General features: G+C 33.4%; 204 protein-coding genes, 6 tRNA genes and 2 pseudogenes (1 of these 212 only partly in view). 97 read left to right on the top strand and 115 right to left on the bottom strand.

Annotation, left to right across the window (positions count from 1 at the left end; all coding sequences use genetic code 11):
• Nucleotides 1-357: 357 nt before the first annotated feature.
• The 9 genes from ACQY29_RS13185 (at nt 358) to ACQY29_RS13145 (ending at nt 6685) form a co-directional block, all read left to right on the top strand.
• Nucleotides 358-434 (top strand) — tRNA-Arg (locus ACQY29_RS13185).
• Nucleotides 435-813: 379 nt separating this feature from the next.
• A tRNA-Asp gene (locus ACQY29_RS13180) sits at nt 814-888 on the top strand.
• 82 nt (nt 889-970) lie between these two features.
• Nucleotides 971-1043, top strand: a tRNA-Phe gene (locus ACQY29_RS13175).
• A 146-nt stretch (nt 1044-1189) separates the two neighbouring features.
• Entirely contained in the window at nt 1190-1966 is a 777-nt protein-coding gene (locus ACQY29_RS13170; RefSeq protein WP_428225643.1) for an ATP-grasp domain-containing protein, read from the top strand.
• Between the two features lie 21 nt (nt 1967-1987).
• Entirely contained in the window at nt 1988-2311 is a 324-nt protein-coding gene (locus ACQY29_RS13165; protein WP_428225642.1) for a hypothetical protein, read from the top strand.
• Nucleotides 2312-2368: 57 nt separating this feature from the next.
• Nucleotides 2369-3157, top strand: a complete 789-nt coding sequence (locus ACQY29_RS13160) for a hypothetical protein (RefSeq protein ID WP_428225641.1) — start codon at nt 2369-2371, stop codon at nt 3155-3157.
• Between the two features lie 50 nt (nt 3158-3207).
• Complete coding sequence (locus tag ACQY29_RS13155) at nt 3208-4218, top strand: RNA ligase family protein (RefSeq protein ID WP_428225640.1); 1011 nt, start codon at nt 3208-3210, stop codon at nt 4216-4218.
• A gap of 772 nt (nt 4219-4990) precedes the next feature.
• Nucleotides 4991-6292 carry a slipin family protein gene (locus tag ACQY29_RS13150; protein ID WP_428225639.1) on the top strand — a complete coding sequence of 434 codons (1302 nt, stop codon included), beginning with the start codon at nt 4991-4993 and terminating at the stop codon, nt 6290-6292.
• A gap of 99 nt (nt 6293-6391) precedes the next feature.
• Entirely contained in the window at nt 6392-6685 is a 294-nt protein-coding gene (locus ACQY29_RS13145; protein WP_428225638.1) for a hypothetical protein, read from the top strand.
• A 50-nt stretch (nt 6686-6735) separates the two neighbouring features.
• Here the strand turns inward: ACQY29_RS13145 and ACQY29_RS13140 are convergent, their stop codons facing one another.
• Entirely contained in the window at nt 6736-7062 is a 327-nt protein-coding gene (locus ACQY29_RS13140; protein WP_428225637.1) for a YbaB/EbfC family nucleoid-associated protein, read from the bottom strand.
• Nucleotides 7063-7192: 130 nt separating this feature from the next.
• On the opposite strand from ACQY29_RS13140, the gene ACQY29_RS13135 reads away from it, so the two are divergent.
• From ACQY29_RS13135 to ACQY29_RS13110, 6 genes are all read left to right on the top strand, one after another.
• Entirely contained in the window at nt 7193-9253 is a 2061-nt protein-coding gene (locus ACQY29_RS13135) for a S9 family peptidase (RefSeq protein WP_428225636.1), read from the top strand.
• A 67-nt stretch (nt 9254-9320) separates the two neighbouring features.
• Nucleotides 9321-10355, top strand: a complete 1035-nt coding sequence (locus ACQY29_RS13130) for a PLP-dependent cysteine synthase family protein (RefSeq protein ID WP_428225635.1) — start codon at nt 9321-9323, stop codon at nt 10353-10355.
• A gap of 1176 nt (nt 10356-11531) precedes the next feature.
• Nucleotides 11532-13667, top strand: coding sequence for a TonB-dependent receptor domain-containing protein (locus ACQY29_RS13125; protein WP_428225634.1), 2136 nt, complete (start codon nt 11532-11534; stop codon nt 13665-13667).
• Between the two features lie 91 nt (nt 13668-13758).
• A complete protein-coding gene (locus tag ACQY29_RS13120) occupies nt 13759-14340 on the top strand; it encodes a murein L,D-transpeptidase catalytic domain-containing protein (RefSeq protein WP_428225633.1) in 582 nt (193 codons plus the stop codon).
• Nucleotides 14341-14610: 270 nt separating this feature from the next.
• Nucleotides 14611-15033 carry a cold-shock protein gene (locus tag ACQY29_RS13115; protein ID WP_428225632.1) on the top strand — a complete coding sequence of 141 codons (423 nt, stop codon included), beginning with the start codon at nt 14611-14613 and terminating at the stop codon, nt 15031-15033.
• Between the two features lie 11 nt (nt 15034-15044).
• Nucleotides 15045-15236 carry a cold-shock protein gene (locus tag ACQY29_RS13110; protein WP_428225631.1) on the top strand — a complete coding sequence of 64 codons (192 nt, stop codon included), beginning with the start codon at nt 15045-15047 and terminating at the stop codon, nt 15234-15236.
• Nucleotides 15237-15340: 104 nt separating this feature from the next.
• Here the strand turns inward: ACQY29_RS13110 and ACQY29_RS13105 are convergent, their stop codons facing one another.
• Nucleotides 15341-15478 (bottom strand): hypothetical protein, encoded by a 138-nt coding sequence (locus tag ACQY29_RS13105; RefSeq protein WP_428225630.1) that lies wholly within the window; start codon nt 15476-15478, stop codon nt 15341-15343.
• Nucleotides 15479-16620: 1142 nt separating this feature from the next.
• On the opposite strand from ACQY29_RS13105, the gene ACQY29_RS13100 reads away from it, so the two are divergent.
• A complete protein-coding gene (locus ACQY29_RS13100; protein WP_428225629.1) occupies nt 16621-16911 on the top strand; it encodes a hypothetical protein in 291 nt (96 codons plus the stop codon).
• Nucleotides 16912-16943: 32 nt separating this feature from the next.
• Here the strand turns inward: ACQY29_RS13100 and htpG are convergent, their stop codons facing one another.
• Nucleotides 16944-18827, bottom strand: coding sequence for a molecular chaperone HtpG (gene htpG, locus ACQY29_RS13095; protein WP_428225628.1), 1884 nt, complete (start codon nt 18825-18827; stop codon nt 16944-16946).
• Nucleotides 18828-18981: 154 nt separating this feature from the next.
• On the opposite strand from htpG, the gene ACQY29_RS13090 reads away from it, so the two are divergent.
• The gene (locus tag ACQY29_RS13090; protein WP_428225627.1) at nt 18982-19458 is read left to right on the top strand and encodes a hypothetical protein; all 477 of its coding nucleotides are present in this window, start codon (nt 18982-18984) and stop codon (nt 19456-19458) included.
• A gap of 12 nt (nt 19459-19470) precedes the next feature.
• Complete coding sequence (locus tag ACQY29_RS13085; RefSeq protein ID WP_428225626.1) at nt 19471-20163, top strand: OmpA family protein; 693 nt, start codon at nt 19471-19473, stop codon at nt 20161-20163.
• Nucleotides 20164-20232: 69 nt separating this feature from the next.
• Here the strand turns inward: ACQY29_RS13085 and ACQY29_RS13080 are convergent, their stop codons facing one another.
• Together ACQY29_RS13080 and ACQY29_RS13075 are read right to left on the bottom strand one after the other, a co-directional pair.
• On the bottom strand, nt 20233-21381 hold the full coding sequence (locus tag ACQY29_RS13080; protein WP_428225625.1) for a hypothetical protein: 1149 nt from the start codon (nt 21379-21381) through the stop codon (nt 20233-20235).
• A gap of 79 nt (nt 21382-21460) precedes the next feature.
• A complete protein-coding gene (locus ACQY29_RS13075) occupies nt 21461-22330 on the bottom strand; it encodes a helix-turn-helix domain-containing protein (RefSeq protein WP_428225624.1) in 870 nt (289 codons plus the stop codon).
• 499 nt (nt 22331-22829) lie between these two features.
• Here ACQY29_RS13075 and ACQY29_RS13070 point away from each other — a divergent pair, with 499 nt between their 5' ends.
• From ACQY29_RS13070 to ACQY29_RS13020, 11 genes are all read left to right on the top strand, one after another.
• Entirely contained in the window at nt 22830-24902 is a 2073-nt protein-coding gene (locus ACQY29_RS13070) for a fibronectin type III domain-containing protein (RefSeq protein WP_428225623.1), read from the top strand.
• On the top strand, nt 24903-28280 hold the full coding sequence (locus ACQY29_RS13065; protein ID WP_428225622.1) for a T9SS type A sorting domain-containing protein: 3378 nt from the start codon (nt 24903-24905) through the stop codon (nt 28278-28280).
• A 10-nt stretch (nt 28281-28290) separates the two neighbouring features.
• Nucleotides 28291-28758, top strand: coding sequence for a hypothetical protein (locus ACQY29_RS13060; RefSeq protein ID WP_428225621.1), 468 nt, complete (start codon nt 28291-28293; stop codon nt 28756-28758).
• A 314-nt stretch (nt 28759-29072) separates the two neighbouring features.
• Nucleotides 29073-30395 (top strand): IPT/TIG domain-containing protein, encoded by a 1323-nt coding sequence (locus tag ACQY29_RS13055; protein ID WP_428225620.1) that lies wholly within the window; start codon nt 29073-29075, stop codon nt 30393-30395.
• A gap of 13 nt (nt 30396-30408) precedes the next feature.
• The gene (locus tag ACQY29_RS13050) at nt 30409-31752 is read left to right on the top strand and encodes a PKD domain-containing protein (RefSeq protein ID WP_428225619.1); all 1344 of its coding nucleotides are present in this window, start codon (nt 30409-30411) and stop codon (nt 31750-31752) included.
• A 5-nt stretch (nt 31753-31757) separates the two neighbouring features.
• The gene (locus ACQY29_RS13045; protein WP_428225618.1) at nt 31758-33443 is read left to right on the top strand and encodes a hypothetical protein; all 1686 of its coding nucleotides are present in this window, start codon (nt 31758-31760) and stop codon (nt 33441-33443) included.
• Between the two features lie 44 nt (nt 33444-33487).
• Nucleotides 33488-38104: a hypothetical protein gene (locus ACQY29_RS13040; RefSeq protein ID WP_428225617.1), complete on the top strand. Its 4617-nt coding sequence runs from the start codon at nt 33488-33490 to the stop codon at nt 38102-38104.
• Between the two features lie 218 nt (nt 38105-38322).
• On the top strand, nt 38323-44034 hold the full coding sequence (locus tag ACQY29_RS13035; RefSeq protein WP_428225616.1) for a fibronectin type III domain-containing protein: 5712 nt from the start codon (nt 38323-38325) through the stop codon (nt 44032-44034).
• Nucleotide 44035: 1 nt separating this feature from the next.
• A complete protein-coding gene (locus ACQY29_RS13030; protein ID WP_428225615.1) occupies nt 44036-44527 on the top strand; it encodes a hypothetical protein in 492 nt (163 codons plus the stop codon).
• 251 nt (nt 44528-44778) lie between these two features.
• On the top strand, nt 44779-45549 hold the full coding sequence (locus tag ACQY29_RS13025; protein WP_428225614.1) for a hypothetical protein: 771 nt from the start codon (nt 44779-44781) through the stop codon (nt 45547-45549).
• 173 nt (nt 45550-45722) lie between these two features.
• The gene (locus ACQY29_RS13020) at nt 45723-45932 is read left to right on the top strand and encodes a hypothetical protein (RefSeq protein WP_428225613.1); all 210 of its coding nucleotides are present in this window, start codon (nt 45723-45725) and stop codon (nt 45930-45932) included.
• An 88-nt stretch (nt 45933-46020) separates the two neighbouring features.
• Here ACQY29_RS13020 and ACQY29_RS13015 read toward each other — a convergent pair whose 3' ends face one another.
• The 9 genes from ACQY29_RS13015 to tpx form a co-directional block, all read right to left on the bottom strand.
• Nucleotides 46021-46863: an IS3 family transposase gene (locus ACQY29_RS13015; RefSeq protein WP_428225612.1), complete on the bottom strand. Its 843-nt coding sequence runs from the start codon at nt 46861-46863 to the stop codon at nt 46021-46023.
• The gene (locus ACQY29_RS13010) at nt 46860-47138 is read right to left on the bottom strand and encodes a transposase (protein WP_428225611.1); all 279 of its coding nucleotides are present in this window, start codon (nt 47136-47138) and stop codon (nt 46860-46862) included. The genes ACQY29_RS13015 and ACQY29_RS13010 overlap by 4 nt, the downstream gene beginning before the upstream one ends.
• Before the next feature lie 211 nt (nt 47139-47349).
• Nucleotides 47350-47434: transfer RNA gene (locus tag ACQY29_RS13005), tRNA-Ser, on the bottom strand.
• Between the two features lie 127 nt (nt 47435-47561).
• Complete coding sequence (gene ribB / locus ACQY29_RS13000) at nt 47562-48695, bottom strand: 3,4-dihydroxy-2-butanone-4-phosphate synthase (protein ID WP_428225610.1); 1134 nt, start codon at nt 48693-48695, stop codon at nt 47562-47564.
• On the bottom strand, nt 48676-50133 hold the full coding sequence (locus ACQY29_RS12995) for an LptF/LptG family permease (protein ID WP_428225609.1): 1458 nt from the start codon (nt 50131-50133) through the stop codon (nt 48676-48678). Before ACQY29_RS12995 ends, ribB begins: the two co-directional genes overlap by 20 nt.
• A gap of 8 nt (nt 50134-50141) precedes the next feature.
• Nucleotides 50142-50780 carry a LolA family protein gene (locus ACQY29_RS12990; RefSeq protein WP_428225608.1) on the bottom strand — a complete coding sequence of 213 codons (639 nt, stop codon included), beginning with the start codon at nt 50778-50780 and terminating at the stop codon, nt 50142-50144.
• A 7-nt stretch (nt 50781-50787) separates the two neighbouring features.
• Nucleotides 50788-53301 (bottom strand): DNA translocase FtsK, encoded by a 2514-nt coding sequence (locus ACQY29_RS12985; protein WP_428225607.1) that lies wholly within the window; start codon nt 53299-53301, stop codon nt 50788-50790.
• A 41-nt stretch (nt 53302-53342) separates the two neighbouring features.
• Entirely contained in the window at nt 53343-53717 is a 375-nt protein-coding gene (locus ACQY29_RS12980) for a diacylglycerol kinase family protein (protein ID WP_428225606.1), read from the bottom strand.
• Nucleotide 53718: 1 nt separating this feature from the next.
• Nucleotides 53719-54216, bottom strand: a complete 498-nt coding sequence (gene tpx / locus ACQY29_RS12975) for a thiol peroxidase (protein WP_428225605.1) — start codon at nt 54214-54216, stop codon at nt 53719-53721.
• Nucleotides 54217-54333: 117 nt separating this feature from the next.
• Here tpx and ACQY29_RS12970 point away from each other — a divergent pair, with 117 nt between their 5' ends.
• The 5 genes from ACQY29_RS12970 to ACQY29_RS12950 all read left to right on the top strand — a co-directional run bounded on the left by ACQY29_RS12970 (nt 54334) and on the right by ACQY29_RS12950 (nt 56862).
• Entirely contained in the window at nt 54334-54657 is a 324-nt protein-coding gene (locus ACQY29_RS12970) for an ArsR/SmtB family transcription factor (RefSeq protein ID WP_428225604.1), read from the top strand.
• Nucleotides 54658-54685: 28 nt separating this feature from the next.
• The gene (locus ACQY29_RS12965) at nt 54686-55150 is read left to right on the top strand and encodes a DUF6428 family protein (RefSeq protein ID WP_428225603.1); all 465 of its coding nucleotides are present in this window, start codon (nt 54686-54688) and stop codon (nt 55148-55150) included.
• 10 nt (nt 55151-55160) lie between these two features.
• Nucleotides 55161-55772: a class I SAM-dependent methyltransferase gene (locus ACQY29_RS12960; protein ID WP_428225602.1), complete on the top strand. Its 612-nt coding sequence runs from the start codon at nt 55161-55163 to the stop codon at nt 55770-55772.
• A 1-nt stretch (nt 55773) separates the two neighbouring features.
• Nucleotides 55774-56382 (top strand): low molecular weight phosphatase family protein, encoded by a 609-nt coding sequence (locus tag ACQY29_RS12955; protein WP_428225601.1) that lies wholly within the window; start codon nt 55774-55776, stop codon nt 56380-56382.
• 177 nt (nt 56383-56559) lie between these two features.
• On the top strand, nt 56560-56862 hold the full coding sequence (locus tag ACQY29_RS12950) for a DoxX family protein (protein WP_428225600.1): 303 nt from the start codon (nt 56560-56562) through the stop codon (nt 56860-56862).
• Nucleotides 56863-56932: 70 nt separating this feature from the next.
• On the opposite strand, the gene ACQY29_RS12945 is transcribed toward ACQY29_RS12950, so the two are convergent.
• The 3 genes from ACQY29_RS12945 to ACQY29_RS12935 all read right to left on the bottom strand — a co-directional run bounded on the left by ACQY29_RS12945 (nt 56933) and on the right by ACQY29_RS12935 (nt 58313).
• Nucleotides 56933-57190 (bottom strand): DUF6952 family protein, encoded by a 258-nt coding sequence (locus ACQY29_RS12945; protein WP_428225599.1) that lies wholly within the window; start codon nt 57188-57190, stop codon nt 56933-56935.
• A gap of 40 nt (nt 57191-57230) precedes the next feature.
• Nucleotides 57231-57539, bottom strand: coding sequence for a thioredoxin family protein (locus ACQY29_RS12940; protein ID WP_428225598.1), 309 nt, complete (start codon nt 57537-57539; stop codon nt 57231-57233).
• A 138-nt stretch (nt 57540-57677) separates the two neighbouring features.
• The gene (locus tag ACQY29_RS12935; RefSeq protein ID WP_428225597.1) at nt 57678-58313 is read right to left on the bottom strand and encodes a peroxiredoxin; all 636 of its coding nucleotides are present in this window, start codon (nt 58311-58313) and stop codon (nt 57678-57680) included.
• Between the two features lie 250 nt (nt 58314-58563).
• Here ACQY29_RS12935 and katG point away from each other — a divergent pair, with 250 nt between their 5' ends.
• The 3 genes from katG to ACQY29_RS12920 all read left to right on the top strand — a co-directional run bounded on the left by katG (nt 58564) and on the right by ACQY29_RS12920 (nt 65262).
• A complete protein-coding gene (gene katG / locus ACQY29_RS12930) occupies nt 58564-60795 on the top strand; it encodes a catalase/peroxidase HPI (protein WP_428225596.1) in 2232 nt (743 codons plus the stop codon).
• A 141-nt stretch (nt 60796-60936) separates the two neighbouring features.
• The gene (locus tag ACQY29_RS12925; RefSeq protein ID WP_428225595.1) at nt 60937-62607 is read left to right on the top strand and encodes an amino acid permease; all 1671 of its coding nucleotides are present in this window, start codon (nt 60937-60939) and stop codon (nt 62605-62607) included.
• Between the two features lie 264 nt (nt 62608-62871).
• The gene (locus ACQY29_RS12920; RefSeq protein WP_428225594.1) at nt 62872-65262 is read left to right on the top strand and encodes a reprolysin-like metallopeptidase; all 2391 of its coding nucleotides are present in this window, start codon (nt 62872-62874) and stop codon (nt 65260-65262) included.
• Between the two features lie 42 nt (nt 65263-65304).
• On the opposite strand, the gene clpB is transcribed toward ACQY29_RS12920, so the two are convergent.
• Nucleotides 65305-67947: an ATP-dependent chaperone ClpB gene (gene clpB / locus ACQY29_RS12915; protein WP_428225593.1), complete on the bottom strand. Its 2643-nt coding sequence runs from the start codon at nt 67945-67947 to the stop codon at nt 65305-65307.
• A 372-nt stretch (nt 67948-68319) separates the two neighbouring features.
• On the opposite strand from clpB, the gene ACQY29_RS12910 reads away from it, so the two are divergent.
• Nucleotides 68320-69171 carry an archaemetzincin gene (locus tag ACQY29_RS12910; RefSeq protein ID WP_428225592.1) on the top strand — a complete coding sequence of 284 codons (852 nt, stop codon included), beginning with the start codon at nt 68320-68322 and terminating at the stop codon, nt 69169-69171.
• A gap of 1 nt (nt 69172) precedes the next feature.
• Entirely contained in the window at nt 69173-69562 is a 390-nt protein-coding gene (gene ytxJ, locus ACQY29_RS12905) for a bacillithiol system redox-active protein YtxJ (protein WP_428225591.1), read from the top strand.
• Between the two features lie 47 nt (nt 69563-69609).
• Here ytxJ and ACQY29_RS12900 read toward each other — a convergent pair whose 3' ends face one another.
• Genes ACQY29_RS12900 through ACQY29_RS12890 form a run of 3 tightly spaced genes read right to left on the bottom strand, consistent with a single transcriptional unit; the run spans nt 69610 to nt 71292 of the window.
• A complete protein-coding gene (locus ACQY29_RS12900; protein WP_428225590.1) occupies nt 69610-70176 on the bottom strand; it encodes a YceI family protein in 567 nt (188 codons plus the stop codon).
• A gap of 30 nt (nt 70177-70206) precedes the next feature.
• Nucleotides 70207-70839, bottom strand: a complete 633-nt coding sequence (locus ACQY29_RS12895; RefSeq protein WP_428225589.1) for an NAD(P)H-dependent oxidoreductase — start codon at nt 70837-70839, stop codon at nt 70207-70209.
• Nucleotides 70840-71292 carry a MarR family winged helix-turn-helix transcriptional regulator gene (locus ACQY29_RS12890; RefSeq protein ID WP_428225588.1) on the bottom strand — a complete coding sequence of 151 codons (453 nt, stop codon included), beginning with the start codon at nt 71290-71292 and terminating at the stop codon, nt 70840-70842. It lies immediately after the preceding gene.
• A gap of 181 nt (nt 71293-71473) precedes the next feature.
• Here ACQY29_RS12890 and ACQY29_RS12885 point away from each other — a divergent pair, with 181 nt between their 5' ends.
• Nucleotides 71474-71788, top strand: a complete 315-nt coding sequence (locus ACQY29_RS12885; RefSeq protein WP_428225587.1) for a rhodanese-like domain-containing protein — start codon at nt 71474-71476, stop codon at nt 71786-71788.
• 54 nt (nt 71789-71842) lie between these two features.
• Here the strand turns inward: ACQY29_RS12885 and ACQY29_RS12880 are convergent, their stop codons facing one another.
• Nucleotides 71843-72523 (bottom strand): Crp/Fnr family transcriptional regulator, encoded by a 681-nt coding sequence (locus ACQY29_RS12880; RefSeq protein WP_428225586.1) that lies wholly within the window; start codon nt 72521-72523, stop codon nt 71843-71845.
• Between the two features lie 101 nt (nt 72524-72624).
• Between ACQY29_RS12880 and ACQY29_RS12875 the strand changes: the two genes are divergently transcribed.
• The 9 genes from ACQY29_RS12875 (at nt 72625) to ACQY29_RS12835 (ending at nt 82625) form a co-directional block, all read left to right on the top strand.
• Nucleotides 72625-75006, top strand: coding sequence for a heavy metal translocating P-type ATPase (locus ACQY29_RS12875; protein WP_428225585.1), 2382 nt, complete (start codon nt 72625-72627; stop codon nt 75004-75006).
• Nucleotides 75007-75344: 338 nt separating this feature from the next.
• A complete protein-coding gene (gene ccoS, locus ACQY29_RS12870; protein ID WP_428225584.1) occupies nt 75345-75533 on the top strand; it encodes a cbb3-type cytochrome oxidase assembly protein CcoS in 189 nt (62 codons plus the stop codon).
• A gap of 2 nt (nt 75534-75535) precedes the next feature.
• Nucleotides 75536-77722 carry a cytochrome-c oxidase, cbb3-type subunit I gene (gene ccoN, locus ACQY29_RS12865; RefSeq protein ID WP_428225583.1) on the top strand — a complete coding sequence of 729 codons (2187 nt, stop codon included), beginning with the start codon at nt 75536-75538 and terminating at the stop codon, nt 77720-77722.
• Nucleotides 77723-77728: 6 nt separating this feature from the next.
• Nucleotides 77729-77923, top strand: a complete 195-nt coding sequence (locus ACQY29_RS12860) for a CcoQ/FixQ family Cbb3-type cytochrome c oxidase assembly chaperone (RefSeq protein WP_428225582.1) — start codon at nt 77729-77731, stop codon at nt 77921-77923.
• Nucleotides 77924-77929: 6 nt separating this feature from the next.
• Nucleotides 77930-78856 (top strand): cbb3-type cytochrome c oxidase N-terminal domain-containing protein, encoded by a 927-nt coding sequence (locus tag ACQY29_RS12855; protein ID WP_428225581.1) that lies wholly within the window; start codon nt 77930-77932, stop codon nt 78854-78856.
• A gap of 130 nt (nt 78857-78986) precedes the next feature.
• Nucleotides 78987-80408, top strand: a complete 1422-nt coding sequence (ccoG, locus tag ACQY29_RS12850; protein ID WP_428225580.1) for a cytochrome c oxidase accessory protein CcoG — start codon at nt 78987-78989, stop codon at nt 80406-80408.
• Between the two features lie 193 nt (nt 80409-80601).
• Complete coding sequence (locus ACQY29_RS12845) at nt 80602-81048, top strand: FixH family protein (RefSeq protein ID WP_428225579.1); 447 nt, start codon at nt 80602-80604, stop codon at nt 81046-81048.
• Nucleotides 81049-81143: 95 nt separating this feature from the next.
• A complete protein-coding gene (locus tag ACQY29_RS12840; RefSeq protein WP_428225578.1) occupies nt 81144-81845 on the top strand; it encodes a sulfite exporter TauE/SafE family protein in 702 nt (233 codons plus the stop codon).
• A gap of 549 nt (nt 81846-82394) precedes the next feature.
• Nucleotides 82395-82625, top strand: coding sequence for a YdcH family protein (locus tag ACQY29_RS12835; protein ID WP_428225577.1), 231 nt, complete (start codon nt 82395-82397; stop codon nt 82623-82625).
• 91 nt (nt 82626-82716) lie between these two features.
• Here the strand turns inward: ACQY29_RS12835 and ACQY29_RS12830 are convergent, their stop codons facing one another.
• The 4 genes and pseudogenes from ACQY29_RS12830 to ACQY29_RS12815 all read right to left on the bottom strand — a co-directional run bounded on the left by ACQY29_RS12830 (nt 82717) and on the right by ACQY29_RS12815 (nt 85700).
• On the bottom strand, nt 82717-83289 hold the full coding sequence (locus tag ACQY29_RS12830; protein ID WP_428225576.1) for a hypothetical protein: 573 nt from the start codon (nt 83287-83289) through the stop codon (nt 82717-82719).
• A gap of 480 nt (nt 83290-83769) precedes the next feature.
• The gene (locus ACQY29_RS12825; protein ID WP_428225575.1) at nt 83770-84381 is read right to left on the bottom strand and encodes a GNAT family N-acetyltransferase; all 612 of its coding nucleotides are present in this window, start codon (nt 84379-84381) and stop codon (nt 83770-83772) included.
• A 171-nt stretch (nt 84382-84552) separates the two neighbouring features.
• A pseudogene (locus ACQY29_RS12820) lies at nt 84553-84954 on the bottom strand (peroxiredoxin family protein); the annotation flags it as partial.
• 11 nt (nt 84955-84965) lie between these two features.
• A complete protein-coding gene (locus ACQY29_RS12815; protein ID WP_428225574.1) occupies nt 84966-85700 on the bottom strand; it encodes a DUF4369 domain-containing protein in 735 nt (244 codons plus the stop codon).
• Between the two features lie 132 nt (nt 85701-85832).
• On the opposite strand from ACQY29_RS12815, the gene ACQY29_RS12810 reads away from it, so the two are divergent.
• The gene (locus tag ACQY29_RS12810; RefSeq protein ID WP_428225573.1) at nt 85833-86381 is read left to right on the top strand and encodes a hypothetical protein; all 549 of its coding nucleotides are present in this window, start codon (nt 85833-85835) and stop codon (nt 86379-86381) included.
• Nucleotides 86378-86521, top strand: a complete 144-nt coding sequence (locus ACQY29_RS12805) for a hypothetical protein (protein ID WP_428225572.1) — start codon at nt 86378-86380, stop codon at nt 86519-86521. Before ACQY29_RS12810 ends, ACQY29_RS12805 begins: the two co-directional genes overlap by 4 nt.
• Nucleotides 86522-86553: 32 nt before the next feature.
• Here the strand turns inward: ACQY29_RS12805 and ACQY29_RS12800 are convergent, their stop codons facing one another.
• The 3 genes from ACQY29_RS12800 to ACQY29_RS12790 all read right to left on the bottom strand — a co-directional run bounded on the left by ACQY29_RS12800 (nt 86554) and on the right by ACQY29_RS12790 (nt 90184).
• Complete coding sequence (locus ACQY29_RS12800) at nt 86554-88449, bottom strand: M56 family metallopeptidase (protein ID WP_428225571.1); 1896 nt, start codon at nt 88447-88449, stop codon at nt 86554-86556.
• 1 nt (nt 88450) lies between these two features.
• Nucleotides 88451-88810, bottom strand: a complete 360-nt coding sequence (locus ACQY29_RS12795) for a BlaI/MecI/CopY family transcriptional regulator (RefSeq protein WP_428225570.1) — start codon at nt 88808-88810, stop codon at nt 88451-88453.
• 126 nt (nt 88811-88936) lie between these two features.
• Complete coding sequence (locus ACQY29_RS12790; RefSeq protein ID WP_428225569.1) at nt 88937-90184, bottom strand: MFS transporter; 1248 nt, start codon at nt 90182-90184, stop codon at nt 88937-88939.
• Nucleotides 90185-90314: 130 nt separating this feature from the next.
• Here ACQY29_RS12790 and ACQY29_RS12785 point away from each other — a divergent pair, with 130 nt between their 5' ends.
• Genes ACQY29_RS12785 through ACQY29_RS12775 form a run of 3 tightly spaced genes read left to right on the top strand, consistent with a single transcriptional unit; the run spans nt 90315 to nt 92361 of the window.
• Nucleotides 90315-90917, top strand: a complete 603-nt coding sequence (locus tag ACQY29_RS12785; protein ID WP_428225568.1) for a DUF1684 domain-containing protein — start codon at nt 90315-90317, stop codon at nt 90915-90917.
• A 60-nt stretch (nt 90918-90977) separates the two neighbouring features.
• The gene (locus ACQY29_RS12780; protein WP_428225567.1) at nt 90978-91619 is read left to right on the top strand and encodes a TatD family hydrolase; all 642 of its coding nucleotides are present in this window, start codon (nt 90978-90980) and stop codon (nt 91617-91619) included.
• A gap of 25 nt (nt 91620-91644) precedes the next feature.
• Nucleotides 91645-92361, top strand: a complete 717-nt coding sequence (locus tag ACQY29_RS12775; RefSeq protein WP_428225566.1) for a tRNA threonylcarbamoyladenosine dehydratase — start codon at nt 91645-91647, stop codon at nt 92359-92361.
• Nucleotides 92362-92418: 57 nt separating this feature from the next.
• Here the strand turns inward: ACQY29_RS12775 and ACQY29_RS12770 are convergent, their stop codons facing one another.
• The 3 genes from ACQY29_RS12770 to ACQY29_RS12760 all read right to left on the bottom strand — a co-directional run bounded on the left by ACQY29_RS12770 (nt 92419) and on the right by ACQY29_RS12760 (nt 96539).
• The gene (locus ACQY29_RS12770; protein ID WP_428225565.1) at nt 92419-92877 is read right to left on the bottom strand and encodes a hypothetical protein; all 459 of its coding nucleotides are present in this window, start codon (nt 92875-92877) and stop codon (nt 92419-92421) included.
• Between the two features lie 16 nt (nt 92878-92893).
• Nucleotides 92894-94180, bottom strand: a complete 1287-nt coding sequence (locus ACQY29_RS12765) for an anthranilate synthase component I family protein (RefSeq protein WP_428225564.1) — start codon at nt 94178-94180, stop codon at nt 92894-92896.
• Nucleotides 94181-94385: 205 nt separating this feature from the next.
• Nucleotides 94386-96539: a TonB-dependent receptor gene (locus tag ACQY29_RS12760; protein ID WP_428225563.1), complete on the bottom strand. Its 2154-nt coding sequence runs from the start codon at nt 96537-96539 to the stop codon at nt 94386-94388.
• A gap of 145 nt (nt 96540-96684) precedes the next feature.
• On the opposite strand from ACQY29_RS12760, the gene ACQY29_RS12755 reads away from it, so the two are divergent.
• The 5 genes from ACQY29_RS12755 to ACQY29_RS12735 all read left to right on the top strand — a co-directional run bounded on the left by ACQY29_RS12755 (nt 96685) and on the right by ACQY29_RS12735 (nt 100820).
• Entirely contained in the window at nt 96685-97272 is a 588-nt protein-coding gene (locus tag ACQY29_RS12755) for a hypothetical protein (RefSeq protein ID WP_428225562.1), read from the top strand.
• Nucleotides 97273-97295: 23 nt separating this feature from the next.
• Nucleotides 97296-97751 (top strand): YciI family protein, encoded by a 456-nt coding sequence (locus ACQY29_RS12750; protein ID WP_428225561.1) that lies wholly within the window; start codon nt 97296-97298, stop codon nt 97749-97751.
• A gap of 50 nt (nt 97752-97801) precedes the next feature.
• On the top strand, nt 97802-98176 hold the full coding sequence (locus ACQY29_RS12745; RefSeq protein ID WP_428225560.1) for a YchJ family protein: 375 nt from the start codon (nt 97802-97804) through the stop codon (nt 98174-98176).
• Nucleotides 98177-98361: 185 nt separating this feature from the next.
• The gene (locus tag ACQY29_RS12740) at nt 98362-100446 is read left to right on the top strand and encodes a response regulator (protein ID WP_428225559.1); all 2085 of its coding nucleotides are present in this window, start codon (nt 98362-98364) and stop codon (nt 100444-100446) included.
• A gap of 32 nt (nt 100447-100478) precedes the next feature.
• Nucleotides 100479-100820: a tRNA-binding protein gene (locus ACQY29_RS12735; RefSeq protein WP_428225558.1), complete on the top strand. Its 342-nt coding sequence runs from the start codon at nt 100479-100481 to the stop codon at nt 100818-100820.
• Between the two features lie 10 nt (nt 100821-100830).
• On the opposite strand, the gene ACQY29_RS12730 is transcribed toward ACQY29_RS12735, so the two are convergent.
• From ACQY29_RS12730 to ACQY29_RS12660, 15 genes are all read right to left on the bottom strand, one after another.
• Nucleotides 100831-101511 (bottom strand): MBL fold metallo-hydrolase, encoded by a 681-nt coding sequence (locus ACQY29_RS12730; RefSeq protein ID WP_428225557.1) that lies wholly within the window; start codon nt 101509-101511, stop codon nt 100831-100833.
• Nucleotides 101512-101564: 53 nt separating this feature from the next.
• Nucleotides 101565-102161, bottom strand: coding sequence for a Crp/Fnr family transcriptional regulator (locus ACQY29_RS12725; protein WP_428225556.1), 597 nt, complete (start codon nt 102159-102161; stop codon nt 101565-101567).
• 19 nt (nt 102162-102180) lie between these two features.
• Entirely contained in the window at nt 102181-104193 is a 2013-nt protein-coding gene (locus tag ACQY29_RS12720; protein ID WP_428225555.1) for a protein-disulfide reductase DsbD family protein, read from the bottom strand.
• Nucleotides 104190-105497, bottom strand: coding sequence for a tRNA lysidine(34) synthetase TilS (gene tilS, locus ACQY29_RS12715; protein WP_428225554.1), 1308 nt, complete (start codon nt 105495-105497; stop codon nt 104190-104192). The genes ACQY29_RS12720 and tilS overlap by 4 nt, the downstream gene beginning before the upstream one ends.
• A 32-nt stretch (nt 105498-105529) precedes the next feature.
• Nucleotides 105530-106408: a helix-turn-helix domain-containing protein gene (locus ACQY29_RS12710; protein WP_428225553.1), complete on the bottom strand. Its 879-nt coding sequence runs from the start codon at nt 106406-106408 to the stop codon at nt 105530-105532.
• Between the two features lie 6 nt (nt 106409-106414).
• A complete protein-coding gene (locus tag ACQY29_RS12705) occupies nt 106415-106867 on the bottom strand; it encodes a DinB family protein (RefSeq protein ID WP_428225552.1) in 453 nt (150 codons plus the stop codon).
• Between the two features lie 41 nt (nt 106868-106908).
• Entirely contained in the window at nt 106909-107319 is a 411-nt protein-coding gene (locus ACQY29_RS12700) for a DUF1348 family protein (protein ID WP_428225551.1), read from the bottom strand.
• Nucleotides 107320-107420: 101 nt separating this feature from the next.
• Entirely contained in the window at nt 107421-107819 is a 399-nt protein-coding gene (locus ACQY29_RS12695) for a hypothetical protein (protein ID WP_428225550.1), read from the bottom strand.
• Between the two features lie 10 nt (nt 107820-107829).
• The gene (locus ACQY29_RS12690) at nt 107830-108372 is read right to left on the bottom strand and encodes a carboxymuconolactone decarboxylase family protein (protein ID WP_428225549.1); all 543 of its coding nucleotides are present in this window, start codon (nt 108370-108372) and stop codon (nt 107830-107832) included.
• Nucleotides 108373-108541: 169 nt separating this feature from the next.
• Nucleotides 108542-108733 carry a hypothetical protein gene (locus ACQY29_RS12685; protein ID WP_428225548.1) on the bottom strand — a complete coding sequence of 64 codons (192 nt, stop codon included), beginning with the start codon at nt 108731-108733 and terminating at the stop codon, nt 108542-108544.
• Between the two features lie 227 nt (nt 108734-108960).
• Nucleotides 108961-109230: a heavy-metal-associated domain-containing protein gene (locus tag ACQY29_RS12680; protein WP_428225547.1), complete on the bottom strand. Its 270-nt coding sequence runs from the start codon at nt 109228-109230 to the stop codon at nt 108961-108963.
• 70 nt (nt 109231-109300) lie between these two features.
• Nucleotides 109301-109750 carry a DinB family protein gene (locus ACQY29_RS12675; RefSeq protein WP_428225546.1) on the bottom strand — a complete coding sequence of 150 codons (450 nt, stop codon included), beginning with the start codon at nt 109748-109750 and terminating at the stop codon, nt 109301-109303.
• 12 nt (nt 109751-109762) lie between these two features.
• Entirely contained in the window at nt 109763-110560 is a 798-nt protein-coding gene (locus tag ACQY29_RS12670) for a patatin-like phospholipase family protein (RefSeq protein WP_428225545.1), read from the bottom strand.
• A gap of 28 nt (nt 110561-110588) precedes the next feature.
• On the bottom strand, nt 110589-111281 hold the full coding sequence (locus ACQY29_RS12665; protein WP_428225544.1) for an SIMPL domain-containing protein: 693 nt from the start codon (nt 111279-111281) through the stop codon (nt 110589-110591).
• Between the two features lie 63 nt (nt 111282-111344).
• Nucleotides 111345-111986, bottom strand: a complete 642-nt coding sequence (locus ACQY29_RS12660) for a rhomboid family intramembrane serine protease (protein ID WP_428225543.1) — start codon at nt 111984-111986, stop codon at nt 111345-111347.
• A gap of 123 nt (nt 111987-112109) precedes the next feature.
• On the opposite strand from ACQY29_RS12660, the gene ACQY29_RS12655 reads away from it, so the two are divergent.
• The gene (locus ACQY29_RS12655; protein WP_428225542.1) at nt 112110-112988 is read left to right on the top strand and encodes a lysophospholipid acyltransferase family protein; all 879 of its coding nucleotides are present in this window, start codon (nt 112110-112112) and stop codon (nt 112986-112988) included.
• A gap of 219 nt (nt 112989-113207) precedes the next feature.
• Here ACQY29_RS12655 and ACQY29_RS12650 read toward each other — a convergent pair whose 3' ends face one another.
• The 17 genes from ACQY29_RS12650 to ACQY29_RS12570 form a co-directional block, all read right to left on the bottom strand.
• Nucleotides 113208-114482 carry an adenylosuccinate synthase gene (locus ACQY29_RS12650; RefSeq protein WP_428225541.1) on the bottom strand — a complete coding sequence of 425 codons (1275 nt, stop codon included), beginning with the start codon at nt 114480-114482 and terminating at the stop codon, nt 113208-113210.
• An 80-nt stretch (nt 114483-114562) separates the two neighbouring features.
• A complete protein-coding gene (locus tag ACQY29_RS12645) occupies nt 114563-115021 on the bottom strand; it encodes a Fur family transcriptional regulator (RefSeq protein WP_428225540.1) in 459 nt (152 codons plus the stop codon).
• Between the two features lie 151 nt (nt 115022-115172).
• On the bottom strand, nt 115173-115877 hold the full coding sequence (locus ACQY29_RS12640; protein WP_428225539.1) for a DUF4369 domain-containing protein: 705 nt from the start codon (nt 115875-115877) through the stop codon (nt 115173-115175).
• Between the two features lie 82 nt (nt 115878-115959).
• The gene (locus ACQY29_RS12635) at nt 115960-117810 is read right to left on the bottom strand and encodes a peptidase M61 (protein ID WP_428225538.1); all 1851 of its coding nucleotides are present in this window, start codon (nt 117808-117810) and stop codon (nt 115960-115962) included.
• A gap of 109 nt (nt 117811-117919) precedes the next feature.
• Complete coding sequence (locus ACQY29_RS12630; protein ID WP_428225537.1) at nt 117920-118195, bottom strand: TIGR03643 family protein; 276 nt, start codon at nt 118193-118195, stop codon at nt 117920-117922.
• 83 nt (nt 118196-118278) lie between these two features.
• Complete coding sequence (locus tag ACQY29_RS12625) at nt 118279-119103, bottom strand: sterol desaturase family protein (RefSeq protein ID WP_428225918.1); 825 nt, start codon at nt 119101-119103, stop codon at nt 118279-118281.
• Between the two features lie 89 nt (nt 119104-119192).
• Nucleotides 119193-121640: a TonB-dependent receptor domain-containing protein gene (locus ACQY29_RS12620; protein WP_428225536.1), complete on the bottom strand. Its 2448-nt coding sequence runs from the start codon at nt 121638-121640 to the stop codon at nt 119193-119195.
• A gap of 166 nt (nt 121641-121806) precedes the next feature.
• Entirely contained in the window at nt 121807-124227 is a 2421-nt protein-coding gene (locus ACQY29_RS12615) for a TonB-dependent receptor domain-containing protein (protein ID WP_428225535.1), read from the bottom strand.
• Nucleotides 124224-124472: a hypothetical protein gene (locus tag ACQY29_RS12610; RefSeq protein WP_428225534.1), complete on the bottom strand. Its 249-nt coding sequence runs from the start codon at nt 124470-124472 to the stop codon at nt 124224-124226. The genes ACQY29_RS12615 and ACQY29_RS12610 overlap by 4 nt, the downstream gene beginning before the upstream one ends.
• A gap of 649 nt (nt 124473-125121) precedes the next feature.
• Nucleotides 125122-126312 (bottom strand): enoyl-ACP reductase FabV, encoded by a 1191-nt coding sequence (fabV, locus tag ACQY29_RS12605; RefSeq protein WP_428225533.1) that lies wholly within the window; start codon nt 126310-126312, stop codon nt 125122-125124.
• A 45-nt stretch (nt 126313-126357) separates the two neighbouring features.
• Nucleotides 126358-128010 (bottom strand): DNA repair protein RecN, encoded by a 1653-nt coding sequence (recN, locus tag ACQY29_RS12600; protein ID WP_428225532.1) that lies wholly within the window; start codon nt 128008-128010, stop codon nt 126358-126360.
• A 9-nt stretch (nt 128011-128019) separates the two neighbouring features.
• Nucleotides 128020-128907 carry a DUF4835 family protein gene (locus ACQY29_RS12595; RefSeq protein ID WP_428225531.1) on the bottom strand — a complete coding sequence of 296 codons (888 nt, stop codon included), beginning with the start codon at nt 128905-128907 and terminating at the stop codon, nt 128020-128022.
• Entirely contained in the window at nt 128900-130132 is a 1233-nt protein-coding gene (gene coaBC / locus ACQY29_RS12590; RefSeq protein WP_428225530.1) for a bifunctional phosphopantothenoylcysteine decarboxylase/phosphopantothenate--cysteine ligase CoaBC, read from the bottom strand. Before coaBC ends, ACQY29_RS12595 begins: the two co-directional genes overlap by 8 nt.
• A gap of 11 nt (nt 130133-130143) precedes the next feature.
• Entirely contained in the window at nt 130144-130458 is a 315-nt protein-coding gene (locus ACQY29_RS12585; protein ID WP_428225529.1) for a DNA-directed RNA polymerase subunit omega, read from the bottom strand.
• Nucleotides 130459-130467: 9 nt separating this feature from the next.
• A complete protein-coding gene (locus tag ACQY29_RS12580; RefSeq protein WP_428225528.1) occupies nt 130468-131262 on the bottom strand; it encodes an outer membrane protein assembly factor BamD in 795 nt (264 codons plus the stop codon).
• Nucleotides 131263-131366: 104 nt separating this feature from the next.
• On the bottom strand, nt 131367-132248 hold the full coding sequence (gene dapA, locus ACQY29_RS12575) for a 4-hydroxy-tetrahydrodipicolinate synthase (protein ID WP_428225527.1): 882 nt from the start codon (nt 132246-132248) through the stop codon (nt 131367-131369).
• A 2-nt stretch (nt 132249-132250) separates the two neighbouring features.
• Nucleotides 132251-132769 carry a DUF6913 domain-containing protein gene (locus tag ACQY29_RS12570; protein WP_428225526.1) on the bottom strand — a complete coding sequence of 173 codons (519 nt, stop codon included), beginning with the start codon at nt 132767-132769 and terminating at the stop codon, nt 132251-132253.
• A gap of 100 nt (nt 132770-132869) precedes the next feature.
• Between ACQY29_RS12570 and ACQY29_RS12565 the strand changes: the two genes are divergently transcribed.
• On the top strand, nt 132870-133625 hold the full coding sequence (locus ACQY29_RS12565) for a 5'-nucleotidase C-terminal domain-containing protein (RefSeq protein ID WP_428225525.1): 756 nt from the start codon (nt 132870-132872) through the stop codon (nt 133623-133625).
• 19 nt (nt 133626-133644) lie between these two features.
• The gene (locus ACQY29_RS12560) at nt 133645-134565 is read left to right on the top strand and encodes a bifunctional metallophosphatase/5'-nucleotidase (RefSeq protein ID WP_428225524.1); all 921 of its coding nucleotides are present in this window, start codon (nt 133645-133647) and stop codon (nt 134563-134565) included.
• Nucleotides 134566-134693: 128 nt separating this feature from the next.
• On the opposite strand, the gene ACQY29_RS12555 is transcribed toward ACQY29_RS12560, so the two are convergent.
• Entirely contained in the window at nt 134694-135164 is a 471-nt protein-coding gene (locus tag ACQY29_RS12555; protein ID WP_428225523.1) for a DUF6265 family protein, read from the bottom strand.
• A gap of 106 nt (nt 135165-135270) precedes the next feature.
• Between ACQY29_RS12555 and prfA the strand changes: the two genes are divergently transcribed.
• Complete coding sequence (gene prfA / locus ACQY29_RS12550) at nt 135271-136344, top strand: peptide chain release factor 1 (RefSeq protein ID WP_428225522.1); 1074 nt, start codon at nt 135271-135273, stop codon at nt 136342-136344.
• A 77-nt stretch (nt 136345-136421) separates the two neighbouring features.
• On the top strand, nt 136422-138458 hold the full coding sequence (locus ACQY29_RS12545) for a DUF5723 family protein (RefSeq protein ID WP_428225521.1): 2037 nt from the start codon (nt 136422-136424) through the stop codon (nt 138456-138458).
• A 537-nt stretch (nt 138459-138995) separates the two neighbouring features.
• On the opposite strand, the gene ACQY29_RS12540 is transcribed toward ACQY29_RS12545, so the two are convergent.
• Both ACQY29_RS12540 and ACQY29_RS12535 read right to left on the bottom strand, forming a co-directional pair.
• Nucleotides 138996-140849, bottom strand: a complete 1854-nt coding sequence (locus ACQY29_RS12540) for an SPOR domain-containing protein (RefSeq protein ID WP_428225520.1) — start codon at nt 140847-140849, stop codon at nt 138996-138998.
• Nucleotide 140850: 1 nt separating this feature from the next.
• Nucleotides 140851-141534, bottom strand: a complete 684-nt coding sequence (locus tag ACQY29_RS12535; protein ID WP_428225519.1) for a cell division ATP-binding protein FtsE — start codon at nt 141532-141534, stop codon at nt 140851-140853.
• A gap of 599 nt (nt 141535-142133) precedes the next feature.
• Here ACQY29_RS12535 and ACQY29_RS12530 point away from each other — a divergent pair.
• Both ACQY29_RS12530 and ACQY29_RS12525 read left to right on the top strand, forming a co-directional pair.
• A pseudogene (locus ACQY29_RS12530) lies at nt 142134-145141 on the top strand (tetratricopeptide repeat protein).
• Nucleotides 145142-145278: 137 nt separating this feature from the next.
• Nucleotides 145279-147054, top strand: a complete 1776-nt coding sequence (locus tag ACQY29_RS12525) for a TonB-dependent receptor (RefSeq protein ID WP_428225518.1) — start codon at nt 145279-145281, stop codon at nt 147052-147054.
• A 175-nt stretch (nt 147055-147229) separates the two neighbouring features.
• Here the strand turns inward: ACQY29_RS12525 and lgt are convergent, their stop codons facing one another.
• Nucleotides 147230-148153 carry a prolipoprotein diacylglyceryl transferase gene (gene lgt / locus ACQY29_RS12520; protein ID WP_428225517.1) on the bottom strand — a complete coding sequence of 308 codons (924 nt, stop codon included), beginning with the start codon at nt 148151-148153 and terminating at the stop codon, nt 147230-147232.
• 324 nt (nt 148154-148477) lie between these two features.
• On the opposite strand from lgt, the gene ACQY29_RS12515 reads away from it, so the two are divergent.
• Nucleotides 148478-149026, top strand: a complete 549-nt coding sequence (locus tag ACQY29_RS12515) for a DUF6642 family protein (protein ID WP_428225516.1) — start codon at nt 148478-148480, stop codon at nt 149024-149026.
• A 272-nt stretch (nt 149027-149298) separates the two neighbouring features.
• Here the strand turns inward: ACQY29_RS12515 and ACQY29_RS12510 are convergent, their stop codons facing one another.
• Nucleotides 149299-150573: a DEAD/DEAH box helicase gene (locus tag ACQY29_RS12510; protein WP_428225515.1), complete on the bottom strand. Its 1275-nt coding sequence runs from the start codon at nt 150571-150573 to the stop codon at nt 149299-149301.
• A gap of 23 nt (nt 150574-150596) precedes the next feature.
• Nucleotides 150597-151637 carry a formimidoylglutamase gene (locus ACQY29_RS12505; protein ID WP_428225514.1) on the bottom strand — a complete coding sequence of 347 codons (1041 nt, stop codon included), beginning with the start codon at nt 151635-151637 and terminating at the stop codon, nt 150597-150599.
• Nucleotides 151638-151754: 117 nt separating this feature from the next.
• Between ACQY29_RS12505 and ACQY29_RS12500 the strand changes: the two genes are divergently transcribed.
• A complete protein-coding gene (locus ACQY29_RS12500) occupies nt 151755-152642 on the top strand; it encodes a hypothetical protein (RefSeq protein WP_428225513.1) in 888 nt (295 codons plus the stop codon).
• Between the two features lie 150 nt (nt 152643-152792).
• Nucleotides 152793-153782: an aspartate-semialdehyde dehydrogenase gene (locus ACQY29_RS12495; RefSeq protein WP_428225512.1), complete on the top strand. Its 990-nt coding sequence runs from the start codon at nt 152793-152795 to the stop codon at nt 153780-153782.
• Between the two features lie 216 nt (nt 153783-153998).
• On the opposite strand, the gene glyA is transcribed toward ACQY29_RS12495, so the two are convergent.
• On the bottom strand, nt 153999-155273 hold the full coding sequence (glyA, locus tag ACQY29_RS12490) for a serine hydroxymethyltransferase (protein WP_428225511.1): 1275 nt from the start codon (nt 155271-155273) through the stop codon (nt 153999-154001).
• Nucleotides 155274-155386: 113 nt separating this feature from the next.
• Between glyA and fahA the strand changes: the two genes are divergently transcribed.
• The 7 genes from fahA (at nt 155387) to ACQY29_RS12455 (ending at nt 162560) form a co-directional block, all read left to right on the top strand.
• A complete protein-coding gene (gene fahA, locus ACQY29_RS12485; RefSeq protein WP_428225510.1) occupies nt 155387-156670 on the top strand; it encodes a fumarylacetoacetase in 1284 nt (427 codons plus the stop codon).
• 189 nt (nt 156671-156859) lie between these two features.
• The gene (locus tag ACQY29_RS12480; protein ID WP_428225509.1) at nt 156860-157381 is read left to right on the top strand and encodes a hypothetical protein; all 522 of its coding nucleotides are present in this window, start codon (nt 156860-156862) and stop codon (nt 157379-157381) included.
• Between the two features lie 274 nt (nt 157382-157655).
• Nucleotides 157656-158324, top strand: coding sequence for a hypothetical protein (locus ACQY29_RS12475; protein ID WP_428225508.1), 669 nt, complete (start codon nt 157656-157658; stop codon nt 158322-158324).
• Between the two features lie 299 nt (nt 158325-158623).
• The gene (locus ACQY29_RS12470; RefSeq protein WP_428225507.1) at nt 158624-158755 is read left to right on the top strand and encodes a hypothetical protein; all 132 of its coding nucleotides are present in this window, start codon (nt 158624-158626) and stop codon (nt 158753-158755) included.
• A 120-nt stretch (nt 158756-158875) separates the two neighbouring features.
• The gene (locus ACQY29_RS12465) at nt 158876-160063 is read left to right on the top strand and encodes a hypothetical protein (protein ID WP_428225506.1); all 1188 of its coding nucleotides are present in this window, start codon (nt 158876-158878) and stop codon (nt 160061-160063) included.
• A gap of 170 nt (nt 160064-160233) precedes the next feature.
• Nucleotides 160234-161301, top strand: a complete 1068-nt coding sequence (gene aroC / locus ACQY29_RS12460; RefSeq protein ID WP_428225917.1) for a chorismate synthase — start codon at nt 160234-160236, stop codon at nt 161299-161301.
• The gene (locus ACQY29_RS12455) at nt 161301-162560 is read left to right on the top strand and encodes a dicarboxylate/amino acid:cation symporter (protein WP_428225505.1); all 1260 of its coding nucleotides are present in this window, start codon (nt 161301-161303) and stop codon (nt 162558-162560) included. Before aroC ends, ACQY29_RS12455 begins: the two co-directional genes overlap by 1 nt.
• 526 nt (nt 162561-163086) lie before the next feature.
• Here the strand turns inward: ACQY29_RS12455 and ACQY29_RS12450 are convergent.
• The 5 genes from ACQY29_RS12450 to ACQY29_RS12430 all read right to left on the bottom strand — a co-directional run bounded on the left by ACQY29_RS12450 (nt 163087) and on the right by ACQY29_RS12430 (nt 165636).
• Nucleotides 163087-163163 (bottom strand) — tRNA-His (locus ACQY29_RS12450).
• A 23-nt stretch (nt 163164-163186) separates the two neighbouring features.
• Nucleotides 163187-163262, bottom strand: a tRNA-His gene (locus tag ACQY29_RS12445).
• 84 nt (nt 163263-163346) lie between these two features.
• Nucleotides 163347-164063, bottom strand: coding sequence for a bacillithiol biosynthesis deacetylase BshB1 (bshB1, locus tag ACQY29_RS12440; protein ID WP_428225504.1), 717 nt, complete (start codon nt 164061-164063; stop codon nt 163347-163349).
• Nucleotides 164064-164111: 48 nt separating this feature from the next.
• Nucleotides 164112-165167, bottom strand: coding sequence for an isochorismate synthase (locus tag ACQY29_RS12435; protein WP_428225503.1), 1056 nt, complete (start codon nt 165165-165167; stop codon nt 164112-164114).
• Between the two features lie 40 nt (nt 165168-165207).
• Nucleotides 165208-165636 carry a PaaI family thioesterase gene (locus ACQY29_RS12430; protein ID WP_428225502.1) on the bottom strand — a complete coding sequence of 143 codons (429 nt, stop codon included), beginning with the start codon at nt 165634-165636 and terminating at the stop codon, nt 165208-165210.
• Between the two features lie 120 nt (nt 165637-165756).
• On the opposite strand from ACQY29_RS12430, the gene ACQY29_RS12425 reads away from it, so the two are divergent.
• Nucleotides 165757-167298 carry a hypothetical protein gene (locus ACQY29_RS12425; RefSeq protein ID WP_428225501.1) on the top strand — a complete coding sequence of 514 codons (1542 nt, stop codon included), beginning with the start codon at nt 165757-165759 and terminating at the stop codon, nt 167296-167298.
• Nucleotides 167299-167319: 21 nt separating this feature from the next.
• Here the strand turns inward: ACQY29_RS12425 and ACQY29_RS12420 are convergent, their stop codons facing one another.
• Nucleotides 167320-168249 (bottom strand): glycosyltransferase family 2 protein, encoded by a 930-nt coding sequence (locus ACQY29_RS12420; RefSeq protein WP_428225500.1) that lies wholly within the window; start codon nt 168247-168249, stop codon nt 167320-167322.
• Nucleotides 168250-168354: 105 nt separating this feature from the next.
• On the opposite strand from ACQY29_RS12420, the gene ACQY29_RS12415 reads away from it, so the two are divergent.
• Nucleotides 168355-169482, top strand: a complete 1128-nt coding sequence (locus ACQY29_RS12415; RefSeq protein WP_428225499.1) for a hypothetical protein — start codon at nt 168355-168357, stop codon at nt 169480-169482.
• 13 nt (nt 169483-169495) lie between these two features.
• Nucleotides 169496-170314 (top strand): 2OG-Fe(II) oxygenase, encoded by an 819-nt coding sequence (locus ACQY29_RS12410; protein WP_428225498.1) that lies wholly within the window; start codon nt 169496-169498, stop codon nt 170312-170314.
• Here ACQY29_RS12410 and rlmH read toward each other — a convergent pair whose 3' ends face one another.
• On the bottom strand, nt 170315-170788 hold the full coding sequence (gene rlmH, locus ACQY29_RS12405; RefSeq protein ID WP_428225497.1) for a 23S rRNA (pseudouridine(1915)-N(3))-methyltransferase RlmH: 474 nt from the start codon (nt 170786-170788) through the stop codon (nt 170315-170317).
• A gap of 137 nt (nt 170789-170925) precedes the next feature.
• Between rlmH and ACQY29_RS12400 the strand changes: the two genes are divergently transcribed.
• The 6 genes from ACQY29_RS12400 (at nt 170926) to ACQY29_RS12375 (ending at nt 179137) form a co-directional block, all read left to right on the top strand.
• Entirely contained in the window at nt 170926-171969 is a 1044-nt protein-coding gene (locus ACQY29_RS12400) for a quinone-dependent dihydroorotate dehydrogenase (RefSeq protein WP_428225496.1), read from the top strand.
• Nucleotides 171970-171989: 20 nt separating this feature from the next.
• Nucleotides 171990-172859, top strand: coding sequence for a hydroxymethylglutaryl-CoA lyase (locus ACQY29_RS12395; protein ID WP_428225495.1), 870 nt, complete (start codon nt 171990-171992; stop codon nt 172857-172859).
• A gap of 99 nt (nt 172860-172958) precedes the next feature.
• Nucleotides 172959-174170, top strand: coding sequence for a DUF4856 domain-containing protein (locus tag ACQY29_RS12390; RefSeq protein ID WP_428225494.1), 1212 nt, complete (start codon nt 172959-172961; stop codon nt 174168-174170).
• 69 nt (nt 174171-174239) lie between these two features.
• Nucleotides 174240-175358, top strand: a complete 1119-nt coding sequence (locus tag ACQY29_RS12385; protein ID WP_428225493.1) for an imelysin family protein — start codon at nt 174240-174242, stop codon at nt 175356-175358.
• Nucleotides 175342-176709, top strand: coding sequence for an HTTM domain-containing protein (locus ACQY29_RS12380; RefSeq protein WP_428225916.1), 1368 nt, complete (start codon nt 175342-175344; stop codon nt 176707-176709). Before ACQY29_RS12385 ends, ACQY29_RS12380 begins: the two co-directional genes overlap by 17 nt.
• Nucleotides 176687-179137: a TonB-dependent receptor domain-containing protein gene (locus ACQY29_RS12375; RefSeq protein ID WP_428225492.1), complete on the top strand. Its 2451-nt coding sequence runs from the start codon at nt 176687-176689 to the stop codon at nt 179135-179137. Before ACQY29_RS12380 ends, ACQY29_RS12375 begins: the two co-directional genes overlap by 23 nt.
• 369 nt (nt 179138-179506) lie before the next feature.
• Here the strand turns inward: ACQY29_RS12375 and ACQY29_RS12370 are convergent, their stop codons facing one another.
• Nucleotides 179507-180400: an IS1595 family transposase gene (locus ACQY29_RS12370; RefSeq protein ID WP_138424779.1), complete on the bottom strand. Its 894-nt coding sequence runs from the start codon at nt 180398-180400 to the stop codon at nt 179507-179509.
• 235 nt (nt 180401-180635) lie between these two features.
• Here ACQY29_RS12370 and guaB point away from each other — a divergent pair, with 235 nt between their 5' ends.
• Complete coding sequence (guaB, locus tag ACQY29_RS12365) at nt 180636-182108, top strand: IMP dehydrogenase (protein WP_428225491.1); 1473 nt, start codon at nt 180636-180638, stop codon at nt 182106-182108.
• Between the two features lie 163 nt (nt 182109-182271).
• On the opposite strand, the gene ACQY29_RS12360 is transcribed toward guaB, so the two are convergent.
• The 4 genes from ACQY29_RS12360 to aroB all read right to left on the bottom strand — a co-directional run bounded on the left by ACQY29_RS12360 (nt 182272) and on the right by aroB (nt 186327).
• Nucleotides 182272-182655, bottom strand: a complete 384-nt coding sequence (locus ACQY29_RS12360; RefSeq protein ID WP_428225490.1) for a DNA primase — start codon at nt 182653-182655, stop codon at nt 182272-182274.
• Nucleotides 182656-182672: 17 nt separating this feature from the next.
• Entirely contained in the window at nt 182673-183647 is a 975-nt protein-coding gene (locus ACQY29_RS12355) for a deoxyhypusine synthase family protein (protein ID WP_428225489.1), read from the bottom strand.
• A gap of 50 nt (nt 183648-183697) precedes the next feature.
• Nucleotides 183698-185098, bottom strand: a complete 1401-nt coding sequence (locus ACQY29_RS12350) for an arginine decarboxylase (protein WP_428225488.1) — start codon at nt 185096-185098, stop codon at nt 183698-183700.
• A gap of 173 nt (nt 185099-185271) precedes the next feature.
• Nucleotides 185272-186327, bottom strand: a complete 1056-nt coding sequence (aroB, locus tag ACQY29_RS12345; RefSeq protein WP_428225487.1) for a 3-dehydroquinate synthase — start codon at nt 186325-186327, stop codon at nt 185272-185274.
• Between the two features lie 93 nt (nt 186328-186420).
• On the opposite strand from aroB, the gene ACQY29_RS12340 reads away from it, so the two are divergent.
• The 4 genes from ACQY29_RS12340 to pdxH all read left to right on the top strand — a co-directional run bounded on the left by ACQY29_RS12340 (nt 186421) and on the right by pdxH (nt 189962).
• On the top strand, nt 186421-187593 hold the full coding sequence (locus ACQY29_RS12340) for a proline dehydrogenase family protein (protein WP_428225486.1): 1173 nt from the start codon (nt 186421-186423) through the stop codon (nt 187591-187593).
• A gap of 107 nt (nt 187594-187700) precedes the next feature.
• Nucleotides 187701-188609: a ribonuclease Z gene (locus tag ACQY29_RS12335; protein ID WP_428225485.1), complete on the top strand. Its 909-nt coding sequence runs from the start codon at nt 187701-187703 to the stop codon at nt 188607-188609.
• Nucleotides 188610-188647: 38 nt separating this feature from the next.
• On the top strand, nt 188648-189316 hold the full coding sequence (locus ACQY29_RS12330; protein ID WP_428225484.1) for an SDR family NAD(P)-dependent oxidoreductase: 669 nt from the start codon (nt 188648-188650) through the stop codon (nt 189314-189316).
• Nucleotide 189317: 1 nt separating this feature from the next.
• Nucleotides 189318-189962 (top strand): pyridoxamine 5'-phosphate oxidase, encoded by a 645-nt coding sequence (pdxH, locus tag ACQY29_RS12325; RefSeq protein ID WP_428225483.1) that lies wholly within the window; start codon nt 189318-189320, stop codon nt 189960-189962.
• Nucleotides 189963-190318: 356 nt separating this feature from the next.
• Here the strand turns inward: pdxH and ACQY29_RS12320 are convergent, their stop codons facing one another.
• Both ACQY29_RS12320 and ACQY29_RS12315 read right to left on the bottom strand, forming a co-directional pair.
• Entirely contained in the window at nt 190319-190834 is a 516-nt protein-coding gene (locus ACQY29_RS12320; protein WP_428225482.1) for a hypothetical protein, read from the bottom strand.
• Between the two features lie 179 nt (nt 190835-191013).
• Nucleotides 191014-191295, bottom strand: a complete 282-nt coding sequence (locus tag ACQY29_RS12315; RefSeq protein WP_428225481.1) for a hypothetical protein — start codon at nt 191293-191295, stop codon at nt 191014-191016.
• 70 nt (nt 191296-191365) lie between these two features.
• Between ACQY29_RS12315 and ACQY29_RS12310 the strand changes: the two genes are divergently transcribed.
• A complete protein-coding gene (locus ACQY29_RS12310) occupies nt 191366-191920 on the top strand; it encodes a GNAT family N-acetyltransferase (RefSeq protein WP_428225480.1) in 555 nt (184 codons plus the stop codon).
• A 118-nt stretch (nt 191921-192038) separates the two neighbouring features.
• Here ACQY29_RS12310 and ACQY29_RS12305 read toward each other — a convergent pair whose 3' ends face one another.
• From ACQY29_RS12305 to ACQY29_RS12280, 6 genes are all read right to left on the bottom strand, one after another.
• Nucleotides 192039-193433 carry a tetratricopeptide repeat protein gene (locus ACQY29_RS12305; RefSeq protein ID WP_428225479.1) on the bottom strand — a complete coding sequence of 465 codons (1395 nt, stop codon included), beginning with the start codon at nt 193431-193433 and terminating at the stop codon, nt 192039-192041.
• Nucleotides 193434-193592: 159 nt separating this feature from the next.
• Nucleotides 193593-194780 carry an aspartate aminotransferase family protein gene (locus tag ACQY29_RS12300; protein ID WP_428225478.1) on the bottom strand — a complete coding sequence of 396 codons (1188 nt, stop codon included), beginning with the start codon at nt 194778-194780 and terminating at the stop codon, nt 193593-193595.
• Between the two features lie 5 nt (nt 194781-194785).
• Nucleotides 194786-195334: a hypothetical protein gene (locus ACQY29_RS12295; RefSeq protein WP_428225477.1), complete on the bottom strand. Its 549-nt coding sequence runs from the start codon at nt 195332-195334 to the stop codon at nt 194786-194788.
• A gap of 107 nt (nt 195335-195441) precedes the next feature.
• Nucleotides 195442-197124, bottom strand: coding sequence for an OstA-like protein (locus tag ACQY29_RS12290; RefSeq protein WP_428225476.1), 1683 nt, complete (start codon nt 197122-197124; stop codon nt 195442-195444).
• A 121-nt stretch (nt 197125-197245) separates the two neighbouring features.
• Nucleotides 197246-197965, bottom strand: a complete 720-nt coding sequence (locus ACQY29_RS12285) for a potassium channel family protein (RefSeq protein ID WP_428225475.1) — start codon at nt 197963-197965, stop codon at nt 197246-197248.
• Nucleotides 197956-198621 (bottom strand): spermidine synthase, encoded by a 666-nt coding sequence (locus tag ACQY29_RS12280; protein ID WP_428225474.1) that lies wholly within the window; start codon nt 198619-198621, stop codon nt 197956-197958. Before ACQY29_RS12280 ends, ACQY29_RS12285 begins: the two co-directional genes overlap by 10 nt.
• A gap of 89 nt (nt 198622-198710) precedes the next feature.
• On the opposite strand from ACQY29_RS12280, the gene ACQY29_RS12275 reads away from it, so the two are divergent.
• Complete coding sequence (locus ACQY29_RS12275) at nt 198711-199274, top strand: 1-acyl-sn-glycerol-3-phosphate acyltransferase (protein WP_428225473.1); 564 nt, start codon at nt 198711-198713, stop codon at nt 199272-199274.
• A 60-nt stretch (nt 199275-199334) separates the two neighbouring features.
• On the opposite strand, the gene ACQY29_RS12270 is transcribed toward ACQY29_RS12275, so the two are convergent.
• Together ACQY29_RS12270 and gyrA are read right to left on the bottom strand one after the other, a co-directional pair.
• Nucleotides 199335-200612, bottom strand: a complete 1278-nt coding sequence (locus tag ACQY29_RS12270; protein ID WP_428225472.1) for a tetratricopeptide repeat protein — start codon at nt 200610-200612, stop codon at nt 199335-199337.
• Between the two features lie 15 nt (nt 200613-200627).
• Nucleotides 200628-203183, bottom strand: a complete 2556-nt coding sequence (gyrA, locus tag ACQY29_RS12265) for a DNA gyrase subunit A (RefSeq protein ID WP_428225471.1) — start codon at nt 203181-203183, stop codon at nt 200628-200630.
• Between the two features lie 260 nt (nt 203184-203443).
• On the opposite strand from gyrA, the gene ACQY29_RS12260 reads away from it, so the two are divergent.
• From ACQY29_RS12260 to ACQY29_RS12245, 4 genes are all read left to right on the top strand, one after another.
• Nucleotides 203444-205996, top strand: a complete 2553-nt coding sequence (locus ACQY29_RS12260) for an ATP-dependent Clp protease ATP-binding subunit (protein ID WP_428225470.1) — start codon at nt 203444-203446, stop codon at nt 205994-205996.
• Between the two features lie 67 nt (nt 205997-206063).
• The gene (gene rimK, locus ACQY29_RS12255) at nt 206064-207431 is read left to right on the top strand and encodes a 30S ribosomal protein S6--L-glutamate ligase (RefSeq protein ID WP_428225469.1); all 1368 of its coding nucleotides are present in this window, start codon (nt 206064-206066) and stop codon (nt 207429-207431) included.
• 42 nt (nt 207432-207473) lie between these two features.
• Nucleotides 207474-207782: a hypothetical protein gene (locus ACQY29_RS12250; RefSeq protein ID WP_428225468.1), complete on the top strand. Its 309-nt coding sequence runs from the start codon at nt 207474-207476 to the stop codon at nt 207780-207782.
• Between the two features lie 51 nt (nt 207783-207833).
• Nucleotides 207834-208460 carry a M15 family metallopeptidase gene (locus ACQY29_RS12245; protein ID WP_428225467.1) on the top strand — a complete coding sequence of 209 codons (627 nt, stop codon included), beginning with the start codon at nt 207834-207836 and terminating at the stop codon, nt 208458-208460.
• Here the strand turns inward: ACQY29_RS12245 and ACQY29_RS12240 are convergent.
• From ACQY29_RS12240 to ACQY29_RS12150, 19 genes are all read right to left on the bottom strand, one after another.
• A complete protein-coding gene (locus ACQY29_RS12240; protein WP_428225466.1) occupies nt 208441-209013 on the bottom strand; it encodes a hypothetical protein in 573 nt (190 codons plus the stop codon). The two genes, ACQY29_RS12245 and ACQY29_RS12240, sit on opposite strands and share 20 nt — an antisense overlap.
• 4 nt (nt 209014-209017) lie before the next feature.
• Complete coding sequence (locus ACQY29_RS12235) at nt 209018-210196, bottom strand: THUMP-like domain-containing protein (protein ID WP_428225465.1); 1179 nt, start codon at nt 210194-210196, stop codon at nt 209018-209020.
• Complete coding sequence (locus tag ACQY29_RS12230; RefSeq protein WP_428225464.1) at nt 210197-211285, bottom strand: AI-2E family transporter; 1089 nt, start codon at nt 211283-211285, stop codon at nt 210197-210199.
• 80 nt (nt 211286-211365) lie between these two features.
• Complete coding sequence (pepT, locus tag ACQY29_RS12225) at nt 211366-212607, bottom strand: peptidase T (protein WP_428225463.1); 1242 nt, start codon at nt 212605-212607, stop codon at nt 211366-211368.
• A gap of 62 nt (nt 212608-212669) precedes the next feature.
• Entirely contained in the window at nt 212670-213728 is a 1059-nt protein-coding gene (locus tag ACQY29_RS12220; protein ID WP_428225462.1) for a nucleoid-associated protein, read from the bottom strand.
• An 81-nt stretch (nt 213729-213809) separates the two neighbouring features.
• Nucleotides 213810-214346, bottom strand: coding sequence for an IS1096 element passenger TnpR family protein (locus ACQY29_RS12215; protein WP_428225461.1), 537 nt, complete (start codon nt 214344-214346; stop codon nt 213810-213812).
• Between the two features lie 250 nt (nt 214347-214596).
• Nucleotides 214597-214797, bottom strand: a complete 201-nt coding sequence (locus ACQY29_RS12210; protein WP_428225460.1) for a hypothetical protein — start codon at nt 214795-214797, stop codon at nt 214597-214599.
• 90 nt (nt 214798-214887) lie between these two features.
• Nucleotides 214888-215190, bottom strand: coding sequence for a thioredoxin (gene trxA, locus ACQY29_RS12205; protein ID WP_428225459.1), 303 nt, complete (start codon nt 215188-215190; stop codon nt 214888-214890).
• Nucleotides 215190-215381, bottom strand: a complete 192-nt coding sequence (locus ACQY29_RS12200; protein WP_428225458.1) for a hypothetical protein — start codon at nt 215379-215381, stop codon at nt 215190-215192. The genes trxA and ACQY29_RS12200 overlap by 1 nt, the downstream gene beginning before the upstream one ends.
• 82 nt (nt 215382-215463) lie before the next feature.
• Nucleotides 215464-216876, bottom strand: coding sequence for an MBL fold metallo-hydrolase (locus tag ACQY29_RS12195; RefSeq protein ID WP_428225457.1), 1413 nt, complete (start codon nt 216874-216876; stop codon nt 215464-215466).
• 188 nt (nt 216877-217064) lie between these two features.
• Entirely contained in the window at nt 217065-217937 is an 873-nt protein-coding gene (sucD, locus tag ACQY29_RS12190; RefSeq protein WP_428225456.1) for a succinate--CoA ligase subunit alpha, read from the bottom strand.
• 112 nt (nt 217938-218049) lie between these two features.
• Nucleotides 218050-218412 (bottom strand): nuclear transport factor 2 family protein, encoded by a 363-nt coding sequence (locus tag ACQY29_RS12185; protein ID WP_428225455.1) that lies wholly within the window; start codon nt 218410-218412, stop codon nt 218050-218052.
• A complete protein-coding gene (locus ACQY29_RS12180; protein WP_428225454.1) occupies nt 218402-219343 on the bottom strand; it encodes a UDP-3-O-(3-hydroxymyristoyl)glucosamine N-acyltransferase in 942 nt (313 codons plus the stop codon). The genes ACQY29_RS12185 and ACQY29_RS12180 overlap by 11 nt, the downstream gene beginning before the upstream one ends.
• Nucleotides 219343-219909, bottom strand: coding sequence for an elongation factor P (gene efp, locus ACQY29_RS12175; RefSeq protein WP_428225453.1), 567 nt, complete (start codon nt 219907-219909; stop codon nt 219343-219345). The genes ACQY29_RS12180 and efp overlap by 1 nt, the downstream gene beginning before the upstream one ends.
• Nucleotides 219910-219933: 24 nt before the next feature.
• Complete coding sequence (gene lpxA / locus ACQY29_RS12170; RefSeq protein ID WP_428225452.1) at nt 219934-220719, bottom strand: acyl-ACP--UDP-N-acetylglucosamine O-acyltransferase; 786 nt, start codon at nt 220717-220719, stop codon at nt 219934-219936.
• A gap of 77 nt (nt 220720-220796) precedes the next feature.
• Entirely contained in the window at nt 220797-222185 is a 1389-nt protein-coding gene (locus ACQY29_RS12165; RefSeq protein WP_428225451.1) for a bifunctional UDP-3-O-[3-hydroxymyristoyl] N-acetylglucosamine deacetylase/3-hydroxyacyl-ACP dehydratase, read from the bottom strand.
• A gap of 2 nt (nt 222186-222187) precedes the next feature.
• Entirely contained in the window at nt 222188-223207 is a 1020-nt protein-coding gene (gene lpxD, locus ACQY29_RS12160; protein WP_428225450.1) for a UDP-3-O-(3-hydroxymyristoyl)glucosamine N-acyltransferase, read from the bottom strand.
• Between the two features lie 104 nt (nt 223208-223311).
• Nucleotides 223312-224547: an HD domain-containing protein gene (locus ACQY29_RS12155; protein WP_428225449.1), complete on the bottom strand. Its 1236-nt coding sequence runs from the start codon at nt 224545-224547 to the stop codon at nt 223312-223314.
• Between the two features lie 87 nt (nt 224548-224634).
• A complete protein-coding gene (locus ACQY29_RS12150) occupies nt 224635-226680 on the bottom strand; it encodes a M13 family metallopeptidase (RefSeq protein ID WP_428225448.1) in 2046 nt (681 codons plus the stop codon).
• A 155-nt stretch (nt 226681-226835) separates the two neighbouring features.
• Here ACQY29_RS12150 and ACQY29_RS12145 point away from each other — a divergent pair, with 155 nt between their 5' ends.
• The gene (locus ACQY29_RS12145; RefSeq protein ID WP_428225447.1) at nt 226836-228386 is read left to right on the top strand and encodes a response regulator; all 1551 of its coding nucleotides are present in this window, start codon (nt 226836-226838) and stop codon (nt 228384-228386) included.
• Between the two features lie 163 nt (nt 228387-228549).
• Here ACQY29_RS12145 and ACQY29_RS12140 read toward each other — a convergent pair whose 3' ends face one another.
• The 3 genes from ACQY29_RS12140 to ACQY29_RS12130 form a co-directional block, all read right to left on the bottom strand.
• Entirely contained in the window at nt 228550-229077 is a 528-nt protein-coding gene (locus tag ACQY29_RS12140; protein ID WP_428225446.1) for a GNAT family N-acetyltransferase, read from the bottom strand.
• A 30-nt stretch (nt 229078-229107) separates the two neighbouring features.
• Nucleotides 229108-229959, bottom strand: a complete 852-nt coding sequence (locus tag ACQY29_RS12135) for an alpha/beta hydrolase (protein ID WP_428225445.1) — start codon at nt 229957-229959, stop codon at nt 229108-229110.
• Between the two features lie 127 nt (nt 229960-230086).
• On the bottom strand, nt 230087-230686 hold the 3' portion of the coding sequence (locus tag ACQY29_RS12130) for a hypothetical protein (RefSeq protein ID WP_428225444.1). 321 nt of this gene lie beyond the right edge of the window; 600 of the gene's 921 nt are visible here — the last part of the coding sequence; the start codon falls outside the window, past its right edge; the stop codon is at nt 230087-230089.

The raw sequence follows: 230686 nt of genomic DNA, 5'->3' as shown, positions 1-230686 counted from the left end.
CGATTTTTTTGACATTATCTTTGCCTCAGAAATTTGAAATAACAACGAGCAACTTGAATACAGAAATTTGTTTCTCTATTCAAAAAATAATTAAAAATGAAAGCACAATATTCACATAGCATAAGTTCTCCAAAAGAACTAAACGTAATGACAACTGCATTACGAAGCTTTGCTGGACAAGATTTTGATGGAATAGTCACGGGGTGAAAAATATATGACTGTAGGATACAGTTCTTATAAGAGCACCCATGTTAGGGTGCTTTTTTTATGCACAAAAAGAGCGTAGGTTTAGTTTTAAATTTTAATAATAAATCGTTTTAGTTCATAATGATGTGTTCAAACACTTACGCTCCAATAGATTCCATAGCTCAACTGGACAGAGCGTTCGCCTACGAAGCGAAAGGTTTCAGGTTCGACTCCTGATGGAATCACCAGTAAAGTTCTTTAGAAAGGGAACAGGCTCAATGAGTTCGAAATTTTCGAGTTAGCTGACGATTGCTCAGAACATCGCACTCCCAAATTGTTGGGAGTGTAGGAGCCAAAAAAGAAAAGTAATAAGAAAAAAAAAATTAAATAATATGTCACGAAAAATAGAAAATGGATTTCAAAATAAGTTAGTTGCTTTCAGTGATGATGCGCTACAAATACAATACACGAAGGTGTGATTAGATAACTATGTATATAGTTTTTGAATATCTAGCACCTTATAAAGGTGCTTTTTTTGTGAATAATCAGACCTTATAGTTTAAATATAGAATAGCTGACTTCTATTCAGCAGATGCAAGTGAAAGTCTTGTTAAGGTCAAAAAATAAGGCTCATTGTGGTAAAGGTTATCCTACCTGACTGTCTCTCAGGTGATACGAGTTCGAGTCTCGTATGAGCCGCCAAAATGATCTGTTCGTATAAGGGTTAGTACGACTGCCTTTCTAGCAGTACATACGGGTTCGAGTCCCGTACAGAGTACAAAAAGGATTAGTGGTGTACACGGTGTGCACGCCTGTCTGAAGAACAGGAGGTATTCGTTCGAGTCGAATCTAGTCCACAAAATTGAAATACATAAGGAAGTACGCCGAAGTTGGAGAGTCGGGCTTGTCTGTAAAACAAGTGCTTTTTAGCTGAGTAGGTTCTCCCGAAATTTCGGGACTACTACTTCCACGAAAAGATGTTTAATATTTAAAAAAGAAAATTATGTTGTTTTTAATTCAATCTAATGTGATTTATGATCCTGATCGTGAGCGACTTTATGATGTTCTCAACGAACTAGGATTACCATATAAGGCAATCGATTATGTGCCAGGAGTAACAAATATTGAGGTAGAAACAACTAGTAATAATGTATTTGTATATGGTTCTGTTTTGATGGCTAAAGAAGCAGCACAATACAAAAAATGGTATCCAGGTTCATTTTATGGTGGTAACCATTTATATGCTAATCATTCATCGTTTTATGTAGATAATATGATTAATACAAATGTAACTATTTCAACTATTAATGATGAAATAGATTGGAAAGAAGGAAAGGAATTGTTTATAAAACCTTATCAAGTTGCTAAGTTGTTTACTGGAAGGGTTTTTAATCAATCAGAATGGGAAGATTTTAAGTATGAACTTAAAAATAATCCATATAAAAATATAAGCGGAAACGAATTAATTCAAATTTCAATGCCAAGGAAAATTTTTAAAGAAGCAAGATTATGGGTTATAGGAGGGCAAATTGTTGAGGCATCTTATTATAAGTTTTCTGAAGAAACTTTGTTTGAAAAAACCGTTCCGCCTGAAGGGATTGATTTTGCAAAGCGAATGATAAAATTATTTGAACCTGCCGAAGCTTTTGTAATGGATATAGGATATACCGAGTTAGGTTGGAAGATAGTTGAAATAAATTGTGTAAACAGTTCAGGGTTTTATCCCAACACAAATATTAGAAGCATTGTTAATGCGCTTAATATTTATTTTAAAAAGTAATAACATTTAAAATTAATAATTATGAGACCAGACATTTTAAAAAGGTTTTTAACAAACACCGATGAAACAGGAAGATTTATTATGAAATCCCGTATTACAGGTATTACCTATTTTGTTGAGCCAATTTACAATGGTAAAACACCTACTTGGGGCGATGTAGATCCAGCCACCAAGAAACTAACAGGTAATTATGGCTCAAAATATACTGGTGCGGTGACTAAAAAGGAATCGCTTATTACGGAAGAAAACGGATTTCAAAACATTGGTTTCTTCAAAGGAAGTCCTTTTGGTGCTATAGATGTGAGAGATAAAGAACATCAACGCAGATTAGGGATTATCGAATAAATAAATAATCATAAGCTGTTAAGAAAATCAACTTAACAGCTTTTAAAAACAGAAATTATGTTACACCATAGAATTGCATTAGTAGGAATAGAAGCAGACGAATACCAAGTGATTAAACAAAATTATGATGGACACATCATTTGGCACGAAGCCATACCTAAAATCCTTGTGAAAGATGGTACTTTATTTGTAGAAAAGCAAAACGGTATAGGAATGCTTCCAGTGGATAAAGTGGTTTATTACGGAATTTACGATAACGATTTTGATTTTATCACTGGTTTAGCTTTGTGGAATGGGGCTTGTTTTCCTAATCCTTTGGCAATGCTCGAATGCCGACTCAAAATTCCGTGTTTGATTAAAGCGATGCAACTCACGAAGTTTCCGCATCAAAGAGGTTTTGTTTCGGCTAATACTGAGGTAAATACGAATGTTCCAACCGTTGCAAAATGGGGTAATTGGCATTGTGGTGAAAATAAAGAAAAGTTTCAGGGCGAATGGACAAGTTCGTTTAGCTCAACTTTAGAACCTTATTTTGAAGGGGATGCTGTTCGGATTATGAATATTGGCGATACCTATTGGCAAATTAAACTCGAAGGTGAGGATTGGTTAAAGTCTATCCATCCTGATAACGCCTGTTTTATGGAAATAGATCAGGAATTATTAGCAGATACTAAGCATATCAAACAACATTTAGGAATGGATATGATAGGGAATGATTATATCGTAATGCCTAATGGTGCTAAAAAATTGCTTGAAGTAAATCATATTCCAAATATTACTCGTTTTGAAGAAGTTAGACAAGCGTATTTGGAAACAGTAATTAATTGGATTAATAATGAAACTTAATGTGACTTTGTGAAAACTTAGTGACACTTAGTGTTACAAAAAATAAAAAAATGGAATTTAGAAAATACAACTCAATAGAAAATACGTACCAAAAAACAGTTTTGGAACAAATTATCAAACACGAATTTGAAAAAAATGAATACGTGGTTCAAGAAAAAGTGCACGGGGCTAACTTTGCTTTTTACACCAATGGTATCCAAGTAAAAATCGCAAAACGTTCCGACTTTATTGAAGAAAATGATACGTTTTACAATGCACATAAAGTGGCTGAAAAGTACCATACCAAAGTCAAGTCTTTATTTTATGAAGTCAAAGAATTGTTCCCTAATGTACAGTTTATTACCGTGTTTGGTGAATTATTTGGAGGTCATTACAATCACCCCGAAGTACCCACAGTACAAGGTGCTATCAAGGTTCAAAAAGGGATTGATTACAACCCAGAAAATGATTTTTATGCTTTTGATATTAAAGTGGATAATGCACACTATATGAATGTCGAATTAGCTAACAAATTGTTTGAAAAAACAGGCTTTTTCTATGCAAAAACCTTATTTAAAGGTAGTTTAACCGATTGTTTGAAATACCCAAATGACTTTAATAGTTTAATTCCAGAATGGTTAGGTTTACCTGTATTGGAAACCAACATTGTTGAAGGGGTGATTATTAGACCTGTGGAGACTTTATTCTTTGGTAACGGAAGTCGTGTTTTATTAAAAAATAAAAACGAAAGATGGGCAGAAAGAGGTAAAAATGACAAGCCTAAAAGAGAACATCAAGAAGTTGAATTTCCTCCAGAAGCGCAAGGGTTATGGACTAAAATTAAGGACTATGTAACCGTGAACCGTATGTACAATGTATTGAGCAAGGAAGGCGAATTTCACCCTAAAATCTTCGGAAAATTAACAGGATGGATGTGTCAAGATGTGATAACCGATTTTAAAAAGGATTATCCCACCGAGTTAGACACTTTGGAAAAGGAACACCAAAAAGCTATCAAAAAACGGTTAAACACCTTGATTGTTAATACGATAAAAGAAGAGTTTATGACTTTTAAAGTTTAATTTATATACTGCGTAAAATAATTACGCAGTATATTTTGAATCTTTGTTCAAGGAAAATAAGTTCATTGATTAATAAAAAAATGTCGTTTAAATTGATCGGTTTGCTTGTCACACCGATTAATCGAACGATTTTGAATAAAAATATCAAACAAGTCCAGTTGGGTGTTTCTGTATAGCACTAATGTGGTGAGGGTTACGCAATGGGCGTGTTACAACTTACTATGCAACTTGATTTGATGGTTTTAGTATTTGCCTTAAAATACTGATTTTGTAGGTTCGAGTCCTACTTCTTCTTGAAAATGAAGAATGGCGAAATTGGTAAACGCACAGAATTAGGGATTCTGAAATCAAAAGCATCGGTTCGAGTCCGATATGCAATTTCCACTTGCATTAGCTCAGTTGGTTAGAGCACTACACTGTTAATGTAGCTTTTATTGAAAGAGCGGAGTCTCTCTTTAAAAAGATTCACCAAAAAAAGATTAAAAAACGTATAGAACTTGGCACGTTTACTGGTATAAATTATCATCTAAACTTCGGTTGTGTGAAAATTTCTAATAGTAAACACTCTTGCTAAGACCTGAGAAAAGCTTTGCTTTTAAAACTAGTTCTTTGCTTTGGTATTTGATTGTGTACATACTTTGTGTTTATTAATGGGATCAAAAAATAATGCCAAACCACTTAACTACTTTTATCAACTACCTTTTTTCCGTTTTTAAAAGAGTGATCAAGTTCTTACGTTTTTTATTACTAATAATGATTAAAATCTAAAGATATGTTGAAAAGAATTACCATAGAAACCTTCCAAGTAGGTTTGGTTTTTAAAGAAAATAAATTGATTCAGGTGTTGACCGAAGGAAATCACTTGTTGGTAGGTGCCAACAAAGAAGTACAGTATTTCTCTATGAAAGAAGCTTTTAAACCTACCCAAGATTTAGATGTTTTATTGAAAAATGAAGCGTTAGCAACTATGTTACAAGTTATTGAAGTGCCTGAATTTCAAGTAGCTTTAAAATATGTCAATAAATCGTTTAAAGAGGTATTGACAGCTGGTAAATATGCTTTTTGGAAAAATGTAGAGGATATTCAGTTTTCATTTGCGAATATGACAACTCAGTTTGTAGCGCCAAATACTTTGGATATTTTGTTGCAAAACGAAAGTTTAGCAGCGATGTTAGATATTGTTGAAGTGGCAGATAACGAAATGGTTTTGCAATATATCAATGGTAACTTTAAAGAAGTTTTTACCGCAGGTCGTTATGCTTTTTGGAAAGGCGTTTTGAATTACAAGTTTGTTACCATCAATTTGAACGATTTGTATGTTTCAGAAAACATTGATAAATCGTTGTTAGATCATCCAAAAATCAAAGCTTTTATCAGACGTTATGAGGTTTTAAACTATGAAAAGGGATTGTTGTTTATTGATGGAGAATTAATTCGTACAGTTGAAGCAGGTGTGTATAATTTTTGGAATAATGCCACTCGGGTAGAGATTAAAACCGCCGATTTAAGACAGCAACAAATGGAAATTTCGGGTCAAGAGTTGTTGACAAAAGATAAAGCCAACTTGCGTATTAACTTTTTTACCAAGTTCCAAGTTGTTGATATCCAAAAAGCATTGACTGAAAATAAAGATTTCGAAAAACAATTGTATATCTTGATGCAGTTAGCATTGCGTGCGTATGTAGGCGGATTTACATTGGACGAATTGTTGACTAAAAAAGACGATATTGCTGAGGCGATTTTGGCTGAAACCAAATTGAAAGCTGGTCAATTAGGCGTCGAAGTTTTCGATACCGGAATCAGAGATATCATATTGCCAGGCGATATGAAAGAAATAATGAACCAAGTTTTGGTGGCTGAGAAAAAAGCACAAGCTAATATCATTATGCGTCGTGAAGAAACAGCTTCTATGAGAAGTTTGTTGAATACTGCCAAATTAATGGAAGAAAATGAAACCTTATGGAAATTGAAAGAAATGGAATATGTAGAGAAAATCGCTGATAAAATAGGACAAATTTCTATTTCAGGCGGTGGAAACATCATAGGCCAATTGAAAGAAATTTTTGTAAAATAAAACAACCTCGGGGTAATTCTCGAGGTTTTTGTTTCTTAGATTAAACCTTTTTTTGTAAATTGAGTCTAATTTCAAAAGAATCAATTAAAACGAGATAGTATGAAAAAAATAGTTTTCGCAGCTTTATTGCTAACAGTTTCGGTTAGCTTTGCTCAACAAAGGGAAGATATGAATCTTAGAGGTGAAAAACGTCGTGTAGCTAACGGAATCAAATCGGGTGAAATAAATAAACACGAAGCCAAAGTAATTGAAAACAAAGCGGAGCAACTTCAACATGTTGAAGCAAAAGCAAAAGCTGATGGCGAAATTACAGCTAAAGAGCGTGCTAAAATTGCTAGAAAAGATGCGCAGTTAGACAGAACTATTCATAAAACGAAGCATAATAGGAGATAAAATACAATGCCACTAATCAAAAATAAGTGATTGGTGGCATTTTTTTCGGATTACTTAAAAAGTCCATCCATGCCAGGGATATTAGGCATGCCATCTTTTGCAACAGCCCCTAATTCAGCCTCGTTTACCGCAGTTGCTTTTGCAATAGCTTTGTTTAAAACCATAACAAGATAATCTTCTAATTGTTCTTTGTCTTCTAAAAGACTATCATCTATAGCAATACTTCTAATTTGGCGGTTTGCGGTTAGGGTTACTTGAAGTAATCCATCACTACTTTTTTCATCTACTAAAACCGTGTCTAAACGTTTTTTAGTCGCTTCAATTTTTTCTTGGGTTTCTTTTAGCTTACCCATCATACCCATGATATCTCCAAACATAGTTTTAAAAATTAAGATTTCTGACAAAAATAAGAAATACACTAGTAATTTAACAACACAATAAAATGAAAAAGACTATTATAATCTGCTAGCAAATCTTATTTTTGTCAGCAAAATCAATTAAAAATAAATGACACAAAATATACTTCCTCCAGTTGCCAAAATTAGTCCTGAAAAACTGGAAATGCATGGGGATATCCGTATGGATAATTATTACTGGTTAAACGATAGAGAAAATCAAGAAGTGATTGATTATCTTAATGCTGAGAATAGCTATTACCAGCAAATGACTGCGCATACTAAGGATTTTCAAACCACTTTGTTTGAAGAAATGAAAGCGCGTATCAAAGAAGATGATGCTTCGGTTCCTTATCTATACAATGGCTATTGGTACATTAGTCGTTTTGAAAAAGGTGGTGATTATCCCATTTATTCTCGTAAAAAAGGAAGTTTAGAGGCTCCTGAAGAAATCATGTTCAATTGTAATGAATTAGCAAAAGGACATGCCTATTTTCAATTAGGCGGAGTGAGTGTGAGTCCTAATAATAAATGGGCTACGTTTGGGGTAGATAAAATTAGTCGTCGTATTTATACCATTCAAATAAAAAATTTAGAAACTGGTGAAATCTTAAGTGATACGATTGAAAATACCATGGGAGGTTCAGTTTGGGCAAATGACAATCAAACGATTTTTTATACAACTAAAGACCCCGTAACGCTTCGTTCTGATAAAGTGTACCGTCACAAAATAGGCACGGATAGTAAAGAAGATGTTTTGGTTTTTGAAGAAAAAGATGATACGTACAGCGTTTTTATTTACAAAGAAAAATCAAAAAAATACATCGTTATAGGTTCGCAAAGTACCATGACTACAGAATATCAATACGTATTAGCGGATACGCCTGAGGCTAATTTCACTATTTTTCAAAAACGTACCCGTGGACTAGAATATAGCATTTCTCATTTTGGAGATTCTTTTTATGTGTTGACCAATAAGGATAAAGCTACCAATTTTAAATTGATGAAAACGCCTGAAACGGCTACCACTAAAGAAAATTGGGTAGGAGTTATTCCGCATCGTGAGGATGTTTTATTGGAAGATATTGAGATTTTCAAGGATTATTTGGTGGTTGAAGAGCGTACCAATGGATTAACTAAATTACGTATCATGCCTTGGAGTGGAGAAGGTGCGTACGATTTGCCTTTTGATAGTGAAACGTATACGGCTTATACATCAACCAATGTGGATTTTGATACCGAAATTCTGCGTTATGGCTATCAGTCTTTAAAAACTCCTTCATCTATCATCGATTTCAATATGCGTACGCAAGAGAAAGAGGTTAAAAAGGAACAGGAAGTTTTAGGAGGGCAATTTGATAAGAATAATTATGAGGAAACCCGTGTTTGGGCTACCGCTCGTGATGGGGTAAAAGTACCTATTTCTATGATATATCGCAAAGGAATCCAGTGGGATGGTACCAATCCGTTGTTACAATATGCTTATGGTTCTTATGGTTATTCTATGGATTGTACTTTTTCGACCACTCGATTGAGTTTGTTAGATAGAGGTTTTGTGTATGCCATTGCGCATATTCGTGGTGGGGAAGACTTAGGTCGTCCATGGTATGAAGATGGGAAATTGTTAAAAAAGAAGAATACTTTTTCCGATTTTATTGACTGTTCAAAATTTTTAATTGAAAATAAGTACACTTCAGAAAAGCATTTGTATGCCGAAGGTGGTTCAGCAGGGGGCTTGTTAATGGGTGCTGTGATTAATATGAATCCAGAATTGTACAACGGAATTATTTCAGCGGTACCTTTTGTAGATGTGGTAACGACCATGTTAGATGACTCTATTCCGTTAACTACAGGGGAGTATGACGAGTGGGGAAATCCGAATGAAAAAGAATATTACGATTATATGAAATCGTATTCGCCGTATGACAATGTGGAAGCAAAAGCGTATCCCAATATGTTGGTGACTACGGGATTACACGATTCGCAAGTACAGTATTGGGAACCAGCTAAATGGGTGGCTAAATTAAGAGCTTCTAAAACAGATACCAATGTATTGTTTTTGGACACCAACATGGATACAGGACATGGTGGGGCTTCGGGACGATTTGAAGCTTTAAAAGAAATTGCAAAAGAATTTGCATTCTTACTGGATTTAGAAAATTTGATTAAATAAGATTTGAAGAAAATCTGTTGTAGCGGAGCAATCAGCGGTACTAAAAGAAAAAAAAACTAATAATACAATGAAGAAAGAAATTAAGGCATATAATTCTATTTTAGAATTAATTGGAAATACGCCTTTAATTAAATTAAATAAAATAACCGAAGGTTTAAAAGGTGATTTTTATGCCAAAGTTGAGGCTTTTAATCCAGGGCATTCTACTAAAGATAGAATTGCTTTGTATATTATTGAAGAAGCTGAACGCAGAGGTATTTTAAAACCAGGTGATACTATTGTTGAAACGACTTCCGGAAATACGGGCTTTAGCTTAGCTATGGTGAGTATTATCAAAGGCTATAAATGTATTTTGGCTATCAGTTCAAAATCATCACCAGATAAAATAGACATGCTTAAAAGCATGGGAGCAAAGGTGTATGTATGCCCAGCGCAAGTGGCTGCTGATGACCCTCGTTCGTATTATGAAGTAGCAAAACGTTTGCATGAAGAAAATCCTGGTTCGGTGTATATTAATCAATATTTTAATGAATTGAATATTGAAGCACATTATAAAACAACGGGACCTGAAATTTGGGAGCAAACCAAGGGGCAAGTTACCCATGTTGTGGCTTGTACAGGAACTGGTGGAACTTTGTCGGGAACGGCTAAGTTTTTAAAAGAGCAAAACCCTAATGTTCGTATTTTGGGTATTGATGCCTATGGTTCAGTATTAAAAAAATACCATGAGACTCGTGAGTTTGACCCTGCCGAAATTTACCCGTATCGTATAGAAGGATTAGGAAAAAATTTAATCCCTTCTTCAACTGATTTTGATTTGATAGATACCTATGTAAAGGTAACCGATGAAGAGAGTGCACACATGACACGTCAATTGGCACAAACCGAAGCGATTTTTGCAGGCTATACTTCTGGAGCTGTAATACAGGCGATTAAACAATATGCTGAGGCAGGTGAATTTGATGAAAATAGTATGGTGATTGCTATTTTACCTGACCACGGTTCTCGTTATATGAGCAAAGTGTATAGCGATGAATGGATGGAAACACAAGGTTTTTTAAATTCAATTAAGGAAGAATCAAAAGTAGAATTTATAAAATAAGTTTTTAACAAATAGATTTTTAAGTTGTTACACTACTACTATATTGGTAAGGAGGAGTTTGATGTTGTGCTATAACTGTAGTAAAATTCAGATAAATTTGTAAGAAAAAAAATACATAAATATGTTTATATTGCATTTTGTCGATTTTATTTTGTGTTTTGTCGATTTTAAATGTATGTTTGTGTAAGAAAAATGTTCAAAAAATTATTTCTATCAATTTGTAGAGATAATTCAAAATAGTTTAGTTTTTTAGTTTGTTTATTTGATTAAGAAGTGCCTCTTATCCCCAAAAAAGAGGTGCTTTCTTTTCTAAAGAATAAATTAAGAATTTATAAAAAAAAAGTCAATTATCGATTTGTTTTGTTTTTTTATCGAAATAAATTGTATATTTGTTCAGAAGGATGAATTAAATTTCACGATCATTACAAATGAAAGTGAATCAAAATAGTTTAGTTTTTTAGTTTGTTTATTTGATTGAGAAGTGCCTCTTATCCCAAAAAAGAGGTGCTCTCTTTTTTTGAATAAATAAAAAAATGAATTTTTTTAGATTTGATCTAAAAATTTAAGATAGTTTAGTTTTTTAGTTTGTTTATTTGATTTAGAGGTGCTGCTATTTAGTAGTACCTCTTTTTTTATGCTTACAGAAATTCAATAAACTTTATCTTTGTAAGATTATTTTTATTTATTTTAGTTTTTTATACTTTTTATCGGTTTTATTTGTTTCTTTATCGATTTTATTATTATGTTTGCATAGTAAAAATGAAAGAGTAGAATGCATTTTGCATTTGAAATAAATTCATGATAGTTTAGTTTTTTAGTTTGTTTATTTGATTAAAAAGTGTCTCTTGTCCCCAAATAGAGACACTTTTTTATTTTACAGCGCTTTCTTCTTCGAGTTTAAGTTTTGGGTGGTTTCATGTGTTTGTGAAATAAATTTGAGATAATTGTAAGTATATGGTTGTTTAATCGTTTTTTTTTGTCGTTCATCGATTGAATTTGGAGGTTCTGTGTTTAGCATCTACATTTGGTATACCATTACATAAGTAGGTTAAGTTATGGTAGATTTGGGGCAAAAAGGGCAGGTTTTACCTGCCTTTTTTATTTTAAATTTATTCGTAGTATTTTTTGTAACAATTTGATGTTTTTATAGTCTTAATAGGGTATAGAATTTTAAAAATGAATAAGACTAAACTCCTCGTTTCGGCATTCAGCCTTTTTGTAGCCAGTATATCGGCGCAAGAAAATAAAGAAAAAACCAAAGAACTCAACGAAGTAAGTATCGTAAAAGAAAAAAAAGCGGTGGAACAAAAAGCTGACCGCACTATTTTCGAATTTGCAAGTCAAGCACATTTAAATTCTGGTTCTGTTTTAGAAGGAATGAAAAAACTTCCAGGGCTTGTGGCCTCTGATGTGGCAGGTATGATGTACCAAGGCAAGCAATTAGATGTATTTATGGACGGTCGTCCGATGAATATTACGACTAATGAATTGAATGCTTTTTTAGAAGGTATGCCCGCAAATTCGGTAGAGCGTATTGAAATTGTTACTAATCCTGGAGCTGAATTTCCAGCTACTTCTGGTGGTGCTATCTTAAATATTATCACCAACAAGAAGGCTAAAAATTATTTGAGTGCAACGTACACGAATAGTACAAACATTACTGCTTATGACCATACGCGTTGGCGTACTAATAATAGTGTGATGTTAAGTGCTAAGAATAAATTGTTCGGTTGGCAATTAAATGTGGGGCAAAACTATGGTGAACGTGCCATGTGGTCAGATGTTTTAAAACAAGAGTCAGGCACCACAACAATTCTTTCGGATAATAAAACGGAGCGAATCAATCGTGGTTTGTATGGAAAAACGGCTTTAACTTTTGATTTAGGAAAAGACCGTCTTCTCTTAAATTATGATGTTTTCTATAATCGTAATAATAGTTTTGCCGATGCTATGGGAACACGTAGTGATAACACTGTTTTTGAAACTTCTGATAAAGGAAGTACTTTGAATTTACGTCAAGATGCTGTGGTAACTTATCAAAAGCGATTTGAAAATAAAGCTCGAAAATTAGATTTCAGATTTAATTATGGACAAAATGATGTCGATTTTAATTTGAAATCGTATCTAACAGATTTGAATGTCTTAGATAATGCCTCCGTGCAAAACTTTTTTAATTTCAAAACTGATTACTCTCAACCTATCAAATTATTGAATGAAGGTAAAATTAGTTTTGGAGGTTTGTATGAAAAATTATTTTTTGAAGCCTCTAATAGAGGCGTACAAAATTTAGATTATGAGCGTAGTACGGCATCGGCATATTTAGAATTACAAACAAAATGGAAAAAGTTTGATTTTACTGTAGGAGGTAGAGGTGAGAATTATGATATTACGGGCAAAACAGATACAAAAGCCTTATTTCCATTCAAGCAAACCCGTTTCTTTCCGAATGCGAGTGTACAATATAATTTCATGAAGCAAGTGTATTTTAGTGTGAATTACAATAAAAAAATCACTTTGCCAAGTACGACAGCATTAAATCCTAATAATACCAATTATCAAAATCCCAATGTAGGTTTTGAAGGAAATCCACAATTACAACCTACCATTTTTGATAATTATGAAGTGAAATTGAGTGCATTTGATTATGTGTTTATTGGCTATAATCGTAGCATTGGACATAATCAAGTGGTACAACGTATTACTAATACAGGAAATCAGACATTGAACACTAACATCAATGTACCTGAACTTGTAGTGCATAATTTTAACTTTGGTGTTCCTATTCCGTATATGTTGTTTGCCAAGGGGATTAGCGAAACGACTAAAATGATGTCTCAAGGAGGTGTAAATCCAGATAAAATCAATTTTATGTATGTATATGCGGGACGTCAATTGCACGAAATTCCAGGTATGGACAGCAAACCGTTTTGGATTATAAACCTGATGTCACAAATTGTATTACCTACGAATATCAAATGGGTGACTAATTTTAGTTACATCACCTCAAAAGGGAATTATTATTATTTCGTGGCTCAAAAACCATTCAATAATAGCTTAGATATGTCATTCTCTAAGAAGTTTTTGAGTGACCAATTGACGGTTTCAGTGAATTTTGATGATATTTTAAATTCAAACCGTTCGGTGTTTCAATCGTACAATACGCCTTTATATTTGAGTAATAAAAATGATACAAGACGTTTTGGGTTTACATTGAATTATAAAATCCCAACCAAGAATAAATTAGCTAAAGAAGACCCGAATCTTTTAAATAAAGAAAAGAAAGAAGATAACGGCACGGTTATTGGTAATTAAATTGTAAGTAGGTAACGTTTTATAAAAGGAGTCTCATGGTATTTTTGAGGTTCCTTTTTTTGAATGAATTGGAATTCTAATCAAATAGTATATGAAGTATTATTTTTTTTTGTTGTCGTTGGTTTTCATTTGTTGCAATAATGAAAAAGCAAAGTCATATACATCCCAACATCAATCGGCTTTAGCGTATTGCAAAGAGCATCAGATGAATGAAGATTATTATTTTTTGGTGGATTTGAGTCTACACTCGGGGAAAAATCGATTTTTTGTATACGATTTCAAAAAAGGAAAGGTAATGGATAAAAATTTGGTCACCCACGGGGCTTGCGATGTTTTTGAAACCAATGTAAAAAAATATGCCAAAGCTAAGTTTGATGCCCGTCAAGATAGTCATTGTTCTATGAAAGGGAAATTTAAAATAGGCAAGCGTGACTATAGTTCTTGGGGAATTAATGTCAAATACTGGCTACATGGATTAGAGCCTCACAATAAAACCGCTGTGGATAGAGTAGTGGTCTTGCATTCGTGGACTAAAGTGGCTAATGTTGAAACGTATCCAGTGTATGCACCTTTGAGTTGGGGATGTCCCGCGGTTTCGGATGCTTTTATGCGTAAATTAGACACAAGATTACAAGCAAGTACAAAGCCAGTGTTGTTGTGGATTGTGGAATAAAAATATTGATTTTTAAGATTTTAGTAGAAGGTAAGCTTTTTTAGCTTACCTTTGTCCTTTAATTCTTAGGTTACTGCCTTTGCTTTTCTGTTACGAAAACAAGCTTTCTTTCCAGTTATCGCTTTATCAGCTACCCATTTTTTAAAAAAAAAACAGCTATTTTTTTACTGTTCATGTTATAGATTTTTTACCACATTTTGTATGTATTTCTATAGTGTTTGCTTTCAATCAATAGTATGGCATACTAAAGTTATAAAATAATATACATCTATGGCAGACTCTTATTCTAAAAAAGAGAATAATAAAAAGAAAATCAAAAAAAAACAGGACAAACAATCCCGTCGTGAAGACCGTAAAGTGAATAACAACAAAGGAAAATCACTTGAGGATATGTTAGTCTATGTTGATGCGAATGGTAATTTAACTTCCGTTCCCCCGCATTTACAACCTGTAGAGCCTATTAAAAAGAAAAGGGATACAGAAGAAAATGCTACAAAATCGGACGTAGGAATAGGAATGATTACTTACATGAATGAAAAAGGATATGGCTTTATTACTGAAAAAGTAACGGGCGATAATATCTTTTTCAATTTTGAAAGTGATACTGCTTTTAAACGTGGAATGAAAGTCCAATTTAAAAAAGAATCTAGTCATAAAGGATTTAGGGCTAGTGGAATCGTAATAATTAATTAAATATAATAGAAATGCAAGAAGGTACTGTAAAATTTTTTAATGAAACAAAAGGTTTTGGTTTTATTACACCTGCAGATGGTGGTCAAGACGTGTTTGTTCATAGCACTGGTTTATTTGACAATGTAAGAGAAAACGATAAAGTTGTTTTTGAAGTTGAGCGTACACCTAAAGGGTTGGCTGCGGTTAATGTAAAAAGAAAATAAATAATTTTTATTTGCCTCGATGTTTTTTTTAATCTTAAAATAAGCATCGAGGTTTTTTATAAGTCCAAATTAAAGATTTGGATTTTTTTATTTATAAAAGATTGTTAGTCAATTGTATCGTTATTAGTTTTAGAGGGTTTAAGAGAACGTACAACAATTGAAATATTTGCTAAAAAATATGAATTAGTACCTACCCAAATATCCATTTTTAAAGTCGAGGTAGTAAAAAATATAACTAACATTTTTGAAAAGGATAAACTTGAAAAAGTTAAAAATCACATATCTACCGCGAAGCTTTATACAAAAATAGGGCAGATTAAAATTTTTATTTAAAAAATACTGAGTTGATTGCTAAAAATTCGTATGAATTGGGTTAGTAAAGATGAATTTTCTAACTTATCTAAACACAGTTTGTTGTTGACGTTAAATAGAAATTTATTTTATTATTGACCCTAAAGATGAATCTGTTGAGAAAAAAATCATGGAATCTTGTCTCAATATAAAATTACACCATTTTATGGATGTCGAAAAATGACAGTATGAATTAATGAACAAGGATTCAAAGTCAATAAAAAACAAGTTAAACGCTTGATGCTTTTGGTTGGCAAACTATTTATCGTGAGCCATGTACCACTATTGTTAACAAGGAACACAAGAAATATCCTTACTAGTTCAAAGATTTAGAAATTAAAAGAAAAAATCTAGTTTGGGCTATTGACATCATTTATATGCTCATGGAAGAAGGGGGGTATATGTCTTTCGGTTATCATTGACTTACACATTCGATGCGTAGTAGGTTGGGGTGTTATCCCATTTTAATTTAAAAAAGACTAGATTTAAATGTCAAGTTATAAAATGTAGAAGTCTCGATCCGTTTTTTATTTCAATAACTACTAAGGTGAATTCGATGTAAATTTAGTCTGAATAACCGTCACTTCGATTTTCCGTAGAGAAACGAAGGAAAATTATATCGAAAAGTAGCATCAATATGTTCTCGAAACATCTTCTGTTCCATTTTATTACACAAAAATCGAACAGTCGGAAACACTAAATATCAAATAATTATAAATCTAATTTAGGTTACTAATCCCATTTTAACTTTGAAATAACTACCATTCAAAGGTTTTATGAAAAGTATTATTAGTTGTCTAATAACACAATTTTGAGGATTGTTTCCTTGAGGGAAACATAGGGGAGTTAAAGAATTGTTTTTTTTTTTAAAGCAAAATATAAAGTCTAAATAGTATAAATTAAAAGAATGGTAAAATAGAAGTGATTTTTATGTGTTACTTTGAATTATTTTCAAGTTTTTTAAGAAAAATTGAGTTAATTACTCAAAATTTCGAGTTCAGAGCTTCAACGAACGAGTTCAGAACTCCATCAAATGAGTTCAGAGCTTCAACGAACGAGTTTCGAACTCCATCAAACGAGTTCGGAGCTTCAACGAACGGGTTTCGAACTCCATCAAACGAGTTCGGAGCTTCAACGAACGAGTTCAGAACTCCATCAAATGAGTTCCAAGCTTGAACGAACGAGTTCAGAACTCCATCAAGAGAGTTCAATACTTCAGTGGATTAGGTATAGACCATTAAAAGTTACTAACGATGCTTTTGTTAGTGTAATGGTATTTTTTGAGGGTACTGTTGAAAAGAAAAAGCCCCAAACTACAGAGTAATTTGGGGCTTTCTTGTATTTCTGGTAGAATGATTATTTCAGCGCTTCAAAACTTCTTTTTACAAACGAAGTCAATTCTTCACCTTTTAATAAACCTTGTGATAGTTTAGCAATGTCTAAAGCTTGTTTTACCAAATCTTTTTGGATAGCCTCTTCACTGTTTAAGATAGCTGTAGCCAATTCAGAATTCGTATTTACCACTAAGTTGTACATTTCTGGGAAATTCCCCATACCAAACATACCACCACCGCCAGTTGCGCTCATCTCTTTCATACGACGCATAAACTCGGGTTGGGTAATGATAAATGGAGCCGATGCACTGTCTAAAGCTTCCATTTGAACGGTATAGTTTTCTTTAGGAACTACAGTTTCAATAGTGGTTTTTAATTGCTCTTTCTCAGTGTCTGATAATTTAGAAATGGCATCCTCTTCTTTTTGAATCAAACGATCTATATGGTCAGCATCTACACGAGTAAATGTTAAGTTTTCATTGTCCGCTTCTAATTTTTGAATCAAATGCGATACAATAGGCGAATCTAATAACACCACTTGGTAGCCTTTTTCTTTGGCAATATCAATATAACTGTGTTGCGCCTCTTTGTTTGAAGCGTACAATACCACTAACTTACCATTTTTGTCAGTTTGCGTATCTTTCAGAGCTTCTTTTAATTCTGCTAAAGTGTAATATTTGTCATCTGTTGTAGGATACAATACAAAATCACCTGCTTTTTCGTAGAATTTAGCTTCTGATAACATACCATATTCTAATACTACTTTAATATCGTTCCATTTTTTCTCAAAATCTTCACGGTTTTCGTTGAATAACGATTTTAATTTGTCCGATACTTTACGGGTAATATAGTTAGATATTTTCTTAACATTTCCATCAGCTTGTAAGTACGAGCGTGACACGTTTAAAGGAATATCCGGCGAATCAACAACCCCTTTCAACATCATTAAGAATTCAGGAACAATACCTTCAACATTATCTGTTACGAAAACTTGGTTTTGGTATAACTGAATTTTATCTTTCTGAATTTGTAAATCACCTGTCAATTTAGGGAAGTATAAAATACCAGTTAAATTGAACGGATAATCAACATTTAAGTGAATATTGAACAAAGGTTCTTCAAAATTCATTGGGTACAACTCACGGTAAAAACTGTTGTAGTCTTCTGTGGTTAAGTCAGAAGGTTGTTTCGTCCAAGCCGGAGTCGTATTATTGATGAAGTTATCCACCTCTTGGTATTCTGTTTTGTAATCTTCTGGAGCATCTTCTGGTTTAGGTAATGCTTCTTGTTTTGTACCAAATTTGATTGGAATAGGCATGAATTTGTTGTATTTAGTCAACAATTCACGGATTTTGAAATCTTCTAAAAATTCTAACGAATCTTCAGCTATGTGTAAGATAATTTCGGTCCCTCTTTCGGTTTTAGCGTGCGGTTCTAATGAAAACTCAGGACTACCGTCGCAAATCCAATGTGCTGCAGGTTCGTCTTTGTAGGATTTAGTAATAATTTCAACTTTACTAGCCACCATAAATGCCGAGTAAAAACCTAAACCAAAGTGACCAATTACGCCTGAATCTTTAGCTGAATCTTTGTATTTTTCTAAGAATTCTTCAGCGCCAGAAAATGCAATTTGGTTGATGTATTTTTCAACCTCTTCGGCAGTCATACCTAAACCTTGGTCAATAATGTGGAGCTTTTTACCCTCTTTGTCTATTTTAACTTCTAAAATAGGATTGCCGTATGCTACTTGAGCTTCACCTATAGAAGTTAAATGTTTCAGTTTTAAAGTTGCATCTGTAGCGTTTGAAATTAATTCACGAAGAAAAATTTCGTGGTCGCTATATAAAAACTTTTTGATTAAGGGAAAGATGTTTTCTACTGAAACATTAATTTTTCCTGTTGTCATAGTTGTACATTTTAGTTAATTGCTTGTAACTACTCAAATGAAATACCAAATTTATTTTTGCGACAAATTGGCAGACTGTGTAGTAGAAATTCTATGGGAAATTTCTTAAATTGGTACTAGTTTTGCGCAGTGCACAACGTAAAATCAAAATAAGATGAAAAAACTAATTATTTTATCGGCTATGCTTGGATCAGTGGTAGCCTGTAAGCCTAAACAAAACCTGGTGACCACAAGTGTGGAAAGAAAAACGCAAGTTGCTTTAAAAGGCGATTGGGTGGTGAATAATGTAGATTATGCTGGTTCAGAATATTTTAAAGTAAATGCTTTTGAAGTGGCAGATGCTAAATGTTTTGAAGGTAGCGAATGGCATTTAGTTTCAAACAATGATTCAGGAACAATGGCTTTAAAAAAAGCGGGTTGTTCAGATTATGCATCAGCGATCAAGTGGTATGTAACGGAAGACAAACAATTTGTTTTGAAGTTTATTAAAGAGGGGGACAAACCTCGTAAAGTGACTTCAGGATATATTTTAATTGTTTCGAATGTAACTGAAAATTCATTTGATTTGACCGATAAAATGCAAGTAGGCAATAGTGCAGGTAAAGTAGTTTACCATTTCAAAAGAAAATAAAAAATAGAAAAAATGAAAAAGTTAGCTATATATACCTTATCAGGAGCAATGCTCGTGGGGGCAAGTACAAGTTGTGAAGCGATTAAAAATACTAATAATACCCAAAGAGGTGCTGCTCTTGGTACAGTGGCGGGTGCCGTGTTAGGTGGTGTTTTAGGAAATAATATTGGAAAAGGCGGTAATGGAGCTTTAGGCGCCGTGTTAGGTGGTGTTATTGGTGGTGTTGCCGGAGGTGTTATTGGGAATAAAATGGACCGTCAAGCACGTAAAATAGGTGAGGCGTTACCAGGAGCACAAGTAGAACGTGTAGGTGAGGGGATCAAATTAACTTTAGGTGAAAATTCAGTGAACTTCGATTTTAACAAAGCTACCTTAACACCTAAAGCTAAAGCAAATTTAGATAAGTTAGTTCCCGTATTTAAAGAGTATGCTGATACTGATATTAAAATTTACGGCTATACAGATGATAAAGGTGCTGATGAATACAACTTGAAATTATCAGAGAATCGTTCGAATGCGGTTAAAAATTATTTAGCCTCTAAAGGATTGAATGCGAGTCGTTTTGTAACTGTGGGTATGGGCGAAGCAGATCCGTTAGTATCTAATGATAGTGATGCGGGTAGAGCGCAAAACCGTCGTGTGGAATTTGCCATTACAGCTAATGCGAAAATGGTTGAGGATGCAAAGAAAGAAACAGGTAATTAATTAATTCGTGTTTGTAAATAAGAAAAGAGCAACTTTTTGGGTTGCTCTTTTTGTTTAAGAAAGTGTTTTTTATTGTAGTGTAAATTCAGATTTCTTAGTCATAATGATTTTTTTAGCTTCTAAATCATACAAATCAAGTCTTAGTTTGTGAGTACCAAGTCTTGATAAACCTTCTAATACATTTGCTTTCCATTTGTTATTAATAAAAGGAGTGTGGTCAACTGTAATACGAACAATTTGTTTTTTTGCATCTAAATTTGCTTTTGCGGTTTCGGTTAAGACATAGTCAATCAAAATACGTTTAGCGTCCGCTGCATTATAGTTTCCTTTTGGTCTGCTTGCAAAAATTTCAGGTGTCGTGATTGGAGTTCTGCTTCCCGCTACTTCAGATCCACCCATAACCATGATTTTGCTTGTAATTATGGCTTCTGGATTTTTGTAAAGCTCATGATATGATCTTCCAGCTCCTATTACAATTGTATGTTCCCCATCAGTCAAATTATTTTTAAAAGGAATATTCATAACTGGTAAATAAGGCGCATCGTCAACAATTAAGTGTAGGTGTTGTCCCATGGTACTAAAAGGTAAATTCACAGTTGCTTGATCGGGAGTAGCTATTCCTAATTCGTAGTTTTTTAGTGTAAAATTAAACTCCTGATTAGTATATGTCCAAGGCTTTATGTTAGGTAATGTAGTAGGAGTGTATGTAGTTACATCCTTAAGTTGTAATTTCTCGTTTGGTAACACAGTTGTAGGTGAGTCATTTTTTGAAAAAGCATTTCCAAGCCTTTTAATTACGGCATCTTTTACATCTAAGGTGTTAGGGAATATACTTACAGATTTTACTTTTACAGATTTTTTGTCAGAACTTAGTTGAGTACTTAAAATAATTTTTTCTAGTTTTTGTTCTGACCACAGATGTGTGAGGTTGGATTCGGAAACATTAATAGTGACTTCGTTGTTGTTTACAGTGTAGTTTCCTTCCACTGCAAAGTTGTTAGCATACGATTTGTCATCGCTAATCCATCGCTGTGCGGTGAATTTACCATCTTTTGAAAACGAAATGCGTACCGTATCTTGTTTGTCCCATGCACCTACAAACTCGTTTTCAGCTATTTTAGGAACATCGGTAGATGTTACTTCATCTTTAGAACAAGAAAATAAGCTTGTTGCAAGTAGACCGCTAAGGAATAATCCTTTTAAAAATTTTACTTTCATAATGATTTGATTTTTTAATGAGGTAAAATTATTTGGTTACCAGTGTGGAAAAAATGGACAAAAAAGGTAAGTTATGGATTTAAAGTTGTGAAGTGTTTTGAAGGTCTTCAATAAATTTTTCACGTAAATTATTTCTAAATTCTTTTGGAGAAACGCCAGTATGAAGTTTAAAAATTCTACTGAAGTATAAAGGGTCTTCAAATCCTAAATCAAAAGCAATCTCTTTTACAATTAGTTGGGTATTGAATAATTTGCTTTTAGCTAAAGCTATTAATTTTTCGTTTATAATTTGTTGGGTGGTTTTTCCTAAGTTTTCTTTGACTAAAAGGTTTAATTGTTTTGTGTTTAAACCTAAATGAGTAGCATAAAAACTAGGTTGGTGGTTTGTTGTTACTTTTTGGTTTAATAATGTTTTGAATTGTAAAATAGGAGTGAGCGGCGTTATGGTTTCTGCATTGATTTGATGAATAATGCGTAAACATTTTAGTAATAAAATGCTTATCAAGTTTGAGATGAATTGATAACTACCTATCGCTTTTGATTCTATTTCTAGCTGAATTTCTTGAAACCCCGTTTTTAAAAGTTCAAAATTTATTGCACTAAGGTTGTAATGCGACGTTTTTAATATGTTTTGAAAAAGGACCCCCTGACATCCTAATTCTTTACCTTCAACATCTAAACAGAAGTAATTGGGATGGAAAACTAATAATTGCCCTTTACTGTTTTTTAGGAATTCTAGTTTTTGGTAAGGATAGTAAAAAAGAACCGATGTATGGGTGCTATTAATGATAGTGCCTTCAAATTCTAGTTGGATTTCTTGCTGATCTTCAAATAGAAAGATGCCATAAAAATTTTTATTTTTTATAAATTTCCAAAATTGAATATTGTTAAAGTAGTATAGTGCTACTAAGGTTTCGTTTTTATCAGATTGGAAATTGTAAAAGTTCATTTTTTTAAATGAAAAATAGTCTTAATATTTATTAAATGGAGTGTAGTTAGATCGATTTAACTTAAAGTGGGATAAGAAAAAATGATTGTGGCAATGCAGGGTAAAAAAAAATCCCTTCAAAATCTATAATTTGAAGGGATTTGATACTGTTTAATGTTTGTAGCGGATACTAAATGGTTGCGATAAGAATAGAAAACAGTAAATGATTTTAGTTGGTAAAATGATTTAATAGATTTTTCTGTAAATGTGGAGCTGAGGACGAAATACAAAAGGCAGTACCTGTGCTGATAAGCTTAGGGACTACCTTTGCATGAGTGAACTGTGGAACGGAAGCCAAGAAGTTACACGGAGTGTAGCTCGAGGTTGACTAGAACAAAGCGGTTCAAGGAGAGTGACCGCTTGATTGCTACTTTGTTTGTAAAATATTAAAAAACAAAAAGTTAAAGTTTTGCTAAATGAAATAAAAAAGTACTTTTGCAAAAAATAAAACAAAAACTAAATGTTAACCAAAATCGATAGATTCCTATTTGTTCTTATTCTTTTTTTTCAAATTAATTTAGTTGCTCAAAATAAGGAGACTAGTCCCTTGAAAATTATCGCTCGTGGACAAAAAGATAAAATTCTATTACGATGGGGAGTTACTTCAGCCTCTGAATGGAAAAAAGCGCTAAAGACAGGTTTCATTTTAACTCGTTATACGGTAAAAAAAGGAAATCAGTTAATAGCTGAGCCTGAAAAAAAAGTACTCACACCAACTGCTTTATTACCTCAACCCCTTGAAAACTGGGCTGAATTGATCCAGAAAGATAATTATGCAGCCATTGTGGCTCAGTCTATTTATGGAGAAGATTTTCAAATAAGCGGACAAAACAATAATTCTATTTCTAGAATAATTGAAACTGCTGACGAGATGGAACAACGTCATACTTTCGGTTTATTTGCAGCCGATATGAGTTTTGAAGGCGCATTAAAAGCGGGTTGGGGATTTGTTGATAATTCTATCGTTAGAAATGAGGTTTATGTCTATCAAATTAGTATTCCTAATAGTAAGTTCAAATCGGCATCTGTATTAGTGGGTATGAAAGATTATAAAAAACTACCTGCAATAGATGATTTAATTGCTGTTTCTGATGATAAAAAAGTATTGATTTCCTGGGATTACGAATCGTATAAAGATGTATTTACATCTTATAAAATTGAACGTTCTGAAGATGGAGTAGCATTTTCTCCAATAACCAATGCGCCTATAGTAAATATGAATGAGCAAAAAGGTGTACAATCTAAACGATTATATTATGTAGATACTTTAGCTCAAAATGATAAAACTTATCATTATAAATTATATGGCATTAGTGCTTTTGGTGAAAAAGGACAGTCGAGCAAAGTTATAACAACAAAAGGTGTCCATGATGTTTTTTTACCCACGCGTATAGATGATTATAAAATTACTAAAGACAATAGTGTTATATTAGATTGGTCCTATCCAAATGATTTAGAAAATCATATTGCTGGTTTTGAAGTCAACCATTCAGAAGATGAAAAGGGCCCTTATCAAAAAGTAACTGAATTGCTTTCTCCACAAACGCGTAAATTTGAATATAAAAATTTAGGTCCATCGAATTACTTTAAAATCTTTGTAGTTGGAAAAAATAATAAAAAACTTTCTTCCCAAAGTACTTTAGTACAGCCTATTGACTCTATTCCTCCTATGAAGCCTATAGGTTTAGAAGGCACTATAGATAGTTTGGGAGTGGTTAAACTAAAATGGAAAGCTAATCTTGAAAAAGATTTGTTGGGCTATAGAATTTTGAAAGCTAATAATCCCAATGAAGAATTCGTAGATATTTATACTAAGCCTTTTGTAGGCGTAGCTTACACAGATAAAGTCAGCTTAAAAATGTCGAATCCTAAAGTGTATTATCGACTAGCCGCTGAGGACAAAAGGTATAATATTTCTGAAATGTCAGCAATATTAGAATTAGAAAAGCCTGACCGAATACCTCCTACAGCACCTATTTTCAAGGATTATAGTGTTTCTAAAGGAAAAATTCATTTGGAATGGATACGTAGTTATAGCGACGATGTGGTTTCGCATCATCTGCGCCGTAAAAAGCAAGGAGAAAAAGAATGGACAGAAATTCTGAAAGTAAATGATACACTACAAACGTATACAGATAGTGGATTAGATAGTAAAAACACCTATCAGTATGCCATACTCGCTAAAGACAAGACAGGCTTGACTTCTTCGCTTGAAAATTCAGTCGTAAGCATTCCATTTGTAGATATGACCCCAATTGGTATTCTAGAAAACGTTTTAGCAACGGTTGACAGAGAGCAACGAAAAATTAGTATTACGTGGAATTTTAAGAAATCGAAAGAGAAGATAAAAGGGATTAGTATTTATAGAAATAAATTAGGCGAAGTGCCCTCTTTATGGAAAGAAATACACAAACCCATTCAAGAAATAGTAGATACACAACTGAGTATGAATACAGAATATGAATATCATCTTGTGGTAAACTTGGAATCTGCCAATCCTTGTAAATCGGAAAGTGTAATTGTAAAATATTAGATGATGAAGAAAAGTTTACTATTTTCATTACTGTTTTTAAAGTTTGTGATGTACTCACAAACATATGTATATACGAACTCTCAATATCGATTAAATATATCTGGATATGTTGGTTTATGGGGTGATGATTGTGGTGACAGTAAGCATCCTGGAGTTCATTGGGTAGTTGGCCACTATAGTTTAGGAGGCAATCCTCTAAGTTTATTCCAAGCATCTGTTCCATATCCTGGAAACATGGACGGTTATGTAAATTCAGGATATGGAAATTGGGGAGGAATAACTAATTATACGAATGCAAATGTAATTTCTAGAATTCAAATTTTAACTTCGAAAAGGGAGAAAAATTGGGTAGGCGATTGTAGAGGTTCTGATTATAGGGATGCATGGTTAAATCTGAATAAAGCGCAAGACATTAATTACGATCTTGGCTCAATAGGGCTTAACCAGCCTGGAAATTTACGAATTGTTTCTATTCCACGAACAGATTTAGAGTTTTTTGATGACAAAAACAATGTTATAGGCGATGAAGATGAGTTGATTTTTGAAGAAAAACCTGGAGGTATTGATAGTAATTTTTATAATTGGAAATTCACAACCAAAAATGACCTAAATGGGAATCCTATATGGGAATCTTTTCCGTTAATTTACCAAGGAAATAAAAACATTAAAATAAAGGGTAAAGATATATTTACGAACTCTATACCACCATTAAATGGTAGTTCTTTTAAAATTCAAGTTGTGAATAATTTCGGTTATCCTGCTCCCAATTCTTCGCCTAATTTTATCCAGTTGACCTACCTAAAATCTGCGCCACATATAACAACTGTTGTAGCTACAAGTCCTAGATGTTATAAAGAAAGTAATGGAAATGTTGTTGTGAATTTTGACAGAGCATTGTTAAATAATGAAATTTTAGGATTTAATTTGTTTAACATTACTACAAATTCCGATCAAATTTCATCAGGTGCATTAATAGGTAATCCTAATTTAAATTTATCGAGTGATAGAAAATCAATAACAATAAAGGATTTACCTGCAGGTAAATATAGACTAAATTTAGGGCCTGGAGGCTTAGACGGAGTGAACACTTATATTAAAGGTGATAAACATAAAATTGAATTTGAAATAGCTGAAATACTTCCTGTAACCTTCAAACTCACTAAAACCGATATTTGGTGTCATGGCGGTCAAGATGGTGTTATTAAAATAGAAGCTAATGGAGGGAATCCGTTAGGAACAGACAGTTCTGATACTAGTAAGCATACAAAAGGGACACCAAGATATTATTATTCGCTTGATAATGGTTTGACATGGAAAGGTTTTGATACTGAGTTTTCTCATAGTCTTATAAAACTTCCCATAGGGACATATACGATAAAAGTCCGTGACTGGAAAGGTTGTAATGCCTTGCAACCTAATGACGCTATTTTAAAACTGAGTGAAACAATACAGCAACCCCAAGAAGCTGTTTCATTATCGTATACTTCAATCAAACAACCTACTTTTTATGGTGGCACAAATGGTCAATTAGTAGTAGCAATTAAAGGCGGAACACCTTTTGACGATCACAGTTATGCTTATGAATGGAAAAATAGTAAGGGGGTTTTGCAAACCAATATTACGCCTTATTATGATGCAACAGCTAAAGTTTATTATCTTACTTTAACAGGCATACCTTCTGATACTTATACCCTAACGGTAAGGGATAAAAATTATACGAGTGCAACGGATAAAGATGGTTGTACAGTGGCTAATTCAACTCAGTTTTTAGATCAGCCAGACCCTATCGTAGTCAAATTAAATGTGCAGCGAACGATTTCGTGTAACGTTACAAATGTTTTTGGTAATGAAGCCGATTTAGACCCTGTAGATGGACAACGCGATGAATCGCAAGATGGTATATTACAGGCCACAGTAACTGGTGGTGTTCCTTTTACTGGTTTTGAAAACAATGGTTTGCCGTATAAATTTATTTGGAGGAAACAAAAGTCGAATGGCAGTTGGGAGATTTGGAATGACCAGGATGCGACGGCGCAGTATTTAAACCATGGTAATTATTCGCTTAATGTGGAAGATAAAAATGGCATTCGTTTGGGCGTATATGTCAATAATGTACTTAGTCAAGAAACACCAGTTATTCAATTAATGGCTCAACCGTCAAAATTAGAATTACAATTCCTAAAAGGAGATATTAGTTGTAGCGCAGGTAATAATGGGTGGATAAAAGCGGTGCCTACAGGGGGAACCCCACCCTATAATTACGAATGGACTACAGGAGCGACTACGTCACAAATCAGCAACTTGATTGCGAATAATTATTTTGTAAAAATTACGGATGCCAAAGGCTGCTTTGTGCAAGGGAGTATGTTGATTAATCAGCCCAATGGTGTTGTAATTAATGGAATTGTTACTTCACCTACGTGTCATGATGGTGTTGATGGAAGTATAATTACTACTGTGACGGGTGGTACTCCTCCCTATACTTATAGTTGGAATACAGGAGGGAATACAAAAGACATAGTAAGTTTAGCTTCTGGAGATTATCAATTAACGGTAGTAGATTCTAAAGGGTGTACTTATTATAAGAATTTCAAATTAGATAATCCGGATCCTATTGTGGTTAATTTAGGAGGGAATAGGACTTTGTGTAATGGTCAGCAACTGGATTTAGATATAAGTATCCCAGATCCTCAAGCGCAGTACAGTTGGACCTCAACTCAAGGTTTTAGTTCTAATAGTGCCAAAGTTAGTTTGACACAAGCAGGCACTTATACAGCTAAGGTTATAAGTTCTAAAGGATGTTTAGGTCAAGATAGTTTCGTTTTAAAAACCAGTAACGTAGCTATATCTTCTGAATTTTTCTTGACTTCACAAGCCTATTTAAACGATGAGGTAATATTAATATACGCAAGTAATCCACTAGGCGAAAATACGAGTTGGCAAATACCTAATACAGTAACGATAGTAAATCAAAATGAAAAGTATATTGTTTTAAAATTTACGAGTTTAGGTAGTTATACTATTTCCTTGAAACAAACTCAAGGAGATTGTTATGCTTTATATTCCAAAACAATTACGGTTGAACCTAAGACGATAGATGCGAATATAGGAAATGTGGCTCAACCCTTTATTACTGATTTTCTTGTAACTCCTAATCCTAGCAATGGTGATTTTCAAGCTATTGTGAAATTAGCTGAAACGAGCCCCATTAAGTTGCGATTGTATCCTATAAATGGGCAACAACCTCTAGTTGAAAAGAAAGAAAACGGACAAAAGAGTTATGTAATCGAATTTAATAGCGCATTGCCTACTGGCACATATGCTTTAATACTAGAAACAGCGAAACAAACTTTAGTCAAAAAGATTATTATTTATTAAATTTTTTGAAATGAAAAAAAGAATTTTTATGCTGGCAGGAATTGCCTTAGTATCTTGTAGCAAAAATGAAGAAGCTACTCAAACAACACCTCAAGTTTCGATTGTGGGTAAATGGCAAAAGCAAAATGCAATAGTTACTTCTGGTAAAGATGGTTCTAAAATATCAGAAAAAGTTACCTCTGCATGCGAAAGAAATGGGTTTGTTGAATTTACAATGGAAAAAAAAGTGACTAGTGAATCTTATTACACTCAAATTGTAAATCAAGTAGAAAGTTGTGTAAAAGAATCATCTTCAACAATTAGTTCATATGAATATGATAATGGGACAAAGAAGCTAACTGTTATTAGACCCAATAAAACTGTAACTATAAATGTTGAAAAGATTTCTTCTACGGAATTAGAACTTAGCTATACAGATTCTGATAAAAACAATGACGGTGTTTTAGACAAAACGGTAGAATACTACATCAAAAAATAATTACTTTAGGCTGTCTGAAAAGGGGGGAACTTTTTTATTTCTGACATTGTAGAGAGATTTAATAAAGTTTTTTTTCAATTTTTCAGACAGTTTTTATTAACTAAAGTGATCTTTTTTAAAATTCAATTTTTCGTTTGCAATAAATACAGCGAAAAAAATATAAAAGGCAATTGACTTATTTTTTTATTAAGAGTTCGGCAGTTTTTATCTATTGGTGAATTTTCGTTATTCTAATAATCATACTTTCTTTTCCAATATAGATTTTGAAAAAGAATAAAGGTCAAATATCCATTTTTAATAAATAAACTTTTACAATGAAAACATTATATACTTTAGTAATTGGATTGCTATTTTTAAGTTGTTCAAGACAAGAAGAAGAGTCACCAAAAGATTATGAACAATACATAAGTGCTACAATAAAATCATATTCTATAAACTATGGACATTCAGGGCAAGAAGTTATTATTTATGGAGAACATTTTACTACAGATTTATCTAAAATTACGCTTAAATTTGATGATGTATCTGCCAAAATAATCAGTACATCCCTAAGTGAAATAAAATGTATTTTGCCTGTTACGTCTAATCCAATACCTGAATTAAATTTAGCCATTACAAACAAAGTTGTCCATAAATCAGTTACTAATGAATATTATGGTAATATTGGTATTTTACCCAGCATCAATTACAATAAATGGACAATTCTAAATAAAAGTTTGGGTGGTTCAATAGAACTTAAAATTAATAAAATTCAACAGTTAAGTGCTACAGAAATGTATCTTACCATTCCGTCTGGTACAGGTGGTTTATTAATATACACAAATGATGGTGGTTTGACATGGAAAAAAATTGATGAAAATTGGGCAAATTTAAGTGCTTTTCATATGTCTTCAAAACCAGGTTTTGGTTTCAATTACAACGGGATTAATATTCGAAAAATTAATGATTTTACTAATATTCAAATGCTAAACCATCTTGGCTTTCTCAATACACTCTATGTTGATGACACCTTAAACAATGCCACTGCAATCACCTCACAAGGAGTTGTTTTTACTACCAATGATGGTATCAATTTTAATCAAGTTTATGAAGCGTCTAATAATAAAAATTTACAAATCAATCTTTTTTATTACCCTGTAAATGAAAAATTAAGTAATAATCATATTTGGGCAGGAGGACGAAACAAAATAAGAGTGAATTGGACTGACAAGTATTTTCCGTTTTTACTTTTTAAAAATAATACTACGGAAGGGTGGAAAGAATATTCTTTTCATAACGATATTGATTATGTACCAAGTGATATTATTTTTTTAAATGAAACTCAAGGTTTTTTCCATTCATATGAACACAATATTAATGCAAATCAAAATAGGTTAACATCAAAAATTTATTCTACTTCGAACGGAGGTGATTCTTGGAGTTTAATATATACCGATATGCCATTTTTTCATATGACATTCAAAGATAAAAAAGTTGGTTGGGCTATAAGTTCAAATAAAATATTCAAAACAACTAATGGCGGTGTTTCATGGCAATTAGATTACACCCATACACAAGAATTAAAAAATATCTCCTATAAAAATGGTGCAGTATGGACGTTTTCAAAAGATCATATCTTAAAATTCTTCATTCAATAAAACGATCTTCCTGATGCGATCTTATATATATATATTACTATTAATAACTTTTATCTCCTGCTACCAAGAATCTTTTATTCCAATAGAAGGTGATTTTACCACTCAATTTGTCAATGCTGATGAATCGGTGCCTGTTTTGATTCGTATAGATAATAAGCTACAAGGAGCAGAAACATTTCAATGGGAATTTGAAGGAGGAAATCCAGCCACATCAACGGTTGCTAAGCCAGGGGAAATTTTATATAATCAGCCTGGGACTTATAAGATTAAATTGACAGCTACTAATAGTGATGGTGAAAATAAGATTATAGAAAAAACAATAGTAATAAAAGACGCCTTAAATGCTAAATTTACCTATGGTGTTATACAAGATAATTTTTCACCTGTTGAAGTTCAAATTTCAAATTTGACTACAGGACAAGGTATAACTTACAATTGGCAATTTGAAGGCGGTAATCCTGTTACTTTTTCAGGGCAACACCCACCGCATGTCATTTTCACTACACCAGGTAAGCATAAAATTAGCTTAACAATAACTAACGGATTTGAAAATCAAACTATAGATGGTCAAGTTGAGGTTGCTCCTTTATTGGTTAGTGATTTTTCATGGGATGTAGCAGTGGCAGATATAGATTATCAGGCGCCTGTTACTTTGAAAATGAATAATAGCAGTATTAGTGCAACGCATTATATATGGCAGGCAAATGGCGGACAAATTAATAATCAGAATCTAAATAATCCTACTATTACATTTAATACACCTGGCACTTATTCCATTAGCTTAAATGCAAGTAATGGTAAAACAAATCAAAGTACAACGAAAAACATTACCATATACCCTAATACTAATTTATATATTTTCAATGACGTCAAATTAGGTATTAATTCAGCTCATCAAAACAATAGTTATGGTGCTTTTTTCTCTACTATCACACAGCAGACCTATAGTTCAAATGAGGTTAATGTACAGAATAGTGGCTTAATAGATATTGCTTTTCAAGGATTAAATAGTACTTTCAATTCAAATGCTTTTATTTCCCCTCATCAGGTTCAAAACTATGGTTTTTTAGCGTTAAGCAATGCACAACAAACCATTTTTATCAATTCTCAAGAATTATGTAATTGTGGATTAAATTTTAGTGAATCACAGTTTAATGCCATGCAAAACGATAGTCCATTACAACCGTTATTAATAACAAGCAACCTATCAGGTGCTCAAGGGTTTGGAAAGCAGTTGCCTAGAATTGTATTATTTAAAACAAAAGACGGTAGAAAAGGAGCAATTAAAATAAAAAATATGATTACTAACGGTACAAACTCTTATATAGTTTGTGATATCAAAGTACAGAAACAATAAAATACATGAAAAATTACTGTTTTTTTCTTGTTATTTTTTTGTTAGGTATTACTACTGGAAAAGGACAGGAAGTTGATATAGAAAATTTTAAGAAAATAAATTTCAAAGTGACTGGAGGAATAAATGCCAACAGTGTTTTTTTTGCAACAAATGGGAGTAATAACCGTTTGCCATTCACCTATTTGTTATCTGGAAACATGAGTGTTTCTGCATTTTCATTTAGTATGCCCCTATCTTATACCCTGACTAATCAAGGTAATAATTTGGGCTATACTGTACCATTTAATTTTAACAGATTGAGTTTAATGCCTAAGTATAAGTGGGTAAAAGCCTATATTGGTGATGTGAGTATGAATTTTTCCCCATATACTTTAAGTGGGCATCCTTTTCGAGGAGGCGGGTTAGAATTGAGTCCCAAAGGAAGCTTTAAGTTTGCGATGATGGGTGGACAATTAGTCAAAGCTATTGAAAGTAATGAAAGTGCAACTAAAGTACCCGTTTTCCAACGTATGGGATATGGAATGAAAATAGGCTATACCCAATCTAAATACCGTCTAGAATGGATAGGTTTTTATGCAAAAGACAATCTTAACTCAATCCATGAAAATTTTGATAGTAAGCAGGTTAGCCCAAAAGAGAATTTAGTAAGCAGTTTAAATTTTTCTTCGTCTTTGGTTCAAAATTTAGATTTTACAATTGAATATGCAGTATCCTTGCTAAGTGAAGACTTGCGTTCCAAAATTTTAAATGAATCCGATTTTATTTCAACTAAGCTATCGATACGTGAAAACACCTCTGTATTAAAAGCAGTAAAAGCAAACATAAATTATACTATCCAGAAGACAAAATTAGGGATAGCATACGAGCGTGTAGATCCAAATTATAAAACTTTAGGTGCTTTATTTTTTAGTAATGATTTAGAAAATATAAGTATGAATTTATCGCGCGCATTTTTGAGCGAAAAATTGCAAATGAACAGTTCTATAGGTTTTCAAAGAGATGACTTAGCTGGGCAGAAAAAACAAAACACCAAACGATTAGTTGGTTCTTTAAATGCAAGTTTTCAAGCTAACAGTAAACTTAACTTTACAGGGAGTTATTCTAATTTTACAACGTATACGAATAGAAATTTGAGTCAATTTGATTATATCAATAATCCTAACTTAACTCCCGCTGACACTTTAAATTTTAGACAACTTTCTCAAAATGCTACTTTAGGTATGAATTATACTTTTGGTAAGAAAAAGAACCATAATTTAAATTTCAATTACAACATTTCAGGACAAGCTAATGAACAAGGGGGGATTATTAGAAAAGGGCAAACCAGTCAAGTACAAAATTACAATTTGACTCATACCTTACAATTTGTACCGATTAAAATGGCATTGAATACCTCTTTAAATTACACCTCAAATACTGTTAGTTCCATGAGTAGTCATGCACAAGGAGGTGCTATAAGTCTTTCTAAAAAATTAATGAAAGATAAAATGAATAGTAATTTAGGACTGCTATACAACTCCAATATAACAGGTTCACAACATAATTCTGTGTTAGGATTGAAACTTATGACTAACTATACTGCTTTTAAAAAGCATATATTTTCATTGGGGGCTATTCAAATGTTTAAAAATAGCTCACAACAAAATTTGAATGAATTGACGGTTAATTTTAATTACGGTTATAATTTTTAAACGATTAGCAATTGAAAACTAAAAACAACTTCAACCTATACCACATGAAAAACAAACAAAGTATTTTCAGCTGGCTACTCTATTTTTTTATGTTTGTTGCTTACGCCCAACAAAGTCCTAATACTAAGGGTATGGCGGAGGCCAGTTTTGCTAAGATTGAAAAAACAGACCGATGGGTAAATAGTTTTGCAAATCAAGAATTAGTTGAATTACCTATAGGGATTAGAAAAACCGTAAGTAATGTACAATATTCAGTAGGAGTTACAAAGGCTACTTTTACGCCTGAATATACCATGCTAACCGTTTTTTGTCGTGTGGATTTACCACAAACCAAAGCCGATGGTACCCCAGTGCAATTGTTTTTTGGAGCAGATAATATAAAGCTTTCACATCAAGGCGGAATTATAGGCGAAGCGAAATTAGTATTGTTAGGAAATATTGATATTCCTTTTAATAATAACCAATGGCAACTCTCGCTCTATGGCGGTTTTGATATGAAAACAGGAGCAGTAAATAGTGAGCTTACTTATGTTACTATAGACTGTGATGGTTTTAAAGAGATGAAAATTTCAGGAGCTGTTGAATTTTCAAGAGATTTGATTTTGCCTTTAGAAAATGGCGTTGTAAACGAAGCTAGAACAACTGTTCCTAAAACCTATTATAATGGTGTAACCAAACAAGTGCCTAATAGAGTAAAAGGTGAGTTCTCTATCATGGGGAGTAATTTTAATGATATTTTAGTCAATGTATCCTTGCAACCCTTTGTTCTAAAAGAAAAGCGAAATGGCAGTAATTATGATGGGAATTTTCAATTTTTAGTCAGTAATGCGGTATTGGATTTAAGTGATTTGCAAAATCATCCTACGGTACAATTTCCTGATTATTATCAGAAGAACGGTTTATTAATGCCTACCGCCAATGCTTGGCGAGGGGTGTATGTAGAAACTTTTGATGTGGGCTTGCCTAAAGAGTTTAAAACTACAGATACACAACAAACCAAAGAGCGTATCCATTTAGGTGCCTCAAAATTGATTATAGATAAATTTGGGGTTTCCGGAACATTTTATGGAGACAATATTTTTCCCTTAGAAAAAGGAATCACAAGTGATCAGAAATCATGGGCCTATTCTTTAGACCATATAGATGTGACCATAGCGGCTAATCATTTTGTAAAAGCTAATTTGAATGGACAAATTTTGTTGCCGATAACCAAACAAAAACCATCTACTAATACTACAGCTTCTAACACAAATTCAAATACTGTAAATAAGAAAGCGCTACTCTACAAAGGTTTTATATCGAAAGAAGAGCAACAACTAACGGTAATCTCAAAAGATACTTTAAGTTTTGATTTATGGAAAGCCAAAGCGACTTTATTACCCAATAGTTCCGTTGTTCTAAAATTAGCAAACGGTACTTTTCTTCCAAAAGCAAATTTACACGGTAGCCTATCAATAGGTTCCAGTAAATCGGATACTGATGATACCAGCAGTGGAAAAAAAACAGTTGATTTTAAAGGCATCACCTTTCAAAATTTGCAATTACAAACGGTAAGTCCAGTGATATCTGTACAGTATATGGGATATGCAGGTACCGTAAGTTTTGGTAATTTTCCCGTCACTATTGGCAATATAGGAGTTAGTATGCAACAATCCTCAGCACGTTTGGATTTTGATTTGGGGCTGAATTTGATGGAGAGCATAGGAGCAGGAGCTACAGCGCGTATTGGTATAAAAGCCAAATTACACGAAGAAAACTTCCGTCAGAAGTGGAAATATGATGGTTTAGATTTATCCGCCATCAACATTAAGGCTGATTTTAGCGGGTTTAAGATGAATGGTCAGCTTATCCTGATGGAAAACGACCCCACGTATGGTGATGGGTTTAGCGCTGATTTAGATGTAGAAGTAGTCAGTGTTGTAAAAGTTAAAGCTAAAGCCATATTTGGAAAAACCACCTTTAAGTATTGGTATTTTGATGCTTCTGCCAAATGGCCCGCAGTCCCATCCCCTTTTATGATTAATGGTTTTGGAGGAGGAGCCTATTATAAAATGCGTCGTAAAGAAGGCATTTCACCTACAGAGTTTTCCCCTTCTGGATTGAGTTATATTCCAGATGAAACAAGAGGACTAGGTTTGAAAGCCTTAATATATTTTCATATAGGTAAAGAGGAAGTTTTTGATGGTGAAGCAGGATTTGAAATAGCCTTTAATACCAGTGGTGGAATTAATACTTTGGCCATATTTGGAAAAGGGGGTATCATGGCTAAAATTCCAGGTTTGAAAAGTGTTTCAGGTTTGATGAATAAAGTAGCATCGAGTCCAGCTGCTATGAGTAGTTTTATGGGGGTATCAGAATCTAGTTTAAACGGTTCCTTTGCAAGTAAATTTTTACCCAAAGCCAAAACCTCTATTCCTGGCGAAATATCAGACAAAGTAGGGATTAATGTAGAAGCTGCCATCGAATTTGATTTTCAAAATAAATCGATGCATGGGACTTTTGATGTTTATATCAATACGCCAGGTAATTTTATATCAGGTGTAGGAGCTGGAGGTCGTGCGGGTTGGGCTGTTTTTCATAAAGACCCTCAAGATTGGTATATTTACATTGGTACTCCTGACGATCGTTGTGGGGTGAAGATGGGTGTTGCTGGAATTAGTCTAAAAACTACCAGTTATTTTATGGCAGGAACTGAACTACCAGGTAGCCCACCACCGCCCGATATAGTAGCGCAAATATTAGGAGTAGATGCCCAATCACTCAATTATATGCGTGATGAAAATGCGTTGGCTAATGGAGGTGGTTTCGCTTTTGGAGCGAGTTTGGATTTTGATACAGGCGATTTGAGTTTCTTGCTGTTTTATGCACGTTTTCAAGCAGGTATAGGATTTGATATTATGCTGAAAGATTACGGAGAAGCCCGATGCTCAAATACAGGTGATCAAGTAGGGATTAACGGATGGTATGCCAACGGGCAATCCTATGCTTATTTGCAAGGAGAATTAGGAATTCGAGTAAAACTATTATTTATTAATATGAAGATTCCTATTGTTTCAGGGGGGGCTGCGGTGTTATTACAGGCTAAATTACCTAATCCGTTCTGGATGCGTGGCTATGTAGGAGGATATATGAATATTTTAGGAGGGTTGATAAAAGGACGTTTCCGATTTAAACTAACCATAGGAGAGGAATGTATCTTTGAAAATGCAAGTCCTTTAGGAGGAATTAAATTAATAACCGACGTAAGTCCTAAAAAAGGGACAGAAAAAGCCGATGTATTCACTATACCACAAGCCACTTTCGCGATGAAAGTTAATGAGCCTATAGTGATACCTGAAGATGATGGTGATCAGACTTATAAAATTATTTTAGAAAAATTTAAGGTTTTAGATGGCACTAAGGAAGTTGCTGGTACTATAGAATGGACTAGTATGAAAGATAGAGCCAATTTTATATCAACTGATATATTACCTCCTAATAAGCCTTTGAAAGTTCAAGTTGAAGTAAGTTTTCAAAAACTTGAGAATGGAATTTTTAGGACCGTTATGCAAAATGGTCAAGTGGCTAAAGAACTAGAAGAACGTGAATTTACTACGGGAGGTGCACCTAATTATATTCCGTTAACTAATATCTTATATTCTTATCCTGTGGTCGATCAAAAATACTTTTTTGAAGAAGAATATGATAAAGGGTATATTAAACTAAAACGAGGACAGGATTATTTATTTGAAGATCCTAGTTGGGAAACTCAAGTAAAAATGAAAGTCATTCCTTCTGGTAAAAGTTTGACTACGGCTTTTAACTATGACACAAATGCTAATGAGGTTTCCTATGCATTACCTAATATAGAGCAAGATAAAAAATATAGTTTTGCTATTATTAGTGGTTTAAAAGGTGCAGTCGCCACTACCTCAGCTAGTACAAGTACGACTAGCATAACGGAAGGTGATAATGACATTAGTATTACTCAAAACCAAGCACAATCGCAATCTAAAGAAGGAGAAATTGAACGTTTAAGTTATGGTTTTGGAACCAGTAAATACAAAACTTTTACACAAAAAATGGAGCATTCCCCTACTCAAAACTATAATTTTGGTATGATTTATTCCGATGTAATTTATTTGAGTAATACTTTGAATAGCCAAGAAGCTTATGATTTAACCGACTTACAAGGGACTATGTACAGTGAAACAACCCCTTTATTAACGGCAACTTCTAAGTTAAATGACACCTATTACACTACGGATATGGCTCCTTATTTGTATAAAGCCTACCCTTTAGCAGGCAGTTACACCCTTCGAAATCGTGACACGAATGAGCTAGGATTGCCTCCGGCAAAAGCTTTGCCAATAAGTACTTATTATCTGACAAGTTTAGAGAATGACACGAATACGCAATGGTTAAAATCAAATTTTCCATTTAAGTATAATTTACCTTTGCTTTATAAATCCGATTGGATGGATTTAAGAGATCAGGTGGTCAATGATTATGTGAATGGTACGATTACGTCAACGAGTTTAGCGTATCAGTTTTTAAGTAAAGAATATACTTTTATGCGTTTTGGATTTTATGAGGTGGCTTTAAAATATCGTTTGCCAGGTAATAAAAAAACAACAGAGTATACTTATAAATTTAAAAATGAAAATCAGGTTAGGTTTTAGAGTTTAGAATTTAGAGTTTAGAATTTAGAGTTTAGAATTTAGAGTTTAGAATTTAGAGTTTAGAATTTAGAGTTTAGAGTTTAGAATTTAGAATTTTAGAAAATAGATGATAGAAAATTTCGTGTGCTTTGTGACTTATTTGAGTTCTTCGTGGTTAGAATTTAGAATACAAATTGCACTATACAGTATAAAACACTTGGTTAAGTAAATATAAAAATATGGGGAAAATAGTTCAAAAAATTATCGCATCACTCCTTCTTTTCACCTCATTGTTGGGTATGGCGCAGGTGTATCCGGTACAGATGACTCCGGTGTTTCATGTGCCTTATAGCAGTCGATTGTCGGACTATGCTAACAGTATGGATGTTAGAATGCGCTTATTGGTTAATACCACTGATATTGGGATAAACAATCGTCAGGTGCGACTTAAAATGTATGTGCAAGGCAACGGGATTCAAGCGCAGAGTTCGGAGGTGGTGGTAGGCATGAACCCGATATACATAAACGGTGGGGAATTATTAACGTTGACTAATCTTGAATTAGCACCCTTATTCCGATTGGAAAACCTAGAAGGCATGAGTCCTTCGCAATATGCTAATGCGTTGCCCGAGGGCTTGTATACTATTTGTTTTGAGTTATATGATTTTTTAACTAATCAGAAAATTTCGCAAAAAAGTTGTGCGCAATTGTATTTGATGCTCAATGATCCTCCACTGCTTAATACGCCCTCTCGAAATGAAAGTATTGCGGTAAGCGATTTCCCGAATATTTTATTTACTTGGACCCCTCGACAAATAAATGCTACCAATGTCTCGTATCAGTTTGAACTGAAAGAGATACTCGACCCTACTATAGACCCGCAAATAGGTTTTTTAACCAGTCCCATACTATATGAGGAAGAATTTCGTAGTACGGCCTTGTTGTATGACATAAGTAAACCCAACTTATTACCAGGCAAACGCTATGCGTGGCGGGTGCGTGCTATGTCAACGTCGGGATTGTCGCTTAATAATGTGTTTAAAAACGATGGTTATAGTGAGATTTACCATTTTACGTATGCCAGTCATTGTCCTGCTCCTACTTTTATATTAAGCGAGGCTGTAAGTGCCCGTAGTGTTCGCATTAGTTGGTTAGGCGATAAAAGTCACACTAAATACCATGTGCAATACCGCAAGTCGAATGTAACGGGAGCCGAATGGTTTGAGGTGTACACCATGAACACCCAGACCACACTTTCAGATTTAGAAGCGGGTGTGAGCTATGAATTTCGTGTGGGAGGCAGTTGCGAGCCAGCCGTTTTGGGCAATACCGCCACGTTTACCTACTCGGGGATTAACCAGTTTAGCATGCCTGCTACAGGTACTGCTACTACGAGTTTTACCTGCGGATTGAATCCTACTATTGCTATAGCCAATCAAACCCCTATAACTAACCTTATCGTTTCAGAAACGTTTACAGCGGGTGATTTTCCTGTAAAAATATTGGAATTGACAGGTAATAATCCATACACTGGCAAAGGTTATATTATAGTACCTTATCTTGCCGATACTAAAATAGCCGTTGCGTTTAACAACATTACCGTTAATACCAATTACCAATTGATAAAAGGTGTGGTGGAAACCACGTATAATCCTGAAGCGCCTAATATTAGTGATGTAGAGGATTTGAGTGGCGGGAATAATGGACAAATTGTGACTCAAACTGTGCCGTTTGTAATTACTACGATCACCACCAACCCTAATGGCGATATTATTGTAGGCGGAGCCAATGGAGAACAAATAACCATACCTGGCGGGAGTAATACGGTGATTACAGGCGGAAACGGACAAATATATAACGTAGATAGTCAAGGTAACGCAACAGGACCATTTGTGCCAGCTCCGGGGGGGGCTACAACTGCGCAAAATACTGATGGAGTCGCTTCAAATGGACAAGCATCGCAGTTTACTGCTCAAGGGGTTAGTGTGCGTTTTGAACCTATCAGTAATACAAAATATGCTTGGGATACCGCTCCTACTACCGCCCCTAGTTATATTAAAGAGAAATATGCTAAAGTGGGTAGTGACTATCTGTCTTACAAGGCTGTTGTAAACGGTCAGCGTGATGTGCTAAAAGCTAAAATTGTCATTTCAGATCATAAAATAGTACAGGATAGTATTATTTTTAAAACCCAGCATGGGGTACTGATAGATAAAGAAAAAACATCTGATGGTTACCTACTTACATTAAAAGGGACTAAAACCTATGCCGAAGAAGAAGTTCAGGCGGTCATTAAACAAGGGGGGGAATATAAAATAATTAATGCTTTTCGCTTGACACATATTAGCGAAAAACCGATTAATGTTACCCTTATCCCCTTAAATTCGAGTAATAGTATTCCGAGCTCGGCTATCACACAATTGCAGGAAGTGTACACCAAGGCAGGTGTAACGCTTAACATTAAAACGGCACCAGTCTTGCCTTATGACGGTGGTGGCGATAATAAAATAACCACTAGCGAAAGTGGCGTTTTTGATTATTATACCGATGAGGAAAAAAGCATAAACGCTAAAATAAAAGCGCTACCTGATTATGATCCTAAAACGTATTACCTGATTTACTCTAACCTACCAAGTGATAAAGGTATAGAAGGTTTTATGGCGTTAGGTGGACAATTTGGTTACATTTTTACTCCCCCTTCGGGGGTTGGGGGGCTCAAAACAGCAGCACACGAGTTAGCCCATGGAGTTTTTGCTTTACAGCATCCTTTTGCTAATGCCACTGACAAAGGGAAAACCCCTTTCTTAATGGATTATGGCTCTGGTACGGAGTTAGGACATCTTGATTGGGCACAGATTAATAATCCTGCGCTGAAATATTATGGGTTTCAGGGGGATAGTGAGGGGGAGCAAGCGACAGTTACGAATTTAGAACAACTTAAAAAATTCAGAAACAATGATGGTTCAATAACTTTTTTATCAGTAGCAGGAATTCCAATAACTTTAAAAGGGAATATAACAGATATTAGTTTTGTAACATCTGAAGATAAATGGAATATCAGTAAAAATTTCTTTCCTTTAGGAACTTTAATTGGGTTTACAATTGACGGTAAAAATTATTCAGCTTCAAAAACAGTAAATACTAACCAATTTCAAGGGTATGCTTATTATGACAAAGCAGATAATGCAAATAATAGTTATTATGAAGAAAATATAACTTCTAAAAGTAAACCAAAAAATATCTTAATAGGAATAACTTGTTTTAAGAATAATGAACCTATATTTAAAATATTTCCAACAGATTATTTTGACAAACACCCAAAAACAATTCTTGAGAAAAATAGAGGAGCAGGAGAAGAATTGTCAGAACTATCTCTGTCTGATTACATAAATAACGAATCACAAGCTGTCGAAATTTATGCAAAATTTGATAAAGATTTTTCAGAAGAACAATTGTTTTTTCTAGACAAATATTCAAAAAAAGGGAATGTTTGTGGGGCTGATGCATTAAATTTATTTAAAGCTGCCTATTATATTAATGATTCAAAAGGCTTATTAAATTGTTTACAAGATGCTGAAAATGATACCCAATCTAGTTTAACGGCTTCTTTAACAGTTATTAGAGAACAAAATTACAACCCTAACATTAATCATACAAGAGTTATTACTCCTCGATTTGAAGATGGAAGTTATAAGGCTGATTGGGAAGTAAAAAATAAAACTCAAGCCTTTTATGCTGCTTTTTTAAGAATAATTAAAAATTATTATTCTATAAATAAAATAAAAAGTTCAGAGTATGATACTTTAGAAAATCAAGATATAAGTGATATAGTTAATTTTTTTGATTTAGGAAAAGCAAAAGGCCGTACATGTTTATTAAGGAATATTCCTTTTGAGCTTCGAAAAAAAATAATCGAAAAATACAGTACTTGGACAATTACTACAGATAAAGAATCGCTACTTATAGATTTAATAGAAACTTTACCAAATGAAGATGTAAGTAAGTTTTTAGATTATTTAAAACAGTTTAACTATAAAATGTTATGGGAATTAGAAGATGAAATTAATGGAAGTAATAGTGAACGATTTGCTTATGTAATTAGTTCTCTCATTTTGAATACGTATCAAGTCCCTTCCGAACTTAATAGTTTTCCAAAAACAAATGAAACTCCTAATCCTAATAAAAGTACAAGATTTTTATATTTAGCTAATAATGAAAGTTTTTATTATGATGGACAGTCAGTTACATTCAATGCAAGAGCAGATAAATCAGCAGGAAATTTAACTCTAAGTTGCAATACTAGCTACTCACAACCATACAATGGACTTAGCCATTACAGAATGTATTACGAAGGTAGTCCATATGATTTTGTGAGAGTTCGTTTTATAAATGATTATAGATTCTCAAAATTAGGAAGTGATGAGAGCATCAAAAAAGAAGACGAAGCCATAGTCCCCGCTTATTGGTACTATTGGTTACTTAACAGGCAAAATACTGTAGAAAACATTAGAAATGTAAGGTTAGTATTGGATGCAGCGGCAGTTGCAGCTTCAGTTTTAACAGCAGAGCCTGGGCCTATTGTAATTGTTGATGGTGTCGTTGGTGCGGTAGATATAGGTTTTCAGTTGAACGAAGAAAAATTGGCTAATGGATCTGAACAAGATAAGGCTTTTTATAAAGAATGGGATGATTTATATACACTTTATGGGAGTGTAGTAGGAGCTGGGATTTTAACGAAACAGCTATATAATGGAGGAAAATATTTATTTGTTAATAAAAACAAGATTTGGGAAAACTTAAAAACATCTCCAAGTCAATTGGTAAAACTTGGTAGCGGGATAAAATCAGTCTTAAAGAATATCCAATTTTACAAAGCTGCCAACTCTGGTGTTAAAAATAGAATGTATGCCTATTTATTATCAGCTTATTTAGAAATTAAAATTCGTAACTTTGTAACTGAGGTAAATTCAGATGTAAGTTTTGTTGTTAAAAATGGAAGACTAATAACAAAAACAAATTCTTACGAAACAGAAATTGCTAAAGTTCTTGAAGAATCCAATGGTAATGTTCAACTTAACGATCTTAAGTTTTATACTGGTAAAACTGAAGATGTTGTTTCTGTTGAAGCTAAGTTTGCAAAAGTAACAGAAAATGGTTCTAAAGCATATGAGCTGATTAAAATAAAAAATGGTCAGCTTTGGTTGCGGGAGGTACAGGGGGCGGGGAGTTTATTCTCAAAGCTTGATAATCTTGGGTTAACAGCATTAAAAACTGAAATCAATCTTCTTGATGATGTTGCAAAAGCTAAATTCTTAGATGAGTTTGCAGGAGCGAGTGATGATGCTTTAAGAGCAATGAACGGAAATACTTCATTGGTTAATTATTGGAAAGCTAATGGCAATTTCATCAAGAATAAAACATATCCCAATGTAGGTCATAAAGTTTGGGACGATACAAAGAATGCAATTGTTACAAAAGCAGACCCAACAGAAACCAAAATTTTAAATGCTATCGAAAATGCACCGCCACCAACAAATAATCAAGTTGCAGTCGCGGGTGCGTATTCCCCTGAATTAGGCGGTAATGTAGTTTTGAAATATAATGATAAAAACTTCAATGTTAATTTATTAGAACCTGAATTGAAACAACATTTAGACTATTTAACAATGATTAAAAATGACTTCGACAAAGGAGGAAGTCTTTATCAAAAACTTTATTCAAATGTTCCACTTGAAAAAATACAAAATGCTGGTTTAGCAGGTACACATGCAGAGGTTTTAGCAACAAATGAAGTAATAAAACAACTTAAACAAGCTGGAAAATTTAATTCGATTCAAGATTTGAATAAAGTACACGTTTTAGTTAAAGGTCGTCCATCATTTGGAAATATGTGCCGTTGTCCACATTGCTTTCAAATTATTGACGGTGTTAAAATGATAGGAAATCAATAGTATGGAAAAGAAAAAACTTAATATAAAAGGTATTGAATACGAGTTTTTTTATGATGAAAGGATAAATATGTGGCGTATTATAGAAAGTCCCGATTTTATTGAGGGACAATCTATTGATTTGGAAATTGACTTATCAAATTTTACTAATCCGTTAGATTGGCTAGAAGTTGAAAAATTTATCGAATCGATGAAAAACAATAACTCATTATTTATTGAACGTATTGAAGACGCTAAAGAGGTTTTAAAAATTCTTTTCAAAACAATTAACAAAAAGAGTTACGATAAAAATTTCTATGAGGATATCGAATTTAATCTTTCTGGTATTGATTTTAAAGGATTATGTAAAAACATAAACCTTAATGACAAGTTTGAATATGATTATTTTTTCTTTCCCCAATATTCAAAAGACCCTTACCGAGATATTGGCTCTTTTGTATGGAGAGCAAATTTTAGGGATACTTTATTGTTAGGTGTTTATTGTGATAGAATTTAACTTTACATAACCCCAATCAAAGCGTTTGAGAGGTAAAACTTTCAAACGCTTTTTAGTTTTAAATACACCTAATAAGGTTCAGGCAATTTTTTTTTAAAGCGTAGCGATATTGTTCTGTAAATAATCTTTAAATCTCTTTTTTGACACAAAAGTTTCAATCAGTTTAAGGAGAATCCCTTTTTCTTCGCTATCCAGTTCGTTTATGAGTTTTAGTTGTTCTAATGTGGCTTTGTCTTCAATGGTCACTTCGTTTGGCACGACATTTTTTTCAGAATAGAAACCCAAAAGATACTTTTCCAACAAGAAATAAAAAGCCAAAAAATGGCAGTAGAATATATTTGTTTTTTGATAATGACAAAGCTATAGGGCGCAATAAGTATTTAAGAACCCTTTACAATGAGGAATTACAAAAAGTACTAGACTCTAAACAGGCTGAAAAATTAAGTGCGTTTATTGACAAATATGCTACTACTGCTAACTTCCGACAAAAAGATGAAAAAAGAGGTACTTATTGGGGATATGTTGGATGTAGTAATTGTGATAGTGACGGTGTAGAAAATGGTACTGGCTCTGGTTATGCTAATTATGTAAATAATCTTGGAAAAAAAGCAAATCAAGCGTATTCACCAGATAATAAACCAGTAAATACTTCAGAAAATCATTTGTTTGATTATACTAAGGTAATTTCAGATGCTGAAAAGCAAAAAGTTTTTTCTGAATTGCAAACTATAAATACTTCTAGTAAGTTGGTATGCAAAATTTATTTGACAGACACTAAAACACCCGAACAAAAAAAGACTGAAATAGCTACTTACGTTAATGATTTACCTGGTAAGCAAATTGCACTTTGGATTGATTTTGATGCACAAGGAAAAGCGTCTATAAAAACGTTTTTAGGAAAAGAAATTAAAGGAAGAGATGCAGAAGGAACAGGTATATATATAAAATATCTTTCAGATGTTTTAGCAACACTTGATTTACCCGCTCCCGCGCGAATCCTTTCGCGTGATAAAAAGATGTAACATAATTATAAAAACAACGAATCCAGTGCATTTTAATCACTGGATTTTTATATAACAAAATAGTATATTTGATTACAACTGGGAATATATATTTTCCCTTTTCTAAAGAACACAATTCCACGCGAAAAGATTCGCGCGGGAGCGGGGGAAGATTACCTTCTTCAAATGATAATTTGAAATTAATATATTTGAAAAAAGGAAACAATTCTACAGGAACAGCTTCAATTTTTCCTATGTTAACAGCTACAGAAACAGAAGAACTAGTTGCCATAGCTTTTTCAAATCCGAATAAAATATGGAATATAGATGGTAATTCTCAAAAATGGGAGTCTTTAGTTAATAAGCTGCACCCAAAATTTAAAGCAACGGTATCTAAAAAATAAGATAGATTTCACATTTATTTTTCGGTTCTACGGGCTAAAACGGGAAATAACTTTTGGCTCATTAAAAGCCTAAAAAGTTATTCTCGTTTTATGCCACGTTTTGTAAATGATAGACCTCATTTTGGGTTTTATTTTTTAAAGACTGGTGAAATCTCTGGTTATTGTAAAACTCAAAATATTCCTCTAATCCTTTACGTAATGTTTTTACATCTTTGTATGCCTGTAAATATACATTTTCATATTTTACCGTCCTCCATAATCGTTCTATAAAAATATTGTCTAATGCTCTTCCTTTTCCATCCATTGAAATTTTGATGTTATTATCAATCAATAGTTGCGTATGTAATTCGCTGGTATATTGACTTCCTTGGTCAGTATTGAAAATTTCTGGTTTTCCGTGTTGTGCTAAGGCATTTTCTAGAACTGTAATACACCAGGATGCATTCATTGTATTACTAATATCCCAACCCACAACGTATCGAGTGTGTAAGTCAATGATAGCTGAAAGATACATAAACCCTTTTTCCATAGGTATATAGGTGATGTCAGTAGCCCAAACTTGGTTTTTCCTTTCAATTTCTAAATCCTTGAGCAAGTAAGGGTATTTTTTGTGTTGCTTGTTAACAATAGTGGTGCGTGGCTCACGATAAATAGTTTGCCAGCCTACAGCTCGCATCAAGCGTTTAACTCTTTTTTTATTGACTTTGAAACCTTGTTCGTTAATCCATACTGTCATTTTTCGATATCCATAAAATGGTGTTATTTTATATTGAGACAGCAATAATTCCTTGATTTTTTTATTCTCAACAGATTCGCCTTTAGGTGAATAATAAAATAAATTCCTATTTAATGACAATAACTCACAGCGTTTAGATAAACTTAAAAAATCATCTTTAATAACCCAGTCCATACGAACTTCTTTGGCAATCAACTCAGCTTTTTTTTTAAATAATCGTTCTCCATTTTCAACTGACCTATTTCTGCATAAAGCTTCTCGGTAGATATGGGATTTTTGACTATTTCAGGTTTGTCTTTTGCAAAAACGTTAGACATATTTTTTACTGCCTCGGCTTTCCAAATGGATATTTGGGTAGGTAATAATTCATATTTTTTGACTAAGACTTCAATGGTTGTGCGCTCTCTTAAGGCCTCTAAAACTACTTTGGTTTTAAATTCTTTACTAAAAGTTCTTCTTGTTCTTGACATAATACTAACTTAAGCTTTATATCTTATTTTTAAAAATATTTTTGCTCAGTTTTTGGGGAACAGTATACTTACAAATTTATATGCCTAATTTATCAAATCCACAGGTTTTGGACTTGATCCGTAATTTGTGCTATTTTGAAGTGCTTAAAAAGAAAAATCCCTTCAAAGTCTATAATTTGAAGGGATTTAATTCAATTTGCCTTTAAGCTCGCGGAGAAAGAGGGATTCGAACCCCCGGACCTGTTACAGTCAACAGTTTTCAAGACTGCCGCATTCGACCACTCTGCCATTTCTCCAGTATATTGTGCGTTACTTGCGTAATGCGAGTGCAAATATACAACTGTTTTTTTGTTTTACAAGTTTTTTAAAACGAAAAAAGTAAAAAAAATAACTTCCTTTTGTAAGGGTTTTAATACTAGGTGATTAGTATTTTACATATTCTACTATTTCTAATCCATAGCCTATCATTCCTACACGCTTGCCTACTTCAGTATTAGATACTAAACGGATTTTAGTGATGTCGATATCATGAAGTATTTGTGCTCCTATACCGTAATCCTTGCTATCAATGACGATTTTTGGCGCTTTCATTTCACCTTTTTGCTGTAAGTTTTTCAATTCGGCAATACGATTTAAAAGGCTAACAGACTGCATATCTTGATTGATAAATAATACCGCTCCCTTACCTTGTTCATTGATGACTTGGAACATGTCATCCAGTTGTTTGTCTGCATTGTTGGTTAAGGTGCCTAATAAGTCGTTATTTACTTGAGAAGAGTTAATTCGGGTTAATACGGCTTCACCGGTATTCCAAGTGCCTTTTGTAAGGGCAATATGTATTTGTTTGTTTGTAATTTGTTCATAAGCTCTTAATCGGAAAGTACCAAAACGAGTTGTAATGTCAAAATCTTCTTTTTTGACAATTAGACTGTCGTGTTGCATTCTGTAAGCCACTAAGTCCTCAATAGAAACTAATTTTAAATTGAATTTTTGAGCGACTTCTACAAGTTGAGGTAATCGTGCCATTGTTCCGTCTTCATTCATGATTTCTACAATCACACCAGCGGGTTTTAAGCCGGCTAATCGTGCAAAATCAATAGCAGCCTCAGTGTGTCCTGTTCTTCGTAGTACACCGCCTTTTCTGGCAATTAGCGGGAAAATGTGTCCAGGTCTTGCTAAATCGAAAGGTTTAGTACTTGGATCAATTAATGCTTGTATTGTCTTAGCTCGGTCAGAAGCAGATATGCCTGTAGTTACTCCATGTCCTTTTAAGTCTACAGATACAGTAAAAGCTGTTTCCATATGGTCAGTATTATTTGTAACCATAGGATTTAAGCCTAATTCTTTGCATCTTGTTTCGGTTAATGGTGCACAGATTAGACCTCTACCGTGAGTCGCCATAAAGTTTACCATTTCGGGCGTTATTTTTTCGGCTGCAGCTAGAAAATCACCTTCATTTTCGCGATCTTCATCATCGACTACTATGATGACTTTGCCTTGGCGTATATCTTCAATAGCTTCTTCAATAGTATTTAATTTAATGGTTTGTGTTTCCATCTTCTGTGTTTTTGCGTTGTGTGAGTTTAGTGTATATTTTTTGAAACGGTTCAGTGATGAAATCAAAATTAATTTCACCGTTATCATTTATCGCTTTTTTGGTCAAATAAATGGCTAGTGGTGTTAAAACTAGTGTTGCGGTCCATGCTCCTAAAAATGCAGGAATTTGTGATTCCTGTGCCATTTTTTTAGTAAAAGTGTTCATGAAATGAAAGGAGATAAAAATTAGCATGGCAAACACAATAGGTAATCCTAAACCGCCTTTTCTGATAATTGCACCTAGTGGAGCACCAATGAAAAACATGAGTAAGCAAGCAAATCCTATTACAAATTTATCAAAAATAGCATTCCAAAAACCATTGATTTCTTTTTGACGTAGAAGCAAAGCTATTTCATTGAATTCTAGGTTTTGTTTCGTACTTAATAAGTCGCTTTCAGCAACACTCAAGACAGTAGATTTGCTCTCTGGAGAAAGTAATTTGTTGAGATTCGTTGTTCTAGGTGTTTTTATTTTAGTGGTATCAACATTGTAGTTGTTGTTTAGTCCAAATCGTTGATAGTTGTTATCAGCAAATGAGGCTACTTCCTTTTTGTAATTTTGAGATAAAGAATCAATGGCATATTTTAAGTCATTAATTTTAAGCATGGCATCGGTGTTCTTAATTTCACTTTGGTTCTCCGCCATCTGATTTAATTTTGATAAATCGATATTTATAGTGTATTCTTTAAAATAAACTTTTACAAAAGGTTGTCGGATTCGTTCTTCATAACTTTTCGGTGTCACATCTTCATAGTAATGCCCATCATGAAGTACCAGTTGTAATAGGTTTGAAGATTCCGAACTTATCAAATCACCAGTTTTTGATTTGATTACTGTTTTTGCGCCTTCTCCTAAATCTGATTTTTTATGAATGGTTACACTCTCAAGATGTTCCCCTTTTTCGCCGGTTTTTTTTTCGACACGAATATTAAAGTTTCCTATGTCACTAAATTGTCCTTCGGCTATGGCTAGGGCAGGTTTCATTTGAGCTAAGTTTTTTCTGAAATTAGTGAATTTGTATTCAGAATACGGAATAACATTGTTTGCAAAAAAGAAGGCTGTTATGGCTAATATAAGATTGAAAACAATAAGCGATCTTAAGCTTCTAAAGAATGATACTCCGGCTGATTTCATTGCGGCAAATTCATAATGTTCAGCTAAATCGCCAAAAGTCATGATAGAGGCTAACAACACGGTTAGAGGGAGTACCATGGGCATTAATTTAGGAGTAGCGAAAACTAAGAATTTCAAAATCATGATTAAATCTAAGTCTCGACCTGCTAATTCCGAAATGAATAACCAAACGGTTTGTAAAATGAATATAAAAAATAAGATTACAAATACCGAAGTAAATGTAATCAAATAGGATTTAAGTAAGTAACGATCTAATATTTTCATTGGAGTAATTAATCCAAATTATTGATGTAATAGTTAGGGTATTTTGATTTTACAAAAGTAAAATGATTTTTTGGTAACTGTGCGTTTGTTTTTAAAGAATTAACAGTCAAAGTTACTCGTGTCCCGTTTTTGTTTAAAGTTATAGTGTTATAAACTAAATTTGTACTTAAATCTACTCCTACAAGTATTTGTTTGCGCTCATCTTTAATATTAATAGGGGTAAGTTTTACGTATTGTATTTTTTTACCCTTAATAGTTTGGTTGATATCCCAGCTGTATTTGAATCCTTTGCTAAAAAAGGTTAGCATTTTTGCAGGCGTGTTGTTTTCTTCTTCTTTATCTAAACGAGCAATTGATATTTCTTCGTCTTCTTTTGAAATAGTATAAAGTTTTTGACCATCACAAATTTTAGTTACTCCTAAGAAGTTTAAAATGTATTTTTCACCACTAAGTGTAACATTTCCTTTGTTGTCTTGGTTGATGTTTTCTTTAGCGTTTTGTAAATTGTATTTAAAATCTAATTGTATGTTTTTTAACGATTTTACTTTTGTCGTTACTTTGGTAAGTAAGGCTTTCGCTTTAGTTTCATTTTGAGCTTGAATAGAAATATTCAAGAATAAGAAGAACAGGAATGCTATTTTTTTCATTTTATGTTTAATTGTTTTTTTCATTATTAAAAAATTGTTCTAAAGCGACTAAGTCAGGAATATTTACTGAGCGTGCTTTACTTCCTTCAAATGGACCTACAATACCCGCAGCTTCTAATTGGTCTATCAAACGTCCAGCTCTGTTATACCCCAACTTTAATTTTCTTTGAATTAACGAAGCAGAACCTTGTTGTGCCGTAACGATTACTTCCGCAGCATCTCTAAATAATGAGTCTCTTTCAGAGATGTCAATATCAAGATTTATGCCACCGCCATCTTCACCGATAAATTCTGGGAGCATGTAGGCGCTCGCGTAGGCTTTTTGTGAACCGATAAAGTCACATATTTTCTCCACTTCAGGGGTGTCTACAAAGGCACATTGCACACGAACCATGTCATTACCATTAGTGTATAACAAGTCTCCGCGACCTATTAATTGGTCAGCACCTTGTTGGTCTAAAATGGTTCTAGAGTCAATTTTAGAGGTCACACGGAAAGCAATACGTCCAGGGAAATTGGCTTTGATGATACCTGTAATTACATTTACAGATGGTCTTTGAGTGGCAATAATCAAATGAATACCAATAGCACGGGCTAATTGTGCCAAACGAGCAATAGGTGTTTCAACTTCTTTACCGGCCGTCATAATCAAGTCGGCAAACTCATCGACTACTAATACGATATAAGGTAAGAAACGGTGACCCGCTTCTGGGTTTAGTTTTCTTTGTTTGAATTTCTCGTTATACTCCTTAATATTTCTCACCATTGCATCTTTTAATAAAGAATAACGGTTGTCCATTTCTACACATAAAGAGTTAAGGGTAGTAATAACTTTCGAATTATCGGTAATAATAGCGTCTTCGGTATCAGGAAGTTTGGCTAAATAATGACGTTCAATTTTGTTGAACAAGGTCAATTCTACCTTTTTAGGGTCAACCAAAACAAATTTTACCTCGGCTGGATGTTTTTTGTAAAGTAAAGACGTTAATACGGCATTCAAACCTACCGACTTTCCTTGTCCAGTAGCACCTGCCATTAATAAGTGAGGCATTTTTGCTAAATCGACTACAAAAGTTTCATTCGAAATGGTTTTTCCTAAAGCAATAGGTAACTCCATTTCTGCTTCTTGGAATTTAGCCGACGATAAAACACCACGCATCGGGACCATGCTTGGATTTTTGTTTGGAACCTCAATACCTATCGTCCCTTTTCCTGGCATAGGAGCAATGATACGAATGCCTAAAGCTGATAATGATAAGGCGATATCGTCCTCTAAGCTTTTAATTTTTGAAATACGAATACCTGCCTCAGGGACAATTTCGTATAAAGTTACCGATGGACCTACAGTTGCTTTAATTTGCGCAATGTCAATCTTGTAGTTGCGTAGGGTTTCTACAATTCGGTTTTTATTTTCTTCTAATTCTTCTTGGTTGATAGTAATGCCTACTGAACCATAATCTTTTAATAAATCAATGGTCGGAAATTTGTAGTTTGATAAATCTAATGTTGGGTCAAATTCACCAAAATGCGCTACTAATTTCTCTGCAAGATTTTCTTCAATAATGTCTTCTTCTTCAACAGATTCAATAACTAATTCATCTGAATGATGTTCAGTTTCGATAGGCTTGCTTGTTGGATTTATATCTAAAGATAATTCCGAAGCATGACCAATGGTAGGTTTTAATGTTTCCTTGTTGATTTCAAACTGCGAGGGTACTGTTTTTAAAGTGATTTCTCCTAATTCTTCATCGTCATAATCTTCTTCATCCAAATCTGTTGTTACATTTTTTGCTACAGGTTCAGGGGAAGGAGTAATGTTGTTTTCTGTAGCCGTAACTTCATCAGAAATGGCATACTCTTCTAAGTTGTAAGCCGTGTTGTTGTCTTTTGCAGTAACATTTTGCAGTTCTTCTTGTAAACCTGCTTTTGTTTTCTCGTAAGCATTTTTGATTTTATCTGGAGAGATTTTAATCTTAAAAATCAAATAGATAACAACTCCGAATAATAAAGTAAGTAGTGTACCTACTTTTCCAATATAATCTTGTAAAAAAGAATTAATTTCAAAGCCTATCATACCTCCTAATTCAGGTAAGCTTGTACTGAAAAAGGCAAGTAATACTGATAAGATGATGATGGCAAAAATGTCCCAAAACCAAGTTTTTTTGAGTTTTGAAACGGCTAAATCCAATATTAAATAAGCGCCAGTAAGCAATAATAAACGGACTACTAAAAAAGAAGCCAAACCAAAACCTTGGTAAATAAAGAAATCGGATAGAAAAGCTCCGAATTTGCCTAACCAGTTTTGCACCGCTCTATCACGATTAGCAAAATCACCTAAAGCGCTTTGATCATATCGTCCATTTACAAAAAAGGAAATAAAGGATACCGCTAAGGCAATAGCGAATAAAACCAATAACACGCCGAAGGTAAATTTCTGTTGGCGTGAAGCTGAAAATTTCTTTAATAACTTCGTTTCGTCTGTTTCTGTTGTTTTTGATTCTTTCTTTTTGGATTTAGCCATTTTAAAATTTAATGTATAACAAAAATAATCATTAGTTCGGGTTAAACTAATCTTGGAAGGTAAATAAATCCACCAATAACCATTGCGGTTATTGCGGCGAAAAATACAGCTCCTGCAGCAATGTCTTTGATGAATCCTATTCTTTCATGGAAATCAGGATGCACAAAATCAGCTATTTTTTCAACGGCTGTATTCAGACCTTCAATACTGAGTACTAAACCAAAGGCAAAGATTTGGAACATCCATTCTTCTTTGCTGATTTGAAAATAATAGCCCGCTACACTCATAATGATAGCTAGCGAAGATTGTGCCATAACGCTATGCTCAGTTGTGATTAATTTAAAAGCACCTTTGGCAGCGAAGCCCACACTCTTTAAGCGACCTGTGAAAAAAGTTTCGTCTTTTTCGAATTTCATTTTATAATGCAGCTAAAGCAGATTCGTAATTAGGTTCTTGAGCAATTTCAGGTACTTGCTCCGTGTAAGTTACCACGCCATTTTCGTCTAACACGATTACGCAACGTGAGTGTAAACCAGCTAATGGACCTTCTGTAAGCATTAAACCGTAATCGTTTCCAAAAGCTCCAGTGTTGAAATCAGATAAGCTAATTACATTCTCTAAACCTTCAGCACCACAAAAACGAGTGTGAGCAAATGGTAAATCTCTTGAAATACATAATACTTTAGTGTTAGCTAAAGAACTAGCAACCTCGTTGAATTTTCTTGCCGAAGCAGCGCAAATTCCTGTATCAATACTAGGGAAGATGTTTAAAACTAATTTTTGTCCTTTATAATCCGCTAATGTTTTTATAGATAAATCGGTAGCTACTAATGAAAAATCTTTTGCTGTAGTTCCTACTGCTGGTAAATTTCCAGAAGTGTTTATCGTGTTTCCTTTAAATGTAATTTGTGCCATAGTATTTGTTTTAATGAAGTCCCAAAAATAAGGATATTTTTTGAATTAAATTTTTGTTAAGTAGAGTTATTGTTTTAAAACTTAATCGTAATATTGCAATATATAAATATATGTCGAATGGGAGCTTCTAAATCTGATTTTTTTACCGCAGAACAAAACGAGTTGGCTATGTTGTTTAAAGCCTTGTCAAATCCTGCGCGCGTGGCAATTATAGAATATCTGTTAAGAGTAGATTCTTGCATTTGTGGAGATATTGTTAATGAATTGCCTTTAGCGCAACCTACCATTTCTCAGCATTTGAAAGAATTGAAAAATGTAGGACTGATAAAAGGGAGTGTAGAAGGTACGGCGATTTGTTATTGTATCAATCCGGAGGTTATTAAGAAGTTTGAGGAGTATTTTTTTCAAATTAAAAAACAACTGCAAAGTAAATGTTGCTAAATAAAATCTAAATTTAAATCGTATTGTTATGAAATTATCTGAATTTAAAATGCAATTAGCGCAACTTGAAAATTTTCAAATTCAATTGCCCAATGGTACTTTTGTACCCAACCATTTCCACATTACTGAAATGGGAATTATTAATAAAAAATATACCGATTGTGGAAATACGTTTCGAGAAGAAAATTATTTTACCTTTCAATTGTGGTATTCTGTGGATACTTGGCATCAATTGACTTCTGAAAAGGTATTGAAAATTATCTCGGGTATCGAAAAAAACACAACGGTAGGTGATTTTGATATTTTGGTAGAATATCAAGATGCGCATACTATTGGGAAATTTGGTTTAGAGTTTAACGGACAAAATTTTCTATTGACACCTACACAAACAACTTGTTTGGCGCAGGATAACTGTGGGTTACCTGTTGAAAAAGTGAAAAAGAGTCTGAAAGAAATGACGTCTTGTTGTACCCCTGAATCGGGTTGTTGCTAAAAATAAAGGTATGAAAGAAAAAGAACACTGGGAAAATGTTTTTACTACAAAAGCGGAAAACGAAGTGAGTTGGTACCAAAAAATACCGACTACTTCTTTGACGTTGATAGAGAATTTGCAACTATCGAAAGACGCTAAGATTATAGATGTTGGCGGTGGAGATAGTTATTTGATAGACTCGCTTTTGGAAAAAGGTTATACCAATTTGTTTTTGCTAGACATTTCTGAACATGCGATTGAACGAGCAAAAAAGCGTTTAGGAGAAAAAGCGTGTAAGGTTACTTTTATAGTTTCAAAAAATATTGCGTTGGACATTGATGAAAAATTTGAGCTATGGCACGATAGAGCTTCATTTCATTTTTTAACTGCAAAAGTAGATATTGAGTTGTATTCGAAAGTAGTTTCTAAATATGTTACAGATAATGGACAAGTGGTTATTGGTACTTTTTCAGAAAAAGGCCCTAAAAAATGTAGCGGTTTAGAAATTACCCAATACACGGCAGAAACAATGCGAAAGGTTTTTGAAAACGATTTTGAGTTGGTCAGTTCTTTTGAAGAAGACCACCAAACGCCTTTTGATACGACTCAAAACTTTATCTTTTGTACATTTAATAAGAAATAAAATGTTAGAACAATTAACACAAACTTTGATAAAAATTGCTAAAATTTCTGTTTCAGAAGAACGAAAAGAATTGCTAAATCCCTTGATAACTTATATACAAGGCAAAGTAGACAAACAGGAAGAGATTCGATTGAATTTTATTTGTACACATAATTCGAGACGAAGTCATTTATCCCAAATATGGGCGCAAACGATGGCTTTTCACTTTGGGATAAAGCAAGTATATTGCTATTCTGGAGGAACGGAAGCGACAGCCATGTTTCCTAAAGTAGCTGAGACTCTAAGTAAGCAAGGTTTTTATATTCAAAAATTGAGTAACGCAGAAAATCCAGTGTATACCGTACGATTTGATGAAAATCAGCATCCCGTAATTTGTTTTTCAAAGGCTTATTTTGATGGTTTTAATCCTAAAAATACTTTTGGCGCTATTATGACTTGCAACAATGCAGACGAGGGGTGTCCGATGGTCTTTGGTGCAGAAGCTCGATTTCCTGTTAAATATAACGACCCGAAAGCTTATGATGGGACTGATTTGATGGATGAAAAATATGCCGAACGTAGTTTAGAAATAGCTTCTGAAATGCATTATGTATTTTCGCAAATTCGATAGATAAAAAATTGAAGTTCAAAATGTTAAATAAAATTTATAAAATTTAAAATGTAGGAAAATATTTGGTAGCTTTACTATATAACTTAAAATCAAAATGTTATGAAGTCAGTTACTATTCTCGTTCGGGTTTTATTGGGGGTATTGTTTATAATTGTCTCCTCGCTTTTTTTCCTTAAAATGGCACCTGAGTCTGCTGCTACAGGGAATTTTAAGATGTTTAATACAGGTATGATTGCAGCGCAATATATCTACCCTCTGGCGAAATCATTAGAATTTTTGTGTGGACTGGCTTTTGTAACCAATCGATTTGTGGCATTGGCAAATTTGGTGATTTTACCAGTTTCGATTAATATTTTTATGATACATTTCTTTATGTCACCTGAGAACTTACCCGTTGCTATTTTTGTATTGGGGTCTAATTTGTTCTTAATTTATCGTTATTGGGAGCATTATAAAGGGTTGTTTCAAGCAACAGAATAACTTAATTTGTAGATTGAAATGAAATAAGAAATAGGATAAAAGAGCGTTAAAATCTCTTTTATCCTATTTCTTATTTATCTATAGAACCCATGACACGTTGCATGAATTCGTTTAAAGCTGTTTTTTTGTCTTTACCTTCTTTGATGCTTTTGTGGACTTCTAAGGCGCCATACATATTAGAAATAAGCTCGGCGATGACATCAATTTCTTCGTCTTTTAAAGATTCTAATTCAGTAAGGTTTTCAAGGACTTCTATAGTTTCCACCATATAGTCGCTATCGTTATCCTCTATAAATTGGGTGAGGTGTTTGATTACGGGGAGTTTCATTCTTAGGAAATGTTTATGTGTTTAAAGGTTAAAGTTTTGGTTACGCAATTTCTGCAACTAAAGCGTTTAAAACCTCTGCTTTGTTGGTTTGAGTTTCGCCTACTAACTGACCATTTACAAAAGTTGCAAAAGTTGGTAGGTTAGATACGTTAGCTAGTTTTCTTGATTCGGGTGCGTTTTCAGCATCCACTATGACAAAAGACATCGTTTCGTTTTCTGTAGCTAATTTTTTAAATTTTGGTTTCATAATACGGCAGTTGCCACACCATGAAGCTGAAAATTGTACGACTACTTTTTCGTTTTCGTTTACGATATTTTGTAAGGTGTCTTCGTTTAATTCGATTAACATAATTTTTTGTTTGAGGTTTAAGGTTTCAAGTTGCTTTAAGAAAGCATTAAATCTGGACAATCTTTTAAAGACAATGACAATAACAAACGTCAATAAAAGATATTGAATATTGTTATTGCCATTGTATATAATTGATGATTAGTTTTGGCTTAAGTAAGCAGCTGTGCTTAAACGGTCAGCAGTCATCGCTTCTTTTCCTTCTTCCCAGTTAGCTGGACAAACTTCTCCTTTAGTCTGAACGTGTGTATAAGCATCAATTAAACGTAAATATTCGTTTACATTTCTTCCTAATGGCATATCATTTACACTTTCGTGGAAAATTTTACCTGTTTCATCAACTAAATACGTAGCACGGAAAGGTACATTAGAACCTTCTAATAAGATAGAATCAGATTCTTCGTCATATACTTCTTCAGCGTCTAAAATGTCTAAAGCTTTAGATAAATTGCGTGTAGTATCAGCTAATAATGGGTACGTAACTCCTTCAATACCACCGTTGTTTTTTGGTGTATTTAACCATGCAAAGTGTACTTCGTTAGTGTCGCAAGATGCACCAATTACGATAGTGTTTCTTTTTTCAAATTCTGGTAAAGCAGCTTGAAAAGCGTGTAATTCTGTAGGACAAACGAAAGTAAAATCTTTTGGATACCAAAATAATAGTACTTTTTTGTTGTTTTTAGTTGCTTCTTCTAAAACGTTGATTCTTAAGTTGTCTCCCATGTCAGAGATAGCGTCAACAGTAATGTTAGGGAAAATTTTTCCTACTAATGCCATAATGATTGTGTTTTAAAATTGTTTTTAAAAATCGTGAGCAAAATTACTCATTGTTTCTATTCAAAAATACAGTTTTGTTACTTAATTTCTATTTGGTTATAAAAATTCTTTATAGTTCTTTTTTAAGGGTGTTTTTTGATAAAAATCAATATCTGTATAATTTTTATTTATTGTTTTTTTTGATTCAATAGATTTTATTTTTGTAATTTTGGTAAAACACTAATTGATAACTAATTATAATTAAAATGCTATGGAAGACTTATCGAAAAACAATCCGCATCAATCTAATGGAAGTAAATGTCCTTTTTCGGGAGGTGCCATGCCTAAACATGGTGCTGGTAAAGGAACTATCAATAAAGATTGGTGGCCTAATCAACTGAATTTAAATATCCTAAGACAGCATTCTAGTCTGTCGAATCCAATGGGAGAAAGCTTTAATTATAAAGAGGCTTTTAATTCCTTGGATTACTATGCATTAAAGGAGGACGTTACCAGATTAATTAAAACGTCTCAGGATTGGTGGCCTGCGGATTTTGGTAGTTATGCTGGTTTGTTTATCCGTATGGCATGGCATAGTGCAGGGACTTACCGTGTAGCTGATGGTAGAGGAGGCGCTTGTGCGGGAACGTTGCGTTTTGCCCCTTTAAATAGTTGGCCAGATAATGCGAATTTAGATAAAGCGCGTTTGTTATTATGGCCTATTAAACAGAAATATGGCAATAAAATTTCATGGGCAGATTTGATGGTGTTAGCAGGGAATTGCGCTTTAGAATCTTCAGGATTTAAGACTTTTGGATTTGCAGGTGGACGTGAAGATGTTTGGGAGCCTGAACAAGATATTTATTGGGGTTCTGAAAAAGAATGGTTAGGCGATTCTCGTTACTCGGGTGAGCGTGATTTAGAAACTCCGTTAGCAGCGGTACAAATGGGGCTGATTTATGTAAATCCAGAAGGACCTAATGGTACTCCCGACCCTTTATTAGCTGCAAAAGATATACGTGAAACTTTTGCGCGTATGGCTATGAACGATGAAGAAACGGTAGCGCTAATTGCGGGTGGTCATACCTTAGGGAAAGCACATGGGGCGGCAAACCCAGGAGAATTTGTAGGAGCTGAACCTGCCGCTGCGGGTATAGAAACGCAAGGACAAGGCTGGTTGAATACTTTTGGTAGTGGGAATGCTGGCGATACGATTACCAGTGGATTAGAAGGAGCTTGGACAAAAACACCGACACAATGGAGTAATAATTTCTTTGAAAACTTGTTTGGGTATGAATGGGAATTGACTAAAAGTCCTGCTGGTGCTCACCAATGGAAACCTAAGAATAATGAAGGGGCAGGAGAGATGCCTGATGCTTTTGATGCTGACAAAAAACACACGCCTTTTATGTTGACAACTGATTTGTCTTTGCGTTTTGACCCAGCGTATGAGAAAATTTCCAGACGTTTTTTAGAAAATCCAGATGCATTTTATGATGCATTTGCACGTGCTTGGTTTAAGTTAACCCATCGTGATATGGGACCTAAAGCTAAATATTTAGGACCAGAAATCCCAGCGGAAGATTTGATTTGGCAAGACCCAATTCCTGTGGCTAATTATAAGACTATTGAGATTGCGGATAGTAATCAATTAAAAGCTAAAATTTCAGCCTCTGGTTTGTCTGTAAGTGAATTAGTGGGTACCGCATGGGCATCAGCCTCTACCTTTAGAGGTTCGGATAAACGAGGGGGAGCTAATGGAGCGCGTATTCGTTTGACGCCACAAAAAGATTGGAAAGTGAATAACCCGGAGCAGTTGCAAAAAGTATTGGCGGTGTTAGATAAAATCCAAGCCGATTTCAATGCAACAAATAGCGAAGGGAAGCAAGTTTCTATGGCTGATTTAATTGTTTTGGCTGGAAATGTGGGGGTTGAACGAGCAATTCGAAATGGAGGTTTTAATTTTGAGGTGCCTTTTGTGGCAGGACGTACGGATGCAAGTCAGGCGCAAACGGAAGTAGACTCATTTCAATATTTGCATCCCGTAGCAGATGGTTTTAGAAATTATGCGATGTCTAAATTTTCGATAGCCGCTGAAGAATTATTGTTAGACAAAGCACAATTGTTAACGTTAACCGCACCTGAAATGGGTGTATTGCTTGCGGGGATGCGTGTGTTAGGAACTAATTTCGACCAATCTAATGTGGGGTGTTTTACAGATAAGAAAGAGACATTGAGTAATGATTTCTTTGTGAACTTGTTGGATTTAGGTACGACATGGAAGGCGGTATCTGAAGCGAATGATGTTTTTGCGGGTAGTGACCGTCTCACAGGTCAATTGAAATGGATTGGTTCAAGAGTAGATTTGATTTTTGGTTCTAATTCTGAGCTGCGTGCCATTGCTGAAGTGTATGCCAGTGAAGATGCGAAAGAAAAATTTGTGCAAGATTTTGTGAAAGTTTGGACAAAAGTGATGCATTTAGACCGCTTTGATTTGAATTGATTTCCGAAAACAAATAGATAGATTGAGAGAAAGATAGCTTTTAGAGGCTATCTTTTTTATTAAAAATGGTAATTCCATAAGATTATTCTACAACTTTTATATATTTGTTGGCTATAACCAATTAAAAACAAACATTTTCATATGTCATTAACACGATTATTTCGAAAAAAATCTTTGGATGTAATTTTAAAGCAAGGAGGCGACGGGGAACATTCAGGTTTAAATAAGGTATTGACGGTTAAAGATTTGACCTTTTTTGGTATTGCAGCGATTATTGGAGGGGGTACATTTTCAGCGATTGGTAATGCTTGTTTCTCAGGCGGACCAGGGGTGATTTTGTTATATGTTATTTGTGCTATAGCCTGTGGATTTACTGCCATGTGTTATGCTGAGTTTGCTTCTCGAGTACCGGTTTCAGGGAGTGCTTATACGTATGCTTATGTGTCCTTTGGAGAATTGTTTGCGTGGATTATCGGATGGGCATTATTGATGGAATATTCCATTGGTAATATTTATATTGCTTTTTCGTGGAGTGGTTATTTTACAAATCTTTTAGAATCTTTCGGTTTGCATTTACCCGAATGGTTGACCATTAATTACAAATCAGCTCATGCAGCCTTTTTAGAACATAAAGCAGGAGAGGGGATGTTGGCATGGCAAAATGCTCCTGAAATTGCGGGTTTGAAAATCATTTTTGATATGCCAGCTGTTGTGGTTAACATCTTGATTACGTACTTGATTTACAAAGGAACCAGTGAATCTAAAAATGTGAGTAATTTTATGGTGTACTTAAAATTAATAATCATCGTATTGGTTATTATTGTAGGTGCTTTTTATATTGATATTGATAATTGGACACCATTTATGCCTAACGGTTTCAAAGGGGTTATGGCTGGGGTTTCTGCGGTATTTTTTGCTTATATTGGTTTTGATGCGGTTTCCACTTTAGCCGAAGAAAGTAAAAATCCGCAGCGTGATTTACCTAAAGGGATGATTTATTCATTAGTGGTTTGCACCATTGTATATATTATATTAGCGCTTGTATTAACAGGAATGGTAAAATATGACTTGTTAGGAGTAAGTGACCCATTGGCGGAAATTTTTGCTTTAAAAGGGATAAAATGGATGTTGTTTATTGTGTCAATTGCTGCTGTAGCAGCTATGACCAGTGTAATGCTTGTGTTTCAAATGGGGCAACCTCGTATTTGGATGACTATGAGCCGTGATGGATTGATGCCTAAAAAATTTGCTGAAATTCACCCGAAATATAAAACGCCAGGATTTGCAACAATTGTTACTGGTTTTGTAGTTGGTTTACCTATCTTTTTTACAGATGAAAATTTTGTACTAGATTTTACCAGTATTGGAACTTTATTCGCTTTCGTATTAGTTTGTGGTGGGGTTTTGATGTTGTCACCTACTGAAGAAAGTGAATCGCCAACCAAGGGAAAATTCAGAATTCCGTATATTAATTCTAAATTTATTTTTCCAGTACTTGTAGTTGGTTCAGGAATCTTGATTCAATATCTTTTTCCAACATATTTTGCGGAAGCTTGTAGTTTGACGAAAGAAAATTTGGCTACTAATTTGCCATTAATTGTATTTTTTATCTTTACCTTGATAATGACCGTTATGGCTTTTGTTAAAAAACTGTCTTTAATTCCTTTGTTAGGATTAATTTCTTGTTGTTATTTGTTGACAGGAATGGCGGTTTCTAACTGGAAATGGTTTGGGGTATGGTTAGTGATTGGTTTAGGGGTGTATTTTGCGTACGGTTTTAGAAATAGTAAGTTGAATTTTGTAAAAAAATAAACCTCAAAAAGAGTCATATAAGTAGACTTCCTCTCTGAGAATTCGAGATAAGAGGATTTTCTTAGATTTTAATCAGAATAATTTAGTAATTAATAGCTGTCTTGTGTTTTCTTGATGGCTTTTTTTTATTCTTGTTATTAATGTTTTTTTTGATTTTTTATGTGTTTTTTGTAATTTTATTGTAATATGTAGAATTTTTTCTATAAAAAAATATGTATATGTAAATTCTGTATCTTAGCAATCTGATACCCTAAATCTTTAAAAATGAAAAAGACATTATTTTTAATTTGTTTTTCTAGTTTAGCACTTTCCTCAGTGGCTCAAACTGGAAGCTATTGGAAAAAGTTTATTGCAAGTAAACAAATTGTTGAAACTGACAAATCGGTTTCTAGAATTAGTTATCCTAAAGAATTTGATCTGTTCGAGTTAAATGTCGAATCTTTACGTAATGAGTTGTTTAATGTTGTTGGTAAAACGGCTAGAAAGAGTTCGACTATTATTTCTCTACCGAATGCTGATGGTAAAATAGAAGATTTTCAAGTTTTTGAAGCTTCGAATTTTGATGAAGAATTACAAGCAAGATTTCCAGAAATCAGATCTTATTCTGGTGTAGGATTAACAGATAGAAGTGCTACTTTAAAATTAAGTATCGCCCCAAATGGTATTCAAACCATGGTTTTTAGAGCTGATAGACCTAACGAATTTATTGAACCTTATTCTGCTGATCATAAAGTGTATTCAGTTTATAAATCGCAACGCGATAAAAGTAAAATGAATTGGTCATGTGGAACTGTTGAAAGGGATATTGTAAATGGACTCGAAAATAAAATTTCAAATGTTCAAAAATCAAATGCAGGTCAATTAAAAGTGTTGCGCTTGGCGCAATCATGCACAGGAGAATATGCTAATTATTTTAATGCTTTTTCGTCTGCTAATGTAGCTAGGGTATTAGCTGCTTTTAATGCCACTTTAACACGCTGTAATGGTATCTTTGAGAAAGATTTAGGGGTTCATTTGAATTTAATTAATCAAACAACGAATGTGATTTTTTACAATCCTTCAACGGATCCTTATACTTCAGTTGCCGCTGGAGGCGCAAATGGGGCATGGAATGGAGAATTAGAAAATACGTTAAATACTTCTTTAACAGGGATCAATACATCTTTAGCAGCAAATAATGCAGTTTATGATATAGGTCATTTATACGGTGATAATGGAGGTGGCGGAAATGCGGGTTGTATTGGTTGTGTTTGTGTTGATGGTGTTGCTGGAGGAAGTAGTGAGAAAGGAAGTGGGTTTACATCTCCTTTTGATGGAGTTCCTGTTGGTGATAGCTTTGATATAGAGGTGGTTGTTCATGAGTATGGTCATCAATTGGGGGCTAATCATACGTTTACTCACAAAGGAGAAGCAGGTGGTGGAAGATGTTCGAATGTTCAAGTTGAAGTTGGTTCAGGAGATACTATTATGGGGTATGCAGGTATTACAAGTGCAGATGTTGCTGGGAATGCAATTGATTCATTCCATGCAGTTTCGATTGCTCAAATTCAAGCTAATTTAGCGGGTAAAGCATGTCCAGTTACTACTAATATTGCAGGTGCCAATGCTACGCCAAATGTAGCTATCACAGGGAATACTTTAACGATACCTATTAGTACTCCATTTGCCTTAGATTGTATAGGAACTGATAATGATGCGAATGATGTGTTAACATATAGCTGGGAACAAACCGATAGTCCTTTATCTAATACCGTTTATATTGGAAATGATATATCTAGTAGTGCTTCTGCAACTAAAGATGTAGGTCCAAATTTTTTGTCTTGGTCGCCTTCAACTTCTTCAACTCGTTATTTTCCAAAAATGACTTCTATTATGGCTAATTCAGCCGTTACAGCACAAGTGGGTGGTGATGCAGGTATGCGATCTGAAGCGTTATCTTCTATAGCTAGAACATTGAATTTTAGAGTAACGGTACGAGATAATGCTCCTTATTCTTCTGTAGCGCCTATTAAAGTAGGTCAAACTAATTTTGCTAATATGCAAGTAACTACAAATACTACTGGTGGTGCCTTTTCAGTTACATCACAAGCGGCTGCTGGTACATCATATGTTGGAGGGACTTCACAAAATATTACATGGAATGCAGGAAGTACAACAGGAGCTCCATTTAATGTTGCTAATGTTGATATATTGATTACTTATAATAATGGTGTAACTTGGACAGTATTGTTAGCGGGTACTCCTAATGATGGTAATCAATCGGTATCTATGCCTAATCCTGCGGTTAATCAGACAAATTGTAGAATTATGGTGAGATCAGCGGTAACAGCTACACAAAAATCATATTTCTTTGACGTAAATAATATTGCTTTCACAATTACACATTCCCTTGCTACTGGTAATTATGAATTACAAGGTTTTGAAATGTATCCAAACCCTACTGAAGGAGAATTTACATTGAAGTTTTTGCCTGAAAATGATAATATAGTATTAAAAATTCATGATATAAGTGGACGTGAGGTATTTGTTAAAGAATATCAAGCTGAATCTGTGTTTAATCAGAATGTTTCTATAAAAAATGCGCAATCAGGAATGTATTTAGTGACTATCCAAGATGGAGCGCATAAAACGGTTAAAAGAATTGTAATTAAATAATTATAATTTAGCATAAAAAAAGGGGAGCATTGCTCCCTTTTTTTATTTGTCTTGATTTCTAAAAACCAATTGGTTATCAAAACTATCCAATAAGATAATACTATTCGTGGTTATTTTACCTGAAAGTATTTCTTTAGATAATTGATTGAGAACTTCGCGCTGTACCACTCTTTTTACGGGACGTGCACCAAATTCAGGGTCATAACCTTTATTCGCCAAATACTGAATCGCTTCAGGGGTAGTATCCATAGTGATGTTTTGTTGTGCTAACATTTTGATGACGCTTTTCAATTGTAAACCTACAATTTCCTTGATGTTTGCACTGCTCAATGGAGTAAACATCACTATTTCGTCAATCCGGTTGATAAACTCAGGACGAACCGTTTGCTTGAGTAATCCTAAAACTTCCACTTTTGCAGCTTCGGCAGCGGCATCTACACTGCCTTTTAAGTTTTCAAATTTTTCCTGTATAATATGACTGCCCATATTTGAAGTCATAATAATGATGGTGTTTTTGAAATCAGCTAAGCGACCTTTATTGTCTGTTAAACGCCCTTCATCTAATACTTGAAGCAAAATGTTAAAGGTATCAGGATGTGCTTTTTCAATTTCGTCCAATAAAACTACCGAATACGGTTTTCTTCTTACTGCCTCGGTTAATTGTCCGCCTTCATCATAACCTACATAGCCTGGAGGCGCACCCACTAATCGGCTCACACTATGACGCTCTTGATATTCGCTCATGTCAATGCGAGTCATGGCATTTTCATCATCAAACAAATATTCGGCAAGTGCTTTAGCCAATTCTGTTTTTCCCACTCCAGTTGTTCCAAGAAATAGGAAAGAGCCTATCGGTTTTTTTACATCTTGTAAACCAGCACGACTACGACGTACGGCATCGCTTATGGCTTGAATGGCTTCTTCTTGACCCACCACACGTTTGTGTAATTCATCCTCAAGTTTTAGCAATTTTTCACGTTCGCTTTGAAGCATTTTAGTTACAGGGATTCCCGTCCATTTCGCCACAACTTCCGCAATATCATCGTGTGTTACTTCTTCTTTAATGAGCGAAGTACCTTTTTGGTTTTCTACCAACTGATTTTGTAAACCATCTAATTTTTCTTGTGCGTCTTTGATTTTTCCATAACGAATTTCAGCTACTTTACCATAATCACCTTCGCGTTCCGCGCGTTCCGCTTCTAACTTGAAATCTTCAATTTCTTGTTTTACATTTTGGATGTTATCTACCAAATCTTTTTCAGATTTCCAACGGGTATAAATTTCGTTACGTTCTTCTTTTAAATTGGCTAAATCTAATCCCAATGATTTTAATTTGGTTTCATCATTCTGTCTCACACTACTATCTTTTTCATAGGAGTTTGACGAATATTCTATTTCTCTCTTGATTGCTTCAATTTCGATTTCCAACTGCATTACTTTTCTATCCAAAACATCTAATTCTTCGGGTTTTGAATTAATTTCCATACGTAATTTAGATGCCGCTTCGTCCATCAAATCGATGGCTTTATCGGGTAAAAAACGATTGGTAATATAACGTTGCGATAATTCCACAGCCGCAATAATTGCCTCATCTTTGATGCGCACTTTATGGTGTGTTTCGTATTTTTCTTTAATACCCCGTAGGATTGAAATCGCACTTTCAGTATCAGGTTCGTCTACGTTTACTTTTTGGAATCGACGCTCTAACGCTTTGTCTTTTTCGAAATATTTTTGATATTCATCTAAAGTAGTTGCGCCAATAGCTCTCAATTCACCACGTGCTAAAGCGGGTTTTAGGATATTAGCAGCGTCCATCGCGCCTTCGCCACCCCCTGCACCTACAAGCGTGTGAATCTCATCAATAAAAAGTACAATATCACCTTCAGCAGCTGTGACTTCTTTAACTACCGATTTTAATCGTTCTTCAAATTCGCCTTTATATTTAGCACCAGCAATCAAAGCGCCCATATCCAATGAAAAGACGATTTTGTCTTTTAAATTTTCAGGAACGTCTCCGTCTACAATACGATGCGCTAAACCTTCGGCAATGGCGGTTTTACCAACACCTGGTTCACCAATGAGCATAGGGTTGTTTTTGGTACGACGGGTTAAAATTTGTAATACTCTTCTGATTTCCTCATCACGACCAATGACTGGGTCTAATTTGCCTGTACGTGCTAATTCGTTCAGGTTTTTAGCATATTTGTTTAAGGCATTGTAGGTATCTTCTGCTGAAGCGGATGTTACTCGTTCGCCTTTTCGAATTTCCGAAATAGCACTTTCTAAGCCTTTTTCGGTAACCCCTTGGTCTTTTAAAATTTGGGCTACTTTACTCTTGGATTTGAATATAGCTAAAATTAAATGTTCGATAGAAACATATTCATCATTCATTTTTTTGGCTATGATATTGGCCTCTGTCAATGAGGTTCCTGCATCACGCGATAACATTATATCGCCACCCGAAACTTTCGGAAAGCTTTGGATTGTACTGTCCAATATTTTTTTGAAAAGCTCTACATTTACGTTGAGTTTTTTCAGTATAAAAGGAGCTACATTTTCATCAACTTCTAGAATTCCTTTAAAAATGTGTTCGTTTTCTAGTTGTTGTTGACCGTGTGCTTGTGCAATCTGTTGCGCTTGTTGTAACGCTTCTTGCGATTTGATGGTTAAGTTGTTTAAGTTCATATTTTTTACTGTTTAAAGTTTATTGTTTAAAAGTTTATTGTTTAAAAGTTTATTGTTTAAAAGTTTATTGTTTAAAAGTTTATTGTTTAAAAGTTTATTGTTTAAAAGTTTATTGTTTAAAAGTTTATTGTTTAAAAGTTTATTGTTTAAAAGTTTATTGTTTAAAAGTTTAAGAGTTTAAAACTAATTACTTTTTACTCATCACTCATCACTCATCACTTTTAACTCTTCACTCTTCACTCTTCACAAAATTCATATCTTTGGTTGATACTGGTCAATTTATGTTCCAAATTGATTTTTGAGACAAAATGACTGGTTTTTAGTGTTTTAATGTGTTTTTTTAAAGACAAAATGTCTGAATTTGTTAGATTTATGAGAAAAAAATATGCCTTTTTGTGCTTGATGTTGCTCTGCTTGATGGGATGTAAGGAGCAAAATTATTTTGAAAAATTAGCAACTTTAGACGTTGGTTTGGGTACACCTAAAGCGGGTGATTGGTTAGCCGAACACCAAGAAAGTGGACAAACCTTTGCACAATATCAAAAGTTGGAACCACTTAAAGTAAGTACGACCCAAAAGTACATTTATATTCTGCCTATTGGAAATTTCACAGCAAAAGAACAAAAGATTTGTGCATTGACGACCAAATATTTGAGTTTGTTTTATGATGTTCCTACTAAACTGTTACCAGTAATTTCAGATAGTGTTGTACCTAAAGATAAGCGACGTTGGCATGATGATAATGAACAACTAGATGCTTCTTATTTGATGGATGTGGTGGTAAAACACAAACCTAAAGATGCTTTGGTTGTTATGGGGCTTACGTCTAAAGATTTATACCCTAAACCCAGCTGGAATTTTGTTTTTGGGTTAGCAACTTATTCCAAGGGAGTAGGAGTAACCTCTTTTTTTAGATATGGTCCTGAATTAGCGGATTATCGTGTTTGTTTGGAGCGAACTATTAAAACTTCGGCACATGAAATAGGGCACATGTTTAAATTGAAACATTGTACTCATGCGGTTTGTGTGATGAATGGTGTTAATAGTTTGCGTGAAGATGATGGGAAACCTAATACGCTTTGTTCGGTTTGTTTGCAAAAACTACAATATAATTTTGGTTTTAATTGTCAAGCACGTTTCAAAAAGTTGTTGTACTTTTATCAGCAACATGGCATGCAGCGTGATGCCGAAATTATAAAGAATCAATTAACTATTTTGGAGTAATATGAGTTTTTTAAAAAATATATTTGGTGGAAATTCCTCTGAAAATCCAGCATCAACGATGGATTGGCATGTCCTAAACGATTTGCAACAGTTGGATGTTATTGTTGAAGAATCAAAAAGTAAACCTGTTTTGTTGTTCAAACATAGTACCCGTTGTATTATTAGTCGTACGGTTTTGAAAAATTTTGAAAAAGAATTTAATTTAGCAGACAAATTAACGCCTTATTATTTGGATTTATTGGAATACCGACCTATATCGAATGCTATCGCGGAACGTTTTCAAGTGACGCATCAATCGCCACAAATATTACTGATAAAAGATGGAAAGTGTGTATATGATGCTTCGCATGAAGGGATTGAGGTTAAGTCACTGCATGTGAATTTGATGTAAAAAAAATAAAGCCTGAAATTTTCAGGCTTTTATTTTTTAAACTACAATTAGTATTTTAATTGAACTTTCAATTCAAATTCGTCATCTATAGCTTTATCAGCTAAAGCACCGAAAGTTTTTGAAGCATACTTTACGTCGTATTTTGTTCTATCTATCATTAAAGTGGCATTGGCAACTCCTTTGTTAGCTACCATATCAAAAGTAATTGGATTTGTGATTCCTTTAATAGTTAAATCGGCTTCTACTGTATACGTATTTGCTGATTTTTTCCCGATTTTTTTGAAAACTAAAGTAGAAGAAGGAAATTTATCAACAGCAAAAAAGTCATCGTTTTTTAAGTGTCCATCTAATTTTCCTTTCCATTCGCCTTGAAGATCTAAGGTGTTGATGGTAGTCATGTCAACAGTGAAGTTTCCGCCTTTTAGTTCTTTACCTGTAAATATTAAGACACCTTCTTTTAGTTTGATATCACCATTGTGTTGTCCTCCTACTTTTTTGGCTAGCCATAAAACTTTACTTTTAGCGGCATCAACTTTTTTTGAAGTTTGAGCGGTAGCGTTTAATGTTCCTAAAGCGACTACTAAGGCTAGGGCAATTGATTTTAAATTTTTCATTGGAATTGATTTTTAGTAATTGATTTAATATTAAATTGTTATGAATAATTCTTCTTTTGATTTACGCACTTTTTTTGCATGCTGGGTTTGGTCTTCCTCGTGTCGATATCCTACGGTTGCGACTAAGCTTGCATTTAAATTTAGAGCGCTTAAATTTAAAATAGTGTTGTATTGTTCTGCTTCAAATCCTTCCATAGGAGTTACATCAATTTGTAATTCTGCAGAAGCATTGATAAGGTTGCCAAGTGCTAAATAGGTTTGCTTGGAAGTCCAAATAGCTTGTTCTTCTGGGGTAAGCCCTAAGATTTTAGCTTTCATAAAATCGCTATAGCCTTTAAGATTTTCTTCGTCAATTTCTCTTATTTTGCTAACCCTTTTGATGTATTTATCTATTACAGTTTCATCTAAATTGATATAATTAGCAAAAACGATTAAATGTGAAGCTTCTGTAATTTGCGATTGATTCCAGGATACAGGTTTCAATTGTTCACGTATTTCTGGGTTTTCAATAATAAATACTTTATAGGGTTGTAAACCATAAGATGAAGTGCTTAATCGAATTGCTTCTTTCAAGATTTCTAAATCTGCTTCTTCAATTTTTTTGGTGGCATCAAATTTCTTTGTAGCATAGCGCCATTGCTGTTGTTCAATAAACTTACTCATTTAATTTCTGTACTTTTCTAATAAATAATTAAATTGTGCTAATTCTTCTGGGGTTAATTTGTTACCCAATTCATTTTCATGATCCAGCACAAGAGGATCTAATTGTTGTAAAACCAGCAATCCTTTTTCTGTAATTGTGATTTCCATTTTGCGTTTGTTCTCAGGGCAAACTTTACGTATTACTAATTCTTTAATTAAAAGTTTGTCTACCAGACGAGTGGTGTTGCTAGTTTTGGCTACCATTCGCTCTTGTATGCAAGCCATATTTGCCGGTTTTCCTTTTTGTCCTCTTAAAATACGCAACACATTATATTGTTCGCTGGATAAATCGTAGGGTTTTAAAATGTCTAAGAATTTTTCAGCCACAATGTTTCTTGTGAAAGTTAAATTCAATAACACCTTTTTGGCCATTGATAATTCAACTGTACTTTTAATTTCTTCTTCAATTTTCATGACTATGGAAATTTGTATGTACAAATGTATGTAAAATATTTAATTTGTATATACAAATATGATTAAAAATTTGTTAAATTTTTTTAGAGATAGATTGACTGTTCTCTGATAGTTTTTTTAAATTTGAATACTTTTTTGAGAATGAAAAGATGTAAATTAACCAACTTAATTAATATTATTTATGAACTTAACACAAGAAGATTGGTGGGCAAAACTTCAGGAGGACGATAATGCTGTTGTCCTTGATGTACGTACTGCTGACGAATGTATGGATGGGGTAATTCCTAATGCTATAAATATTGATATTTATAAAGGGCAAGGTTTTGTTTATCAGGTTGATGAACTGGATAAAAATAAAAACTACTATGTGTATTGTAAAGCAGGTGGGCGTAGTGCACAAGCTTGTGGTATTATGAATCAAATGGGATTTGGAACTACTTACAATTTAATGGGTGGTTTTTCTGAATGGGATGGTCCTGTGGATGAATTGAAATAGTATTTTAAAATTTGTAATACAATAAAGGCTGTCATTTTTATTGACAGCCTTTATTTATTCTGATAATCTTTTCAGCTTGTTTTTATCTTTGAGTACTATCTTTTTTCCGCTAATACTAATTAAATCAAGTTTGTTGAGTTCTGATAATAAACGAATACAACTTTCTGTAGCTGTGCCTATCATGCCCGCTAATTCCTCTCGGGAGAGTTGTATGCGTAGGCTTCCGTCTTCGTTGGTGCCAAAATTTTCTTCTAGGTAAACCAAAGTCTCTGCCAATCGTTCTTTTACACTTTTTTGTGCCATAGACACCATGTGGTCATCAGCTTCTTTCAAATCGCCACAAATGGTTTTCATAACATTCATGGAGAATTGATTGTTTTGATTGAAAAAATGTAATATTTCACTTTTAGGGACAAAACATACCTCCATATCCTCTAAGGCTACGGCGCTCAAATTGGCTGGTTGTTCGCTAATCATGGAGCGTTGCCCTAAAAGCTCCCCAGCTTTAACCAGTTTTACAATTTGGTCTTTACCATTGGCACTGAGTTTGGTCATCTTACAAACCCCATCCTTAACACAATATACCCCATTAGTCATTTCACCCTCTTCAAAAATAGGTTCTCCTTTTTTGATGGTGTACGACGTTTTGCAGTCGGCCATTCGTAATAATTCATCTTTTGTTAGGGCTTTCAGGGAACTGAATTGCCTAACGATACATTGTTCACATTTGCTCATAGCACAAATTTCGGTATTCAAAGATATTCAAAGTATGACAAATATCATAGTTTAAAGATTGTCTTATTGTGACATTTGTTACAGGTAAATGAGCAAATTTTATGGGCACTAATAATTGTTTTCATTGTGGGAACGAGGTCGTGAAGCGTGAGGAAATTATTTTTGATACAAAGTCTTTCTGCTGTGTGGGCTGTAAAACAGTATATGAGATTTTTAGTCAAAATGATTTAACCTGTTATTACGACTTCGAAAAGGCTCCAGGAGCTACACCACAAGATATCAAAGGAAAATACGACTTTTTAAATGATTCAATAATAGTTTCTAAATTATTGGATTTTGAAGAGCAACAAATACACATTGTAAGTTTGTATATTCCGCATATTCATTGCAGTTCGTGTATTTGGATTTTGGAAAATTTACAAAAGTTAAACAAAGGTATAGCCTCTTCTCAAGTAAATTTCCACGAGAAAAAAGTGAGGATTACTTATAGTCCGTCGGAAACTAATTTAAAGGATATTGTCGAATTACTGAGTGCTATAGGTTACGAGCCTTACATCAGTCTGGAAAATTATGAAAATAAAAAGCAGGCAGTTGATAGAACGTTAATTTACAAAATTGGAGTAGCGTTTTTCTCTTTTGGGAATATAATGTTGTTATCCTTTCCAGAGTATTTTGAAGTAGGTGAGTTTTGGATTGAGCAGTACAAAGGTTTTTTCCGATGGTTGATTTTTGCCTTGGCCTTACCACCTTTTTTTTATTCGGCTTGGGGGTATTATGTTTCAGCTTGGAAAAGTATCAAATCTAAAATGCTCAATATCGATATTCCCATTGCTTTGGGAATTGTCGTGATGTTTGTACGAAGTACCGTAGATATTATTTTTAATTACGGTCAAGGTTTTTTTGACAGTATGTGCGGACTCATTTTCTTTATGTTATTAGGAAAGTTGTTCCAACAAAAAACCTACAATTTCTTATCCTTTGAGCGCGATTACAAATCGTATTTCCCAATAGCTATCACCAAAATTAATACGGATGGAAGCGAAGAGCCTATTCAAGTCTACGATATTGCGAAAGGCGACCGATTGTTGATTCGTAACCAAGAATTGATTCCTGTGGATGGTATTCTAATTTCGCCCGAAGCCTCAATCGATTACAGTTTTGTAACAGGGGAAGCGGTGGCAATTCAAAAGAAATCAGGTGATAAAGTCTATGCAGGTGGGAAACAAATTGGAAAAATTATTGAAATGGAAGTGTTGCACTCGGTTTCGCAGAGTTATTTAACCCAATTGTGGAGTAACGATGTGTTTCAAAAAAGAGTGGAACAGAAGTATAAGAATATAACCGATACCATCAGCCGTTATTTTACCCCAGCGTTACTTTTATTAGCTTTTGTGTCTTTTGGATTTTGGATATTCAGAGAAGTTGCAACAGCTTTCAATGTATTTACCGCTATTTTGATAGTGGCTTGTCCGTGTGCTTTAGCGCTTACAGCACCTTTTACCTTAGGGAATGTGCTCCGAATTATGGGGTACAAAAAACTCTATTTAAAAAATGCTACCGTTATTGAGCAATTTGCCAAAGTAGACACCCTAGTTTTTGATAAAACAGGAACCATCACCACTAATAAAAAGACAGCAATTACCTATGAAGGGACTGAATTAAATTCATCAGAATTAAGATTACTCAAAAATGTGCTTCGAGGTTCTAATCACCCTTTAAGTAGGAGATTATACGATTTTATACCAAATCAAGATAAGTTGGAAGTAACCCATTTTGAAGAAGTCACAGGCAAAGGCATTTTTGCACAAATCGATGGGCATTCGGTAAAATTAGGTTCTTCACAGTTCTTACAACACATGAGCGAAAACACCCATAAGAAAACCAAGGTTCATGTGGAAATCGATGGGGTGTATAAAGGAAGTTATGTCTTTAACAATCAATATCGTGAAGGTTTAGAAAAACTATTTGAAAACTTAGCCAAGAAGTATAATCTCGTGGTGCTTTCTGGGGATAACGATGGCGAACGCAAGATTTTAGAAAAAATGTTGCCTACTGATACTACTTTGGTTTTCAATCAAAAACCAGAACAAAAACTGGCTTACATTGAAAACCTTCAAAAACAAGGCAGAAATGTAATGATGATAGGTGACGGGCTGAATGATGCGGGAGCATTAGCACAAAGCAATGTCGGGATTTCTATTTCAGAAAATGTAAATGTGTTTTCTCCTGCTTGTGATGGAATTCTGGATGCTTCGCAATTCTCAAAAATTGATTATTTCCTTCGTTTTTCAAAAAATGCGATGAAAACTATTTATATGAGTTTTGGTTTGTCTTTACTCTATAATGTGGTAGGACTCAGTTATGCCGTGACTGGAAATTTATTGCCTATCGTAGCGGCCATCATTATGCCGTTGAGTACGGTTACTATTGTGAGTTTTGTGACGTTGATGAGTAATTTTTATGCTAAGATTAGTAAAGAGTAAAGAGTAAAGAGTAAAGAGTAAAGAGTAAAGAGTAAAGAGTAAAGAGTAAAGAGTAAAGAGTAAAGAGTAAAGAGTAAAGAGTAAAGAGTAAAGAGTAAAGAGTAAAGAGTAAAGAGTAAAGAGTAAAGAGTAAAGAGTAAAGAGTAAAGAGTAAGCCTTATAGACTAATTGCTAATCACTAATTGCTAATCACTAATTGCTAATCACTAATTACTAATCACTAATTACTAATCACTAATCACTAATCACTAATTACTAATTACTAAAAAACAAGGTATGACAAATATCATATTTTATCCCATAGCGTAAGGGTAACTTTGAAATATAAAATTTAAGGTATGAGTGTTATTTATTTACTAATCTGCATCAGCATCGTGCTGGCTGTGACTTTTCTGTATGTCTTTATACGGGCGGTTAGAAGTGGTCAGTTTGACGATGACTATACGCCTTCGGTACGAATGCTATTCGAAGACGAAATCAAAAAGAGTAAACCCAAAACAAATATAAATTCAGAAAATCGAGAGTAATTATGGAAATGCAACAATTTTATTATGACAACAAAATTGTAAACAAGTTCATATACGCGACCATCGTTTTTGGAGTTGTGGGGATGTTAGTAGGACTTTTGTTAGCCACTATGTATCTCTTTCCCAACTTGACAGATGGTATTTCGTGGTTGAGCTACGGACGTTTACGCCCTTTACACACTAACGCAGTAATCTTTGCCTTTGTAGGGAACGCGATGTTTGCGGGATATTATTATTCCATTCAGCGTTTGCTAAAAACTAGAATGTACAGTGACTTTATGAGTAACTTAAATTTCTGGGGATGGCAATTAATTATCGTAGCTGCGGCTATTTCCTTGCCTTTAGGATATACGACATCTAAAGAATATGCTGAATTAGAATGGCCTATAGATATTGCCATTGCTTTAATTTGGGTAGTTTTTGGGGTAAATATGATTATGACGATTTTACGTCGTCGTGAAAGACACCTGTATGTTGCCATTTGGTTTTATATAGCCACATTTATTACGGTAGCGGTATTACACATCTTTAATAGTTTGGAATTACCAGTAAGCGGAATGAAATCATACTCTGTTTATGCGGGAGTTCAAGATGCGTTGGTACAATGGTGGTATGGTCATAATGCAGTAGCATTTTTCTTAACGACTCCATTCTTAGGATTGATGTATTATTTTATGCCTAAAGCGGCCAACCGTCCTGTGTATTCCTATAGATTATCTATCATTCACTTCTGGTCATTAATCTTCTTATACATTTGGGCAGGACCTCACCACTTATTATATACGGCATTGCCTGATTGGGCTCAAAACTTAGGGGTAGTATTCTCAGTCATGTTAATTGCACCATCTTGGGGTGGTATGATTAATGGGTTGTTAACCCTGCGTGGAGTTTGGGACAAAGTACGTACCGATGTAGTATTGAAATTCTTTGTAGTAGCTATTACTGGGTACGGTATGGCAACGTTTGAAGGGCCAATGCTTTCTTTGAAAAATGTAAATGCGATTGCGCACTTTACCGATTGGATTGTAGCGCACGTACACGTAGGAGCTTTAGCTTGGAACGGATTTATGACGTTTGGTATCATTTATTGGATGTTGCCACGATTAACTAAGTCGTCTTTATACTCTCAAAAATTAGCCAACTTCCATTTCTGGATAGGTACTTTAGGGATTATTTTATATGCTTTGCCTATGTATGTAGCTGGGTTTGCTCAAGCTTCTATGTGGAAACAATTCAATCCTGATGGTTCTTTAGTATATGGTAACTTCTTAGAAACCGTAACGCAAATTATGCCTATGTATGCTATGCGTGCTATTGGTGGTACTTTATACCTAGTGGGTATGTTAGTGATGGTATTCAATGCTTACAAAACAGTAGCTAACGGTCAAGTAGTGGAAGATGAATTAGCAGAAGCACCAGCTTTAGCTACCATTGCGCCATATCGTATGAAGAATGAAAAATTCCATTCATGGTTAGAACGTAAACCCATTCAATTGACTGTTTTAGCAACTATAGCTATTTTAATAGGTGGGGTAATTCAAATTGTACCAACTATCGTAGTGAAATCAAACATTCCTACCATTTCTAGTGTAAAACCGTACACACCGCTTGAATTAGAAGGTCGTGATTTATACATCCGTGAAGGTTGTGTAGGCTGTCACTCGCAAATGGTACGTCCGTTCCGTTCTGAAGTAGCCCGTTATGGCGAATATTCTAAATCAGGGGAATATGTGTACGACCATCCGTTCTTATGGGGTTCTAAACGTACTGGTCCAGACTTAATGCGTGTAGGTGGAAAATACAATGACAACTGGCATTTCAACCACATGTGGGACCCACAAAGTACTTCGGCAGGTTCAATTATGCCAGGTTATAAATGGTTGTTTGATAACAAACCAGCTAATTATGCTGAAATTGAAAAGAAAATGAGTGTGATGCAAACGTTAGGAGTACCTTATACCGAAGAGGATATCAAAAATGCACAGGCATCTATTGCTGCACAATCGGCTAAAATTGAGGAAAACTTGAAAAATGACCCTGATTTTGTGAAAAGTTATACTGAAAGTGAGAAAAATGCAAAAGCACGTGGTGAAGAATTTGTACCGATGAAAAATCGTGAAATCGTGGCTTTAATCGCTTACTTACAACGCTTAGGAACTGATATAAAAGTAAAAGACGCTCAAAACTAATAGGTTATGTTAAAGTTTGTAAAACATACTATGGAAAATATCTCAGGGATTGAGATATATCCTATCCTTTCATTACTGATTTTCTTCTTCTTTTTTGTAGGATTATATTTTTGGGTTTTTACCTATAAAAAAGAGAAAATCAACCAATTGAGTAATCTTCCTTTTGCAGAAGGAACCACTGACGAACTTTCAAAAATATAAGAAAAAATGAAAAAAATGTTTCCTATATATGTAAGAATTCCTGTTCTCTTTGCGATGTTTTTCATCGCAATGGAATTCTTCATCGACTCTGGCGACCGTCCAGCATTTATCAAATATCCTGTACTTAACTTAATCTTATTGATTTTCTTATTAGTTCTTGTAGCTGTAGAGGTAGTTATGAGTGCTACGGATAAAATTTTAGATACTTTCTTAACTGAAGAACAGCGCAAAGCCAAAGAAATTGAAGAAAATTTACCTTTTGCTGAAACACAATTCTTCAAAGGCATCATGCAAAAATTAACGCGCACACGCAAAATTGAGGAAGAAAGCGAATTGATTATGCATCACAATTACGATGGCATTCAGGAGTTGGACAATGTATTGCCGCCTTGGTGGGTGTATCTTTTCTACGGAACTATCGCTTTCTCATTAATTTATTTAGTGCGTTACCATGTGTTAGATTACGACAATCAAACCGCTGAGTTTGAAAAAGAAATGGCAGAAGCCAAAATTCAGGTAGAAGAATACAAAAAAACGGCTCCAGACTTGATGGATAAAGATAAAGTTACTTTGTTGACCGATGCCGAAAGTATCAATGCGGGTAAAGCTATTTTCCAAACCAATTGTATCGCTTGTCATAAAGCCGATGGAGGAGGAGCTATTGGACCTAATTTAACCGATAAATTCTGGATTAATGGCGGAGGCATCAAAAATGTATTCAACACCATTATGGAAGGGGGACGCGCAGGAAAAGGGATGATTGCATGGAAAGACCAAATTAAACCATCAGAAATTCAAAAAATTGCGAGTTATGTGTTGAGTTTACAAGGCACTAATCCAGCAGGTGCAAAAGCTCCTGAAGGTGACGAATGGAAAGAAGACGGTACAAAAGCTACTGCAACTCCAGCTGTAGATAGTACTAAAACCAAATAAATTGAATTGTTTAAAACTGTTAAGTGAATAATTACTTGCAGTTTGTCATTCCGACGGAAGGAGGGTTACAAGAGGAGATTCAAGTTTAAGTAATTTCTCCTTTCTAACGAATGATATTAAATAAAAAATTATGGCAGGGCATACACCATCAGATGATTTTAGAGATACCATTGCTACTATAGACGAGCAAGGAAAAAGAGTATGGATATTTCCTAAAAAACCAAATGGGAAGCTATATGATAAAAGAAAAATAGTAAGTTATTTTTTGCTAACCTTTCTTTTTTCAGCACCATTTATAAAAATCAAGGGCAATCAGTTCTTATTATTTAATGTCTTAGAACGCAAATTTTCCATTTTTGGATTTCCATTTTGGCCACAAGATTTTCATTTGGTAGTTATATCCATGATAATCGGGGTAGTAGGATTGGCTTTGTTTACCGTGGCATTCGGACGTATTTTCTGTGGTTGGATTTGTCCGCAAACCATTTTTATGGAAATGGTTTTCAGACGCATCGAATACTGGATAGAAGGCGACCGTGGCGCACAAATCAAACTAGCCAAACAGGAGTGGAATGCCGAAAAAATTAGAAAAAAAGGAACTAAAATAATCGTTTTCTTTTTGGTTTCCTTTTGGATTGCCAATGTGTTTTTAGCTTACCTAATAGGAAGTGATGCCGTATTGGACATGGTCCGTCAAGGACCTTTGCATAACAGCAGTACGCTCATTGCTTTACTCATTTTTACAGGGGTGTTTTATTTTGTATTTGCGTGGTTTCGCGAACAAGTATGCATCATCGCTTGTCCCTACGGACGTATGCAAGGCGTTTTGCTAGACAATAAAACCATCAATGTGGCATACGACCATGTACGTGGGGAAGGCGAAAACGGTAGAGCCAAATTTAAAAAAGGGGAGGACAGAAAGCTGGCGGGTAAAGGTGATTGTATCGATTGCCATCAGTGTGTGAATGTGTGTCCTACGGGGATTGACATCCGCAATGGAACACAGTTAGAATGTGTGAATTGCACGGCATGTATAGACGAGTGTAACACCATCATGCAAAGCGTTAATTTGCCTATCAACCTGATTCGCTATGCTAGTGAAGACGAAATTGTAAAAAAAGAAAAATTCGTGTTCACCACCCGTATGAAAGGCTATGTAGCGGTGTTAAGCATATTAATTGGGATATTTATAGGAATGTTGTTTTTGCGTAACGATGTTGAGGCTACCGTATTGCGTTTACCAGGGCAGTTGTTTGAGCACAAAGGGGAAAACATCAGCAATGTGTTTACCTATAAAGTGGTGAACAAAACCATGGAAGATTTTGAAAAGGTAACATTTAAATTAGTTAGCCCTAAAGGAAGCATTCAAATGGTGGGTAAACAAAACCTAGAAGTTAAAGAAGACAGCTTAGCACAAGGAACTTTGTTTGTCGAGATACATCCAGCCTTTTTAGAAGGCGATAAAACAGAAATAACAATAGAAGTTTACAACGGAAAAAAATTGATTGAAACGACTACGACCAACTTTTTAGGACCGAGAAGTTTTGATTAGGAGTTTCAAAGTTCAAGTTTCAAGTTTCAGGTTTCAGGTTTCAAGTTCAAAGTTTATAAGTTTAAAAGTTTAAGTGACAAAGTAGCAAAGTATGAGTGTTTAAGCGTCTTAGCGTGCTTTGTGCCTTCATTGTGTACTTCGTGGTTTTAAAACTTGAAACTTGAAACAAGAAAACAAATAAAAACAAAAAGTTATGAAAGCAAATTGGGGCACCGGAATCGTAATAGCATTTGGATTGTTTATTACATTCATTTTATACTTTGTATTCAAAGTACAGGGCGATATGAAATACGACCATCAGATGGTTACTGAAGAATATTATAAAAAAGAAATGGGTTATCAGGCGCAATTGGATAAAGCACAAAATGCCCATGATTTGAAAGAAAAAGTGGTTATAGCCACAAAAGCGGATGGCATTGAAATTAGTTTTCCAGCTTCGTTTGATTATAAAAAAATTACAGGAAAAGTGTCCTTTTATAGACCGTCGAATCAGCAAGAAGATTTCGATATGCCCATATCGTTATCGACTTCCAATTTGCTCATACCTAAAACCAAGCTGGTAGGCGGTCGCTGGGACATTTCCGTAGAATGGAATTATGAAGGCAAAGGGTATTTGAATAAAGAGAAGGTGAATCTTTAAAAATAGAAGATAGCGTATAGACTGATAGAAAATAGATTTTTTAAAATCTATGTCTTTAATCTAGTTGTCTATTCTCTCTTATCTTAAAGAAAAAAATGATATACACCGCATTCATATTAGGATTAATCAGCAGTTTGCATTGTGTGGGTATGTGTGGACCTATAGCGATGGTACTGCCTGTGGATAGAAATCATGAGGTTAAGAAAGTAATACAAATAGTATTGTATCATTTGGGTAGAATAACTTCCTATTCGATTTTAGGGATTTTATTTGGTGTATTGGGTAGAGGGCTTTTTCTTGCTGGTTTCCAGCAAAAAATGTCAATTTGGGTTGGCGTTTTAATGATAGTAGTAGTTTTAGTTCCAGAAAAAGTCTTCGCCCAATATAATTTTTCAAAACCTGTCTTTAAGTGGATTAGCCAACTCAAATCTGCTTTAGGACAGACCTTGAAAAAGAAAACCTATCCATCCTTTTATACCATTGGAATCTTGAATGGGTTGTTGCCTTGCGGATTGGTTTATGTAGCGTTATTTGGGGCGTTAGCCCAACAAGATATTAGCTTAAGCATGCTGTATATGGGGCTATACGGATTGGGTACCATCCCGATGATGAGTATGGTGGTGTATGTCTCGCAATGGTTAACCGTGCCGGTACGCACCCGCATCCAGAAAATCATCCCCGTTGTAACGATGGTCATTGGGATTTTGTTCATCCTTAGAGGATTAGGGTTAGATATCCCGTTCCTCTCCCCAAGCAGCATGAGTTTGTTTGTTCAAAATACGCCTCATTGCCGATAAAAAATAGTTTTAAGTTTCAAAGTTTCAAAGTTTCAAAGAGACAAAGAGACAAAGATTAAAAGTTTAGATGTTTATGAGTTTATAAGACTTGGTGAAATTTGTGCCTTCCTTGTGTTCTTAGTGGTTGAAAAAAACGAAGTGTTTAGCGCTCTCTTCGATTTTTAATACACGAAAAAACATTGCGCACTTAGTGCCATCTTTATGTTCTTAGTGGTTTAAAAAAGCGAAGCGTTTAACGTTCATCCATTTTAACACAACAAAAAGTATTGCGCGCTTAGTGCCTTCCTTGCGTTCTTAGTGGTTGAAAAAAGTGAAGCGTTTAGTGCTCTTCGATCTTTAACACAACAAAAAATTACGCACTTAGTGCCTTCCTTGTGTTCTTAGTGGATGAAAAAAGCAAAGTGTTTAGTGCTCTTCCATCTTTAACACAACAAAAACATTGTGCACTTAGAGCCTTCCTAGTGTTCTTAGTGGTTGAAAAACTTTTAAACATATAACCTTCTAAACTAATCAACTAAAAATAAAATAACCTTAAACAAATATATTACTATGGAAAGACATCCTTTACTCAACGAGTTTCCTGAATACACCGAGAAGATGCACACTTTAAAAACGAGTGACAATCATTTCAAAAAATTATTTGATGAGTATCACGAAGTGGAACACGAAATCAACAAATACCACTCGGGAGCAGAGGCAACCACCGACGAGCACCTGCACGAGCTGAAAGCCAAGTTGCTTTTTATTAAAGATGAAATCTTCGCGATGTTGAAGAATTAGAAAGTAAAATCCCTTGTGTTAAAAGGGATTTTTTGTTTCTTAGAAGAATTTCAAGATACCGCTTCGCTAAATTGAGAGGCTCTCCCTGTTCTTAATGAGCAGGGCAGTCTACTCGATTAGCGGCTGTTTTTATTGGTAACCAGTAATATCCAGATTTAAACGGTTCAAATAATTCTGAATATTCTTTTTTAAGTTTTTTTAAATTTTCATTTGATAAAACTAGACCGTCCAATATTCTTTTACTTTGAAAGATTGTATCGCTAACCTTTAAATCAATGCAATTATCACTATTCAAAATTTCTCCTAGTCCATATTGATTAATATCATTAATAATGTCTTCGTGGGCTATTCTGTCGGCTCCTTCAAACTCAAAAAATGCCATAGTGAAGTTTTCTGTGTTAAGTAAAAAATTATAATAAGCGTCTCTAATTTCGTAATAGAATGGATAAGATAATAATTTTTGGTTCCCAGCAATTTGCATGTTTTCCGCCATTAAGTCTAAAGTGCATTCATTTAGAGTTATATCTCCATCTTTATATGAAATTCCTTTATAAAGACCGACTTCAGTTTTATCACTCAAAATTATTTTATTGATTGCAGATTTAGCTTTTTCTGCATCTTCTAAACAATTAAATTTTATTCCAAATGACCAAACAAAAGCCATATTTTTTTAGTGTTTGTTGTGTTAAAATTGCCACTAACTCACAAATATGCGCACCTTGATATTCATTTTACGCATCTTGTGTTCAAAGCCCACCCGAGCTTCTCCTGAAGTTCCGTAGCTTTTAGTTTGTTACCGCTAAACTATAAAAATAAAAAATACCTTGGTTACGGAAATCCGTAAAAAGGAGGATTTTTTTATTTTTTTTATGTTTTTCTTAGGGAGTCTTTTAAAGGTTCTCGTAAAACAAGTTTGTGAACATTTTTTTAAAAAAAAATATTTTCTCACAAACTTGTTAGAATTTTTTTTCTCACAACTTTGTGGTAAAATCAGATTGAACGAAGAAATTGCCACAAGTTTAGTGAAGTTTTTTTTGTTAGATTTTTTTTTCTCACAACTTTGTGGCAAAATTAGATTGAACGAAGAAATTGCTACAAGGTTAGTGTAGTTTTTTTTATTTGATTGTGAAACGCAAGTGCTGAACTATAGAGTGGTACGCTTTTTCTCTATTTGTTTTTTTATATTTTGTTTGACGTTTTCCCATTCATCGTCCAAAATACTATAAAAAGCTGTGTTTCTAGCGATACCGTTGGGTTCTATTTTATCTTTTCTTAATATACCTTCAAATGTTGCTCCAATTTTTTGAATCGCTTTTCTTGAACGGGTATTGTTGTCCTTTGCTCTAAATTGTACTCTGTTCGTTTTTAAATTTTCAAAGCAAAAATCTAGCAACAAAAGTTTACATTCTAAATTTACCGTAGTTCCCCAATATTCTTTCATAATCCAAGTGACACCAATTTCAATTTTTTTGTCATTTGGGTTTATTTCAAGAAACCGAGTGGTGCCAATAATTTTGTTTGAAGTTTTGTGAACGATTATGAACGGGTATGCCGTTCCTTTTTCTCTATCTTCTATAGCGTTGTTGAAATTGGGGTAAAATATAGTATCAACAGAATAGTTTATCGAGGTTAGTTCCCATATTTCTTTGTTAGATGCCGCAAGAAATAAATCGGCTAAATGTTCTTTTTCTAATGGCAGGAGTGTTATTTGATCTCCTTTTAAGATTATAGGGTGTGTAATCCAGTTGTTTTTCATGATTTTTTTTTGGTTTATGCTAAGTCTTTTCGACAAAGATACACTGGAGTTATTTATTTACATTACAAAAAGGGATTGCCACAAAACAAGATCGTGTGCTTTTTTTATCACAACTTTATGTTGATGTCAAAAAAAAAGAGGCAGTCCATTTAGACTGCCTCTTTGTAAGACTTATTTCGTAAGTAATTCTTTAATTTTAGTTTTTAATTCCTCTCCAAATAGATTTGTGGCTACAATGTTTCCTTTGGAATCTAAGATAACTGTAGATGGAATGCTTTCAATTTGATACATTTTTGCAATCGGTTCTTCCCATTGCTTCAAATTAGAAACATGATTCCAGTTTAATTGATCTTTTTGAATTGCTTCTTTCCATTTTGAAGCTTCTTTGTCTAAAGATACTCCTAAAATGTTTAATCCTTTGTTATGAAACTCCTTGTACAGTGTGACCATGTGTGGGTTTTCTTTTCTGCATGGACCACACCATGATGCCCAAAAATCTATAACGGTAACTTTTCCTAATACTTCTTTTAGATGTAAAGTTTTACCCTCTGGAGTCTTAGCACTAAAATCGGGTGCTTTTTTGCCTAGCTCATTTTTTTTTTAGCGGCACCCATAGCTTTTTCAAACTCTTCTAATTGTTTTTTGATTTTTTTACCAGCAGCGGTTTCTTTAATATCTGAATCTAGTGCTTCAAATGTTTTCTTGATTTTTGCTGCATCAGCTGATGGAGCATTGAATAAAGTAGGGATTAATAATAATGAAATGAATGATTTTGGATTTTCATTGATGTATTTAGAACCAGCTGTTATGAATTCTTGTTGGAATTTGCTGAATTCTGTGCTTAATTGTTGCATAGTTGCAGTGTCGTTCTTTTTTTGAGCTTCCTGCATTTTTGCCATATTTTCTGTCTGAAAAGCCATCATCTTTTTAGAGATACTTTCCATGTTTTTATTATACTTGATTAACTCATCGTTGTTGAAAGTACCTGATACTTTTGCGCGGCCAATACTGTCTTTGTTTATTTTTGCTACGATATCACCTTTTTCAAGTATAAAGATAAAACCACCTTGTTGGTTTTCAATTGACATCATGTGTACTTGAGGTTCTTTAGCCTCACCTTCAAAAACAAATTTACCTTTTTCTATTTTTGCTGTATCGATAGCAACAGGCATTCCTGTATTTTCATCTTGTTTTTGTAAAAAAACTTTAGTTCCGTCTTTTAAACCGTTAATTTCTCCTGTTACAGTAAAACCATTCCCGATAAGTCCATTACATGCAATAGCTAAGGTAGCTAAGCTAATTCCAAAAATTTTTTTCATTTGAATTATTTTGTTTGAAATAAAGATTTTGCAAAATTTATAACTCTGCACAATCAATTGTTTTATTAATTTTGTGAGCAAAAATAGTGTATTTATTATCACTACAAACTTTTTTATATTTTATTTAAACATTTGGAAAAAAGAAACTTGAAATATTATCCAAAGATTAATTCACTCAAAAATACATTCTGTATTTTTCAAGAAGTTGATCCTGATTTGATTTTAGATCGAAAACCTGATTTTGTTAGTAAATCTGGGAGTCAATATTTTTATGATAAAGATGGACTTTATAGGGTGTCTAATCATTGGGGGCGTTTTGCAAATGCCAAATGGCGATTGGTTGATCATGGATTGAGTACCCTAAAAGTTAAAGTTGGTTTTGCGAAGTGGGATGGGTTTTATCCTGATAATAATCACGATTTATTGTATTTTATAGCTTGGAATCGTGAAACTAACGAAATTAATTATCAGCATAAACTACTTCCTATCTATGATGGGAAAGCGGTTTTAAGAACTAGTGCAGACACCCAAAAAAGGTTGAAGAATGCTCGAAATATTTTGAATTTGACCCAATGGGCGAAATATTTTGAAGAAGATATTACGGTGTTAAGAACTAAAATTATTCACGATTTGATATATACGGATGTGTCTTTAGAAGATATTAAAAGAAAATATTTATGAGTCGCAAAAATTCAGCAAACATCAAAAAATACAACGATAAATTGCATAAAGCTAAGGCTAAGGATGTGCAAGCAGCCCTGGATAGAAAAGCACAATTAAAAGAAATTATGAGGAAGTACAACTCAGAGCAAACAAAATAAGGCAGGAAACAATCCTGCCTCATTTTCTGATTTTATGCTTTTCTCGTTTTACTTTGCGCTTTTGCTTTAAGCATTTCTTCTTTAGCTTTCAACATTTCGTCACGTGCTTTTAGCATTTCCTCGCGGGCTTTTAGCATTTCTTCACGTGCCTTTTTCATGTCGGTTTCGCTGTTTTCTTTATCGTCCCAGTTGAAGTTAAAATTGAAGTCCTCAGGTTTTATTTTTTCAATTTCAATTTTCATGTTTCCGTCTTTATCTTGCATTTTTTGCATGCGCTCACGCATTTTTTTCATGTGCAATTTAGAATTTTCTAAAGCTTCTTTAGTGATTTTGTCAATATCAGCAGCATTGAATTTGAACATTTCATCGTCGTTGAATTTGAAAACCATAGGGCCATTTTCATCCATTTTGAATTCAAATTTTCCATCAAAATCTTCCGTCATTTTTTTGTATTCATCTGAATCTACATCTAATTTTTTGCCATTAACAATAATTTCTGGTTTGCCATCATTTTGTTTTTTGATGATAATACTTTTGTTAAAGCTTTTCATTTTTGGCGCTTTAGGCGTTTTAGGTGCATCAGCAGATTCTGGAGCTAAAGGCGCTAGGGGAGTTTCTGTTTTTTCAATTTCCTCCAAAACTTCAGGAGCTTCTGGCGTATCAGGAATTTCTATTTTCTCTATTTGGGTCATGATGTCTTTATCATCGCCTAAAAATGAGAAACCAAAATTATTTTCTTTGTCATCATTTAAATGATGTGCTATGCGGATATCATTGCTTTTCCCAAAACCAATTTTATCTCTCGTTTTATGAAAATAAATCGGTTTAATAGGTTCGTCATCTTGAATATGCGTCATGCCTGTTTTACCATTAGCATCTTTGTATTCAATTTTAATTGCGGTGATTTCACCTTTGTTGTTTCTTTTAATTTTTGAAAATTTTAGGGTAACACCTAATTCTTTTAATCTCTTAGCGTCTTCTTTAAATTCTTCTTCTGTTGCGTTTTTACTCCACACTAAAGCGGCTACTTTTTGATTATCTTTTATTTCTTGAGCAATGGTTTTAATTTGAAAAAAGAACATAAATGCGGTTAACGCTGGTAAAATTAAAGCGTACTTCCAAGAGTTTTTCTTTTGTGATTGGGCTTTGTTTAACATAACGATTCGATTTTTAATTAATGATGTGTTGAAATGATTAGTAATAGCTAAGCAGTTTTGTTGTGCAACTACTTTTACTAATGCTTTTTGATATATTTTTTTATCTTCAAATAATTGACAGGCTTTATGGTCGGCAATGAATTCTAAATTTTGCATCATCGCTTTTTTGTACAACCACACCAAAGGATTAAACCAAAAAACAATGCAAAATAAGCGAGCAACTAATACGTCTATAGAATGTTTTTCTTGACTATGGATTTTTTCATGGAGCAAAATGCTTTGTAATTCTTCTGTAGTGTAATAGTTAGAATTAAAAACAATATAATTGAAAAATGAAAATGGTGCAATGTTATCGTCTAGGTCTACCAATGCAAAATTCCCTCTGCGAATAATTTCTTTTTTGTATAATAATTTGAATAAAGAAATTAGATTCACCGCAATTTTAATAAATAATACTAACGCTATCGTGGCATAACCAAGGATTGCTATTTGTGTCCAATCGATGGGAGGTGCAACAGGGGTACTAGGCGCAGTAATAACCGTAGTAGGCGTATAGCTACTCAACTGTTCAGTAATAAAAGTAGGCTCAGGAATACGGATGTATTTTTTAATGAAAAACAACGGCAATACTAAGGAAGTCGCTAATCCTGATAGCAAAAACCATCGATTACTATTAAAAAAAGTTTCTTTTCTAAGTAAGAAATAATAGGCTAAAAAATAGACAATAATTAGAAAATTAACCTTTGCGAAATAAATAAGTAGTGTTTCCATCTTATTTCTTGTTTTCGATTAATGCAATGATTTCGCGTAATTCTGCTGCGGATATTTTATCCTCTTCGGCAAAAAAGGAAACCAAACTTTTGTAGGAACTGTTGAAATAATTTTCAATAGCCGTACTCATAAAGCGTTTGCGGTAATCCTCCATAGTGATTATAGGGTAATACTGATGCGTATTTCCAAATGCCTGATGTCCTACAAAACCTTTGTCTTCTAAGTTTCTAATGATAGTTGACAAAGTATTGTAGTGTGGGGTTTCTTCGGTAATTTCAGCCATGACTTCCTTTACAAAAGCTTTTTTGAGCTTCCATAAAATCTGCATGATTTCTTCTTCTTTATTGGTTAATTTTTGCATGATTCTTACAATTAACTGTTCGTTTTTTTTTGACTAAAACAAACTTATAACTATAAATTTAGTTATGCAACTAATTTTATAGTTGTTTAACTAAAATTTAAGTTAATTTTAAGAAATCAATACGATTTAGTGGGCAATTTTTTCTTTTTCAGTGAGTTGGTAAGTGCGATAGCCTAAGTAAATAGCTACAATTCCTAGAAAACCCATAAAAATCCAATTGGCATTATATTTCCATAAAGCATCTTTTTTGAAATATTCAATAATAGACATTCCCATTTTGGCACTCAAAATATGAGCCGCACTGAAACTCATAGTAAAGATTGCCATATAGCGACCTTCGTGTCCTTTTGGCGCGCGAGCCATAGCAAGTGAATTGGAAAAAGGAAAGATGAAAATTTCACCAAAAGTCATAAAAAGCATCATGACAATTAAAATACCAACCCAACTATCGATAACCATGATAAATATACCAAGGGTCATGGCTAAAGTACCTAAAATGACCATTTTTACTTTATTGATTTGTTTACGTTCTACATAGCTCACGATAGGCATTTCTAAAAAGAAAATAAGAAGTCCGTTTAGCATAAGCAATAAACCACTTTGAAATTCATTGAGATGAAACTGTTCTTTATGATAGAGTGGAATGGTGCTGAAAAGTTGAAAGAAAAGAATACTTCCTATCATACAACAACCTACAAAAACCCAAAAAGGACTGTCTTTGAATACAGAATTTTGCACGTTACTCGTATTTGAATTTGTTGCTGAATTCGTTGCGGTATCCTTTGGCTTGTCTTTTACAAACCATCCAAAGATGAGAATGGCCAAGATACAAGTGGCGCCATCTATCCAAAATAATCCTTTATAGCCTAAGCCCATAATGATTAAACCACCAAGGGCTGGTCCTAGTGCAAAACCTAAATTTACGGCTAATCGTACGAGTGTAAGTGCTCGTGTGCGGGTTTGGTTAGTGGCATAGGTATTGAGTGACACAAACATGGCTGGACGAAACATATCGGCTATGGTCATTATCAAGAACAGGCCTATACATAAACCTGTAAATGATTTGATGCGTTCTATTAAAAAAAATGCCACTCCGCTGGTAAACAAACTAAAAAGCATGATTTTGTAAAAGCCTATTTTGTCGGTCAATTTGCCTCCCAACCAAGAACCCAACATGGAACCAATGCCAAAAAACACCATAATAGTTCCCACTTGATTGTAGCTAAAATGTAAATCTTCTTTTAAATATTTGGATAAAAATGGTATAACCATGGTTCCCGCACGGTTGATAAACGTCATTAAAGTAAGTATCCAGATTTCTTTTGAAAAACCACGAAAGTTGTTGATGTAACGAGCAAAGGCTATTTTGAGCATACGATTTGATTGACCCTCAAATGTACAAAATAGCTACTAGGAAAAGGGTAGGATAAGACGATATTTGGAATAATTTAACATTAAAAATTGGCGTAAATAGGTATCTTTACCCAAACTAATACTCCGATTAATGAAGCACTTTCTATTTCTATTCGCTTTCTTTATGGTGATTCGTTTGCAAGCACAGACTGAAACAGCTATTGAAACGGCATTCCAATTTCAAGAACGTTTGAATAAAGAATTTGCGGATAGTATTAGTTCTCCTTTACAGGCGGAAGATTTAGTAAAATTTAAGCATTTAGACTTTTTTCCAGTAAATGATAGCTATTTAGTGCAAGCTGAATTTATAAAAATAAAAGGAGGGAAGGTTTTTCAAATGAAAACTTCTACGGACCGATTGCCAAAATATAAAGTGTATGGCTTGTTGCGTTTTGAGTTAGATGGGAAAAAATTAGAACTTTTTGTATATCAAAACCAGGAGCTAAAAAAGAAGAAAGGATATGAAGATTATCTGTTTTTGCCTTTTACCGATTATACAAACGGTGTAGAAACCTATGGTGCAGGACGCTATATTGATATGCGAATTCCTAAAACCAATATGGTTATTTTAGATTTTAATAAGGCATACAATCCGTATTGTGCCTTTAATAAGAGGTATTCTTGTCCTGTTGTACCTAGTGAAAACGATTTACCCATAGAAATACGTGCGGGAGTAAAGAAGTTTCATGATTAAATAAAGGTACATCTTTCCTAATCCTATTATAATTCCAAGGCAATTGAATAAATTTGCAAAATGAAATTCAATCTGCATACACACCACTATAAAAACAATCCTGAGGTTTTAGAAATAGTCAATCAATATCCGCAAGAATTTGATGACCAACTTCCGTTTTATTCTATAGGGATTCATCCTTGGTATATTAATTTAGATAGTTTAGCGGTTGATTTAGAGATTATTGATGCCAAATTGCAAGAGCCAAATTGTTTGGCTTTAGGCGAATGTGGTTTAGATAAACGTATTGCTACTTCACTAGAAATTCAAATCCAAGTTTTTGAAAAACAACTCTTACTTGCAAAAAAACATAAAAAACCTGTAATTTTGCACTGCGTTTCGGCATATCAAGAGGTTATTGCAATCAAAAAACGATTACAGATAGAAACGCCTATGATTATTCATGGGTTTTCTAAAAATAGTCAAGTAGCACAATCGCTTTTGGAAAACGGATTTTATTTGTCTTTTGGAAAATATTTACTCAGGAATCCTGAACTTGCTTCAGTTTTTAAAAAAATACCCCAGGATAAATTTTTTTTAGAAACGGATACCATTGAAGAAACGATATTTGAAGTCTATGCTAAGGCTTCTGAAATAAAAAATATAAATATTGAAGCACAAGTGGAACGTACTTTTTTAGAAGTATTTAACTTGAAACTTTAACCATTTAAAATTGAAGTAGAAGAATATGGCAATTTGGCAAGAAAGAGCAGAATTATTGTTTAAACCAGAAGGTTTAGAAAAATTAAGAAACTCCAATGTATTGATAGTAGGGATGGGCGGTGTAGGTTCGTTTGCTGCTGAGTTTGTAGCCCGTGCTGGTGTTGGGAAAATGACCATAGTAGATGGTGATGTAGTGGATATTACCAATATTAATAGACAATTACCCGCCTTGCATACCACGGTAGGTTTACCAAAAGTACAGTTAATGGCAGCACGTATAAAAGATATTAATCCTGAAATTGAATTGACGGTAGTAGAAGAGTTTTTATCTCCTGAGCGTGCTTTTGAATTGGTGACCAACGAATTTGATTATGTAATGGATTGTATTGATAGCATTACCCCAAAATTAAATTTGATTATTGCCGCTAAAAAGAAAAAGGTAAAAATAATCAGTAACATGGGCGCAGGAGGGAAGTTCGAAGCAGAAAAAGTATGCGTGCGTGATATTAGCAAAACGGATTATTGTCCACTGGCGAAACAAGTTCGTAAACGCTTGAAAGCCGAAGGGATTTCGAGTGGAGTCAAAGTGGTTTATTCACATGAGCGTCCAGATTACTCTAGTGTAAAAATGACGGATGGAAGTAACTTCAAGAAATCTTTTTACGGCACAAATAGTTGGATGCCAGCTTTATTTGGTTTACACGCCGCACAAAAAGTAGTTACCGATTTGTTGAAGAAGTAACTTGTTTTTTATATCTCTTAAATTATAATTGTTTAAGAAATTAGTTTGTTTATTAGATTAACTATTAAGAGTTTTCTTAATTTTTACTTTTGATAAATAAATTTCAATTTGTGTTAAGATAATAAATAGTGCTAGAAATAGGATTGAATCGTATAAGTCATTTTCTAACTGATTAGTTTTAATTGAATTGTAAATTCCAAATAGTATTGATATAGAAATAATTAAAAACATAAAACTTGAAAGAAAGCAGAGTCTTATTTTGCAAACTGTATAACCAGTGGATTTATCAAATTTTAAAATGATTTTTGGCAAGAAAATTTCAAATGAACTTCTAAGTCTTGTAAGTTTTAATGATTTATCATCTTCCAATCCTAAAAATTTTTTTAATTCATTTCTATCTGTTGTAGATGAACTAAAGTCTAAAGAGAAGTTTCTTTTTGAGGCAAATTGTCTAAGTTTTATCTCAATTTCTTTGCTACTCTTCTTGTTTATTGATAAAATTTTGAAATAAAGCATTTTATTTAAGTCTGATTTAGTTGGTTAAAACCTCATGCATAGCTTTGGCTTTGAGTAGGCATTCCTGATACTCATCATCAGGGTTGGCTAATGCGGTTATAGCACTTCCCACAGAAAATGAAAGGTATTGATTACTTTTATTGTATAGTATACTTCGAATAACAACGTTGAAATCAAAATCACCTGTTGGTGTAAAATAGCCCACAGCGCCACTATATAATCCACGTTTGGTTTCTTCTAAGTTTTCAATAATTTGCATGGCAGAAACTTTTGGCGCTCCTGTCATGCTTCCCATAGGAAACGTACTTTTTAGTATGTCCACGGGGGCAATTTGTGTAGATACATTTGACACCACAGTTGAAATCATTTGATGCACCTGAGCAAAACTGTAAATGCCACATAATTCTTGCACCTGTACAGATCCTTTATCGGCAGTATGTGCCAAATCATTGCGAACCAAATCTACAATCATTATGTTTTCAGAGCGTTCTTTAGGGTTTAATTCTAACTCTTTTTTAGATTGCTCATCTTTTTCAGGATTTTCAAAGCGTTTAGCAGTTCCTTTTATAGGTTGGCTAAGTACTTGATTACCTGTTTTTTGTAGATAACGTTCAGGTGAGGCCGAAAGTAAAAAATGGTTGTTATTTTTTAAAAAACAGGCAAATGGAGCTTTAGAAATCGTATTGAGTTTTCGATAAATAGCAAAAGGCTCAATTTGTGCATTTTCAGCGTAAAATTCCATACAAAAATTGGCTTCATAAATATCACCTCGATGTATGTGCTCTAACATTTGATTGACTTTACTTAAGTAATTTGCTTTAGAAATCCGTTGATGAATTTCAATAGAGGTGTCCTGCGTGTTAATAGCAAAATCAGGATTTAGAAAATCTTTTATATCGTCTTCCATTTCATCTTCACAAAAGTGCAAATAAGCCATTTCGAGCTGATCTCCTTTTAATAGAAATAGCTTTTTAGGTTGAAAGAAAAATAAATCTGGAAATGCTAAACCATCAAAATTATCCGATTTCAAATTTTCGGTATCGTTTTTTAAATCGTAGGACAAATAACCAAAAATCCAATCTTGAGTTTGTTGCTGATATTGTTTTAAATCTTCAAAACCATTATGATAATCTGTTTGTAAAGAAGTAAAAGCTTCTACGGCTAAAATAGCATCATAACAGCCATGCGTTTGCGGATAGTTATTACTATCTAAAAAAACCACTTCACGCTGATTTTGCGCCCAAGCCAATAGCTTTTCTTTTATAATTTCAGGTTGAACCTTAATGTGTTTTACTTCTCTCAAGAATAAGTTTTTTAAAAAATTTTCAGTTTGCTAAATTATTACTTCTATTACAAAAATGGAAGTCTAATGACTATTATGTGAAACTATAGTTAACTTTTAAAATCATGAGTGAAATAGGAGAGTAGCAATTTAGTTAATGTGATTTTTTTTGAATATTTTCAAATTCAGAAAAGTTTATTTTTCAAGTCTTTGTCTTAAATATGATTTATAAATTTTCAAGTTGGTTAGTCTTTTTGTCTTTACTGATTGTCCAAAAGAATCCCACGAAGAAAAATCTATCTGCTGGCTGACGAATCGCCTCCCTTTGAAAAATACCGTTAGCATCGGGTGTTTTGACATATTGATACCCGAAAACATTGTCTCTACCCAAAACATTAGAAATCGAAAAGTAAAGTATCTTTTGCGTAGTCAATAAATACGCCCAGCTGACACTTAAACTGTTGTAATTTTTCGTTTTTCCATTCATAAATTCCGTTACATTTGGATTGTTGTAGGGACGTCCAGTCGTAAAAGTATTGGTTAAACTTACTTGTGATTTCCAATCTTCAATAAAATATTTACCTACTAATGATAAGGTATGATTCGCAACAAAACTCGGTGTCACTTTAGCAGTATAGTTTTTGAAATCGCGCTCACTGTCTAGGTAACTGTAGCTCACCCAGTATTCTGTTTTTTTGAACGTTTTATTATCTCTCCAAAAAATATCAAAACCTTTCGCATAACCAGCGCCTGTTTGGGTATATACACTATTGTATGTAGGAAGTGGTGTATTATATTTTACTAAGTCTTGATAATTTTTGAAATAAATTTCAGCACGTAACGTACGTTTATTAGAAGAATACAAATAATTCAAAATATAATGTTGTGTTTTTTCAAAATCCAAAGTAGCATCATACTTCAAATAATCTTGTTTAGGTGCTTGATGAAAATCACCATAGGCAAATGAGAACTGACTGCTGTTAGAAACTTTATATGCCATGGATGCCCTAGGTTCAACAACTGTTTTTTGAAGCAACGCATTATGCATACCACGTACACCTCCTTTGATGGCAAATTCTGGTGATATGAACCAATCGGCTTCTGCAAACAATGCGCCTACATTTGTGGTATAGCCTGATGGATACGTATTGCCTTGATAAAAAGTATAAGATTCATCAAATTTTGTACGAAAATAATCACCTCCAAAAGCTAGATTTAACGTATTGAAAAATTTCTTTTCTAGTTTGATTTTTAAATGGGTAGCTAATTCATTGTTTTTTACATCGTCTTGATTAAAACGCACTGCGACATGATTTTTTCCTAAACTTCCCCCTGCAAAAAAGTTCCATCCTTGACCAATTTTTGTTTTGTAAGACGCATTGATATACAAATTATTATTGTTGTTTTGAACGCGGGTTAAATCTTGGCTTCCTACCTTCTTTTGATTCAAATCAAAAGCACTAATATCAAAAGCAGTATAAAGTTTAAAAATTCCTTTTTCAAATTTTTGTCTAAAAACAGCTTCTCCAGACATCCCTTGATAAGCTTTGTCCCAATTCAAACGTTGAGGCACCAGCCATTGATAAGGCGTTAAGTTAATATACGTTGCGTTAACACTAAGCGAACTTTTTTTCCAAATAGAAGTTTTTCCAAAAGCACCACCTACTGACATAAGTCCTATATCAGTCTTTTCCTGAGTGGGTTCATTAATCGAATTTAAAAGTAATACACTCGATAAAGCATCGCCAAACTCTGCCGAATAGCCCCCAGTAGAAAAAGTCATCCCACTAAATAACATAGGCGAAAAACGTCCGCGTGTAGGTAAGTTTTCTACCGTATTGCCATAAGGTTGTGCCACGCGAATGCCATCAATATACGTTTGTGTTTCATCGCTTTCGCCACCACGTACAAATAAACGACCGCTTTCGCCCACAGTTTGTGCGCCAGGCATCGTTTGAAATGCTCCTACGATATCCCCAAGCGCTCCTGCTGTAGTCAAAATATCCATAGGTTTTAAAGCAGAAGCTTTACTATTATCGCCCGCTTTAATAGTTCCCGCTGTAATTACCACTGCATCTAAGGCATTGATATTGGGTTTTAAGATAAATGTTTTAGAAGCGTAATTTTCTATTGAAATAACTACTTTTTGCTCATCAAAACCTAAAGCGTTAATCACTAAGGTCTGACTCCCTTTTTCTGTAGTTTCAAAGTTGAAAGTACCATCGGTTAAAGTAGTGCCTCCGTCATACGTACTTTCGATAAAAACATTAGCTCCAGCAACTGGTTTTTGTTTTTTATCAAGTACTAATCCAGCTATTTTTGTTTGTGCATTAATGCTAGTGGCAAGAAGTAAAATAATGAATTTGAAAAAAGTTTTCATGTTGGTTTGAATTTATAGTTCAAAATTGCAACAAACCCCTACGCTTGACAATTTAAGATGACCCAACTGTAGAATATCCTTACTGAATTGTCATAGGGCAATTTTTGGGATGAAAAAGTTTAATATCTTTGAAAAAACATTTTACATGCGAAGATTCTTGATTTTATTCTTATTTACCCAATATAACTGGGCACAATTATCAAAAAAAGAAATATTAAGTAATCCGTATAATGACTGTGCACGAACAAAGAATTTATCCTTCAATAAATTGTCAAAGTTGTTTCCCTTGAATAAAGCAACTAAAATTCAAATTATTTCATTTGAAAATGTACACAGAGTTTATATTGATAGTACATATAGAGAGCCAGAACCTTTTAAAGAAGGGATACCTATTTATGATGGGAATAAATTAAATGTCAAAAAAACAAAAGAAGTTATCACTTTAAATTTTACTCAAATTGCAGAATTAAGTGATTTATTATACAATTACAACACTAAAACCTCTCCAAAATACGCAAGTAAAGACAGGAAATGCTATGAACCTAGAAATGGTATCTTATACTTAAATGATAAAGATGAAATCCTCGAATATATTGAAATCTGTTTTAGTTGTAGGAACTATAAAGTATTTACTAAATCTAACCTTTGGGATTTTTGTGAAGGAAAAATGGAATTATTAGAAACTTTTTTTCTGAACAATGGAATACAATTTGGACCTAATTTTAGGTATTAATTTGAACTTTTAAAATTATAATTATGAAAAATTTGTTTTATGCACTCTTTCTTTTAAGTTCATTAACAGGAGTTGCCCAAGAAAAAACAACATCTTATGATGAAAAATTGGCCAAAGAAACAGGGGCCGATGAATATGGTATGAAAAATTATGTTTTTTGCTTGTTAAAAACGGGGAGCAATACAACTGCAACCCCCGAGGAAAAGCAAAAATATTTTAAAGGGCACATGGACAATATCAAGCGTTTAGCTGATGAAGGAAAACTTGTCGTTGCAGGTCCTTTTATGAAAAATGATAAAGCTTACCGAGGTATTTTTATTTTAAATTGTGCTACTATCGAAGAAGCCCAAAAACTAGTGGAAACTGACCCAGCTGTAGTAGCTAAAATTTTCGAAGTGGAATTAACCCCTTGGTATAGTTCGGCCTCGTTACTATTATTGAAAGGACAACATGAAAAAGTGGCTAAGAAAATTTTTTAAATTGATTTAACCAATTGAAAAAGATTTTTTAGTCAAAAACAAAGAAAAAAATGAGAAATTGTTATTGTGGTTCGGGAGGACTATTTGAAAATTGTTGCCAGCCTTTTCTAAATGCTACTCAAACCCCTGATAATGCAGAAGCTTTAATGCGTTCTCGTTATACGGCTTATTGCTTACATAACGCTGACTATTTGCTGCAAACCACACATTTAAGTACTCGGAAATTACATTCTAAAAAGGACATTTTAGCTTGGGCAACTCAAAATACTTGGCTGAAATTAGAAGTTATAAAAGCGACAGAAACGACTGTTGAATTCAAAGCTTTTTATTTAGATGGCGGATTACAGACGCATTGCCATCACGAGAAATCTACTTTTAAAAAACAAGGAAATCTTTGGTTTTATGTGGATGGAAGATTTATGTAATAAAAAAACTATAAACTTATATTGGTATTTAGTTTTTTCTTAAATTGTATCTCCCAAAAAAAACTAAGTTTTCAGTGTTAAGGATCAAAAGACAATATATTTATTTAGAGAGATGCTATTTGGCAATCTGCTTTCTATTGGTATTATTTTCTATTCAGTCTTATTCACAAACGGGAACCTCAAGATTGAAAAAATCTATAGTTAATCGTTTCGAGGAAGCTAAAACATTATTGCTTACCAATGATTATTTAGCTTATGAACAAGGAAATAAATTGCTATTAATTCTTGAACAAGAATTAATAGCCCAAAAAGATTATAAGCAATTAGAAGAATTGTATTTAGAAATTTCGGCTTTTCATCTTACACAATATGATTATACAACTTCAAAAAAGGTTTTAGAAAAACTAGATCTAATTTTAAAACAACATCCAGATAATATTGTAAGGGGTTCTTACTATGAGCATTTGTCTATTTTTTATAATGTTCAGGATAGTTTAGCACAGGAAGAAAAATACACTCTTTTATCAGAAAAATATTATACCAAATATGCTCCAGAAAGCTATAAGGTGGATATGTATTATAACCTGGCTATTCTTTATTTAAAAAAGGAAAATTGGAAGCTAACGTTAGCGAATTCTTTGAAATATTTAACACTAAATGAACAATTAGGAGGTGATAAAGACCAACCTGAGGTTTTTTTATTTGTGGCTGAATCGTTTTTAAAATTAAATCAATTAAAAAATGCCATTTTATATTTAAATAAAGTGGAACAATCTAAATTTTATAATGCAAATTCAGAAGATTTTTTATTGCGCTCTCGTTATTTTTTGGTTTCTGGTTTGATCAATCAAAAAAAAGGGAATTATCAACTGGCCAGCGAGCATTTACGAATAGCTAATGTATTTTTCAAAAAAAGATTAATAGAAAGAGTTGTAAAAACTAACCAATCCCTAAATCAAAAGCGAAGTTTACAACTTAAAAATTTAGAATTTCAGTCTATTATTAAGCAGAATGAATTAAAAAATGAAAATTCTAGATACAAAAACTACCTTTTAGGACTCTTTTTGTTAATTATAGTAATTTTATTGTTTTTTTCGTATTACCAATACCGAACAGCTAAATTTAAAGCTTTATCGAATCAATTGTTAGATGCAAAAAATAACGAATTGTTAGAGGCATTAAAAATTAAAAAGAAGCTTTTAGATACTTTTTCACATGAACTACGCACTCCTATAAATACTCTAAGCGGTAATTTACATTTATTACAAAAAGATCGTTCAAATTTAGATGAACAATTGGAAATAATGGAAAATGCGATTCAAAATTTATTGAATTTGTCTAATACTGTGATCGAATTGCACATTTTAGAAGGATTTGATACCGATTATAAGCCCCAAAGAGATAAAGTTGTTTTAGGTGAACTTATTCATCGTATCACGGATTCAATTGCTAAAAAGCGGAACTATCATTTACAAACTATCTTAAATATTGACCCCGGAATAGATGATAAAGTGTGGTTTGATCGCAGGAGATTGTCCCATTTATTATATTGTTTGATAGATAATGCGTTTAAATTTTCTAAAAGTAATCCGGTTACTGTTCAATTAACTTTGTTAGATAACCAAGAAGATTCTACTCGAATTAGGTTTAAAATTCAAGATCAAGGCATCGGAATTTCAGATGAGGTTAAAAGTCGAATTTTAGATTTATTTGTTCAAGGTTCAGAAAAAATTAATTATGAATTTGGTGGTAGCGGTTTAGGTCTAACGTTAGCCAACAGAATTATACATTTATATAATGAAACCCTAACAATTGAATCCGAATTGGGTAAAGGAACTACGGTTTGTTTTGATTTGACTTTTGAAAAATATAAAGAAAATGAGCCTACAGTTGTGCCCATCAGTTATAAATCGGATCTTAAAATATTATTAGTAGAAGATAATAAAGTGAATCAATTAATGACCAAAAAAATCGTAGTACAAAAGGGCTTCACTTGTGATATTGCCGATAATGGTCTGGAAGCCGTTAAAAAAGTTGAAGCACAAGATTATGATTTGATTTTAATGGATATTATGATGCCTGTTATGGATGGTTTTGAGGCGTCGTTAAAGATTACCGCATCAAAACCAGAAATCCCAATTGTTGCGCTTACAGCGGTTTCAGAAACCATGAATAAACGTAAATTTGAAGAATGCCACATTCGTAAAGTGTTGTCTAAACCAGTGGATGTAGAGGAACTTTATAATGTGATTTTAGAATATAGTGCATAGATTCTAGTGTTAAATTTAAAAATTGAAAAAAGGTGCAAGATTTAATCAGTTGGAATGATTTTGAAAAGATAGAAATGCGTGTGGGTACCATTATTACAGTGAATGAATTTCCAGAAGCTAAAAAACCAGCATATCAATTAATCATTGACTTTGGAGAGCAAATAGGAATTCGAAAAACCTCAGCTCAAATTACTAAACGTTATAGTAAAGACGATTTATTAGATAAACAAATTGTGGCAGTAGTCAATTTTCCAAAAAAGCAAATCGGGAAATTTATGAGCGAATGTTTGGTTTTAGGGGCTGTAGGCGCCGATAATGATGTGGTATTAATATCCAGTGATATGAAAGTTGATAATGGTTTGCGTGTAGGTTAAATTTGTAATCCTAGAGCTTTTTAAACTTTTCATAAGCAAATCGCTCAAATTTCATGTCCTTATTAAATAGTACAGGTCCATGACCAAAACCAATAATTTTCGGGTTTAGATCAGCTAGTTTCTTTAGCGAGCGTATATTTTGTTCTTGTTGGTTTGTAAATAGAGCAGGAGGAAGGTGTAATCCTATTTGTGAGGTCACTAAGTTCATATTAGTAGCTACGTCGCCCAAAATTAATACACCATCTTTTTCACGGAAAAAAGAGATATGTCCATGAGAATGTCCCGGTGTTTCAATAATCCTGAAATTGCCAATGAAATCATTCTCCTTTAATGTTTTGGAAACTTTTACGGCTGGTCCTGACCAGAATTTTTGTTGGAATTGAGCAATTAAATTTTTAGGAGAGGGATAATCTTGGGTGGCCAAGCCCGTTTCTGCTCTATGCTTTTCTTTTTCGTGGCAATATAAAGGAATATTGTACTGTTTGCATACCTTAGCACTTGCGCCTTGATGGTCAGGATGAGCGTGAGTAAGTATGTGTGCATGTATAGGAATTTGTTGTATTGCTTTCTCAATTTTGGAAAATGAGGCTCTAATTCCTGCATCTACAAGTACACCTTCAATCAGGTAACAATTTATACTATTTCTAGGCATTAAGGGAATATGATAGACACCGCTTGCAATATTTTTCATAGGAATTCTAGTTTGTAATACGTGACAAAACTAGTTTTTTGTTCCTTTTGAATTTAGGACAATTGTCCTATTTGTTTTTGAAAATAATTTTTTTTAGCTCGATTAAAACTTCGAATGGTTGTTCCAATAAATGAGGCTTGATCTTCAAGTTTGATTCTTTTATATATTTGAGGGTAATGGGTTATAAGATTTTGAAATTTAAATTCCACCAATTGATTTTGGAAAAGGTATAGATAACGTTCCTTTTCAAGGTATTCTTGAGTCGTAATTTGATGAGCAAGAATTTGCCAAGTTGGTGCTATTGCCAGTAAAAGCTCCAGTTCTGTTTTAGAGATCCATACTAATTCACAGTTTTCTGTGGCTTGAATGTTTTTGAGTGATGGTTTTTGGTATTGAAAACTGTCTAAAACAGTGATAAAATTATTTTCGAAACCAAAACAAATGATTTTTTGATTGCCTTCAAGATCGGTTGTAAAGGCCTTTACACTGCCTTTGAGGAGAAACGCAACCGTTGTACATACTTGATTTTCTTTTATAAAATAATCACCTTTTTTGAGTACCAGGGGTTTAAAAAAAGCTAAACCTCTATCGATATCATCTGCGCTCATATACTTTAAATTTCTTAAGTATTTTTCTAAGATTGCTGACATACGATAGAGGTTTATACTATTATTTAAAATTTTTAATTCCGTTTTCTAGCCATGATTGATAATCTTCAAGACTTGAAAAAGCAATGGGTTCTGAAATATCGTTACCTTCTGTGTCTAAAATCACATATAAAGGTTGTGAATTGCTTTTGTAGCGTGTAATTTGAAAATCAGTCCATTTATTTCCAATGGTTATTACCTCTTTGCCTGTTGTTTTTGAAATGTATTGTTGGTCTTTAGGAAGTTCAATTTTTCTATCACAAACAAGCGAAATCACTACGACTTTTTCTTTTAAAATAGAAAGTACCTCGGAATTAGACCATACATTGTCTTCCATTTTTCGACAATTGGCGCAGGCATCACCTGTAAAATCTAATAAAACGGGTTTGTTGACTTGTTTTGCATAGGCTAAACCTAATTCGTAATCATCAAAAGTTATAATATTATGCGGACCATAATGAGCATGTTCTGGTAATTCTGATTTTGAAGAACCACCACCACCTAATCCATTAGGGATTTCACTATACGTAGAAGGAGGTGTTAATCCGCTTAATATTTTTAAAGGAGCTCCCCATAAACCTGGAATCATGTAAAAAGTAAATGTGGTTACTAAAATGGCCATTATCAATCGACCTACACCTATTTTATCTGCTTTTTCATAATCGTGTGGAAGCATATATTTGCCAAATAAGTATAAGGCCCAAGCTCCAAAGATAGCTATCCAAATAGCGATGAACAATTCTCTCTCTAACCAATGTTTTTGAAGTACTAAGTCAGCATTTGATAAGAATTTAAAAGCGAAAGCTAATTCTAAAAAACCTAGTGAAACTTTTACCGTATTTAACCAACCACCTGATTTTGGTAATGAATTTAACCATCCAGGAAACATAGCAAATAACATAAAAGGTAATGCAATAGCTAATGAAAAACCTAACATGCCTACGATAGGTGCAATACCACCTTTTGAAGCGGATTCTACTAATAAAGTTCCAACAATAGGTCCTGTACAAGAAAAGGAAACTACAGCTAAAGCTAATGCCATAAAGACAATACCAATAATTCCTCCTTTGTCGGCTTGCGAATCTAATTTTGTTGCCCATGAACTTGGTAATACAATTTCAAAAGCACCTAAAAATGATAAAGCGAAAATTACTAAAAGCCCAAAGAAAATTAAATTGAACCACACACTAGTTGATAATTCGTTTAATGCTTCTGCTCCAAAAATAGCAGTGATTAAAGAACCTAAAATAACATAAATAACAATAATAGATAATCCGTAAACCACCGCATTTCTAATACCTTCGGTTTTTGTTTTACTTTGTTTAGTAAAAAAACTTACGGTCATAGGAATCATTGGGAAGATACAGGGCATTAATAGTGCCGCAAAGCCTCCTAAAAAAGCAAGGATGAAAATAGAGAGTAAGCTTTTTGATTCTGAATTTTTAGTTTTTGGAGTTTCATTTATAGGAACTTCTTTCACCGCCTCAGGTTTATTCTCCTCAGTAATCAAAGGAACTGCAATTACTTTTGAAGTCGTATCAGCAACGGTTTCTTGCTTAACATCCTCTTGGGGAATGGTTGCATGAGCTATAGGCAGTTGGATGTCAAAAGTTTTGTCCTGTTGGATACAAGCATCTTTACAAGCTTGGTATTCGACATAAACTTTTACCGAAGTAACTTTAGGATTAGTGACTTTGATAAGTTGTTTAAATTGCGCTTTGTTTTCAAAAACGTATTCGTCAACTTCAAAAATGTCGCTATACACTTTTTTATATGCACTTTCAGAGGTTTTGCCTACTAAATTATAATTTCCTTTAGCATTTTTAAAGGTGAAAACAGTGGGTAACGACCCGCCATCTGGGGTGAATTGTGAGAATACATGCCACTCTTTTTCAATTTTGGCATCAAAAGTGAGCAGGTATTCGGTTTCTGATTTTTGGGTCACCGAAGTTTTCCAACTCACGGGATTCAATAACTGCGCTTGTAAGCCTGTAAAGCTCATCAAGAGGAGTAAAAAGGGATATAACTTTTTCATTTTAAGAGGTTGATGTTAATTATGTTTTTTGTTTTTGATGTGGCTAAAAAGCGTTGGTCTGCTCGATGATTGACAATCCAAATGATTTCATTGTCTGCACAAAGTAGCCAAGTATTTTCCTTTTCGACGAGTGAAAATTTTTCATCTTTAAAGAATTTACTCACTTTCTTTTTGCCCTGCATTCCTGAGGGATAAAAATAATCACCTTCTTTCCATTTTCTTAACTGTAAAGGAAACTTTAACTTTTCTTTATCTACAAATATACTCGTGCTGGTAGGTGTAGAAATGTAACTTTGGTTACAAAAAGTTAATTTTATTGGAAAATCTATTTGAAAATCGGTTTCAACGATTACATATTCCTCCTCTGATTTTTTATTAATTGGTGATAAAATTAAATGCGTTCGGTCTTTGATTAAGCGATAATGAGCTGACAAAATTTGTTTGCCTGATTGCGCTTCTACCAAATCTGCAATGTCTTCCCAAGCGGTAAATCCATACGGTTGTAACCAGGCATATAAATAGGCTGGATACTGGGCTAAGGACTTGATTTTATCTAGGGCTAAGTAACAATTTTCTCCATCAATGGTACTGACTGCTGTCCATTGTGTGTCAATTTCTTTTTGTGCAATTTGCTGTGTTTGTTGAAGATTATGAACCGTATTTTGAAATGAATTCAACAACGATGGATTTAATTCTTTTAAAATAGGTACAACTTGATGCCTGATTTTATTTCTAAAATATTTATCGGAAGCATTACTGGAATCTTCTCGCCAATCGATATTGTTTTCTTCTGCATATTTTTTAATTTCCTCACGAGAAAAAATCAATAACGGACGTACAATTTTACCATTGATTTGAGGTATTCCAGTCAGTCCTTCAATCCCTGTTCCTCGTGTGAAATTGATTAAAAATGTTTCTAACGAATCGTCTAAATGATGCGCCGTAAGCAAATAATCAAAACCTTCCTTGGTTTGTATTTCTTCAAACCAATGGTATCGTAAGGATCTTGCCGATTGTTGAATGGATAATTTGTTTTCTTGAGCAAATTTTTCAGTTTCAAATTGTTGTATAAAACTTTTAATTTTTAATTTTTCACATTGAATTTTAACAAACTCTTCATCGCCGTCACTTTCTGCACCACGCAATTGAAAATTGCAATGCGCTACGGCAATTTCCCTATTCATTTTTGAAAACAAATGCAATAAAACCATACTGTCTATGCCACCACTAATGGCTAAAAGTAATTTTTTGTCTTTTAAAAAAGGCAAATGATGGTTTATATGATTGATAAGGTTTTGAAACATATTGCGAAAATACTAAATTCCACTCGAAGCATTTACATCGCTCGGGCAAAGCCTACTGTTTCACGATATATTTGTGGGGATACTTCGGCATTATTTTTAAAAAATCGACTGAAATAATGTTCGTCTTCATAACCTAAATCGTAAGCTATTTCTTTTACGGCTTTGTTTGTTAAATACAGTTCTCTTTTGGCTTCTATGATTATGCGTTCCGAAATTAAATCGGTTAAGGTTTTATTGAAATGCGTTTTCGTAATTTTACCCAAGGCTTTTGGTGTTATGTTTAACATATCGGCATAATCACTTGGTGCATGCTTGGTTTTGAAATGTATTTCAATAAAATTCTTTAAATTTTGAAGGATAAAAGGTTCTTTGCCTAGCACATTTTCTTGTTCTAACACCGCTAATTGTTCTGTTTTTAACCTTGATGCGGTGATTAAAAAAATCTTCAAATAGGAAACTAGTAATTCGTATTGTGCCAATGCAGGATTTTGCATTTCGTTTTTAATTTGTTCTAAAACCATGTCAAATGTACTTTCCGCTTTTTCATCAATCGTTACAAATGGCGGTTGATATATATTATTGTACAAAACACCATTGCAGGCTACCTCTTGTTGGTGTTTATGAATACAAAAAAAATCAGGATGAAACTGTATGGCTACTCCTTCAATATCTGGATTATCAAAAAACATATACGGCTGATAGGGTGCAAATGCAAAAAGAGATTGCTCCTCAAAGGTGTATTCTGAAAAATCAGCTTTTATTTTTCCTGAACCTTTTTTTACCCAAATAAGGCTATAATAATTGTTTCGTTGGATATGGTCAAAACAGCTATTGCTGGTAAAACCAAAAAGTTTGAAAGCCAAGTTGCCATTTTGTGGATTAATTAAGGTATGGGTGTCCCGTGTCATCATTGGTCATTAATTGTCAAATAGTCGTCTGTGGTAATTAATTTGTCCTAAGTGGTAACTCAAATGTACACTTAAGTGGATTAAGTAATGGTAAGTTGATGTTTTGCCATAACTCGTGTCCGTGGCTGGATAATCAGCTATGAGTTGCTCTTCTGTCAGTTGGTTTAGAATAGTTATGACAATAAGTTTTGCTTCGTCAATAGCTGTTATGATTTCTTGACGGTTTATGTTTTTTGCCGAAAATTCTAAAGGTCTGTTTCTTTCATACCCAGTGTTACCTAAAATGGTGCCAAAATACGTTTTTAAATTGCCAACCAAATGTAAGGCTAGATTTCCTGCTGAATTGGAAATGTTTTTATCCACTATCCAAAGATTTTTTTCCTCTTGATAGGCGTTAATTTCAGTTTTTAATTTTTCTATATCTCTTTCAAAAAGAAGTTGTAGGGATTGGATTAGCATCATTTTTTAATTTTTTTATAAAAATAAGCATTGCATCTTAACGATTATAATTTTCGTTCACTTTCATTTATAGGCAAATCATTGATGCTGGCAAAACGTTTTTGCATCAAACCATTTTCGTCAAATTCCCAATTTTCATTGCCATAGGCTCTAAACCACTGACCTTTTCCGTTTTGGTACTCGTATTCAAATCGTACGGCTATGCGGTTATCTTGGAATGCCCACAATTCTTTTTTCAATTTATAATCAATTTCTTTTTCCCATTTACGTTTCAGGAACGCTATTACTTCTTTGCGTCCATGGATAAATTGGTTTCTATTACGCCACTCGGTGTCTAAGGTATAAGCTAAGGCAATTTGCTCAGGATTTTTGCTATTCCAAGCATCTTCTGCTAATTGTACTTTTTGCAAAGCCGTTTGTAAAGTGAAAGGAGGAAAGGGAGGTTTCTGTTCCATAGGAAATGGTATTCATGATTAAAATTTATTTTAAACAAAGGAAAAAACGTTTAGAGGTTCTTTCCTTTGTTCTGGGATAAATAAAGTATTGAAAATTTAGTTTATGATTTTGAAATCGCTAGGTCAAAGGCCTGTTGAATGTCAGTGCTTGATTTAGCAACACTTATTTTTGAAATTATCTTTTTAGTTATTGCATTGATAAAGATAATTTCGCCTGTCGTGGGGTTTTTACCTATAGCTTTTCCAATTCCTTCTTGTTTTAAATTTAGATTGCTACTGGCTTTGGTTGTTTCATTCGTGCGGTCGTTAACCATGATTTTAACATCAGGCGCTTTGTATAACGGAAGGACTTCTGTAACCACGCGGGCGCCATGAAGTTTGCAAGTAGGACACCAATCGGCTTTTGTGACCACTGCAATTATTTTTGTTTGTGTTTGAGCAAAAGTTCCTAAGGATAAAAGGAACAATATGAGTGCTAAAAGTGATTTTATTGTTTTCATTTTTGTGGGATTAAAAAGTTACTTCTAATTTAGGTGCTACTGGAAAATCTACTGGGATTTTAGTAAGGTTATGAAGGTAGTTCATAGCCGTTTTGTCGCTAATTTGTAAGATTAAGTCTACCAAGTTTTCATTGGTGTATCCTTGGTTAAAAAATGCTTCAACAAGTTCAGGAGTGGCATATCCTCTGTTTTTTGTAATGTCTGAAGCTAATTGTACTAAGGTGTTTAGTTTAGCATCGGTAGCTTTACCGGTTCTAATTTCGAATAATTGCTCATCGGTAAAACCGTTCATTTTCCCTAAAACCAAATGCGCACTTTGACAATATTCACAATTATTAACTTGGCTTACGATTAAGTTGACTGCTTCTTTTTCTTTGTTTGTTAATGAAGTTTTTGCATTTTGATAGGCTAAAAATCGTTCTAGGCCATTAGCTGAGTAGGCAATAGTGGCATACAAATTAGGAACAAAGCCTAAAGCTTTTTGTAATTGGTCGAAAATTTCTTGATTTTTTGGTGCTACTACTTCTCTTGTAGGTACTGTAAATGTTCTCATTTTTTATGTATTTAAATTGTTAGTCATTATTGACAGTACAAAGATGCGACGTGGCTAGGAGCTTTAAAATGGACAAAAAACGTCAAGGGATGGACAATTTTCCCTAGGGAGATTAAGGCATAAAAAAAGCAACCCTGAGGTTGCCTTGTTTTTTCATAAAAAGAACGATTTAAGCTTTTGGCTTCTCACATTCTTTCTTGCATTTATGTTTTTTTTCACCATGATTATATACATGTTTTCCGTCCTTACATTGTTCCTTACATTCGTGTTTGCTTTTTTTACATTTTTCTTTTTTGTCTTGTGCAAATCCTGTAAAAGCTACACCACATGCTAGGAGAGTAATTAATACTAACTTTTTCATGATGTTCGAATTTATATTAACCTGATATAAAGATAATTGAAAATAAATGATTTAAGACTTTTTTAACAAAGGATTAGCTTTTACTAGCTATATCCAAAAAAGTTTTGGAAGTTATTGATAGTGAAACTAATTGGTGTTTGAAAGAGAATTCAGTTTTTTGTTGTCTTTTTATCTTCATCAAATATACTTAAAGCATGTTCAGGGTTAAAATCAATATTATAGTTGCATTAGGATTGCATTTTACCCATTGCACAGCTTATGTATGATTTAGCTTTTGTGGTTAAGTTGTTGTTATGTCCCAGTTCTGGATAACCTATTTTTGCTAGAGTTTCTTTCACTCGATTCAAATCTGTTTCTTCTTGGTAAATAAAACTAACCGTATCCTCTTCGTTCGAAACAATAATATTTGATATGGTATCAATCTCTGATAATTTTGAAGTTATTGTAGTAGCACAACCACCACATTTTAAATTTTGAATATGAATTTTAGTTTCCATTTTTATCTAGTTTATTGTTTACTTAAATATAGTCAAAATTATGGTGATTAGTATTTTAATTAACAAATAATTAGTCATTGTCTAACACCCTACGGTGGTAGTTAATTTGTCCCAAATGATAGTTTAAATGGGCTTCAATATGAATTAAAAAGTGAAAAACCGTTTCTCCTTCTGGTCGTATTGCTATAGGGTATATTTCTTGTAATTGCGCTTCGGTTAAGGTGTTTAATGTTTTAGCAATCATCGCTTTCACATCATCTATGGCATCGAGTAAAGTGGTTCTGGCAATGTTTTTTTGAGAAAATTCTAAGTCGCGTTGGCGAACATAACCCGTATTTCCAAGACCTGTACCTATAAAAGTATTGAGATTTCCTAGAAGATGCAAGCAAAGATTTCCACCGCAATTGCTGATATTTTCAGAAATCACCCATAAATTTTCTTCTTTAGTATAACTTTCAATTTCTTGTTTCAGTCGGTTTAAATCTCTTTCAAAAAGTTTTTGTAAGGTTGGGATTAACATAGGTTTTGTGGTTTATTTGTTTTGAAAATGAGTCTTTAAGTTGTTTTCTAATAATGCGAATGATTTTTTAGATTCAGCATATCCTATTTCGTAAATTTCATCCATTTTTGTTTTATTGGTTTCAAAAGTGCCATATCGTGTCAAAGCATCAGGTTGTATAACCCAATGGCAATTTGAAAATTTATGTGCACTTGAGTTTCCAAACAGTAGATCAAATGATCTTGCTGTAACGGCTTTGATCGATTTTAATGAATTAGGCGTTATTTGCTGTATGGGGCTCACATAGACCCCTATATTGAAATGAGAGGATTCGGGTAGCAAATCAGTTGGGAAGTGATTTAAAATACCACCATCACTATATAAGTTTCCTTCAAACTCATAGGGTGAAAATACACCAGGGAAAGCCGAAGAAGCCAGTATTGCATCAACAATTTTAGTTTGACCATCAAAAACTATAGATTCCCCTTTTATAAGATCGGTGGCAGCAATGTAAATAGGAATTGGTAATTCGTTGATACAGGTATCTTTAAAAATAGTTTTAAAATAAGCCTTAAATGCTTCAGCATCTATAAAACCAGCTTTAGTAAAAGTAAAATGCCGCCAATTGAAAAAATAAATCGATTTGAAAAAATCTAAAATTTCAACGGGTGTTTTTCCTGCAGCGTAAAGCGCGGCGATAATGGCGCCTGCGCTAGTACCTGCAATATAATTTGGTTGTATTTTCTGTTCGGTCAGAAATTGTAATACGCCAGCATGAGCTAAACCTTTAGTGCCTCCACCTGAGAGGGCTAATCCTATGCTTCTGTTCAATTTTAAATAGTTATAGTTTCAAAAAATATTATTCTATAGCAAAACTCACTTGTACATTTACAACGATATTTATTTCACCAAGAGCTACCGTTTCTTTAGGGCTATCAGCAGACATACTCATTTCCGCAGTCATTGCTTTGTATACCGGTTGCGGATAAATCATAGCCGAATTGTCAGTCACTAAAAGCAATTTTCCAACTTTCTGGTTTAGGGCTGTGACAAAATCTGTTGCTTTTTGTTTTGCATTAAGCATTGCTTTTACACGGGCTTCTCTTTCTAATTCTTCCATTTTTGAAGATTTAAATTCAACCCCATTAATATTTGTAATGCCAGCTTCTGTGATGTTCATCATAAAATCATTGTATTTTTTGATGTCTTTCAGAAACACACACAAGGTTTGACTGGCATGAAAGTTATACTTTTTCTTTTCGTAATCGTAATTTTTGTATAAACTAACATGGGTAGTTTTGAAGTCGGTAAGAGGAATATTATGTGATTTGATGTATTTGATAACTTTATCTACCACGTCATCGTTAGCTTTTTGAGCGGTTGCAGCATCTTTTGCTGTATTTTCAACGCCTAAAGTGATTTCACATTGATCAGGTGTAACTTTTATTTTACCTTCTCCAGAAACATTTATTTGAGGAGTTGTAAGTTTTTGTTCTTGTGCGTTTAACATGGGCATAGTAGCGATTAATAAGATTGCTATGATTTTTTTCATGATTCAAAAAAATTAAGATTTATAGAAATATCTTTTCAGAAATTCATTACAAAATATGTGCCATCATAATTTTCCATTTTTAGACAGGAAAAACAAGATGATGATAGGAATAAGTAAAAGGAAAACCATCAAGGTGTTTTCATACAACATATATGGCGATTGCAAAAGGGTAGTAGCAAAGCCTCCTATAGCACCGCCAAAATGAGCTACATGTCCTATATTGTCATTTTTAGCTTTCATACCGTATATAGAATATAACAGATAGCCTATACCAAAGATATAAGCGGGAATAGGTATAGGGATAAAAAAAAGATATAAACTCATAGAGGGATCTATTAAAATAGCTGAGTATAAAATTCCCGTTACCGCACCAGATGCCCCAACGGCTGAATAGCTGTACTCGTTTTTATGAAAATTTAAAGCTAATAAACTTCCTGAGGCTAGACTAATGAAATACATAATTAAAAAAGTAATAGAACCAAAATGGCCTATAACAAGAGGTGCAAAAAAATATAAAGTCAACATGTTGAAAGCTAAATGCGGAATATCGTTATGTAGAAAACCAGAAGTTAGCATTCTAAATTGTTCACCAGCTTTAATGCTTCCCACATGAAATTTATAAGTTGAAAAGAAATTATAATCATTAAAGCCTTTGTAACTAATATAAATAGTTGCGCCAATTAGGACTAAAAGTATTGCATTCATGTTTGTAAAGTTGAATTATAATTTTTAAAGTAACGTGTATTATTTATTTTCAGATAAAGATAGCAAACCATTTATATATGCTGAAATTATTTTGATATAGTTATATTTGCATAAAAAAAAACGATGCAATTTTTAGTCTATTTATTAGTCTATCCTATAATTTGGTTTATTTCTATACTTCCATTTAGGTTACTTTATTTATTGTCAGATGTATTGTATTTTATTTTGTACTATATTGTAAAATATAGAAAAGCCACAGTGCAAAAGCATCTAAAAATGGCATTGCCTCATTTGACTGAGCAAGAGCGATTAGTAATTGAAAAGAAATCGTATAAGCATCAATGTGATATGTTTTTAGAGATGATAAAAACCTTGAATATCTCTAAACGAGAAATGGAACGCAGATATGTTTTTACAAATCTTGAAATTTATAAGGAACTAGAAGCGCAACAAAAGAGTGTTATTATCATGTTAGCCCATTATGCGAGTTACGAATGGGTGATTTCAATGAATAACTACATTAATTTTAATGGATATGGGATTTACAAACGTATTAAAAATCCTTATTTTGACGGTTTAGTTAAAAAGATTCGTTCAAGATACAAAACCACTTTGATTAGTACGAAAGAGACCGCACAAACGATTGAGGATAATAATTTAAAGAAAACGTTGGGCGTTTATGGTTTTATCAGTGATCAAACCCCAGGATCTGTAAAAAATTCACATTGGTACCGTTTTATGGGTATTGAAACCCCGATACACATAGGGGCTGAAGTGTTAGCTAAAAGATTTGACATGAACATTGTTTTTTTAAAAACAAAAAAGGTTAAACGCGGATTTTATGAAGCTACATTTGAAATTTTGACTGATGATGCACGCTCAGTGCCTGATTTTAAAATATCAGAAACCTTTATTCAAAAAGTGGAGCAACAAATCTATGAAGCTCCAGAATTTTATATGTGGACTCATAAACGTTGGAAACATAAAAAAGAGGTAAATTAGTTTTCGTTATAATGATTCATAAAAAGACTTGATATTTTAAAATTGATATCAAGTCTTTCTTTTTTTGGAATTTTATTCCAATGATTTGAAAGGATATGTTTTAAGTGTACCCTCGTATGTAGATCTTTGAATGTGATTTTGTTTTATTAAAAAAGGATCAAACTTTAAGTGAACGTAAAAAAAAAACCTCCATGATTTAAAGTGGAGGTTTTTTATGGCTTATGCTTTTGTAATGGTTTGTTTTCTATCAGGACCAACAGAAATGATGGTAATAGGAACTTCTACCTCTTTTTCTATGAATGCGATGTATTCTTTTAACTCAGTTGGTAATTCATCAAAAGTACTCATTCCTGTAAGGTCAGCTTGCCATCCTTTAAATTCAGTATATATAGGAGTAACATTTTCTTCTTCGATAGAAAAAGGCAAGTGTTTAATCGTTTCTCCTTTATAATTGTAAGCTGTACATACTTTCAGTGTTTCAAATCCTGAAAGTACATCCCCTTTCATCATCATAAGTTGGGTAACTCCATTGATTTGGATAGCATATTTTAAGGCTACTAAGTCTAACCAGCCACAACGACGCGCACGACCAGTTACAGATCCAAATTCGTTCCCCACTTTAGCCATAGTGTCACCATCGGTTCCGAATTCTTCGGTAGGGAAAGGTCCTGAACCAACGCGAGTTGTATAAGCTTTGAAAATACCAAATACATCTTTAATTTTATTAGGTGCAATTCCTAAACCTGTACAAGCACCAGCAGCTGTTGTGTTAGAAGATGTTACGAATGGATAAGTACCAAAATCAACATCTAATAAAGAGCCTTGTGCACCTTCACAAAGTATTGATTTGCCTTCCTTTTGTGCTTTTGCTAAAAATTCTTCGCTATCAATAAACGTTAATTTTTTTAAACCTTCAATAGCTTCAAAGAATTCTCTTTCCATTTCTGGTAAGTTGTATTGGATAGAAACGTCGTAAAACTTGATCATTTCCTCGTGTTTGTTTGCTAATGAACGGTATTTTTCTTCAAAATCAGCCATTTCAATATCGCCTACACGTAAACCATTACGACCTGTTTTGTCCATATAAGTTGGACCAATACCTTTTAATGTCGAGCCTATTTTAGCCTTACCTTTTGCTGTTTCAGAAGCAGCATCTAATAAGCGATGTGTTGGTAATATTAAGTGTGCTTTTCTTGAAATTAATAGTTTTGATTGGATATCCATGTTGAATTTTTCCAAACCTTCAATTTCTTTTAGGAAAACAACTGGGTCTATTACAACACCATTTCCAATAATGTTAATCGAATTTTTATGAAAAATTCCAGAAGGAATCGTGCGAAGCACATGTTTTATTCCGTCAAATTCTAAAGTATGTCCAGCATTTGGACCTCCTTGAAATCTTGCAATAATGTCGTACTTTGAAGTTAATACATCGACAATTTTTCCTTTGCCTTCATCTCCCCATTGTAATCCTAACAGTAAGTCTACAGTCATTGTGTTGTTGTTTTATTGTAGTTAGTAAGTGCAAATCAAATCGAAATTTGAGCGTAAGCACTTAGTGTTTTTATAAAATATTATTGTTCTTTCTTTTTTGTAGCATAAAAATATAACGAATGGGTTTGAATTTCGATGCCGAAAATTTCTTCCATGGTTTGTTTGATGCTTTGAATTCTTGGATCACAAAATTCAATTACTTCGCCAGTATCGGTCATAATAATATGATCGTGTTGTTTGTCAAAGTATGATTTTTCATAATGAGCTTGGTTTTGACCAAATTGATGTTTGCGTACTAATCCACAATCTAAAAGTAATTCTATGGTATTGTATAGGGTAGCACGGGATACACGGTAGTTTTTGTTTTTCATTTTGATGTATAAGTTTTCTATATCAAAATGTTCTGAACTATCGTATATTTCTTGAAGAATCGCATAACGTTCAGGGGTTTTGCGATGGCCTTTTTGTTCTAAATAACTGGTAAAAACATTTTTTACCGTTTCTTGATGTGAGCTGTTATCAGATATAATTTGTGTCATAACGGCACAAAGATAAAACTTTAGTTGTAAATAAGCAGTAAAAGTTATGAGTAGCTTGTTAAAAACTTGCGTTTAAGCAGGTAGTAAAATAAAAATAACTTCATTCAATTGAGAAATTAAATGAAGTTATTAGCGGTGCGATTAGCAGTCCTTATTTTTGTTCTTTTAAGTAAGCTGTAAATTTTTTACCATATTTTGATTTTGCAACTTTAGGAGTCATTTTTTTAGCAATTGAATCTAAAAAGCGAGGTTGCATGTCATAAATGTCAGTTAAGGCAATGTATGGAGCTACTTCATAATCAGCATGTGTAATGGCATAATTAGCTGCATACAAATATCTTCTTTTTAGTAACTGATCTTGTTTAGCTTGATTGCTTTGGGCTGTGTAATTTTTATCGGCACGGGTTCCTAAAACCTGAGCTTTTAAAAGATTTAATTGCTCCTCATTAAACAATGAAATCATGTTTTTGTATTCTTGATACAAATCTTGATTTTTTGATCCTGTAATTTTTGCATTGGCTAAAAATGATTCTAAATCGGTTTCGATGTTCATTTTTCCGGGTTCTGCAAAGAAAAGTAAATTGTTGTCTTTTGAATTCGTTTGACCTCTATCTAAAAAAAGGTAAAGCATTTCAGGTGAATCTAATGCTATTTTGGTTTCAAACGATGATTGACCGTTTAACGTTATTGTATCTAAAGGAACTAAAGTTGTATCGTTTATTCTTTGAACATAAAGTTTTCCTTTTTTGAAACCTTTAATGTTTCCTGTTAATAAAACTTCGTTATCGTTAGTTTTTTCACCGCCACATGAAGCTAAAAAAGCAAAGCTTAAGGCAAGAACTATTTTTTTGTACATGGTTTTTAAAAATTTGTCGCAATGTAATAAAAAAATCCACAAATTGAATTTCATTTGTGGATTTATATATAAGAGGGATGTGTTATCCTTTTAACCAAGCATCTTTTAATTGTTTTTTTGAATCATTAGTTGCTTTATAGCCAGTAGCTTCTTCGTAAGGAAGTTTGATAGTCCCTTTTAATAGCATTTCTTTGCCCTCACGTTTAATTTTAACACTTATTGGATCATTTTCTTTCCAACTTTGACTTGAGGCTATCATGTCATAAATGTTGTCTAAGTTGTAGTTTTTATCATTTATGGCTAAAATCGTATCTCCGTTTTTGATTCCTAAATGATTGTAAAATTCAGGAAGTGTAATGCCAGGTAATGTTATGATCTCTTTTGTAGCTTGATTGATAGTGATATAGGGAGATTGCCCTTTTATGAAAACATTTCCTGGGATTTTAGTTTGTGTTTGTGTAACCCCTATTTTTTCAAAAAATTTGTCATAAGGAATAGGAGTAGTACCATCAATATAGGTTTTAATAAACTCACCTACTTCAGGGTAGGTTAATGCTACAATTTTGTCAAACAATTCTTCATCTTTGAAAGGTTTATTGATACCGTATTGGTTATTTAATTTCTGCATTAAATCTAAAACACCTTTTTGACCATTGCTTTTTTCGCGAATTAAGATGTCCATACACATTCCTATTAAAGCACCTTTTTGATACACGTTTAAATATTGATCTTTATAAGGCTTTTTTAAAACATTGGCACTCATTTCAGTGAAAGGCATGGTGTCGTTCATGTTTTGTGCTTGTCTAATTTTGTCGGCCATACGACCGTAAAACTCATCTTCGTTAATCAGTCCTTGATTGATTTGGAATAAATTAGCAAAATATTCTGTAATACCTTCATACATCCACAAATGTTTTGACATTTTAGGTTCGTTGAAATCAAAATAATGAATTTGTTCGGCATGAATTCCTAATGGACTTACAATGTGGAAAAATTCGTGTGAAACGATGTCTTTTAACTGTTCATTCATTTCCTCAGCTGGCATCATTTCAGGCATAACCACTGTAGTTGAGGTGTTGTGTTCTAGGGCACCAAAACCTTTTGCGTCATTTTTTTTCATATCGGTTAGATAGATTAAAACCGCATATTTTTTAGTATTATTTATAGGACCTAAGAATTTCTTTTGAGCTTTCATCATGGTCTCCATGTTAGGAGCAAGGTCAGCAGCTTTAAACTTACCTGTTGGCGAATACACGCTTATCTGAATATCCATATCTTCTACCTTGAAATTGACTACATCAGGCTGGGTGTACATGATGGGCTGATCTACTAATGAAGCGTAACGATCGGCTTTAAAAACATCAGTATTTTTGCTAGGGTCATTGTCTGTCAAAGCTGTTGCTCCATATAAGTTTTCAGGATGCTTGATGGTAAGGGTGTATGGTGTTTCTTTTTTATCACTGAAATAACCAATAAAACCATGATTGTTCAATACGAAACAGTTCGGGTCAATATTAGTTCCAGCTGGCGAAAAAACATCGTCTCCACCTATGCCTCCCACTTGTTCAGTGTCGTAAGTGTCGTTTACCCAATAGGTTATTTTACTTAGTTTTTTAGCGCCTACAATTCTATACGTGTTTTCGTCTAATTTTGCTAACGGGATGTTTTCACCTTTGCTGGTATAAGCTTTAATTTTTTCAATAAAACGACCATAATTGTCAGATGAATAGGTTCCTGGTACTGTTTTAGGAATATTGAAGGTTATCACGTCTTCTTTTGAAGGTGTGGGTTCTAGGGTTACCATAACCTTATCGTCAGTAATAGTGTTTAAATCGATGGTAACATTTACTTCAGGTTTAGTATTTGTAACTTGAGCCGATTTGCAACTAAAAAGAAGGGAGGCTAAAGCGACCGAATAGACAATTTTTTTCATTTAATAGAATTTAGTACGTATAGGTGTGTAAAATTATTATTTGTTACAGAAGTTTAATTTAATTTTTGAATATTTTAACAAAAAACTCCTGTAAACCAGGAGTTGTAAGTTAGAATTTATTTTTCAAGTAATATTTTCCATCTAAATCTTCGTCAAAATCTTCTTGTTTGACGGGTTTAGGTTTGGGTTTTGTAGCGGTTACCTTTTTTTTCCAGAGTTCAAATTTTTCTTTTGTGAGTTGTTTTCGCATAAACTCGGTGACTTCGGTTTCACCAATTCCAAATTCTTCTTTGATAGCCTCAAAAGGCTTTCTTTCTTCCTGTGCCATGCTGATTAGTCTTTCTAAAGTTTCTCTGTCTAATTCAGCGATTTTAGTTTTTCTCATTTATTTAATAAAGCAAAATTGTATTAAAGTTACCTGCAAAACGTATACCAATATTAGTAAAAAAGTATGACTTTTTAAAATTTTTATGTGCTAGGGTGCCTATATTTTTGTAAAGGAATTTTTAATAAATTTATAAGTTGGTTGTGTTCTTTTTCATTAGGGTGTGTATCAATCCCATAGACTATTTGGTTAGTAGGTAGTGTTCTAAAAGTGCCAAAAAGGCGGTCCCAAACGGAAAAAATATTACCATAATTACTGTCGGTATATGGAAGTTGGTAATGATGATGTACTTTGTGCATATTAGGTGAAACCAAAAAATAACTAATCCATGTATCTAAAGATTGGGGTAGCTTTATATTGGCATGGTTAAATTGTGACAATAGGACAGAGGTGGACTGATACATGAAAAAAAGCCATACAGGAGCACCGATACTAAAAATGGCAACCCAAGTGAAAAGAAAACGTATGATACTTTCTAAGGGATGATGTCTGTTAGCGCTAGTAGTATCTAACCAAGTATCTGTATGATGTATTAAGTGCATTTTCCATAAAATTTTAGTTTTATGTTGTACATAATGTGCTAAATAGGCACCAATAAAATCCATTAATAATAGACCGAAAATCATTTTTAATGCTAGGTTTTCAATATTTAGCCAATAGAGTATTCCAAAATGTTTTTGAGTGGTCCAGTTGGCTGTGTCAAAAAGTAAAAAAGCTAAGAAAAAATTGATTATAATGGTTGTGAATGTAAAGAACAAATTAATACTGGCATGATGTGTTTTATTGTAATTGAATTTAAAAAGCGGAATTATACTTTCAATTGCCCAAAAAAACGCAATGCCACCAAAAAGAATACTGCTTCTGTGCGATGGAGGTATAGATTGAAAATAAGTAGTGATTTCTGTTATCATAATTGAGCTATTGGTTACTCAAAAATAATAAAGATTTGTGTATAAAAAAACGGCTTTCAAATTTTTTGAAAGCCGTTTGTGATTATTTAAAATAAACCTCCTCCGGAGTTTTGCGATTCATTAGCATCGCGTTGTTTGCGTTGTAAAGCTCGGTTTTTTCCACCACCGAAATTATAATTTAATCCAGCATAAAAAGTGCGGCTTTCCCAATAGAATGAACCTGTTTGATGGTAAGGCACTTTTGCATCAAACGAAAAATGCATATTGTTAAAAATATCATTATATCGTAAAGTTACCGTTCCTTTTCCTTTTAAAATGGTATAATTAGCACCTAAATCTGTTCGATACATAGGCATACGTTCGCCTTGTAAACTAATATCTTTACCTCTATACATGCTAAACAATTGGAAACGTAATACTTTAGAAGCGGTAAATGTGTTACTAATGCGTGCGTTGAAAATGCTTACATCTACTTCTTTATTTTCGTCTAATCCGGTTACCCCGTTTTGAACTGTACCGCGAACTGTTTTGAAATAATTATCAGCAGCTATGTTTGCAGCCCACCATTTTGTGAATTTTAAGTTAGCGGAAGCTTCAATTCCATAAGATTTATTGTCTTTGAAATTTCCGAACGATAAAATTCTTCTTTCAATATTATTAGGGTCAATGTTTGAAATTCGAGATATTTCATCATTTATAAAACGGAAAAAAGTACCGAATGTAAGGCTACCCATTTTTGTAGTACGGGTATAGTTAGCCTCAAGTGAGTTTGTGAATTGTGGGATTAATCCAGGATTACCTTTCATTTCCATTAACGGGGTAGACCATTGACGTATTGGGTTTAATTGTCCTATACTTGGTCTGTCTACTCTTCTTGAATAATTAAAGTTGAAAGAGTTTTTTTCGTTAGGCGTATAATTTAAAAATGCTGATGGATATGTTGTGAAAATATTATCGTTTACTGTTTGCAATTCATTTTTTAAAGTTTTTGAATTGTAAGTAGCAAAAGTTCCTTTTATGTCATACGATTCCACACGTAAACCTAATTGAGCGCTCCACTTTTTCCATTTAGTACTGTAATTAGCATATACTGCATGTATGTTTCTGGTAAAATCAAAATTGCTGTATATGTTTTCACCTATAGCTAAATTATCAAAATTGTTTTTGGTTTGTTGTAATCGAGATTCAAAACCAGTTTCAAGTTTTGTTTTCTCAGTCAAAGGATTCGTATAGTCTAGGTTTAATTGACCATAATCGGTGTTATTGATAATAGCATTTGATCTGTAGAAACTGCTTGCAGGATTGAATCTTAAGTTTTCAAATTGCGTGTTTTCAGTGTCCTTAGTTTTGGAATAATTTGCTTGAAATTCAAGATTTTCTCCTTTTTTCGTAAAATCATGTTTAAATGCTAAATCATAAGTTTGATTTTTAGAATCATTATGATTTGTTGAATTTTGTATGGTGTTTGAATTGATTACGGGATTGGTATAATACACTTCTGTTTTAGTATCGCCATTTAAATTATTTAGGTTTTGATTCGTATAAACAGACAAAGTGTTTTTATCGTTGATGTAATAATCCATACCAATTTTGATTGCATGCGAATTTCCTAGATTTCTGAAAGCAAATAATTGTTGATTCTCTTTTGTAGGATTTTCTGATAACATATCCCCATGGTTTGCGTTAATTCCATGGTTGAATCCGTAATTAGTATATAAATTTACTTTTCCAACTTTGTAGTTTAAGTTTAAAGCGGTGTTTGTTTTTGGAGTTATCCCAAAAGTTACTCCCGTGTTAATACTCCCGTTAAATCCTGTGTTTGCATTTTTATGAAGTATAATGTTAATTAAACCACTCATTCCCTCTGGGTTATATTTAGCGGAAGGATTAGTAATTAGTTCCACTTGTTTAATTGAAGCAGATGGAATTTGTTGTAATAACTGACCTATTTCGATATTAGATGGTTTTCCGTCAATTAATACTTTAACATTTGAATTGCCTCTCAAACTAATTTCTTTGTTTTGCGGGTCAATGCTTATGGATGGGATATTGTTAAGCATGTCAAAAGCTGTAGTTCCTGAAGCAACTAAATCTTTTCCTACATTTACCACTTTTCGATCTATTTTTTGTTCAATAGTAGATCTTTCTTTTACTATAGAAACTTCGTTTAACTGTTTTGCATTTTCCTCTAAGAGAATTGTTTTAAGATTCAGGTTTTTGTTCTCTTCGGATAAAGTGATGGGTGCTTCATATTTTTTGTAACCTATATATTGGATTTCTATAGTTAGGTTTTTTAGAGGTAATTTATCGATGTTAAATATACCGTTATCTTTGGTTATACCACCAGTAATAATTTTAATGCCATCTTTTACTGATACAGTTGCGTACGGTATGGGAGTTCCCGTAGTTTTGTCAACGATCTTTCCATTTACGCTTCCGCTACTTGTGGGGAGCGGGGTAGGAGCTGCCGTTTGTGCAAATAAACTGGTAAAACTAATTAGTAACCAGCTTAAAAGAAAAAATTTTGATTTCATAAAAAGGGTGTTAGTGCTTGTTTAAGTCTTACTAGACTTCTATTTTTAGAACATAAGTACTTATTTTGATTGAGAAGTTACAGTATTTAAGAAATGTTTAACAAAAAAAACGCCTCAGCGGTGCTGAAGCGTTTTCAATCTAATACAATAAAACAATCAAAATTTCTTAAAACATTCCTCCACCTCTGGATTCGTTTTGTTCTCTTTGTTTTCTATCTAAAGCTCTATTTTTTCCACTACCGAAGCGATAGCTGAAATTAAGATTTACAGTTTGACTTTCCCATTGAAAATTTCCATTAATTGCTGCGGGTTCAGTACTATAAAAACGGGCTTTCATGGTTTTGAAAATGTCATTGAAGCGGATGCTTAAGGATCCTTTTCCTTGTAATACATTTAATCGCGCCGCTAAATCTGTTTTCCACATATCTTTGTTAGAAAATTGTAAACCGTTTTGCCCTGCATTGTACATGGTAAACCATATTAAACGGAAATCCTTGTTTAGTTTGAAACTGTGGTTCATGCGAGCATTGAAAAGCTGGTTATTTACGACCTCTTGATATAAAATACCATCTCTTTTTTCAATAACTCCTGTATTTTTGTTAAAATAAGAATCTAAACCAAAATTAAAATTCCACCATTTTTTCAAATTTAAGTCACCTGAAAATTCAATTCCGTATTCTGTATTGTTGTTGAAATTTTTAAATGTCATTAATTGTTTGTTAGGATCATATGGGTTAGAGGTTAAAACCTGATCAATTTCATTGTTAATAAATCTGACAAAAGATGCTGCTGTTAGAGACCCTATTTTAATTTTTCGGGTGTAATTGGCTTCAATTGAATTGGTGAATTGTGGTTTTAATTCTGAATTACCCATTTGTTCGACAGTCAAACCTGTCCATTTTCTAATCTTGTTAACCTGATCCATATTAGGTCTGTCAACTCTTCTTGAGTAATTTAGCGTAAAACTATTGTTGTCCGTTGGGTTATAAGCTATAAAAGCAGATGGATATGCGGTAAAAATATAGTCTTTAAATGTTTCGTCATTAAATCCTACTTTTTTGAAGGTTCCATTTACAGTGTAACTTTCTAAGCGTACTCCTAGTTGGGTACTCCATTTTCCAAACTCTTTGCTATACGTACCGTAAGCTGATTGTATGTTTCTCTTGAAATTAAAATCAGCATCAGGTGATTCATTTACATCAAAAGTGTTTGTTGTGCCATCAAAACGGCTTTCGAGTCCTAACTCAATTTTAGTTGTAGCATTGATAGGGGTAGCATAGTCTATATTTGCTATAAAATTATTTCCGTCTTTTGTAACATTGTTTTTTTGTTTTAAGTTTAAATTTCCATCCTTTATCAAGGCTAATTCTGGTTCCTTGGTTTGATTTAAATTAAATTCAAAATCAAGTGTTTTACCTTCTTTGTCAAATTTATGTTTGAAAGCTAAATTGTACGTCTGGTTTTTTTCAGATCCTTCAACGTCTTGAATTTGTAGTTCACTGGTTAGGTTAGGATCTGCATATATTTTGCCATTAGTAAACAAAACATCAGGTTTGTTAAAGTTTTGAATGGTGTAAAATGAGAGTGTATTTTTATCATTGATATAATAATCAGTGCCAATTTTTCCAAAATGCTCACGATTCATGTTTTCGATGTCGAAGGTCAAATTGTAATCTTGCTTGGTTGGCTCGTAATTGTCCCATGTTATACGACCAGAGTTGATTCTTTTGCCATGATTCATGGAATAAGTACTGTAAAAATTGAATTTATCAAATTTGTAATTCAAGTCTAAAGAGCCATTGAATTTTGGGGTAATACCAAAAACTAAACCTGTGTTTAGGTTTCCATTAAAGCCCATATTAGCATTTTTGTTTAAAACGATATTTATAATACCGCTCATACCTTCTGGATTGTATTTTGCAGATGGATTTGTAATTAACTCAATTTGTTTTATTGAAGTCGATGGAATTTGTTGTAAAACTTGAATAGGAGTTAAATTTGAAGGCTTTCCATCTATAAAAACTCTTACATTCTGGTTACCACGCAAACTAACTGTGTTGTTTTGCAAATCAACATTTACCGTAGGGATATTATTCATCAAATCAGCTGCTGATGCACCGGATGCAATAAGATCCTTACCAACAGTAATTACTTTTTTATCTACTTTTTGTTCAATACTTGATTTTTCTTTAACGATACTAACCTCATTGAGTTGTTTAGATTCACTTTCAAGAACAATCGTTTTTAAATTTGCATTTTTTTCGTCGTTAGTAAGGATAACTTGTGTTTCATATTTTTTATATCCCATAAAAATTACTTCAACGGTAAGTTTTTTTAAGGGCAAATTGTTTACTGTGAATACACCATTTTCTTTAGTAATCCCACCAGAAATTACTTTACCATCTTCCTTAATAGTAACCGATGCAAAAGGTAAGGGTTGGCTGTCTTTTTTGTCAATTACTTTTCCTGATAAGGTTCCGTTAGCATTTATATTTATAGATGCTATTACTGAAGTGGGGGCAGCTGTCTGCGCTTGCATACTTGAAATTCCAAGTATCATGCAAGCTAAAAGTGTTCTTTTTTTCATTTTGATTGATGATTGATGATTGATGATTGATGATTGATGATTGATGATTGATGATTGATGATTGATGATTGATGATTGATGATTGATGATTGATGATTGATGATTGATGATTGATGATTGATGATTGATGATTGATGATTGATGATTGATGATGATGAGACAAATGTATAATAAAAAACAATACTATGCAATACAAAGTACTGTTTTTTGATTAATATTTTGTTATGCTGTATATAGGACGACAAAAAAATATTTTTGTTACAAGATTTAGATAAAAAAAATGAACTCAGATTGTTTAAAGACTTAGTTTAGTTTTAATGATTTGATTTCTAGTGAATAAAAATACACCTATAAGTTTTTAAACATCTTTTTTAACCGTTTTTATTTTGCAATTAGTTTCTGTAGAAAAACTTAAATTCTTATAAAAAATCAGGTATAACGCAATTGAATTTTATTATTAGGAGTAAAATTTTGTACTTCCATCTTCAAAAAAAATGTACTTGAAAGCATGTTTTTTAATGTTCTGCGACTTTAATATGTTACTGATTAGAGAATTTTAACTGATTCTTTTTAAATGAACAGCGTAGTAGCTTGAGTGTTGATTTAAAGCTCTTTTATCTTTTAATGAAGCTTGGTAATTCTGTGAAAATCTCTTTAATAAGTGGTTTTTATGAACTCTGGTTAGATGATTAAAAGTAGATTTTTGATCATTGTGTTTGTCTTTTAGGATTCCTAGCGAAGTATAAGGACTTTTTATAATGTAAAATGATAACTGAAAATATAAAAAAAAGGAGCAGAAAATGTTTTTTCTACTCCTTATGTTGAGTGATTAATTCTTTATCTCTAAAAGACTTTTTTTTAGAAATCTTTAACTAGTCAGTTCTTTTTTGTAAATTATTTAATACTTTCAATTTGAACCATTTCATTGGTGTCAGCTAGGTAGTCAACACCTTCGAATCCAAAACCAAATAGGTTTAAGAAATCATTTTTATAACCCGCTAGGTCACCTATTTCGGTCAAAGTATCTGTATCGGCTTTTGCCCATAATGCTTTTACATTATCTTGTACGTCAACTCGCATTTCCCAATCATCTACGCGAATTCTTCCTTTTTCATCCACAGGAACTTCGGTACCGTTGAATAATCGATCAGCAAATAATCTTTGCATTTGTTCAATACAACCTTCATGTAATCCTTTTTCTTTCATTGTTTTGTATAATAAAGAAATGTAAAGTGGAATTACAGGAATGGCAGAACTAGCTTGAGTTACTAATGCTTTATTAACAGAAACGTATGCTTTTCCATTAAGGTCAGACAATTTTTCAGTAATTTCAAATGCTGTAGCTTCTAAATGATCTTTGGCACGACCTATGGTTCCTTTGCGGTATACAGCTTCTGTAACTTCAGGGCCAATATACGAGTAAGCCACAGTTTGTGCACCCTCTGCTAACACCCCAGCTGCTTTCATAGCTTCCATCCACATCATCCAATCTTCACCGCCCATAACCACTACTGTGTTGTCGATGTCTTCTTGTTCAGCAGGTTGTATAGAAACTTCTGATACTTTTCCAGTATGGAAATCAACGGTTTTATCACTAAAAACTTGACCAATGGGTTTTAAACTTGAACGATGTAAAACCCCTGTTTCAGGATGCATGCGTACTGGTGATGCTAAACTGTAAACAACTAAATCAACTTGACCTAAATCTGCCTTGATCATGTCAATAGTTTGTTGTTTTATTTCTTTTGAAAATGCATCTCCATTAATACTTTTTGCGTATAAGCCAGCTTTCTTTGCTTCTTGTTCAAAGGCTGCCGAGTTGTACCATCCGGGTGTAGCTGTTTTGCCTTCAGCAGGTTCTTTTTCGAAGAAAACACCTATAGTAGCCGCATCGTTACCAAAAGCTGCAGTAATTCTTGATGCAAGACCAAAACCTGTTGATGCTCCTACAACTAATACTCTTTTTGGACTGTTTATTTTTCCTTTTGAAGTAACATAATTGATTTGATTTTTTACACTTTGCGCACAACCTTCAGGGTGGGCAGTTAAGCATATAAAGCCTCTCATTCTAGGTTCTATAATCATAATCTTATTTTAATAAAGTTTGGTTAGCAAATTTAATTTAAAAATTTAGTTAAGCAAGGCTTTTGCATGGGCAATAGCCGAGTCGGAAATGTTTTTGCCCGATAGCATTTCGGCAATTTCGATGATACGTTCCTCTGTTGTTAATAATTTTAATTCAGATACGGTTACTTCCTCTCGATCAGACTTGAAAACTTTGTAATGTTGATCCCCTTTTGAAGCAATTTGAGGTAAATGAGTAATAGCAAATACTTGCATCTTTTTACTCATTATTTTCATGATATTTGCCATTTTTTGAGCCACTTCTCCTGAGACTCCTGTGTCAATCTCATCAAAAATAATGGATGGAAGTTTTGAATAGTTAGCGAGAACTGCTTTAACAGCTAGCATTATTCTTGACATTTCTCCTCCAGATGCTACTTTCTTTAGTAACCCAAAATCAGTACCTTTATTAGCAGAAAATAACAATTGAACTTCATCTTTGCCATTTGTTAAATAATTTGAGGTTGGTTTTATGTCAAATTCAAATCGAGCATTGGCCATTCCTAGTTCGGCTAAAATTGCCGTTATTTGATCTAGAAAAATAGGGGAAGCTTCTTTTCTGTTTTGAGTGATTTTTGAGGCTAAATCATCCAATATATTTTTTTGAATATTTAAAGTGTTTTCTAAATCTGAAATTTGAGTATCTAAACCGTCAGCTATTATGACTTTAGAAGTTAAAGCCTCTTTTATGGCTAATAATTCTTCAACGGTAGCTACATTATGCTTTTTTTGAAGATTATAAATTAATTGTAACTTCTGATTGATTAATTCTAGTTTTTCGGGGTCGTTAATTAGTTTTTCGGTTTGATTTTCTAGATCCGAAACAATATCGTCAAATTCGATTAAAACACTTGAGATTCTTTCAAAAAGTTGATGGTATTCCGTTGAAAGAGTGCTTACTTTTTGTAGTGCCGTTTTAATTTCTTTCAATTGCGAAATTACACCAATTTGCTCTTCATTAGATAACGTTACTGCTTTGACTAAGTTTTCTTTAATTAGTTCAACATTATTCAGCATTTCAAACGCTGTTTCAAGCTCAGCTTGTTCCCCAACTTTTAGGTTTGCTGATTCGAGTTCCTGAAGTAAAAAAGAAGTATAGTCAGATTCTTTCGAAAGCGTTTCTTTGTCAGCTAAAAGTTTTTTTAGTTTCGTTTGTGCCGCTTTGTAAATCTTTAAGTTTGACGTATAACTAGCTAGTAAGTCATGATTGTTCGCTACTGCGTCTAACAAGTTTATTTGAAAAGTTTCCTCAGTTAGTTCTCTAGTTTGATGTTGCGAGTGTATGTCAATTAGAAACTCGCCTAAAGCTTGTAATTCGGTTAAATTGACAGGGCTATCGTTTACAAAAGCTCTTGATTTTCCAGAAGGTAAAATTTCTCTTCGAATAATAGTGAGTGCTTCATAATCTAAATCATTTTCATCAAAAAAAGCATTCAGATTATAATTACCAATATTGAAATGTGCTTCAATAACACATTTTTGTTCTTTGTCTTTTAATGAGCTTAAATCAGCTCTGTTGCCTAAAACGAGTCCAAGTGCACCAAGTAAAATAGATTTACCTGCACCAGTTTCACCAGTAATAATTGAAAAACTATCGGAAAAATTCATTTCCAAATGTTCAATAAGGGCAAAGTTTTTAATAGAAAGTTGTATTAACATGAGGCAAATTTAAAAACTAATTTGACTCCATTTATTAGAATTTGTTGGAGATAATCGGTTTAAAGTTTCAACTAATTGATTTACATCAAATTTAGGGCCTTCGCTATAGATGCTTAAAATTTCATCAACCTTAGTATCAAAAAATACACGGGTTAAGTAAGCATTAGGTCTAACAGCCGCTACGTCTTTTAAGTTAAAAATAGCTTTTTGTATGTTTTCTTTTGCTTTTTTTTGGTTTTCAGCCATTTTATCCAATGCTTCAATATGGTATTCATAAAGTGCTTTACGAAATGGAGCATAGGTGTTGGTTAAAATATCATTAACAAGGTAGTATCTGTTATTTTTTCCAGTCGCATTCCAAGCGGATTCTTGAGATGCTTGAGCCTGTGCTACTATAGTAGATGCAGTTTCAAAAGCTTTTGTTCCACCTTCAAGGGCAAATGTGTCGGCGTCAATTCCTATAATCATATTTGCATAAAAAGCAACTATAGAAATTAGGTTAGATTCGTAACTATTAGGGGTGTATACCAGGTTTTGAAACTCGTTGTATGTAAAACTTAGTTCTTTGTCGTTAAAGTTAAAAATAGGAGTAGTGTAAGTCGAGTTATACACAGGACGCGTAGCAGTAACTTGCAAACTACCTGTAAACTGATTGACATTGTCAAAACTAGTGATATTGAAAAACAGGGAGCAATTTATTTTTTCATTATTTTTAAAAACTTTATCGGTCCATTTAGTGTTATTGATAAACTCGGTAAGTGATTTTTTTAAAGTTTTAAAAATTTGCTGATTCGTAGCCGCAACTTGACTGGTATTAAATTCGACTGTACAATTTAATTCCTGTGCTTGTAGGTTAGAGAAGCATAGAAAAAAGAAAGCTATTAGCAGTTTACGCATAATGTTCTACAATTTTATTTATAATATCTTTTGCTACTTCTTCTTTAGATTTAAGGGGTTGAGGTTCAATGGTAAAGTTCTTTGAAATAAAAGTTACTTTGTTGGTTGGTTTTCCAAAACCAGCCCCTTCGTCATTTAAAGAGTTGAGCACTATCAAATCTAAGTTTTTTTTCTGAATTTTTTGTTTCGCATGTTCAATTTCATTTTCAGTTTCTAAAGCAAATCCTATCAGAAATTGATTTTTCTTTACTTCTCCTAACGAAGCTAAAATATCAGTAGTTTTCTCTAATTCAATAGTAAACGCTGAATCATTCTTTTTTATTTTTTGAGAAGCTACATTTTTTGGTTTATAATCCGCAACTGCGGCTGCAGCTATGGCAACATCTACATTGTTAAAATAGTTATGACAAGCTTCGTGCATTTGAGCAGCTGAAGTAACTCGTACGACATTGACAAGTGGATTTTTAGGTTTTAGATGCGAAGGGCCAGAGACTAAAATTACTTCTGCGCCTAAATTAGCAGCGGCATCAGCAATGTCATATCCCATTTTTCCAGTCGAATGATTACCTATAAAGCGAACAGGGTCAATGGCTTCGTAAGTTGGACCTGCAGTGATTAATATTTTTTTGTTTTTTAGCGGGAGTTTAGAAGTTATATCTTTTTCAATAAAAGACAGTATGTTTTCTGGTTCTGCCATTCGTCCTTCACCCGATAAACCGCTTGCTAGTTCCCCTGATTCAGCAGGGATCATGATGTTTCCAAACTTTTTCAACGCTTCAAAGCTGTTTAGGGTAGAGGGGTGTTTGTACATATCTAAATCCATAGCAGGTGCAAAATAAACAGGACATTTTGCTGAAAGATATGTGGCTAAAAGAAGATTGTCGCAGTTGCCATTTACCATTTTAGACATGGTATTGGCAGTAGCAGGAGCAATAACCATAAAATCGGCCCAAAGTCCCATTTCTACATGGTTATTCCATAATGCCGTTTTTGATGTTTCAGTTGAAGTTGTACTGAGCTCATCATTAAAAAAATTAATGTAAACGGGGTTTTTAGAAAGTGTTGATAAAGTTAGCGGAGTAACAAAATCAACAGAAGCAGGTGTCATGATTACTTGAACCTGGGCACCTGCTTTTATAAAAAGTCTTACTAAATTTGCCGTTTTATAAGCGGCAATTCCACCAGTTACACCTAGTATAATTTTTTTACCACTTAATACCGACATGTAATGCTTTTTTATTTGTTGTTTTTATGATAAATTTTTCCTTCTAACCATTCTTGTACTGCTAAAGCGTGTGGTTTAGGTAAACGCTCATAGAATTTTGAAACTTCAATTTGTTCTTTGTTTTCAAAAATTTCTTCTAAACTATCATTATAAGTAGCAAATTCTTCTAACTTTTCGATCAACTCTTTTTTGATTTCAGAATTAATTTGGTTAGCTCTTCTAGCCATAATAGTAATAGCCTCATAGATATTTCCAGTTGATTCTTCAATTTTGTTTTTATTGTAAGTAACTGTGTTTACTGGAGCTGTTGTTTTCTTTAAATCCATCCTAATATCCTATTTTTGAAATTGTTGTAAATCTTTCTCGATACGAACCAATATTTGGTCGGCTTGTTTTTTGTATTCTGTATCTGCTTTAAATTTCATTAAAGCATTGTAAGCCGTTTTGGCATCATTTAAACGCTCTTGCATTTTGTTATGGATACTGTTTATAGCTAGTTGATACGTTGAATCAAATTTATAAAATAATGCTTTTTCCTTAAAAGTAGTCCCTGGATAATCTACTATAAAGTTTTCAAATGCTTTTATTGCTGCTTTGTAATCAGAAATAGTATTGAATTGTTTTGCAATTTCAAACGATTTTTTCTCTAATTTATACTGCAATCCAGCCATTATTTTGTTTGCTTCTGGTAAATAAGCAGAATTTGGGTATCTATTGATAAAATTTTGTAACTTATCAATAGCCTTTTCTGTATCTCCTTGGTCTAAGGAATAGACTGGCGATAATTCTGAGGTTGATTTAGCGCCTAAAAAAGCTGCTTCCTCTGCAAATTTACTTTTAGGGTATAAAGCATTAAAACTTTCAAATTGATAGCTAGCCAAATAAAACTGTTCTGTTTTATAGTATGACTGCGCATATTTATAAAACATGTCTTCTGCATCCGATTTGCCTCGATAGGCGGGAGCAATTTGTTCAAAAAGCCTAATGGCTTTGTTGTACTTTTGTTTGTCGTATTTGTGTGTGGCTGCAATCAATTTTACAGCTGGATCTTCAGATTTTAATGCTTTTTGGTATTCACTACAAGAAGTGAATAAAACAGCTATTAGAAATCCATTTATAAATTTATTCATAAACTTCTTTAGCGATATTTTATGTTTTAGCTTGTTTTTTATCAAGCAAAAACAAGGATGCAAAGTTATATATTAATTTTTTACTTCAAAACTTTATTTTTCTGCTAATTAGATATTTCTTTTGTAAAAGTATCTAAACGTTTAGCTAAATCGTCATTTACATTCACTAAAGGTAAACGTAAGGTTTTTTCAGACAAACCTAAAGAATAGAATACTTCTTTAATACCTCCCGGATTTCCTTGTTCGAATATCATGTCAATACTATCCATTAATTTATAGTGTAAAGCATAAGCTTCGTCTACTTTTCGGTCTAATCCTAAACGTACCATTTGAGAGAATTCTTTAGGGAAACCTTCGCCGATAACCGAAATTACACCTGCACCACCGGCTAATACCATAGGAAGCGTAATCATATCATCACCTGAGATTACTAAAAAATCTTTAGGTTTGTGTTGAATTAACTTCATTGCTTGTACAATATCTCCTGCTGCTTCTTTGATTCCTATTACGTTTTGGCATTCCTTAGCAATACGAATTACGGTTTCAGGAAGCATATTGCTAGCAGTTCTTCCAGGAACATTGTATAAAATTATTGGCAGTGGCGAAGCTTCTGCAACCAGTTTGAAATGTTGAAAAATACCTTCTTGTGTAGGTTTGTTATAGTAGGGAGAAACAGATAATATTGCTTGAAATGCAGAAAGGTCTTTGGTTTTAAGTTCTTCCACAATTTTCATGGTGTTGTTGCCACCTACACCTAGTACTAAAGGCAGTCTGCCTGCATTTGCTGAAACAATGGTTTCAATTACTAATTCTTTTTCTTCATTTGATAAAGTTGCGGATTCTGCTGTAGTACCTAACACAACTAGGTATTCTACGCCTCCTTCAATTACATGATTTACAATTCGTTTTAAAGCGTCAACATCTACTGAATAATCTTTTTTGAAAGGTGTTACTAGTGCTACACCTGTGCCTATGAATGCTTGCATGATTAAATTTTGTTTAAAATTTTTAAATATCGAGTTAGTTCTTCAACAAATACTTTATAGTTTTCGGCATTGGTATTAATCATTAAATGATGTAATCTTTTGTCGATCGTTGAAAAACCTACTTTAAATAAAGCTTTTGAATGGTGAGTAATTAATAATAATGGTGTTTTCTCCATATCGTAATAACTTATTAATAAGTCAAATGGAGTGTTAATAAAATCAGTAATAGACTGTTTAGAGAAATCTCCTTTCCAGTTCATGTCTTTATGACTGAAAGTAGGAGTTTCTGAAACGTTATTTTTATTCATTTTGTCATTAAAAACTAAAATGCTGATGTTATCGCGTTTAAAACCTTGGTTAAGGAGTTCATTGATGAGTTCATTTTTGTGAAAAAAGTAACTTTCATCGATTAGAATTCCAACTTTTTGTATCTTATTTGCTAAATTTGATGTAATTACCGGTTTTAAAGTAGTTTTTAATAATTTTTTAAGAGAGAATTCTTTTAAATACTTTATAAACATATTACTTTTGTCGCCTTGTTTCTTTTGAAACGATTAATGTTAACAAAATTTATTTTGCACAATTATTGCAAGGTAAAAGTATAAAAAAGAGAAGGAATAAATGAAACATTTTGGTTTAATTTTAACGTTATTGACTATTAGTGTTACTACAAATGCACAAAATGTGGTAACGGAAATTCATGGAAAACAAATTAAAGTTGACTCCACAGTAGGAGTAGTTGCAAAAATTGAAAGGCTTGTTTCGCCTTATAGTGCTAAGATTAATAAAGAGTTAAATAAGGTTTTAGCTTATAATCCTATGGTGTTAGATAAGTCTAGAGGTGCTTCAAATTACCAAAGTAATATTGGTGATTTATTTGCTCAAATTATCTTAGATAAATCAAATAAAGTTTTGATGCAACGTGAAAAGTTAACGGCCGATATTTCTGTTTTTAATCATGGTGGAATTAGAGCTATTTTACCCATAGGTAAAGTTACTACTCGCAATGCTTTTGAAATTATGCCTTTTGAAAACTCAGCTGTAGTGTTAGAAGTAAAAGGTCAAATTATTTTAGATTTTGTAAATTATTTTATTAAAGAAAAAAAACGACACCCAATAGGTGGTATGACCTTTGTTATTGATGCCGAGAATAAGCCTAAAAATATAAAAATTGGCTCGGCTGATTTAGATTTGGAAAAAACGTATTACATAGCTACAAACGATTATTTGGCTAATGGAGGTGATAAAATGGACTTTTTTCTAAAAGCGAGTAAGAAGTTTGTTTTAGATTATAAACTTAGAGATATGTTAATTGATTATTTTATAGATGTGGAAATGGTTACCGTACCACAAGCAGTTAAAGTTGTTAAAGAATAAAGATAAAGTAGAATTGATTATGAGAAGAAGAGATTTTTTAAAAAACACAGCAGCAAGTTCGGCTTTATTAAGTTTGAGTGGATTGTCTTTAAGTAGTTTTACAACAAATCCTACGATTAAGAAATTAACGGTTTTGCATACGAACGATACGCATAGTCAAATAGATCCTTTTCCAAAGAATCATCCAAGAAACCCTAATATGGGTGGGGTGGCTAGAAGAGCAGCTTTAATTGAGACTATTCGTAAGGAGGAAGAGCATGTATTACTTTTAGATGCAGGTGATATTTTTCAAGGAACCCCATATTTTAATTTCTATGGAGGTGAATTAGAATATAAAGTTATGAGTATGATGAAATACGATGTAGCTACAATAGGGAATCATGATTTTGACAATGGTTTGGAAGGGGTTTTAGCTCAATTGCCTAATGCTACTTTTGAATTTGTTTCGGCTAATTATGATTTTAAAAATACAATTTTAGATACACATGTTAAACCATATAAAATATTGAACAAAGCTGGGATCAAAATCGGTATTTTTGGTTTAGGGGTTGAGTTAAGTGGTTTAGTAGATCCTAAATTGTATAAAGAAACTAAATATTTAGACCCTGTAGAAATTGCAACGGATACAGCGAAGCAATTAAAAGAAGTTGAAAAATGTGACCTTATTATTTGTTTGTCGCATTTAGGTTTTGAATATAAAAACGAACCTGAAAAAATTTCAGATTTGAATTTAGCTAAAAAAACTAGAAATATAGATCTTATTATTGGTGGACATACGCATACTTTTTTAGAAAAACCTGTCATTCAGAAAAATTTAGATGGGCAAGAAGTATTAGTCAATCAAGTGGGAGCTTACGGGATAAACTTAGGACGTATTGATTTTTATATTGATGAGTTTAAAAATGTAACTCCAGGAGGAAGTCGAAAAATTGTTATTTAAAAATAGAAGAGGCTGTCCAAAAAGTTTAGGACAGCCTTTTTCTTTACTAAAATATTCGGACACCTATCGGAGATAGTTTTCATATAAGCGATTCTCAAGAACTAGCTTCGACTTTTAGGACACCCTCTTTATTTTTTTCTTCTCATAGGGAATTCTTGAGATTGTATTTTAGTTTTAATTTTGCCATGTATTGATGCTAGTATGCTGTCTTTTTTAATTAGTTGATAGCGTATTAAGTTAGGAAAATCATGTTTTGGATTTGAAAAATCAATTTGATTCGCTTTAATTGTGGTAGCATAAAAGGATGTTGGTTCTTCATTCTTGATAGATACTATATAAAATAAAGAATCATTACGTTGTTCAAGGAGTACATTTTCATGGAATAGGGTGTCTTTTTCTTTTAAAAGCAAGCTTTCAGCAACAAAAGTAGAATCAGAGAGTTTTTCCCATCTTTCTGTAAATACCCCTTCTTGAGAAGTATGCGTCCAATTGCCTAATAACCAAGTTGCTTGTTCAATCAAAAGAAAGTGTTTGTTTTCTTTTTTGAAATTACAATTTAAAAAAGTTAGCAGCGAAGCGATAAATATTAACTTTTTCATAGCGTGGAGATTAGTGAATTAAAAATACAATTTAATTTTTGAAAAATGAATTCTGTAAACTAAACTCTTTTTATTAATTTTGCACTCCAAAATATAGAATTAGAAAATGTTAGAGAGACTACAATATGTAAAGCAGCGTTTTGATGAAGTGTCAGATTTAATTATCCAGCCGGATATTATAGCTGATCAGAAACGTTATGTACAACTAAATAAGGAGTATAAAGATTTAAAAGCATTAGTTGAAAAACGTGATGAGTATGTAAATCTTGTGGGTAATGTTAATGAAGCTAAAGAAATTATTGCTGACGGCTCTGATGCGGAGATGGTTGAAATGGCAAAAATGCAATTAGATGAAGCTCAGGAACGTTTACCGCAATTGGAAGATGAAATCAAATATATGTTGATTCCTAAAGATCCAGAAGATGCTAAAAACGTTATGGTAGAAATTCGTGCCGGTACAGGTGGAGACGAAGCTTCTATATTTGCTGGCGATTTATTCCGTATGTATACTAAGTATTGCGAATTGAAAGGATGGAGAACTTCTGTTGTCGATTTGAATGAAGGTACAGCGGGTGGATTTAAAGAAATCATTTTTGAAGTAACTGGTGAAGATGTATATGGTACCTTAAAGTTTGAAGCGGGTGTACACCGTGTGCAACGTGTACCACAAACAGAAACTCAGGGTAGGGTACATACTTCTGCAGCTACAGTAATGGTATTGCCAGAAGCGGAAGAATTTGATGTACAAATTGATATGAATGATGTTCGTATTGATTTCTTTTGTTCGTCAGGACCTGGAGGGCAGTCCGTAAATACAACAAAATCGGCTGTGCGTATGACGCATATCCCTACAGGATTAGTAGCGCAATGTCAAGATGAAAAATCGCAACATAAAAATAAAGATAAGGCTTTATCGGTTTTACGTTCTCGTTTGTACGAAATGGAACTAGCTAAAAAGCAAGAGGAAGATGCTAAAAAGCGTAATTCACAAGTTAGTTCTGGTGACCGATCTGCAAAAATTAGAACCTACAACTATCCACAAGGACGTGTAACAGATCATCGTATTGGGATGGATATTTTTGATATGGATGGTGTAATGAGTGGTAAAATTCAGAAATTTATTGATGAATTACAACTTGTAGCGAATACAGAAAAACTGAAGGAATCTGAAGTTTATTAATACATAAAAAATACCTATTCGTAGGTATTTTTTTATGCTTTTAATATATATAAATTTGATTGACAAACAATTCTCATATGAAAAATAAATTTTTAAAATTGCTTTTTCTTGCTTCGCCTATTTTGGGATTTTCCCAATCGTATATAGGTTTTAATCAAGATAATTATAACGGTGTTCACGGACTTTTAGCGAATCCAGCGAACATAGTGGGGTCGCCATTTACTACCGATATCAATCTTGTTTCATTTAACGCATTAGCAACTAATGATTTTTATAGTGTTAAGTTATCTGATATTTTAAAAGGAGGGTATGAATTTGATAAACAAGCCAACAAATTGTTTAATTCAAATAATAATTTTGCCCTGAATGCTGATGTGATGGGACCTTCGTTTATGTTTAACATAAAACCTAAACATGCAATAGCAGCTTTCACACGTGCACGTGCTTTTGTAAATGTGGTTGGAATAAATGGAGAATTGTTCGATAAGTACGATACTAATTTTAATGCTACAAAAGATTACGCCATCAATGCGGGGGATTTGAATTTAGCCATGAATAGTTGGACAGAATTTGGATTGTCCTATGCTGCCATTGTACTACAAAATGAAAAATTTTTATTAAAAGCAGGTTTAAATGTTAAATACCTTCAAGGGTTTGCAAATACGTATGCCTATGGTAAAGGTTTAACTTTTAATTATAAAGCGGATACAGTAAATCCAAAATCGAGTTATGCTACTGCCTCAGGAGAAGTGGTTTTTGGTGGAACTAACGATTTTAAAAATGTCGCAGATGATTTTAAATTTGATAGTACTTCAAGAGGTTTTGGTTTTGATTTAGGCGCATCGTTTGAAATTAGTAAAGATCAAAAAGTGCTTCAAGGAGTTCCTAATTATACTTTCAAATTTGGTGCATCAATAACTGATATTGGTTCAATTTTGTATAAAAAGAACACTCAAAAGGAATACTTGTTTGGAAATCAAAAGGTGTTTTATGATAGTTTGCAAAATGCTGGTGATTTAGAAACTACTATTAAACTTTTTGATGCTAATCCTGTTGTTGCAAGTTCAACAAAAGCCTTGTTGCCAACCGCATTTCATCTTAGTGCCGATTGGAACTTTTTTAGAAAATTCTATTTAAATTTCAACGGAGATTTTAACATGGTTGATAAAAAGCAGTTGAATCAAAGTTCTATTGCTAATACTTACACTATAACGCCTCGTTACGAATCAAAGTGGTTTAGCTTCTATTTACCAATAAATTATATGGAATATAGAGGAACCATGGTTGGTACAGGTTTACGTTTAGGACCACTAGTTGTTGGTTCAGGTAGTTTATTGACTAATTTCTTTTCAGAATCAAAAGGTGCCGATGTATATTTAGGTGTAAAGATTCCTGTATACAGAGGTGAGAAAAAAGTGAAGGAAATTAAGGAAGAAATGCCTAAAATTGTTGAAGCAAAAATGGTGCCTGATGAAGTTAAAGTAGAAATTAAAGATACAGATGGAGATGGTTTGTTAGATAATGTTGATCAGTGTCCTAATGAGCAAGGTCCCAAAGTTAATAATGGTTGTCCTTATAAAGATGAAGATAAAGATGGTATAGTAGATCCAGAGGATAAATGTCCAACGCAAGCTGGACCAGTAGAAAATTCAGGTTGTCCTTGGCCTGATACCGATGGAGATAGTGTTTTAGATAAAGATGACAAATGTGTAAATGTAATTGGTACTGTTAAAAACAATGGTTGTCCAGAGGTTACTGAAGCGGTAGTGAAAAAATTAAATGATTACGCTAAAACGATTTTATTTGATGCTGGAAAAGATAGTTTCCAACAAGTAACTTTTCCGGTTTTAGAAGCTATGGCTGCCTTGTTAAATGAGTATCCTACAGCTAAATTTTCAATTGAAGGGCATACTGACGGTGATGGTCCAGCTGCTTCAAATTTAACTTTATCTGAAGCTAGAGCGACAGCTGTTATGGCTTATTTAGTTGAAAAAGGAATTGATGTTTCAAGATTAAGAGCTACAGGTTATGGAGAAACAAAACCTATTGCACCTAATAACACTAAAGCGGGTAAGGCTTTGAATAGAAGGGTAGAAGTGAAGTTATTGCCATAAAACTCTCAACAGACTAAATATTTCAAATTACAAAGGGCTACTTTTACAGTAAGCCCTTTTTTTATCGCTTTTAGATAAAAAGGATCGAATGAAAAAAATAATGTCTGAGGTATTGCTGAGTTTAGTTAACTCCATTTCATTACTAAAACTACTAAAACTGACGATAACTTACAAAATCGTGGTTATTGTTTGTTCGAGTGCAAAGCGTATCGAGAGCTAATTGCTTTGTTTAAATGGGTTTATCTGTGTCATAAAAGAGGAGCATCCTTGAAAAATGCTTCCAAAGGAATACGTGTCTGAAAGTTTTTTGATAGACCAACCAAGTAGGGTTGCCTATTTCACAGACAATGTGCTAAAAGATAGTATCCAGATATACGTAACCAATTATTCGTTTTACGCAACTTGTATTTTTAAATTATCAAAACCCAACCGAGTTTCTATGGAAGTTTCCTAGCTTTTAGTTTGTTTCCACTAAACTATAAAATTTAAAAGTAAAAAAGCTAGGGAAAAACCGTAAAAATGAATTTTAATGCAAAATTACTCTACCACCACTTCCATCAACCAATAATTGTCAAAAAAGCGGTTGTTAAAATTCGAAAAATAATCGGTTTTGGCAGTTGCTAGGTCAGTGTAATAAGCCAAATAAGTGTAATGGTATTGGTTGATTGGATTGATAAACGACTGAGGCGTAAATCCCTTTTTGCGTAAAAAATCCAAGTAGTTGCTCGCGTTAGAGGGGATTTCAAATACATTGGCTACCAAATAATAGCCTTTTTTCAGGGTTGAGGTACTGTTTACTTTTATCGTACCTATCTCTTTTTCACTGCGGGCTTTATCCTTATACGTGGTGGTTAAGGCTTTTCCTGTATGTTGGATTTTCGCTATCCAATATTCTTGAAAATAACTGTTGTTGATATTACTAAAATAGGCTTTTTCAACTTCTTCTTGGGTGGCATAACGTTGTAAACTCAAGTAATGGAGCTGGTTGTCTGGGTTTTTGTAAATATAAGGGCGTAGTTTTTTAGAGGTTAATTTTTTAGCAAAATCCTCGGCAAAAGCTTTGTTTTGGTAGGCATTGGCTATAATATAGTAGCCTTCTGGAGCCACCGTGGCATCAAACAAATAAGTTTTTATCTCTTTAGCTAGGCGTCCTGACAAGGTTATTAACTTCGTGGGAGTTTCGGTTTTTGAGATGGTTGGAGTATTGGGTGTTTCCTTTGATACTACTGTGGGTTTTGGAGATTCTAAAACGACTTTAGGTGTTTCAATAGCAGTGGTTTTTACTGTGGTTTGAGGTTGTAAGGCCAGTGCTTTTTCTTTGGCAAAGGTTTCATCCACTTCAATGCTGAACCCCACGTTGGTCACGTAAAATTTATCACCCACCGAACTGATTTTCAAGTTCACTTGGTCAATAGCTACAAACGATTGGTCTTTAAACTGAATTTTTTCCAAAAAAACATCATACCCCAAGGTGTTTAATGAGGCAGGCTCACGCTCCATAAAATCCTGTTGAAACATGGTAATTCGGCTATTGAAAACGTTTTGTCCACTGCGCAAAGGGGTATTCAAATAACTCCATTTGGCTGTGCCTGGCGTGTTGATGCGCAAATTGTCGCCTTCTATGTTCAAATCGCCTTCCAGTGTTGCCATGGTGAGTTTTGGCGTAATTTTTCCTGTTGTTGGTGTTTTGAAATCTTTAAAAACCAAATCAACGGGTTTGTTGTAGATGTACGAAAATCCGTCATACAAACTGATGTAATGGTCGGTTTCAGCATCGGATTGATACACGACATACAATACCCAACCGCCTGCGCTTCCGCCTTCAATTTTTTCTTGACTGGCTTGAATATTGGCAACCGTATAAGCGCCCCAAGGATTTTTTTGAACAAACTCGGTCACATTGGCAAAACACACATAAGGCGCATTGACTTTGTGTTTGGGGTTTTCATTACTATCGTACACCATTTCGCCTTGAATGGTGAAATAGTTATCGTAGGCTGGGGTTTTGAGCTGTATTTGTGTTAACGGATGCTTGTCGAGTACGCGTTCCTTTTCGGGTAAAGTGGCGGACCAATACAGACCGGCAAAAACAATTTGGTCTTTTTCGTGTATGGGTTTTAGCGTGGCAGTACTGGACGAAAAGGTGGTCTCGTCGGTATCTACATCAATGTACACCATCGCCACTTGGTCGTTTAGTTTGGCATTGCTCCCCGTTTTGTCGTAGGCTTCGTTGGCATTTTTACCTGATTTTTTACCTACAATACTGTTGGCAATAAAGGTTACATCGCCCTTTAAATATTTTTGAAAACGAATAGCAAAAGGTTTTTCTTCTTGAGCTGTTAGGCTACAAGAAACCAAAAAGAACCACCAAGCGGAACAGTGACGAAACATATTAGGCTGTTTTTTGGATTACTTCAAATAAAGCGCCGTCTTCACATTTTAAGGTTTTTGAAGGATATTTCATCAAAAGGGCATAATCATGGGTTGCCATTAAGATGGTTTTTCCATTTTGATTAATCTTGCGTAGAACTTCCATGACTTCCATACTGGTTTGTGGGTCAAGATTACCTGTAGGTTCATCGGCTAAAATCAATTCAGGGTCATTCAATAAGGCACGGGCAATAGCCACACGTTGTTGCTCACCTCCTGATAATTGGTGTGGCATTTTGTGCGCAAAGTTTTTCATGCCTACTTTGTCTAAAACTTCATCAATTTTAGTTTGCATATCGCTTTCGTCCATCCAACCTGTAGCTTTTAATACGAAATGTAGGTTCGCAAAAATAGAACGGTCAGGGAGTAATTTGAAATCTTGAAATACGATACCAATTTTTCTTCTCAAAAAAGGAATATCATCGTCAATCAAACCGTTTAGGTCATAATCAACTATAGTACCTTCTCCGTGAGTTAACGGCAAATCAGCATAAAGTGTTTTCATCAAACTACTTTTTCCAGAACCTGTTTTTCCAATGACATAGATAAATTCTCCTGGATTTACACTCAGGTTCACATCCGATAAAATTTGATTGCCTTCTTGATATATAGTAACGTTATGTAACGATAAAATGGTTTGTGACATAGTTTAGGTATTTATTGTGGTAAAAGTAATAAGTTAACGTTCGTATTCAAAATAAATTATCTATAAAAATGATTGTTTGCTTGCTTTCCTGAGCTATTTTATGATTTTTTTTGAATTTCTACGGAGTTTGAGTTGTATTTTAAAAAATAGTCGATGACTAATGAACTCGACCTTATTTCTGTAATGGTTTCAAATGTGTACCCATTGGAAGAAAATCATTCTATTTAAACTTTAAATTTTTATTTTAAAAACGTACACCTACCAAAAGCGATTAAATTTTATAGAAGCTCCCGATACGCTTCGCGCTCGAGCTGACGATGCTTCCGATTTTGTGTATTACCGTTCGTTCGAGTAGCTTTTGGAATGAAATGGAAAAAGGTTCGTATCGAGAACTTCTACAGGTTATAACGTAACTTTTTTAAATAACTATTTTTTAGTTTTATAGGCATTACACCAGTCAAAGAGATTGGTAATAAGTTGCCTAAAAATCAGGTTTCAATTGATTGCTGTTTTGTAATACGAAAACCGAGTATACTAAACCCTTTTTTTCCTCGTTTTTACTAGGAACATATACTATATTTGAATCATAATATTGTTTTATGAAGAAATTTCCTTCTATCCCATTGTTTCTATGGCTTATTGGATGCCCTTCGGTATTCAGTCAGCAAACTGAGGTTTACACCAATGCTTTGGCAGAATATCATAAAGGATTAAGCTTGTTTAAAGACAAACAATACCAATCGGCACAGCTCATCTTTGATAAAACCTTGCGAACTGCGCAAGGCGATGCCGAGGCGGATTGTGCTTTCTATAGTGCCGTTTCCGCTTTGCGTTTGAAACACGTAGGTGCTGATGAGCGTATGGAGCAATTCATTAAAGCCTATCCTACCAGTACCAAAATGAACCTTGCTTATGCTGAAATTGCTACCTATTATTTTGAAAGTGGAAAATATGCCAGCGCCTTGGAATATTTTGATAAAGTAGAAGAATCGGGTTTGACCAATGAAGAATTGGATAGATATAACTTTTATAGAGGTTATACTTTTTTTACGACCCACGATAAAAAATCAGCAAAAAACTATTTTAATCGAGTGGCAAGTTCTAAAGAATATGGCGCACAAGCTAAATATTACTTGGGCTTTTTAGCGTATGAAGGTGATAATTATAAAGAAGCCAGTCAATATTTTGACCAAGTGTCGGGGGATGAAAAGTACAAAGAGAAATTGTCGTACTATCAAGCAGATATGGCTTTTAAGGCGGGAAATTTTCAAAAAGCTATCGATTTAGGTCAAAAAGCGATGACTAAATCTTCAGTTGAAGAAAAATCGGAATTGCAAAAAATCATAGGTGAGAGTTATTTCAATCTAAAACAGTATGAAAAAGCGATTCCTTTTCTTGAAGCTTATGAGGGAAAGAAAGGCAAATGGACTAATACCGATTATTATTTGTTGGGGTATGCCTATTACAAGCAAAACGATTTTGAAAAAGCCATCGCACAATTCAATAAAATTATTGGAGGGAATGATGGTGTCGCCCAAAATGCCTATTATCATTTAGGAGAGAGTTATTTAAAAACGGATAAAAAACAACAAGCCTTACATGCTTTTAAAAATGCCTCGGAAATGGCTTTTGACCTAAAAATTCAGGAAGATGCGCATTTGAATTATGCTCGATTGAGTTATGATATTGGAAATTCGTACCAAAGTGTACCTGAGGTATTGCACGGTTTTATGACAAAATATCCTAAAAACCCAAGCGTGGGCGAGTTGGAGACTTTGTTGATTAATGCGTACATCACCTCGCGAAATTATAAAGAAGCCTTAGTTTTATTAGAAAAAAATAAAAATTATGGGAACAAAGTAGCTTATCAAAAAGTAACTTTTTCAGAGGTTTAGAACTGTATAATGAAAGTGATTACAAAGGCGCTTTGGAAATGTTCAAAAAAGCTATTGCGGAACAAAAAGAAGCGACCATCACTGCACGAGCTACCTTTTGGAAAGCCGAAACGGAGTTTGTTTTGGAAGATTTTAGCAATGCCTTATTAACCTACAAGCAATTTATTGGATTTGCAGAGGCTAAAGCAACTTCAGAATTTAAAAATGCCGATTATAACATTGCTTACACACATTTTAAATTAAAAGAATACGAACAAGCAATTCCTTTTTTTCAAAAATATACAGAAGGAGCTAAAGAAGATAAAACCCGCTTGGTAGATGCATATTTGCGTTTGGCCGACAGTAGGTTTGTGACATCAAAATACGCGCCCGCTATCGAAGCCTACGACAAAGCCATTGCATTGAAAGGGGTGGATGTTGATTATGCGACTTTCCAAAAAGCTATTTCTCAAGGTTTTGCAGGTAAAAATGATAAGAAAATAGCTGAATTTAATGCGTTTATCAAGAATTTTCCGAGTTCGCAATACCGTGATGATGCTTTGTTTGAGCTAGCCAATACATACACAGCGGTGAACCAAACTGCCATGGCGCTGAAGACTTATGACCAATTGATTACGGAATATACCAAAGGAAGTTATACCGCAAAGTCTATTTTGCGACAAGGCTTAATTTATTATAATGAAGATAAAGATGAGTTGGCTTTGACCAAGTTTAAAAAAGTAGCATCAGAATTTCCTCGTACTGATGAAGCAAATGAAGCCGTAAAAACTGCCCGTTTGATATATGTTGATAACGGAAAGGTGGAAGAGTATGCCACTTGGGTACGTACGTTGAATTTTGTGGATATTTCTGAAACAGAACTGGAAAATGATGCTTGGGAATCAGCTGAAAAGCAATTAGCACAAGGGAATACCGTACAAGCAATAGCGAATTTGAAAAGTTATGTAAAGAATTTCCCGAACGGGGCGCATGCCTTAAAAGCGAATTACAATTTGGCAGATATAAGTTATAAACAAAATGAAGTAAACGCTTCCGTGCCACATTATGAATACATTGTAGCACAGGCGCGAAACGAATATACAGAACAAGCTTTGTCGCGTTTGGCGGAAATTTACGTCAAAAATGAGGCAACGGATAAAGCAATTGGTATTTTAAAAAGATTAGAAACCGAATCGGATTTTCCACAAAATAAAACGTATGCGCAGGCGAATTTGATGAAAGCCTATTACGACAAAAAGGACTTTGCACAATCGGTAGTATATGCTGATAAAGTGTTGGCTAATCCAAAAACTGATGCCAAAATCAAATCGGATGCGCAAATCATCGTAGCGCGTGCGGCTATGCAGGTGGGAGATGGGGCCAAAGCACGAGAAGGTTATGGCAAATTGCAAAAAATTGCCAAAGGCGAACTCATGGCAGAAGCGCTGTATTTTGATGCATATTTCAAACACAAAGACGGAAAATTTGAAGCGTCTAACAGTGTGGTCCAAAAAATTGCCAAAGAATATTCAGCCTATAAATATTATGGAGCCAAGAGTTTAGTGATTATGGCTAAAAATTTCTATGGGTTAAAAGATAGTTTTCAAGCCACCTATATTTTAGAAAGTGTTATAAAGAATTTTAGCTCTTTTGAAGATGTAGTAACTGAAGCACAAACTGAATTAGCAAAAATTAAAGCCGAAGAAGCCAAAACGAATTCGTCGGTTAAGTGAATTAACCACTAAGCACACAATGTAAGCACTAAGTGCACAGGATGTTGTTTTTTGTTCTTTGTGAACTTTGTGAATTTCTTTGAGACCTTCGTGGTAAAAAAATGAAAGAAGTAATTTCATTCTAGATGATTTAAAATATGAAAAAATACCAACAATTATATAGCTTGATAGTTTTGTTAGGAATCATTCAGTTTTCTAATGCTCAAAAAAAAGACGACAACATTGGTACGGAAGTCGTGAATGTGGTAAAACCTTATACGCCTACCATCTCAGATGCCTTTAAAATAAAAGAAGTGCCACCTACAGATGAAACCGAAACCACTAAAAAAGAACCCGTAAAATACCAGATTTTTTCTTTTCCAGTGGCATCTACTTTTGTGCCTGCCAAAGGAAAAGCGGTGGCTGTAGAAAAACCAAAAGAGGAGAAACTTTGGCCTAATTATGTGACTTTTGGGTATGGAAATTACAATACACTCAACGGAGAATTGTTTGTTACTCATGATATAGACGACCGTCAATATTTAGGGGCTACAGCACGTTATTTGTCTTCTGGCGGAGGGATAAAAAAGGTGGCTTTGGACGATAGTTTTTCTGATTTGATGGTAGGAGGGATGTATGGTTTTCAGCAAGGGGAAACTAGTTTTAAAGCCGACGGAAGCTATAAGCGTGAAGGTTATAATTGGTACGGATTGCCTTTGAAAAATCCTAATTTTGTATTAACCGATTTTTCGAATATCAAACCAGAGCATAGTTATAATACTTTGAAAGCAGGAGCGGAACTAGCCGTTACCAATAGCTTTTTTGATAAATTACAGTTGCAGTATATTGGTTTCTCGGATGATTATGGTTCCAGAGAAAATCGTTTTATGGTTAAACCATCGTTCAATTTAGATATTCGTGAGGTATTAGTGAAACTAAAATTTAATTTAGATTATGCCAATACAACTTTTGATACCTCATATCAACTAACGCCACCACCTTCAGGGAGTAATTTTGAAATCGCTAAATCGCATTTGATTTTTAGTGGAAATCCAAGTTTTACCTACAAAAAAGAAAATTTATCCATCGATTTTGGGGTAGAATTGACCTATTTGTCACGTTTGAAAAATGTCTATGTGGGTCAAGCACAAGCAACAAATAGCGGATTTTTTATCTATCCTAAAATAAAAGCTTCCTATAAGCTAGTGGGCGATTTGATGGTATTTACAGCGGGGGCTGACGGTGGATTGCAACAAAATACCTATGAAAACTTTGTGACCCAAAATAAGTTTTTAGCACCTACGCTTGACATCTTGCCCACAGATACGCAATATAATGTGTACGCGGGATTGAATGGAAAATTAGCGAATACCATTTCCTATAATTTAAAAACCAGTTTTGAATCGTCAAAAAACAAAGCCTTGCAGGTGAGTAATCCTTATTTAGCAACCCCAAGTACTTCGTATAGTTATGGGAATTCTTTTAATGTAGTATATGATGATGTTAAGACGCTCTCTTTGTTTGGAGAGTTAAAAGCCGATGTGAATAAAAATATAACTTTGGGTATCAACGGTCAATTGAACAGTTATAAGGTTACTTTTGAAAAAGAAGCATGGAATTTGCCAACGGTGAAAGTAGGTTTTACTTCCGATTTTAATGTAGGGAAGAAATTCTATGCTGGAACACAACTTTTCTTTGTGGGCGAACGCAAAGACCAGTTTACTAATTATACTGGATTCGCCAATCCTGATACAATACAAACCTTGGAAGGTTATTTTGATATCAATGTGTATGTGGGATACAAGCACAACGACCGATTGACGTTTTATTTGAAAGGAAATAACTTGGCGAATCAAAATTATGAGCGTTGGTTAAATTATCCTGTGCAAGGCGCTCAAGGCATGTTAGGGGCGAATTATAAGTTTGATTTTTAAATAATCATTTTAACTTAAAATAGATTAGGATAAAGGAAGTGATAAACTTTGGAGTTTTCGATATGTTTTTCCTGGTTTAATGAGGTAATATTATATTCAATTGAGAGTTTTAAAAAAAATCCCCTGTTTTCAGCAAATCGAAACAGGGGATTTTTTTAAGAGTAATAGTTTGAAACTAATTAAGTTTACGGTTTGATTTAGCAATAAAATAAATACCCGAAAGGATAAAAGGTACACTCAACCACTGTCCAGTACTCATAATTCCTAAAACATTTTCAAAGCCACCTTGACTTTCTTTAACTGATTCTACAAGAATACGAACTGTAAATAAAGTAACTAAAAAAGAACCAAATAAGAAACCTTGTTTGTTTCTAGCATCTGTTTTCCAATACATGAAAAATAATAATGCAAAAACAAAAATGTAACCAAATGCTTCATAGAGTTGCGATGGGTGTTTTGCTGGAATAGCGTTAATCAATTCGGCATATTTAGGATTAGCGGTTAATTCGCTATAAGCTTCGCGGTAATTTAAAATTCCTGTTTGAGTAATTGCCTCGTTTTTTGAAATGGCATCTTGAACAAATTTAATTCCAAACGTAGAATCTGTAATATCCCCAACAATTTCAGAATTAAAAAAATTACCAATACGAACAAAAATAGCACCACTGGCAACCGGAATAACAATTCGATCTAAAACCCAAAGTACTGGTTTATGTATCACGTTTTTAGCATAAAAATACATGAAGATTATCACTGCAATGGCAGCACCGTGACTGGCCAAACCTGTAAAACCTGTAAATTCAAACTCAGGTTTGAAACGTACGGGCAGAAGAATTTCACCTAGATTGTTTTTATAATAATCCCAATCATAAAAGAAAACGTGTCCTAAACGTGCGCCTAGTAATACAGAAATAACCATCCATACAAAAAGGGAGTCTAATTTTTCTAAAGGTTCGTTTTCACGAATGAAAATACGTTTCATAAGCGCAATTCCTAACGAAAATGCAATAACAAACATTAAACTGTAAAATCTAATAGTAAAGTTACCAAGTGTAATCCCGTCAGCAGGATTCCAAACTATAGCAAGTAAGTGATTCATAAATTGGTTTTTAATACTAGTCAAAAGTAGGATTATCTACAGGAAAAAACAATTAAAATTTAGATTAATGAAAAACTGATTGCTTTGGGTTGGGTGTGGGTTTATGTTGTTGATTTGTAGGGTTTTATTTTACTTTTTGTAAAATCCTTTTTTTGTTTTATTTTGTTCTAGTAAGGCTTGATAGTTTGTTTTACTAAAAAAAAAACGGAAAAATATTGGTTTTTTGGATTCACTAAAAAGGTCTGTTTTTATAATTAGAGGTTGTAATCATGTAAAAACTTCCGAAATTTGCATTTTTTAGCAAAAATAACTTACTAAAGTAATATGGCACATCAAATTTATGTTTTAGAATATTGTACTGAAAATCATACTAGAAAAAGCCCTATTGTGCCTGCTCTTGAACAATTAGCATTACAGTATGGTATAACTAGTGTGTATACAACTTTTGATAGTTTAGAGGGGTTTGAAGCTAATATAAGTACACTATTGTACGAAGACCGACATTTTAAGGATTATGCACTTATTTATTTAGTGATAGGAGGAAGAGGAAACGAATTAAATATTGATAATTATTATTATAGTTTTGAGGAAATTGCTGAATTTTTTGAAGGTAAACTTAAAGGAAAAATTATTCATTTTGCAAACACTTTTCAATTAGAATTAGAAGAAGAAACTTTTCAATATTTTTTAGATGTTACTGGGGCTAAAGCAATCACAGGTTATGCACAAAGAGCACCAATTTTAAGTGTTCCTTTAGATAATTTGTATTTTTCACTTTGTGAAGAGGAAGATGATATTGTGGAAGTTACTGAAATGCTTTTTGAAAAGCAATTGGCATTATGTCAATCTATGGGGTTTCAAGTGTATTATTAAAGTTAAGTAGGTTAGGTATTAAAAATAATATTTATGAATATACCTTGGCTAATCTGATATTTAATGTAGGAATATTTTTAAATTTTTACTTAAAAAATGCATTTTATCGAATTTAATCGTTTAATCTAATTTTTTGAGTTAAATTAGACCCAAGATTTTAATGCAAGAATGATTTAACATTTTGTTAATCATTTCAAAATAGTTTAGTTTTTTAGTTTGTTTATTTGATTGAGAAGTACCTCTAACTCCAAAAAAGAGGTGCTTCCTTTTTTTTAGTACCAGCGTTTCTTATTTTTCTTAGAATTTTCTGATTTTCTTGAATTTTTTCCACTTCTATTATTAGTTTTTGGACTACCGTTTTGTGAAGGTTTACTGCTAGAAGTATTTGTATTTTTTTTGCGAACTGTTGTTTTCCAAGGAAAAGGATGATCTTCGATGGTTTTAACTTTTGATTTTAGTAGACGCGTAATCTCTTTCCAATACACTTCTTCGTCTTTTCCGCAAAATGAAATGGCAATTCCAGAATGTCCAGCTCTACCTGTTCTGCCTATCCTATGAATGTATGTTTCAGGAATGTTAGGTAAATCATAATTAATCACTACAGGTAATTGATCAATGTCAATACCCCTCGAAGCGACATCTGTAGCAATTAAAAAATCGATTTCTTTGTTTTTGAAAGTTTCAAGTACTTTTTGTCTAGTACTTTGGGATTTGTCGCCATGAAGGGCGTCACAATTTAATTGGTGTTTTCTTAGAAATTCAACAATATTGTCAGCACCTTGCTTAGTACGAACGAAAATAATAGTGTCTTTTAAATCTAAAGATTTAATTGTGTGTAAGAGTAATTGTTTTTTTTCTGTTTTTTCGACAAAATAAACGGATTGACTGATGTTTTGACTGTTGGAAACCGTTGATTTTACTTCGACATATTTAGGTTTCTTCAAAAATTCTTCTGCAATTTCCCTGATTTCAATGGGCATTGTGGCAGAAAATAGCAATGTTTGTCTGTTTTGCGGGGCTATTTTGGTAATTTTACGTACATCATTAATAAAACCCATATCAAGCATTAAGTCAGCTTCATCAATAATAAGATGGTGTACGTGATTGATGTCTATAACACCTTGTTTGTTTAAATCTAAAAAGCGTCCAGGGGTAGCAATTAAAATGTCAACACCTTCTTTTAGTTTATCAACTTGAAAATTTTGACTAACACCGCCATATACAGTCAAAGTGGTACAATTCGTGTATTTACCATATTTATTAAAACTTTCTTCAATTTGTAATGCCAGTTCTCGGGTAGGGGCAAGAATCAACGTGCGTATGTGTTTGCGTTTTTTCATTGAACCTACAATTGGAATTAGGTAATTTAAGATCGGTATGGCAAAAGCAGCTGTTTTACCCGTACCTGTTTGCGCACAACCTACTAAGTCAATCCCTTCCATAATTGTTGGAATCGCTTTTTCTTGAATTTCTGTAGGCTTATTATATTCTGCTTCTTTAATAGCCTCGTTGAGGTTACGGTGTAAAGCTAATTCTTCAAATGTCATAAGGATAATTTTTGCAAAGTTAACTATTTTAAATTTGAGGAATTGGCTTTCATGAAATCCGTAACTAAATAACCTATTAGTTTGCCAATTAATTGCGGGTTTTTGTCTTCCCCTAATGAAGGAGCACCCTCGCAAATATGTAGATAGGCTGCATGTTTATGTTTTCCGAAGAAATAAATAAATTGTCGAACTTCCTCAACGGAAAATCCGCTTAAAGTCATGGCACTTGAAGGAATATTAGGTATTGCATCTAAATCAATTTCAATTCCAAAAGGATCCCCTTTTACATGATCTAGTGCTGTTTTCATTTCGGTTTGAAAAAGTTTAGTTTGACGAATTTTTATTTCGTCATAAGTGTTGTATTTTACTTTTTCGGTTCGGTCTTTTATGATGTCTAAAACACTTTTTGAGGTATAACTTTCATGAAGTCCAAAAATGAAATAATTTTTTAAGAAACCTTCTTCATAGGCATACGAAAACCCATTGCCACTATGTCTGCCTTCTAAAATTCGGAAATCAGAATGCGCATCAAAATTAACTGCATTGATTGATTTTCCTAACCCTAAGGCTGTTCCTTTAATATTACCATAAGCATTGTTATGTCCACCACCTATAATAATTGGTGTTTTTCCAGCTTTGATAATGTGATAAATAATATGGGAAACTTCTTTGTCTATATTCTCAACTATTTTGAATAACTGTTTGCGGTCTTCTTCATTGTTTTGGTCCAAGTCTTCTGCTTCACTAAGTTCTTGCGAAACATCTACTTTTCCTAATATAATTAGTTGATGGCCTTTACAAAATTTATTGTGTTGAATATTTGCGATACTTTGTAGGGTATTTTCCCAAGCTGATTTAGCTCCAGCTCTTCCTAAATTAGCGCGTACTCCCACATCTTCGGGGATTCCTAATAATACATATTTAGCTTCGCTACGTTTTAAGAATTCAAAAGGATCTTCATCTTTTGGGATGATTTGAATTTTTTCGCCGAACTTCACCTCACCGTTTCTATAACTTGTAATTTTTGTTAAATCGGATTGTTTAAAACGAATTAAATTTTCCATGAAAAATATTTATTGCTTTCCAAAAATACTATTTTTATAGAAAGTTGCGTTATAGTTTGTAATCTTTAATAAAAAAATTAAATTCGCACAAAATGTAACCCCAATACCCTATATTTTATGGATACTACCTCGACAAAAAACAATAGTAATGGTTTGAAAGCTATTATAGCTATTCTAAGTTTATTGTTAATTGGAAGCTTGGTTTATATGTACAAGTTAACCGAAGATGCTACAACTTCTTTATCGCTTGTGAAAAGTGAAAAAGAAGCGGTGATGCGTGATTTAGCTTTAACCAAACAAACCTTAGAAGAAACTATTGCTTCTAATTCAACGATGTCAGAAGAATTAATGGCGGAACGTGATAAGGTGCAACAGTTGATGGCTGAATTAGAAAAAACAAAAAGTACTGATGCATCTGCCATAGTTAGAATTAAAGGCGATGCTCAAAATCTTAAAGCTAAAATTAATGATTTACTCAGACAAATTGAAGGGTTGAAAAAAGAAAATGCTTCATTGTCAACTAAAGTGGATAGTACTAGTACGGAGCTTAAAAAAGCTAAAGTGGTAAATGATACATTAATTTCTAGAAATGACTATTTGGCTAAAACTGTTGAAAAAGGTTCTAAGCTATCTGTTGTTAATTTGCAAACGAGCGCGGTTAAGCAAAAAAGTAATGGTAAACAAATAGCTACAGATAAAGCAAGTAGAGCAAATATTTTGAAAATAAGTTTTACCATTGCTGAAAATCAAATAGCTAAGTCTGGTGATAAAACATATTATGTTCAAATTATTGATAGTAAGAATAATGTGCTAGGAGATAAAAAAATGGAAACTTTCGGAGAAAAAGTATTGACTTATAGTTTTGCTTCCTCTATACGATATGAAAATAAAACGGTTAAAATAGAGAAAGATTTACCAGTTAGTGAAATTACTGAGGGAACCTTTTTTGTAAATGTGTTTGATAAAGGCGAATTGGTTTCTAAAAATAGTTTTACCTTGAAATAATATACTTTTTTTTAAAATTTTTAGGCTGTGCTTTTTTATAAGGACAGCCTTTTTTTTATTATTTAAAATGATATAAAAAAATGTTAAGAACGATTTTGAAATTAAATATTCGTTACATTTGCTATACAATTTTTTAAAGAAACAAGAGTAATGAAAATAGCCGTTGTAGGTGCTACCGGTATGGTAGGAGAGGTAATGTTACAAGTATTAACAGAAAGAAATTTTCCAGTTACAGAGTTAATACCAGTAGCTTCAGAGAAGTCTGTAGGTAAAGAAATTGAGTTTAAAGGGAATAAATATAAGGTTGTTGGAATGCAAACGGCTATTGATATGAAACCTGAAATTGCTATTTTTTCTGCTGGTGGAGAAACCTCTAAGGAATGGGCTCCTAAGTTTGCACAAGCTGGTACAACGGTAATTGATAATTCGTCGGCGTGGCGAATGGATCCTAGTAAAAAATTGATTGTTCCTGAAATCAACGCCAATGTGCTTACTAAAGAAGATAAAATTATAGCGAATCCTAATTGTTCGACCATACAAATGGTGATGGTTTTAGCGCCTTTGCATAAAAAATATGATATTAAGCGAGTAGTTGTTTCTACATATCAATCGATTACAGGAACAGGAGTAAAAGCTGTACGTCAACTTGAAAATGAATACGCAGGTGTTCAAGCAGAGATGGCTTATAAATATCCTATTCATCGAAATTTAATTCCTCAGTGTGATACTTTTGAAGAAAATGGGTATACTAAAGAGGAAATGAAGTTGGTTCGTGAAACTCAAAAAATATTAGACGATAAGACGATAGCAGTTACTGCAACAGCAGTACGTGTGCCAGTAGTAGGAGGGCATAGTGAGGCTGTTAATATTGAGTTTGAGAATGATTTTGATTTGACTGAGGTTAGAACAATTCTTCACCATACTTCAGGGGTTACTGTTCAAGATAATATAGATACATTTACATTCCCAATGCCTTTGTATGCTGAAGGTAAAAATGATGTTTTTGTAGGACGAATTCGTCGAGATGAAAGTCAGCAAAACACCTTAAATATGTGGATAGTTGCCGATAATTTAAGAAAAGGTGCTGCAACAAATGCAGTTCAAATTGCTGAGTATTTAAAAGAAAATGCTTTGGTTTAAATCCATAAATGATTTTGATATACATAAAAAGTGGTATTTTTTAGATACCACTTTTTTTTGGTGGGTATCAATTTTAAGAGGAGTCACATAAATAAGCAAAAAGGAAATGACCTTTTTAATAACGTTTCTAATAGGTTCAATTGCAATATCTATGAATAAAAAAAGTCGGTATTTTCAAAAACACCGACCTTTTTACATTTTATATTTATTATTTGCTTAGTACACAAACATAGCCCTTTCGCTCATCATATCGTTTACTTCATCCGCTACTTGCTCTAATACCTCTTCGTTAGTAGGATTCATCAACACACGGTCAATCATATCTACAATCGTGTCCATATCAGCTTCTACTAAACCACGAGTTGTAATAGCAGGTGTTCCTACGCGAATACCAGAAGTTACAAATGGTGATTTATCATCAAATGGAACCATATTTTTATTTACCGTAATTTCAGCTTTAACTAAGGCATTTTCAGCTTCTTTACCCGTAATCCCTTTGTTTCGCAAGTCTATTAACATCATGTGGTTGTCTGTACCGCCAGAAATAATGTTGTAACCTCTTTTTACAAAAGCTTCAGCCATAGCTGTAGCATTTTTCTGTACTTGTACCGCATAACGGAAAAACTCATCCGATAAACACTCTCCAAACGCCACTGCTTTAGCAGCGATAATGTGCATTAATGGTCCTCCTTGATTTCCAGGGAAAACTGCCATATCTAATAAATTAGACATCATTTTCACCTCTCCTTTAGGCGTTGTGAATCCCCAAGGATTTGGAAAATCTTTACCCATCATAATCATCCCACCACGAGGACCACGTAAAGTTTTATGTGTAGTCGTAGTTACAATATGACAATGAGGAATTGGGTCGCTCATTAAACCTTTAGCAATCAAACCTGCAGGGTGTGAAATATCGGCCATTAAAATCGCACCAACAGAATCAGCAATTTCACGGAAACGTTTGAAATCCATATCACGAGAATAAGCCGATGCCCCTGCGATAATTAATTTTGGTTGCTCTTTTGTAGCAATTTCTTGAATTTTATCGTAATTCAACATCCCAGTTTCTTGCTCTACCCCATAAAATACAGGTTGGTACAATTTACCAGAGAAATTTACCGGTGAACCGTGTGTTAAATGCCCCCCGTGCGATAAATCGAAACCTAAAATTTTGTCTCCAGGTTGCAAACATGCTGCAAAAACAGCGGTATTAGCCTGTGAACCTGAGTGAGGCTGTACGTTTACATATTCCGCACCAAACAAAGCTTTCGCTCTATCAATAGCAATTTGCTCTACGATATCAACTACTTCACAACCGCCATAATATCTTTTGCCTGGATATCCTTCAGCATATTTGTTGGTTAAACAAGAACCTGCCGCTTCCATTACTTGGTCGCTTACAAAGTTCTCAGAAGCAATTAATTCAATACCGTGAATTTGTCTATCTTGTTCATCAAGAATTAAGTCGAAAATTTGTTCGTCGCGTAACATTTTATAAAATTTTAATTAAATGGTGGTCAAAATTACAAAAAGTGTTTGGTATAATCCCAATAGAAACTATATTTGAAGTGTTAAAACAATTTAATTTCACAAAAAATTAAGATATGCCTATCACAGCTAACAATCCTGATAGAAAATCTTGGTTAGAAGTAGCTTCTGACTGTGATTTCCCTATTCAAAATATTCCGTTTGGAGTTTTTTTAACTAAAGATGATATCGTAACCGTAGGTACGCGTATTGGAGATTACGCTATCGACTTAGGAGCTTTACACCAATTAGGTTATTTCGAGGGTATCGATTTGACTGACGATGTTTTTTTGCAAGATGCTTTAAACGAATTTATTTCATGTGGTAAAAAAACTTGGCGTTTAGTGCGTAACCGTATTTCAGAAATCTTTGATGCTGAAAATCCGAAGTTACGAGATAACGCAAAACATCGCGACATCGTTATTTTTAACTGTAATGAAGTTGAAATGCAATTGCCTGTTTATATAGGGGATTACACCGATTTCTTTTCAAGTAAAGAACACGCAACCAACACAGGGAAAATGTTCCGCGACCCAGCAAATGCATTATTACCTAACTGGTTGCACATTCCTGTAGGTTACCACGGAAGAAGTTCCACTATAGTACCTACTGGTATTCCCGTACACCGCCCCATGGGACAAACCATGCCGGCTGATGCTACAGCACCTGTTTTCGGTCCGTCTCGATTAGTTGATTTCGAATTAGAAACAGCTTTTATTACCACGGATGCTAACATTATGGGTGAAAACATTCCTGTAGCAGAAGCTGAAGACTATATTTTTGGTATGGTATTATTGAATGACTGGAGCGCTCGTGATATTCAAAAGTGGGAATATGTACCACTAGGCCCATTCTTAGCTAAAAACTTTGCAAGTTCAATATCTCCATGGATTGTGACTATGGATGCCTTGGAACCGTTCCGTTGTGCTTCGCCAGTGCAAGAACCTACGCCACTTCCGTATTTACAACAAACAGGCGACCATGCTTTTGACATCAATTTAGAAGTAGCTATTGCTCCTGAAAACGTGGAAGAAAAAGTAATTTCAAAGACTAATTTCAAATATATGTACTGGACTATGAGTCAACAATTGGCACACCATACTATCAATGGGTGTCGTGTAAACTCAGGAGACATGATGGGTTCAGGAACTATATCTGGTCCTACAGAAGATTCATTTGGTTCGATGTTAGAATTAACTTGGGGTGGTAAAAACCCAATTTTAATGAACGATGGTTCTGAACGTAAGTTTATAAACGATGGAGATACCGTTATCATGAGAGGATATTGTCAAAACGAATCCACAAGAATTGGTTTTGGTGAAGTAGCTAGTAAGTTATTACCACCAATTCCTACAAAATAATAAAAGTTTTACACTTTCATTAACTTAAAAGTACAAGCATTTTCATTAGATTGCTTGTACTTTTTTTATTTTCTAGCTATGAAACAACTATTTCTTCTTGCCACTAGTCTAATGCTCGTGAATTGCATAGAGAAATTTGGAACACGAATAAAATGCCTAAATAAATCTCAAAAATCATCCCTCAAAAAAATGAAACAGTTTATATTGTTTTTAAGTGTACTAACCGCTTTTAGCCTTCATGCGCAACAGAAACCCTGTGAGGCCAACCCAAAATACAATGAATTTGATTTTTGGATTGGAGAATGGCAAGTGTATAGCTCAAAAGGAATTGCGGGAACTTCAAAAATTACAAAAATTCTAGACAATTGCATCCTTCTAGAAGAATGGACGTCTGCCAACAAACAACAAGGATTGCTTTATGCAGGAAAAAGTTTTAATACCTATAATGCCGCCACAGAACAATGGCAACAAACTTGGGTAGACAACACGGGAGGTACTACCGAATTTCTCACCGGAAAATTTGAAAACAACCGCATGCAATTTATGAGTCGTCCTTTTAAAAATGGGAAGCAAACAAGTATACGCCGACTTAGTTTTTACAAACTAGAAAATGGTTTTGTGCGTCAACATGGCGAACTATCGAATGATGAAGGCAAAACTTTTACAGCAGAATATGATTTAGAATACCGCCCGATGCCCTCAAAAAAATAATAAAAATCTTCAATTAAACACCTATCATAACTTTCAGATTATTTTTATCAGGATGGACCATTTTATTTTAAAAAACTTCTATTAAAAAAACTTCTTTTTTACGGTTTCCCGTAAGCAAAGTATCATTTATTTTTATAGTTTAGCGTTAACAAACTAAAAGCTACGGAACTTCAGAAGAAGCTCGATTGGGCTTTGAACACAAGATGCGTAAAAAAGGTGCGCACATTTGTGAGTTAGCAGTAATTAGAACCCAACTAACTGGAGAAAAATACTTATGATACCATTAAAACTTGAAACAAAATATTTTAAATTAGAAATTTTCAGAAGAGGAATAGTTTTTACGGTCGCTTCTCTAATATTTGCTTCGGGGGTAAATTTAGTTAATGGAAATATATTTTTAGCATTAATATCCATTTTCAATAAACAAGTTTTCAATGAAGACTCAAATGAATATGGTTTTTGGGTTGGCTTAATTTTAATTCTACTTTCACTATTTCTTTTTTACTTAATAATAATTAATTGGAGAATTGAAATCTATTCGAAAACATTTGTACAACTACGCCGATGTTTAGATAAATATGGAACTGCAATTAATCACAGAGTTCACTATGCAAATTCAGAGAAACTGAGAAAATTACATATAGAAGCCTACGAAGAATATATTAAAACTGGAGAATTTTTAAACGAAAATCAAACAAACCTTGATTTAAAAACTTATGATGCCGCAGTTGATTTAAATTATAATATTGGGAAAAAATTTACTGAACTTGACACATATATCAAAGAAATAAATAAAATTGAGAATAAAATTGAAACACCTTATAATCCTGAACTTGCTAACAAAGAAATGCCAAGAGAAATCGATGATTTAAAAAATGAACTTGATGATTTTGTAGCATTAATCAAAGAAAAAGAAAGGTTTAAGATATTCAGTCAAAACTAACTACTGCTAACAGCTAAGGTTTCGTTGGGCTCGAAGAGCCAACAATGAAACCAATGTTGAACGGAACCATTGAGATTCCATCCATTATGGGTTCGTAAAGTTTTCAGAGAGAATAACTAGAGGCATTTAACGCCTCTTTTTTTTGAAGTCTACTTTAGGTGGTTTTTAATGAGATTGCTTTCACTTATGGGAGCAACTCGCTCAAAACGATAAATAAGTTCGCTAAAACTTTCTACTTCAACACCCGAGGCACCACCGAATTTCTCACTGGAAAATTTGAAAACAACCGCAGGTAATTTATGAGTCGTCCCTTTAAAAATGGGAAGCAAACAAGTATACGCCGACTGAGTTTTTACAAACTAGAAAATGGTTTTGTGCGTCAACATGGCGAACTATCGAATGATGAAGGCAAAACTTTCACAACCGAATAGGATTTAGAATACCAGTCCAAATCCTCAAAAAAGTAAATATGCAAATAGGATATAAATAAACCTTTATCCATTTTGGCTCAATATTTGACCTAATATTTTATATTTGTCAAAATTCAGCTTATGAAAAAAACAATTACGCTTATATTACTTATCGGTTTTTTAGTAGGGTGTAGCGGTGTAAAACAAACCCAAACCATGCTTAGCGATGGAAATTATGATGGAGCCATAGGGAAATCAGTTGAAAATCTTCGTTCTAATAAAACTTCCAAAGGCAAACAAGATTATGTGTACTTATTAGAAGAGGCTTTTGCAAAAGCGAAACAACGGGATTTAGAGGCAATAGCTATGTGGGAAAAGGAGGCTAATCCATCTAATTTGGAAAAAATCTTTAATACTTATACCCAATTGCATAATAGACAAGAGCGAATTAAGCCAATTTTGCCTTTGTACTTAATTAAAGAAGGACGAAATGCTATTTTTCCTTTTGAGGATTATTCTACTCAAATTGTAAATGCCAAAAATAAATTGAGTCTTTATTTGTATGATAATTCAAAGAAACTAATGAAGGTTAATGATAAATTGACTTTTCGCCGTGCTTTTGATGATTTGGAATATCTAAATCAAATAAATCCTGATTATAAAGATGTAAAGCAATTGATGGTTGAGTGTCATAATAAAGGTACTGACTTTGTACATGTTTATACTCGAAATGAAACGAACATGGTTATTCCTGTTCGATTGGAAAATGATTTGCTAGATATTAGTACTTTTGGATTAAATGATAAATGGACTGTTTATCATAATAATAAACAAAAAGAAATCAAGTATGATTTTGCTTTGTTAGTTAATTTTAGACAAATAGCTGTTTCTCCAGAGCAAATAAAAGAGCGCGAATTTATCAAAGAAAAGCAAATTACTGATGGTAAAAAACCCTTGCTTGACCAGAATGGAAATCAGGTAAAAGATGAAAAAGGGAATGTTATTATGGTAGATAATCTTAAAACGATTAGAGCTACTATTTATGAATCTAAGCAGTTTAAAGCTTGTCAAATTACAGCTAAAATAGATTATTTAGATTTAAAGACGAATCAACTTATTGATGCTTTTCCTGTAACTAGCGAATACGTTTTTGAATATATTTTTGCTAATTTCAATGGAGACCGTAGAGCTTGTGATGATAATTATATGCCTTATTTTGGTCGTCGCGCTGTACCTTTTCCTAGTACTGAACAAATGATTTATGATTCAGGCGAAGATTTAAAAGCAAAATTGAAAAACATAATAACTCGTAATAAATTTAGAAGATAAATTGAGTGTGAGATACTATATTATAAGCTGGTTCTTTGAATCAGCTTTTTTTGTGTTTTCTACTAATGGGTTATAATTTTATTAAATAAATGTTTAATTAGAGGTATATTTTTAATTTTTATACTTCAACATCGTACAAACATTATTTATATTTGCGTTTTAACAAAATTATGGCGGGTAATACATTCGGAAATATTTTTAAAATAACCACTTTTGGCGAATCTCATGGAGAGGCACTTGGTGGAGTTATTGATGGTTGTCCTTCGGGTATTGAAATAGATTTGAGTCTGATAAGAAAGGATATGCAAAGACGTAAGCCTGGGCAATCAGCTATAGTTACCCAGCGTAAGGAAGAAGATGAATTTCAATTGTTGTCAGGGATGTTTGAAGGTAAAACAACAGGTACACCTATTGGTTTTATTATTCCTAATACCAATCAAAAATCTGATGATTATTCGCATATAAAAAATACTTACAGACCTAGCCATGCTGATTTTGTATATGATAAAAAATATGGTTTTAGAGACTACAGAGGTGGAGGACGTAGTTCGGCTAGGGAAACTGCTTCAAGAGTTTTAGCAGGTGCTATTGCTAAGCAAATAATTCCAGAAATCACAATTACAGCTTTTGTGTCATCCGTAGGTGAAATTTTTATAGACAAACCTTATCAAGATTTAGATTTTTCTAATATTGAGGCTAATCCTGTTCGTTGTCCTGATCTGTTAATTGCAGAAAAAATGGAAAGCTATATAAAGGAAATCAAAAAGAATGGTGATACCGTAGGGGGAACGATTACTTGTGTTATACAAAATGTACCTATTGGTTTAGGGGAACCTGTTTTTGATAAATTGCATGCCGAACTTGGAAAAGCAATGTTGTCAATTAATGCGGTACATGGTTTTGAATACGGCAGTGGTTTTTGTGGTGCAAAAATGAAAGGGAGTGTGCATAATGATGCTTTTAATGCTGATGGGAGTACACAAACCAATCTGTCGGGGGGAATTCAAGGAGGTATAAGTAATGGAATGGATATTTATTTCCGTGTGGCATTTAAGCCGGTAGCGACTCTTATTCAAAAGCAAGAAGTTTTAACTAATACTGGCGAATTAATCGTTGAACAAGGAAAAGGAAGGCATGATCCCTGTGTGGTGCCAAGGGCGGTACCTATAGTTGAAGCTATGTCAGCTTTAGTACTAGCGGATTATTATTTACTCAATAAAATTTATCAATCTAAATAATGGAAGTTAATAATTTAAATACTCAAAAAAAATCAATTTTTTCAAATCTGACTGTTCAGATTTTAATTGCTATGATCGCAGGGGCGGTACTAGGAATTTTTATACACAATAACTATTCTGAAGATTTTGCAAAAGAATTTAGTGGTTACATAAAAATGTTGGCTACTGTTTTTATCAGGTTAGTACAAATGATTATTTCGCCTTTAGTATTCACGACTTTGGTAGTTGGTATAGCTAAGCTTGGCGATATTAAAGCTGTAGGGCGAATAGGAGGGAAAGCGCTAGCGTGGTTTTTTACGGCTTCATTTATCTCTTTACTAATAGGGATGTTTTGGGTGAATGTTTTACAACCAGGTGCAGGTTTGAATCTTAGTGGGGTAGATGTGACTACTGCGGCTGAGGTTACTGAGAAAACACAAAATTTCTCGGCACAAAACTTTGTTGAGCACATCATACCAAAAAGTGTTGTGGAGGCTATGGCTACAAATGAAATTTTACAGATTGTAATTTTTTCAATCTTTTTTGGTTTGGCTGCGGCTTCTTTAGGAGATTATACAAAACCAGTGGTGAATGCCTTAGATAAAACATCGCATATTATTTTGAAAATGGTGAATTATGTGATGAAATTTGCACCACTTGGTGTATTTGGTGCTATTGCGGGTGTTTTTGCTATTCGTGATTTAGGTGAGTTGTTACTTACATATGCTAAATATTTTGGTTCCTTTTTAGTTGGTATTTCTTCGCTTTGGCTTGCTTTGTTGTTAGTGGGGTATCTGTTTTTACGTAGCCGACTTAAAGTATTATTAAAACATATTGTGTCGCCGTTAGTTATTGCTTTTGGTACTACAAGCAGTGAAGCTGTTTTTCCGAAAATGACCGAAGAGTTAGAACGTTTTGGGATTAAAGATAAAATCGTGTCATTTATGTTGCCTTTAGGGTATTCTTTCAATCTTGATGGGAGTATGATGTATATGACATTTGCTAGTATATTTATTGCGCAAGCTTATGGGGTTTCTTTAGATTTAGGAACACAATTAACCATGTTGCTGGTTTTAATGCTTACCAGCAAGGGAATTGCGGGAGTCCCAAGAGCTAGTTTAGTGGTGGTTGCAGCTACCTGTGGCATGTTTGATATTCCAGTGGAAGGTATCGCTTTGATATTGCCTATAGATCATTTTTGTGATATGTTTAGAAGTGCAACAAATGTGTTGGGTAATGCTTTGGCTACCTCTGTTGTAGGAAGTTGGGAAAAGGAATAGTAAGATTCGATATTACTTTAGAAGTACCCTTTTGGCTTAAAGCTGGAAGGGTATTTTTTTTAGAGAAATATGAATGATTTTTTCTTTCTAAGGCCTAAATCGTTATTGGTGATATGAGGCCTATCGAGACCGTATACTGTTTTAATACCATTTAAGTTTTGAAATTACCGTTTTAATTTAGTTATTTAATTCATTGAATTTTTTCTAAATTTTCTTAATTCCTTAATGATTTTAAAGATGTTTTTGCTTGCGGTAAATTTAAATTTAAAACAGTATAACTTTGAAAATACCAATATTCAAATGTCATATGGAAAATATTATTTGTAGTCTTATGGTATAATTTAGAGAATTGTCCCCTTGAGGGGTATAAGAGGGCAAAGAATTGTTCACTTTTAAAAGGAAAATTCAAAGTTAAAATATTATATATTTAGCGCTTGATCCTATAAAATATCAAATCTTCATGCTTTTCTATGGATTTGATATTTTGAAGTTGTTGTAAAAAAAAAAGCTCCTAAAAGGAGCTTTTTGGGGTGAATGATGGGTCTCGAACCCACGACCTTCGGAACCACAATCCGACGCTCTAACCAACTGAGCTACAATCACCATTTTATATTTTATTTCACTTTGGGTGAATGATGGGTCTCGAACCCACGACCTTCGGAACCACAATCCGACGCTCTAACCAACTGAGCTACAATCACCATTTTTAATACTTCGCTATGCTTCCGTATTGCGAGTGCAAATATACAACAAAACTCGGCTCTTGCAAATGTTTTTTCGAAAAAATTACAATAAATTTTGTAAACTATTGACAGCCAAATATCTTTCTGTAGTAAAGCCTTCTGCATAGGCTACGCCTACTAGTCTTCCCAAATCTTGAGCTCGGTATTTTACACTATCTAAAAAGTTTTTAGAAGTAATTGGGGTCTCGGGTTCGTTTGATTTAGGATCATAAAACTGCGAGCTGTAAGCCAAAATGGATTGCATTTTTAAATCTATATGTTCGCTTATGTCAACAACAAAATCAGGTTCAATATTTTTCCATTGTATATAATGATAAACCGCTTTAGGGCGCCATGCTTCTTGTTTGTTGTTCTCTAAATAAGTTTCTATTTTGGTCAAACCAGATAAAAAACAAGAATCGGACACTAACTGACTACCTTTTGGATGGTCGATGTGTCGGTCATTAATAGCGTTACATAAAACTATTTCAGGTTTGAATTTTCGTATTATTTTGATGATTTCAAGTTGATGTAACTCATCGTTTTTGAAAAAACCATCTCTAAAATTTAAATTTTCTCTGATTTGAACATTTAAAATTTGAGCAGCTTTTGCCGCTTCTTGATCTCTAATTTCGGCTGTTCCTCTAGTACCTAATTCTCCTCTGGTTAAATCAATAATGCCTACTTTTTTGCCTAAACTAATTTCTTTTGCAATCGTACCAGCGCAACCTAGTTCAACATCGTCAGGGTGTGCTCCAAACGCGAGTATATCTAATTTCATTTATTTGTATTTAGTATTTGTATTCAAAAAAAGTTTTTTAAAACTATTTTATAGAATTGTTTTCATTGTTTTTGCCTTATTTACTGTTTCTTCCCATTCGTGTTCGGGATTACTATCTTTAGTGATTCCGCAGCCTATATAAATATTTATATTTTGCGCATCTATTTCCATACATCTTAAATTGACAAACAAATGTGTCTCGTTTTCATTAGTGCTGAAATTATGGTTGATTTCGCCTAAGAATCCAGTATAATAAGTACGGTCATAGCCTTCGCTAGTTTCAATAAAGGCTTTTGCAAGATCTTTTGGTAGTCCACATACTGCAGGAGTTGGATGAAGTATTTGTATTATATGCTGTAAATTTGCAGTTGGAGCAAGTACCGCATCAATATCGGTTCGTAAATGAAGTAAATTACCCGCTCTAGATGTATATGGTTCTGTTTTCTTGATTTCGGATGTTTCTTTTTGAAGTTGTTCAATGATGTAGTCTGTTACATATTTTTGTTCTTTTTGCTCCTTTTTTTTCCAAATCACATTTTCAGAATCTTTGTAAGCTTGTGTACCTGCTAACGCCATGGTGTGTAGCTTGTTTTCGGTAATTGAAAATAGTTTCTCTGGGGTTGCACCAAGCCAAGTCCCAATTTTAGGATGATGCCACCAATAGCAAAATGCATTTGGATATTTGTACAGTATTTTTTCGTATATATTAAATAAGTCTAGAGCTTCTTGTTGAATTTGCTCTTTTCTAGACAAAACTAATTTGCTAAAAACCCCATCTTTAATGACTTCTATTCCTTTTTGCACCAGTTGGATAAAATGCTCTTTTTGAAAAATATTTTCAATTTCATTGTCATTTTCAAATACAAAATCTTTTTCAAAATAAATAGAGTTGTATTTGGTTTCGCATTTATCAAAAGGAAATAGTAACGCTGTTCCTGAAAAAGGAGCGAATACGAAAGCTTTTTCAGAAAAATCATTCGTACTGTACAAATGATCGTCTTTTTGAAAAAGTCCAACTAAAGTTTTTGAATTGGGTTTGCGGTAAACAACAAAAGGTAGATTCATTTTTTGTTGAATGCTAATTCTTTCAAATATACTTTTCATGAATTTAGTTTTAGGGTAGGATTTTACTTTTCTTCTACCATTAACGTTCGCGTTTAGGTAAAACCATGTTGGTTAATTTGCAAAGTGAAATCAAATTTTCGTTTTCATCAACAATTCTAATCTCCCATAAGTGTAACGATTTTCCATGATGCAAAAGTTTTGCTGTAGCAGTTACTTCACCATTTCGTTTGCTTTTCAAATGATTTGCTGAAATTTCAATTCCTCGAACTTCTTGTTTTTCTAGATTTACGAGCATTAATGATGCGGCACTTCCTACACTTTCTGCTAATGCTACAGTTGCGCCACCATGTAGCAATCCCATGGGTTGGTGTACATTAGAATTTACAGGCATTTTAGCGACTAAATAATCGGCACCTGCCTCAGTATATTTTATTTCCAAAGTTTGCATCAAAGTGTTTTGACACATTTTGTTGATTTTTTCTAAGAAATCGTCTTTATCAAGTAACATATGTAATTATTCTAATATCAAAATTACGAAAAATAGGATTAATTTTAATCAGATTATACTTATTTCAAATTTTGACGTTAGTATATTTTGATTATTTTTATCCAAAAAATCACAATTCTGATGCGATACCTTCTTTTTGTAGTCTCTCTCTTTTTAATTTCCTTGACTTCTTGTCGTAAGGATTTTGATACTGTGCCTAGCAACGGGCAATTGTCTTTTTCTAAAGACACGGTTTACTTAGATACAGTTTTTACGGGAGTAGCCTCGAGTACCTATCGCTTAAAAGTATATAATAAGAGTGATAAAGATATAACCATTCCGTCAATTGTTTTAGGTAAAAATGAAAATTCTAAGTACCGATTGATGGTAGACGGAATGACTGGCGAAAAAGGACAGGGAAAGGTGTTTAGAAATGTAGAATTGTTGGCAAACGATAGTTTGTATGTCTTAATTGAAGAGACAGCAGGGGTTTTAGATACTAACGCATCAAATTTCTTATACACAGACCAAATTCTTTTTGATACGGGGGCTAACCAGCAAAAAGTAGATTTAGTGACTTTAATTCAAGACGCTTATTTTTTATATCCAAAGAAAAATCAAGAATATTTAGAATTAAATGATGGTGATAAAGATAGTAGAGTTTATGGATTTGAACTTGATGAGAATGATCCTTTAAATGGAAATGAACTGCATATGACAAATAAAAAACCCTATGTGATATATGGTTATGCTGGGGTGCCTGCTACTAAAAAATTAGTTATAGATGCTGGGGCTAGAATTCATTTTCATGATCAATCTGGAATATTTGTAAAGAAAACTGCTACAATAGAAGTGAATGGGCAAGTATCTAAAGATACTAAGAAAATGGAGAACGAAGTGGTTTTTGAAGGTGATCGTTTAGAGCCTGGATTTTCTGAAATTGCTGGACAATGGGGTGTTATTTATCTTGCAGATGGGAGTACTAATAATAGTTTTAATCATGCTACTATTAAAAATGGATCTATGGGGATTTTTGTGGATAGAAACGATGGTACCACTACACAAATAAAAAATACTCAAATTTATAACTGCTCTGATTTTGGTCTTATTGCAAGAAAAGGGAAAGTTTATGGTGAAAATATAGTTATAAACAAATGTGGTCAGTCAAGTTTTGCCTGTATTTTAGGCGGGAATTATGAATTTAACTCCTGTACATTTGCTAATTTTTGGAGTAACGGAGGTAGACAATCCCCTGCCGTATATTTAGATAATACCTATAAACAAAAAGACGTTTTGTATGTTTCAAATTTAGAAAAGGCAAATTTTGTCAATTGTATTATATATGGGAATAATAATGTAGAAGTTGGTTTAAAAAAGGATGATGCTGTAGCTTTTAATTTTGACTTTAGTAATTGTTTGATAAAATTTATTGACCAAGCTAATGTTTTTAAGACAGCGATGTATGATTTTGTAAAAAAGGCTGAGACTAAACAGAATCTAGTTACAAATGGGCAAGTTACTAATGATCCAAAATTTGTAGATGCCGCAAAAAACAATTTGAAAATAACTAAAAATTCTAGTGTTATAGGTAAGGGGAATAGTAGTTTTATTATTGTCAATGATATTGAAGGGAAACTACGAACATTGCCACCAGATTTAGGGGCTTATCAGCATTTGGAGTAAAGAAATTGAAAAGAAAACTAATCATTTGAAAACCGTTTTTACAATCCCAAGTTTGTTTAAAATAAATTTTACATTTAGAAGTAACTTTAATATCGAGGCCGGTAAATAAAGTAAAACCCATCTAGAATGAGGAATATTATTCAGGTTTATATCTTTAAAAAGTATTTTAGCCTCCTTTTCTCTATGGGAAAGTTTCAATCTGATTCCAAAACTTAATCGGTTGTAGTCAAGAAATTTTTTGAGTGTTGGATTTTCTTTTTCAAACTCTTTAAATTTTGAAAAATTAAGTTTGTTGGCGTAAAAATTGGAGTTTTTAGATAAGCTTTTTGGATCATAGCAGTAACGGGCTACGAGGGTGTTGCAAAACAGTATAGGGTATTCTAGTCCTATACGGATCCAAAGATCAGTATCTTGTCCGCTTCTTATGTTAGTGTCAAAATTTCCAATTTTTTCAAATACACTTTTATGAAATGTACTAGAAATTGTTGTGAGTGCACTTTCTTTCAAGCTGTTTTTAAAATAGTCTAATAATTGATATTTTGGAGTAGTATCAAAGCTATATACTGCGGGATATATTTTTTTATCAGCAAGTTCTATTTCTATTCTTGCACCAAAAACTTTAGCCTCAGGATTATCATGTATTGCTGTATAAAAAGTATCTAATACATTTGGATACCAAAAGTCATCAGCATCTAAAAAAGATATAAATTGACCTAGAGCACGGTCAATTCCGAAATTTCTGGCCGTCGAAGCCCCGCCATTTTCTTTTGAAAAGTAACGAATTCTAGAATCTGTTTGTTTTAAAATACATGCTTCACTACTATCAGTGCTACCATCGTTTATAATTAGTATTTCAAAATCAGTAAAGGTTTGATTTAAGAGGCTTTTTATAGTGTTTTCTATAAAATGTTCTTTGTTGTACAGAGGAATGATTACTGAAAAGAAAGGCATGAAATTTATTAATTAGTAACTATAGTTGTTTAAAAGAAAATAATACTATTCAGCAAATATATAAAAATTGATTCCTACTTGATAAATTGCTTTATTTTTGCTGTAATGAAAAAAGAATTTAAAATTCATTTAGTTAGTTTCGATAACCCTTTTCCGCCTGTATATGGTGGAATTATAGACGTATATTTTAAAATTTGTGCTTTAAAACGAATTGGGGTTAAAGTTTACTTGCATTGTTTTGTTGATGTAATTCCTAAAGAATGTGAAGTTTTGGGTAATTTGGTTGAGGAATTACATTTTTATAAAAAAAAGAAATATCCTTGGTTACTCTTTTCAAAATTCCCTCTTTCAGTTGCAATTCGATCTAGTGAAGAATTATTAAACAGGCTCAATCAAAATGATTTTCCAATACTTTTCGAAAGCTTGAAAACGACAGCGGTTTTAACAGATAAACGATTGTTAAATACAAATTGCTTTTTAAGATTGCATAACCTTGAAGATAATTATTTTAGAGGTATTGCCTTGCAGGAAACAAATTGGATCAAAAGAATTCTATTCAAATTAGAAGCATTCAAATATGAACGTTATAAGGCCGTTTTTGAAAAAAATAAAGAAATCTTTACGATTTCGAATTTTGAGAATTCAATTCTAACAGCTTCAGGATTTAACTCTAGGTTGATACCCGCTTTTTCGGGTAATTTAGAGATTAAATCAAAAAATGGATTAGGTACATATTGCCTTTATCATGGCGATTTAAGAACTTCTGATAATCAACAAGCGGTGAATTTTCTTTTAGATTTATTTGAGAATAAAATTAACAGATCTCTTAAAATTGCCTCAAGTACAATACCTACAGTTTTATTGAATCGGATTAATGCCTTAGATCATGTTGAATATGTAAAAGTAAGTTCAAATGAACATTTAGAAAGCTTAGTTATAGAAGCGCAAGTACATTTGTTGTTCTCATTTCAAAATTCGGGAACTAAATTAAAGATAATTAATGCTTTGTTTAAAGGGCGTCACATAATTTGTAATGAAAACATGATTGATGATGAAAAAGCATTGGCGTTGTGTCATCTTTATAATGGCTCGGAATCTGATTTGATAGATATGATTAATCGTTTGTTTGAGTTGCCTTATCAAAGTTCTCCTCAAAGAAATTCATATTTATTAGAAATGTATAATGATATAATCACGGCTCAAAAACTTAAAATTGCTATTTTTGGGGAATAGGAAAAGTAATGGCATGATAGATCGAAAAAAAATAGCGCTACTCATTTGTGAACGATTATTGATGGAACAAGAGATGTTGCGTGTTAATTATATAAATACTCGTGATAGCATAGGTTTTTTTTACATAGATAATTTATTGCCTGTTGCTATTGCTACAGCAATTGCGGAATCTTTTCCTACATCATCTGAGATGAAACTTAAAAAATCTTTGAAGGAAGATAAATACATCTCGGCACAAATGGATAAGCATTCTGAAATTTTAGAAGAGGTACTTTATGCTTTTCAAGACCCTCAAGTTGTCAATTTGATTGCTGAAATTTGCGAATTGCAAGATATTTATCCCGACGAAAAATTGTATGCAGGCGGTTTGTCGTTAATGGAAAAAAATCAATTTTTAAGTCCACATTTAGATAATTCACATGATAAAGAACGTCAACGCTGGCGTGTTTTGAATTTGTTGTATTATGTAACTCCCGAATGGAAAATAGAATATGGAGGTAATTTAGAGGTTTGGCCTAATGGACTAAAAGCACCTCAAGTTACTATTGAAAGTAAATTTAATCGATTAGCTGTTATGGCAACACATAATGATTCGCTTCACTCAGTATCTAAAGTTTTGGTGGATAAAAATCGTTGTTGTGTGTCGAATTATTATTTCTCAGACGAGCCTTTAAAAAGTAGCGATACTTTTCATGTGACTAGTTTTAGAGGATGGCCTCAGGAGAAAATCAAAGATCTTGTGTTGCGTACCGATAATTTTTTGAGACAAACTCTTCGAAAATTTTTTAAGAAAGGAATCGTAGAAAACCCTCATTATTATAAAAAGGAATAATTACTGATGATGATAAGGTTCGTTTCGTAAAATTGTAAATCCTCTATAGAGTTGTTCAATAAAAAATAATCGCACCATTTGATGGGAAAAAGTCATAGCAGAAAGGGATATTTTTCCATGGGCTTTTTTATATACGGTTTCACTAAAACCATAAGGACCACCAATAACAAAAACTAAGGTTTTTACTCCAGAATTCATTTTTTTTTGTAATTCTTCTGAAAAACCAACGCTTGAAAATGTTTTACCATTTTCATCTAATAGGATTAATTGATCTGTAAGGGAAAGCTTCGATAAGATTAATTCACCTTCTTTTTCTTTTTGTTGGGCTTCCGATAAATTTTTTACGTTTTTGATGTCGGGAATAATATCCAATTCAAATTTGATGTAAAAAGACAAGCGTTTGATGTATTCATCAATTAAGGTTTGTAACTGCTTATTGTCGGTTTTGCCAATGGCTATTAACTTTATATTCATGCTTTTTCAAAAAAAAAGGATATCCTAGAGGTTCCAGTTTATTATGATTTCATTGTAGAAATAGTAGTGCAAAAATACAAACTATTTTATATTTCGACTTCGAATTGCTATTTTTGCCAAACAACACAACAAAAATCATGTATAAACAATTTTTCCGTCCTTTACTTTTTAGGTTTGATCCTGAAAATGTGCACCATTTTTCATTTAGTACCATCCGTTTCATAAATGCCATTCCTGGTGTTTCTAGTCTTATTCGTTCGATGTATCAAGTAAATGATAAACGCTTGGAACGTGAAGTTTTTGGATTAAAATTTAAAAACCCAGTAGGTTTAGCAGCAGGTTTTGATAAAGATGCCAAACTTTTTAATGAGCTGTCTAATTTTGGATTTGGATTTATTGAAATTGGGACATTAACTCCAAAAGCTCAAGAAGGTAATCCAAAAAAACGATTGTTCCGTTTGCTAGAAGATGCGGCTATTATTAATCGTATGGGCTTTAACAATGGAGGGGTAGATGAAGCTGTTATTCGTTTACAACGTAATAAAGGGGTCTTGATAGGGGGGAATATTGGTAAAAATAAGGTAACTCCTAATGAAAATGCAGTAGAGGATTACAAAATTTGTTTTGAAGCTTTATATGATTATGTTGACTATTTTGTGGTTAATGTAAGTTCACCCAACACGCCTGGTCTTAGAGAATTGCAAGATAAAGAACCGTTAACCAATTTACTACGTACTTTACAAGAACTTAATTTTAAAAAATACGTTGGAGTAGAGGATATGCAAGGGGCTGTGAAGCCTATTTTATTAAAAATTGCTCCTGATTTAACAAATGATCAATTATTAGATATTATCGAAATTGTTAAAGATTCTAAAATTGCTGGAGTTATTGCTACAAATACCACTATTTCTAGAGAAGGATTGCAGTCAGCTAATAAAATTGAAACGGGAGGCTTGTCAGGAAAACCTTTAACCAAACGTTCGACAGAAGTAATTCGTTTTCTTTCTGAAAAAAGTAATAAAGCTTTCCCTATAATAGGTGTTGGAGGTATTCATACAGCTGAAGACGCTTTAGAAAAACTTGAAGCTGGAGCTAGTTTAGTACAGCTTTATACAGGTTTTATTTATGAAGGACCAGCTTTAGTAAAAGCAATTAACAAAAAGATTTTAGAAAAAGCATAAATACCCGTACTTTTGAATTTATGAATGCTGAGAAAATTAAACTTATTGAATGTCCCCGTGATGCTATGCAAGGTATCAAGGAATTCATTCCTACAGATAAAAAAGTACAATATATTCAGTCCTTACTTCGTGTTGGTTTTGATACCATTGATTTTGGTAGTTTTGTATCTGCAAAAGCTATCCCGCAAATGCAGGATACAGCAGAGGTGTTAGCAAAGTTGGACTTATCTAAAACTCAAAGTAAATTATTAGCCATTATTGCTAATACACAAGGTGCAGAAAATGCTTCACAGCATGCAGCTATACAATATTTAGGATTTCCATTTTCAATTTCCGAAAATTTTCAGATGCGTAATACGCACAAAACTATTTCGGAATCTTTAGTTACTTTAGAGGAAATTTTGAATATAGCCGATAAATCTAATAAAGAAGTAGTCACATATATTTCTATGGGGTTTGGTAATCCATATGGTGATCCGTGGAATGTGGAAATTGTAGGGGAGTGGACAGAGAAACTGGCTAGTCTAGGTGTTAAAATTCTTTCGCTTTCTGATACTATTGGTTCTTCAACTCCAGAAGTAATTGATTATCTATTTTCGAATTTGATTCCAAAATATCCCACAATTGAGTTTGGAGCGCATTTGCATACTACTCCTGATAAATGGCATGAAAAGGTTGATGCTGCCTATAAAGCAGGTTGTCGTCGTTTTGATGGTGCGATTCAAGGTCATGGTGGTTGTCCTATGGCGACTGATAAATTGACTGGAAATATGCCAACGGAAAAGATGTTGTCTTATTTTACCACTCAAAAAGCAGATCATAATCTAAGTGCTATGAGTTTTGAAAGTGCTTATAATGAAGCGCTTAAAATTTTTAATAAATATCATTAAATCTTTATTTAAAAATAATCTAAATAAAATATTGCTTATTTAGATTTAGTCTATATATTTGCACTTGAAAATCAATTTATACTAAATCTAAATAAAAATATGAACACAAAAGCTCGTTTATTAGGATTGTCATTAGCTACTTTAGCTTTCGTATCTTGTACTAAAGATAATGATGATGTACTTGTGGATAATACGCCAAAGTATAATGTTCCTGAAACTTACACTTTTGATCGCAATGGTGCTACAACTGTTGATTATGCTGGTCAAACTACTCGTTTGATGATGTTGCAAGAAATGGGAGACTACGTTAAAAAACAATCGACTGATGGGGTAGTAGTTGACGCAACTAAATTGGTAAACATGTATAAAAATACCAATACTCCATTTTTATTACCTGAATTAAATGCAGCTACTGATAAACAACTAAGAAACAAAACAGCAGCTTCTAAAGAATTCTTTGTCGAATTGCAAGGAGGAGGGACAACCGTAGAGCAAGTAGCGGAAAGGCAATTTTTTGAAGATCTGTTAACTTCGTTAACTACGGCTGGTAATCCTGCGGTAAATGCTGCTGCTGGTGTTGCGGGTACTTATACTGATAAACGTTTTTATGCTACTAACGGTTTAGAGCCTATACAAGTTGTTTTGAAAGGGCTAATGGGATCGTGTTTTATGGATCAAGTAGTTAATAACTACTTAAGTACTTCTGTTTTAGATGAAGCCTCTAATAGAGTTAATAATACTAATAAAGTTCTAGTTGCTGGGAAGAACTATACAGATATGGAACATAAATGGGACGAAGCTTATGGCTACATCTATGGTGCCGGAGGTGGAAAATTTTGGGATAGCTATATTAATCAAGTAAATGCCGATGTTGATTTTAATACTATTAAAGCGGCAATTAATTTAGCTTTCCGCAAAGGTCGTGCAGCTATTGTTAACAACGATTATGATACTCGCGATGCACAAATTGCTGTAATTAAAGAAAATTTGGCTAAAGTTGCTGCGGTAAGAGCGGTATATTATTTAAAGGCAGGTAAAGAAAAATTAACTTCAGGTGACAATGGAATTAAAGCATTTCACGATTTATCTGAGGGTTACGGTTTTATAAAAGCTTTACGTTATACAAACAAACCAGGTACTAAAGCTCCTTATATGTCAAAAGCTGAAGTTGATAAAATTTTAAATGATTTGATTGGTGGGACTAATGGTTTATGGGATATAGACTATTTAAATGCTAAAATTGATGGTTTAGCAAATCAAATTGCGTCTAAATTCGGTTTTACAGTTGCTCAAGCTGAAAAAGTTAACTAAAAATATTTTGTAAAAGCAATGTTACTAAGCATTGCTTTTTTTAATTTTGCACATTCAAATATCCTAAAAATGAAAAAGCTTTTATTTATACCTTTTCTTTTTCTGTTTATTTACGCTTGTAACTCAAATGATGAGGGAACAGTTGTAAATACAGGAGATAGTTTTGACAGGTCTGTCATGTTGAAAAATTGGGCTGATAATATTATTATTCCATCTTTTCAAAATTATCAAAACAAGGTAAATGCTTTTAAAAACGATGTTGATGCTTTTACAGCTTCACCAAATCAGTTAAAACTGGAAGCGGTTAGAGCGTCTTGGTTACAAGCTTATAGAGCTTATCAAAGCGTAGGGATGTTTGGTGTAGGCAAGGCAACTGAAATTCATTTTGTGAGTGCAACTAATACATATCCTACTGATACTGTTGGAATAGAAGCTAATATAAGCTCAGGTACTTATGATTTTAGTGCTATCAGTCAATTTTCTAAACAAGGTTTTCCAGCTTTAGATTTTATGTTGTATGGATTAGCTGCTGATGATAATGCTTTATTGGATTTTTATATTGGGAATGTTAACGCTAGTAAGTATAAAGATTATTTGAATAATTTAGTGACTAGGTTAAAGTTCAATGCAGATTTAATTGTTTCGCATTGGAATACTACTTATAGAAATGAATTTGTGGCTAGCTCTCAAAATACTCCAAGTAGTTCAACAAATTTGATGGTAAATACGTTTGTAAATTATTACGAACGTCAAATACGTGCAGGCAAAGTAGGGATACCTTCAGGGGTGTTTTCTACAGGGACACTTTTTCCTACTAAAACAGAAGCATACTATAAAAATAATATTTCGAAATTGTTATTGCAAGATGCAGTTAATGCATCTAGTGATTTCTTTAATGGAAAACATTTTGCACATAATGCTTCAGGTAGCTCGTTGAAAAGTTATATTGAACATTTGAATGTATCTAAAAATGGGGTTAGTTTAGTTACTATTATTAACGATCAGTTTACAGCTTGTAACTCTAAAATTGCTGTTTTAAACGATAGTTTTTCTGTTGAACTGAATGCTAATAAGTTAAAGATGTTAGAAACTTATGATCAACTTCAAAAAAATGTGCAATACTTTAAGGTAGATATGATGGCTGCTTTAAATATTAGTGTTGATTATGCTGATGCAGACGGTGATTAATTTTATTCAAAACTATTTAAATAGAACTCAACAATCAGCAACGCTAGCTTTTTATAGGCTAGCGTTTGGTTTGATGATGCTATTTAGCATAATTCGTTTTTGGAGTTATGGATGGATTGAAAAAATGTATATCCAGCCAAAATATCATTTTACTTTCTATGGTTTTGAATGGGTTAAACCCATAGGGAATTATACTTATTTGTTATTTTTAATTTGTGCAATTTCAGCATTTTTGGTTGCTATTGGTTTTAAGTATCGATTAGCCATTATTTCTTTTTTCGTCAGTTTTACTTATATTGAATTGATGGATAAGACTACCTATCTGAATCACTATTATTTTATTTCGTTGGTTAGTTTTATTCTTATTTTTTTACCAGCCAATGCTAATTATTCTGTAGATGCTTATTTGAATAAAGATAAAATTAAAAATTACCTTCCTCAATGGAATATTGATGTTTTAAAATTGATGCTTGGAATTGTTTATTTCTACGCTGGATTAGTAAAACTCAATTCAGATTGGTTGTTGGAAGCCCAACCTTTGAAAACTTGGTTACCAATGAGTTCTGGTTTGCCAATTATTGGTTCTCTTTTATTAAAAAACTGGATGCACTTTGCAATGAGTTGGATAGGAGCGCTTTACGATCTTTTTATTCCTTTTTTATTGCTTTCCAAAAAAACACGCAAATTTGCCTTCGTTTTAGTAGTTGTGTTTCATGTGTTTACAAAAATGCTTTTTCCTATAGGAGTCTTTCCTTATGTAATGATTGTAAGTACATTGATTTATTTTTCTGCAGATTTTCATGCTAGTATATTAAATACTTTATTGAAATGGTTAGGTTTAGATAGCTCGAATTTCTTAGGTACAAAAAGAAATATTATTGATACAAATCGTTTTGTAATAGTCTTTTTGTCTTTTTTTATGTTCTTGCAATTGCTTATACCTTTTCGCTATTTAGTTTATCCAGGTGAATTGTTTTGGACGGAAGAAGGTTTTCGTTTTTCATGGCGAGTAATGTTAATGGAAAAATCGGGTTATGCACAATTCAAAGTAGTTGATTCGAAATCAGGAAAAGTAGATTTTGTAAACAATGCTGATTTTTTGACCCCTTTTCAGGAAAAACAAATGGCATTTCAACCGGATTTTATATTAGAATATGCTCAGATTTTGAGAGCATATTATGAAAAATCAGGCTATATAAAACCACAAGTTTACGTAGAAAGCTACGTTGCTTTAAATGGTAGATTAAGTCAACCTTTTATCAATCCTAAAGTTGATTTAGCACAAGAAAAAGAATCGTTTAAACCCAAAAATTGGATATTACCTTTTCATGATGAAATTAAAGGACTTTAAATTAATCGTATTTTTTGTATTATTTAGTGTAGCTTCTAGTTTAGCACAGTATACTGTTTCTGGTACTATTACTAATACGTTAGGTGTGAAATTAAATAGCATAGAAGTTTTAAATAAAAACACAGGAAAGACCAGTTTTTCTAATGCTCAAGGTTTTTTTGAGGTTCAATTACAAAAAGCAGGTAAACATACTTTTGTTTTTTTGTCAGAAGATTATACTTTAGAGGAAAAAACAATTGAAATTATAGTTAATCAAACCGCATTAAATGTTGTTATGACGCCATTTAATAAAAAATTAAATGAAGTGGTTATTTCAAAAAATCGAAAAAAAATTGCTGGTATCAAGCAATTAAAGGATGTTGAAGGTACCGCGATTTATGCTGGAAAGAAAACGGAAGTGGTTCAGGTTTCTAATCTAGTGGCAAATAAATCTACTAATAATGCTCGACAAATTTATGCACAAGTTGTGGGGTTGACTATAAATGAATCGGTTGACGGAGGTTTGCAATTGTCAATAGGGGGGCGCGGTTTGGATCCCAATAGGACTTCTAACTTTAACACACGTCAAAATGGTTATGATATAAGTGCAGACGTTTTGGGTTACCCTGAAAGTTATTATGCAACGCCCACAGAAGCTATTGAGGAAATTCAAGTGGTACGTGGTGCTGCATCCTTACAATACGGTACACAATTTGGTGGGATGTTAAATTTTAAACTAAAATCTCCAAGTAAGAAGGCATTCGAAGCAGAAACTAGGTTTACAACTGCTTCTTTTGGGTTGTTTTCTAATTTTACGAGTCTAAGTGGTACTAAAGGGAAGTTTAGTTATTCTGCTTTTGCTAACTATAAAAAAGGTGATGGCTTCAGACCTAATTCTAACTTTGAATCACAAAACTATTTTGGCAATCTGAATTATAAATTTTCAGAAAATACTTCTTTGCATTTTGATTATACACATTTTCAATATTTAGCGAAACAATCTGGTGGTTTAACTGATGTAATGTTTAAACAAGATCCAACTCAAAGTAATCGTGCACGAAATTGGTTTGCGATAGATTGGAATTTATTTGCTTTATTATTCAAGCATAAATTTTCAAACGATGAATTCTCGTTGCAATTATTCGGTTTAGACGCTTCTAGAAAAGCTTTAGGCTATCGTGCAACTAAAGTTTCTGCCTTAGATGCAGAAAGTAATGTGAGAGATTTATTGATAGGTGAGTTTAGAAATTGGGGGGCTGAAGCGCGTTATTTGAATAGATATGAATTTCTTGGTAAAAAGAATGTATTCCTGATAGGAGGTAAATATTACCAATCTAATAATTCTGGTTTGCAAAATGCTGGAGCATCCGGAACAGCTCCAAATTTTTCAATAGCTTACGATGAATTTCCTTTATATTCGAACCAATCGTCTTATAAATATCCAAATTTGAATTACTCATTATTTGGAGAAAATATCTTCAGAATTAATGATAATTTTTCTATCACCCCTGGGTTTCGATTTGAATATATCAAAACTCGTGCTAATGGATATTTTAGAAAAATTAATTTAGATCTTTCCGGTAATGTATTGTTAGATAAATTAGAAAATGAAAATAATGTTAAAGATCGTCATTTTGTACTTTTAGGTGTTGGGTTGAGTTATAAACCACTAAATAAAATAGAAATTTATGGCAATCTTTCTCAGAATTATCGTTCAGTAACATTCAATGACATTCGTACGGCTACTCAAGGAATGGCAATTGCAAGTGATATTACTGACGAAAAAGGTTTTACTTCAGATATTGGTATTCGAGGTAAAATTAAAGAGTATTTAACATTTGACTTAAGTGGATTTACTTTGTATTATGATAAGAAAATTGGTGAATATCAAGCACCAGATCCAAATGGTTTCTCATCCTCTGTTCGTTTTAGAGATAATGTAGGAACTGCTATTACTTATGGGGTTGAAAGTATTTTAGATCTGAACTTGACGCAAACATTTTTGCCACAAACTTCAAATTTAACATGGAATGTGTTTTCTAATTTATCAATAACAGATTCAAAGTATTTGCAATCAGATGTAAAATCAATTAAAGGGAATAAAGTAGAATTTGTACCCTTAATCAATTTGAAATCTGGTATGGGGTTTGGGTATAAAAATTTCTTGACAAGTTTTCAATTTACTTATGTTTCCTCTCAATTTACAGATGCTTCAAATATAAAAACGAATCCTAAGGATGATATTTTTGGTGTATTTGGCGAAATTCCAACTTATTATGTGATGGATTTGTCAACTTCATATAAATGGGGTATGTTTAAGTTGGAGGCTGGCATTAATAACATTACTAATAACTGGTATTTTACACGCCGAGCAACTGGATATCCAGGTCCAGGAATTATTCCATCAGAACCTAGAGTAGTTTATGGTACTTTAGAGTTTAAGTTTTAAATGGAATTTTTTTGATCTTAAATTACTCGATGAATTTATAATAAAAACACAAAACTTATAAGTTTAAAATTAAGGCTGTCCAAGTAGGGCAGCTTTTGTTGTTTTAAATGTAACGTGATATTTGTTATTAGGATTAAATGAAAATCAACATGATTATTGAAGTTCATCTATCCAGAACTTGCAAAAAAAACAGCTATTTATTATGACATTAAGTTTTATTTTCAAAACTTAAAAAAATATTGGTGCTGTAATACAATCTTTATCTAAAGCAAAGTTTTTTATAAGTAATTAGGTGCCTTTGTTATAAATGATTCTTCCGAAATTGCATATTGTAAAAAATGTTTAATTTAATGTTTTAGAGGTCATCAATTAACTACATACTAATTCCTTTTGATTAATTTTATCTGCCTTTACCATTTTATTAATCAAATTGTGAAAGATTGATTCTTTATTTTGAGAACGATTTATTCTGTAACAAAACTCGTTAAAATAACGCTGAATATTTCCATCACTTACCCAAGAATGAGTCGTTCTAATCCAAGTTTTAACTTGATGAATCATTGTGTGTAAAGCTTTGAAGTTGGAACCATTTTTACTAAGAATTTGAGTGATATTATACTCTTCTGAAATAGGTGCGTATCCTTTCCACTTGTCAGTGGTTATTTTTGCTTCTTTTTCAATGTGTTTGTCAAAAATTTGACGAAGTGATTTTGAAGAAAAGTCCTTTATTTTAAGAATGTAAAATCGTTTAACTTTCCCGTCTTCTGTTAATTCTAGGGCGCAAACAGCCTTTTTCTTCTTGCTATCATAACTTCTTCCCTGTTTAGTTTCTTCATGACCTCCTACAACAAATTCGTCGACATGAACAATACCATCCATTGGATGATTTTCACTAGATTTCATGGATTCTCTAACTTTATGCATAAACAAACGAGCGGTGTTTTCCTGAACTCCATAACGTACACTCATCTGCAGAGCAGAAAGGCTTTTAGTAGTGGTAGCCATTTCAAAACAGATAAAAAATGCTTTTCTCAAGCCAAATTTACATTTGTGAAAAAGGGTATTGGCACTACTAGATTCTGTATGACTACAAATATTACAAGTCCTAGAAAAATCTTTCCGAATTTGACTAGCTGTATGACCACATTTTCTACATAAAAAACCTTCTTTCCACTTCAAATCTGACAAATATTTTTTGCAATCTTCATCTGTTTTGAAGCATTCAGCAAACTCTAAGAGGTTTTGTCCTTTAAAAATTTCCATTTTTCTCAGTATTTACAATACTTTAAAGATATGAAATTATCTAATGACCTCAATAATGTTTTTTTTTATATTATGAGTTCTGTCATTTGTAATCTCCAACGTATATTTAGAATTTAATCAAAAAAAGTATGTTCTTCGTTTTTAAAAGAAGTATTTGTTAGATGAATTAAGTAATAATTTTAATAAGTCATTTCTTTTACATAAATTTGCTTGCAATTTAACTACAAATTGCAAGATGAACGCACACACAACTAAAATCATTGGTGAAGGATTAACTTACGATGATGTATTGCTTATTCCAAACTACTCACAAGTGCTTCCACGCGAAGTAAGTATCAAAACTAAATTTACAAAAAACATTACACTAAATGTACCTATAGTTTCTGCAGCTATGGATACGGTTACTGAAAGTGCTATGGCTATTGCAATGGCTCAAGAAGGAGGTATTGGTGTATTGCACAAAAATATGTCAATTAAAAAGCAAGCTGCTGAAGTAAAAAAGGTTAAGCGTGCGGAAAGTGGAATGATATTAGACCCAGTAACCTTACCTTTGTCGGCTATAGTTGCTGATGCTAAAAAAGCTATGCAGGAATTTAGTATTGGAGGAATTCCTGTGGTTGATGAGGCTGGAGTTTTAAAAGGAATCGTAACTAATCGTGATTTACGTTTTGTAAAAGATAATCAAAAAGGAATTACAGAAGTGATGACTTCTACAAACTTGATCACTGCTCCAGAAGGGACTAATTTGGCAAAAGCTGAAGAAATATTGCAAGGGAATAAGATTGAAAAACTTCCTGTAGTTGATGCCGAAAATAAGTTGATTGGTTTAATTACTTTTAGAGATATAACTAAATTGACTCAGAAACCCAATGCAAATAAAGATAAATATGGACGTTTAAGAGTTGCGGCCGCTATAGGTGTTACGGCTGATGCTATAGAAAGAGCTGAAGCTTTAGTAAATGCAGGTGTTGATGCGGTAATTATTGATACTGCACACGGACATACGAAAGGTGTGGTTGATGTACTCAAACAAGTAAAAGCAAAATTTCCTTCGTTAGACGTAGTTGTAGGTAATATTGCTACTCCTGAAGCGGCATTATATTTAGCTGAAAATGGAGCTGATGCAGTAAAAGTAGGGATTGGACCAGGATCTATTTGTACTACACGTGTAGTAGCCGGTGTAGGATTTCCTCAGTTTTCGGCAGTTTTAGAAGTTGCTGCTGCACTTAAAGGGACAGGAGTGCCGGTTATCGCTGATGGAGGTGTTCGTTATACAGGTGATATTCCGAAAGCCATTGCTGCTGGAGCTTCAACAGTAATGCTAGGATCGCTTTTAGCAGGAACTAAAGAATCGCCGGGAGAAACAATTATCTTTGAAGGAAGAAAATTTAAATCTTACAGAGGAATGGGTTCAGTTGAAGCTATGAAGGAAGGTTCTAAGGATCGATATTTTCAAGATGTAGAAGATGATGTGAAAAAATTGGTTCCAGAAGGTATAGTAGGGCGTGTTCCTTATAAAGGTGAGTTGAATGAAAGTATGCTTCAATTTATAGGAGGTTTACGTGCAGGTATGGGATATTGTGGTTCTGCAACGGTAGAAGAATTACAAGAAAAGGGTAGGTTTATTCGTATTACATCAAGTGGTATAAGTGAAAGCCATCCACATAATGTAACTATCACTAAGGAAGCACCAAATTACTCAAGATAGTTTAAAATGATTATAAATATAGAAAGACTTGCAATTTAATTGTGAGTCTTTTTTTTGTGTAATGTGGTCAGAAAAAGGATGTACAGATAGAGGAATTGTTGGTTTATGTTATGCACCTAAAGGTAAAAAAAAACTGGTCGTTGTGACCAGTTTTTTAATATTTTTATTCATCATCATCCTCATCGTCTTCATCAGAATCTGCATCCTCATCCTCGTCGTCATCGTCCATATCCTCATCCTTGTCTGCTTTTTCTTCATCTGAAGCGGTATCTGCATCAATTTCTAATTCTTTCAACGCATCTAATGAATCATCGCCATCCATTTCTTCATCGTCGTCAAAATTAACAATACGGTCTGCAAGTTTTGTACTTACTTTCACTAAATAAATAGTGTCTTCAGTTTTTACTTCTACTGCTTCAATCGTCTCATTTTTTGCATTTTTGAAACGAACAATGTCTGAATCATCATACCCTTCTGGGAATTTTTCAACTAATAGATTTAAAATCTCACTGGTAAGTTTGGAATAATCTACAATAACTCTTTTCATATTTGGGGATAATATTTTTATTGGCCTAAAACGTATGCAAAAATTAATGGAGCAACAATAGTTGCGTCAGATTCTACGATAAACTTCGGAGTAGTAATATCTAGTTTACCCCAAGTGATTTTTTCGTTTGGTACTGCTCCTGAGTAAGAACCGTAACTTGTAGTGGAGTCAGAAATTTGACAGAAATAACTCCAGAAAGGCACATCATGCATTTCCATATCTTGGTACAACATAGGTACTACACAAATAGGGAAATCTCCTGCGATACCTCCACCAATTTGGAAGAAACCTACGCCTTTTCCAGCGCAGTTATTTGTGTACCAGTCTGCTAACCACATCATGTACTCTACACCACTTTTCATAGTAGTTGCTTTGAATTGTCCTTTGATACAGTAAGAAGCAAAAATATTACCCATAGTACTATCTTCCCAACCTGGAACTACGATAGGTAAGTTTTTCTCAGCTGCTGCCACCATCCAAGAATCTTTAGGGTCAATTTCGTAATATTGCTCTAAAACACCTGAATTAATCATTTGGTACATAAATTCGTGTGGGAAGTATCTTTCTCCAGTTGAATCCGCTTTATTCCAAATATCAAATAAATGCGATTGTAATCTTCTGAAAGCTTCTTCTTCAGGAATACAAGTATCCGTTACACGGTTGTAATGGTTTTCTAACAAATCCCATTCTTCTTGTGGAGATAAATCACGGTAGTTAGGTACTCTTTTGTAAGAATTATGAGCAACCAAGTTCATAATATCCTCTTCTAAGTTAGCACCAGTACAAGAAATGATGTGTACTTTATCTTGACGAATCATTTCTGCTAATGATTTACCTAATTCAGCAGTACTCATTGCTCCTGCTAAGGTAATCATCATCTTACCATTATCTAACAAATGCTCTTCATATCCTTTTGCGGCATCTACTAAAGCTGCTGCATTAAAATGAAGGTAGTGTTTTTCTATAAACTGACTAATAGGTCCTTTGCTCATTTTATTTTAATTGTTTGTGTTTGGTTTATATTTGGGTATAATTTAACAAATTATTTTTTATTGTAGCCCAAGATTTCTAAAATTTGTGCTGCATTTTGTTCTTCTGAGAAAACTTCATGCGCAAAAATTCCATTTTTATCTTTATCTATCAATATATGCTTAGGCTGCGGTAAAATGCAGTGGTGTAATCCACCATGACCTCCAATCGTTTCTTGATACGCTCCCGTATTGAAGAAGCCAATATACAATGGTTTTTCTTTATTGTATTTTGGTAAATATATGGCGTTCATGTGCTGTTCAGAGTTGTAATAATCATCTCCATCGCAGGTCAAGCCTCCTAAAAGTACTCTTTCGTAAGTATCATTCCAACGGTTAACGGCCAGCATTACAAAACGTTTGTTAATCGCCCATGTATCTGGTAACGTAGTAATGAATGACGAGTCAATCATGTTCCAGTTTTCACGGTCATTTTGTTTCTTTTGGTATAAAACTTGGTAAACAGCGCCACCTGCTTCACCAACGGTAAATGAGCCAAATTCTGTAAAAATATGCGGCACTGGCACTTCTGCTTCATCACAAGCAATTTTGATTTGATTCAAAATTTCGTCCACCATATATTGGTAATCGTAATCAAATGCCAATGAATTTTTGATAGGGAATCCACCACCAATATTCAAACTGTCTAAAGAAGGACATTCTTTTTTCAAGTTGATGTACACCTTCATACATTTCAACAACTCATTCCAATAGTAAGCGGTATCACGAATACCCGCATTGATAAAAAAGTGAAGCATTTTTAATTCCACTTTCTTATTATCTTGGATTTGCTTGCGGTAAAAAGGAACAATGTCTTTGTATCCAATTCCTAAACGTGAGGTATAGAACTCAAATTTAGGTTCTTCTTCTGCAGCAATACGAATACCAATTTTGAATTTTCCTTGAATTTCTTCTTGTAATAATTCTAATTCTTCAAAATTATCGATTACAGGAACCGTGTTTTTGTGACCGTTATTAATTAAACGGGCAATGTTTGTAATGTAAGAACCGCGTTTGAATCCGTTACAAACTACGAATGTATTTTTATTAATACGACCATCCTCCATCAATTTCTCAACGATGTCAATATCAAAAGCAGAAGAGGTTTCAATGTGAATGTTATTTTTTAAAGCTTCATTTAAAATAAATTCAAAATGCGAGCTTTTAGTGCAATAGCAGTAATAGTATTTAGCTTCATACCCATGTTTTTCCATGGCATTACGAAACCACATTTTGGCTTTGTTAATGTTTTGCGAAATCTTAGGTAAATACGTAAACTTTAAAGGCGTACCATATTCTTCTACTAATTTCATCAAGTCGATACCGTGAAATTGTAAATGGTCTTTGTTTAAAGTAAATTCTTCCTGAGGGAAATAAAATGTCTGGTTGATTAAGTCGAAATATTTTGTATTCATTTAGCGCTCAATAAATTGTAATTAAAATTAATAAAAAAAACTCTAATACAATTTTATTCAGATGCGAATATTTGCAAAAATGATTTCTAATTCGGTATAAAGCGGTTCATCCATAGCCGGCAAAAATAAAAAATAATCTTTTTTTACTCCAAAGTTTTTAATCAAAAAAAACATCAATTTTTATAATCTTCAAAAGCCTCCAAAATTGTCTCATTATCTGTGGTTTGATTGTACAAACAATGACCTATTCTATTGATTAAACTAAATTGAATGATTCCAAATTCATTTTTCTTATCATGAACCAATAATCCAATGATGGCATCAATATCCTTTTTGTCGAAAGAAATGGGTTCAAATATATCTTGAATTTGATTTTTTACTTCTAAATATTCTTCTGAGGTAAGCGATTTATTTTTAAATGCCAAATAACTCTCTAATATCATCCCACAAGCAATGGCTTCGCCATGGAGCAAACGTTCTTTTTCAGGGTTTTCTAAAAAATACGTTTCAATAGCGTGTCCTAATGTATGACCGAAATTCAATGTTTTTCGAATATTATTTTCTTTAGGGTCTTTAGCTACAATTTCTGCTTTTATAGCAACCGATTCTTGAATTAAGAAACCAAAATCTTCAAATTGTAAAGCAGAAAGATTTTTAAATCGATTCCAATGCTCTTTATTCGCAATTAATCCGTGTTTAAGCATTTCAGCCAATCCAGAACGCATTTCTCGTTGCGATAAACTTTCTAAGTAATAGGTATCAATCAAAACCATTTCAGGTTGTGTAATCGTTCCAATTTGGTTTTTTAGACCTCCTAAATCCACTCCATTTTTTCCTCCTACGGAAGCATCAACCATAGCTAATAAAGTGGTAGGGATATTAATAAATGGAATTCCTCTTTTAAAAGTAGAAGCAATAAAACCACCCATGTCCGTTATTACGCCACCACCTATATTAATTATCAAACTTTTTCGGTCGGCACCTAACTCGGTCAAAGCTTCCCATACTCCAGCGCAGGTCTCAATGGTTTTGTGTTCTTCGCCCGCTTCTAATTCGATGATTTCAAACGGAATTTCCGTTTCTAATTGTGGTAAAAAATGGGGTAAACAATATTCGTTAGTATTTTCATCTACAATAATAAATATTTTAGAAATAGCATTTTCTGCTAAATATTGATTTAAAATTTGATATTCACTGTTAATGAAATACACCGCTGAATTTGCAATCATTTTTTATAAATTAAGATTTTTATGCAAAAATAAAGTAAAAATGATTTAAATATAATACTACAGGATTTTATATTTGCATAACATTTTGAAATTATGGAAAAAATATTCGACAATACACAAAACGCTTTTATCTTAAAAAGCGATACCGAATTAGATAGAGCTCACTTTTTATTCAAACTAATCGACTCACAACCACTAGTACGCATAGGGACAGCGGTTACCAATTTTGCTTTGAAAGCGAATTTACCTGTAGAAAGTTTAATCCGCGCAACGGTTTTTGACCATTTTTGCGGGGGTGTTTCAGAAGATGATTGTATTCCTGTAGTGGATAAAATGTACACTAAAGGTGTTTCTTCGGTTTTAGATTACTCGGTTGAAGGAAAAGAAGAGGAATCTGCTTTTGATGATGCCATGAATAAAACCTTGAAAATCATCAAATTTGCTAAAGAAAAAAAGGCTATTCCTTTTGCTGTTTTTAAACCCACAGGTTTTGGACGTTTTGAATTGTATCAAAAACTAGGTGAAGGTAAAACTTTAGAAGCTGATGAGCAAGAAGAATGGAATCGTGTAATTGCTCGTTTTGATGCTGTTTGTAAATCAGCTCATGAAAATGACATTGCTTTACTGATTGATGGAGAAGAAAGTTGGATGCAAGATGCTGCCGATAATTTAGTGGCAGATATGATGCGCAAATACAATAAAGAAAAAGCGATTGTATACAATACGTTACAAATGTATCGTTGGGACCGATTAGATTATTTGAAAAAATTACATGCACAGGCAGAAGCAGAAGGTTTCCATATTGGAATGAAGCTGGTTCGTGGCGCTTATATGGAAAAAGAAAACAAACGCGCAGAAGAATTAGGTTATAAATCGCCCATTTGTGTTTCTAAACAAGCAACAGACTATAATTTTGACGATGCGGTAGCCTATATGATGGAGCATATTGAAAAAATGGCCATTTTTGCGGGTACGCATAATGAAGATAGCTCGTATAAATTGATGGAACTCATGTCGCATAAAGGAATTGCTAAAAATGATTTCCGTGTTTGGTTTGGACAATTATATGGAATGAGCGATAATATCAGTTACAACTTGGCCGCTCATGGGTATAATGTCGCTAAATATTTACCTTTTGGTCCTGTCAAAGATGTGATGCCCTACTTGATTCGTCGTGCCGAAGAAAACACCTCCGTAGCTGGACAAACCAGTAGAGAGCTAACCTTGATTAAAAAAGAACGTAACCGCAGAAAAGGAAGAGCATAACAAAACCAACAGCTAAAATGGATTCATAAAATTTATTTTAGCTGTTTTTAATCTATACCTATTAGGAATAGTAGTTTCATAATATCAAATGTTTCAAATTTCGCTACATGAACTTAACCATATTGGGTTGCTATGCAGCCACTCCTAGAACTTTTACCAACCCAACTTCGCAAGTATTAGAAATTAGTGACCGCTTGTTTTTAATTGATTGTGGCGAAGGAACCCAATTGCAATTGCGCAAAAATAGAATTCGATTTACAGCCATTAACCAAATTTTTATATCTCATTTGCATGGCGACCATTTTTATGGATTGATTGGATTAATTTCAACGTTTTCTTTATTGAACCGACACAATTCGTTGACTATTTATGGTCCAGTTGGAATTAAAGAGGTTATTAAATTGCAATTGAAATTAGCCAATTCGTGGCCACAATACGAGCTGAAATTTGTAGAATTGAAATCCAAAAAATCGGAAGTTATTTTTGAAGATAAAAGAGTAATCGTTAAGACCATTCCTTTAAAACACCGTGTGTACACAAACGGGTTTCTTTTTGTAGAAAAGCCTAAAGAACGTAAGCTTAATGTAGATAAAGTACAGGAATATGAAATTGAAACTTGTTATTTTCAAAATATAAAAAACGGGAGAGATATTACTCTAGAAGATGGTCGTGTAATCCCTAATGCCGAATTGAGCTTTGACCCACCCGCACCCAGAAGTTATGCCTTTTGCTCTGACACGGTTTATACCGAAAGTATAATCCCTATTATAAAAGATGTAGAAGTGTTGTACCACGAAACCACATTTTTGAATTCGGAAGAACATCTAGCAGAAAAAACCATGCATACAACTGCTAAACAAGCGGCTATGATTGCTAAAAAAGCCAATGTAAAACAATTAGTGCTAGGGCATTATTCTACCCGATACGAATCGATTAAAGCTTTTAAGAAAGAAGCTGAAGAAATTTTTGACAATGTACTTTTAGGTGATGATGGGGTTGTTTTTAATTTTAAATAAAAAAGTGATTAAAAGGGAGTATCTTTATACTAAAAATCATGAAAAAAGTTGTAATTACTGGAGCAAATAGGGGAATAGGTTTGGCTTTGGTTAATGAATTTTTGCATGCTAACTTTTATGTTATTGCAACTACTCGTAACCATCCAACTTTGTTGATTGAACATCCTAATTTGGAATGGATTTCTTTAGAAATAACTTCAGAAGATTCTATAGAACATGCTATTAAAGTCATTAAGACCCACCATCAAAATATTGATTTGCTTATTAACAATGCGGGTGTAGGGGTGGATTTAGACCAAGACATTCCACAAATAGATACCATTCGAAACACTTTTGAGGTAAATGTTTTTGGGCTTATTAATTTTACTGAACGTATTATTGGTAGTATAATAGCAGGTGGAACAATTTTTAATATATCCTCCGTGATGGGGATGCTTAATCGTGCGGAAATTTTACCCAATGCGACAGCCTATCGCATGTCAAAGGCGGCGCTAAATATGTACACCAAAACCCTAGCTGCTCGTTTAGAACCCAATCATATACGAGTTGTAGCTATACACCCAGGTTGGGTACAAACGGATATGGGCGGAGAAGAGGCTGATATTACACCAGAGACTTCAGCTGCTGGTATTTACAAATTATACACACAATCTATTGAATCAAATTCTTTTTGGGCTGCAGAAACCCAAACAAAACTTAACTGGTAACATGGAAGATTTAAGCAATTATAGAAAATCCTACGAAAAAAGCGAATTATTAGAAAATACTATCCCTGAAGACCCGATTAATTTATTCCATCGTTGGTTTCACGAAGTAGAAGATTTTGGTGGTGTTGAAGAAGTAAATGCCATGACGGTATCCACGATTGGATTAGATGGTTTTCCAAAATCGAGAGTAGTACTTTTAAAAAAATACAACGAAGAAGGTTTTGTTTTTTACACCAATTATAATTCCGAAAAAGGAAAAGCAATCACCAATAATCCACATGTTTGTCTTTCCTTCTTTTGGCATAGCATGGAACGTCAAGTGATTATAAAGGGAGTGGCGAAAAAGGTGTCTGAAGGTGTTTCTGACGGTTATTTTAATTCGCGTCCAGCAGGCAGTCGTTTAGGAGCGATTGTTTCTAATCAAAGTGAGGTTATCCCTTCCAGAACTTATTTGGACGATAAGTTGAAAGAATTAGAGCAGTTTTATGAAGGAAAAGAGATAGAACGACCACCACATTGGGGTGGCTTTTTGATAGAGCCCAAAGAAGTTGAGTTCTGGCAAGGTCGTGCCAACCGCTTACACGACCGTATTCGTTATAAATTAGCATCTAATTACGAGTGGAAAATTGAAAGACTAGCACCTTAAAGTTTAAGTAATTTCTTACAAAACATAAAAATAAATACATTTCATCGGTTTTATTTGTATTTTAATCGACAAAACCCCTATATTTGTATAAGAAATAAGAAAACAATTTGTTTTTAGTACGAAAGTTTCTGAAAATAAATTCATGATAGTTTAGTTTTTTAGTTTGTTTATTTGATTGAGAAGTGCCTCTTATCCCCAAAAAAGAGGTGCTTTCTTATTTTATATAGTTCTCATTTCTGAAATTAAAATAAGCAAATTAATTAGTGACAATTTAATAAGAATACTCTAGAGTTAAAATCATAAAAAAACAAAAGTACATTCTAATTGTACTTTTGTTTTGTCTAGTTAAGTTATTATTATAGTCCAGCTAACATCTCACCATTAGGCGAAACTATTATATGTTTTGTTTTTTCACCATTTTTAATTTTAAGATTATATTGTTTCTTTTCCACATTTCCATCGGATTGTGTATAGAGAAATTTATCTTTTATAATGGTCCAATCAGGATATGATTTATAAACAGAGTAAATGACAGGTCGAGGTAATTGTACATTTTCATATTTTTCTACAACTCGAGTTAATTTACCTTTTTCATTATAGGTAGCTACTAAAGTAGCGTCTTTGGCATCAAACATAACCAAATATTCTTCTTCTCCATTTACACTACCTAAATCGTAACCTATAAATTTTTCTTGCATTTGTAATACTCGGTTGTCTGGATTTCTATCGGGTAAATAAACGGAGAAATCTTCTCCAGCTTTTTTAATAACTACTGCTGGCAACTCGTCAGCTTTTAATTCTTGATTTTTTTTCTCTTGTGCATTAATGTTTAGTGCTGCACCAAACATTAAAATAAAGAATACTCTTTTCATAATTTAAAATTTAGGTTAAACAAAATCTTGTTCAATTTGTAATTGAAAATTTGATCTGAGTAAAAAGTGTTTTTGGATTGATGATTGTAGGTTAAAGTTAATTTATAAAAACAAAAACTTCTGTTAACTAAACGTTTAACAGAAGTTAAAAAATAAATTATATTTTAACATTTAATTACTTATACTATTTTATATATCCTATGAATAGGGATAACTACCCCTTTTTTTAAAATAATCTCTACATCGGTAACCCCCCAAATCGTAGTATCTACTATTTTTTTAGAGGCATCATCTTCAAAAAATATTTTTATTTTAGTATGTTCTAAATTACCTAGTGCTTGTGCTCTTTCTAATTCAACTTTTCTTTGTATTCTAAGATCTAATTCGTCAATAACATCATTAGCAGGGAAATGTAAGGTGTCTATTTGTTCTTTTTCAATTAATTCAAAATTTGCTTCCATATTACTATATATTTTGTAGATTTGAGATAAACTAAATTTAATAAAAAAAAATAAATAAACATAATTAAAAATGGAATCCTTTTCTTTTTTACCTTTTCAGAATTTAGAATCGACACGTCTTTTATTGCGGCAAATGAATTATAGCGATGTTGATGGTGTATTTGCATTGCGCGGTAATCCTGAAAATATGAAATATATACCTAGACCGCTATTAAAAAGCAGAGTAGAAGCAATGGAATTGATTGATACCATTAATCAAAAAATTGAAAAAAACGAAGGGATTAATTGGGCTATTATTGAAAAAAGTAGTGGTGTTTTTATAGGTTTCTTGGGGCATTATCGCATTCAATGGGCGCATTCAAGATCAGAGATAGGCTATATGTTTTTGCCGGAAGCTCAAGGTAAAGGGTATGCAACTGAAGCTGTTGAACTGATCGTGAAATATGGATTTGAACAAATGAAAATGCATTCTTTAGAAGCGGTAATTGATCCAGCTAATACGGGATCGGCAAGAGTTTTAGAGAAAAATCATTTTGTTAAAGAAGCTCACATTCGAGAAAATGAGTTTTTCGAGGGTAAATACTGGGATTCTGTAATTTATTCGCTCTTAAAAAAAGATTTATAATTGATTAATTGACTGTTTTGAAATGATCCTATTTTGAAGTTTGTTTTAAAATAGTTTTTTATTTTACGCCCTCTATACTAATTTTAAAAATCAATTCGAATCGAAAAGAAGTCAATGATTATTTTCCTTGCTTTTCAATACAATTTTTCACTTCTTGCATTTCCCAAACTTCAGGGAACAATTCTTCTAAAATACTACGGTTTTCAAAGTTATGTTTAAGCGCTTGGCTTAAATGGTAAGCTCCTTTTTTGATATTATTGAGGGTAAAATACAAGCCAGCCAAACGGTACTCTATTTCATAATTATCGGCATAAGTCACTATAGCATGTACTAAGGTTTCTATGGACGCTTCATATTCGCCAATGAAAAGTTGTGTATCGGCCCAAAATAAAATGGTATCCAATTCGGCATCACCTAATTCCACAGCTTTACGATAGCCGTATTCGGCTTCTTCAAATTGTTCTAATTCTTTATTTATAGTCGCATAACGTTTCCAATATTGTATGTTTTCACCATCTATAGCAATGGCTTTGTTGATGAAATACAGCGCTTTTTGATAGTTTTTCTGACGTACATAATAATCGGTAATTGCTACCCAACCTTTATCTAATAGCGGGTCTTCGTGCACTGTTTTATTGAAATATTTGAGTGCTTCAACTTCATTTCCTAATTTTTCATAGCATTTTCCTATTCGTAATAAGGCATAAGAAGTGGGATCCTCCAAACGGATAGTTTCCTCATAATTCCAAATGGCTTCTTCATAGCGTCCAAGGTGTTCTAACGATTTGGCTTTTTCCATGAATGCCCCCATAAATTGGTCGTCTATAACGGTAGCATAATCGAAAGCACGATAAGCCTCTTCATAGTGTTTTATAGTAAAATTTAAACGCCCTAGTTGATGCCAACCAATTTCGCTATACGGATTTACATCGATGTATTGATTTAAGAATTCGATGGCTTCTTCATATTGTTCTAAAAATTCAAAACAATAAATTACATTATACAAGCCCGATTGTTCTTCAGGGTCTTCTTTTAAACATTTGATGAAATGACTTTTGGCCATTTCTAAATCATCCATAAACAAGTATTCCATTCCCAAAAGGTTGTGCACATCGGCATAATCTTCGGTGTATTTAAGTGCCGTTTTTAAATATTCAACGGCTTGTTTGTGGTCGTCTCTTTTGGAACTGATGTTGGCTTTTTGAATAAAAATTTCTTCGTTGGTAGGTTCAATGGCATACAAATCGTTAAGCATTTTTTCTGCTTGTTCTAATTTGTCTTCAAAGATGAGCATTTCTACTTGTACCAAACGTAATCCAGTAGATTTTGGATGTTGTTCTAAAGCTAATTTTAAGGCTTTTTTAGCCAAACTAGGTTTGCCAATATCCATATAATGGAGTATGATATCCTCAAACTCTTCAGAATCGAAAAACAAAACCTTATTGGTTTTTAGCATCGATTCAAATTTTGATAAGGATAAGTTATAATCTTCTTCATCGTGACTCAAATGCATACTCGTTCTATTTATAATATCCTTACTAAAATTAGTAAAGCTTGGGTTTGTAATTGGTTTTTGGTAAAATTGTTGTGAACAATTTAATTAACAACTTTTCCTTGTTTATAAGTTTATGGTTTGTAGTTTATAGTTGCACCACAAACCATAAACTTGTAACTATAAACCGTTGCTTATTTCGTTCATCGCCTCAATAATAATGCCACAACCTTCTTCAATTTCCTCATTGTTAAGAGTTAGAGGAGGAGTGATGCGAATAGCGTTTCCTTCAAATAATAACCAGAATAAAATCAGTCCTTTTTCCTGACATTTAAAAATAACTTGGTTCGTTATTTCAGGACTTTCTGTCATTATGGCAAGCATCAATCCTTCACCGCGCACCTCTTTAATAAGCGGATGTACTAACAATTTACGAAATAATTGTTCTTTTTCCAAGCATTGAGGCATTAAATCAGTTTCTACTAATTCTTTTAAGGTTGCTAAACTTGCCGATGCAATTACTGGGTGTCCACCAAAAGTGGTTATATGTCCTAGTTTAGGATTATGACTTAACAAGTCCATGTGTTTTTCATTAGCGGTAAAAGCGCCCACAGGCATGCCACCGCCCATACCTTTACCCATCACTACAATATCAGGAACAATATCGTAGTTCATAAATCCAAATAGTTTTCCTGTACGTCCAAACCCAGGTTGAATTTCGTCTAAAATTAGCATAGCACCCACTTCATCACAACGTTGGCGTACCTTCTTTAAAAAGTCATTTTGCGGTTGAATAAAACCAGCCCCTCCTTGAATAGTTTCTAAAATGATTCCTGCGGTTTTGGTTGTTATTTTTTCTAAATCGGCTTCGTTATTGAAGGTAATAAAATCAACATCTGGAATTAATGGGCGAAAAGCTTGTTTGCGTTCCTCAAACCCCATCACACTCATCGAGCCCATGGTATTGCCATGATACGCATTGAAACACGAAATCAGTTGGCTACGTCCCGTAACACGACGTGCTAGTTTTAAAGCGCCTTCGGTAGCTTCGGTGCCAGAATTTACCAAATAAGTTTTGTTGAGTTGCGCTGGCATATGCTCGGCTAAAAGCTTGCAGAATTCCACCGCAGGGTCTTGGGCATACTCGCCATAAACCATTACGTGCGCATAACGGTCCATTTGTTCTATTATGGCTTGTTTTACGCGAGGATGTTGGTGCCCTAAAGTACAGGCTGAAACCCCTGCCACAAAGTCTAAATATTTCTTTCCGTTAGTGTCGTATATATAAGAGCCTATAGCGTGTGAAACTTCCATTCCTAGTGGGTGAGGGGAAGTTTGCGCTTGATATTTGTAAAAGTCTTTAAGCATATTTTTTAATCTATGATTTTCAAGGTGTCTTTTAACTCATTAAATGCAGGAATTAAGAGAGAATCTTTTAATATATAACTTTCTTCAAAATCCTTTTTTGAGTCAAATTCATCCTTTAAAAGTGTTATTTTATTTTGATGTATGGAATATTTTCCAAATGTAAAACAGCTGTTTTCAATTGAATTCACCCTTTTTTCAAAAACAGAATCTCGGTAAAATGTCAACTTCATTCTATTGTAATCATTAGTTGATTCAGCTGAAAGAAAAATATCTTTCTGATTATCTTCTTTGAAAAATAGTTGAAAACCATTATAGCTAACAATACTAATTAAAAAGATAGGAGTGAACCAGTTAAAGGGAGCTAATTTTTTATAACATTTAAAAAGATCCGTTATTATTAAAATTATTCCAAAACTGATAAAAGCAAAAAGTAATAAGAGTTGTAAAAGTCCTTGAGCCATTCCATCGCAATAATCGCTAAAGTGAATATATCTTGACAGGGTAAAAATCCCTAAAGCAACAAAAATAATTTGTTTAAAATGAATCTGTTTCATCTAGATTATATTTGCTTATTCTGACCACTGCGACTGTTTACCAGGACTGACCACTGATTACTGTGACTGATTACTGTGACTGACTACTGACCACTGATTACTGACCACTATTTCTTTTTCCCACTCGTTTTCTTCTTCGGTTTATCATATTCCAAGGTTTCTTTACTTGGTGCTAAGGGCGTATTCGGTTCTTGGTTTTTCTTTTTGACTTCCGCTTTTGCTTTCGTATCTAATTCCAATTCTTCTTTCGGGAAAATATCCTCCAGTTTTAAGATTTGTTCGTCTTCGCGCCAAACAAAACCACGGAGTTTACGTGCGTTTTCAGGCAATTCATCTTCTGGGTAAATTTCACCGTCAGGTTTTGTAAAGAACGTAACACTATCTATCGCGTTACCTTCGCCCATAAGCATGTTGATTTTGCTACTCACGTTTTTGTTGATGCCAATCAATTCCTGTTTGTCGTTACGCATGTAGTAAATCACCTCGGTATTTTTGATTAAGTCTACTTCTTTGAGTCGATTATCTTTGAATTTACCATATAAATTGACGCCTTTCACTTGATTAAAACCGTCACCTATAGTGTCTTTCGAAATAATAAAAGCATTGTTTAATACTTTCAATGAATCCACTTTTTTAGCCACAGTATCGGAGATGATATGCATTACATCGCCCGTTAATTGGCGTTTGCCATTCCAAAAAATAGGATTTCCTATCATTTGTGTCAACCCACGTTTTTCATTGAAATGAATGGAATCACATTTACCACTCATGTCTTTTTTAAAGAAACGAGCATTGTTATAACCTCTGATGATACGGTTTTTTGTTTTTCCCGTCACAATAATTCTTTTGGCATGAAACCAGACTGAATCTTTTTCGAATAAACCAGAAACCAATGCTTTTTTGGTAATAAACATCGAATCTTTTTTCTTATACACTTCGGCATAATGACCACGAATCACCGTTTTGTTGATGGTGTCAGTCACTTTTACGTTGTTTCTGGCGCGAGCAAAGTCGTTTTTACGGTCGTAGTACAAATCTTCTCCTTCAATGATTCGGTCTCGGTATTTTATTTTGGAACCCCGCTGGAGTTTGCCTTCATCTTTTTTGGTGTCGTAAAAACCATTAGTCGTATGTATGGTGTTATTGGCAGAGGCAATAGTGGAAGGTCCAAATACATAAGCATGACCAGAATTAGTATAATAATCCAAATGATTGGTGCGTATGGTATGTGTGGGATTGTTAACAGTTACCGCAGTTCTGAATTCGAATTTTTTCTCATTCAGCTTATAACGCGCGGATTTGCTTGTTAGGGTATTTTCTGCATCGCGAATGGTACCATACGTATTGTAATAAGCTTCTTGGGTATTTCGGTCAAAATTAATAGTGTCTGTGGTTACCGTCATTTTTGGGTCCTGCATGACTACGTTTCCAGTAGCAAATGCAAATTTGGTATTACCGTTATATTCGGCATATCGGCTTGACATGGTAAGGGTGTCTCCTTGAACAAGATTGACATTGCCAAAAGCTTTGACATAGTTCTGTTTAGGGAAATGGTAGGCCTTATTGCATGACATACGTACGCCTTGATGAATGATGCGTACATTACCAGTAAAAACAATAGCTCCAGGGATTTCAGCTTCTGATTTATCTAAGAAATCAGCCCCTTCAATGATGATTTGTTTTCCATTGTTTACAGTTACAGTTTCCATAGGGCTAGTAATTTGTGCCTGTAAAGTTTGAAATCCTAGAATCGTAATGAAAGTCAGTATTTTGAAAATTAATTTTCTCAAGGCTTTATTTTTTTGCCAAAATTAATTAAAATAAGAAAAAGGTAATTGGAATTAAGAAAGAATTATAAAAATAGTATTCTTAAAAGTAAGTTTTCTATAGTAGCGAGTTACTTATGATTTTTTAAATCTCATTGCTTTCATGGTCAAAATAGCCTTTCATTTTTACTTTAGTTGAAAAAAAGTTTAAGAATAAAACCACAAAAGATAGAAAAAACATAGATTGAATACTTACCAAAACTTTTCCAAATAGCGTTATTGGATGATAATCACCATATCCTATCGAATTAGATGTGATAATACTAAAATAAATAGGTTCAAACCAATGTGTGAAAGGTTTGTTCATCTGATTACCTATTGCATAAAGGGTTGCAAATGCGCATACTACTTCAGCGTAGTTAAAAAAAAGTAGCAACATAGACCTTTTATATGAACGTGGTCTAGCAATTAAATCAGAAGCAAAAATTAGTGTGGGAATATAAAAGAAAGTCTCTAAAAGTAAATAAACCATTAGTGCTATTAGAAAGATATTATTTTGCCACTGATTGATTAGGATACAAATAGGGAAAATCATTTTAGCGAGTACGTATAGATCCATGGTAATATCTTCATATTCATGCTCAATTTTATAGGCCAATTGTTTTAAATAGATACCAGGAAATAATAATTGGGATGATGAAAGTAGCAGACGAACAATTTTTTCGATTCCGTTATCATCTTGATGGTCGTTATTCCAAATGGAGTAAATATTTAAAATACGTTTTTGTATAGGACCATGCTTAGGACGATCTTTTTTGTAATGTTTGCCGAGAATTAATTTTTTTGTAAACGATTTTAGTGACATATAATAAATACTTCGTTATTACCTTCAATATTTGAGTATTTTTGGACTAAGTTGAAGTTTTTTGTAAGGATATTTTCAAAGTTTTGATTCCTTATTTTTTCAGGATTTAAAGATACGATGGTATTGAATAAAATAAAACCATTTTGGGTTAAAATTGTTTTTAACTGTTGTATGAAAGTTTGCGTGAACAGAAATTCAGGCATCAGATTGTCTTCAAAAATATCTACAATTATCAAATCATATTGGGTTTTACAACTAAGGAGATAATCCTGTGCATCTTTGTGTATAATGTTTACTTTGGGTAGTTTCTGTAAATGGAAAAATTGATTGGCAATAGAAATCATTTTTTCATCAATTTCTATTCCTGTGGTATTGCCTTGAAAACTAAATTCATTTTGCAATAAAGAAATGACACTACCACCAGCCACACCTAGTACTAAAGCGCTTTTCATTTCTGAAATTTTTGATGCACTAATTTTTTTAAGTCCAAATCGCATAACACGTTCTAAACTTCCAAAAGAAAAATTAGTGTTTTTTGAATCTAATACTAATTTACCGTTATTCCAGTTGACTTCTATGGATTTGTTTGTAATTGAGGGAGCTTCAAATTCTTTTAGGGGATATAAATAACTAATTATCTTTTTTAAAATGGTCATAAAGTGTCGTATAAAGGACTTTAAGTCAATGAAAAAGTGTAAATCAATAGAAATTAAAGTATTTTTGCAATATACTTAAATCTACTGTAATGAAACAAAGACTTTATAAATTCATTTTTTTTAAATTGATGGGATGGAAGATTGTTGGAGAATATGAAGAAAATATGATTCATTTGAAGAAGGCTGTTTATCCTGTGGTACCGCATACGAGTTGGCATGATTTCTATATTGGGCTATGTACTCGTGGTGCTTTAGGGATTGATATAAATTTTGTAGCAAAAAAAGAATTATTTGTTTTTCCATTTGGTTATTACTTTAAATGGGTAGGAGGAGAGCCTTTAAATCGTTTTAAAAATGAAAATAAAGTGGATGCTATAGCTAAAATATTTGCAAAGAAGGATACTTTTAGATTGTCTATTTCCCCAGAAGGGACACGTAAAAAAGTAACGGAATGGCGTACTGGGTTTTATTATATTGCTCAAAAGGCTAATGTGCCTATTGTTGCGGTGGGTTTTGATTGGAAAAATAAACAGGTAATCGTGTTTCCAAAATTAATTCCTTCAGGTAACAAAGAAGCTGATTTTGAAGTATTGGAAAATTATTTTGATGGAATAGTGGGTAAGGTGCCCGAATTTAGTTATACTAAGCAATAAAATATAAAACAAAAGAGGCTGTCATCATGACAGCCTCTTTTGTTTTATTAACTCGCTAAATTAATTTTTAGCTTTTAATTCGTTGTATTTCGCAGTCATGTCTAATGCGTTATACATATTTAATAGTGTTTTTTTAACGTCAGTATCTTTTAATAATTCGTATGCTTTTTCAAGATGAGGAATAGCAGATTTGTATAATTCAGCTTGTTTGGCTTTAAGTGCGTTGAATTTTTTTAAATCAGCAGGAGTATTGCCAAGTTTATTCATGCTTTCTACTAATTCTTTCTCACCATCTAATTTTAAAACCGCAAGATTTAAATAGGCATTTTTGTATTTAGGGTCAATTTGAATTGCTTTCAAATAATACCCTTCAGCATCAATTTTGGTTTGCTTATCACTAGATTGACCAGAAATAACCCCTAAATTATAATATAAATCAGCATTATTAGGATCTTTAGCTAAAACTTCACTAACTAATTTTTTGTACATTTCATAATCCTTGGTTTGTAGATATAAATCCGCTTCAGACAAAATCAAAGAAGTATCCTCTGGGTTCGAAATACGAGCTTCAGACACAGCTTTCTTAGCTGCAGCAACATCTCCTTTTTGAATTAAAATCAAAGAGATATTTTTTGCAATTTCCCCTCTTTTTGATGGTACTTTTTCTATTCTAGGAGTGTCATGAGTTCCAATTTGTATGGCGAAATCTCTACCTTTTAGATCGCTTCCAAAATTTTCTTCTTGACCTGTAGATTTGTTTTTTGCTAGGTATAAAGTAGCCTTCCCTGAATATTTTAAATCTTTCAGTTTTTTGTAATACTCTAAGGCAGAATCATAATCTTGACCATTGATAGCAGTTCCCGCTGCATAATACAACATAGTAGTATCTTTTTTGTCTAAATTATATACTTGATATAATTTTTGAGCACTTTCTTTGAAACGCTTTTCGTTGCTGTCAGCAATGGCATCATTAGTTAATAGGTTTTTTACTTCTTTTAAAGAAGTTTCTGCCTGTGAACTATATTTTGCTTTACCTGAATGTGTTTCAATTTCTTTTAATTCAGAATATGCTTTAGCAGCTGCTATAAGGTTTTTTCCTTCTTCTGTTTTCTTTTTAGCTAATTCTAAGTTTGCGTTACCTAATACAAAATAGTATTGCGCTTTTAAAGCATCTTCTAAATTAACCACTTTAAATTCCATAGCTTCTAAAGAAGCTTTTGCTTCAGCTGGATTTCCTGCTTTAATCGCTTTTTCAGCTGCTTTTATTTCGTCTTTTTGAGCAAAAGTAGCAACTGATAGTAATAAAGATGTCGCTATTGCTAAATTTTTAATTTTCATTTTCTTTACTTTAAATTATTCTTGGTTTTCAGATTCTGTAGATGATGTATCAATATCTGTTCCATCTTCGTTTAAACCTTCAAAATTTTCATCCATTTCTTCGTCTTCTTCACGCATTACTTTACATACTGCCGCGATTGAATCTTTCCCTTTGATGTTAATTAGACGAACACCTTGTGTAGCACGACCCATAACTCGTAGATCAGAAACACGCATTCTGATGGTTAAACCAGACTTGTTGATAATCATCAAATCGTCTTCATCCGTAACGTTGTTAATAGCGATTAATGAACCTGTTTTTTCCGTAATATTAAGAGTTTTAACCCCTTTACCACCACGGTTCGTAATACGATACACATCTTCGCCATCATCATCTACTAACTTAGTACGTTTTCCGTAACCATTTTCAGTAACTACTAAAATTTGAGAATCATTTACATGTTCTTTATCAATGGCAATCATACCGATTACTTCGTCTTGTTCATCCGCTAAAGTTACTCCACGAACTCCAGAAGCAGTTCTACCCATTGGGCGCGTTTTTTCTTCTTCAAAACGAACAATCTTACCACCTTTTGTTGCTACTAAAACTTGGCTGTTGCCAGTTGTTAATTTTGCTTCTAATAATTCATCGCCATCTTTAATTGTAATCGCGGCAACCCCATTAGCACGTGGTTTAGAATAAGACGCTAAAGCAGTTTTCTTAACTTGACCTTCTTTAGTCACCATAATCAAATAATGATTATTGATGTATTCTTCGTTTTTCAAGTCATCCGTACAGATGAATGCTTTTACTTTATCGTCTTGCTCGATGTTAATCAAGTTTTGAATTGCACGACCTTTAGCGGTTTTGCTTCCTTCAGGAATTTCATACACACGCATCCAAAAACATTTTCCTTTTTGGGTAAAGAATAACATATATTGGTGTGTGGTTGCTACGAACATGTGTTCTAAGAAATCTTGATCACGAGTACCAGCTGATTTCTGACCTACACCACCTCTGTTTTGTGTTTTGTATTCTGATAAAGGTGTACGTTTGATATAACCTGCGTGAGAAATCGTAATTACTACTTGCTCATCGGCAATTAAATCTTCGATGCTCATATCGCCACCTGAATATTCGATGGTAGAACGACGTGCATCACCGTATTTTTCTCTTACTTCAAGAAGTTCTTCTTTAATTAAGTTCATACGAAGTTCTTTACTTGCTAATAACGCTTTTAATTCAGCTATTAACTTCATGATTTCTTCGTACTCTGCTCTTAATTTATCTTGCTCCAGTCCCGTTAACTGACGTAAACGCATTTCAACAATGGCACGTGCTTGTAACTCTGACAAGTTGAAACGTTCGATTAATTTTGCTCTTGCTTCTTCACCATCTTTAGAAGAACGGATTAATGCAATTACTTCGTCAATATTATCTGAGGCAATGATTAAACCTTCTAAAATGTGTGCGCGTTCTTCTGCTTTACGCAATTCGTATTGAGCACGACGTGTCACTACATCATGACGGTGCTCCACAAAATAATGAATCAATTCTTTTAGATTCAATAATTGCGGACGACCATTTACTAATGCAATATTGTTAACACTGAATGACGATTGTAGCTGTGTATACTTATATAAGGTATTCATTACCACATTAGGAACCGCATCGCGTTTTAAGATATATACGATACGCATACCATTTCTATCCGATTCATCACGGATAGTAGAAATGCCTTCGATTTTCTTTTCGTTTACCATGTCAGCCGTTTTCTTAATCATTTCGGCTTTATTCACTTGGTAAGGAATTTCGGTTACAATAATTGCTTCACGACCATCTACTTCTTCAAAACCAACACGAGCGCGCATAACCACACGGCCACGACCTGTTTTGTAAGCTTCGCGAACACCGTCCATACCATAAATCACACCGCCCGTTGGGAAATCTGGTGCTTTGATATAATTGGCTAATTCGTCAATTTCAATATCGTTATTATCTATATACGCTAAAGTACCGTCTACAACTTCAGATAAATTGTGAGGTGCCATATTAGTAGCCATACCTACAGCAATACCTGAAGCACCATTTACCAATAAGTTAGGCACTTTTGTTGGCATTACCTTAGGTTCTTCTAAAGTGTCGTCAAAGTTTAATTGAAAATCAACGGTTTCTTTTTCAATATCCGCTAACATTTCCTCTGAGAACTTTTTCATACGTGCCTCAGTATAACGCATCGCTGCAGGGCTATCGCCATCCACAGAACCAAAGTTACCTTGACCATCAACCATCAAATAACGCAAACTCCATTCCTGCGCCATACGTACCATGGCATCATATACAGAGGAGTCACCATGCGGGTGATACTTACCAAGTACTTCCCCCACAATCCTTGCTGATTTTTTATGTGGTCTATTTGAAAAAACTCCTAATTCATGCATCCCGAATAACACACGACGGTGTACCGGTTTTAATCCATCTCTAACATCCGGTAAGGCACGAGAAACAATTACTGACATCGAATAATCGATGTAAGCTGATTTCATTTCGTCCTCAATGTTAATAGGAATTAACTTTTCTCCCTCAGACATAAGTATTTATCTTAATTAATCAAATTTTATTATAAACGCGCTAATATACGGATTTCTGAATTGATAGCTATACCGTACCTCTAGCATTTTCATTTATTTATTAACAACTCACCTTAGTGATTTCGTTAATAAATACCTTTTTTTAAAATTGTTCTTTTGAAAATATTTTTGTCATTTAGCCTGACAACACAAGGTATTTGGAATGTTTTTTGCATTTCGAATCTTAAATTATTATATTTACAATTACTAATATTAGCCATATGGATGATAATTTTTCACCAAGAGTTAGAGATGTAATTACCTTCAGTAAAGAAGAAGCATTGCGTTTGGGTCACGATTTCATTGGGACTGAGCATCTTATGCTTGGGATTTTGAGAGACGGTAATGGCTCGGCCATTCACATACTTAACAACTTGTCGCTGGATTTAGAACATTTACGCCGTAAAGTAGAAATTTTAAGTCCTGCCAATCCGAATCCGATTTCAGGAAATGAGAAGAAAAACTTGCACTTAACACGTCAAGCAGAACGTGCCTTGAAAACCACTTTTTTAGAAGCAAAAGTTTTTCAAAGTGCAACTATCAACACGGCGCATTTATTATTGTGCATTTTACGCAATGAAAATGACCCGACTACCAAATTGTTACATAAACTAAAATTAGATTACGATACCGCCAAAGAACAATATTTAACTATGATGCCAAACGAAGAAGACTATCAAGACAACTTTCCTAAAAACGAATCTTCCTATGGAGGAGACGATTCAGGACAAGATGACAGCTTTGGACAAGGGAATCTTTCCAATCCTGCCAGTAGTAAGACCAACAAGAAGTCAAAAACACCAGTTTTAGACAATTTCGGACGTGATTTGACCGAAATGGCTGAAGAAGGAAAACTTGACCCTGTGGTAGGTCGCGAAAAAGAAATTGAGCGCGTGTCTCAAATTTTAAGTAGACGAAAAAAGAACAATCCATTGCTAATAGGAGAACCTGGTGTGGGTAAATCAGCTATTGCCGAAGGGTTAGCTTTACGCATCATTCAGAAGAAAGTTTCTAGAATTCTTTATAACAAAAGAGTAGTTACTTTAGATTTAGCATCTTTAGTGGCAGGAACCAAATACCGCGGACAGTTTGAGGAACGTATGAAAGCGGTGATGAATGAGTTAGAGAAAAACGACGACATCATCCTTTTTATAGATGAAATCCATACGATTGTAGGGGCTGGAGGAGCTACAGGTTCGTTAGATGCTTCTAATATGTTTAAACCCGCTTTAGCTAGAGGTGAAATACAATGTATTGGTGCTACTACTTTAGATGAATACCGCCAATATATTGAAAAAGATGGGGCGCTAGAACGACGTTTCCAAAAAGTAATTGTAGACCCAACGTCTATTGAAGAAACCATTACAATTTTAAATAATATTAAAGGAAAATACGAAGACCATCATAGTGTTGTGTACTCACCTGAAGCCGTTGAAGCTTGTGTGAAATTAACGGAACGTTATATGAGTGACCGTTTCCTTCCAGACAAAGCTATTGATGCGTTAGATGAAGCGGGTTCTCGAGTACATATAACAAACATAAACGTACCAAAACAAATTTTGGATTTGGAGCGTCAATTAGATGAAGTTCGTGAACTGAAAAACACCGTGGTGAAACGTCAGAAATACGAAGAAGCTGCTAAGCTACGTGACGACGAAAAGCGCATTGAAAAAGAATTAGCCATTGCCCAAGAACAATGGGAAGAAGATTCTAAAAACAACCGCATTCAAGTAACGGAAGATAATGTAGCTGATGTAGTGTCAATGATGACGGGTATACCTGTGAATCGTATTGCGCAAACAGAAAGTAACAAACTGGCTCATTTACCTGAATTTCTTGAGAAAAAAGTTATTGGTCAAAAAGATGCGGTTCAAAAAATTGCTCGTGCAATCCAAAGAAATCGCGCGGGATTAAAAGACCCGAACAAACCTATTGGTTCTTTCATTTTCCTTGGTTCAACTGGGGTTGGAAAAACGCAATTAGCAAAAGTTTTAGCGAAAGAATTGTTTGATTCTGAGGAAGCTTTGGTACGTATTGACATGAGTGAATATATGGAGAAATTTGCTATTTCACGTCTAGTAGGAGCACCTCCAGGTTATGTAGGGTATGAAGAAGGTGGTCAGTTGACTGAAAAAGTGCGTCGCAAACCCTATTGTGTGGTGTTGTTAGATGAAATTGAAAAAGCGCATCCCGATGTGTTCAACATGATGTTACAAGTTTTAGACGATGGTTATTTAACCGATAGTTTAGGACGAAAAATCGATTTTAGAAACACCATCATCATCATGACTTCTAACGTAGGAGCACGTCAGTTAAAAGATTTTGGACAAGGTGTAGGATTCGGTACTTCGGCTAAACAAGCACAAGCAGATGAACATGCAAAAGGAGTTATAGAAAGTGCTTTAAAGAAAACATTTGCACCAGAATTCTTAAATCGTATTGACGATGTGATTGTTTTCAATGCTTTAGAAAAAGAAGATATTGATAAAATCATTGATATTGAATTGCAAAAATTATATGCTCGTATAAAAGAATTAGGCTACAACCTAGAACTGAGTGACGAAGCGAAAGCTTTTATAGCAGAAAAAGGTTTTGATAAGCAATTTGGTGCGCGTCCATTAAAAAGAGCCATTCAAAAATATGTGGAAGATGCCCTTGCAGAAGAAATCATCACTTCCAAGATACATGAAGGCGATGTGATTCTGATGGACTTGAATACCGACTTACAGGAACTGACTGTAAAAGTTAAGAAATCTCAAGAGCCTACTAATTAGTAGGCTTTTTTTTTCAAAAAAATAAATGTACATTCGACTAAAGAAATAATAAGAAAGCAACTCATATATGTCGTTTCAAAAGGCTATTATAGGAAGTGAAGAGTGGTGCTCATTTCCTGATTTAGATATCCCATTTACAAAAGCCCGTGTCGATTCTGGGGCAAAAACATCAGCAATTCATGCTACAAATATTATCCCTTTTTCAAGAAATGGTGAAGATTGGGTTAAATTTGATGTAAATCCTTTGCAAAACAATGTAAAGATAGTGCGTCATTGCGAAGCAAAATTGATTGATAAACGCATTGTAAAAAGTTCCAGTGGCTATCGTGAACAACGCTATGTCATTAAAACCGAATTAAAAATAGGTGACGACCGTTTTTCCATCGAAATGACCCTAGCAAACCGCGACTCCATGGGGTTCCGTATGCTTTTAGGGCGTGAAGCTATGGTGGGTAAAATGCTAGTGGATCCCGAAGAAAAATACCTTTTAGGACAACCTTCTTTTGATGAAATCAAAGATTGCTACCATGTTAGCAAAGAATCTGCTTCTAAATTGCGCATAGCCGTTTTAGCCAGTAATCCTAATTTATATAGCAATAGACGCATTATGGAAGCGGGAGAAGCTCGTGGACATGAAATGGAATTTTTAAACATTAAAGAATGTTACATCAAATTAGATGCTACAACTCCTGAAATCCATTATCGTGGGGGGCGCGTTTTAGATAATTTTGATGCTGTAATTCCTAGAATTCGTCCTAGTATTACCTATTATGGTTGTACGCTAATTCGTCAGTTTGAAGCTATGAAAGTATTTACTTTAAACTCGGCTGCGGCAATCACCCAGTCTAGAGACAAGTTGTTTTCATTGCAATTATTACTACAAAGCGGAGTAGATATTCCTACAACAGGTTTTGCAAACTCCCCTTTAGACACTGACGATGTGATAAAAATGGTAGGTGGTTCCCCGCTTATCATCAAACTTTTAGAAGGCACTCAAGGAAAAGGAGTGGTTTTAGCAGAAACAAAAAAAGCAGCAGAATCTGTTATTAATGCTTTCAAAAGTTTAAATGCCAATATTTTAGTACAAGAATTCATTAAAGAGGCTAACGGCAAGGATTTACGTCTTTTTGTAGTAGACGGTAAGGTCGTAGCCGCGATGCAACGAGAGGCTGCTCCTGGTGAATTTAGAGCGAATATTCACATGGGCGGCACAGCAAGTGTTATAAAAGTCACCGCCGAAGAAAAGAGAATTGCCATCAAAGCGGCAAAAGCAATGGATTTGAAAGTAGCAGGTGTTGATATTATTCGTTCTAGTAAAGGACCACTTTTATTAGAAGTAAATTCTTCTCCAGGCTTAGAAGGTATAGAAGGAGCTACCCATAAGGATATTGCTGGTGAAATGATTAAAGCTATTGAGAAAAATTTTAAAATTTAAGATAAGGCATCATATTTGTTGTGTGGTTAAAAAACTAAATAAATGAAATCAAACGTAACAGTTGTAGATCAACAAGTAAAACAGGCAACTACCTTTAAACTTTTTTTGAGTATCTTTTTCGATTTAATAGGGTTGCTTTCATACGTTTTTCCTGGATTTGCGGAAGCCATTGATTTTATTTGGGCTCCCATTTCAGGGATAATTTTGAGCCGTATGTATAAGGGAAATATTGGTAAAATTGCTGGTAGTATCGAATTTTTAGAAGAAATTTTGCCTTTCGTTGATATTATTCCCACATTTACCTTGACTTGGCTTTACGTAAATCATTTGGAAAAGAAACGTGGTTTATAATAACTAATCTGTATTTTTGAAATTCAATTTCTCGATTCATAACTAATACTAATGCGATTTTTAAATTTTAGTCTTTTTTTGTTTTCGGTTGCTTGTTTTGCTCAAATTGAGGAAAAAAAAACAATAATTTCGGATACTACATTTGTAAATATCCAAGAGTTATCGAAGGAGTTTGTGTATGATATGAAATATGCGACGGATCAAAATTTTTTGAAAACTAAAGTTTACGATTGTCCATCGTGTTTGTTACGTTATAAAACGGCATTACACTTGATAGAGGCTAATAAAGAGTTTCAAAAAAAAGGGTATCGCATTAAACTTTTTGATTGTTATCGCCCGTTGTCTGTCCAGAAAAAAATGTGGGATATTGTACCTGATGCTAATTATGTAGCAAATCCAACCAGAGGGTCTATTCATAATAGAGGAGGGGCAGTTGATATTACGTTAGTCAATGCTGATGGAGAAGAGCTGAATATGGGGACAGATTTTGATCATTTTGGTCCAGAGGCCTCTCATTTATTTCTGGAATTACCTAAAAAAATTCTTAAAAACAGAAAATATTTAAAAGGAATAATGCAAAAACACCATTTTGAATCGTATGATTCAGAATGGTGGCATTATAATTTAGTGGGATCAAAAAAAACAGATTTATCTAACTTTAATTGGCAATGCAATTGAAATTATCAATAAAGAAATTGGCAGGGAAATGTGTTTCTATTAAAGTTTCACAATCTAATTCTTTTTTGACAACATAATCTGTATTTTCACCGGCATAACGGATACGCATAAAACTAATTGGAAATTTAGTCAATTCTGTAAAATCATCTTTTAAAAATAGAAAACTGCCTTCTACATAACGGTTGTTCAATTTTTCTTTTTCATTATAAATTAATTGGTCGCATTTATCATTTTCTCCATAAACCATAGTGTAGACTTTTCCATTGCTTAATTGGAAAATGATTTTCGAACTTTTGTCAAAACATTTAGGCATTTCAAAATCTTTACTTTTTTGAATGTGTTGAAGCTTTAAAACTGGGGTTCCATTATCTGATGCTAAAGAAATTGAAATTAAAGTTGTTTTTCCACCAAATACTTTTTCATACATCACACAGGTTTTAGTTTCTTTTAAAGTTCCTATCGAATCGATAACATTGGTAGCTAATTCGCAAGGTTTTTGTGCTATGAGGGTAGTAGTGAGGAGTGTTAAAAATAGGGTGCATAAAATTTTCATTTTTTTAAATTTTTTCGCAAAGTAATACAATTTTATTGGTATTCAAATCAGTAGTAAAAAAAGTATACAGATTTCCCCCATCTTTAATTTTCCATTTTTTTCTAATGTTTTCAACAGTTTCTGGGAAATTGCGTGTGGTAATATTAGCTTTTTGGTTTTCCAAATGGGTTTTCATTTCCGATTTGTTGTATTCGAATACTTGGTTGATTTTAAAACTTCTCCCTGGAAAATCAATTAGGGTTTCATTAGTATATAAATGTGAAAAATTATGAAGTTTAGCTACTGGATATAGACTACAAATCAGATCAAATGCCCCAGATTTCATGATGGCGCTATTGGGCTCGTATAAGTAGGTTTTGGGTAAAGTATATTCGCATGAGAAGTTTTCTTTTCCTAAAGTAAATTCAAAAGTTTCGTTTGCGGATTTGGTTAAATTTACAGCCACAATTTTAGGGCTTTCATTAAAATCTTTTTCAATAAACCACAACAATTCTTTTACTTCATTGTTAAGTGCTACGATTTGTATTTCTTTAACATGACGTAATTCGGTTAGACCCGCTGTGATATCTAAAATTGGGGCGGTTTTTATGAGGATGTTATCACTATATTGAAAATAAAAGTCTAAATGTTCTGGTACGTTAGGTAAACAGTCTTTTAGCATGAATACCTTGCCTTTAGCATCACTTCTTCGGGATGGATCGATATATATCCAATCAAAATGTTGCTGTAAGTTTTCAAGTGTTTTATGGCTGTCACCCTGAAAACATTCGATGTTTTTAGCACCTAAATTGCAGAAATTATGTTTTACAATTTCGTGTAAATCGGGTTTTAATTCGCAATGAATAAGTCGGTTAAAATTTTTAGAAAAATAATAATCATCCACACCAAAACCACCAGTTAAATCAACAAGTGTTTTTCCAGAAATTAAGCTTGCTTTATATTGCGCAGTAACTTCGGATGAGGTTTGTTCTACAGATAATTTACTAGGAAAAATGATGTTTTTTTTATGGTACCAAGTGGGTAATTTATCTTTTGCTTTTGCTTTGGACGCAATTTGATTTAAAATTTCATTCCAAGGGATTTCAGGAAACGGATTTTTCATTAATGCAACTTTCGTAAAATTGAGCATTAATGATTGATCGATGAACTCTTGTACTTTAGTGTTTAATAAATCAAAATTCATTTATAAATCTTTAGTTAACGAATGTATAAATTTGTTATTCGGGAAAAATTCTTTACCAATTACTTTCAAAATGGTATAACAAGGAACGGCGATTATCATGCCTGTTACGCCAAAAAGAAACCCAAAAATCAAAATTACTAAAAATATTTCCAAAGGATGTGAATTGGTACTATTAGAGAATATCATGGGTTGACTAAAGTTATTGTCTATAAATTGTACAACAAAAAATCCTATTAAAACATAAACAGCGTTATACAACATTTCAGGGGTGACCACACCGTTAAAATCGCCTAGTAATGTGAGTACTAGGGCTAAAATACTAGCTATTAGTGGTCCTACATATGGGATAATATTGAGTATGGCACAAATAAAGGCAATAATCATAGCATTTTCGACTCCAAAAATAAGTAATACCACAAAATATAAGATAAAAACAATAAGTAATTGGAGTAAAATTCCACTGAAATATCGTAATAAGAGATGGTCAATTTTTTCTAAAGAGTTCAAAATTTGATCTTCGTAATTGTTAGGAATAGCTTTTCTGAAAAGTCTAGTGAAAATTATACGGTCTTTCAACATAAAAAAAGTGATGAAAAAACACGAGGCTATGCCCATGCCTAAATTGCTAATGGCATTGAGCAATGAATTTAGGAAAATAGAAATAAAATTGAAATTGAAAAATTTGGTGATATTGTTTTTGTCTAGCAATTGATTTGTATTGATGCCATTCGTTTCAAGAAAACTTTTAAGTTCATCAATTAATTGATGCATTTGTATAGAGAAAGCTTTGCTATCTAACAAGGAAAAATGGGTAGCTTGGCTATTGATTAAAGGAATGAACATTACAAAAAAACCGAATAGGATTAAAGCATAAATACTTAAAACGGTTAGGGTTGCTAAAGTGTTTTTGAACTTAAATTTGCGTTTCAGAAAATCCATGATGGGTGAGCCTACCATGGTTAGCAATAGTGAAATAATTATGTAAATAATTACTGTTTGTATTTTATATAAAAAAAATAGTCCGAGACCCAAAAGTGAAAGTGTTACTACGGCTCTTACGATTCCATTGGCAATTGTTTTGCTAGTCATTTTTAGTTTTTTAGTTACTAATATAAAAAATCCTGAGCAAAACTCAGGATTTTCTGTCAATTGAAAGTTTAATTTTTTGTTTATTTCTGTTTCGCTACTAATTGCACGATTTCTACAATAACATCAACTGCTTTTTGCATACTTTCTACAGGAACATATTCATATTTTCCATGAAAATTATGTCCCCCTGCAAATATATTCGGACAAGGTAAACCCATATACGATAATCGAGAACCATCCGTACCTCCACGAATTGGTTTGATTATAGGGGTAATCCCTAAGTTTTTCATTGCTTTTTCAGCAACATCTACAATATGCATCATCGGTTCTACTTTTTCACGCATATTGTAATATTGGTCTTTAATTTCAATGTTTACAATATCGCCACCAAATTGTTTTTGATACTTCGCATTGATTTTATCCGCGATTTTTTGTGCTAATTTTTTGCGTTTTTCAAACTTCTTACGGCTATGGTCGCGTATAATTAACTGAACAGTAGTTTCCTCAATACTTCCTTTGATGTCTACCAAATGGAAAAATCCTTCGTAATCAGTGGTGCGTTCTGGAACTTGTTTTTTAGGAAGTTTTGAAATGTATTTGTTGGCTAAAAGCATGGCATTGATCATTTTACCTTTCGCATAGCCTGGGTGTACACTCTTACCTTTAAATGTTAATTTAACCCCTGCAGCATTGAAATTTTCATATTCTAGCTCACCTATTTGGCTACCATCCATGGTGTATGCCCAGTCACAACCAAATTTCTCAACATCAAAAAAGTCAGCACCACGACCAATTTCCTCATCAGGAGTAAAACCTACTTTGATAGTTCCGTGTTTGATGTGAGGGTTTTGAATTAAGTATTCCATAGCTGTGATGATTTCTGTAATTCCAGCTTTATCATCAGCTCCTAATAAGGTGGTACCATCGGTTGTTATTAATGTTTGTCCTTTGTATAACAATAAATCTTCAAAATACGAAGGCGATAATACGATGTTTTGTGCTTCATTCAAAATAATGTCACCACCATCATAATTAGGTACAATTTGCGGTTTTACATTAGCACCTGTAAAGTCTGGAGTCGTATCAAAATGTGAAATGAACCCAATAGTTGGTACTTTTTCTTCAATATTCGAAGGTAAAGTAGCTTGTATATAGGCTTTGTCATCAATACTCACATCTTGTAAACCGATAGCTTTTAATTCTTCGACTAATTTATTTGCTAAATCCCATTGTTTTGCAGAACTAGGCGTAGTTACAGAATTTGGATCTGCTTCCGTGTCAACAGTTACATAACTGATAAAACGATCAATAATATGTTGCATTTTAAATTTTGGTTAGTGGTTACTATAAAAGAATCCCCAACAGTTGAAGGGGATTAGTCAATTTATGATTTTTGTTCTTTGTTGAAATATACTAAATAATAATACATTTGACGCTCTTCGTCCCAACCTTTTTCGACAAATTTTTCTGCACTTTCAGGATTAACGAAGTCTAATTTGATTTGAATATTTGTGTCTAATTCAATCGTATTTTTCATTTTTCTGCGTACATCTGAAACCGCTTGATTAGCAATAGGGAAGTCCGTCAAATCTTCGATACTGTATTTTTCTCCACGATCTTCTTTGTAGTTTTTGAACTCAGAAATCAAATCAGGATTGTCTAAAACATCATTTAAGAATTTCGTTTCTTCGAAAGTATCGTTTTTAGCAAAGTGATTAACTGCACGGTTCATGAATAAAACCTCTTCTTTCTTATCTTCAGCAGGTAAAACGACTTCTTTGGCAAAATCTTGACAAAATTTCAAGTATTTCTTAGTCATGAAATTTTCGTCTTGGAAAGCATCAACACTTAAAAAGTGCTCTAACCAATAGCGAGCATCATAACGATTACTATCCACGGTTAAGATTTTGTAGCCTTCTTCTTTTTTGTAGTTAAAGATTAAACAACCTTTGTCAAGTTTTTGCAAGCTTATTCCTTGTTGCAAAATCATGTCTAAATTACTTCCATTTTCTTCAAATTGGAGAAAATCAGATTTGATTTCACTTTTGAAAACACCTATTACATCCACGGGTTTATTATCGATAGATACGTTAGTCATATAAGCTACATAGACTTCCCCGTTTTTAATATGCGGATGATTTGATTGTTCAAATAAGTGCTTGGTTATTTTTTTTGAAGTTTCATGTACTTGACTTGGATTGTTGAAAATTTCAGATGCCAAATTGTACATTTCATTATATTCTAAATCTACATCATGTGCAAATTGATAATAATTTTCTTCTTTTTCTCTGAAAGGTTTGAAGAAAAAATCTTTCAATAATGGCATGATTTCATCATTCAAGGCATAAGGTTGTTCTGACAAGAAGATGGCTTCATTGCGACTTTTGTTCCCTACACGGTGAATGGAGAGGTTTTCTATCTGGGCGTTAAATAGGTTTATCATTACTTTTTATTGTTTTTGTTTAAGGTTTCAAGTTTCAAGTTGTCTTACTGCAACTTTAAACTTTAAACTTGGAACTGAAAGTTAGTTCCAATTTTCTTCAAATCCGTAATCATTGAACGAATCGTCACCTTCAAACATATCGAAGTCTTCTTCGTCATAATCATCTTCAAAATCACTGTAAATATCGTCACTATCAGCGTCAAATTCTTTATCAGGTGCGGTTAGCGGCAAAATACCGTGTGAAAATAATAAATCAGGGTATGCAATACCTTGTTCGGCTTCTTCAATAGCAGCTAATTCAACGAAGAAGGTCCACATATTCAAGAAATCGTATACGTATATAATTTTAGTGTTTTCTCTATCAAAAGTAGAAGACAAGATGTAATCGGCCATAGTTAAGCCTTCACCAGGGTTGTCACCAGTATCAAACAAAGGGATTTCTTGGTCTTGGGTCCATTGGTCATCACAAGTATAGAATGCTGCCATTTCCATGCCGTCAAAACCAAAAGCGTTTACGATGGCATTGTGTAAATCTTCTAAACTATCATTTTCTTCTATAGCGATGTCTCTAAATACATCTTCTTCGGCGTCAAGAATGACTCTGAATTTGTAAATCATATTGCAACTTATTTGAGAGGGTCAAAGTTACAGATAATTTTAGATTTTAGATTTTAGTTTTCGGATTTGTTGCTAACAATTTTTTAAAAAAGGATTTAGGAGATAAAAAAAGAAAGTGTTCTAAAAGTTGAACTCATTTTCTGAGAATAGTCTGAGAATAGGATGTATTAAAATCATTTCCTATAGGTATTCAGATATTTTGACAATAAAAAAGGCTGTCCAAAAAAATAGATCAGCCTTTTTATTTTGATTAAGCTTTTTTAGCACAACAAGCTTTTTTTTCACTAGCACAAGCTTTTTTTTCTTCTTTTGTGCAGTGTTTTTTGTCTTTTTTAGAACAAGCTTTTTCGCATTTTGCTTTTTCTTTTGTTTCAGTTTTAGCTTCTTGTGCAAAAGTTCCAGCGCTGAACAAAAAAGTAGCTACTGTTAAAGTTGAGATTAATTTTTTCATACGGATATCTAATTTGATGATTTATATTTTAAATCTTGTAACTCAAATATACTATCAATTTCTATGCAGAAAATTTGTTTTAACAAAAAATTATAGTCTTTTTTGATTAATTATTGCAATAAGTTCGTTTTTTTGAAGCACACCAGATTGTCTCCACAATTGTTTTCCATTTTGAAATAGGATTAAGGTTGGAACTCCCTTAACTTGATAGGATGTGGCTAAACTTTGGTTTTTATCTACATCAATTTTAATAATTGCAATGTTGTCACCTAGAGTTTCTTTTACTTCTTTTAGAATTGGACCTAACACTTGACAAGGTCCGCACCAAGTGGCAAAAAAATCAACTAAAACGGGTTTCGATGAATTGATTATGTTTTGAAATGAGTCGGTCATTATTTAGTATTTTGATCTATTGAACAGTTTTGATTGTGACAACCTTTATTGAATATAGCCTTGTATAAAAAGAAGCCTGCAAAAAGTAGAAAGCCCCATTGTTTAGCATCAAAAGCTTGAAATATGGATAGGATTCCAAATGAGAGTTGTGCTAATCTCATAAAATGCCATTCTTTGAATAGATTTTTCATTGAAATTGAAATTTTATTGTTGGTCGTTTTCTTAAATTGTCAGCATGATTTTTAAATGCCTTTTATTGATAATTAGTTGGTTTTATAGTGTTTTACTTTGGCAAACAAAATCAGTTGTAGGTAGTTCTGTTTTAGAAATAGCTCCAAAACCACCTTCGATTTCTGTAAAATTACGATAGCCTCTTGCTTGAAGTATTGATGCTGCCATCATGCTTCTGTAGCCACCCGCACAATGAAGATAAAAATGTTCTTTTGGATTTAATTCGTTAATCCAATCATTTATATAAGCTAAAGGTTTGTTATATGCTTCTTCAAGATGTTTAGCTGCATATTCGGTTTCTTTTCTTACATCAATAATTTTATGATTGCCTGAACTGATTTGTTCAGCAAATGTTTCCGCTGTTATTCGGTGGACTGAATCGGTCTCTAAACCTGCATTTGTCCATGATTCAAAGCCATTTTCTAAGATACCTAATACATTATCAAAACCTACTCGGCTCAAACGAGTTATGGTTTCCTCTTCTTTGTTTTTTTGACAAATCAATAAAAGAGGTTGTTTTACATCGGCAATTAAGGTGCCTACCCAAGGTGCAAAATCACCCGATAAACCAATGTTTATAGATTGCGGGATGTGATTTTTATAAAAATCATCAGCGGTACGCGTGTCTAGTACTAAGGCGTCTGTATTTTCTATCATTTCTTTGAATGCTAAGGCATCAAAAGATTTTAAACTATTTTTTAAAACTTGTTCAAAATTTGTGTAACCTGTTTTGTTAAGTGCTACATTCATTCTAAAATAGGAAGGGGGAGGGGTTAATCCGTCAAGAACTTCATGAATAAATTCTTCCTCAGACATGTTTATTCTAAGCGCATAGTTTGATTTTTTTTGTTCTCCTAAAGTAGAAGAAGTTTCTTTACTCATATTTTTACCACAGGCACTTCCAGCACCATGAGCAGGATAAACAATAATATTGTCGTTTAGGGGTAGAATTTTAGTTCGCAAAGATTTAAATAGGATAGATGCTAATTCTTCCTGAGTTTTATTTGCCGCTTTTTGTGCTAAATCTGGGCGACCTACATCACCAATAAAAAGGGTGTCTCCTGAGAAAATGGCATGATCAACTCCATTTTCGTCAATTAACAAAAAAGTACTGCTCTCCATAGTATGACCAGGAGTATGTAGGACTTTTATTTGGATATTTCCGATGTTAAAAATTTGATTGTCTTGTGCAATTATGGCATCAAAATGAGGCGTTGCTTGTGGACCAAATACAATTGGTGCTCCTGTGGCTTTGCTCAAGTCTAAATGTCCCGAGACGAAATCGGCATGAAAGTGGGTTTCAAAAATATATTTTAGTTTTACATTATCTCGTTTCAAACGGTCTAAATACGGTTGAATTTCACGAAGTGGATCTATTATAATAGCTTCTTTATTTGAGGTGATATAATAGGCACCTTGTGCTAAGCAACCTGTGTAAATCTGTTCTATTTGCATTTTTGTAAATTTGGAATACAAAAATAACACATATTTTTTTATGAATATCTGATTTTAATCATTTATAACTCTGAAACTTAGAAAAGTAATTTAAAATGAGTTTTTTTTGAGTAGAATTGACTTTTGAAGTTAAAAAAAAATGCATAATCATTTGATTATGCATTTATAGGATAGTATAAGTTCAAAAATTAACCTAAAACTTCTTTTACTTTTTTACCAATTTCAGCAGGAGAGTCAACTACGTGAATTCCATTTTCTCTCATGATGCGTTTTTTAGCTTCAGCTGTATCGTCAGCACCACCTACAATTGCACCTGCGTGTCCCATTGTACGTCCTTTAGGAGCTGTTTCACCAGCGATGAAACCAACCACTGGTTTGCGGTTACCATCAGCTTTGATCCATTTAGCAGCATCAGCTTCTAATTGACCACCGATTTCACCTATCATAATGATACAGTGTGTTTCAGGATCGTTCATTAATAACTCTACAGCTTCTTTTGTAGTTGTTCCAATAATAGGGTCACCACCAATACCGATAGCTGTAGTGATACCAAAACCTTGACGTACTACTTGGTCAGCAGCTTCGTAAGTTAATGTTCCTGATTTAGAAACGATACCAATATTTCCTTTTTTGAAAACGAAACCTGGCATGATACCTACTTTTGCTTCCTCAGGCGTAATTACACCTGGACAGTTAGGACCTACTAAACGACAGTCTTTCCCTTGGATGTAGTTGTAAGCTTTAATCATATCAGCAACAGGAATACCTTCAGTAATACAAATGATTACTTTGATACCTGCATCTGCAGCTTCCATAATAGCATCAGCCGCAAAAGCGGGTGGTACGAAAATGATAGAAGTATCAGCACCTGCTTGATCTACAGCATCTTTTACGGTGTTGAAAACTGGACGATCTAAGTGAGTTGAACCTCCTTTACCTGGAGTTACACCACCTACAACATTTGTTCCGTACTCGATCATTTGAGAAGCGTGGAAAGTACCTTCACTTCCAGTGAAACCTTGTACAATTATTTTTGAATCTTTATTTACTAAAACACTCATAATTTGTGTATTGTTTGTTATGTATAAAACTTTGTGATGCAAAAGTAATTCTTTTGCTTGTAGTTTGAAAGTTAAGAATTAAAATATTTTATAAGAAAACGAAATCAAAGTATTAATAAAGTTGACTCATTTGATAACCGTAAAATAATTTATCATCTTTCAACTCCCAAATAACCATAAATGAGGCTAATAAAACTTCTTCATTAGGGTTTTCTATAGTGTTACCATAGTGTTTGTATCGGATAGAAACTCTGTTGTCATCCTTTATAACATGGGTAAGCTCAGTACGCATCATTTTGTAATTTCTTTCTAATTCATGAGCTAATAGTAAAATGTCTTTCTTTTTCATTTTAAGAAAACCTTTACTGCTGTACCATTCCAAAGTAATTTCGGGATGAATATACTGCTCTAATAAATCAGCGTTGTAAAGCGCGTCTGAGGTATAGAAGTCCTTAATAAATTTTTTAACCTTCATTTTTGTTGAGTTTATTTAGAATTTCAGGTATTTTTTTTACGTTAGCCAGTTGCTTTAACTTTTCGCGAGATTCTTCTATTGGGGTGCCAAAATAAGTTTTACCTCCTTCAATAGATTTGGTTACGCCGGTTTGTCCCATAACCACAGCTTTAGAACCAATTTTAATTCCACTTGTGGTTCCTACTTGTCCCCACAAGGTTACTTCATCTTCAATGACCACACAACCTGCAATGCCAGTTTGAGAAGCTATTAAACATTTTTTTCCAATAATAGTATCGTGACCTACATGTACTTGATTGTCTAATTTACTTCCTTCGCCTATGGTGGTATCCCCTGTAACTCCTTTATCAATAGTACAAAGTGCACCTATGCCCACATTGTTTTCGATAATAACTCTACCGCCTGACAACAATTGATCAAATCCTTCAGGTCGTTTTTTATAATAAAAAGCATCAGCGCCTAGCACTGTTCCTGCATGAATGATTACATTGTCACCAATTATAGTATTGTCGTAAATAGAAACGTTGGAATGTATAATACAGTTTTGACCTATTTGAACGTTGTGACCAACAAAACAATTGGGTTGAATTAAAGTTCCTTCACCTATATGAGCAGAATCTGCAATTGCTACATTTGCATATTGGAATGGCCTGAAATGACGCGTAAGTTTATTAAAATCTCTGAAAGGATCATCAGAAATTAATAAGGCTTTTCCTTCTGGACAAACTACTTCTTTATTAATAAGTATGATAGTTGCGTCAGATTGTAAGGCTTTGTCATAATATTTAGGATGGTCTACAAAAACGATATCACCTGGAGTAACAACGTGTATTTCGTTCATTCCTAAAATAGGAAAATTTGCATCTCCCACATATTGACAATGGATGAGAGATGCAATTTCGTGTAAAGTATATGATTTAGGAAACTTCATTATTCTTTCACACGCTCCATGTAAGCTCCAGTAGCTGTGTCAATCTTAATTTTATCACCTTCGTTGATAAATAAAGGTACATTTACCGATGCACCAGTTTCTACAGTTGCTGGTTTTGTAGCATTAGTAGCTGTGTTTCCTTTTACTCCTGGCTCAGCATAGGTTACTTCTAATACTACAGATGCAGGCATATCTACAGATAAAGGCATATCTGTTTCCGTGTTAATTTGAACCATTACAGTAGTTCCTTCTTTTAATAAATCTGGAGCATCTAAAATATCTCTATTTAAAGTGATTTGTTCAAAAGATTCTTGGTTCATGAAGTGGAATTCAGTTCCCTCATTGTATAAATATTGAAAAGTATGTGTTTCCACACGAACTACATCAATTTTGTGACCTGCAGAAAAAGTATTATCTAATACTTTTCCTGAAGTTAAAGATTTTAATTTTGTTCTTACGAAAGCTGGACCTTTACCAGGCTTTACATGTAAGAATTCAACGATTTTGAAAATATCGTGATTGTATTTAATACATAATCCGTTTCTAATATCTGCTGTACTTGCCATTTTGTATGATATAACTTAAATTTATTAAATGCTTCCTGTGTATCCTTTCATAATACCTCTTGATGAATTTCTAATAAAATCTAGAATTTCATCTCTCTCAGGAGTAGCGGTCATTTCAGCTTCAATGATAGCCAATGCCTGCGAAGTATTATAATTTTTTTGATATAAAATTCTGTAAATATCTTGAATTTCTCTAATTTTTTCAGTGGTAAATCCTCTTCTTCTTAAACCTACTGAGTTTATCCCTACATACGAAAGAGGTTCTTTTGCTGCTTTAGTGTAAGGGGGAACATCTTTACGAACCAAAGAACCGCCTGAAATCATAGCATGATCACCAATGGAAATAAATTGATGTACAGCTGCTAAGCCACCTACTACAGCATAATTTCCTATAGTTACGTGACCTGCTAGTGCTACACCATTTACTATGATTGCATTGTTTCCAATATGACAATCGTGTGCCACGTGAGCTGTAGCCATGATTAAGCAATTATTACCAATAACAGTTTGTCCTGATGCAACTGTTCCTCTATTGATGGTAACACACTCTCTAATGGTTGTGTTATCGCCAATGATTGCTAATGAGTCTTCACCACCGAATTTTAAATCCTGTGGTACCGCAGAAATTACAGCTCCTGGGAAAATATTGCAATTTTTTCCGATCCTTGCACCTTCCATAATGGTAACATTTGATCCGATCCATGTACCTTCTCCGATAACTACATTGTTATGGATAGTTGTAAAAGGCTCGATCACCACATTTTTAGCTATTTTAGCTCCAGGGTGTACATATGCTAAGGGTTGATTCATCTTTTCTTTGTTTATGTATTTGAGGTTTTAGGATTTACTTTTTTTAAGTAAACTCAAAAACCATAAACTTTTTTAACTTATTGTTTCTTTACAATTTGAGCCATTAACTCAGCTTCAGCCACTAATTTACCATTAGCAAAGGTGTATCCTTGCATATGACAAATTCCTCTGCGTATAGGCGATAATAAATCCAACTTAAATGTCAAGGTGTCGCCTGGTAATACTTTATGTTTAAACTTCACATTGTCTATCTTCATAAAGTAAGTCAAGTAATTTTCAGGATCTGGAACTGTACTTAATATTAAAATACCTCCAGTTTGTGCCATGGCTTCAACAATTAAAACACCTGGCATTACAGGTGCACCAGGAAAATGTCCTACAAAGAAATCCTCATTCATAGTCACATTTTTCAGACCAACCACTTGTGTTTCTGTCATATCTAAAATACGGTCAATTAACAAGAATGGTGGACGGTGTGGTAACATGGCCATGATTTTATGGATGTCCATCAATGGCTCTTTATTCAAATCATAAACAGGTACATTATTACGTTGCTCATTTTTTATGATTTTAGCAATTTTCTTTGCGAATTGCGTATTGACAAAATGTCCAGGTTTGTTAGCAATAACTTTACCCTTAATTTTTGTCCCTATCAAAGCTAAATCACCAATAACATCAAGCAGTTTATGGCGAGCCGCTTCGTTAGGATGATGTAATGTTAAATTATCTAAAACACCATTTGGCGTAACTGAAATTTCTTCTTTACCAAAAGCAACTTTTAACTTATCCATCGTTTCTGGAGATAATTCTTTATCAACATAAACAATAGCATTATTCAAATCACCTCCTTTTATTAGACCATGTTCTAATAGCATTTCTAGCTCATGTAAGAAGCTAAACGTACGACAATCAGCAATTTCATTTTTAAAATCTGAAATGTGCTTCATGGAAGCATTTTGAGTGCCTAATACTTTGGTTCCAAAATCGACCATAGCGGTAACACAATATTCTTCAGAAGGAATAACTGTAATTTCACTTCCAGTAGCTTCATCCGTATACGAAATAACTTCTTTAACTACATATACATAACGTTCTGCATCTTGTTCAACTATGCCAATTTTTTCAATTGCCTCAACAAAATATTTAGATGAACCATCCATAATCGGTAATTCGGATGCATCTAATTCGATTATAACATTATCTAAATCACAACCTACTAATGCTGCTAGAACATGCTCAGGCGTTTGAATCATAACGCCTAATTTTTCTAAATTAGTTCCTCTTTGCGTATTTACTACATATGTAGCATCAGCTTCTATGATAGGTTGTCCTTCTAAATCAACACGTACAAACGTAAAACCATTGTTTACTGGTGCAGGTTTGAAAGTCATTGTCACTTCTTTACCTGTGTGTAATCCAACTCCTTTTAAAGTAATTTCTGATTGGATTGTTTTTTGTTTAACCATGATTATTTATTTTTCTTTTTTAGTTCTGTTAGTTCTGTAACTATTTTTGGCAAATTTTTAAAATGCACATACGATTTATTAAAATCACTATACGGCAAGGCAGGACTTCCTTGAACCACTTCTCCATCCTTCAGACTTCTTCCAATGCCAGATTGCGCTTGTACTTTCACGCCATTTCCAATCGTAATATGCCCTACAATTCCTACTTGTCCACCTATCATGCAATTTTCTCCAATCTTTGTAGAACCTGCTATACCTGTTTGTGATGCAATAACTGTATTTTTACCAATTTCTACATTGTGAGCTATTTGGATTTGATTATCCAATTTCACACCTCTTCTGATAATTGTAGAACCTAATGTCGCTCTATCGATAGTAGTAGCAGCACCGATGTCTACATGATCTTCAATGATTACATTGCCAATTTGTGGTACTTTTGAGTACTCTCCGTTTTCATTAGGAGCAAAACCAAAACCGTCAGCGCCTATAATTGCACCAGAATGTATGGTACAATGACTTCCGATAACAGTTTCTGAATAGATTTTAGCACCGGCAAAAATCATTACATTATCTCCAATAACCACATTATCTCCAATAAAACTATTGGGAAAGATTTTTACATTATTTCCAATAGTTACATTTTCTCCAATATAACCAAATGCTCCTAGGTATAAATTTTCTCCATAATGAGCCGTAGTGGCAATAAAACTTGGTTGTTCTATACCTACCTTATTGTTCTTTATCTGATTATAAAATTCTAATAATTTAGAAAAAGCTTTATAAGCATCTTCTACTTTTATTAAAGTTGTAGTTAAAGCATTCTCGGGTTCAAAAGTGTTATTAACTATAGTGATAGTTGCTTTTGTATCGTAGATATAATTGGCATATTTAGGATTCGCTAAAAAAGTTAGCGATCCTTCAACACCTTCTTCTATTTTAGATAATTTAGAAACTTCAGCTTGTGGATTTCCCACTACTTCTCCTTCTAAAATACCTGCTATTTGCTCAGCCGTAAATTTCATAAGTCCTGCAAAAGTAAAAATTTTTTATTGAATTTAACACTTTGGTTGCTTTTGATTGTAGAATCTCTTGATTGCTTTCTTCTAAAAGTGTTTCTTTTTTGTTGTTAAACTTTATCTAATTCTTTAGGAAAACACAAGTAATACTTGATTACTTGTTTAGACAATGCTTTGAGTGATAACTGATCAGAAAGCACCGCAACATCTTCTAGATTACCATCTTTTTTCAAAATCCGAATGGGTTCGGCAATTTTACTATAGGCTTGATTTTTAATTTTACCTTTGAAAATAAAATATTTGGCTTCTACAGATGATATTTCTTTTTGCGCAGCAAAATTTTCAGTAATTTTTGTAATTTCTTCGATTGGGAATTTTTCTTCTCCCATTTTTATTTTTAGTAAATTACGATTAATGATTTTTTTACTCAATTCACTCAACACAAAATCTGGGTGGTATTGCCAATTTTTAATAGCCCCTACAATATCAGTATCATCTAATTTGGCAAATTCATTTAAAATTTCATCTGTAAAATCATCAAAAACAATTTTATTTTGAATAAAAAAAGATAATGGCTTGCTACAATCTACTTCAATTCCTTTTTGATGTAATTCTTTAGCTCTTTTAAGTATGCGAGTTAAAATTTCTTCGGCAACTAAACTTGTTTTGTGTAAATAAACCTGCCAATACATTAAACGTCTTGCCATCAAGAATTTTTCAACGGAGTAAATCCCTTTTTCTTCAATGACTAATACATCATCCACCACATTCATCATTTGGATTAATCGGTCGGAATTAATTTTTCCTTCTTCCACACCACTATAAAAACTGTCACGCTTTAAATAATCCATTCTATCCATATCTAATTGACTGGAAATTAATTGAAACATGAATTTACGATGGTATTCTCCTTTAAAGATTTGAATAGCCAAACTCAATTTTCCATCAAATTCTTTATTTAATTTATGCATAAACAATAAAGAAATTTCTTCATGGTGTACATCTTCTACGATACTATGTTCCATAGCGTGCGAAAATGGACCATGACCTATATCATGCAGTAAAATAGCAACATAAAGTGCATTTTCTTCTTCTTCGGATATTTGAACATTTTTAAAACGAAGCACACTCACTGCTTTTTGCATAATGTGCAAGCATCCTAAGGCATGATGAAAACGAGTGTGATTAGCCCCTGGATAGACCAAATAGGACAATCCCATTTGGGTGATTCTTCGCAACCTTTGAAAATAAGGATGCTGAATCAAATCGTAAATAAAGGGATTAGGAATGGTTATGAAACCATAAATAGGGTCGTTGAATATCTTAAGCTTATTGGTATGGCTCACGAATGTAAATTTAGGCTAACAAAGATAAAAAAACCTGACAGTTAACAAAAACTATCAGGCTTAAAACTATAAGTTGATTTAAAAAAATTACCAAATCACAATTCTATCCTTTTTAGGAATAAACATTTTACTACCTTCTTTAATTTTAAAAGTCTCATAAAAGGTGTCTATATTACTCAAAGGTCCATTAATTCTGAATCGTGCTGGAGCATGTACATCTGTAATTAATTGCTGTGCAAGCGCTTCAGGTTTAATATTCACCATCCAAGCATAAGCATACGATAAGAAGAAACGTTGGTTAGGAGACAATCCTGCAATTTTCTGATTATTTTTAAATTGTTCCGTCTTTTTAAAAGCTTCATACCCCATAACCACTCCGCCTAAATCGGCAATATTTTCGCCTTGCGTGGCATCTCCGTTGACAAACTTCCCTGGCAATGCTTCATATTTACTGTATTGCGCTACGATAGCTTTGGTTTTAGCTTTAAATTTTTCTAAATCTTGTGCAGTCCACCAGTTGTTTAAATTTCCTTTTTCGTCATATTGACTACCTTGGTCGTCAAAACCATGGGTGATTTCATGTCCAAAAGTAGAACCTCCAATGATTCCATATAAAACCGCATCATCAGGCATACGACCTTCGAAACCAGGTACAATAATGTTACAAGCGGGAACACAAATTTCATTATTGCTTGGGTTATAATACGCATTATAGGTTTGCGGGAACATACCCCATTCGGTTCTGTCTACTGGTTTTCCGTACTTAGTAGCCATATCTGTATAGCTCCATTTATTCACCGCCATTACATTATTCAAATAGTTCCCTTTATCAATGCTCACAGCAGATAAATCCTTCCATTTATCGGGATATCCCACTTTCATAACTATTTTAGAAAGTTTGTATAAAGCTTTTTTCTTGGTTTCGGCACTCATCCAATCTAGTTTTTTGATGCGCTCGGCATAGACTTCACGGATGTTGTTCCCTATTTCTAATAATTTTTCTTTAGTCCCTTTTGGTAAATATTCATCAACATAAACTTGACCAATTAATTCGCCCAAAGAACCATCGGTTTGTTCAACTATTCTTTTCCAGCGTGGTTTTTGTTCTTTAACGCCACTCATAACAGTGGAATAAAAATAGAAATTCTGCTTTTCAAAATCGCTTGATAAATAAGAAGCGTAATGATTAACCAAATCCCATTTTACATAGGTTTTCCATTCATTAACCGTAAAAGTTTTTAACGTTTTATCTAAAGCAGTATAAAATTCGGGTTGTCCTACAATTACCGAGTCTGCTTTTTTAATTTGCAATGTAGTCAACATGTTATCCCAGGGAATAGAAGGTGTTAAAGCCTTAAATTGCGCTAAAGATAATTTGTTGTAATTTTTAATAGGGTCACGCAAAGCTTCTAATTTCCTAGAATTTTTAGCTAAAGCAGTTTCTAATTTCATGATGGTTTGAGCCTCTTGTTTCGCAGCCATTTCAGAAGTTCCCATCAATTTCGACATGGCTTCAAGATGTTTTACATAAGCTGTACGAATGGTAACCGTTTCTTTGTCTGTATTAAAATAATAATCACGATTTCCCATGCCTAAACCACCTTGCTGGAAAAACAAAGCATATTTAGTACTGATTTTATCATCCTGACCTACATAAAAACTAAAGGCTGGACCAGCTCCAATGGTATGCAAATGCGCCATTTGAACTAATAAACTATTGATATCTTTTACGGCATCAATTTTTGCTAATTCCTTTTTTAAAGGAGAAATACCTAATTGATTAATAGCAATAGAATCCATACCTGAAGCATAGAAATCACCAATTTTTTGTTTGTTGCTACCTTTTTCAGCGTCTTCTTGAGCCGATTTTTCACAAATCTGCTTGATTTGACTGTTTATAGTATCTTGTATGGTTCTGAAAATACCGTTACTGCGTTCAGATGATGGAATTGGATTTTTTTTAAACCAGCCTCCATTGGCATAATGGAAAAAATCTTCTGAAGGTTGTATGGTACTGTCCTGATGCGTCACTAAGGCATCTGGAGCATTCGGGTCAAATTCAATTTCTTTTTTGCAACTAGTGCCTAACACGAGGGCACTTGTTAAAACAAAAGTTAATTTGTTGTAGTTCATAATGGTTTTATTGGTTTAGACTTCAAATATATTTCAATAGTGAAAAAAAATACAGGATTTTATACTTTTTTTATGAAAGTGCTGTTTTATAAATAGTAAATTGCGGTATCCTTTTTGAGATTTACAAAGCAATTTCAAAATTTAAATAGAAACAAATGAGCATCAAAATACTTTGGGTTGACGACGAAATTGATTTACTAAAACCCCATATCCTTTTTTTAGAGAAAAAAAATTATCACGTAACGACTTGTAATAATGGTCGCGATGCGGTGGAATTATTTCAAGATGAAAATTTTGACATCGTTTTTTTGGATGAAAACATGCCTGGTATGTCAGGTTTAGAGGTTTTATCGGAAATTAAAGAAAAAAAATCGACGACTCCAGTCATCATGATTACCAAAAGTGAGGAAGAATACATCATGGAGGAAGCCATAGGTTCTAAAATTGCGGATTATTTGATTAAACCAGTCAATCCAAATCAGATTTTATTGAGTTTAAAGAAAAATTTGGACCACACACGTTTGGTTTCTGAAAAAACGAGTTTAGACTACCAAAAAGAATTCCGAAAAATTGCGATGGACATGGCTATGGTGAATAGTTATGAGCAATGGGTGGAATTGTACAAGCGATTGATGTTTTGGGAAATGGAATTAGAGAATATTGACGACCAAAATATGTTTCAAATTCTTGAATCTCAAAAAGTAGAAGCCAATTCGCAGTTTGGTAAATTTATTGAAAAAAATTACGAAGATTGGTTTGCAACTAATGCAGATAAGCCTATACTTTCTCATGAAGTGTTTAGAAAATTAGTTGTTCCTGAATTGCGAAAGGATGAAAATATACTTTTTGTAGTCATTGATAATTTGCGTTATGACCAGTGGAAAGCTTTTGAGAGTGTGGTGTCCAATCATTACAAATTAGAAGCTGAAACGCCTTATTATGCTATGTTGCCTACCGCAACACAATATGCTAGAAATGCTTTGTTTTCAGGTTTGTTGCCTTTAGAAATGGAGAAAATGTATCCGCAATATTGGAAAAACGACGTAGATGAAGGTGGGAAAAATTTGCATGAAGCTGATTTTTTAAGCGAACAATTAAAGCGTTTGCGTTTGAACATTCCGCATGAATATTTTAAAGTGACTAATTTTGCCAACGGGAAGAAATTAGCAGAAAACTTTAAAGGTTTAAAAGATAAAAAGTTGGTAGCTGTGGTATATAACTTTGTAGATATGCTCTCGCATGCTAAAACGGATATGGATGTAGTTAAAGAATTAGCGTCTGATGACAAAGCTTATCGTTCCTTGACTTTAAGTTGGTTTAAAAATTCCCCATTATTAGAAATTATCCAACAGGCACAACGCTTAGGTTTCAAATTGATTTTAACCACGGACCATGGTACGATTAATGTAAAGAATCCAACGCAAGTTATTGGGGACAAAAACACGAGCTTGAATTTACGTTACAAAACGGGGCGTAGTTTAACTTATGAACAAAAAGATGTTTATGCTGTAAAAGACCCGAAAAAAATTGGTTTACCTGCCATTAACATGACCAGTTCATATATTTTTGCGAAAAACGATTATTTCTTGGCCTATATCAATAATTACAATCATTATGCGGGTTATTATAAGAATACCTATCAGCATGGTGGTATCTCGTTAGAAGAGATGATAGTGCCATTTTTGGTATTTAGTCCGAAAAAATAGGAGGGGAGTAGTAAATAGGTAAGTATATGAAACGAAAAGTGAGATTTAAAAATTGCTGAATAAAAGTAAAGAAAAGTGTGTTGGTTTCAGCACACTTTTTTAGGTTTAAAAAGACTTGTTTCTGAAAAATATCAGTCTAATTTTCAAAATCAAATCAATGGTATTATTTTGATTCCCAGTTTTTTTTCTCAATCAAGTATTCAAAATTTAAAGTTTCTGACTCTCCGTGGTAAGCAACGTTAAAAATTTTGGTCTGCACTGCGCCTAAACGTTCAATTGCTTTTTGTGAGCGTATATTCATTGCTCCTATATGAAAAAGTACATTTTCAACATACTTGAATGCATGATTTAGCATAAGATTCTTGACTTGTGGATTATATTGCGATCCCCAATACGCTCTTCCGTAAAATGTATACCCAATTAATACCGAATTATTTTTAGAGTCTAAATTATAAAAACGAGTACTGCCAATTATTTTTTGGTCCTTTTTATCAATAATTTTGAAAGCTCCTTTTGATGCGATTGCACCTTCAAAAAAGCTTTGGAAAACTTCTTTTTGGTATCTGTTTTTATTTGGATGTTGTTCCCAAACTAAAGGGTCTGATGCAATTTGATAAAGCGCTTCAAAGTCATTAATTTCTAGTGGAGCTAAAAGTATGGTATCATTTTCTAATGTGGGTTGTAAATTCATAGAATCTTTTATTTAGTTTGTGAGGTTCAATTATTTTTTGGGGTACAATAATTTGAAAGCATTAAAAACCGCAGGATGCGTAACAGTAGCATGATCCTCATCTGGCAGATAATCAAATACACTTTTAATAGTTTTAGATTTGCCGTATTTGATTTTGTCAAATAAAATATTGGCATCAACTTCCATCACATGGTTGTCAAAAATAGGACCTAATCCTTCTTTACCAACTCCTATATATATCGATTTTTCTTCTTTGTAATCTTCTTTTAAAATGGCTGAATCATATTTTAACAATTCGCCATCATTCCACCATAAACTTGGACTTATTATGATGTATTTATTAAATAAGTGTGGTTTTTTGAATAGGATTTCAGTAGCTACGAGTCCACCCAAAGATTGACCTATCAAAGTTTTGTCTGAATTAGTGTTGAATTTTTTTTCGATAAAGGGTTGTACTTCTTTTTCAATGAAATTTATAAAATTTTCAGAGCCACCAGCAGTTGGATATCTATCTTGTATTGCTTTAACTGTTGGAGGTGATGTAAAATCTCTTTTTCTATCTACATTGGCAATGCCTACAACTATTGAATTAGGAATACGGTCAATCCATGGAAAAGTGAAATAATTTACTAAACCTGTGATATGAATAAAATCTTCTGTAGCAGTACCATCTAAAACATATATTACCGCATATTTGTTTGCGTTTTTACTGTCGTATCCATCAGGTAGATAAATATTAAGGATTCGTTTTTCGTTTAAAACATTGGATTGAATTTCCTCTACTTGCCCTAATGTAAAGGGTTTAGTTGTAGTATTGTTGTTTTTTTGTGCGATTGATGAAAAATAAGACAGAAAGAATACAATAATTATTATTTTTTTCATTTGATTGATGATTTTTAGTTTCATCAAAAATACATTTTTTTGAAATGAAAAATACTAGCCATTTGGCAGGAAATGAAAAATGGCTAGATTAATATTTATAAAATTATGCGCTTTCTCTTGTTTGAGGTTAATTTATAATTTCTCCAAAAATATAATCGCCATCAGGTTTTGGGCTATAGGTAAGCACCCCTTTTTTGAAAATTACATTTCTTAATTTGATGGTATGTTTGTAAGTTGTAGGAGTTTGTTGAGTAGTTTCAATAATTATAATACCACTTTTATCTAGAATTCCTTCTTCTGCGATCCATTCTTCAGTTAAGGATGGAGAAGTAGGAGGAATAGATTGACAGAAAAAATTAGCATTTAAACCTCCGTTATACACTCTGTAGCTTATTTTATTAGTAGCACTGATTAAAGCTGTTTTAGTTCCTATGGTTTGATGTTTGTATAATGCTGGATCAATATCTAATAATAAGGCATTGGAAATATTGTATTTAAATAATAAGTTATTTCCTGAACAGTTTTGTAAAATTGCTGAATCGTAATTGAATTTTAAATCAACAACTTCCGTTCTGTGACTACCAAAATCATATTTGTCATACACTACTTGACCGTTAGGAGTGTTGAAAGTAATGTTTTTAAAAGTGATCAAATGATTATAGGCTATAATTTTTGTAGGATCTGTAGTATCTATAATTTTAGTTGAATTAATTTCAACGGTTCCTCC

The sequence above is a fragment of the Flavobacterium sp. genome (assembly GCF_965262375.1).
In the GTDB taxonomy this organism is placed as follows: domain Bacteria; phylum Bacteroidota; class Bacteroidia; order Flavobacteriales; family Flavobacteriaceae; genus Flavobacterium.
This window is presented reverse-complemented; position numbering and strand designations above follow the sequence as displayed.

What these genes read in the sequence shown, in the direction of transcription:
- ACQY29_RS12355 (WP_428225489.1), bottom strand. Translation starts at nt 183,647, where the DNA reads ATGAGCAAAGGACCTATTAGTCAGTTTATAGAAAAACACTACCTTCAT.
- ACQY29_RS12630 (WP_428225537.1), bottom strand. Translation starts at nt 118,195, where the DNA reads ATGAGAAAAACTAAAATCGCTGAATTAGACAGAGAAACTTTAGAAAGA.
- ACQY29_RS13085 (WP_428225626.1), top strand. Translation starts at nt 19,471, where the DNA reads ATGAAAAAGTTAGCTATATATACCTTATCAGGAGCAATGCTCGTGGGG.
- ACQY29_RS12320 (WP_428225482.1), bottom strand. Translation starts at nt 190,834, where the DNA reads ATGAAAAGAGTATTCTTTATTTTAATGTTTGGTGCAGCACTAAACATT.
- ACQY29_RS12385 (WP_428225493.1), top strand. Translation starts at nt 174,240, where the DNA reads ATGAAAAAGCTTTTATTTATACCTTTTCTTTTTCTGTTTATTTACGCT.
- ACQY29_RS12570 (WP_428225526.1), bottom strand. Translation starts at nt 132,769, where the DNA reads ATGTTTATAAAGTATTTAAAAGAATTCTCTCTTAAAAAATTATTAAAA.
- ACQY29_RS12775 (WP_428225566.1), top strand. Translation starts at nt 91,645, where the DNA reads ATGGCAATTTGGCAAGAAAGAGCAGAATTATTGTTTAAACCAGAAGGT.
- ACQY29_RS12375 (WP_428225492.1), top strand. Translation starts at nt 176,687, where the DNA reads ATGATGAAATTAAAGGACTTTAAATTAATCGTATTTTTTGTATTATTT.
- ACQY29_RS12720 (WP_428225555.1), bottom strand. Translation starts at nt 104,193, where the DNA reads ATGAAAAAGTTATATCCCTTTTTACTCCTCTTGATGAGCTTTACAGGC.
- ACQY29_RS12675 (WP_428225546.1), bottom strand. Translation starts at nt 109,750, where the DNA reads ATGTTAATCCCAACCTTACAAAAACTTTTTGAAAGAGATTTAAACCGA.
- ACQY29_RS13125 (WP_428225634.1), top strand. Translation starts at nt 11,532, where the DNA reads ATGAATAAGACTAAACTCCTCGTTTCGGCATTCAGCCTTTTTGTAGCC.
- ACQY29_RS13170 (WP_428225643.1), top strand. Translation starts at nt 1,190, where the DNA reads ATGTTGTTTTTAATTCAATCTAATGTGATTTATGATCCTGATCGTGAG.
- gyrA (WP_428225471.1), bottom strand. Translation starts at nt 203,183, where the DNA reads ATGTCTGAGGGAGAAAAGTTAATTCCTATTAACATTGAGGACGAAATG.
- ACQY29_RS13050 (WP_428225619.1), top strand. Translation starts at nt 30,409, where the DNA reads ATGCGATCTTATATATATATATTACTATTAATAACTTTTATCTCCTGC.
- ACQY29_RS12995 (WP_428225609.1), bottom strand. Translation starts at nt 50,133, where the DNA reads ATGAAAATATTAGATCGTTACTTACTTAAATCCTATTTGATTACATTT.
- ACQY29_RS12215 (WP_428225461.1), bottom strand. Translation starts at nt 214,346, where the DNA reads ATGATTTACAAATTCAGAGTCATTCTTGACGCCGAAGAAGATGTATTT.
- ACQY29_RS13135 (WP_428225636.1), top strand. Translation starts at nt 7,193, where the DNA reads ATGACACAAAATATACTTCCTCCAGTTGCCAAAATTAGTCCTGAAAAA.
- ACQY29_RS12140 (WP_428225446.1), bottom strand. Translation starts at nt 229,077, where the DNA reads ATGAATTTACAACCCACATTAGAAAATGATACCATACTTTTAGCTCCA.
- ACQY29_RS12455 (WP_428225505.1), top strand. Translation starts at nt 161,301, where the DNA reads ATGGAAGTTAATAATTTAAATACTCAAAAAAAATCAATTTTTTCAAAT.
- ACQY29_RS12770 (WP_428225565.1), bottom strand. Translation starts at nt 92,877, where the DNA reads ATGCTTTATTTCAAAATTTTATCAATAAACAAGAAGAGTAGCAAAGAA.
- ACQY29_RS12960 (WP_428225602.1), top strand. Translation starts at nt 55,161, where the DNA reads ATGAAAGAAAAAGAACACTGGGAAAATGTTTTTACTACAAAAGCGGAA.
- ACQY29_RS13140 (WP_428225637.1), bottom strand. Translation starts at nt 7,062, where the DNA reads ATGTTTGGAGATATCATGGGTATGATGGGTAAGCTAAAAGAAACCCAA.
- ACQY29_RS12860 (WP_428225582.1), top strand. Translation starts at nt 77,729, where the DNA reads ATGTTAAAGTTTGTAAAACATACTATGGAAAATATCTCAGGGATTGAG.
- katG (WP_428225596.1), top strand. Translation starts at nt 58,564, where the DNA reads ATGGAAGACTTATCGAAAAACAATCCGCATCAATCTAATGGAAGTAAA.
- ACQY29_RS12380 (WP_428225916.1), top strand. Translation starts at nt 175,342, where the DNA reads ATGCAGACGGTGATTAATTTTATTCAAAACTATTTAAATAGAACTCAA.
- ACQY29_RS12435 (WP_428225503.1), bottom strand. Translation starts at nt 165,167, where the DNA reads ATGAAAAGTATATTTGAAAGAATTAGCATTCAACAAAAAATGAATCTA.
- ytxJ (WP_428225591.1), top strand. Translation starts at nt 69,173, where the DNA reads ATGAGTTTTTTAAAAAATATATTTGGTGGAAATTCCTCTGAAAATCCA.
- coaBC (WP_428225530.1), bottom strand. Translation starts at nt 130,132, where the DNA reads ATGTCGGTATTAAGTGGTAAAAAAATTATACTAGGTGTAACTGGTGGA.
- ACQY29_RS12985 (WP_428225607.1), bottom strand. Translation starts at nt 53,301, where the DNA reads ATGGCTAAATCCAAAAAGAAAGAATCAAAAACAACAGAAACAGACGAA.
- ACQY29_RS13030 (WP_428225615.1), top strand. Translation starts at nt 44,036, where the DNA reads ATGGAAAAGAAAAAACTTAATATAAAAGGTATTGAATACGAGTTTTTT.
- ACQY29_RS13130 (WP_428225635.1), top strand. Translation starts at nt 9,321, where the DNA reads ATGAAGAAAGAAATTAAGGCATATAATTCTATTTTAGAATTAATTGGA.
- ACQY29_RS13075 (WP_428225624.1), bottom strand. Translation starts at nt 22,330, where the DNA reads ATGAACTTTTACAATTTCCAATCTGATAAAAACGAAACCTTAGTAGCA.
- ccoN (WP_428225583.1), top strand. Translation starts at nt 75,536, where the DNA reads ATGGAAATGCAACAATTTTATTATGACAACAAAATTGTAAACAAGTTC.
- ACQY29_RS12135 (WP_428225445.1), bottom strand. Translation starts at nt 229,959, where the DNA reads ATGAAAAAAATAATAATTATTGTATTCTTTCTGTCTTATTTTTCATCA.
- ACQY29_RS13090 (WP_428225627.1), top strand. Translation starts at nt 18,982, where the DNA reads ATGAAAAAACTAATTATTTTATCGGCTATGCTTGGATCAGTGGTAGCC.
- ACQY29_RS12230 (WP_428225464.1), bottom strand. Translation starts at nt 211,285, where the DNA reads ATGACTAGCAAAACAATTGCCAATGGAATCGTAAGAGCCGTAGTAACA.
- ACQY29_RS12525 (WP_428225518.1), top strand. Translation starts at nt 145,279, where the DNA reads ATGAAAAAATACCAACAATTATATAGCTTGATAGTTTTGTTAGGAATC.
- ACQY29_RS12900 (WP_428225590.1), bottom strand. Translation starts at nt 70,176, where the DNA reads ATGAAAAATTTAAAATCAATTGCCCTAGCCTTAGTAGTCGCTTTAGGA.
- htpG (WP_428225628.1), bottom strand. Translation starts at nt 18,827, where the DNA reads ATGACAACAGGAAAAATTAATGTTTCAGTAGAAAACATCTTTCCCTTA.
- ACQY29_RS12250 (WP_428225468.1), top strand. Translation starts at nt 207,474, where the DNA reads ATGAAATCAAACGTAACAGTTGTAGATCAACAAGTAAAACAGGCAACT.
- ACQY29_RS12390 (WP_428225494.1), top strand. Translation starts at nt 172,959, where the DNA reads ATGAACACAAAAGCTCGTTTATTAGGATTGTCATTAGCTACTTTAGCT.
- ACQY29_RS12430 (WP_428225502.1), bottom strand. Translation starts at nt 165,636, where the DNA reads ATGTTACTTGATAAAGACGATTTCTTAGAAAAAATCAACAAAATGTGT.
- ACQY29_RS12370 (WP_138424779.1), bottom strand. Translation starts at nt 180,400, where the DNA reads ATGGAAATTTTTAAAGGACAAAACCTCTTAGAGTTTGCTGAATGCTTC.
- guaB (WP_428225491.1), top strand. Translation starts at nt 180,636, where the DNA reads ATGAACGCACACACAACTAAAATCATTGGTGAAGGATTAACTTACGAT.
- ACQY29_RS12815 (WP_428225574.1), bottom strand. Translation starts at nt 85,700, where the DNA reads ATGAAAAAAATTTTTGGAATTAGCTTAGCTACCTTAGCTATTGCATGT.
- ACQY29_RS13105 (WP_428225630.1), bottom strand. Translation starts at nt 15,478, where the DNA reads ATGTTAGTTATATTTTTTACTACCTCGACTTTAAAAATGGATATTTGG.
- ACQY29_RS12165 (WP_428225451.1), bottom strand. Translation starts at nt 222,185, where the DNA reads ATGGTTAAACAAAAAACAATCCAATCAGAAATTACTTTAAAAGGAGTT.
- clpB (WP_428225593.1), bottom strand. Translation starts at nt 67,947, where the DNA reads ATGAACTTAAACAACTTAACCATCAAATCGCAAGAAGCGTTACAACAA.
- ACQY29_RS12235 (WP_428225465.1), bottom strand. Translation starts at nt 210,196, where the DNA reads ATGAATTTTGATTTATTAAACACTAAAGTACAAGAGTTCATCGATCAA.
- ACQY29_RS12465 (WP_428225506.1), top strand. Translation starts at nt 158,876, where the DNA reads ATGAAAAAAACAATTACGCTTATATTACTTATCGGTTTTTTAGTAGGG.
- ACQY29_RS12920 (WP_428225594.1), top strand. Translation starts at nt 62,872, where the DNA reads ATGAAAAAGACATTATTTTTAATTTGTTTTTCTAGTTTAGCACTTTCC.
- ACQY29_RS12480 (WP_428225509.1), top strand. Translation starts at nt 156,860, where the DNA reads ATGAAACAGTTTATATTGTTTTTAAGTGTACTAACCGCTTTTAGCCTT.
- ACQY29_RS12835 (WP_428225577.1), top strand. Translation starts at nt 82,395, where the DNA reads ATGGAAAGACATCCTTTACTCAACGAGTTTCCTGAATACACCGAGAAG.
- ACQY29_RS12495 (WP_428225512.1), top strand. Translation starts at nt 152,793, where the DNA reads ATGAAAATAGCCGTTGTAGGTGCTACCGGTATGGTAGGAGAGGTAATG.
- rlmH (WP_428225497.1), bottom strand. Translation starts at nt 170,788, where the DNA reads ATGAATATAAAGTTAATAGCCATTGGCAAAACCGACAATAAGCAGTTA.
- ACQY29_RS12335 (WP_428225485.1), top strand. Translation starts at nt 187,701, where the DNA reads ATGAACTTAACCATATTGGGTTGCTATGCAGCCACTCCTAGAACTTTT.
- ACQY29_RS12970 (WP_428225604.1), top strand. Translation starts at nt 54,334, where the DNA reads ATGGGAGCTTCTAAATCTGATTTTTTTACCGCAGAACAAAACGAGTTG.
- ACQY29_RS13160 (WP_428225641.1), top strand. Translation starts at nt 2,369, where the DNA reads ATGTTACACCATAGAATTGCATTAGTAGGAATAGAAGCAGACGAATAC.
- ACQY29_RS12690 (WP_428225549.1), bottom strand. Translation starts at nt 108,372, where the DNA reads ATGAGAACATTTACAGTACCTACAAGAGAAGTAGTAGCACCAAAAAAT.
- glyA (WP_428225511.1), bottom strand. Translation starts at nt 155,273, where the DNA reads ATGTTACGCGACGAACAAATTTTCGACTTAATTCTTGATGAACAAGAT.
- ACQY29_RS12505 (WP_428225514.1), bottom strand. Translation starts at nt 151,637, where the DNA reads ATGGAAAATTTAATTCGTTTTAAACAATCCGATTTAACAAAAATTACA.
- ACQY29_RS13150 (WP_428225639.1), top strand. Translation starts at nt 4,991, where the DNA reads ATGTTGAAAAGAATTACCATAGAAACCTTCCAAGTAGGTTTGGTTTTT.
- ACQY29_RS12695 (WP_428225550.1), bottom strand. Translation starts at nt 107,819, where the DNA reads ATGAAAACAATAAAATCACTTTTAGCACTCATATTGTTCCTTTTATCC.
- trxA (WP_428225459.1), bottom strand. Translation starts at nt 215,190, where the DNA reads ATGACCGACTCATTTCAAAACATAATCAATTCATCGAAACCCGTTTTA.
- ACQY29_RS12845 (WP_428225579.1), top strand. Translation starts at nt 80,602, where the DNA reads ATGAAAGCAAATTGGGGCACCGGAATCGTAATAGCATTTGGATTGTTT.
- ACQY29_RS13010 (WP_428225611.1), bottom strand. Translation starts at nt 47,138, where the DNA reads ATGTCAAGAACAAGAAGAACTTTTAGTAAAGAATTTAAAACCAAAGTA.
- ACQY29_RS12400 (WP_428225496.1), top strand. Translation starts at nt 170,926, where the DNA reads ATGTATAAACAATTTTTCCGTCCTTTACTTTTTAGGTTTGATCCTGAA.
- ACQY29_RS12795 (WP_428225570.1), bottom strand. Translation starts at nt 88,810, where the DNA reads ATGCAAAAATTAACCAATAAAGAAGAAGAAATCATGCAGATTTTATGG.
- ACQY29_RS12340 (WP_428225486.1), top strand. Translation starts at nt 186,421, where the DNA reads ATGGAAAAAATATTCGACAATACACAAAACGCTTTTATCTTAAAAAGC.
- ACQY29_RS12895 (WP_428225589.1), bottom strand. Translation starts at nt 70,839, where the DNA reads ATGAGTAAGTTTATTGAACAACAGCAATGGCGCTATGCTACAAAGAAA.
- ACQY29_RS12705 (WP_428225552.1), bottom strand. Translation starts at nt 106,867, where the DNA reads ATGATGCTAATCCAATCCCTACAACTTCTTTTTGAAAGAGATATAGAA.
- recN (WP_428225532.1), bottom strand. Translation starts at nt 128,010, where the DNA reads ATGTTAATACAACTTTCTATTAAAAACTTTGCCCTTATTGAACATTTG.
- ribB (WP_428225610.1), bottom strand. Translation starts at nt 48,695, where the DNA reads ATGGAAACACAAACCATTAAATTAAATACTATTGAAGAAGCTATTGAA.
- ACQY29_RS12540 (WP_428225520.1), bottom strand. Translation starts at nt 140,849, where the DNA reads ATGTTTCGTCACTGTTCCGCTTGGTGGTTCTTTTTGGTTTCTTGTAGC.
- ACQY29_RS12560 (WP_428225524.1), top strand. Translation starts at nt 133,645, where the DNA reads ATGAGAAGAAGAGATTTTTTAAAAAACACAGCAGCAAGTTCGGCTTTA.
- ACQY29_RS12275 (WP_428225473.1), top strand. Translation starts at nt 198,711, where the DNA reads ATGAAACAAAGACTTTATAAATTCATTTTTTTTAAATTGATGGGATGG.
- ACQY29_RS13040 (WP_428225617.1), top strand. Translation starts at nt 33,488, where the DNA reads ATGAAAAACAAACAAAGTATTTTCAGCTGGCTACTCTATTTTTTTATG.
- ACQY29_RS12195 (WP_428225457.1), bottom strand. Translation starts at nt 216,876, where the DNA reads ATGCAAATAGAACAGATTTACACAGGTTGCTTAGCACAAGGTGCCTAT.
- ACQY29_RS12310 (WP_428225480.1), top strand. Translation starts at nt 191,366, where the DNA reads ATGGAATCCTTTTCTTTTTTACCTTTTCAGAATTTAGAATCGACACGT.
- ACQY29_RS12805 (WP_428225572.1), top strand. Translation starts at nt 86,378, where the DNA reads ATGAGTCGCAAAAATTCAGCAAACATCAAAAAATACAACGATAAATTG.
- ACQY29_RS12700 (WP_428225551.1), bottom strand. Translation starts at nt 107,319, where the DNA reads ATGGAACAGAAACCTCCCTTTCCTCCTTTCACTTTACAAACGGCTTTG.
- ACQY29_RS12750 (WP_428225561.1), top strand. Translation starts at nt 97,296, where the DNA reads ATGAAAAATTTGTTTTATGCACTCTTTCTTTTAAGTTCATTAACAGGA.
- ACQY29_RS12260 (WP_428225470.1), top strand. Translation starts at nt 203,444, where the DNA reads ATGGATGATAATTTTTCACCAAGAGTTAGAGATGTAATTACCTTCAGT.
- ACQY29_RS12545 (WP_428225521.1), top strand. Translation starts at nt 136,422, where the DNA reads ATGAAAAATAAATTTTTAAAATTGCTTTTTCTTGCTTCGCCTATTTTG.
- ACQY29_RS12555 (WP_428225523.1), bottom strand. Translation starts at nt 135,164, where the DNA reads ATGAAAAAGTTAATATTTATCGCTTCGCTGCTAACTTTTTTAAATTGT.
- ACQY29_RS12685 (WP_428225548.1), bottom strand. Translation starts at nt 108,733, where the DNA reads ATGAAAAAGTTAGTATTAATTACTCTCCTAGCATGTGGTGTAGCTTTT.
- ACQY29_RS12580 (WP_428225528.1), bottom strand. Translation starts at nt 131,262, where the DNA reads ATGAATAAATTTATAAATGGATTTCTAATAGCTGTTTTATTCACTTCT.
- ACQY29_RS12145 (WP_428225447.1), top strand. Translation starts at nt 226,836, where the DNA reads ATGAGCATCAAAATACTTTGGGTTGACGACGAAATTGATTTACTAAAA.
- ACQY29_RS12755 (WP_428225562.1), top strand. Translation starts at nt 96,685, where the DNA reads ATGCGAAGATTCTTGATTTTATTCTTATTTACCCAATATAACTGGGCA.
- ACQY29_RS12305 (WP_428225479.1), bottom strand. Translation starts at nt 193,433, where the DNA reads ATGCATTTGAGTCACGATGAAGAAGATTATAACTTATCCTTATCAAAA.
- fabV (WP_428225533.1), bottom strand. Translation starts at nt 126,312, where the DNA reads ATGATTATAGAACCTAGAATGAGAGGCTTTATATGCTTAACTGCCCAC.
- ACQY29_RS12295 (WP_428225477.1), bottom strand. Translation starts at nt 195,334, where the DNA reads ATGAAACAGATTCATTTTAAACAAATTATTTTTGTTGCTTTAGGGATT.
- ACQY29_RS12300 (WP_428225478.1), bottom strand. Translation starts at nt 194,780, where the DNA reads ATGCTTAAAGACTTTTACAAATATCAAGCGCAAACTTCCCCTCACCCA.
- ACQY29_RS12285 (WP_428225475.1), bottom strand. Translation starts at nt 197,965, where the DNA reads ATGTCACTAAAATCGTTTACAAAAAAATTAATTCTCGGCAAACATTAC.
- ACQY29_RS12470 (WP_428225507.1), top strand. Translation starts at nt 158,624, where the DNA reads ATGAGTCGTCCCTTTAAAAATGGGAAGCAAACAAGTATACGCCGACTG.
- ACQY29_RS12640 (WP_428225539.1), bottom strand. Translation starts at nt 115,877, where the DNA reads ATGTACAAAAAAATAGTTCTTGCCTTAAGCTTTGCTTTTTTAGCTTCA.
- ACQY29_RS12745 (WP_428225560.1), top strand. Translation starts at nt 97,802, where the DNA reads ATGAGAAATTGTTATTGTGGTTCGGGAGGACTATTTGAAAATTGTTGC.
- ACQY29_RS13060 (WP_428225621.1), top strand. Translation starts at nt 28,291, where the DNA reads ATGAAAAAAAGAATTTTTATGCTGGCAGGAATTGCCTTAGTATCTTGT.
- ACQY29_RS12415 (WP_428225499.1), top strand. Translation starts at nt 168,355, where the DNA reads ATGAAAAAAGAATTTAAAATTCATTTAGTTAGTTTCGATAACCCTTTT.
- ACQY29_RS12615 (WP_428225535.1), bottom strand. Translation starts at nt 124,227, where the DNA reads ATGAAAAAAAGAACACTTTTAGCTTGCATGATACTTGGAATTTCAAGT.
- ACQY29_RS12620 (WP_428225536.1), bottom strand. Translation starts at nt 121,640, where the DNA reads ATGAAATCAAAATTTTTTCTTTTAAGCTGGTTACTAATTAGTTTTACC.
- fahA (WP_428225510.1), top strand. Translation starts at nt 155,387, where the DNA reads ATGCCTATCACAGCTAACAATCCTGATAGAAAATCTTGGTTAGAAGTA.
- ACQY29_RS12945 (WP_428225599.1), bottom strand. Translation starts at nt 57,190, where the DNA reads ATGAAACTCCCCGTAATCAAACACCTCACCCAATTTATAGAGGATAAC.
- pepT (WP_428225463.1), bottom strand. Translation starts at nt 212,607, where the DNA reads ATGCAACATATTATTGATCGTTTTATCAGTTATGTAACTGTTGACACG.
- ACQY29_RS12200 (WP_428225458.1), bottom strand. Translation starts at nt 215,381, where the DNA reads ATGAAAAATCTATTCAAAGAATGGCATTTTATGAGATTAGCACAACTC.
- ACQY29_RS12150 (WP_428225448.1), bottom strand. Translation starts at nt 226,680, where the DNA reads ATGAACTACAACAAATTAACTTTTGTTTTAACAAGTGCCCTCGTGTTA.
- lpxA (WP_428225452.1), bottom strand. Translation starts at nt 220,719, where the DNA reads ATGAATCAACCCTTAGCATATGTACACCCTGGAGCTAAAATAGCTAAA.
- ACQY29_RS13100 (WP_428225629.1), top strand. Translation starts at nt 16,621, where the DNA reads ATGAGTTCAGAGCTTCAACGAACGAGTTTCGAACTCCATCAAACGAGT.
- ACQY29_RS12245 (WP_428225467.1), top strand. Translation starts at nt 207,834, where the DNA reads ATGCGATTTTTAAATTTTAGTCTTTTTTTGTTTTCGGTTGCTTGTTTT.
- sucD (WP_428225456.1), bottom strand. Translation starts at nt 217,937, where the DNA reads ATGAGTGTTTTAGTAAATAAAGATTCAAAAATAATTGTACAAGGTTTC.
- ACQY29_RS12955 (WP_428225601.1), top strand. Translation starts at nt 55,774, where the DNA reads ATGTTAGAACAATTAACACAAACTTTGATAAAAATTGCTAAAATTTCT.
- ACQY29_RS12280 (WP_428225474.1), bottom strand. Translation starts at nt 198,621, where the DNA reads ATGACCATTTTAAAAAAGATAATTAGTTATTTATATCCCCTAAAAGAA.
- ACQY29_RS12315 (WP_428225481.1), bottom strand. Translation starts at nt 191,295, where the DNA reads ATGGAAGCAAATTTTGAATTAATTGAAAAAGAACAAATAGACACCTTA.
- ACQY29_RS12950 (WP_428225600.1), top strand. Translation starts at nt 56,560, where the DNA reads ATGGCACCTGAGTCTGCTGCTACAGGGAATTTTAAGATGTTTAATACA.
- ACQY29_RS12515 (WP_428225516.1), top strand. Translation starts at nt 148,478, where the DNA reads ATGGCACATCAAATTTATGTTTTAGAATATTGTACTGAAAATCATACT.
- ACQY29_RS12760 (WP_428225563.1), bottom strand. Translation starts at nt 96,539, where the DNA reads ATGAAAACTTTTTTCAAATTCATTATTTTACTTCTTGCCACTAGCATT.
- ACQY29_RS12965 (WP_428225603.1), top strand. Translation starts at nt 54,686, where the DNA reads ATGAAATTATCTGAATTTAAAATGCAATTAGCGCAACTTGAAAATTTT.
- ACQY29_RS12800 (WP_428225571.1), bottom strand. Translation starts at nt 88,449, where the DNA reads ATGGAAACACTACTTATTTATTTCGCAAAGGTTAATTTTCTAATTATT.
- aroC (WP_428225917.1), top strand. Translation starts at nt 160,234, where the DNA reads ATGGCGGGTAATACATTCGGAAATATTTTTAAAATAACCACTTTTGGC.
- ACQY29_RS12650 (WP_428225541.1), bottom strand. Translation starts at nt 114,482, where the DNA reads ATGACTGTAGACTTACTGTTAGGATTACAATGGGGAGATGAAGGCAAA.
- lgt (WP_428225517.1), bottom strand. Translation starts at nt 148,153, where the DNA reads ATGAATCACTTACTTGCTATAGTTTGGAATCCTGCTGACGGGATTACA.
- ACQY29_RS13035 (WP_428225616.1), top strand. Translation starts at nt 38,323, where the DNA reads ATGGGGAAAATAGTTCAAAAAATTATCGCATCACTCCTTCTTTTCACC.
- ACQY29_RS13155 (WP_428225640.1), top strand. Translation starts at nt 3,208, where the DNA reads ATGGAATTTAGAAAATACAACTCAATAGAAAATACGTACCAAAAAACA.
- pdxH (WP_428225483.1), top strand. Translation starts at nt 189,318, where the DNA reads ATGGAAGATTTAAGCAATTATAGAAAATCCTACGAAAAAAGCGAATTA.
- ACQY29_RS12270 (WP_428225472.1), bottom strand. Translation starts at nt 200,612, where the DNA reads ATGAAAATTAAAAATTTAGCAATAGCGACATCTTTATTACTATCAGTT.
- dapA (WP_428225527.1), bottom strand. Translation starts at nt 132,248, where the DNA reads ATGCAAGCATTCATAGGCACAGGTGTAGCACTAGTAACACCTTTCAAA.
- ACQY29_RS12510 (WP_428225515.1), bottom strand. Translation starts at nt 150,573, where the DNA reads ATGACATTTGAAGAATTAGCTTTACACCGTAACCTCAACGAGGCTATT.
- bshB1 (WP_428225504.1), bottom strand. Translation starts at nt 164,063, where the DNA reads ATGAAATTAGATATACTCGCGTTTGGAGCACACCCTGACGATGTTGAA.
- ACQY29_RS12395 (WP_428225495.1), top strand. Translation starts at nt 171,990, where the DNA reads ATGAATGCTGAGAAAATTAAACTTATTGAATGTCCCCGTGATGCTATG.
- ACQY29_RS12910 (WP_428225592.1), top strand. Translation starts at nt 68,320, where the DNA reads ATGAGAAAAAAATATGCCTTTTTGTGCTTGATGTTGCTCTGCTTGATG.
- ACQY29_RS13115 (WP_428225632.1), top strand. Translation starts at nt 14,611, where the DNA reads ATGGCAGACTCTTATTCTAAAAAAGAGAATAATAAAAAGAAAATCAAA.
- ACQY29_RS12595 (WP_428225531.1), bottom strand. Translation starts at nt 128,907, where the DNA reads ATGCGTAAACTGCTAATAGCTTTCTTTTTTCTATGCTTCTCTAACCTA.
- ccoS (WP_428225584.1), top strand. Translation starts at nt 75,345, where the DNA reads ATGAGTGTTATTTATTTACTAATCTGCATCAGCATCGTGCTGGCTGTG.
- ACQY29_RS12220 (WP_428225462.1), bottom strand. Translation starts at nt 213,728, where the DNA reads ATGATAAACCTATTTAACGCCCAGATAGAAAACCTCTCCATTCACCGT.
- ACQY29_RS13120 (WP_428225633.1), top strand. Translation starts at nt 13,759, where the DNA reads ATGAAGTATTATTTTTTTTTGTTGTCGTTGGTTTTCATTTGTTGCAAT.
- ACQY29_RS13070 (WP_428225623.1), top strand. Translation starts at nt 22,830, where the DNA reads ATGTTAACCAAAATCGATAGATTCCTATTTGTTCTTATTCTTTTTTTT.
- ACQY29_RS12710 (WP_428225553.1), bottom strand. Translation starts at nt 106,408, where the DNA reads ATGATGACACGGGACACCCATACCTTAATTAATCCACAAAATGGCAAC.
- ccoG (WP_428225580.1), top strand. Translation starts at nt 78,987, where the DNA reads ATGGCAGGGCATACACCATCAGATGATTTTAGAGATACCATTGCTACT.
- ACQY29_RS13080 (WP_428225625.1), bottom strand. Translation starts at nt 21,381, where the DNA reads ATGAAAGTAAAATTTTTAAAAGGATTATTCCTTAGCGGTCTACTTGCA.
- ACQY29_RS12660 (WP_428225543.1), bottom strand. Translation starts at nt 111,986, where the DNA reads ATGAATGCAATACTTTTAGTCCTAATTGGCGCAACTATTTATATTAGT.
- tpx (WP_428225605.1), bottom strand. Translation starts at nt 54,216, where the DNA reads ATGGCACAAATTACATTTAAAGGAAACACGATAAACACTTCTGGAAAT.
- ACQY29_RS12790 (WP_428225569.1), bottom strand. Translation starts at nt 90,184, where the DNA reads ATGCTCAAAATAGCCTTTGCTCGTTACATCAACAACTTTCGTGGTTTT.
- ACQY29_RS12360 (WP_428225490.1), bottom strand. Translation starts at nt 182,655, where the DNA reads ATGAAAAGAGTTATTGTAGATTATTCCAAACTTACCAGTGAGATTTTA.
- ACQY29_RS12410 (WP_428225498.1), top strand. Translation starts at nt 169,496, where the DNA reads ATGATAGATCGAAAAAAAATAGCGCTACTCATTTGTGAACGATTATTG.
- ACQY29_RS12880 (WP_428225586.1), bottom strand. Translation starts at nt 72,523, where the DNA reads ATGAGCAAATGTGAACAATGTATCGTTAGGCAATTCAGTTCCCTGAAA.
- ACQY29_RS12780 (WP_428225567.1), top strand. Translation starts at nt 90,978, where the DNA reads ATGAAATTCAATCTGCATACACACCACTATAAAAACAATCCTGAGGTT.
- ACQY29_RS12990 (WP_428225608.1), bottom strand. Translation starts at nt 50,780, where the DNA reads ATGAAAAAAATAGCATTCCTGTTCTTCTTATTCTTGAATATTTCTATT.
- ACQY29_RS13165 (WP_428225642.1), top strand. Translation starts at nt 1,988, where the DNA reads ATGAGACCAGACATTTTAAAAAGGTTTTTAACAAACACCGATGAAACA.
- ACQY29_RS12645 (WP_428225540.1), bottom strand. Translation starts at nt 115,021, where the DNA reads ATGACACAAATTATATCTGATAACAGCTCACATCAAGAAACGGTAAAA.
- ACQY29_RS12500 (WP_428225513.1), top strand. Translation starts at nt 151,755, where the DNA reads ATGGATACTACCTCGACAAAAAACAATAGTAATGGTTTGAAAGCTATT.
- ACQY29_RS12725 (WP_428225556.1), bottom strand. Translation starts at nt 102,161, where the DNA reads ATGTCAGCAATCTTAGAAAAATACTTAAGAAATTTAAAGTATATGAGC.
- ACQY29_RS12240 (WP_428225466.1), bottom strand. Translation starts at nt 209,013, where the DNA reads ATGAAAATTTTATGCACCCTATTTTTAACACTCCTCACTACTACCCTC.
- ACQY29_RS12585 (WP_428225529.1), bottom strand. Translation starts at nt 130,458, where the DNA reads ATGGATTTAAAGAAAACAACAGCTCCAGTAAACACAGTTACTTACAAT.
- ACQY29_RS12840 (WP_428225578.1), top strand. Translation starts at nt 81,144, where the DNA reads ATGATATACACCGCATTCATATTAGGATTAATCAGCAGTTTGCATTGT.
- ACQY29_RS12655 (WP_428225542.1), top strand. Translation starts at nt 112,110, where the DNA reads ATGCAATTTTTAGTCTATTTATTAGTCTATCCTATAATTTGGTTTATT.
- prfA (WP_428225522.1), top strand. Translation starts at nt 135,271, where the DNA reads ATGTTAGAGAGACTACAATATGTAAAGCAGCGTTTTGATGAAGTGTCA.
- ACQY29_RS12635 (WP_428225538.1), bottom strand. Translation starts at nt 117,810, where the DNA reads ATGAAAAAAATTGTCTATTCGGTCGCTTTAGCCTCCCTTCTTTTTAGT.
- lpxD (WP_428225450.1), bottom strand. Translation starts at nt 223,207, where the DNA reads ATGAAATTTACGGCTGAGCAAATAGCAGGTATTTTAGAAGGAGAAGTA.
- ACQY29_RS12875 (WP_428225585.1), top strand. Translation starts at nt 72,625, where the DNA reads ATGGGCACTAATAATTGTTTTCATTGTGGGAACGAGGTCGTGAAGCGT.
- ACQY29_RS12665 (WP_428225544.1), bottom strand. Translation starts at nt 111,281, where the DNA reads ATGAAAAAAATCATAGCAATCTTATTAATCGCTACTATGCCCATGTTA.
- ACQY29_RS12890 (WP_428225588.1), bottom strand. Translation starts at nt 71,292, where the DNA reads ATGAAAATTGAAGAAGAAATTAAAAGTACAGTTGAATTATCAATGGCC.
- ACQY29_RS12825 (WP_428225575.1), bottom strand. Translation starts at nt 84,381, where the DNA reads ATGAAAAACAACTGGATTACACACCCTATAATCTTAAAAGGAGATCAA.
- ACQY29_RS13045 (WP_428225618.1), top strand. Translation starts at nt 31,758, where the DNA reads ATGAAAAATTACTGTTTTTTTCTTGTTATTTTTTTGTTAGGTATTACT.
- ACQY29_RS12210 (WP_428225460.1), bottom strand. Translation starts at nt 214,797, where the DNA reads ATGAAAAAATTAATCTCAACTTTAACAGTAGCTACTTTTTTGTTCAGC.
- ACQY29_RS12785 (WP_428225568.1), top strand. Translation starts at nt 90,315, where the DNA reads ATGAAGCACTTTCTATTTCTATTCGCTTTCTTTATGGTGATTCGTTTG.
- ACQY29_RS12420 (WP_428225500.1), bottom strand. Translation starts at nt 168,249, where the DNA reads ATGCCTTTCTTTTCAGTAATCATTCCTCTGTACAACAAAGAACATTTT.
- ACQY29_RS12180 (WP_428225454.1), bottom strand. Translation starts at nt 219,343, where the DNA reads ATGAAGTTTCCTAAATCATATACTTTACACGAAATTGCATCTCTCATC.
- ACQY29_RS12425 (WP_428225501.1), top strand. Translation starts at nt 165,757, where the DNA reads ATGCGATACCTTCTTTTTGTAGTCTCTCTCTTTTTAATTTCCTTGACT.
- ACQY29_RS12885 (WP_428225587.1), top strand. Translation starts at nt 71,474, where the DNA reads ATGAACTTAACACAAGAAGATTGGTGGGCAAAACTTCAGGAGGACGAT.
- ACQY29_RS12475 (WP_428225508.1), top strand. Translation starts at nt 157,656, where the DNA reads ATGATACCATTAAAACTTGAAACAAAATATTTTAAATTAGAAATTTTC.
- rimK (WP_428225469.1), top strand. Translation starts at nt 206,064, where the DNA reads ATGTCGTTTCAAAAGGCTATTATAGGAAGTGAAGAGTGGTGCTCATTT.
- ACQY29_RS13065 (WP_428225622.1), top strand. Translation starts at nt 24,903, where the DNA reads ATGATGAAGAAAAGTTTACTATTTTCATTACTGTTTTTAAAGTTTGTG.
- tilS (WP_428225554.1), bottom strand. Translation starts at nt 105,497, where the DNA reads ATGTTTCAAAACCTTATCAATCATATAAACCATCATTTGCCTTTTTTA.
- efp (WP_428225453.1), bottom strand. Translation starts at nt 219,909, where the DNA reads ATGGCAAGTACAGCAGATATTAGAAACGGATTATGTATTAAATACAAT.
- ACQY29_RS12350 (WP_428225488.1), bottom strand. Translation starts at nt 185,098, where the DNA reads ATGAATACAAAATATTTCGACTTAATCAACCAGACATTTTATTTCCCT.
- ACQY29_RS12185 (WP_428225455.1), bottom strand. Translation starts at nt 218,412, where the DNA reads ATGAAGGTTAAAAAATTTATTAAGGACTTCTATACCTCAGACGCGCTT.
- ACQY29_RS12980 (WP_428225606.1), bottom strand. Translation starts at nt 53,717, where the DNA reads ATGAAATTCGAAAAAGACGAAACTTTTTTCACAGGTCGCTTAAAGAGT.
- ACQY29_RS13055 (WP_428225620.1), top strand. Translation starts at nt 29,073, where the DNA reads ATGAAAACATTATATACTTTAGTAATTGGATTGCTATTTTTAAGTTGT.
- ACQY29_RS12855 (WP_428225581.1), top strand. Translation starts at nt 77,930, where the DNA reads ATGAAAAAAATGTTTCCTATATATGTAAGAATTCCTGTTCTCTTTGCG.
- ACQY29_RS12330 (WP_428225484.1), top strand. Translation starts at nt 188,648, where the DNA reads ATGAAAAAAGTTGTAATTACTGGAGCAAATAGGGGAATAGGTTTGGCT.
- ACQY29_RS12730 (WP_428225557.1), bottom strand. Translation starts at nt 101,511, where the DNA reads ATGAAAAATATTGCAAGCGGTGTCTATCATATTCCCTTAATGCCTAGA.
- ACQY29_RS12940 (WP_428225598.1), bottom strand. Translation starts at nt 57,539, where the DNA reads ATGTTAATCGAATTAAACGAAGACACCTTACAAAATATCGTAAACGAA.
- ACQY29_RS12830 (WP_428225576.1), bottom strand. Translation starts at nt 83,289, where the DNA reads ATGGCTTTTGTTTGGTCATTTGGAATAAAATTTAATTGTTTAGAAGAT.
- ACQY29_RS12680 (WP_428225547.1), bottom strand. Translation starts at nt 109,230, where the DNA reads ATGGAAACTAAAATTCATATTCAAAATTTAAAATGTGGTGGTTGTGCT.
- ACQY29_RS12935 (WP_428225597.1), bottom strand. Translation starts at nt 58,313, where the DNA reads ATGGCATTAGTAGGAAAAATTTTCCCTAACATTACTGTTGACGCTATC.
- ACQY29_RS12925 (WP_428225595.1), top strand. Translation starts at nt 60,937, where the DNA reads ATGTCATTAACACGATTATTTCGAAAAAAATCTTTGGATGTAATTTTA.
- ACQY29_RS12565 (WP_428225525.1), top strand. Translation starts at nt 132,870, where the DNA reads ATGAAACATTTTGGTTTAATTTTAACGTTATTGACTATTAGTGTTACT.
- ACQY29_RS13110 (WP_428225631.1), top strand. Translation starts at nt 15,045, where the DNA reads ATGCAAGAAGGTACTGTAAAATTTTTTAATGAAACAAAAGGTTTTGGT.
- ACQY29_RS12535 (WP_428225519.1), bottom strand. Translation starts at nt 141,534, where the DNA reads ATGTCACAAACCATTTTATCGTTACATAACGTTACTATATATCAAGAA.
- aroB (WP_428225487.1), bottom strand. Translation starts at nt 186,327, where the DNA reads ATGATTGCAAATTCAGCGGTGTATTTCATTAACAGTGAATATCAAATT.
- ACQY29_RS13145 (WP_428225638.1), top strand. Translation starts at nt 6,392, where the DNA reads ATGAAAAAAATAGTTTTCGCAGCTTTATTGCTAACAGTTTCGGTTAGC.